193 protein-coding genes, 3 tRNA genes, 1 other RNA gene and 3 pseudogenes (2 of these 200 only partly in view) are annotated in these 230,686 nt (G+C 42.5%); 99 read left to right on the top strand and 101 right to left on the bottom strand.

Going from position 1 to position 230,686, the window contains the following annotated elements; all coding sequences use genetic code 11:
* Both FQ083_RS08795 and FQ083_RS08790 read left to right on the top strand, forming a co-directional pair.
* A protein-coding gene (locus FQ083_RS08795; RefSeq protein WP_011513995.1) for a metallophosphoesterase crosses the window boundary here: on the top strand, nt 1–57 show its end. Its footprint begins 741 nt before the window's first position; 57 of the gene's 798 nt are visible here — the last part of the coding sequence; its start codon lies beyond the left edge, outside the window; the stop codon is at nt 55–57.
* Between the two features lie 165 nt (nt 58–222).
* Entirely contained in the window at nt 223–1,059 is an 837-nt protein-coding gene (locus FQ083_RS08790) for a histidine phosphatase family protein (protein WP_011513994.1), read from the top strand.
* 129 nt (nt 1,060–1,188) lie between these two features.
* Here FQ083_RS08790 and rpsT read toward each other — a convergent pair whose 3' ends face one another.
* Nucleotides 1,189–1,455, bottom strand: a complete 267-nt coding sequence (gene rpsT / locus FQ083_RS08785) for a 30S ribosomal protein S20 (protein WP_011513993.1) — start codon at nt 1,453–1,455, stop codon at nt 1,189–1,191.
* A gap of 528 nt (nt 1,456–1,983) precedes the next feature.
* On the opposite strand from rpsT, the gene FQ083_RS08780 reads away from it, so the two are divergent.
* The 5 genes from FQ083_RS08780 to FQ083_RS08760 all read left to right on the top strand — a co-directional run bounded on the left by FQ083_RS08780 (nt 1,984) and on the right by FQ083_RS08760 (nt 9,708).
* Nucleotides 1,984–2,685, top strand: a complete 702-nt coding sequence (locus tag FQ083_RS08780; protein ID WP_149409581.1) for an NAD-dependent epimerase/dehydratase family protein — start codon at nt 1,984–1,986, stop codon at nt 2,683–2,685.
* Nucleotides 2,686–2,814: 129 nt separating this feature from the next.
* Nucleotides 2,815–3,330, top strand: a complete 516-nt coding sequence (gene rraA / locus FQ083_RS08775; RefSeq protein WP_188004100.1) for a ribonuclease E activity regulator RraA — start codon at nt 2,815–2,817, stop codon at nt 3,328–3,330.
* A gap of 229 nt (nt 3,331–3,559) precedes the next feature.
* Entirely contained in the window at nt 3,560–7,291 is a 3,732-nt protein-coding gene (gene mfd / locus FQ083_RS08770; RefSeq protein ID WP_149409579.1) for a transcription-repair coupling factor, read from the top strand.
* 234 nt (nt 7,292–7,525) lie between these two features.
* A complete protein-coding gene (locus FQ083_RS08765; protein WP_011513989.1) occupies nt 7,526–7,957 on the top strand; it encodes an HIT domain-containing protein in 432 nt (143 codons plus the stop codon).
* Between the two features lie 332 nt (nt 7,958–8,289).
* Nucleotides 8,290–9,708 carry an adenylate/guanylate cyclase domain-containing protein gene (locus FQ083_RS08760; protein WP_149409578.1) on the top strand — a complete coding sequence of 473 codons (1,419 nt, stop codon included), beginning with the start codon at nt 8,290–8,292 and terminating at the stop codon, nt 9,706–9,708.
* Between the two features lie 143 nt (nt 9,709–9,851).
* Here FQ083_RS08760 and fdx read toward each other — a convergent pair whose 3' ends face one another.
* The 8 genes from fdx to FQ083_RS08720 all read right to left on the bottom strand — a co-directional run bounded on the left by fdx (nt 9,852) and on the right by FQ083_RS08720 (nt 16,958).
* Nucleotides 9,852–10,190 (bottom strand): ISC system 2Fe-2S type ferredoxin, encoded by a 339-nt coding sequence (gene fdx, locus FQ083_RS08755; protein ID WP_149409577.1) that lies wholly within the window; start codon nt 10,188–10,190, stop codon nt 9,852–9,854.
* A gap of 97 nt (nt 10,191–10,287) precedes the next feature.
* A complete protein-coding gene (hscA, locus tag FQ083_RS08750; RefSeq protein WP_149409576.1) occupies nt 10,288–12,165 on the bottom strand; it encodes a Fe-S protein assembly chaperone HscA in 1,878 nt (625 codons plus the stop codon).
* A gap of 252 nt (nt 12,166–12,417) precedes the next feature.
* Nucleotides 12,418–12,999, bottom strand: coding sequence for a Fe-S protein assembly co-chaperone HscB (gene hscB / locus FQ083_RS08745; protein ID WP_149409575.1), 582 nt, complete (start codon nt 12,997–12,999; stop codon nt 12,418–12,420).
* Between the two features lie 60 nt (nt 13,000–13,059).
* On the bottom strand, nt 13,060–13,380 hold the full coding sequence (iscA, locus tag FQ083_RS08740; RefSeq protein WP_011280745.1) for an iron-sulfur cluster assembly protein IscA: 321 nt from the start codon (nt 13,378–13,380) through the stop codon (nt 13,060–13,062).
* A gap of 218 nt (nt 13,381–13,598) precedes the next feature.
* Nucleotides 13,599–13,985 carry a Fe-S cluster assembly scaffold IscU gene (iscU, locus tag FQ083_RS08735; protein ID WP_011513983.1) on the bottom strand — a complete coding sequence of 129 codons (387 nt, stop codon included), beginning with the start codon at nt 13,983–13,985 and terminating at the stop codon, nt 13,599–13,601.
* Between the two features lie 207 nt (nt 13,986–14,192).
* A complete protein-coding gene (locus FQ083_RS08730) occupies nt 14,193–15,419 on the bottom strand; it encodes an IscS subfamily cysteine desulfurase (RefSeq protein ID WP_149409574.1) in 1,227 nt (408 codons plus the stop codon).
* Complete coding sequence (locus FQ083_RS08725; RefSeq protein ID WP_011513981.1) at nt 15,416–15,928, bottom strand: Rrf2 family transcriptional regulator; 513 nt, start codon at nt 15,926–15,928, stop codon at nt 15,416–15,418. The genes FQ083_RS08730 and FQ083_RS08725 overlap by 4 nt, the downstream gene beginning before the upstream one ends.
* A gap of 382 nt (nt 15,929–16,310) precedes the next feature.
* On the bottom strand, nt 16,311–16,958 hold the full coding sequence (locus FQ083_RS08720; RefSeq protein WP_149409573.1) for a hypothetical protein: 648 nt from the start codon (nt 16,956–16,958) through the stop codon (nt 16,311–16,313).
* 490 nt (nt 16,959–17,448) lie between these two features.
* On the opposite strand from FQ083_RS08720, the gene FQ083_RS08715 reads away from it, so the two are divergent.
* Together FQ083_RS08715 and FQ083_RS08710 are read left to right on the top strand one after the other, a co-directional pair.
* Nucleotides 17,449–17,721 carry an HU family DNA-binding protein gene (locus FQ083_RS08715; RefSeq protein ID WP_011513979.1) on the top strand — a complete coding sequence of 91 codons (273 nt, stop codon included), beginning with the start codon at nt 17,449–17,451 and terminating at the stop codon, nt 17,719–17,721.
* Between the two features lie 394 nt (nt 17,722–18,115).
* Entirely contained in the window at nt 18,116–19,990 is a 1,875-nt protein-coding gene (locus tag FQ083_RS08710) for a SurA N-terminal domain-containing protein (protein ID WP_149409572.1), read from the top strand.
* Between the two features lie 126 nt (nt 19,991–20,116).
* Here FQ083_RS08710 and purH read toward each other — a convergent pair whose 3' ends face one another.
* From purH to mrcB, 6 genes are all read right to left on the bottom strand, one after another.
* Nucleotides 20,117–21,697, bottom strand: a complete 1,581-nt coding sequence (purH, locus tag FQ083_RS08705) for a bifunctional phosphoribosylaminoimidazolecarboxamide formyltransferase/IMP cyclohydrolase (RefSeq protein ID WP_149409571.1) — start codon at nt 21,695–21,697, stop codon at nt 20,117–20,119.
* A gap of 201 nt (nt 21,698–21,898) precedes the next feature.
* A complete protein-coding gene (gene fis / locus FQ083_RS08700) occupies nt 21,899–22,159 on the bottom strand; it encodes a DNA-binding transcriptional regulator Fis (protein WP_088591987.1) in 261 nt (86 codons plus the stop codon).
* Between the two features lie 216 nt (nt 22,160–22,375).
* Complete coding sequence (locus FQ083_RS08695) at nt 22,376–23,632, bottom strand: DUF3426 domain-containing protein (protein WP_149409570.1); 1,257 nt, start codon at nt 23,630–23,632, stop codon at nt 22,376–22,378.
* 179 nt (nt 23,633–23,811) lie between these two features.
* Nucleotides 23,812–24,738 (bottom strand): 50S ribosomal protein L11 methyltransferase, encoded by a 927-nt coding sequence (gene prmA, locus FQ083_RS08690; RefSeq protein ID WP_149409569.1) that lies wholly within the window; start codon nt 24,736–24,738, stop codon nt 23,812–23,814.
* 116 nt (nt 24,739–24,854) lie between these two features.
* On the bottom strand, nt 24,855–25,727 hold the full coding sequence (locus tag FQ083_RS08685) for a tetratricopeptide repeat protein (RefSeq protein WP_149409568.1): 873 nt from the start codon (nt 25,725–25,727) through the stop codon (nt 24,855–24,857).
* Nucleotides 25,728–25,827: 100 nt separating this feature from the next.
* Nucleotides 25,828–28,311 carry a penicillin-binding protein 1B gene (mrcB, locus tag FQ083_RS08680; RefSeq protein WP_149409567.1) on the bottom strand — a complete coding sequence of 828 codons (2,484 nt, stop codon included), beginning with the start codon at nt 28,309–28,311 and terminating at the stop codon, nt 25,828–25,830.
* 416 nt (nt 28,312–28,727) lie between these two features.
* Here mrcB and FQ083_RS08675 point away from each other — a divergent pair, with 416 nt between their 5' ends.
* On the top strand, nt 28,728–31,592 hold the full coding sequence (locus FQ083_RS08675; RefSeq protein WP_149409566.1) for a heavy metal translocating P-type ATPase: 2,865 nt from the start codon (nt 28,728–28,730) through the stop codon (nt 31,590–31,592).
* 95 nt (nt 31,593–31,687) lie between these two features.
* On the opposite strand, the gene FQ083_RS08670 is transcribed toward FQ083_RS08675, so the two are convergent.
* The gene (locus FQ083_RS08670; protein WP_011513970.1) at nt 31,688–32,410 is read right to left on the bottom strand and encodes a Bax inhibitor-1/YccA family protein; all 723 of its coding nucleotides are present in this window, start codon (nt 32,408–32,410) and stop codon (nt 31,688–31,690) included.
* Between the two features lie 298 nt (nt 32,411–32,708).
* Between FQ083_RS08670 and FQ083_RS08665 the strand changes: the two genes are divergently transcribed.
* Both FQ083_RS08665 and FQ083_RS08660 read left to right on the top strand, forming a co-directional pair.
* On the top strand, nt 32,709–33,713 hold the full coding sequence (locus FQ083_RS08665) for an NAD(+) kinase (protein WP_020443747.1): 1,005 nt from the start codon (nt 32,709–32,711) through the stop codon (nt 33,711–33,713).
* A 55-nt stretch (nt 33,714–33,768) separates the two neighbouring features.
* Nucleotides 33,769–34,080 carry a YeaC family protein gene (locus FQ083_RS08660; protein ID WP_149409565.1) on the top strand — a complete coding sequence of 104 codons (312 nt, stop codon included), beginning with the start codon at nt 33,769–33,771 and terminating at the stop codon, nt 34,078–34,080.
* A 95-nt stretch (nt 34,081–34,175) separates the two neighbouring features.
* On the opposite strand, the gene FQ083_RS08655 is transcribed toward FQ083_RS08660, so the two are convergent.
* The 4 genes and pseudogenes from FQ083_RS08655 to alaS all read right to left on the bottom strand — a co-directional run bounded on the left by FQ083_RS08655 (nt 34,176) and on the right by alaS (nt 39,591).
* Entirely contained in the window at nt 34,176–34,550 is a 375-nt protein-coding gene (locus tag FQ083_RS08655; RefSeq protein ID WP_011513967.1) for a HopJ type III effector protein, read from the bottom strand.
* A gap of 170 nt (nt 34,551–34,720) precedes the next feature.
* A pseudogene (gene csrA, locus FQ083_RS08650) lies at nt 34,721–34,888 on the bottom strand (carbon storage regulator CsrA); the annotation flags it as partial.
* A gap of 411 nt (nt 34,889–35,299) precedes the next feature.
* Nucleotides 35,300–36,586 carry an aspartate kinase gene (locus tag FQ083_RS08645; RefSeq protein WP_011513965.1) on the bottom strand — a complete coding sequence of 429 codons (1,287 nt, stop codon included), beginning with the start codon at nt 36,584–36,586 and terminating at the stop codon, nt 35,300–35,302.
* 332 nt (nt 36,587–36,918) lie between these two features.
* Complete coding sequence (alaS, locus tag FQ083_RS08640) at nt 36,919–39,591, bottom strand: alanine--tRNA ligase (protein WP_149409564.1); 2,673 nt, start codon at nt 39,589–39,591, stop codon at nt 36,919–36,921.
* A gap of 429 nt (nt 39,592–40,020) precedes the next feature.
* Between alaS and FQ083_RS08635 the strand changes: the two genes are divergently transcribed.
* Complete coding sequence (locus FQ083_RS08635; RefSeq protein WP_133104485.1) at nt 40,021–40,233, top strand: hypothetical protein; 213 nt, start codon at nt 40,021–40,023, stop codon at nt 40,231–40,233.
* Between the two features lie 164 nt (nt 40,234–40,397).
* Here FQ083_RS08635 and FQ083_RS08630 read toward each other — a convergent pair whose 3' ends face one another.
* Nucleotides 40,398–41,822 (bottom strand): L,D-transpeptidase family protein, encoded by a 1,425-nt coding sequence (locus FQ083_RS08630; protein WP_149409563.1) that lies wholly within the window; start codon nt 41,820–41,822, stop codon nt 40,398–40,400.
* Between the two features lie 377 nt (nt 41,823–42,199).
* On the opposite strand from FQ083_RS08630, the gene prmB reads away from it, so the two are divergent.
* A complete protein-coding gene (gene prmB, locus FQ083_RS08625; RefSeq protein WP_149409562.1) occupies nt 42,200–43,375 on the top strand; it encodes a 50S ribosomal protein L3 N(5)-glutamine methyltransferase in 1,176 nt (391 codons plus the stop codon).
* Between the two features lie 61 nt (nt 43,376–43,436).
* On the top strand, nt 43,437–44,540 hold the full coding sequence (aroC, locus tag FQ083_RS08620) for a chorismate synthase (RefSeq protein ID WP_149409561.1): 1,104 nt from the start codon (nt 43,437–43,439) through the stop codon (nt 44,538–44,540).
* A 43-nt stretch (nt 44,541–44,583) separates the two neighbouring features.
* On the opposite strand, the gene FQ083_RS08615 is transcribed toward aroC, so the two are convergent.
* Entirely contained in the window at nt 44,584–45,948 is a 1,365-nt protein-coding gene (locus FQ083_RS08615) for a glycerophosphodiester phosphodiesterase family protein (protein WP_149409560.1), read from the bottom strand.
* A gap of 160 nt (nt 45,949–46,108) precedes the next feature.
* Between FQ083_RS08615 and FQ083_RS08610 the strand changes: the two genes are divergently transcribed.
* On the top strand, nt 46,109–46,780 hold the full coding sequence (locus FQ083_RS08610; RefSeq protein ID WP_149409559.1) for an alpha/beta hydrolase: 672 nt from the start codon (nt 46,109–46,111) through the stop codon (nt 46,778–46,780).
* 85 nt (nt 46,781–46,865) lie between these two features.
* Nucleotides 46,866–47,244, top strand: a transfer-messenger RNA (tmRNA) gene (gene ssrA, locus FQ083_RS08605).
* A 155-nt stretch (nt 47,245–47,399) separates the two neighbouring features.
* On the opposite strand, the gene FQ083_RS08600 is transcribed toward ssrA, so the two are convergent.
* The 11 genes from FQ083_RS08600 to FQ083_RS08555 form a co-directional block, all read right to left on the bottom strand.
* Nucleotides 47,400–47,909 carry a BLUF domain-containing protein gene (locus FQ083_RS08600; protein WP_149409558.1) on the bottom strand — a complete coding sequence of 170 codons (510 nt, stop codon included), beginning with the start codon at nt 47,907–47,909 and terminating at the stop codon, nt 47,400–47,402.
* Nucleotides 47,910–48,298: 389 nt separating this feature from the next.
* A tRNA-Leu gene (locus FQ083_RS08595) sits at nt 48,299–48,385 on the bottom strand.
* Nucleotides 48,386–48,510: 125 nt separating this feature from the next.
* Nucleotides 48,511–48,584: transfer RNA gene (locus FQ083_RS08590), tRNA-Cys, on the bottom strand.
* A 128-nt stretch (nt 48,585–48,712) separates the two neighbouring features.
* Nucleotides 48,713–48,847, bottom strand: coding sequence for a putative transporter small subunit (locus FQ083_RS12730; RefSeq protein ID WP_223145227.1), 135 nt, complete (start codon nt 48,845–48,847; stop codon nt 48,713–48,715).
* A gap of 88 nt (nt 48,848–48,935) precedes the next feature.
* Nucleotides 48,936–50,591, bottom strand: coding sequence for a sodium:solute symporter family protein (locus FQ083_RS08585; RefSeq protein ID WP_223145234.1), 1,656 nt, complete (start codon nt 50,589–50,591; stop codon nt 48,936–48,938).
* 749 nt (nt 50,592–51,340) lie between these two features.
* Nucleotides 51,341–52,354 (bottom strand): formate dehydrogenase accessory sulfurtransferase FdhD, encoded by a 1,014-nt coding sequence (locus FQ083_RS08580; protein ID WP_133104491.1) that lies wholly within the window; start codon nt 52,352–52,354, stop codon nt 51,341–51,343.
* Between the two features lie 60 nt (nt 52,355–52,414).
* On the bottom strand, nt 52,415–54,757 hold the full coding sequence (locus tag FQ083_RS08575; protein WP_149409556.1) for an FdhF/YdeP family oxidoreductase: 2,343 nt from the start codon (nt 54,755–54,757) through the stop codon (nt 52,415–52,417).
* A 455-nt stretch (nt 54,758–55,212) separates the two neighbouring features.
* Nucleotides 55,213–56,007 (bottom strand): ABC transporter ATP-binding protein, encoded by a 795-nt coding sequence (locus tag FQ083_RS08570; RefSeq protein ID WP_011513927.1) that lies wholly within the window; start codon nt 56,005–56,007, stop codon nt 55,213–55,215.
* A 31-nt stretch (nt 56,008–56,038) separates the two neighbouring features.
* Nucleotides 56,039–56,938: an ABC transporter permease gene (locus FQ083_RS08565; RefSeq protein WP_133104493.1), complete on the bottom strand. Its 900-nt coding sequence runs from the start codon at nt 56,936–56,938 to the stop codon at nt 56,039–56,041.
* A 335-nt stretch (nt 56,939–57,273) separates the two neighbouring features.
* Nucleotides 57,274–58,299 (bottom strand): ABC transporter substrate-binding protein, encoded by a 1,026-nt coding sequence (locus FQ083_RS08560; protein WP_149409555.1) that lies wholly within the window; start codon nt 58,297–58,299, stop codon nt 57,274–57,276.
* 139 nt (nt 58,300–58,438) lie between these two features.
* The gene (locus tag FQ083_RS08555) at nt 58,439–59,488 is read right to left on the bottom strand and encodes an ABC transporter substrate-binding protein (RefSeq protein WP_149409554.1); all 1,050 of its coding nucleotides are present in this window, start codon (nt 59,486–59,488) and stop codon (nt 58,439–58,441) included.
* Nucleotides 59,489–59,910: 422 nt separating this feature from the next.
* On the opposite strand from FQ083_RS08555, the gene FQ083_RS08550 reads away from it, so the two are divergent.
* Entirely contained in the window at nt 59,911–60,348 is a 438-nt protein-coding gene (locus FQ083_RS08550) for a hypothetical protein (protein WP_011513923.1), read from the top strand.
* Nucleotides 60,349–60,447: 99 nt separating this feature from the next.
* On the opposite strand, the gene metG is transcribed toward FQ083_RS08550, so the two are convergent.
* Together metG and FQ083_RS08540 are read right to left on the bottom strand one after the other, a co-directional pair.
* The gene (gene metG / locus FQ083_RS08545; RefSeq protein WP_149409674.1) at nt 60,448–62,550 is read right to left on the bottom strand and encodes a methionine--tRNA ligase; all 2,103 of its coding nucleotides are present in this window, start codon (nt 62,548–62,550) and stop codon (nt 60,448–60,450) included.
* A 399-nt stretch (nt 62,551–62,949) separates the two neighbouring features.
* Nucleotides 62,950–64,365 (bottom strand): GntP family permease, encoded by a 1,416-nt coding sequence (locus FQ083_RS08540; RefSeq protein ID WP_149409553.1) that lies wholly within the window; start codon nt 64,363–64,365, stop codon nt 62,950–62,952.
* Nucleotides 64,366–64,723: 358 nt separating this feature from the next.
* On the opposite strand from FQ083_RS08540, the gene FQ083_RS08535 reads away from it, so the two are divergent.
* The 6 genes from FQ083_RS08535 to dcd all read left to right on the top strand — a co-directional run bounded on the left by FQ083_RS08535 (nt 64,724) and on the right by dcd (nt 71,037).
* A complete protein-coding gene (locus FQ083_RS08535; protein WP_133104498.1) occupies nt 64,724–65,437 on the top strand; it encodes a CoA transferase subunit A in 714 nt (237 codons plus the stop codon).
* A gap of 76 nt (nt 65,438–65,513) precedes the next feature.
* Nucleotides 65,514–66,143, top strand: coding sequence for a CoA transferase subunit B (locus FQ083_RS08530; RefSeq protein WP_011513919.1), 630 nt, complete (start codon nt 65,514–65,516; stop codon nt 66,141–66,143).
* 136 nt (nt 66,144–66,279) lie between these two features.
* Complete coding sequence (locus FQ083_RS08525; RefSeq protein WP_149409552.1) at nt 66,280–67,080, top strand: 3-hydroxybutyrate dehydrogenase; 801 nt, start codon at nt 66,280–66,282, stop codon at nt 67,078–67,080.
* Nucleotides 67,081–67,814: 734 nt separating this feature from the next.
* Nucleotides 67,815–69,041, top strand: a complete 1,227-nt coding sequence (gene apbC / locus FQ083_RS08520) for an iron-sulfur cluster carrier protein ApbC (RefSeq protein ID WP_149409551.1) — start codon at nt 67,815–67,817, stop codon at nt 69,039–69,041.
* A 144-nt stretch (nt 69,042–69,185) separates the two neighbouring features.
* Nucleotides 69,186–70,325 (top strand): DUF2804 domain-containing protein, encoded by a 1,140-nt coding sequence (locus FQ083_RS08515; RefSeq protein ID WP_149409550.1) that lies wholly within the window; start codon nt 69,186–69,188, stop codon nt 70,323–70,325.
* Between the two features lie 136 nt (nt 70,326–70,461).
* On the top strand, nt 70,462–71,037 hold the full coding sequence (gene dcd / locus FQ083_RS08510; protein ID WP_149409549.1) for a dCTP deaminase: 576 nt from the start codon (nt 70,462–70,464) through the stop codon (nt 71,035–71,037).
* Nucleotides 71,038–71,125: 88 nt separating this feature from the next.
* Here dcd and FQ083_RS08505 read toward each other — a convergent pair whose 3' ends face one another.
* The 6 genes from FQ083_RS08505 to FQ083_RS08480 all read right to left on the bottom strand — a co-directional run bounded on the left by FQ083_RS08505 (nt 71,126) and on the right by FQ083_RS08480 (nt 77,416).
* Nucleotides 71,126–71,569 carry a ClpXP protease specificity-enhancing factor gene (locus tag FQ083_RS08505; RefSeq protein ID WP_149409548.1) on the bottom strand — a complete coding sequence of 148 codons (444 nt, stop codon included), beginning with the start codon at nt 71,567–71,569 and terminating at the stop codon, nt 71,126–71,128.
* Between the two features lie 126 nt (nt 71,570–71,695).
* The gene (locus tag FQ083_RS08500) at nt 71,696–72,310 is read right to left on the bottom strand and encodes a glutathione S-transferase N-terminal domain-containing protein (RefSeq protein ID WP_020443723.1); all 615 of its coding nucleotides are present in this window, start codon (nt 72,308–72,310) and stop codon (nt 71,696–71,698) included.
* A gap of 202 nt (nt 72,311–72,512) precedes the next feature.
* Nucleotides 72,513–73,226 carry a cytochrome c1 gene (locus FQ083_RS08495; RefSeq protein ID WP_011513911.1) on the bottom strand — a complete coding sequence of 238 codons (714 nt, stop codon included), beginning with the start codon at nt 73,224–73,226 and terminating at the stop codon, nt 72,513–72,515.
* Nucleotides 73,226–74,446 (bottom strand): cytochrome bc complex cytochrome b subunit, encoded by a 1,221-nt coding sequence (locus FQ083_RS08490; RefSeq protein WP_406626821.1) that lies wholly within the window; start codon nt 74,444–74,446, stop codon nt 73,226–73,228. Before FQ083_RS08490 ends, FQ083_RS08495 begins: the two co-directional genes overlap by 1 nt.
* 7 nt (nt 74,447–74,453) lie before the next feature.
* Nucleotides 74,454–75,038 (bottom strand): ubiquinol-cytochrome c reductase iron-sulfur subunit, encoded by a 585-nt coding sequence (gene petA / locus FQ083_RS08485; RefSeq protein ID WP_011513909.1) that lies wholly within the window; start codon nt 75,036–75,038, stop codon nt 74,454–74,456.
* Nucleotides 75,039–75,469: 431 nt separating this feature from the next.
* The gene (locus tag FQ083_RS08480) at nt 75,470–77,416 is read right to left on the bottom strand and encodes an ATP-binding cassette domain-containing protein (RefSeq protein ID WP_149409547.1); all 1,947 of its coding nucleotides are present in this window, start codon (nt 77,414–77,416) and stop codon (nt 75,470–75,472) included.
* Between the two features lie 199 nt (nt 77,417–77,615).
* Between FQ083_RS08480 and FQ083_RS08475 the strand changes: the two genes are divergently transcribed.
* From FQ083_RS08475 to FQ083_RS08465, 3 genes are all read left to right on the top strand, one after another.
* On the top strand, nt 77,616–77,897 hold the full coding sequence (locus FQ083_RS08475; RefSeq protein ID WP_020443720.1) for a SlyX family protein: 282 nt from the start codon (nt 77,616–77,618) through the stop codon (nt 77,895–77,897).
* Between the two features lie 219 nt (nt 77,898–78,116).
* Entirely contained in the window at nt 78,117–79,340 is a 1,224-nt protein-coding gene (locus FQ083_RS08470) for an OmpP1/FadL family transporter (protein WP_011513906.1), read from the top strand.
* A gap of 367 nt (nt 79,341–79,707) precedes the next feature.
* A complete protein-coding gene (locus FQ083_RS08465; RefSeq protein WP_149409546.1) occupies nt 79,708–81,090 on the top strand; it encodes an outer membrane protein transport protein in 1,383 nt (460 codons plus the stop codon).
* 413 nt (nt 81,091–81,503) lie between these two features.
* Here the strand turns inward: FQ083_RS08465 and putP are convergent, their stop codons facing one another.
* Together putP and FQ083_RS08455 are read right to left on the bottom strand one after the other, a co-directional pair.
* On the bottom strand, nt 81,504–83,003 hold the full coding sequence (gene putP / locus FQ083_RS08460) for a sodium/proline symporter PutP (RefSeq protein ID WP_149409545.1): 1,500 nt from the start codon (nt 83,001–83,003) through the stop codon (nt 81,504–81,506).
* Between the two features lie 535 nt (nt 83,004–83,538).
* Nucleotides 83,539–84,411, bottom strand: a complete 873-nt coding sequence (locus tag FQ083_RS08455; RefSeq protein WP_149409544.1) for a LysR family transcriptional regulator — start codon at nt 84,409–84,411, stop codon at nt 83,539–83,541.
* A 321-nt stretch (nt 84,412–84,732) separates the two neighbouring features.
* On the opposite strand from FQ083_RS08455, the gene leuC reads away from it, so the two are divergent.
* The 5 genes from leuC to FQ083_RS08430 all read left to right on the top strand — a co-directional run bounded on the left by leuC (nt 84,733) and on the right by FQ083_RS08430 (nt 90,586).
* Nucleotides 84,733–86,151 carry a 3-isopropylmalate dehydratase large subunit gene (gene leuC / locus FQ083_RS08450; RefSeq protein ID WP_020443717.1) on the top strand — a complete coding sequence of 473 codons (1,419 nt, stop codon included), beginning with the start codon at nt 84,733–84,735 and terminating at the stop codon, nt 86,149–86,151.
* A gap of 47 nt (nt 86,152–86,198) precedes the next feature.
* Complete coding sequence (gene leuD, locus FQ083_RS08445) at nt 86,199–86,849, top strand: 3-isopropylmalate dehydratase small subunit (RefSeq protein ID WP_149409543.1); 651 nt, start codon at nt 86,199–86,201, stop codon at nt 86,847–86,849.
* Between the two features lie 174 nt (nt 86,850–87,023).
* Nucleotides 87,024–87,770: a hypothetical protein gene (locus FQ083_RS08440; RefSeq protein ID WP_149409542.1), complete on the top strand. Its 747-nt coding sequence runs from the start codon at nt 87,024–87,026 to the stop codon at nt 87,768–87,770.
* A 90-nt stretch (nt 87,771–87,860) separates the two neighbouring features.
* On the top strand, nt 87,861–88,964 hold the full coding sequence (gene leuB, locus FQ083_RS08435; RefSeq protein ID WP_149409541.1) for a 3-isopropylmalate dehydrogenase: 1,104 nt from the start codon (nt 87,861–87,863) through the stop codon (nt 88,962–88,964).
* A gap of 446 nt (nt 88,965–89,410) precedes the next feature.
* Nucleotides 89,411–90,586 carry a L,D-transpeptidase family protein gene (locus tag FQ083_RS08430; protein WP_149409540.1) on the top strand — a complete coding sequence of 392 codons (1,176 nt, stop codon included), beginning with the start codon at nt 89,411–89,413 and terminating at the stop codon, nt 90,584–90,586.
* A 183-nt stretch (nt 90,587–90,769) separates the two neighbouring features.
* On the opposite strand, the gene infA is transcribed toward FQ083_RS08430, so the two are convergent.
* From infA to dinB, 7 genes are all read right to left on the bottom strand, one after another.
* Entirely contained in the window at nt 90,770–90,991 is a 222-nt protein-coding gene (gene infA, locus FQ083_RS08425; RefSeq protein WP_010199824.1) for a translation initiation factor IF-1, read from the bottom strand.
* A gap of 124 nt (nt 90,992–91,115) precedes the next feature.
* On the bottom strand, nt 91,116–91,946 hold the full coding sequence (gene truA / locus FQ083_RS08420) for a tRNA pseudouridine(38-40) synthase TruA (protein ID WP_149409539.1): 831 nt from the start codon (nt 91,944–91,946) through the stop codon (nt 91,116–91,118).
* Between the two features lie 45 nt (nt 91,947–91,991).
* A complete protein-coding gene (locus FQ083_RS08415) occupies nt 91,992–93,077 on the bottom strand; it encodes an asparaginase (protein WP_149409538.1) in 1,086 nt (361 codons plus the stop codon).
* A gap of 156 nt (nt 93,078–93,233) precedes the next feature.
* On the bottom strand, nt 93,234–94,853 hold the full coding sequence (locus FQ083_RS08410) for a FimV/HubP family polar landmark protein (protein WP_149409537.1): 1,620 nt from the start codon (nt 94,851–94,853) through the stop codon (nt 93,234–93,236).
* A gap of 51 nt (nt 94,854–94,904) precedes the next feature.
* On the bottom strand, nt 94,905–96,710 hold the full coding sequence (locus FQ083_RS08405; protein ID WP_149409536.1) for a FimV/HubP family polar landmark protein: 1,806 nt from the start codon (nt 96,708–96,710) through the stop codon (nt 94,905–94,907).
* A gap of 120 nt (nt 96,711–96,830) precedes the next feature.
* Entirely contained in the window at nt 96,831–98,048 is a 1,218-nt protein-coding gene (queA, locus tag FQ083_RS08400) for a tRNA preQ1(34) S-adenosylmethionine ribosyltransferase-isomerase QueA (protein ID WP_149409535.1), read from the bottom strand.
* A gap of 125 nt (nt 98,049–98,173) precedes the next feature.
* Nucleotides 98,174–99,289 (bottom strand): DNA polymerase IV, encoded by a 1,116-nt coding sequence (gene dinB / locus FQ083_RS08395; RefSeq protein WP_149409534.1) that lies wholly within the window; start codon nt 99,287–99,289, stop codon nt 98,174–98,176.
* Nucleotides 99,290–99,851: 562 nt separating this feature from the next.
* Between dinB and FQ083_RS08390 the strand changes: the two genes are divergently transcribed.
* Nucleotides 99,852–100,097: a hypothetical protein gene (locus tag FQ083_RS08390; protein WP_020443706.1), complete on the top strand. Its 246-nt coding sequence runs from the start codon at nt 99,852–99,854 to the stop codon at nt 100,095–100,097.
* Nucleotides 100,098–100,201: 104 nt separating this feature from the next.
* Here the strand turns inward: FQ083_RS08390 and maiA are convergent, their stop codons facing one another.
* On the bottom strand, nt 100,202–100,846 hold the full coding sequence (gene maiA, locus FQ083_RS08385; RefSeq protein ID WP_198010350.1) for a maleylacetoacetate isomerase: 645 nt from the start codon (nt 100,844–100,846) through the stop codon (nt 100,202–100,204).
* Nucleotides 100,847–101,018: 172 nt separating this feature from the next.
* Here maiA and FQ083_RS08380 point away from each other — a divergent pair, with 172 nt between their 5' ends.
* Nucleotides 101,019–101,879 carry an IclR family transcriptional regulator gene (locus FQ083_RS08380; RefSeq protein ID WP_149409533.1) on the top strand — a complete coding sequence of 287 codons (861 nt, stop codon included), beginning with the start codon at nt 101,019–101,021 and terminating at the stop codon, nt 101,877–101,879.
* A 64-nt stretch (nt 101,880–101,943) separates the two neighbouring features.
* Here FQ083_RS08380 and FQ083_RS08375 read toward each other — a convergent pair whose 3' ends face one another.
* The 4 genes from FQ083_RS08375 to FQ083_RS08360 form a co-directional block, all read right to left on the bottom strand.
* Nucleotides 101,944–102,519, bottom strand: a complete 576-nt coding sequence (locus FQ083_RS08375) for a VOC family protein (protein WP_149409532.1) — start codon at nt 102,517–102,519, stop codon at nt 101,944–101,946.
* A 116-nt stretch (nt 102,520–102,635) separates the two neighbouring features.
* Nucleotides 102,636–103,925, bottom strand: a complete 1,290-nt coding sequence (gene fahA / locus FQ083_RS08370) for a fumarylacetoacetase (RefSeq protein ID WP_149409531.1) — start codon at nt 103,923–103,925, stop codon at nt 102,636–102,638.
* A 255-nt stretch (nt 103,926–104,180) separates the two neighbouring features.
* The gene (locus FQ083_RS08365) at nt 104,181–105,377 is read right to left on the bottom strand and encodes an aromatic amino acid transaminase (protein ID WP_011513886.1); all 1,197 of its coding nucleotides are present in this window, start codon (nt 105,375–105,377) and stop codon (nt 104,181–104,183) included.
* Between the two features lie 188 nt (nt 105,378–105,565).
* Nucleotides 105,566–106,495 (bottom strand): LysR family transcriptional regulator, encoded by a 930-nt coding sequence (locus FQ083_RS08360; protein WP_011513885.1) that lies wholly within the window; start codon nt 106,493–106,495, stop codon nt 105,566–105,568.
* Nucleotides 106,496–106,649: 154 nt separating this feature from the next.
* Here FQ083_RS08360 and hppD point away from each other — a divergent pair, with 154 nt between their 5' ends.
* The 4 genes from hppD to nhaC all read left to right on the top strand — a co-directional run bounded on the left by hppD (nt 106,650) and on the right by nhaC (nt 110,790).
* On the top strand, nt 106,650–107,756 hold the full coding sequence (gene hppD / locus FQ083_RS08355) for a 4-hydroxyphenylpyruvate dioxygenase (RefSeq protein WP_011513884.1): 1,107 nt from the start codon (nt 106,650–106,652) through the stop codon (nt 107,754–107,756).
* 204 nt (nt 107,757–107,960) lie between these two features.
* On the top strand, nt 107,961–108,836 hold the full coding sequence (gene phhA, locus FQ083_RS08350; RefSeq protein WP_011513883.1) for a phenylalanine 4-monooxygenase: 876 nt from the start codon (nt 107,961–107,963) through the stop codon (nt 108,834–108,836).
* A 95-nt stretch (nt 108,837–108,931) separates the two neighbouring features.
* Entirely contained in the window at nt 108,932–109,273 is a 342-nt protein-coding gene (locus FQ083_RS08345) for a 4a-hydroxytetrahydrobiopterin dehydratase (protein WP_149409530.1), read from the top strand.
* Nucleotides 109,274–109,365: 92 nt separating this feature from the next.
* Nucleotides 109,366–110,790 carry a Na+/H+ antiporter NhaC gene (nhaC, locus tag FQ083_RS08340; protein ID WP_149409529.1) on the top strand — a complete coding sequence of 475 codons (1,425 nt, stop codon included), beginning with the start codon at nt 109,366–109,368 and terminating at the stop codon, nt 110,788–110,790.
* Between the two features lie 32 nt (nt 110,791–110,822).
* Here the strand turns inward: nhaC and FQ083_RS08335 are convergent, their stop codons facing one another.
* Nucleotides 110,823–111,743 (bottom strand): LysR family transcriptional regulator, encoded by a 921-nt coding sequence (locus FQ083_RS08335; RefSeq protein ID WP_149409528.1) that lies wholly within the window; start codon nt 111,741–111,743, stop codon nt 110,823–110,825.
* Nucleotides 111,744–111,971: 228 nt separating this feature from the next.
* On the opposite strand from FQ083_RS08335, the gene speB reads away from it, so the two are divergent.
* The 5 genes from speB (at nt 111,972) to FQ083_RS08310 (ending at nt 116,827) form a co-directional block, all read left to right on the top strand.
* Nucleotides 111,972–112,940 (top strand): agmatinase, encoded by a 969-nt coding sequence (gene speB, locus FQ083_RS08330; RefSeq protein WP_011513879.1) that lies wholly within the window; start codon nt 111,972–111,974, stop codon nt 112,938–112,940.
* A gap of 119 nt (nt 112,941–113,059) precedes the next feature.
* The gene (locus tag FQ083_RS08325) at nt 113,060–114,802 is read left to right on the top strand and encodes a 5-guanidino-2-oxopentanoate decarboxylase (protein ID WP_149409527.1); all 1,743 of its coding nucleotides are present in this window, start codon (nt 113,060–113,062) and stop codon (nt 114,800–114,802) included.
* Between the two features lie 136 nt (nt 114,803–114,938).
* On the top strand, nt 114,939–116,345 hold the full coding sequence (locus FQ083_RS08320; protein WP_149409526.1) for a YjiH family protein: 1,407 nt from the start codon (nt 114,939–114,941) through the stop codon (nt 116,343–116,345).
* Between the two features lie 236 nt (nt 116,346–116,581).
* Nucleotides 116,582–116,695, top strand: coding sequence for an aldehyde dehydrogenase family protein (locus FQ083_RS12940; RefSeq protein ID WP_410477361.1), 114 nt, complete (start codon nt 116,582–116,584; stop codon nt 116,693–116,695).
* A complete protein-coding gene (locus FQ083_RS08310) occupies nt 116,696–116,827 on the top strand; it encodes an aldehyde dehydrogenase family protein (RefSeq protein ID WP_149409525.1) in 132 nt (43 codons plus the stop codon).
* A gap of 209 nt (nt 116,828–117,036) precedes the next feature.
* Here the strand turns inward: FQ083_RS08310 and FQ083_RS08305 are convergent, their stop codons facing one another.
* The 4 genes from FQ083_RS08305 to FQ083_RS08290 form a co-directional block, all read right to left on the bottom strand.
* The gene (locus FQ083_RS08305; RefSeq protein ID WP_149409524.1) at nt 117,037–117,645 is read right to left on the bottom strand and encodes a nitroreductase family protein; all 609 of its coding nucleotides are present in this window, start codon (nt 117,643–117,645) and stop codon (nt 117,037–117,039) included.
* Nucleotides 117,646–117,780: 135 nt separating this feature from the next.
* Complete coding sequence (locus FQ083_RS08300; RefSeq protein WP_149409523.1) at nt 117,781–118,491, bottom strand: pirin family protein; 711 nt, start codon at nt 118,489–118,491, stop codon at nt 117,781–117,783.
* A gap of 292 nt (nt 118,492–118,783) precedes the next feature.
* The gene (locus FQ083_RS08295; protein ID WP_149409522.1) at nt 118,784–119,506 is read right to left on the bottom strand and encodes a YoaK family protein; all 723 of its coding nucleotides are present in this window, start codon (nt 119,504–119,506) and stop codon (nt 118,784–118,786) included.
* Nucleotides 119,507–119,583: 77 nt separating this feature from the next.
* Complete coding sequence (locus FQ083_RS08290; RefSeq protein WP_011513873.1) at nt 119,584–119,973, bottom strand: DoxX family protein; 390 nt, start codon at nt 119,971–119,973, stop codon at nt 119,584–119,586.
* 150 nt (nt 119,974–120,123) lie between these two features.
* Between FQ083_RS08290 and FQ083_RS08285 the strand changes: the two genes are divergently transcribed.
* Nucleotides 120,124–121,029: a LysR family transcriptional regulator gene (locus tag FQ083_RS08285; RefSeq protein ID WP_149409521.1), complete on the top strand. Its 906-nt coding sequence runs from the start codon at nt 120,124–120,126 to the stop codon at nt 121,027–121,029.
* Between the two features lie 468 nt (nt 121,030–121,497).
* On the opposite strand, the gene FQ083_RS08280 is transcribed toward FQ083_RS08285, so the two are convergent.
* The 4 genes from FQ083_RS08280 to FQ083_RS08265 all read right to left on the bottom strand — a co-directional run bounded on the left by FQ083_RS08280 (nt 121,498) and on the right by FQ083_RS08265 (nt 127,273).
* Nucleotides 121,498–122,556 carry a CaiB/BaiF CoA transferase family protein gene (locus FQ083_RS08280; RefSeq protein WP_149409520.1) on the bottom strand — a complete coding sequence of 353 codons (1,059 nt, stop codon included), beginning with the start codon at nt 122,554–122,556 and terminating at the stop codon, nt 121,498–121,500.
* A complete protein-coding gene (locus tag FQ083_RS08275) occupies nt 122,549–124,732 on the bottom strand; it encodes a 3-hydroxyacyl-CoA dehydrogenase NAD-binding domain-containing protein (RefSeq protein WP_149409519.1) in 2,184 nt (727 codons plus the stop codon). The genes FQ083_RS08280 and FQ083_RS08275 overlap by 8 nt, the downstream gene beginning before the upstream one ends.
* Nucleotides 124,733–124,788: 56 nt before the next feature.
* Nucleotides 124,789–125,994 carry an acetyl-CoA C-acetyltransferase gene (locus tag FQ083_RS08270; protein ID WP_223145233.1) on the bottom strand — a complete coding sequence of 402 codons (1,206 nt, stop codon included), beginning with the start codon at nt 125,992–125,994 and terminating at the stop codon, nt 124,789–124,791.
* A 127-nt stretch (nt 125,995–126,121) separates the two neighbouring features.
* A complete protein-coding gene (locus FQ083_RS08265) occupies nt 126,122–127,273 on the bottom strand; it encodes an acyl-CoA dehydrogenase family protein (protein WP_149409517.1) in 1,152 nt (383 codons plus the stop codon).
* A 238-nt stretch (nt 127,274–127,511) separates the two neighbouring features.
* Between FQ083_RS08265 and FQ083_RS08260 the strand changes: the two genes are divergently transcribed.
* Entirely contained in the window at nt 127,512–128,165 is a 654-nt protein-coding gene (locus FQ083_RS08260; RefSeq protein WP_149409516.1) for a TetR/AcrR family transcriptional regulator, read from the top strand.
* A gap of 287 nt (nt 128,166–128,452) precedes the next feature.
* On the opposite strand, the gene FQ083_RS08255 is transcribed toward FQ083_RS08260, so the two are convergent.
* Nucleotides 128,453–128,539 (bottom strand) — tRNA-Leu (locus FQ083_RS08255).
* 139 nt (nt 128,540–128,678) lie between these two features.
* Nucleotides 128,679–129,452, bottom strand: a complete 774-nt coding sequence (locus FQ083_RS08250) for a ferredoxin--NADP reductase (protein WP_011513866.1) — start codon at nt 129,450–129,452, stop codon at nt 128,679–128,681.
* 398 nt (nt 129,453–129,850) lie between these two features.
* Here FQ083_RS08250 and tsaA point away from each other — a divergent pair, with 398 nt between their 5' ends.
* The 8 genes from tsaA to gspK all read left to right on the top strand — a co-directional run bounded on the left by tsaA (nt 129,851) and on the right by gspK (nt 137,698).
* Nucleotides 129,851–130,693, top strand: coding sequence for a tRNA (N6-threonylcarbamoyladenosine(37)-N6)-methyltransferase TrmO (gene tsaA, locus FQ083_RS08245; RefSeq protein ID WP_133104542.1), 843 nt, complete (start codon nt 129,851–129,853; stop codon nt 130,691–130,693).
* Between the two features lie 63 nt (nt 130,694–130,756).
* The gene (locus FQ083_RS08240) at nt 130,757–132,544 is read left to right on the top strand and encodes a GspE/PulE family protein (protein WP_149409515.1); all 1,788 of its coding nucleotides are present in this window, start codon (nt 130,757–130,759) and stop codon (nt 132,542–132,544) included.
* A 150-nt stretch (nt 132,545–132,694) separates the two neighbouring features.
* Nucleotides 132,695–133,483, top strand: a complete 789-nt coding sequence (locus FQ083_RS08235) for a TatD family hydrolase (RefSeq protein WP_020443678.1) — start codon at nt 132,695–132,697, stop codon at nt 133,481–133,483.
* A gap of 233 nt (nt 133,484–133,716) precedes the next feature.
* Complete coding sequence (locus FQ083_RS08230; protein WP_011513862.1) at nt 133,717–134,400, top strand: TetR/AcrR family transcriptional regulator; 684 nt, start codon at nt 133,717–133,719, stop codon at nt 134,398–134,400.
* A gap of 176 nt (nt 134,401–134,576) precedes the next feature.
* Nucleotides 134,577–135,260, top strand: a complete 684-nt coding sequence (locus tag FQ083_RS08225; RefSeq protein ID WP_011513861.1) for a prepilin-type N-terminal cleavage/methylation domain-containing protein — start codon at nt 134,577–134,579, stop codon at nt 135,258–135,260.
* Nucleotides 135,261–135,263: 3 nt separating this feature from the next.
* Nucleotides 135,264–135,761: a type II secretion system minor pseudopilin GspI gene (gene gspI, locus FQ083_RS08220; protein ID WP_149409514.1), complete on the top strand. Its 498-nt coding sequence runs from the start codon at nt 135,264–135,266 to the stop codon at nt 135,759–135,761.
* Nucleotides 135,758–136,606 carry a type II secretion system minor pseudopilin GspJ gene (gene gspJ / locus FQ083_RS08215; protein ID WP_149409513.1) on the top strand — a complete coding sequence of 283 codons (849 nt, stop codon included), beginning with the start codon at nt 135,758–135,760 and terminating at the stop codon, nt 136,604–136,606. The genes gspI and gspJ overlap by 4 nt, the downstream gene beginning before the upstream one ends.
* Nucleotides 136,607–136,609: 3 nt before the next feature.
* Entirely contained in the window at nt 136,610–137,698 is a 1,089-nt protein-coding gene (gene gspK / locus FQ083_RS08210) for a type II secretion system minor pseudopilin GspK (RefSeq protein ID WP_149409512.1), read from the top strand.
* Nucleotides 137,699–137,747: 49 nt separating this feature from the next.
* Here gspK and FQ083_RS08205 read toward each other — a convergent pair whose 3' ends face one another.
* The 3 genes from FQ083_RS08205 to ychF form a co-directional block, all read right to left on the bottom strand.
* Nucleotides 137,748–138,428, bottom strand: a complete 681-nt coding sequence (locus FQ083_RS08205; RefSeq protein ID WP_011513857.1) for a TetR family transcriptional regulator — start codon at nt 138,426–138,428, stop codon at nt 137,748–137,750.
* Between the two features lie 82 nt (nt 138,429–138,510).
* Nucleotides 138,511–139,944 (bottom strand): deoxyguanosinetriphosphate triphosphohydrolase, encoded by a 1,434-nt coding sequence (locus FQ083_RS08200; protein ID WP_149409511.1) that lies wholly within the window; start codon nt 139,942–139,944, stop codon nt 138,511–138,513.
* 136 nt (nt 139,945–140,080) lie between these two features.
* The gene (gene ychF / locus FQ083_RS08195) at nt 140,081–141,172 is read right to left on the bottom strand and encodes a redox-regulated ATPase YchF (protein WP_011513855.1); all 1,092 of its coding nucleotides are present in this window, start codon (nt 141,170–141,172) and stop codon (nt 140,081–140,083) included.
* 489 nt (nt 141,173–141,661) lie between these two features.
* Here ychF and FQ083_RS08190 point away from each other — a divergent pair, with 489 nt between their 5' ends.
* Nucleotides 141,662–142,210: an Rrf2 family transcriptional regulator gene (locus FQ083_RS08190; protein WP_149409510.1), complete on the top strand. Its 549-nt coding sequence runs from the start codon at nt 141,662–141,664 to the stop codon at nt 142,208–142,210.
* Between the two features lie 170 nt (nt 142,211–142,380).
* Nucleotides 142,381–142,530 carry a hypothetical protein gene (locus FQ083_RS12680; protein WP_188004095.1) on the top strand — a complete coding sequence of 50 codons (150 nt, stop codon included), beginning with the start codon at nt 142,381–142,383 and terminating at the stop codon, nt 142,528–142,530.
* 28 nt (nt 142,531–142,558) lie between these two features.
* Here the strand turns inward: FQ083_RS12680 and FQ083_RS08185 are convergent, their stop codons facing one another.
* The gene (locus FQ083_RS08185; RefSeq protein ID WP_149409509.1) at nt 142,559–143,305 is read right to left on the bottom strand and encodes a hypothetical protein; all 747 of its coding nucleotides are present in this window, start codon (nt 143,303–143,305) and stop codon (nt 142,559–142,561) included.
* Nucleotides 143,306–143,498: 193 nt separating this feature from the next.
* Nucleotides 143,499–143,921: a tetratricopeptide repeat protein gene (locus FQ083_RS08180; RefSeq protein ID WP_149409508.1), complete on the bottom strand. Its 423-nt coding sequence runs from the start codon at nt 143,919–143,921 to the stop codon at nt 143,499–143,501.
* A gap of 527 nt (nt 143,922–144,448) precedes the next feature.
* On the opposite strand from FQ083_RS08180, the gene FQ083_RS08175 reads away from it, so the two are divergent.
* From FQ083_RS08175 to mmsB, 8 genes are all read left to right on the top strand, one after another.
* Entirely contained in the window at nt 144,449–145,687 is a 1,239-nt protein-coding gene (locus tag FQ083_RS08175; RefSeq protein ID WP_262881057.1) for an MFS transporter, read from the top strand.
* Nucleotides 145,688–145,939: 252 nt separating this feature from the next.
* A complete protein-coding gene (locus FQ083_RS08170; protein WP_011513850.1) occupies nt 145,940–147,610 on the top strand; it encodes a fatty acid--CoA ligase in 1,671 nt (556 codons plus the stop codon).
* Between the two features lie 221 nt (nt 147,611–147,831).
* A complete protein-coding gene (locus FQ083_RS08165; RefSeq protein WP_149409507.1) occupies nt 147,832–149,877 on the top strand; it encodes a propionate--CoA ligase in 2,046 nt (681 codons plus the stop codon).
* A 336-nt stretch (nt 149,878–150,213) separates the two neighbouring features.
* Complete coding sequence (locus FQ083_RS08160; protein WP_149409506.1) at nt 150,214–151,698, top strand: CoA-acylating methylmalonate-semialdehyde dehydrogenase; 1,485 nt, start codon at nt 150,214–150,216, stop codon at nt 151,696–151,698.
* Nucleotides 151,699–151,761: 63 nt separating this feature from the next.
* Nucleotides 151,762–152,922, top strand: a complete 1,161-nt coding sequence (locus tag FQ083_RS08155; protein WP_149409505.1) for an acyl-CoA dehydrogenase family protein — start codon at nt 151,762–151,764, stop codon at nt 152,920–152,922.
* A gap of 45 nt (nt 152,923–152,967) precedes the next feature.
* Nucleotides 152,968–153,750, top strand: a complete 783-nt coding sequence (locus FQ083_RS08150) for an enoyl-CoA hydratase (RefSeq protein WP_149409504.1) — start codon at nt 152,968–152,970, stop codon at nt 153,748–153,750.
* A gap of 81 nt (nt 153,751–153,831) precedes the next feature.
* Nucleotides 153,832–155,076: an enoyl-CoA hydratase/isomerase family protein gene (locus FQ083_RS08145; RefSeq protein WP_149409503.1), complete on the top strand. Its 1,245-nt coding sequence runs from the start codon at nt 153,832–153,834 to the stop codon at nt 155,074–155,076.
* Between the two features lie 111 nt (nt 155,077–155,187).
* Nucleotides 155,188–156,153 (top strand): 3-hydroxyisobutyrate dehydrogenase, encoded by a 966-nt coding sequence (gene mmsB / locus FQ083_RS08140; RefSeq protein ID WP_149409502.1) that lies wholly within the window; start codon nt 155,188–155,190, stop codon nt 156,151–156,153.
* An 84-nt stretch (nt 156,154–156,237) separates the two neighbouring features.
* Here the strand turns inward: mmsB and FQ083_RS08135 are convergent, their stop codons facing one another.
* A complete protein-coding gene (locus FQ083_RS08135) occupies nt 156,238–156,996 on the bottom strand; it encodes an IclR family transcriptional regulator (RefSeq protein ID WP_149409501.1) in 759 nt (252 codons plus the stop codon).
* A 643-nt stretch (nt 156,997–157,639) separates the two neighbouring features.
* Between FQ083_RS08135 and FQ083_RS08130 the strand changes: the two genes are divergently transcribed.
* Nucleotides 157,640–158,509 (top strand): hypothetical protein, encoded by an 870-nt coding sequence (locus FQ083_RS08130; RefSeq protein WP_149409500.1) that lies wholly within the window; start codon nt 157,640–157,642, stop codon nt 158,507–158,509.
* A 128-nt stretch (nt 158,510–158,637) separates the two neighbouring features.
* Here FQ083_RS08130 and FQ083_RS08125 read toward each other — a convergent pair whose 3' ends face one another.
* Nucleotides 158,638–159,345, bottom strand: a complete 708-nt coding sequence (locus tag FQ083_RS08125) for a 4'-phosphopantetheinyl transferase superfamily protein (protein WP_149409499.1) — start codon at nt 159,343–159,345, stop codon at nt 158,638–158,640.
* Between the two features lie 115 nt (nt 159,346–159,460).
* Nucleotides 159,461–159,979 (bottom strand): peptidoglycan-associated lipoprotein Pal, encoded by a 519-nt coding sequence (gene pal, locus FQ083_RS08120; protein ID WP_149409498.1) that lies wholly within the window; start codon nt 159,977–159,979, stop codon nt 159,461–159,463.
* A 426-nt stretch (nt 159,980–160,405) separates the two neighbouring features.
* Between pal and pepN the strand changes: the two genes are divergently transcribed.
* Nucleotides 160,406–163,006: an aminopeptidase N gene (gene pepN, locus FQ083_RS08115; protein ID WP_223145232.1), complete on the top strand. Its 2,601-nt coding sequence runs from the start codon at nt 160,406–160,408 to the stop codon at nt 163,004–163,006.
* Between the two features lie 92 nt (nt 163,007–163,098).
* On the opposite strand, the gene FQ083_RS08110 is transcribed toward pepN, so the two are convergent.
* Nucleotides 163,099–164,181 carry a 3-deoxy-7-phosphoheptulonate synthase gene (locus FQ083_RS08110; protein ID WP_149409496.1) on the bottom strand — a complete coding sequence of 361 codons (1,083 nt, stop codon included), beginning with the start codon at nt 164,179–164,181 and terminating at the stop codon, nt 163,099–163,101.
* Nucleotides 164,182–164,602: 421 nt separating this feature from the next.
* On the opposite strand from FQ083_RS08110, the gene lpxB reads away from it, so the two are divergent.
* The 3 genes from lpxB (at nt 164,603) to FQ083_RS08095 (ending at nt 168,161) form a co-directional block, all read left to right on the top strand.
* On the top strand, nt 164,603–165,850 hold the full coding sequence (gene lpxB, locus FQ083_RS08105; protein ID WP_410477364.1) for a lipid-A-disaccharide synthase: 1,248 nt from the start codon (nt 164,603–164,605) through the stop codon (nt 165,848–165,850).
* Nucleotides 165,851–165,918: 68 nt separating this feature from the next.
* Nucleotides 165,919–166,773, top strand: coding sequence for a ribonuclease HII (locus tag FQ083_RS08100; protein WP_262881049.1), 855 nt, complete (start codon nt 165,919–165,921; stop codon nt 166,771–166,773).
* A gap of 209 nt (nt 166,774–166,982) precedes the next feature.
* Entirely contained in the window at nt 166,983–168,161 is a 1,179-nt protein-coding gene (locus FQ083_RS08095) for a CAP domain-containing protein (protein ID WP_149409493.1), read from the top strand.
* A gap of 246 nt (nt 168,162–168,407) precedes the next feature.
* Here FQ083_RS08095 and FQ083_RS08090 read toward each other — a convergent pair whose 3' ends face one another.
* A complete protein-coding gene (locus FQ083_RS08090) occupies nt 168,408–169,073 on the bottom strand; it encodes a DUF924 family protein (protein WP_149409492.1) in 666 nt (221 codons plus the stop codon).
* Between the two features lie 89 nt (nt 169,074–169,162).
* Between FQ083_RS08090 and FQ083_RS08085 the strand changes: the two genes are divergently transcribed.
* The 5 genes from FQ083_RS08085 to FQ083_RS08065 all read left to right on the top strand — a co-directional run bounded on the left by FQ083_RS08085 (nt 169,163) and on the right by FQ083_RS08065 (nt 174,153).
* Nucleotides 169,163–170,407 carry a carboxynorspermidine decarboxylase gene (locus tag FQ083_RS08085; RefSeq protein ID WP_149409491.1) on the top strand — a complete coding sequence of 415 codons (1,245 nt, stop codon included), beginning with the start codon at nt 169,163–169,165 and terminating at the stop codon, nt 170,405–170,407.
* 277 nt (nt 170,408–170,684) lie between these two features.
* On the top strand, nt 170,685–171,959 hold the full coding sequence (locus tag FQ083_RS08080; RefSeq protein WP_149409490.1) for a saccharopine dehydrogenase family protein: 1,275 nt from the start codon (nt 170,685–170,687) through the stop codon (nt 171,957–171,959).
* Between the two features lie 145 nt (nt 171,960–172,104).
* Nucleotides 172,105–172,728, top strand: a complete 624-nt coding sequence (locus tag FQ083_RS08075) for a hypothetical protein (RefSeq protein WP_149409489.1) — start codon at nt 172,105–172,107, stop codon at nt 172,726–172,728.
* 276 nt (nt 172,729–173,004) lie between these two features.
* Nucleotides 173,005–173,817, top strand: coding sequence for a PhzF family phenazine biosynthesis protein (locus FQ083_RS08070; protein ID WP_149409488.1), 813 nt, complete (start codon nt 173,005–173,007; stop codon nt 173,815–173,817).
* Between the two features lie 3 nt (nt 173,818–173,820).
* Nucleotides 173,821–174,153 (top strand): YnfA family protein, encoded by a 333-nt coding sequence (locus FQ083_RS08065; RefSeq protein ID WP_149409487.1) that lies wholly within the window; start codon nt 173,821–173,823, stop codon nt 174,151–174,153.
* Nucleotides 174,154–174,410: 257 nt separating this feature from the next.
* On the opposite strand, the gene FQ083_RS12850 is transcribed toward FQ083_RS08065, so the two are convergent.
* Nucleotides 174,411–174,533, bottom strand: a complete 123-nt coding sequence (locus FQ083_RS12850; RefSeq protein ID WP_020443648.1) for a hypothetical protein — start codon at nt 174,531–174,533, stop codon at nt 174,411–174,413.
* A gap of 224 nt (nt 174,534–174,757) precedes the next feature.
* Here FQ083_RS12850 and FQ083_RS08060 point away from each other — a divergent pair, with 224 nt between their 5' ends.
* From FQ083_RS08060 to radA, 11 genes are all read left to right on the top strand, one after another.
* Complete coding sequence (locus FQ083_RS08060; protein ID WP_149409486.1) at nt 174,758–175,357, top strand: 6-pyruvoyl trahydropterin synthase family protein; 600 nt, start codon at nt 174,758–174,760, stop codon at nt 175,355–175,357.
* A gap of 5 nt (nt 175,358–175,362) precedes the next feature.
* Nucleotides 175,363–175,902: a tRNA (adenosine(37)-N6)-threonylcarbamoyltransferase complex ATPase subunit type 1 TsaE gene (gene tsaE, locus FQ083_RS08055; protein ID WP_149409485.1), complete on the top strand. Its 540-nt coding sequence runs from the start codon at nt 175,363–175,365 to the stop codon at nt 175,900–175,902.
* Between the two features lie 71 nt (nt 175,903–175,973).
* Complete coding sequence (gene mutL, locus FQ083_RS08050; RefSeq protein ID WP_149409484.1) at nt 175,974–177,716, top strand: DNA mismatch repair endonuclease MutL; 1,743 nt, start codon at nt 175,974–175,976, stop codon at nt 177,714–177,716.
* Between the two features lie 103 nt (nt 177,717–177,819).
* Nucleotides 177,820–179,043, top strand: coding sequence for a tRNA (adenosine(37)-N6)-dimethylallyltransferase MiaA (miaA, locus tag FQ083_RS08045; protein WP_262881046.1), 1,224 nt, complete (start codon nt 177,820–177,822; stop codon nt 179,041–179,043).
* A gap of 455 nt (nt 179,044–179,498) precedes the next feature.
* Nucleotides 179,499–180,050: an RNA chaperone Hfq gene (gene hfq / locus FQ083_RS08040; protein WP_133104577.1), complete on the top strand. Its 552-nt coding sequence runs from the start codon at nt 179,499–179,501 to the stop codon at nt 180,048–180,050.
* 274 nt (nt 180,051–180,324) lie between these two features.
* Nucleotides 180,325–181,317 (top strand): SIS domain-containing protein, encoded by a 993-nt coding sequence (locus tag FQ083_RS08035; RefSeq protein WP_133104578.1) that lies wholly within the window; start codon nt 180,325–180,327, stop codon nt 181,315–181,317.
* A 39-nt stretch (nt 181,318–181,356) separates the two neighbouring features.
* On the top strand, nt 181,357–181,923 hold the full coding sequence (locus tag FQ083_RS08030) for a KdsC family phosphatase (protein WP_149409482.1): 567 nt from the start codon (nt 181,357–181,359) through the stop codon (nt 181,921–181,923).
* Entirely contained in the window at nt 181,920–182,504 is a 585-nt protein-coding gene (gene lptC / locus FQ083_RS08025; RefSeq protein WP_133104580.1) for an LPS export ABC transporter periplasmic protein LptC, read from the top strand. The genes FQ083_RS08030 and lptC overlap by 4 nt, the downstream gene beginning before the upstream one ends.
* A 75-nt stretch (nt 182,505–182,579) precedes the next feature.
* The gene (lptA, locus tag FQ083_RS08020; protein ID WP_011513820.1) at nt 182,580–183,149 is read left to right on the top strand and encodes a lipopolysaccharide transport periplasmic protein LptA; all 570 of its coding nucleotides are present in this window, start codon (nt 182,580–182,582) and stop codon (nt 183,147–183,149) included.
* A 105-nt stretch (nt 183,150–183,254) separates the two neighbouring features.
* Nucleotides 183,255–184,052, top strand: coding sequence for an LPS export ABC transporter ATP-binding protein (gene lptB / locus FQ083_RS08015; protein WP_149409481.1), 798 nt, complete (start codon nt 183,255–183,257; stop codon nt 184,050–184,052).
* Between the two features lie 243 nt (nt 184,053–184,295).
* Complete coding sequence (radA, locus tag FQ083_RS08010; RefSeq protein ID WP_133104583.1) at nt 184,296–185,741, top strand: DNA repair protein RadA; 1,446 nt, start codon at nt 184,296–184,298, stop codon at nt 185,739–185,741.
* A 156-nt stretch (nt 185,742–185,897) separates the two neighbouring features.
* Here the strand turns inward: radA and FQ083_RS12935 are convergent.
* Both FQ083_RS12935 and rodA read right to left on the bottom strand, forming a co-directional pair.
* Nucleotides 185,898–186,245: pseudogene (locus FQ083_RS12935) on the bottom strand (septal ring lytic transglycosylase RlpA family protein); the annotation flags it as partial.
* Nucleotides 186,246–187,536: 1,291 nt separating this feature from the next.
* The gene (rodA, locus tag FQ083_RS08000) at nt 187,537–188,679 is read right to left on the bottom strand and encodes a rod shape-determining protein RodA (RefSeq protein ID WP_011513816.1); all 1,143 of its coding nucleotides are present in this window, start codon (nt 188,677–188,679) and stop codon (nt 187,537–187,539) included.
* Between the two features lie 333 nt (nt 188,680–189,012).
* On the opposite strand from rodA, the gene FQ083_RS07995 reads away from it, so the two are divergent.
* Nucleotides 189,013–189,879 (top strand): D-Ala-D-Ala carboxypeptidase family metallohydrolase, encoded by an 867-nt coding sequence (locus FQ083_RS07995; RefSeq protein ID WP_410477359.1) that lies wholly within the window; start codon nt 189,013–189,015, stop codon nt 189,877–189,879.
* Nucleotides 189,880–189,963: 84 nt separating this feature from the next.
* Here the strand turns inward: FQ083_RS07995 and FQ083_RS07990 are convergent, their stop codons facing one another.
* From FQ083_RS07990 to FQ083_RS12675, 3 genes are all read right to left on the bottom strand, one after another.
* Entirely contained in the window at nt 189,964–191,511 is a 1,548-nt protein-coding gene (locus tag FQ083_RS07990; RefSeq protein ID WP_149409479.1) for a M16 family metallopeptidase, read from the bottom strand.
* A gap of 83 nt (nt 191,512–191,594) precedes the next feature.
* Nucleotides 191,595–193,076 carry a M16 family metallopeptidase gene (locus tag FQ083_RS07985; RefSeq protein ID WP_133104587.1) on the bottom strand — a complete coding sequence of 494 codons (1,482 nt, stop codon included), beginning with the start codon at nt 193,074–193,076 and terminating at the stop codon, nt 191,595–191,597.
* Nucleotides 193,077–193,321: 245 nt separating this feature from the next.
* On the bottom strand, nt 193,322–193,474 hold the full coding sequence (locus FQ083_RS12675; RefSeq protein WP_188004094.1) for a hypothetical protein: 153 nt from the start codon (nt 193,472–193,474) through the stop codon (nt 193,322–193,324).
* Between the two features lie 720 nt (nt 193,475–194,194).
* Between FQ083_RS12675 and ftsY the strand changes: the two genes are divergently transcribed.
* Both ftsY and FQ083_RS07975 read left to right on the top strand, forming a co-directional pair.
* Nucleotides 194,195–195,289 (top strand): signal recognition particle-docking protein FtsY, encoded by a 1,095-nt coding sequence (gene ftsY, locus FQ083_RS12900; protein WP_188004097.1) that lies wholly within the window; start codon nt 194,195–194,197, stop codon nt 195,287–195,289.
* A 66-nt stretch (nt 195,290–195,355) separates the two neighbouring features.
* A complete protein-coding gene (locus tag FQ083_RS07975; RefSeq protein WP_149409477.1) occupies nt 195,356–195,928 on the top strand; it encodes a methylated-DNA--[protein]-cysteine S-methyltransferase in 573 nt (190 codons plus the stop codon).
* A 92-nt stretch (nt 195,929–196,020) separates the two neighbouring features.
* Here the strand turns inward: FQ083_RS07975 and FQ083_RS07970 are convergent, their stop codons facing one another.
* Nucleotides 196,021–196,770, bottom strand: coding sequence for a YebC/PmpR family DNA-binding transcriptional regulator (locus tag FQ083_RS07970; protein ID WP_011513810.1), 750 nt, complete (start codon nt 196,768–196,770; stop codon nt 196,021–196,023).
* A 353-nt stretch (nt 196,771–197,123) separates the two neighbouring features.
* Between FQ083_RS07970 and FQ083_RS07965 the strand changes: the two genes are divergently transcribed.
* Nucleotides 197,124–197,954: an ion transporter gene (locus FQ083_RS07965; RefSeq protein WP_011513809.1), complete on the top strand. Its 831-nt coding sequence runs from the start codon at nt 197,124–197,126 to the stop codon at nt 197,952–197,954.
* Between the two features lie 44 nt (nt 197,955–197,998).
* Here the strand turns inward: FQ083_RS07965 and FQ083_RS07960 are convergent, their stop codons facing one another.
* Both FQ083_RS07960 and aroQ read right to left on the bottom strand, forming a co-directional pair.
* On the bottom strand, nt 197,999–199,300 hold the full coding sequence (locus FQ083_RS07960) for an ABC1 kinase family protein (protein ID WP_149409476.1): 1,302 nt from the start codon (nt 199,298–199,300) through the stop codon (nt 197,999–198,001).
* A gap of 189 nt (nt 199,301–199,489) precedes the next feature.
* Nucleotides 199,490–200,026, bottom strand: coding sequence for a type II 3-dehydroquinate dehydratase (gene aroQ / locus FQ083_RS07955; RefSeq protein ID WP_011513807.1), 537 nt, complete (start codon nt 200,024–200,026; stop codon nt 199,490–199,492).
* 480 nt (nt 200,027–200,506) lie between these two features.
* Between aroQ and FQ083_RS07950 the strand changes: the two genes are divergently transcribed.
* Nucleotides 200,507–200,722 carry a cold-shock protein gene (locus FQ083_RS07950; RefSeq protein ID WP_011513806.1) on the top strand — a complete coding sequence of 72 codons (216 nt, stop codon included), beginning with the start codon at nt 200,507–200,509 and terminating at the stop codon, nt 200,720–200,722.
* A 257-nt stretch (nt 200,723–200,979) separates the two neighbouring features.
* Complete coding sequence (locus tag FQ083_RS07945) at nt 200,980–202,134, top strand: DEAD/DEAH box helicase (RefSeq protein WP_011513805.1); 1,155 nt, start codon at nt 200,980–200,982, stop codon at nt 202,132–202,134.
* A gap of 152 nt (nt 202,135–202,286) precedes the next feature.
* On the opposite strand, the gene FQ083_RS07940 is transcribed toward FQ083_RS07945, so the two are convergent.
* From FQ083_RS07940 to ilvA, 8 genes and pseudogenes are all read right to left on the bottom strand, one after another.
* A complete protein-coding gene (locus FQ083_RS07940) occupies nt 202,287–203,099 on the bottom strand; it encodes a sulfite exporter TauE/SafE family protein (protein WP_149409475.1) in 813 nt (270 codons plus the stop codon).
* Nucleotides 203,100–203,196: 97 nt separating this feature from the next.
* Nucleotides 203,197–203,499 (bottom strand): cbb3-type cytochrome oxidase assembly protein CcoS, encoded by a 303-nt coding sequence (ccoS, locus tag FQ083_RS07935; RefSeq protein WP_149409474.1) that lies wholly within the window; start codon nt 203,497–203,499, stop codon nt 203,197–203,199.
* A 130-nt stretch (nt 203,500–203,629) separates the two neighbouring features.
* The gene (locus tag FQ083_RS07930) at nt 203,630–204,409 is read right to left on the bottom strand and encodes a YdcF family protein (RefSeq protein WP_259275410.1); all 780 of its coding nucleotides are present in this window, start codon (nt 204,407–204,409) and stop codon (nt 203,630–203,632) included.
* Entirely contained in the window at nt 204,393–205,514 is a 1,122-nt protein-coding gene (murB, locus tag FQ083_RS07925; RefSeq protein WP_149409473.1) for a UDP-N-acetylmuramate dehydrogenase, read from the bottom strand. The genes FQ083_RS07930 and murB overlap by 17 nt, the downstream gene beginning before the upstream one ends.
* Nucleotides 205,515–205,611: 97 nt before the next feature.
* Nucleotides 205,612–206,106 (bottom strand): low molecular weight protein-tyrosine-phosphatase, encoded by a 495-nt coding sequence (locus tag FQ083_RS07920; protein ID WP_149409472.1) that lies wholly within the window; start codon nt 206,104–206,106, stop codon nt 205,612–205,614.
* Between the two features lie 225 nt (nt 206,107–206,331).
* On the bottom strand, nt 206,332–206,772 hold the full coding sequence (locus tag FQ083_RS07915; RefSeq protein ID WP_149409471.1) for an RNA-binding S4 domain-containing protein: 441 nt from the start codon (nt 206,770–206,772) through the stop codon (nt 206,332–206,334).
* A gap of 97 nt (nt 206,773–206,869) precedes the next feature.
* Nucleotides 206,870–206,929: pseudogene (locus FQ083_RS12845) on the bottom strand (excalibur calcium-binding domain-containing protein); the annotation flags it as partial.
* Nucleotides 206,930–207,024: 95 nt separating this feature from the next.
* Nucleotides 207,025–208,578, bottom strand: coding sequence for a threonine ammonia-lyase, biosynthetic (ilvA, locus tag FQ083_RS07905; protein WP_149409470.1), 1,554 nt, complete (start codon nt 208,576–208,578; stop codon nt 207,025–207,027).
* 298 nt (nt 208,579–208,876) lie between these two features.
* Here ilvA and FQ083_RS07900 point away from each other — a divergent pair, with 298 nt between their 5' ends.
* The 5 genes from FQ083_RS07900 (at nt 208,877) to rpiA (ending at nt 212,704) form a co-directional block, all read left to right on the top strand.
* Nucleotides 208,877–209,200: an ArsR/SmtB family transcription factor gene (locus FQ083_RS07900; RefSeq protein ID WP_262881032.1), complete on the top strand. Its 324-nt coding sequence runs from the start codon at nt 208,877–208,879 to the stop codon at nt 209,198–209,200.
* A gap of 114 nt (nt 209,201–209,314) precedes the next feature.
* The gene (gene arsC, locus FQ083_RS07895; RefSeq protein ID WP_149409468.1) at nt 209,315–209,719 is read left to right on the top strand and encodes an arsenate reductase (glutaredoxin); all 405 of its coding nucleotides are present in this window, start codon (nt 209,315–209,317) and stop codon (nt 209,717–209,719) included.
* Nucleotides 209,709–210,455 (top strand): arsenical resistance protein ArsH, encoded by a 747-nt coding sequence (arsH, locus tag FQ083_RS07890; protein ID WP_149409467.1) that lies wholly within the window; start codon nt 209,709–209,711, stop codon nt 210,453–210,455. Before arsC ends, arsH begins: the two co-directional genes overlap by 11 nt.
* Before the next feature lie 137 nt (nt 210,456–210,592).
* Nucleotides 210,593–211,897, top strand: coding sequence for an arsenic transporter (locus tag FQ083_RS07885; RefSeq protein WP_149409466.1), 1,305 nt, complete (start codon nt 210,593–210,595; stop codon nt 211,895–211,897).
* A 147-nt stretch (nt 211,898–212,044) separates the two neighbouring features.
* Nucleotides 212,045–212,704, top strand: coding sequence for a ribose-5-phosphate isomerase RpiA (gene rpiA / locus FQ083_RS07880; protein ID WP_149409465.1), 660 nt, complete (start codon nt 212,045–212,047; stop codon nt 212,702–212,704).
* Between the two features lie 123 nt (nt 212,705–212,827).
* On the opposite strand, the gene argF is transcribed toward rpiA, so the two are convergent.
* The 3 genes from argF to dnaB all read right to left on the bottom strand — a co-directional run bounded on the left by argF (nt 212,828) and on the right by dnaB (nt 216,577).
* Nucleotides 212,828–213,745, bottom strand: a complete 918-nt coding sequence (argF, locus tag FQ083_RS07875) for an ornithine carbamoyltransferase (protein WP_011513792.1) — start codon at nt 213,743–213,745, stop codon at nt 212,828–212,830.
* Between the two features lie 194 nt (nt 213,746–213,939).
* Nucleotides 213,940–215,046 carry an alanine racemase gene (gene alr, locus FQ083_RS07870; RefSeq protein WP_149409464.1) on the bottom strand — a complete coding sequence of 369 codons (1,107 nt, stop codon included), beginning with the start codon at nt 215,044–215,046 and terminating at the stop codon, nt 213,940–213,942.
* A 127-nt stretch (nt 215,047–215,173) separates the two neighbouring features.
* A complete protein-coding gene (gene dnaB / locus FQ083_RS07865) occupies nt 215,174–216,577 on the bottom strand; it encodes a replicative DNA helicase (RefSeq protein WP_011513790.1) in 1,404 nt (467 codons plus the stop codon).
* Nucleotides 216,578–216,900: 323 nt separating this feature from the next.
* On the opposite strand from dnaB, the gene pdxA reads away from it, so the two are divergent.
* The 4 genes from pdxA (at nt 216,901) to FQ083_RS07845 (ending at nt 221,256) form a co-directional block, all read left to right on the top strand.
* Nucleotides 216,901–218,010: a 4-hydroxythreonine-4-phosphate dehydrogenase PdxA gene (gene pdxA, locus FQ083_RS07860; RefSeq protein ID WP_149409463.1), complete on the top strand. Its 1,110-nt coding sequence runs from the start codon at nt 216,901–216,903 to the stop codon at nt 218,008–218,010.
* Between the two features lie 165 nt (nt 218,011–218,175).
* Nucleotides 218,176–218,985 carry a hypothetical protein gene (locus FQ083_RS07855; RefSeq protein WP_149409462.1) on the top strand — a complete coding sequence of 270 codons (810 nt, stop codon included), beginning with the start codon at nt 218,176–218,178 and terminating at the stop codon, nt 218,983–218,985.
* Between the two features lie 484 nt (nt 218,986–219,469).
* Nucleotides 219,470–220,333, top strand: coding sequence for a 16S rRNA (adenine(1518)-N(6)/adenine(1519)-N(6))-dimethyltransferase RsmA (gene rsmA, locus FQ083_RS07850; protein ID WP_011513787.1), 864 nt, complete (start codon nt 219,470–219,472; stop codon nt 220,331–220,333).
* An 80-nt stretch (nt 220,334–220,413) separates the two neighbouring features.
* A complete protein-coding gene (locus FQ083_RS07845; RefSeq protein WP_149409461.1) occupies nt 220,414–221,256 on the top strand; it encodes a symmetrical bis(5'-nucleosyl)-tetraphosphatase in 843 nt (280 codons plus the stop codon).
* A 45-nt stretch (nt 221,257–221,301) separates the two neighbouring features.
* On the opposite strand, the gene FQ083_RS07840 is transcribed toward FQ083_RS07845, so the two are convergent.
* The 5 genes from FQ083_RS07840 to FQ083_RS07820 form a co-directional block, all read right to left on the bottom strand.
* Nucleotides 221,302–223,782: a site-specific recombinase gene (locus FQ083_RS07840; protein WP_149409460.1), complete on the bottom strand. Its 2,481-nt coding sequence runs from the start codon at nt 223,780–223,782 to the stop codon at nt 221,302–221,304.
* Nucleotides 223,783–224,149: 367 nt separating this feature from the next.
* The gene (locus tag FQ083_RS07835) at nt 224,150–225,934 is read right to left on the bottom strand and encodes an acyl-CoA dehydrogenase C-terminal domain-containing protein (protein ID WP_149409459.1); all 1,785 of its coding nucleotides are present in this window, start codon (nt 225,932–225,934) and stop codon (nt 224,150–224,152) included.
* A gap of 290 nt (nt 225,935–226,224) precedes the next feature.
* Nucleotides 226,225–228,018: an acyl-CoA dehydrogenase C-terminal domain-containing protein gene (locus FQ083_RS07830; protein ID WP_149409458.1), complete on the bottom strand. Its 1,794-nt coding sequence runs from the start codon at nt 228,016–228,018 to the stop codon at nt 226,225–226,227.
* Nucleotides 228,019–228,345: 327 nt separating this feature from the next.
* Nucleotides 228,346–230,070: a putative bifunctional diguanylate cyclase/phosphodiesterase gene (locus tag FQ083_RS07825; RefSeq protein WP_262881025.1), complete on the bottom strand. Its 1,725-nt coding sequence runs from the start codon at nt 230,068–230,070 to the stop codon at nt 228,346–228,348.
* Nucleotides 230,071–230,303: 233 nt separating this feature from the next.
* Nucleotides 230,304–230,686, bottom strand: partial view of a 16S rRNA (uracil(1498)-N(3))-methyltransferase gene (locus FQ083_RS07820; protein WP_149409456.1) — the final stretch only. The gene runs 517 nt beyond the window's last position; only the last 383 of its 900 coding nucleotides appear in the window; its start codon lies beyond the right edge, outside the window; its stop codon occupies nt 230,304–230,306.

Below are 230,686 nucleotides of genomic sequence, written 5' to 3'. Positions count from 1 at the left end.
GAGGTTAGTAGTACGGCATTATCGTTTACATGGGATAGAGTGATTGATATCGGTTAGTCAAACGTAATAAATATAAGTCTTTCTTTTTTGATTTCACCGTGTCATAGCGTTTCAGTTCTCATAAAATTAACGGGTCTGCTCTCAATATATTTGCTTTAGATTATATTGCAATTGGACTTATATTTGGTTCATTCCTGTCGAAAAATCTGATAGGCTTGTGTGATGAGTAAACTTCCTAATAACACCACATCGAGCCTATCCGCTGAGAAGCTTGCGAGTCATACTCCAAGTGCACCAGCGCCCTCACATCTTCCTGATAGTATGATGTCGTCGGTCAGGTTGTTGCCTGAAGATAAGCGCCTGATTTTATTTACCAGACATTCTCTGCGTGAGCGCTCTGATGGTAATGGCTTTGCCAGTTATCAGCTGCCATTGACACCCAAAGGTCGTGTATTGGCAAAATCTTGGGGTCGTTGGTTGGCAGGACATCTGCCGTATTCGCTCGATGTTGATAGCATCTCAAGCCCGATTGGTCGCTGTCTTGATACGGCGCAGCTAATGCAAGAAGGGGCAGGACTACGGCGTGATATCGCTCACCAGTCATTGTTGGTTGAGCCTGGTAGCTTAGTGACCGAACCTGATATTGCAAACCCCATCTTTAAAGAGATTGGTGTTCTCAATTTTATCAATCGATTCTTGCAAGGCAATCTTGAAGGCACTAAAAACGCTTATCAGGGCGGTCTCGATATTCTGTCGCTTTTTTATCAAAATCAGCCGCAACACGGGCATCTAATGCTCGCTGTCAGCCATGACACTTTATTATCTGCATTCTTAGCAGTGATGTTTGATGTTGTTGAGATTGATTGGAACGATTGGCCAAAAATGATGGAAGGGGTATTTTTGTGGTTTGATGACAAGCCATTCGAGCAGGCAAGTGCGTATTTTGTCTGGCGCGGTGAAGTTTATGTACGTCCAATACACACTTTGCTTGAAGCCTACCGTACTGCTGGCTTTCATCCAAATAAACTATTATTGCCACCAGAAGTAAAATGGACATAAGCGTTATTTACGAAATTATTAATTACTTTCTGAGCAGGCATAAAAAAACCTTGCCCCAGTATTAGAACCAGTGACAAGGTTTTAGTTATGATGTTATCGAAGCATCATACGGTCTAAAGGCAACCAATCTTAAGCTAGTAAGCCTTTGATGGTTTTGTTTAGGCGGCTCTTACGACGAGCAGCTTTATTCTTATGAAGAATACCTTTGTCAGCCATACGATCAAGAACCGGTACCGCTTTTTTGTAAGCTTCGGTAGCCGCGTCATAATCTTTAGCAGCGATAGCCGCGTCAACACGTTTCAAATAAGTACGAACCATAGAGCGTTGTGACGCAGAGTTCTGACGACGTTTGGTGTTTTGACGGGCGCGTTTACGAGCTTGTGCAGTATTAGCCACGCGAATCTCCTTGATAAAGACAGATAAAATTATGAATGTGGATTGCAATAAAGGGTTTAACCATCATCGATAACGAGCAGCCGTCTCGCCGAACATGATGTCGATGCCTACTATTAAAGTATCTGATAGTAATAAATCATCGCAAGCGCCAAAACTGTTTGGAATAATTAAACAGTGTTGACGTGTAAAGCCGGTTATCTTAGCAAATTATCGCCCTTAGGACAATAAGTTTGATGATTAATGCTTAAAGAAGTTACGGCATTACGTGGATGAGCGGGATTTTATGCCTTTAATAGGTATTTATAAAGGTATTTATCATAATATTGAGTAAGTATTTGAGTCCAAACGAGCGTATGAGCTGAGTAAAACTGTTTGCTGATAAAATCTCTTACAATAAATCATGCATAATAGCCTCGATGATTGATTAATTTAGGTATGATACTACAGTGGTCAGCGTCACCGACGGGCTTTAAAAAGTCACATTTTTGACGATCATAAGTATTCCAACACTCTATAAATGGATAGGATATGCAGCGAAAAGCAATGGTAATAGGTGCAACGGGATTGGTCGGGCAACATCTTGTAAAGCAGCTGAGTGAGATTTATGACACATTGATTGTGATTGCACGGCGTCCGCCTCGTTACATCAATGCGAGCATGCGTTTTTATCAGGTAAATGATTTTGACAACTTAGCCGAAATCTTTGCAAGCATTGGCGCTGATCGAAAAACGGATGCTTTTAGTTGCTTGGGCACCACCAAAAAACAAGCGGGTAGTGATGAAGTTTTTCGCAAGATTGACCATGATTATAATGTTGGTTTCGCCAAACTTTGCCAAGAGAAAGGCGTTGAAAACTTCTTTTTATTGTCCTCGATGAATGCTGACATCAACAGTCGCTTTTTATATAATCGAGTAAAGGCTGAAACGGAAGAGTCCATAATGGCATTAGGGTTTGCCCAATTGGTTATTTTCCGTCCATCATTACTACTTGGTAAACATAAGGGTCGCCCGCTTGAAAGTCTGGGACAAAAAGCCTTTCAGCTTATCTCGCCATTGGTGTCCGAGTCATTATCCTTACATCCTATTTCAGCTAAGCGTGTCGCTAGTGCCATGGCGATGAGCGCCCATGATATCTATCATCGCAGTAAATACCGCAGCGAACCCGTGATTAAAACCACTGATATTATCGAAAATAAACAGATGCTTGCGATGACCCGCGTAAAACATTAAGCTATTAATCAGATAAATTTTACATTTATTACTACTATAATAAATAGCCTAAGTAATGTTTAAGTTCAATAAATCAAAACAATTTAACCATAACAGACAAGGAGTCTCACCATGCCAGAATCAGCAACAATGACCAAAGAAAACTTTGTAACTTGTGATTTATTAGATGCCAATCCTGAATCACAGGTATGCCTGCCTAATATCGAAGGTAAATCGTTTTATAGTTTTGGCGGTAAAGATAAATTCTGCGGTGAGATTGTGACCGTCAAATGTTTTGAAGATAATAGTCGCGTCAAATCGTTGCTTAGCAGTGATGGTAAAGACAAAGACGGTAATGGCAAGGTGTTGATCGTTGACGGCGGTGGTTCGATGCGTTGTGCGCTGTTAGGCGACATGATTGCACAGTCGGCTATTGATAATGGCTGGGCAGGGGTCATTGTATATGGCTGTGTTCGTGATGTTGATGATATGGCAGCAATGGATATCGGGGTCATGGCGCTTGGTTGTATCCCGCGTAAATCAAATCGCCGCGATGAAGGTCAAACCGATCTTGAAATCAGCTTTGGTGATTTAACGCTAAATTCTGGTATGTTTGTCTACGCAGACAATAACGGCATTATCGCTAGTGACAAGCCATTAATTTAGAGGCAAAGTCTGTTTTTGAAGAATTCCCTATAAAGACCTTGGCTCGCAAGCTAAGGTCTTTCCGTTTATCAGCCCTATTCTTAGCCATAAATCTTTATTTTATAAAGTGTTTGGCTCTTGGTGTTTTCTATAATAATGCTATGTGACAAACCGTTACGGCATAAATTTTGGTAATTGCGCAAATATTCGTATAATAGCTTTCTGACTCTTAACATTGATCTTACCCTTTATGCCTATCACTGCTTTGACTGACGCCTTTGCCCCGATTAACCAGCAATTATTCCCTATCCAAAATGCCCAGCGTCGCTGGCTTGCACCTGTGCACGGTGCAGTCAGCAGCTTATGGCTGGCAAGTTTAGTACAAGCACCTATATGGAATGTTGCCGAGCGTCTAAAAGTCGTAGTGACGCGTGACCAAAATCAGCTGAATCAAATAGAGACAGAATTGGCGTTTTGCGGCGTGGATGCTCATGTATTTCCTGATTGGGAGACGCTGACCTATGATGAGTTGTCACCGCATCAAGATATTGTCAGCGAGCGTATCAATTTATTAACTGATATGCCAACGTCAGGCGTGCTATTGATATCTGTGCAAGCATTAATGCACCGCGTCGCACCGCCAAGCTGGTTAATTGGACAGCATTTTGATTTAAGTGTTGGCGATCAATTTGATATCAATACCCAACGTACCTTATTAGCAAAAGCAGGTTATCGAACGGTAGACAACGTTTTTGAGCCGGGGGAATTTGCGGTACGTGGTAGTATCATTGATATCTTTGCCATGGGTCAGCCATTCCCGCTACGTCTGGACTTATTCGATGATGAAATCGAAACGATTCGCTTCTTTAATCCGCAGACCCAACGGACATTAACTGTCGATGACCTAAAAGTCATGATGAGTGGCAACGATAGTAGTATGGGCAAAGAGTCATTGTCGCTACTGCATAAACTGCCAGATATCTCAAAGCCTATTAAACAGTTTCAGATCCTACCCGCAAAAGAGTTTCCACTTGATGAAGGGCGTGAAACCTTTCGCACCAATTTTGCTGCCATGTTCCCCAATAGCAATAGCCGTAAGTTCGAATTACATAAAGATGTGATGGCAGGCATTGCGAGTAGCGGACTGGAATATTATCAGCCACTCTTTTTTGATTTAAAAGATTGGACGGTAGAGAGTAGTTTATTTGCTTATCTGCCAAGCGATACGCTATTCATCACTGATGAGCTAATTAACGAGAAACAGGCGGATTATTGGTCCCAAATCCAGCGCCGCTATGAAGAGCGCCGTCATGATATTGATAAGCCTATTGTCGCCCCTGAGTTGCTGTATTTATTGTCAAATACTCTTAACGAGCATCTCAATCATTATCCACGGGTGATACTCAGTGCACTTAATGAACTGTCGACAATGAATGATGCATCTGCGATTGACGAGACAGTATTGGAGAGTCCATTACAGTTATCTGAGCAACCACAGTTAGATTTTGTTCAGAATAAGCAACAAGGCTTGGTGACCTTAAGTGCGCAAGAGCCACCGCAGTTGGCCGTCAATCATCAAAAAGCAGAGCCACTTACTGAGCTGCTAGCGTTTTTAGAGCTACAAGCGCAAACAGCAACACCAGTATTGATAGTATCTGAGACAGCAGGTCGTCGTGAGATTCTTATTGAGCTGTTTAAGGGTAAGATTGAGATCAAGGCTTATGACAGCTTTGAGGCATTTTTAGCTGCCGATAAAACTACTGGTCTTAATGCTAAAAAGCTGCCACAGGTTGGGCTAACGGTTGCGCCTATTGAACGTGGCGTCTATGTGCCAGAGCGTTTGGTATTAATTAGTGAAACGCAATTATTTGGTCGGCAAGTGCTGCAAACGCGCCGCCGTCGCCAAAGCGGTGTATCAGAAGAGTTCTTGGTTAAAAGCGTGACTGAAATAACTGATGGTAGTCCAGTCGTTCATATTGAGCATGGCATTGGACGTTATAATGGTTTAATAACCTTAGATGTCGGAGATGGTGAGCAAGAATTTATTCACCTAAAATACGCTGATGATGCCAGTATTTACGTGCCGGTTGCCAATCTGCAAATAATTAATCGCTATAGCGGCGGCGACCCAGCGCTTGCGCCATTGCACAAGATTGGTAGTGGAAAATGGGACAAAGCTAAACAGAAAGCGCTTGAGCAAATCCATGATGTCGCAGCTGAGTTGCTTAATATACAAGCACGGCGTGAGGCAAAGGTCGGTATTCATTTTAAAATAGATATCTCGCAATACGAGCTGTTTGCTAGTCAGTTTGCCTTTGAAGAAACACCGGATCAAGCCAGCGCTATTCATGCAGTCATGGAAGATATGAAGCAGAATCAGCCCATGGATCGTCTCATCTGTGGTGATGTAGGTTTTGGTAAAACGGAAGTAGCCATGCGCGCGGCATTCATTGCGGTCAGTGCTGGTTATCAAGTAGCGGTGCTGGTGCCGACTACCTTGCTAGCCGGTCAGCATGAAGACAATTTCCGCAATCGTTTTGCTGATTGGCCAGTACGTATTGAAACGCTTTCGCGCTTTGGCGGTAAAAAACATCAAGACACTGTGCTAACAGACCTTGAGGCAGGCAAGGTTGATATCGTCATTGGTACGCATAAGTTATTACAGCCCGATGTAAAGTTCTCTAATCTAGGTCTAATGATTGTTGACGAAGAACATCGCTTTGGGGTGCGCCATAAAGAGCGTATTAAGGCGATTCAGACTGATGTTGATAGTATGTCGATGACAGCGACGCCCATCCCGAGAACGCTCAATATGGCGCTCTCGGGTATGCGTGATATGTCGATTATTGCCACGCCACCAGCCCGTCGTCTTGCGATTAAGACCTTTGTCATGCAGAAGACCGACGCTTTGATGAAAGAGGCTATCTTGCGTGAGCTGTTGCGTGGTGGTCAAGTTTATCTATTGCATAACGATGTGGCCAGTATTGAGCGTATGGCAGAGACCATACGTGAACTAGTGCCTGAAGCGCGAGTAGGGGTCGCTCATGGGCAAATGCAAGAACGTCAACTAGAACAAGTCATGCAGCAGTATTATCATAAAAAATTCAATGTGCTAATTTGTTCGACCATTATCGAAACCGGTATTGATGTACCGAATGCTAATACCATTATTATAGAGCGCGCGGATAAGTTTGGTTTGGCTCAATTACATCAGCTGCGTGGTCGCGTGGGTCGAAGTCATCATCAAGCTTATTGCTATCTACTTGTACCGTCTATTAAGGGGCTTAAAGGAAATGCCAAGCGCCGATTGCATGCTATTGAGCGCGCTAACACATTAGGTGCAGGTTTTATGCTGGCAAGTGAAGATTTGGAGATTCGCGGTGCTGGGGAAATACTTGGTAAGCAGCAAAGTGGTAATATGCAGGCAATTGGTTTCAGTCTATATATGGATATGCTGGAGCGAGCAACGAAGGCGATTAAAGCCGGTAAAGAGCCTGATTTAAGTACACCATTATCACTAACCAGTGAAATTAATCTGCATAGCTCGGCACTGATACCAGAAGAGTATCTGCATGATGTGCATCAGCGTTTGTTATTTTATAAACGTATTGGCAATGCCGATGATAAAGAGGCACTGACTGATATTCGAACTGAAATGATTGATCGTTTTGGTGTTTTGCCAGACCAGACCAAGCAGTTATTTGCGGTTCATGGTCTACGCATACAAGCCGAGCCTTTGAAAATTAATAAAATTGATGCTAATAGCAGCAGCATGACCTTAGAGTTTGCGCCTGATACACCCGTTGATGCGTTAGCGATTATTAAATTGATTCAAAGCAACGGGCAGCGCTATCGTATGAATGGTGCTTCTGGCATTCGCTATCAGGATGCTGATAAATTGGCCACACCGCAGCAGCGTGTCACGGTGATTCAAGAGTTATTAAGCTATTTTAGCAAGCATATGGTGGTAGAGCAGGTTTAGGATATTCAATCATCACTATATACCATGGAAAATAGCTGTTTAACCTTTACCTTATAGACTAAGAGATTTAAAAAGCAGGACATTTAGACAATAAATCATGACGCTATTTTATCGATTGGATAACTGATAAAATAGCGTCACTGTATTTTTACCTTAAATATCTGTTTTAAATTTTAAGCCTAATCTTTCTTTCTTATTCTTTTACTTGAGTTTCATAACAAGAGAACCGCCATTATGTTCCAACTTCATCATAAACTTGCTGCCGATAGTTTTTTAGTGGGTGATTTTCCACTATCAACCTGTCGCTTAATCAATGATTGCCAGTTTCCATGGTTGATATTGGTGCCACGAGTATCAGGCATCAAAGAATTGTATGAATTGTCTGAGGCAGACCAAACGCAGTTTTTGCGTGAATCGAGCTGGTTATCAAGTCAGCTCGCTAAAACTTTTCAGGCAGATAAAATGAATGTGGCAGCACTCGGTAATCAAGTACCACAGCTTCATTTTCATCATATTGTCCGCTATCAAAACGATATGCAGTGGCCAAATCCGGTATGGGGCGTTCCTGCAGTGCCTTATAGCAAAGAAGTATTGGCGCAAATGCAACAGACTTTGATGATGGCACTGCGCGGTCATCATCAAATGCCGTTTGATTGGCAGATGTAATTAACTACTTATTGATATTTAACATTGCTTGGTACATGTCAGTTAAAAAGAGTCAGATGTCTTATCTGGCTTTTTTGCCATTAGCTCGAACTTGATAATTATGTTCAGTACAAAGGTTTTGAGATGATGATTTCATTGACTTTGGTAACAAAATAAATGACAAACGGTATACTTTGAGGACTCAATGACATAGCTGTTAATAAAATTAGAACGTATAATGTACAAGTCAGCTATTTACTTTTTCTTATATTATTTATAAAGATAATGTACACGACCTATACTATCTTTATAAGCACCTTCAATGACCTCTCTGTTCTAAGCGAATTGCTATCATGTCCTTTTTAGACACCTTTAGCCCAAAAAAATCTATACAGGGTAATGATGTCTGTCGATTTGATTATCCTGAAGTCTTTGTCCTTATACTCAGCGTAATACTGCTCGCTATCCACTTTGACTTCAGTCCAACTTCGATGGCGCTTCTAGTCGTCGTCTGCTTACCTAGCCTCATGATTTTAATTTACAACTTTCGTCGTCAAAAAAGCTTTTGGACGTCTAATATAGTTATTATTTTATTGTCTACGGTTATAGGTTCTATTCAGCTTTGTCCTATTATCTCATTAAGTTTAGCGTCGTTGATCGGATTGCGTATTATTATTAGCAGCCCTGAGAATCATCTAAAGCTGGTTTCTGTATCCATCGTTACCATCATTATTTTTTACTACGTTAGTGTCATTTTGAGTAGTGCCGAGATAGATTGTCACACCACTTGGATAACGCCTATCATCTTGCTAGCAACGATGATCGTAATGCTTTGTCACTTTCGTCATATATATTATGAGTATATCCATTATGAGGCACGGGCTGAGCAAGTCGTTGGGCGCTTAAGTACGATGGTGTCGGTAATCAATAAGTTGACACGTTTCGTACCACCGCAAGTATGGGAGCCTATTGTCAAAGCGGACGGTCCGGTTACTGTCGCTAATAAACGCGCTAAGCTGACGATTATGTTTTCAGATATCGTTGGTTTCACTGAGCTGTCTGATAGCTTAAGTGCGGATAACTTGGCTGATATTTTAAACACGTATATGCACTGTATGACTTTGATCGCCAATAAACATGGGGCAGTATTAGATAAGTTTATTGGTGATGGCATGGTATGTTTTTTTGGAGAGCCTAATAGCCGTGGTCCGCGTCAAGATGCCCTAGATTGTGTAGCTATGGCAATAGATATGCGCCGTGAAATGCGCACATTGAGGCAAAAATGGCGATTGATGGGCTTTGAGGGATTATATATACGCGTAGGCATTAGCACAGGCTACTGTCATGTTGGTAACTTTGGTAGTAATAATCGTCTGAGCTATACGCTGATTGGCAAAGAGGCCAATCTGGCTTCAAGGCTTGAAGCTGTCGCTGGTAAGGGCGAAATATACATTAGCGAGAGCACTCACGACTATATCGCTCATGATTTTGACTGCGAATACGCAGGTGCTTTCCCGCTAAAAGGTTTTGATGATAAAGTAAGTGCTTGGAAAGTATTAGATCCAGATGAAAATAAAGGCAAGTTATCGAAATGGGTAGACCACACGCTTCCAGGTTTTAATCTGCATTTGAACTTTAGAGACATGCAAGATAACGATTATCAAGATATTAGAAGTCGTCTTAATCTTGCACTTGCACGTATTGAGCAAGAAGAACAATCTGCCGCTATTAAAATTGATGCAGCCAGCAAAAAAGAAGGGAAGCATAAATAATTTATAGCAATACTATAATGATAGTAAATAATTTTCTTTGCTCATGAATAGATTGTGATTACTTAAAGTATCAGATATTGGAATAGGAAAAAGCCAGCTATAAGACATAGTTGGCTTTTTTATGAGTATAAAGTCATCAATAATTAGTGATTTTCTTTGGCATGGTTCAAAGTGTACTTAGGAATTTCGATGGTTAAATCGTCATCCTCGAGCATCACCTGACAAGACAAGCGTGAATCAGGTTCCAGCCCCCAAGCACGGTCGAGTAAGTCAGCTTCGATATCATCCATCTCATCTAAGCTATTAAAACCTTTACGTACGACGACATGGCAAGTTGTACAAGCTTTTGACATCTCGCAAGCATGTTCAATCTTGATGCCTTTTTCTAATAAGGCTTTACATAAGTTTTCGCCTGCTGCTAATTCAACTTCGATGCCTTCAGGGCAAATTTCATGATGGGGTAGTACAGTGATTTTTGGCATAAGGTAGTCTATCCGGTGCTAATCCATTTAAAATAACATCTAAAAGTATAAAAATATGCTTAATTTGACACGTCAGTAATATGGTAAAGCATTTCTTTTACCAGTCTTTGGCGCTGGTACCTGCCATACTGGTCTTGACGCTTTGATTCATGATAAGAGCAGCAAAAGCGTCGCTATGCGGTTTAAGCGCCAGCTTTTTTGCATCAATAAGGGTTAAGTCATTGGTATCAAGCGCAACTTGCAAGTCTTGCATAGTGTGTGCCAAAGACTGCTTAGCATCTTCTGAAAGTAAAGCGTCAAAATCTTTCAATGCCGATTGCAGTGCCAGTATCTCACGTTCTGATTCAACCTTGGTTTCAATCAATGAGCGCGCGTTTTTGTCTTCTTCAGCGTATTTAAATCCTGCAATGAGTAACTGTTCTTTTTGTTCATCAGACAAGCCATAAGAGGGCACAATCTCAATTTTACTTTCGGTCTTGGTAGTGGTTTCTTGTGCACTCACTGTCAGTTGCCCATTAGCATCAATGCTAAAAGTCACTTCGATTCGCGCAAATCCCGCTTTCATAGGCGGAATACCGTATAGCTCAAAGCGTCCCAGTGAGCGGCAGTTATCGACAGTCTCGCGCTCACCTTGTACCACATGAATCACCATGCCAGTCTGGCCATCTTGATAAGTGGTAAATATTTGGCGTTTCTTAACTGGAATAGGGGTATTACGCGGGATAAGCACTTCAACCAAACCGCCCATGGTTTCAAGACCAAGCGATAGCGGAGTGATATCTAACAACAATAAATTATTATCACTATCACCGTTGACCAATTGATGTGCAGTTTGTGCCGCACCTAAAGCAACGACTTCATCTGGATTTAATCGACAAAGTGGCTGCTTTGCAAAAAAATCAGTAACCACTTGTTTAACAGCAGGCATGCGGGTCGAGCCGCCAACTAAAATAACTTCATCTAAGTCAGATGTTGAAATTTTGGCATCACGTAATACTTGTTCGCAAACGCTCAAGGTGCGGCGACTCACTGGGTCTACAATGACTAATAAATCTTCACGGCGCAATATGCCCTTAAAAGATTGCTCATTCACGACGATATCAATATCGACTTGCTCAGTATCCGTCAGTGCTTGTTTATAAGCTTTGGCTTGTTGGGCGAGTATCGACTTGTCATGCAGGCTGACGTCTTTAGGATCAATATTTAACTGCTTGATCAGCCAATTGGTCAATAAGCGATCGATATCATCACCACCAAGTGCACTATTACCACCTGTCGCTAGCACCTCAAAAACGCCATCGTTTAGTTTCAAAATCGACACATCAAACGTACCGCCGCCCAAATCATAGATAAGGTAATGTTTCTCGATACCTGCATCAGTTGCTTGGTCGAGTCCATAAGCAACCGCAGCTGCAGTAGGTTCGTTCAACAGACGCAGTACCTTGATGCCAGCTGCTTGAGCGGCGTCTTTAGTAGCTTGACGCTGTGCTTCATCAAAATAGGCAGGCACGGTAATGACCGCACCTTGAATGCTATCCTCAGGCAATGCGTGAGCAGCACGCTGTTCTAGCGCTGCTAAGATACGCGCTGACACTTCAACAGGAGATACGGCTCCTTGCGCAGTGACAAAAGCTGGCATTTCATCTTTGCCACCGCTTAGCTCATAAGGATGAGAGAATTTGATATCAGCTTGGCTACGACCCATAAAGCGCTTGGCTGAAATAATGGTATTTTTTGGATCATCTACTACGTGGGCGAGGGCGTCCGAACCAACCAATGGGCTACCTTCACTTGGATAATACACCACAGAAGGCAACAAGGTATCTGTCGCTGTGCTTGCTTGCAAAACTTGAGCTTTGCCTGAGCGTACCACGGCGACCAATGATCGCGTGGTACCAAGGTCAATGCCTAGGCCAAAACGATGCTCGTGAGGTCGGGTGCTTTGATTGGGTTCAGCAATTTGCATTAAGGACATAAGATAACTCAAAGATAAAATGAATAAGTGAAATGATACAAAGACGATAAATAGACTATGGTTAGTACAACATAAAATAGTTTTGCTATAAATGTTTGAATATAGAAACTAGCCATTAAAGGCTTTTAGAGTCAAGATTATACGAGATAATTGGTCTTACTTTAATCGTCGCTTTTTAAAACTTCTGAAACGTATTATAAATTGAGCCGTTATTATTATATTCAATAATAACGCTACTAATAAGCGCGTTAATTACACATATAAATCATCATCATCTAAATGTGTAGCTGCCGAAATTCCATCAATGGCTGTCACGACGTCAGCATTTAACTTCACCAGAAATTTCAGCTTTTGGGTAGAATCAATAGCGGTTTGCCAGTCTTGAGACTCATAAGCGTTTTTAAAGCTTGCTGACTGCTTTGCTAGACGTTCTATAATCTGTGGATGTAACTGCTTTAGCGTTGCTATGTCTTGAGCACCAATAGCGTCATCCAAATCCATACGCATTTCCATAGCGTCTTCTAAGAAGTCCAGATCTGCGATGGAATGCTCTAGACTTTGCGCTTGACCTGCCATATCTAACAAGTAGCTGGCTCGACTATCAGGCGAACTCAGAGTTTGATACCCTTGATTAATAAGCGCTGATGCTTGCTCAGATTGCTGCTGTACTTTTGCAATATTGGCTATATTTTTTGCTACATTGTCAGGATGATAGCGTTTTTGCAAAAAACGTAAACGCTGATCCAAATTGTCTTGTACAACCTCAAACTGTACGGGCTGCTCAAATAAGGCAAAAAAATTATCAAACTGTGGTTCTAATACGTTGTCTGTCATATCGTCTGCCTTTATTTTATTTATTATTTTAAGGGCTTCTATTTTATATAATAAAAACGGTTAAACCGTAAAAGACTCACCGCAGCCACATTCGCCTTTCTGATTAGGATTACTGAATTTAAAGCCTTCATTGAGACCTTCTTTTTCATAATCCATTAATAGACCATCGAGATATACCAAGCTTTTAGGGTCAATAAAAATACTAACACCAAGGCTCTCATAACGGGTGTCGTTTTCATCAGGGATATCGACGAACTCTAAAACATAAGCCAAGCCTGAACATCCTGCCGTACGAATACCCACTCGTATGCCTTCGCCTTTACCGCGATTGTCCAAAAACTCACGCACATGTTGAGCGGCGCGTTCTGTCATTTCAATCATGCCAACTCCCATTGACTATCAATAATAGGGATAAAAATTCAAAATAAATAACGAAATAAATAAAAGGTGACAATTACATAACCGTCATTGTCACCTCCTTGGCGTTAGCCGCTTTTTGGCAGCTTGCGCTTTCATACAGAGAACAAGTTGCTAAACAATATATATTAAACAGCTTATACACTACTTAATATAGCTGGTCATTTTAACGACGACTGGGCTCAAGCAGGAACATGCTTGCCTTTATAATCACTAATAGCAGCTTTAATCGCATCTTCTGCTAGTACAGAACAATGTACTTTTACTGGTGGCAATGCCAATTCTTCAGCAATGTGACTGTTTTTAATTTCACCAGCTTGATCCAAGCTTTTGCCTTTTAGCCACTCAGTAACGAGCGAGCTTGACGCAATGGCTGAACCACAACCGTAAGTTTTGAAGCGTGCATCTTCGATAATACCGTTATCATCGACTTGGATTTGTAAACGCATGACATCACCACAGGCTGGTGCGCCGACCATACCAGTGCCGACGTTTTTGGCATTTTTATCAAGATTGCCAACGTTGCGTGGATTTTCGTAATGATCAATAACTTGGTCACTATAGGCCATGGGGTTTTCTCCTGGTTAGATGATGAGCTGTCATTTAATGACTGTCTTCGTTAATGGGTTACTGGCTCATCGATAATTGGGGTCAAACACTTAATGTATAATTGTCTGATTCATTAGCTATGGCGATATTTTTATGTTTAATAGAAAAAGTAAATAAAAATATCGCTGTTGCCATTATTTTTAAAATTATAAAGCTTAAATGTAGTATCAGTGCTCAGACCATTCTACTGAATCTAAATCAACGCCTTCTTGATACATATCCCAAAGTGGCGATAGCGCACGTAATTTATCAACAGCTTGATGCATCTGGGTGATAACCGTATCAATGTCTTCTTCAGTAGTATAACGACCAAAGCTAAATCTGATTGAGCTATGTGCCAACTCATCTGGGCGACCAATAGCGCGCAAGACATAAGATGGCTCAAGAGTCGCTGACGTACAAGCTGAACCTGATGAGACAGCTAAGTCTTTTAGCGACATCATCAGTGATTCGCCTTCAACAAAGTTAAAGCTGATATTTACAATATTAGGTACGCTGTTTTCTAAATCACCGTTTAGATAAATCTCTTCAATATCTTGTAGACCATCCCACAGTTTTTGGCGTAATTTTGCCGCATGTGCATTGTCTTCTTGATAGCGCTGATTAGCTAACTCAAATGCTGCGCCAAGACCTACGATTTGGTGAGTCGGCAACGTACCTGAACGCATACCGCGCTCATGACCACCGCCATGCTGCTCGGCTTTTAGGCGAATACGCGGCTTGCGACTAACGAATAGGGCACCAATACCTTTAGGACCATAAGCTTTATGACCTGAGAAACTCATTAAGTCAATTTTCATCTCTGCAAGGTTGATAAGTACTTTACCAACAGACTGTGCGCCATCAACGTGAAAAACAACACCCGCTTCGCGCGTGATTTCACCAATCGCTGCAACATCAGTCACCGTACCAAGCTCATTATTCACCATCATGAGAGACACTAAGATAGTATCTTCACGCAGAGCTTCTTTTACTTGCTCTGGTAAAATCATGCCAGTGCTTGGCTGCGGCTCAAGATACGTAATCTCAAAACCTTCTTGCTCAAGCTCACGGCAGGTATCTAATACCGCTTTATGCTCAATTTTACTGGTAATAATATGCTTACCACGAGACTGATAAAAATGAGCAGCACCTTTGATGGCTAAGTTATCAGATTCTGTCGCACCAGAGGTAAAGACGATTTCGCGAGGATCAGCATTGATAACCTCAGCAACTTGCTGACGAGCCGTTTCTACCGCTTCTTCTGCTTGCCAGCCGTAGCCATGCGAGCGTGATGCTGGGTTACCAAAGATGCCATCTACCGTCAGATATTCGCTCATCTTGGCAGCGACTGACTTAGCAACTGGCGTCGTGGCGGCATAATCTAAATATATAAGGGTGTTATGTTGGCTCATGCTGGGTTTGCCTCGCTGGTCGATAAAGTAATAGTGTTAATGTCTTTTATAGAAATATCTTTTAGAGCATCGCTGTGCTGCCGGTCTGATACAGACTGCACGTGCTCCATGTTTAATAATTGCGCTAATGTTATATTTTTCAAGTACTGCTCTACATGATTTGATAATGCACACCACAAATCATGGGTCAGACACATTGTACCACCTTGGCAGTCGCCGCGTCCTTCACACTGCATGGCATTGACCGATTCATCGACAGCAGAGATGATACTCATGACATCAATCTGATCAAGTGGCTTTGCTAAATAATAGCCACCTGCTGCGCCGCGAATACTAGTGACCAAACCACGCTTACGAAGTTTTGAGAATAACTGCTCAAGGTAGGATATAGAAATGGACTGTCGCTTGGCAATGTCGGATAAAGACACCGCGCTTTCTTGTTGGCTGGTTTGTAATGCCAAATCTAGCAAAGCGGTCACGGCATATCTGCCTCGAGTAGTTAAACGCATGTGTTATCTCCAAACTTTTTAAGGATAATTTTATTTAACAACGATCTTAGTATCGGTCAGATGGTTAAGAGATAGCCAGTCACATATAAATAGCTATGCTGCTAATAAGAAAAATCATCTGTCGACTAAGTGTGTCTTATCGTTATTAAACAACAGATGGTTTACCCGATGTGTGCAACGATAAGGTAATTATACTCAATCCCGAGTAATTTAGTCAAGATTAAAGTGTGGTTGAATGGTTAGTGATATTAATGACGATGATTGATAAAAACAATGATTGAAGATAAAACGAAAAAAGCGCTTGATAGACGATCTGTCATATCAAACGCTCTTAAGAGATATTTTTAAAAAATCATCTATACATCAGGTTGTTTTTTGAACATTAATTCATCACAAACAGTGCAATGATGGCAGCAAGAGCAATGATAGAAGCAATTACTGTCGTGATGATAAAAGTCTTTTGTTTGCTTTGTAACTCTTTGACAGCGATTTCGAGCTCACGATTTTTGATGGTCAAAGTAGTAATTTCGATCTGCTGTTCTTTAATACGTAGCTTGTAGCTTTCTTTTTTATCTGCCATTTCCGCTTCGGTCGGCTTGGGCTTGCTTTTACCGCCCTTAATCTTTTTGATTAAGCCTTGAATTAAGCTACCTAGACCAAGCTGCATAATAAATTGCTTAACCAGCTGAACCTGTACCGTTTCACCACGCATTTGCAGCTTTTCAGTGGTTTCACTATCATGCGTGGTAATGGCATTAATCACTTGCAGGCTATAAGCATTGATCACGACATCAGGCTCACTGCGACCAATAGGTAGCCTGTCATCTAATAACACGCCTTTGGTACTAAAAGTAGCGAACACCTCTACGTGTGGTAGATATAATCTAAGCGCAACGACAGTTTCTTGCTTAGCAAGTGGATAAGCGGCTTTACGGAGTTCTGGATCTAAACGTAACAATAGGGTCAGCGTCGATTCGATAAACACCAAGATGACATTAAGAAAAGAGTGAGACAACGTAGAACGCTTCATGTAAATAATCCGTTTTTATTGTTCAAATAAAACATAATAAGATAAGTAAGGGTTAAAACCGACCCAAAGTATGCAATGACATTGCGCTTATAGTAACGCCTTTATGATAAAAAGTAACGCGGGTTTCTGTCAGTTGCAAAATTATTACCTGACAATAATTCTTTTATTTCATGCGTTAACTATCATAGTTTATAGTTGGCGTTGATAAACATCAGCGTCTAGATAAGGGCTCAGCAAACAAAAGCTAAAATAGCGTTTTTGTCATCATATTGCAGCAGGTTTAGGTAACATTGGGTGTCAAATACGTTGTAGAGTGCACAAAAATATGTAAAATTGCTTGCGCTCCTTATGTTGCCTTGCTATAAAGGCGATAACAAAGCAAAACCTGTTTATGCATAAGCCAAGTGGTTTTTATTGCTTAAGTGCTCTGAGGGCGATACAATGCTTGGCGTGAGCGTTTTTTTACCCCCTAAAACTTGAAGGAAATTTTATGAATAAGTCAGAATTAATTGATAGCATTGCTGAGAAAAGTGGTCTAAATAAAACTCAAGCTGGCGATGCATTGAACGCAGTTATGGAAAGCGTTGGCGAAGCTCTAGAAGCTGGCGATAGCATTTCACTAGTTGGTTTTGGTACTTTTAGCGTAAAAGACCGTAAAGCACGTACTGGCCGTAACCCTAAGACTGGTGAAGAGCTAAGTATCCCAGCTAGCAAAGTACCAAGCTTTAAAGCTGGTAAAAACCTAAAAGAACGCTTGAACTAAGCCGTATCTATTTAAAGACAGTCGCAGCTTATGGCGTGATACACGAATAAGAACGGCGTCTGTTGACGGTAAAGTGATAAAAAGTGATGGCTCATAACAGCTATGAGCGACTCATCAAAAAAGCACCTAGATAATAGGTGCTTTTTTTAGTGCTGTGGTTTGTATTATATCGCCCGAATATTTTGAGTCTGCATCAAAAATCACGTATCATAGGGCGCGCGACAGAGATGTTGTTCGAACAAAGACGGTGTTATCCGCCTTGAGCAACCATAATAAAATGTACCCCTTCTTAGTTTTACCATTTTCTTACCATTGCCAGCTTGTAGAGCGTTGATATTATTAATAGTATTACAATGGTTTTTCATCAATATAGGTTAATAAAGCAGAGATAACTATGGATAAATTGCGCGATTTCTTAAAAAGCTGGCCGGGTCGCATTTTATTGATTTTATGCCTATCGCCGCTCGCTCTATTGGGCGTCGAAAGCTACTTTGGGGGTAATGTCGATCCCAATCAGATCGCTCAGGTAGGGGAAGCGAGTATCGGCCTATCAGAGTATCAAACGGCAGTAAACAATCGCCGTACTGAGCTTTTAGACCAAGTTGATGATGCCAGTTTATTAAATGAAGATGTGCTACATGAGCAAGTGTTAAAAGGTCTGATTGACCGCACCTTGCTAGAGCAGCAGGCTGGCAAGCTTGGTATGACCGTCTCTGATGACACCATCAATCGTCTGTTGCGTCAAGAAGAGATCTTTAAAGGTGCAGATGGCGAGTTTTCAAATGATCAGTTTGCAAGCTTTTTACGTCAACGCAATATGACAAAAAATCAGCTGTTTGATGAGTTCCGCAATCAGTTGAGCTTAGATCAGCTGAATGCCAGTATCGTTGGTACTGCTGCCTATCCGATGAAAGCAGTCAGTCAACTGATTGATTTACAGCTAGAGGCACGCAATATTTGGCTACATCGTTTTAATTGGCAAGATTATGTGTCAAAAGTTAAATTGAGTAAAAATGACATTCAAGCGTATTATGATGCCGATAAAGACACGCTAAAGAGCGCTGCTATGGTCGATTTGGCTTACTTGCAGCTTAGTCCTCAGACCATCCAAGTAAACGAGGTCACTAAAGAGGACTTACAGCAGCAGTACGAAGCCTATAAGCAAAGCCTTGCCGTCGTCGATGAGCGTAAGATTAGCCAAATCTTATTAACTGGTAGCGATGCCAAAGCACGTGCTGATAAAATTAAAGCGCGTCTTGCCAAAGGTGAAGCCTTTGCGAAGGTTGCTAAAGCTGAGTCAGATGATCCATCAGGCGAAACAGGCGGCGATATCGGACGCTTTAATCCTTCAGTATTTGGCAATGACGCTGCAGCAGTAGAAACAGCGTTAGAAGGTTTGATTGTAGGCGATATCAGCGTACCGGTAAAGACCAGCTTTGGCTATCAGATATTTACCGTGACTGAAGATAATGGTAACAAGATACCAAGCCTTGAGAGTATGCGTGATGAGTTAATTGCCAAAGCAAAAGAATACAAGCGTCAAGAAATCTACGCTGACAAAGTAACGGCGATTAACGATTTAGCCGCAGATGGGTTTAGTATTGAAGATATTGCTCAGCAAGAAAACGTGTCATTAAAACGTCTTAAAGATTACCGTAAAGAGAATAATAAATCTGTCCTTGCTCAGCCAGCGGTGATTAAACAAGCGTTTGATGAGTTTACCATTCAAGACCAAGCGGTCACCGCTGGTATTGAAGTTGGTAATGGCACAGTATGGGTACAGCCAAGTAACTATCGTCCGACCAAAACATTGTCTTTAACTGCTGCGACGCCTAGAATCACGCAGTTATTACGTCAGCAAAAGGCTAGTGAATTGGCATTAAATGATGCGAAAAAACTTGCGGCTGGTATTAAGACTACCGTTGATATCAATAAGCAAGGGGTAACATTCCAAGCGCTTGGTGAGATCAATCGTCAGACTACGCAGCTGACGGAAAAAGAGCGCGGCTTAGCGTTTAGTAAGCAAGCACCTGAGAACGGTGTGGTTGCCGTAGCAAGTAAAACAGAAATGGGCGCAACGGTATTGGTTGGTGACCGTATCAAAACAGAGCAGCAATCACCATTATCTGCCGCCCAAAGAGCGCAAACGGCAGCGATTATCCGTGATAATTTAGGCCAAGATCAGTTGCAAGATTACTTAGACTATTTGCGTTTGGTGTATAAGGTTGAGATTAATAAAGCCAATATGGAAAATGCTCAAGGGCGATAAGTACTTTGTGCTCTATCCATTCTAAATAAAGCTATTTTTAACCATAAAAAAAGCCACTGTAATCATACAGTGGCTTTTTTTATTCAAGGGTAAGCATTTTTAATACTGATAATAATTGATAATGAATTAATGACGGAAATGACGCATACCCGTGAATACCATGGCGATACCGTGCTCATTTGCCGCAGCAATGGTTTCATCATCACGCATAGAGCCACCTGGTTGGATGATCGCTGCGATACCTACTTCGGCAGCATTATCGATACCATCACGGAATGGGAAGAAAGCATCAGATGCCATAACCGCGCCTTCGGTTGCAAGTCCAGCGTGCTCCGCTTTAATAGCAGCGATACGGGCTGAGTTAACACGGCTCATCTGACCTGCGCCGACACCAATGGTACGCTGACCTTTAGCATAAACGATGGCGTTAGATTTGACGTATTTTGCAACGTTCCAGCTAAACAGTAAGTCAGCAATTTGTGCTTCGGTTGGTTGCACGTCTGTGACGATTTTTAAATCATTGGCAGTAATTAATCCTAAATCTTGCTCTTGCACCAGTAAGCCACCATTGACGCGCTTGTAATCAAGCTGGCGGTCACGTAACTCAGGTGCTGGCAAGTCGCCGCAGACCAAAACGCGCACGTTTTTCTTGCTAGCTGTCGTTTCAAGGACACCGTCTTCAATGCTTGGGGCAATAATGACTTCAACAAACTGATTGTCGATAATAGCTTTAGCAGCGGCAAGTGTTAACGGGCGGTTAAAAGCGATAATGCCGCCAAAAGAAGATTCAGGATCGGTGCTGAAGGCAGTGCGATATGCTGCTACTTGATCAGTGTCGACAGCAACGCCGCAAGGGTTGGCATGTTTGACAATCACACAGGCAGGCGTACTAAAAGCTTTCACACATTCAAGCGCGGCATCAGTATCGGCGATATTGTTATAAGACAATGCTTTGCCTTGCAATTGCTTAGCAGTAGCAATAGATGCTTGCTTGCTTTTTAAAGCATTGTTTTCAACATAGAACGCTGCTTTTTGATGCGGGTTTTCACCATAGCGCAGGTCTTGCACTTTTTCTAGCTGAACGTTAAAGGTACGTGAAAAATCTTCCGGCTCTTGATTCTCATTAATACGGCTGCCTAAGAAGTTGGCAATCATCCCGTCGTATTGTGCCGTATGCTCAAACGCTTTAACCGCTAAATCGTAGCGTAAGGCATGGGTTAATGTCGTCCCATCTCCTAATGCTTCAAGTACACGCGTATAATCAGCTGGATCAGTCACAATACCAACGTGTGCATGATTCTTTGCCGCTGAACGTACCATAGTAGGTCCGCCAATATCGATATTTTCGATGGCATCATTCATGGTAACGTCACTACGGGCAATCGTTTCTGCAAATGGATAAAGGTTTACGACTACCAAATCAATACGCTCAATCGCGTGCTCACTCATCACTGCATCATCTGTGCCGCGGCGTCCCAAAATGCCACCGTGAATCTTGGGATGAAGCGTTTTAACCCTACCATCCATCATCTCAGGGAAACCCGTATAGTCTGATACTTCAGTGACAGCGACATTATGCTCTGTGAGTAAACGGAAAGTACCGCCAGTCGATAACAGACCAAAACCTGCTTTAATCAGACCTTGAGCGAACTCAACGATATTGGATTTATTGGAGACCGACAGTAGTGCTAGTGGGGCTTTACTCATAAAAAAATTTCCATAAAAAAAGCCTGACGTAAACGTCTGGCAAGGTAACAATGACAATCAGTATAGAGCATATCGTGAGTGATAAGATCATAAACTACAAACTGCCATACATAATATCAGTTAGGGTAGGTAAGCGTTTCATAAATAGGATTGATGGTACTTATTAATAAGTCAGATTTATCAAAAATATTATTTATAGTATTACATTAAACCATATATTTTGAGCTTTTTGCGTAGTGTACCGCGATTTAGACCTAAAATCTGTGCACACTTGGTTTGATTACCACGGCTTTTTTCTAGTACCACAGACAGCAAAGGTTGCTCTATCTCTTTTAAAATAAGCTCATATAAGTCAGTTGGTATCTCATCACCTAACATTGCAAAATATTGACGCACCACGCGTTCAACATGTATCCGTAATGGCTCATGCGCATGACCTGTGTCATCTAAAGCAGATTCCACATTACGGATTGAGCGATGGTAGTCCTCTTCATAATAATCAAGATTACCAGCGCTTTTGTTAACATGACTGGCATTATACTGTGCCTGTGGTGTCATAAGATAATGTCCTTGGGGTTAAAGAGTAAAACCATGAGGCTCTCGTTGGCTATTATATCAAAATCAGCAGCGATCATCTTAAGAAGATGAGGTTAATGAGCGAATATCAGTCAGCGAACATCAGTAAATGGGATTAATAGCAATTTTACTAATTTGAGCATTGGCAATAGGTACCGTAAAGAGTAACTGCTTACGACCATTAGAAGCTAATTGACTTTGTTTGCCAACCAAGTACTTATCTGGTGGAGCGATAAACTCACCAATCAGCGCATGGGCACCATATACACTGACTTTTATATGAGGATATAGCTGTGCTTGTGAGCTTTGATTATTTAGAGTAGCGCTTATATCACTAGAATCAGCTGCACTGTTTATTTGACCGGCTCGGTATCCGATATCACTCATAGTTAATGCAGTCAAGTCAGCACTGGGCAGGCTACAAGCTGCAATCGTACATATCGTCTGTAAGCGCTGAGCATGTGCAGGATTTTTAACTAAGTTATTTAAGTTAAACATAATGTACTGAGCAAAAAGTAGTAGTACTAGCACCAAACAGCCTAATGTCCATAGTAATGAAGCTACTGAACGATGGGATGGTGTTGGTGAGAATGTGGCTTGCGCTTGTAATCTTTTGGCATGTGCCGCTTTATTACGGTCTTCTTCTTTAAAGTCGACGCCCATACTAATGAGTAATTGCGATAAATCAGTATCATTGGTTGGCGTATCTTCGGGTGGGTGCTGTTCTTTCAGCAGTTTTTCGAGCCACGAGTCATCAGCATCATTATCAATATTGGCATGAATACTGTTAGCCGCCGTTGAGCTTAAAGCCACTTCTGCGGATGAAGGAGAGCGGTTTGAAGGCTTAGTAGAGGTAGAAGTTTCTTCAAATAAATCAATAGATTTATCTGAATGTTTATCTAATTTTTTCGCAGTACTTCTTTCTGATATAGCACTTTGGGTAGCGTTATTGTTATCAGTGGCTTGTGTAAGCCAAGCATCCATACTATCTAGTGAGTCGTATTTTAGACTCTTGTCAGCAGATGCCCCAATATCGATATCGTCATGAATCATGTCATCATGTATCATATCGTCATGAATTAAGATATCTGTATCATTTAAGTTTGCAGCAGCTAAAATAGAATGTTTCTTATGAGAGGTTATGTCATTAATTTTCTTATCACGCTCGCTAGAAACTTCTGTACTTGTCAGCTTACGATTGCTGTCTATACCAGCAGTGACGATAAGATTGTTATTCACCAAAAACATTTGCTGGCAATGTTCACAACAGACTGTCGCGGTTTTTTGATTTAACTGGGTATTTTTTATATTAAAAATGGTATGACAATGAGGACACTGGGTTTTAATGGGTGTGGTCATAGAGTTGAATCCAAAAAGGTATCAGTAGGAATACCGTATAGCCACTCACCAACCGCTGCCAATTACTTCAATGTCATTGTTGAAGTATTATTAATTATAAACTACAGGCAACTCTAGAGTAGCGCCAAATACACAACATTTAACTACTACTCTATCGTAACAGATGTAATTTAATGTTGCTAGCCTGTAAATGTACCAGACAATCTCTGCCAATGTTGATCTTCTTGTGCAGTAAAAGCATGCTTAGGATCAAGCGCAAAATAAGGCTGATACGCTTCGGTCACTTGCTCAGTTTGTGATTCAATCAAACCGGCAAGGACGATGCGACTTTTTGGTGCCATCAAGGTGACAAAATAAGGCGCTAGACCTATCAGTGGCTTGGCTAAAATATTGGCAACCATTACTTCTACAGGCGCTATATTTTGCTGTTGCCAAAAGGCAGTGAAGTCCTCTGGTAAAAACGCTTGCAAACGATTGTCGACCGAATTGCGTGCTGCATTTTGATTGGTTGCCAGTACCGCTTGCGGGTCAATGTCCACCGCATAAACATGGCGCGCGCCTAATAATAAGGCAGCGATACCCAAGATACCTGAGCCGCAACCATAATCAATCACTACTTTATCTGTAAGGTCCTGCTCAGTTAGCCAATCAAGACATAGGCGAGTGGTCGCATGGTAGCCAGTACCAAATGCCAAGCCTGGATCCATTATGATGTTTGTCGCTTCAGGATTGGGCGGAGTCAGCCAATTAGGTACAATCCACAAGTCATTGGCACACTCAATGGGTTTGTAATTGGACATCCATTCACGCTCCCAATCTTTGTCATCGACAGCACTTACCCAACTACGGCTCGCCTGCACTTGGGCTGCAATCTCATGACTGAGTTGCTCGATAACATCACGAGTTCCAGTCTCTATCGTAGCATCGAAGAGCCCTGTTAAAATTACCTCGTCCCATAGTGGTGATTCACCAGGAAGTGGCTCAAATAAAGGTTGGTCGCCTGCATCATCAAGTGCAATAGATAGCGCGCCTGCTTCTAATAATAGCGCTTCAGCAAGATCTACGTTGTCTTTTTCACACTGTAAGTGAAGTTGTTGCCATGCCATAAAAGTAACCTTGTTTCAAAATAAAAAATAGATAATAAAAATTAACGACCGACTATAAAAGCCTATTTTAGCGCTTATATAGTCAGTCGTCATGGTTAATCAAAAAGATAATACTATTAGCGTAATGCTTGTTTGGCTTCTTTTATCACCCGTGCATTACCTTGTGCTTGTCCAGACTGTAGAATAATTTGCCATAGCGCACGGCGGCGACTGCTGTCTTGAGAGACACTAAGCCCACGCCGTCCCATTGCTTCAGCCTTACGCGGCTGATTTTTTTTGAGTGCCACTTGCGCAAGATAAAAATATACCGCTGATGATTTGGGTGCTAGGCGCTGAGCTCGGGTGAAGCTGCTCTCAGCGCTATTGAGATTACCTGCCTTTAATTGCTCAGTGCCCACTTGCATCAGGTTACGAAAGGCGGGCAAGTTGCTATTATTGTTGGTGGTTTTCTGACTGCGCTGCGAGTTCTGCCGCGCACGCTCTAGTAGCTCATTATGCGACGGGATAGATGGCACATATATCACTTCATCTTCACGAGCAGGCGTGAGGATCACGGTATCAGGCTGAGTTACGATCGGAGTTTGACTCGTGCTTTGATTAGACCCCAAGATTACAGGTGGCTTTTCTGTTACCGATTCCGTTGGCGACTCTATTGATACAGGTGGATGATAAGGCTCGATAGGATAATTATCGTCAGTCTTATCAGCTTCAGTACTCTCAACACTTTCATAACTACTATGATCAGTGCTAGAGGTTTGCGTCACTATTGTGGATTGTTCAGGTTGCGTCGTTTTTTGACTACTGGTTGATGGGAAGGTTTGAGCAGAAGGCGCTTTTATTGAAGTTGGTGCAGTCTGACAAGCACTCAAACTTAGCATGCCAAAACAAGCGCTAATTAAAAGAGCTGTATGCAAATGCTTTGGCTGTTTTTTGGACTGAGCTTCAATCGTCTGCTGAGTCAACAACGCTTGCAATATAGATAACGCCATATTAAAACCCTTTCTAAGTTTTAAAAATCTTAAAATCGTTCAGCTACTAACCTTTTAAAGTCAAATTTTCAGCTATCACGACTGAAATAGAAGCAGTTCACTAAAACCATTCAACAGCACGATCATACCAAGTATCTACACGATTGGGTATATCACCGTCTTGCTCGGCATCATTGCTGTCATTATCAATGGCTTCACCATTTGGTATGTCCAATCCTTCACGGCGACGTTGCTTATTGATATCGCCTTGCTGATTTTGCCACTGCATTTGCTCGCGCGCACGATCCTGTTGGTATAAGCCAATCGCACAGCTGCTGGCTTCTTGGGGCAAATATGCTGACATAACAGGCAAGTAGCGTGCGCTGGCACAGCGCTCATTAGACAGCTTGCCTGAGTTGTTCTCTAACCAGAGCCATTCGATGCCTTCTGGCTCTGGTAGCGCAACAGGTGTCAGTTTTAGACGATTCATATAATCAACCCAAACTGGCAAAGCACCGCTACCGCCACTAAGCCCAATCGGTTTATTATCATCACGTCCAACCCAAACCACGCTGACATAGTTGCCACTATAACCGGCAAACCACGCATCGCGGTAATCATTGGTAGTACCTGTTTTGCCCGCAAGGTTTAGATTGCTACCAAGCGATTGCACGCGTCTAGCTGTACCGTTCTTGACCACATCTTGCAACGCATGATTAATCAAAAAGTTGGTCTCAGGCGGAATGCTGCGCTGAGTATTTAAGCCTGTGCGCTGCAAAATACTACCGCGATCATCAATCACACTACGGATACTATGAATAGGCGTACGGAAACCACCCGTTGCAAAGACTTGATAGACCCCAAGCATGTCCATCGGGCTTAGATTGACTGAGCCCAATAATGCCGCAGGATAAGGGGGTATTTTCTCTTTAACGCCCATACGTTTTAATTGCTTGGCAAAGGTGTCGACTCCAAACTCCATCCCTAAGCGTACGGCACTATGGTTATACGATTGCGATAGCGCTGTGGTAAACGGTATGTAGCCATGATCACGATTGTCATAGTTTTTGGGATTCCATTCGGTACCGTCGCTTAGACTGACCGTAATAGGGGAGTCATCAACCGAACTTGCCAAATTATAGCGACCACTTTCGAGAGCGGTCATATAAATAATCGGCTTTAATAATGAGCCTACTTGGCGTTTGGCATCGACCGCACGGTTAAAACCAGTAAATTCGCTGCCGCTACCGACAACAGAAACCAGCTCACCCGTCTCAGGGTTGGCACTGACCAGCGCCCCTTGTAAATCTTTGGTTTTGCTACCACTACGGCGTAGCTCGCCAAGCTTTCTCTCAACCGCTTTGTCCGCTGCCAACTGGGCAATAGGGTCCATCGTACTGATGATAATCAGACCTTCGTTTTTGAGATCATCGGAATAATAGACTTTATTTAGTTCACGCTTGACGATATCTAAAAAGTCAGGGAATTGGCTTTTACCTTCAACAGGCTTATCAACTACCCCAAGTGAGTTTTTTAATGCTTTATCGTAGTCTTCTTGACTGAGCGATCCGACGGCCAACATATTGCTAAGCACAACATCGCGACGCGCCTTTGAATCGTTTGGATGGCGGCGCGGATTATAAACGCTCGGTCCTTTTGCCATACCGACAAGCAGTGCTTGCTGATCTAGGCGCAGCTCATTGAGCGGCTTATCAAAATAAAATTGTGATGCCAACCCAAAACCATTAATAGAGCGTTTGCCATTTTGACCAAGATAAATCTCATTGAGATATGCTTGCAAAATCTCATCTTTACTATAATGCAGCTCAAGTAGCACAGCCATCAAGGCTTCATTGGCTTTACGCTTCATTGTGCGGTCTGAATTGAGATAAAAGTTTTTGATCAGCTGCTGGGTGATGGTCGAGCCACCTTGACGTGATCCACCAGAGAAGTTGTTGATGACTGCACGAGCGATACCACGTATCGATACCCCTTTGTGTTCATAAAAACCACGATCTTCTGTCGCTATCAGCGCATCAATAAGCGGCTGCGGTACTTGATCTAAGGAGACAACCATACGGTCTTCGTTACTATCTGGGTAAATACCACCGATATTCACCGGTTCAAGACGGATAATGCCGGTTTTCGCCGCCACAGTACTTTGTACTGACTCAATCTTATCACCAGCAATAGTCATTTTGATGACTTGCTCTTGGTCTATATCATTAGCGCTATAAGTAAATCCACGTGTATGAATAAAATAGGTATTACCTGATTTATGATAAGTACCCGTGCGATCATAGGCTTTATTACTTTGATAGTTAAGTAGCTCAAGCCATTTCTTCATCGTGTCTTTATCGACGTTGGCGCCTTGATACAATTCAAGCGGCTGCGAATATACTTTGGCAGGAATATCCCAGCGTTTACCCTCAAACTTGTGAGTAATGGTGCGATCAAGTTTGACCAAGTATAGTGCTAATAGCACCATGCCAACGATGACAACAATTAATAAAATACTACTAAACACCACACCGCGCTGCTGGGAAGGTAGCGTATTGATAGCAGGCTTAGAGGACTGTGGTTGCTTAGAATTAGATTTTTGCACTGATGACACACCATTTTGGGATGAAAAACTGCCTCATAATGACGCAAATTGACAAATTTTTCAATCTATCATCATCAACGCAGGCATTCATTTGCTCTCAGCGCTCAGGAGTTATACTGCTGAGAGCCTGTGCTTATAGTATAATCTTTATAAAAGCAATGATGGTTATTTGAAAGTATCCGCCACCTCTTGTTGTCGTAACACTGTCTCAATTTTGAATAAGAGTAATGGTTTGCATTAACACGCACTATTTTAAAGAAGCATAACCATCAATGTCGCGTAGCCCCAAATATAGTAGCCAGTTAACCAATATACATCAAATATAATGGTTTTCTCGATATCGAGTAGATCAGATGATAGAGCCTTGATTTAAAGCTATTTACTCAATGTTTTGTCTAAAGGAAATAAGTGCGATTATGTCCAGTATTCCATCTCCTATGCCGCCAACATCACCGACATTACCAAGGTCATCAAAAACCAATACTCATTACCAAGACAATTCTATTATTGACGGTCTGGTATTGCCGCTGGCGGGTCATTGTTTTCATTGCGGTGATCCCGTGCCGCAGCCGCCGTTTCATACCGATATATTAGGTAAATCGCGTGAGATGTGTTGTATGGGCTGCCAGTTAGCTTCACAAAGTATCGTGGAAGCGGGGCTTGAGCAATATTATCTTGATCGCTCGGAGATTAACCGTACGGCAAGCTTGCCCGTTCAGATGACCCGCCTTGAAGCTTATGATCATGATGAAATAAAATCACAGTTTGTCTACGCCCAAGACGGTATGTCAGTAGCAGAGTTGTCTGTCAATAATCTGCGCTGCGCTGCTTGTACGTGGTTGATTGAATCGCGGCTTGATGAGTTAGATGGCATCAGTAAATGTCAGGTTAATTTGACCAATCAACGCATGCGGGTGATTTGGGATGAGACCAAGCTACCGATTAGCCGGATTCTTGCGGTTATCAATGAAATTGGCTATGAAGCCAAGCCTTATCGGCAAGATACCCACGAAGCCATGCTAGCACGTCATAACAACCAAATGCTAATAAGGCTTGGCATCGCGGCACTCGGCTCAATGCAAGCGATGATGTATGCCGTGGCAATTTATTTCGGTGAATATAGCGATATGCTGATATTTCAGCGCGATTTTTTGCGTTGGGTGTCTTTATTCGTCAGTACGCCAGTATTCTTTTATGCCGGTGTACCATTTTTTACGTCAGCATGGTCAGCGATTCGTGCTCGCCAAGTCAATATGGACGTGCCCGTTAGTATTGCCTTGATTGTCACATTTTTCGCCAGTCTATTTGCCACCATTACTGGACAAGGGGAGACTTATTACGACTCAGTCAGTATGTTTATTTTCTTCTTACTGGCAGGTCGTTATATTGAGCACAATGCGCGCCTAAAAGCGGCAACTATGGCAAACGATTTGGTGATAGTTGAGCCAGTATTGGTACAGAAAATTGCTGAAGACAAAGACTCTGCTGCAAGTGTTTTGCAGCTATTAGAACAAAATAGCGTTCAGAAAAATGCGCTTAAACAAGAAAGCGAAGAGTCTGTTAATAAGGTTGATGATGGAGCTGTTAATGGGGCTGTTACCGTAGTTGGTAATGAGGTAAATAGTCAAAACACAGTGAGTGCTACGCCTAATTTTACGCAAAGTATGGATGCTAATGTCTATCAGTTAACATCACGTATTGCTCAAGAATGGCAGCAGACTCGTCAGCAACGATTAACTGTCTCAAATACAAACGATGAGGCAAAAGAAAAGCAGATGGTGACCGCTCATAGCTTGCAAGTGGGCGACATCATCATGGTTGAGGCAGGTTCTGAGATTATCAGTGATGGTATCTTGCTCAGCTCAACCGCCACAGTTTCTCAAAGCCTACTGACAGGTGAAGGTGATTTAATCACTAAGACCCAAGGCGATTATATCGTTGGCGGTGCACAAAACGACAGCCAACCATTTGAGATGTTAGTCACAGCGTTACCAGAAGACAGCCAAATCGGTTTGATTGACAGGCTAATGAATCGGGCAATGAGTGAAAAGCCAAAACTTGCACAGCAAGCAGATAAGCTAGCACGTTGGTTTGTGGCGCGTATTTTAGTATTGTCTGTCTTGGTATTTATTGGCTGGTATATCGTGGACCCAAGCCAAGCGATTTGGGCAACGGTGGCGGTATTGGTCGCGACATGTCCTTGTGCGCTGTCTTTAGCGACACCAATTGCGCTTACCGTATCGACCAATAGATTGGCCAGCTATGGCTTTTTGACGACGCGCGGGCATACCCTACAAACGCTTGCTGAAATTACCCATGTGGCATTTGATAAAACGGGAACCTTGACCTATGGTAAACCCAATTTATTAAACATTAAGCTACTTACTGATACAAGTGTCATCACAAAGGCAGATGAGCAAAGAGACAATGTATTGGCCATTGCGGCAGCGTTAGAGGTGGGCAGTCGTCATCCTATTGCTCATGCGCTACTGACCGCCGCATATCAACTGCATCTGCCAGCGACACAAGCTTTACAGCATTATCCAGCAGGTGGCGTTGAAGCAATGATGGATGATGTGCTATATCGTATTGGTCATGTAGATTTTTCTTTAGACAAAATGAATAATGTTGCCAATGCAGATAAAGACTTAATGATTGATCTAGTTGCCGAGCGCGCCAGCTCAGCGGTAGTCTTATCTTGTCAAAAGGCTGAATCAGCAAGCTGGCAAGCACTGGCATGTTTTTATTTTAATGATAAGGTACGTGATAGCGCTCAATCTATGCTCGATAGCCTGAAAGCACTAGGTATCGAGCCTGTCATGCTCACAGGTGACCCAAGTCCGCAAGCCTTGGTAATGGCTGAAAATTTGGGTATGCAGTCTGCGTATAACGGTCTGTCGCCAATGGACAAGGTCAAACATATTCAACAGCTACAAGCTCAAGGTGCAGTGATATTGATGGTTGGTGATGGTATTAATGATGCGCCAGTATTGGCAGCGGCAGACGTTTCAACCTCGATTGCCGGTGCAGCAGATTTGGCGCAAGTATCTAGTGACAGTATTATCCTAAACGGACAAATCGAAGCTATTATTGCGGCGAAACGTATCGCTGATAAAACCAAACGTATTATCAAACAAAACTTGCGCTGGGCACTTATTTATAATGGTAGTGTATTGATACCAGCAGCTTTGGGTTATGTGCCACCTTGGCTTGCTGCTATTGGCATGTCACTAAGCTCGTTATTTGTCGTATTAAACGCGCTGCGTTTAAAACGTTCTTAATAGGATTTTCAATAAACTCTTAATTTCATCCATAAAAAAACCGTCTTTATAAAAGACGGTTTTTTTATTTCAATGACTATCGAACAGCTATTTGACTAATCTTGTAGATAGCTTAATAGACGCATAAATTCGATATACATCCACACTAGCGTTGCAAGAAGACCAATACTGAATAACCATTCGTAGTCTTCTGACACACCCATTGCCACACCACGCTCAATATTATCAAAATCTAATAACAGCGTAAAAGAGGCGATAACAATCACAAATAAGCTAAAGCCAATAGCGATAGCGCCGCCTTCAAACAAGAAAGGCAGGCTTGAACCAAATGCTAAAGAAAGTACCCACTGCGCCACATAAACTAGCATGATAGCGATCAAGGCTGAGGTGACGATTGAGCGGAACTTTTCAGTCACTTTAACCAAGCCTGAGCGATATAGCCCTAGCATAACCGCCGCTGTTACAAACGTTGCACACATTGCAGTGACTGGTACACTTGGGTACATTCTCATGAAAAACAGGGAAATACCACCTAAGAATATACCTTCCAAAAGCGCATATGGGACGGCAAGCGTCTTAGCTTTTTGCGGTTTAAAAGTGATAAAGATAGCAAGACCAAAGGCAGCAAACATACTACCAAAAGCCGCCATCGTGATAAAACCTTGTGATAAACCTGCCATCAACGCATAAAAGAAAAATCCAATACCAGTAATCGCCGATAAGCCAAGCAATAAACTGGTTTTTTGAATCACGCCCTTCACTGTCATCGGCGCACCGCCGACGGCAAGCTCTGCGCGACTGACAATAGGATTGGCCATAAAGTTGTCCTCAATAAAATATAAATAATAGTTATGTCAGCTACTTTAGCAAAATCGCCATTATTGTCAACGGTGTTTACGTGACAGCGTATAAGGCTTTGCGCAACTATTGAGTCGATTATTGCTCCTATACACAGCGATATCAAATAGCTAAATACATATGCCCAAAACAGCGCATGTTGGCTTTTATATGGGGTGAATTACGACTGTTAACAACGATAATTGATAAACAGGCTAGTCTAATTGCCTATTTCTCGTTATCATTGCTCTGTAATTTACCATCATGCCGAGTCGTTTTATGGAAACCTCAGCGCAGTCCGCAAGATTGCCGCACCTACATGAATCAGAGCTGTTCCACGCTATCAAAAATCCAGCCTTTCGCCGTATCGGCTTGATGGGTCGTGCCGGAAAGCGCAGTGTAACCCAAAGTCTTGGGCAGATTGCCCAGATAATTAACGACATGAATCTTACGTTGATTATGGATGTGCAAACCGCAAACTTGCCAACTCTGAATCTCACTGATATTGAGAGAGTTAAAATTGTTAAGCGTAGCCTTATCGGCGAGATTTGTGATTTGGTCATCGTGGTTGGCGGTGATGGTTCTATACTCCATGCTGCCGAAGCACTAGCGCGCTATCGTGTACCTGTCTTGGGGGTTAACCGTGGTCGCCTTGGTTTTTTAGCCGATGTCAAACCTGATGAAGCGGCGTTTAAATTGCGCCAAGTACTGATGGGCGATTATCAGTTAGACCATAGATTTTTACTGACGATGGAGATTCGTGAAGGTCGTAAGATTATTCATGAAGACATGGCACTCAATGATATCGTGTTGCACGCTGGCAAGTCTGTCCATATGATTGATTTTCAGATGAAAATCGATGGGCATGATGTCTATCGGCAGCATAGTGATGGTCTTATCGTAGCGACACCGACGGGCTCGACAGCTTATGCGCTCTCTGGTGGTGGTCCTATTATCCATCCAAGCATGGATGCCATATGTTTGGTGCCTATGCATCCGCATACGCTGTCAAGTCGCCCTATTGTGGTCAGTGGCACCAGCGAGATTTGTATTCGTATTCACGAGGACAACCGCACCCAGCCGATGGTCAGTGCTGACGGTAAACCAAGCACGCCGCTTGAACAAGAGCAGCGTCTATATATTCGTAAGCATCCGGACAAATTAACCTTGCTACATCCGCCAGGGTTTGACTTTTATGAAGCGTGCCGGACGAAGTTACACTGGAATGTGCATGCTGAGGAATTCAGTCTCGACGCTGATGATGATATCATGGACGATGAATAAGCGTCTTTATTAGACAAAAATGTGATATAAAAAATAGTAGTGGAGAGTAGGCACGATGGACAAACAAACGATATTAGCAAGCCTAACACCTGAAGTGATCGATAAATTTCGTATGGCAATTGAGCTTGGCAAATGGCAAGACGGTCGTAAGCTGACTGCTGAGCAGCGCGAGACCTGTATGCAAGCCGTGATGGTATGGGAGCATGAACATCTGGCGCCTGCTGAGCGAACTGGCTATATTCATAAGCCGGTCAGAGAAGATGGTTCGGTCGTTGGCGCTGAATGTGATGTTGAACATGAACATCATTATCCCAATATGCCAAATCCGAAAGGTGCGGTACAGCCCGTGAAGTTTCGCGATAAATAGACTTACTATGTAAATGCACTGATAAAAAAAGAAGCATAAAAAAAGCCACGCTATCATCATAGTGTGGCTTTTTTATAATCATCAATCATAAACCATTAAAGCGTGCTGGTATCTACGCTAGGGCGCAGTGTTAATGGATTCTTCTCCATTAAAAAACCTTGCCAGCCCCAATGTAAAAAATTGCGAATATTGGGATGATCAACTCCTTTAGGCGTCGCTTGAACTGTTTGGTAATGCTCGCCAAACAACTTTAGCGTATCTAATTGATTTAAGCCGTGATGTTTTGCAAAACCAAAAATCTTGGCGCTGCCTTCGTTTTCACCAGCAGCATTATGTGCCATACCATTAACAAAAGGCGCTGGCGCATAACGATAAAAATCATCAATAAAACTGATGACATCATTGAATCCAATGGCTTTTTTATTTAAACCATTAAGTAGAGCCGATACATCTGATTGGCGGATACTCATAAATAAATGACCTCAAAGCTGTTAAAAAGCCAAAACTAGCATGCTTAATACAAGCTTAATGATTATTGATAGTTGGATATGAAGCTAACAGGTTAGCGATTAAAATAGTCTTCATCATCAAATGAAGGCGCAAAGCTGCCTTGCTCAAGATGCTGCATTTGCGACTGTACCGTGCGCTCATGTTGAATGCGCTGATAAATCTCTTCGCGGTGTACGGCAATATCTTTTGGCGCATCAACGCCGATACGTACTTGATTGCCTTTGACACCTAGGACAGTCACACTGACCTCGTCGCCAATCATTAGCGTTTCGCCCACGCGGCGTGTCAAAATTAACATGCGTCACACTCCTTATGTCGCATCAACAGATTATTACTCATCAGATTGCGTCTCAATTACAGGACATTATCGCTGCACAAAATAGGCAGCTGTTATAAAGTAAATGTCATAAACATTGTTTTATAAATTTTACCAAAAATAGGATGCTAATAGCGATAATGATAGATAAATTCATTTAGCCCAAATGAAACCCTCATTATAGGGGGCATAACAGATACTGTCACGGGTTTTCACAAAACTATTGGTTTTATAATAACCTCAGCAATAATAAAAAAAGAAAATAGGGTCTTAATAAGACCCTATTTAATTAAGTATTAAGCATTATTGAAAATAATAAATCGCAGTTTATTGAACAAATATTAAAGCCTATTATTTTTATACGGCTTTAGTAAAGTGTTTATACGCTCATTCTTATAAACCAGCGATTTTGCTTTCACCGTCTTCACGATCAAGACCAAAGGCCGTATGCAGTGATCTTACCGCTTTTTCCAGATACTGCTCTTGGATAAGAACAGATACCTTGATTTCACTGGTCGATATCATTTGAATATTGATGTTGTTTTCCGCAAGGGTTTGGAACATAAGACTAGCAACACCTGCGTGCGAGCGCATGCCGACGCCGACTAATGAGACTTTAACCACTTCATCATTTGCCAATATTTCTTTAGCACCGATTTCATCTTTGACTTCGCTTTCTAGTACTTTCATGGTTTTTTCCATGTCCGTACGATTAACGGTAAAAGTAAAATCAGTCATACCGTTGGTAGATAGGTTTTGCACGATCATATCAATTTCGATATTGGCGCGGCCAATAGGGCTGAGGATAGCAGAAGCAATGCCAGGGTGATCAGGGACACCGCGTACGACGATTTTTGCTTCGTCTCGATTAAAAGCGATACCTGAGATGATTGCCTGTTCCATATTGTCTCCTTCGTCTATCGTAATTAGGGTGCCGACATTGTCTTGAAATTCTTGGTCGAAGCTACCATCGTTGTTTTCATCAAAACTAGATAATACGCGCAGCGGTACGCCGTATTTGCCAGCAAATTCTACTGAGCGAATCTGTAAAATCTTAGAGCCAAGACTTGCCATCTCAAGCATTTCTTCAAAAGTAATCTTTTCAAGTTTTTTGGCTTTCGAGGTGACGCGCGGGTCAGTGGTATAGACGCCATCCACATCAGTATAGATTTGGCATTCATCAGCGCCTAAAGCCGCGGCAATCGCCACGCCTGTCGTATCAGAGCCGCCGCGCCCTAACGTCGTCGCATTGCCTTCTTCGTCGATACCTTGGAAGCCTGCGACAATAACGACGTTGCCAGCATCTAGCTGCTCACGAATGTTTTTATCATCGATACTTTCGATACGCGCTTTATTATGGGCATTATCGGTTTTAATAGCGACTTGACGACCGGTAAATGAACGTGCACCGATACCCAGCTCTTTAATCGCCATGGCAAGCAGTGAGATAGACACCTGCTCGCCGGTTGAGACCATTTGGTCATATTCGCGAGGATCGGGCTGGCTACTGATTTGGCGTGCTAAATCAATCAAACGGTTGGTTTCACCGCTCATGGCAGACACGACAACGACTACTTGATGACCATTGTCATGCCAGCGTTTGACTCGTTTGGCGACGTTTTTGATGCGGTCGATACTGCCCATCGAGGTGCCGCCATATTTTTGTACTATTAACGCCATAAAAATCTACCTATTATTCACCAATGGTTATCTGTTATTGAGAGACATCAATTCGTCATGGCACTGTCTAAATTAAGTGCTAGATTGATTTTAATAACGATAAAGCCAGATTATAAGAACTGCGCCCTTTGTTTTACTTTTTGATGGTTTACTGTCTTATTATGCCAATAGACTTCATACGCTGAAATAAGTCTAAGCGTTGACCTTTATATCATATTAGCGTCGTAAATTTAAGTATCAGTAGACATTAGATACATGGCGATTGGTTATAACCGTTATAACCAATCGCGTATCTTATCTCTGATTTAGTACAATATTGCTCAGCTTAATACTTAACCAAGCTGGTCCGCAATCCAAGCAGGTAGGGCATTGACAACCGCACTAGTATTGGCAGCTTTTGGCGCGCCGCCTTGGGCATAGTCAGGTTTACCACCACCTTTACCACCCAGCTCACCTGCCAAATGACGAATGATGTCACCGGCTTTTACTTTAGCAGTCACAGACTTTGCCACACTGGCGGCTAGTGCTAACTGCTGATCTTTATCACCAATCAATACAATCACACTATTTGGTAGTTTTGATTTGATATCGTCCATTAGCGTACGGATAGATTTACCATCGATACCGCTTAGTGTACTGATAAGTACTGGCGTACCAGCGATGGTTTGCACGTCATCAAGCAAGTTTGCGGCTTGGGCGCTGGCGATTTTTTGCTCTAAACGCTCTAGTTGTTTCTCAAGTTCGCGCTGCTTATCCGCCATGGTACGCACACGCTGTGCAACCTCTGGACGTTTAACTTTTAGCTGACTGGCAAGCTCGCTCAGTTGCTGCTCACTTTGCTGGATATTTTTAATCGCATTCATGCCAGTGACGGCTTCAATACGGCGGATGCCAGCAGCGATACCTGATTCGCTGGTAATTTTTAACACACCAATATCACCGGTACGTTTAACGTGCAAACCACCACAAAGCTCAATAGAGAAGGGCTTACGTTGACCATCGATGATACTGTCAGTACCCATGGTCAGTACACGAACGTCACTGCCATATTTTTCGCCAAACAATGCCATTGCACCTTGTTTCATTGCTTCGTCGATGGACATATTCTCGATGCGAGCAGGGGTGTTGGCTTGAATTTGCTCATTGACTAAGCGTTCGATACGCGTAATTTCAGCAGTGCTGACGGGCTTGTCATACGAGAAATCAAAACGTAAGACTTCGCTTGATACTAGCGAGCCTTTTTGCGTGACCGCGTCGCCCAATACTTCTCTTAATGCGGCATGCAATAGATGCGTGGCAGAGTGGTTTTTGGCACTGGCTGCGCGAATACTCGACAATACTTGCGCATCAGCGGTTTGCTTAGTACTAATGTCACCCATGGTCACGACACCATAATGGATGATGGCTTGACCAGATTTTTTGGTGTCTTGCACTTCAAAAACGCCAGTCGCGGTGCGGATTTCGCCAAGCTCACCAACCTGACCACCACCTTCCGCATAAAACGGTGTACGGTCAAGTACTACGACACCTTCCATACCTTCAGTTAGGCTATCGGCTGGATTGCCATCTTGATACAGCGCATCAATCGTTACATCTTCTTCTTCAAGCTGCTCATAACCGATAAAAGTGGTTGGGTTTTCTACTTGTATGACACTACTATAATCGACGTCGAATTTTCCTGCATCACGCGCGCGTTCACGCTGTGCTTGCATATGTTCATCAAACTCTGCTTCATCAATTACGATACCACGCTCACGGGTGATATCAGCAGTCAAATCAACAGGGAAGCCGTAAGTATCATAAAGCTTAAATGCTGCTTCGCCAGAAAGGGTATCACCATCTTTTAGACCTTCCAATTCGCTGGCAAGTAGACGTAAACCTTGTGCTAAGGTTTTGGCAAATTGGGTTTCTTCTTTTTGAATAGCGTTTTCAATGACGCTTTGTTTGTCTTTTAGCTCAGGATAGGCAGTGCCCATCTCAGCCACCAAGGGTGCGACCATTTTATAAAAGAAATCGCTATCGGCACCAAGCTTATTACCGTGACGTACGGCACGACGAATGATACGGCGCAGTACATAACCACGACCTTCATTACTTGGGGTGACGCCATCAGCAATCAAAAATGAAACAGCGCGAATATGGTCAGCAATGACTTTTAATGATGACTGTTGCTGATTCTCAATTTCTAAAATCTCAGCGGCAGCATCCATCAGATGAACAAATAAATCTATCTCATAGTTGCCATGAACGCCTTGCATGATGGCGCTGATACGCTCAAGTCCCATGCCAGTATCAACACTTGGGGCTGGTAGCGGTAGCATAGAGCCGTCTTTTTGACGATTAAACTGCATAAAGACGCAGTTCCAAATCTCAATATAACGGTCGCCGTCTTCTTCTGGCGTACCCGGTAGACCACCTTCGATATCGGCACCATGGTCATAAAAGACTTCGGTACAAGGACCGCAAGGACCGGTATCGCCCATCGTCCAAAAGTTATCAGAGGCGTAAGGTGCGCCTTTATTATCACCAATACGGATAATGCGCTCGCTTGGGATACCGATGTCTTTATGCCAAATATCAAAGGCTTCGTCATCAGTCTCATAAATGGTCACATACAAGCGATTTTTATCAATCGCAAGCCATTCGTCCGAGGTCAAAAATTCCCAAATATAACCAATACCGGCTTGCTTAAAGTAATCGCCAAAAGAGAAATTACCAAGCATTTCAAAAAACGTATGATGGCGCGCCGTATAGCCGACGTTATCCAAATCATTATGCTTGCCACCAGCACGTACGCACTTTTGCGAGGTTACCGCACGCGTATAATCACGCGGCTCCATACCCAAAAAGGTCTCTTTAAACTGATTCATACCAGCATTGGTAAATAGCAATGTCGGGTCATTGTGTGGAATCAAACTCGATGAGGCGACGGGGGTATGCTGCTTGCTTATGAAAAAATCGATAAAAGCTTGACGAATATCGGCTGAGCGAAATGGCTGGCTCACAGCGGCTCCTTACTGACGAATGTATTTAGTAGAATAAGTAAAATAATTTTGCAAGCGATTTTAGCACAAACGTGCCAAGGGTGTTGAAGATTCCTAAGTAAATACATGGTAAACCCTACTCATTTTTTGCTATAAACCAGACAATTTTATTTAGATTGTCAGTCGAATATTTCAATAGTAAGGATAAACAAGCACGTAGTCATAGGTCTTCCTGAATAAAATTAGACCAGTACAAAGGGCGGAAAACTTTTAAATAAAAGGCGGTTTGGGGTTAGTAAAAACACTTATTATAAATCAATACTTATAATAAGGTTATCAATAGTAATTACTTACTATGATTGGGCTAAGCATAAATAATAAAAGACTTACTATTAGTGTGGATATAGTGTATAAAGTAGTTATACCCATAATAAAAGTAAGGAATAAGTTATGAACTGGCCACTTTTTTCTGTTGTCTATTCAATGGCAGCAACTGTCATCATCGGTCTCTTTATGATCGGCGCTTTGGTCATGGGTTTTAACCAGATTCCGCATATTCAAATAGCAGTCGCTATCGGTTTCTTAGTTTCTATTCCCACAGCATTATTTTTCACCAAAAAAATTGGCAGCATTACAGGTAATGAAGAGGGTTACAAAGCATAGATTGCGGTAAAAAAGATCGTAGTATCATTTAATCGAGCATTTTATATATGCTATTCATTTTATTTATTACATCTAAAATTTTGGTACTGAATCTTTTGGAATATAATAAAAAAAGACCTTGATACGATGATCAAGGTCTTTTTTATTGCGTACTATCTATTGAACTATTTTAGCTCAACGGTTGCGCCATTTTCGATATTGGCATAAACCTCTAAAACGTCCCAGTTAGTCAAACGCACACAGCCTGCTGATGCTTGGCGACTGATACCTTCTGGCTTAGGTGAGCCATGTAAACCGTAAGAAGGTTTAGATAAGCCCATCCATACCACACCTACGGGACTGTTCGGTCCTGGTGGTAACATATGTACTTTTTTATCTGCGCCTTCGCCAACAGTTGCTTTATACCACGGCATTTTTACTTTATTAACGATTTTAAAGGTGCCCTGTGGTGATGGCGTGCTGTCACTACCGACGGTTGTAGGATAGGTTGCAACCAGCTTGTCATCATTATAAGCATAAAGGGTTTTATCGGCTTTATTGGCGACGACACGATTGATACGCTGCTTAAGCGGAGCACGCGTATTTAACACAGTAATGGTTTCACCCACTTTATATTGTTTGTTTTTATTTAACTTGTCTAAATAACGCACATCCATATGAAAGCGCTCACCAAACATCTCTTTGATATCTTGATAATACAAGCCTTTCATTTTTGACTTGGCTTCTGAGTCTGCAGGCATAGTAGCAAAATTGGTATTCACATCATCTTCAGTGATGGTATACGTCACTAAAACTGGCTTGTTAGCTGGAATATTTTTATTTAAAGCATCCCATGTTTTTTGATCCATCTTACCGTTTGCTGGCAAGCCTTGCATGGTTTGAAAGTTGATCAGTGCTTTTTTACTGTTCATGCCCCAGCCGCCATCAATAGCACCCGGAGACGCATGATTCCAATCGAGCAGCGCCTGCATTTTGATAGTCATAGCTGAGTTAACTTTCATACTCGGTGTCCATGTGGCACCGTTTACTTGTTTGGCATAATTAGACAAATTCAGCGTGGTATGTTTTTTACCATCAACATCGGCGATACTTTTGATAGAAGTATCCGTTGCACTATCAGCCATGGCAGAGCTAGGTGCTGATACCGCTTGACCTTCGCTAATATCGTCACTGTCTGATTGCTCATCCTTACGAGTCAATTCCTCTACGGTCATATTGTCAGCGGTAACGGCGACCGATGCTTTCACTTCAGCGTCCTGCTTGGCATCAATCAGCTGGGTCATACGGTCCGCTGATTTGGCTTTATTCGTATCTAGCTTTACGGTCGTACTAGAGTCGACGACTGAGCTACTACGGCTTTCTTGCACATTCAAACTGACTTTTTTCGCAATACTAGGAAGCGAGTCAGCTGTGCGTACAGGTAAAGTGCGTGTACCATCAGCAGGTGCGGCAATAGCACTCATACTAACAACAGCGATAGATATAGCGGTGATAAGAGGTTTTATTTTCATCATATTTACATACTTGTGGTGGCTGCTAATGAGGCTATTATGCGCATAATTTGGATGCTTCGCAAACTTTTGACACATATTTTTTCGTTTAAGACTTGCTAAACGTCAACAGTTGACGTATTCACTACAATTAAGCAAGAGTTGAGTCAGGCTAGGGCTGCCTTTTCCACTCAATTAACAGTTACCACAATACGTTATGAGCTTTAAGATAATGATGTATGGCTATGCTAAATCACCCTTTTTAACCCTTCTGTTAAAGCCATGCGCTACTTAATTGTAAAAACTGCTGGAGATTTTGTTGAAGTAAAAAACACAGTCATTGGCGCATCATCTTGTTTCCGTCTATAATGTGGAACGAGATTTTTATTTAATAAATTGGCTGTTCAGTGAAATCATTGAAAGCGATTTAACCCATCCGCATGTAGTCAGTGAGCATGTAATCAGCAAGGTGCGATATGTCAGAAGACCAAGTAATGAGCGCAGAAGAATTTCAAAATCAATACTTTAATGATGATGAGTCACAAGGTATCAATGATGATATGGAATACGATTTAGAGACAGGGCTGGTCGGTGAGCACGATGAATTTGCGACTTTGCGTGCGGAGCTTGAAGAGGCGCGTGAGCAACTGGTCACTATTCGTGACTTTATTCGTTTTTCAGTGACGCAATTACGTAACTATGATGTGGTTGTCGCCCAAGGCACCACCGATGAGTTTGCCGAAGCATCTGCGATTGTATTGCATTCTTTATCTTTGGATTGGTCTGCCAATGATCAGATTCTGGACTGTCGTTTGACCACCTCAGAGAAGCAATTGGTTCTAAGCTTGTTAGAAGAGCGTATCGCTGAGCGTAAGCCATTAAGCTATTTGATTAATCTGTCTTATTTCTGTGATTTGCCGTTCTATGTCGATGAGCGCGTATTGATTCCTCGCTCACCTATTGCTGAATTGATTCGTCAGCAGTTCCACCCATATTTTGAAGTGAGCGAGCTGGCAAAACCAATAGGCGTAAGTGTCAATAATCAAGCGCCGGCTTTTTATGATCATGGCTTAGAAATTAAACAGCTATCACAGCCCGAGCGTATTTTAGATTTATGTACCGGTTCTGGCTGTATTGCTATCGCACTGGCGACCCGTTTTGTCGATGCACTGGTTGATGCTGTAGATATTGATAAAGGCGCGCTAGAAGTCGCGATGGTCAACGTCGATCATCATGATCTTGGTCATCAAGTCAATGTAATTGAGTCTGACTTATTTGCCAAAATCCCTGCCGAAAATCAATATGAACTGATTGTAACCAATCCTCCTTATGTTGATGCCGCTATCATGGCAGATTTGCCACCAGAGTTTTTATATGAGCCTGAGCATGCACTAGCTGCTGGTCAAGATGGTTTGGACTTGGTACATCGTATCTTGTTTGAAGCGCCAGATTATCTTAGCCCAGAAGGTTTGCTAGTCTGTGAAGTGGGCGATAGCGAGTGGGCGTTAAAACAAGCTTATCCTGAGATTCAGTTTGATTGGCTAAGGTTTGCTCATGGCGGTCATGGCATCTTTGCGATTACCTATGATGAGCTCATGAGCTATCGCTCATTATTCGCCAATTATGTACAGTTACTAGATAACAATCAATAAATCACGATTGATACTATAATTAAAACAGTCAAAAATCGACTTCATTTGTTTAAGGATAAATATGGCAGGCAACAGTATTGGGCAGGTCTTTACCGTCACCACCTGCGGTGAGTCGCATGGTGCAGGTTTGTTGGCAATCGTCGATGGCGTGCCACCAGGTTTAGCCTTATCCGAAGCCGACTTGCAAATAGATTTGGATCGCCGTAAACCGGGTACTTCTAAGTACTCGACCCAGCGCCGTGAATCTGATGAAGTCGAGATTATCTCTGGCGTTTTTGAAGGTAAAACGACAGGTACTTCTATCGGTCTACTGATTCGTAATACCAATCAAAAATCTAAAGACTATGGTGAAATTAAAGATACCTTTCGCCCCGGTCATGCCGATTATACTTATAGTATGAAGTATGGCTTTCGTGACTATCGTGGCGGTGGTCGATCATCGGCGCGTGAGACTGCCATGCGTGTAGCGGCAGGTGCTATCGCCAAGAAATACTTGCTAGAGCGCTTAGGTGTGCAAATCCGTGGTCATGTGACCCAAATTGGTCATGAGTACAGTAATGTCCTAAACTCAAGCACAATCGATTGGGATTTTGTGAATAGTAATCCGTTTTTCTGTGCGGATGCCGATGCTGTCAGTCGCTTTGAGACCTTGATAGATAGTTTACGCCGTGAAGGTACGAGCTGTGGTGCCCGTCTTGAGATTATTGCAAGCGGCGTACCAGTTGGACTTGGTGAGCCGGTATTTGACCGTTTAGATGCCGATATTGCCCATGCCCTGATGAGTATCAATGCCGTTAAAGGTGTTGAGATTGGTGATGGCATGGCAGTGGCAGAACAATTTGGGCATAGCTCTCGTGATGAAATGACACCCGATGGTTTTACCGCCAATCATGCAGGCGGCATCTTGGGTGGTATCTCATCAGGACAAGATATCCGTGTCAGTATTGCACTGAAGCCAACCTCTAGTATTACTACGGCTGGCAAGAGTATCAATACAGAGGGGGAGGCGATTGAGATGCTGACCAAAGGTCGTCATGATCCTTGCGTTGGTGTACGTGCAACACCTATCGCCGAAGCTATGTTAGCAATTGTGTTACTGGATCATTATCTGCGTCATCGTGGTCAAAATGCAGATATTAAGCAACCAGTCCAATCGATTACTTAATGTCTTTATGTCTTTATAATATGAGTAGGGTTGACCCTTTATATTACTTCAAACCTTTACAGTTGGCATAGTAACTGACCGTTGCTGGCCAATCTGAGAAGATGCCTTTCACTCCAACTTCTTGCGCCAGCACATCAATGACATTCATGATGTCGCCATCATTATTAATAGCGTCGCTAAGCCCACTATAATACCAGCCACCACCATTTTTTAATGGCCCTGACCGTTCAAGCGACCACGTGAGAATGTCGAGGCCATTGGCTTTGGCTTGCAAGGCATATGCCGACGGTAGCAGCTTGCCATTACCATCGCTGGTGACCAATAGCCAAGTTGCGGGGGCAATGATATTAACGCCGCGCGCTTTCAGCTCAGCCAATGAATGCTTCCACGTCGTTGGGTCGTTTTTATCAAATATTTTACCCGCCGTGCTCTCGTTGCTATCATCGATGAGGTAGACGGCATTGGTGGCATAGTTCGGTTCGTTATTAATCCAATAGTCAATATCTGCAAGATTGAACGACTGCGGATATACATCACTGGCGGGCACGCCTGCAACTTTATAAGTGTCAATTAGCTGTTGACGATAAGTATCTAAACTATATCCATTGAATGGCATAGTAACCACGGGTTCTTTGAGCTCAGGTGTATGCTTCATACCCAAGCTACTGGCAAGTGCTATATGCTCTTTTAATGTCAATACCTCACCATTTTGTGAATACAAATCGGTGCGCCATGGGGCAGTCGCATTCATGTAGGCACTAATACTGGTGGCTTTTGGATTAGCGGCGTCCATTTTTCCCGTTAAGCTTTTAAAATCCCTGACGCTAATATCTGAAGTGCGACATTCAATATCGGCGGCGTTGGTGAGAGTTCCATTAGCATCTATTATAGGTGGGACACTACATTGATTCGCTAATGGTGTGGCGACAATATTGGTCGTGGTATGCAGATCGTTTTGGGCATGGCGACATACCAGCTCACCATCATTAGTAAAAGCCACATCACACTCTAAAATGCCTGCACCCATTTGTGCTGACGCTACATAACCGTCATAAGTATGCTCAGGAAATTGTAGAGGCGCGCCGCGATGGGCGAGAGAGAAATCTGTCTTGCTAGGTGTTTGACCCTTACATGCCATTAACTCATCTTTTAGCGGGCTGTCATCCATATCGTTGACCAGATAAAATGGTCGAACGCCATAGGTATAAGCTAGCGTCTGTATAGGTTCAATCGTTGGCGGTAGAGTAGGTGGTACGATCGCTGATGAACCGTCATCTTCATTACAGCCTATTAATAAAAAAGTGCTGATAATGGCTAAAGGTAAAGTAAAACCTTGGCGTCTGAATCTATTCAGCACTGCGTTATGCAGCTGCGCCCGCTCATTCGCTGAATTTTTTGAAATTGTCATGTAAACTACCCTCATAAATGTGCATAAATTATCATTACTAATTTTATGGTTACTGACTTAGCTCCTAAAATATAGGGTTATGTTTAAGGAATGATGACAACCAAAGTAATTTTGTATTATTAATTTTGTTTAAATTTTTGACTCTCATTAAGGATAATTAATGAATAAGTATTTAGATGCCGTTATTGTCGAGCACAATCCTGCAAACAAAGCGATTAATCGATCCGTGATTTGGCTGCATGGTTTGGGTGCTAGCGGTCATGACTTTGAGCCAGTAGTGCCGCAGCTCGGCTTAGCGGATAGAATGGCAGTGCGGTTTATCTTTCCGCATGCACCCAACCGCCCAGTGACGGTAAATGGCGGTATGGTGATGCCTGCATGGTATGACATCTTGGAGATGAGCCTTGAGCGCAAAGTTGATATTGCGCAGATTGAAGAGTCCGCACAACAAATCCATGACTTGATTGCTCGTGAAATCGAGCGCGGTGTGAAACCTGAACATATTGTGATTGCAGGATTTTCGCAGGGCGGGGCAGTGGCGTATCATGTGGCACTCGGTTACCCACAGCGCTTGGCTGGCTTGATGGCGCTTTCTACCTACTTTGCAACCAATGACAGCGTTCGCTATAGCGCTGTCAACACAGATATGCCAATTTTGATCGAGCATGGTACGCATGATCCAGTTGTTCCCGTTATATTAGGCGAACAAGCAAAGCAGTTATTATCAGAGAAAGGATATAATGTTGCTTATCATACCTATCCTATGGCCCATCAGGTATGTATGCCGCAGATTCAAAATATCGGTAAATGGTTAAATACCATACTGGCTTAGATAGTTGAGCTGTAACGTAATGTAATACAGAGCTCTAATAGGTTGCAAGCAGCCGTATATATGCTATATAATCATCGACCTTATTGGGGATGTTCTGGCTTCGACGCTGGTGATGAAACTCAATGATGCATGTCGAGAGTATATGTCCTCTCGTTAATCAAACATATATTGTTATAGTCGCAAACGACGAAAATTACGCTCTAGCAGCTTAAACCCTGTTTACTTGGTTTAAACCCTGCTTACTTAGTTGCTGATCACCTACAGTTGGTCAACTAAGTTGAAGCGTCCGCATGTAGGCTCGCCACAAGGGATTGTCTCAATCGCTTGGGTTCAAAAGTAGAGAATCGGCTAATCCATCCTGACTGTCGGATCGGTGCAGACTAAAATCAAAGACAGAAACTAAACATGTAGATTCATGAGCGTAATGCTGGCGGACGCGGGTTCAACTCCCGCCATCTCCACCAAATAACGATAAAGGGCTGACCGTCATAGACTGTCAGCCCTTTATTTTGGGCGTTTTTTGGGTATTGTATAGCGTCTTATATAGTAGGCTATACAACAGACGATTAAGTTGTTCTTACCCTATAAAATATACTCATTCTAATCGTCTGGTCAAAAACTAAGATTTTTTCATCTTAGACTCGCGTTTTTCTTGTCGCTCTTGAAGTTTTGATAACTCGTCTATAAACATTGTAATTTGAGAAGTATTCATTAGGTAAGGATTAAATTCATTGCTGGCTGAGTATTTCAGAACATACTCTTTATTCTGATCATTAGCCGTTAAATATTTCATTGACCATTTATTCCAATGCCGTTCCTCAATTTCACGGCACTCAATAATTTGTAAAGAAAAATGTCGCTTATCCTCAATCAATTTTTTTAACAAATTGTTAATAACTGGTCTTGCGCCCTCAATAACTTGGAGAAAATAGTTTTCATTAATTACTAATGCACCAGTAATACCATTGCGCTCATTATTACGCTGCGCCTGCTCAAGAATACGGGCTACTTCGATATTTGAATTTTCGGTGTTATAGCGGCTAACATAAGTTAGACGCAGGATAATATGCTCGCCATGATGACTATTTAAATTGTTTTTATCGGAAAGCTCATTCAGCTTTAGCTCCATAATGTACTCCAGCTTATGAAAGATTGTTTTTATTTGACGGTTCATCGTCATTATTTAATATAAGAATTTTAACTGTAGCTAAAAAAATTGTATGAAACAAGCAGGTTGAATAAGGACTTGTGTTATCTAACGACTATCATTAGCTAGTGCTTTCTAAATAAATAAAGTGATGCTATTTCAATCGATTAATAATTTAGAGGATATAATCTATGTCTATTCATGGAACACGTAACGACAAAGAATACGATAGTATTAAAGCGCTTGGTGGCTTTTATGCCTGAATTTCTCATTAGAATTACAGCATCATCTACTGATAGTAGAGGTAAGAGAAAGTTAATGATGTAGAATAAGAAAAAGGCTTCCAATTGCTTGGAAGCCTTTCAATATAATGGTACCCGGAGCCGGACTTGAACCGGCACGCTATTACTAGCGAGGGATTTTAAATCCCTTGTGTCTACCAATTTCACCACCCGGGCAAAACTTGTATTATCTAATAAGTAAGCTTTCTACTTGTTAGATAGTGGTCGCTATTATAAGCATTTACATTAATAAAGCAAGCTAAAATTAATATAAATCCTAATAAATTTTTAACCTAAATAATTGGAGGCTGAGGTCGGAATCGAACCGGCGTTAACGGAGTTGCAGTCCGCTGCATGACCACTCTGCCACCCAGCCAATCAAGGACGCCTATATTAGCAAATATAATTTAAATTACAAGCCCTTTTTGATATAAAGACCAACTATTTATCAGGTTAGGCGTATTTAGCGTCATATCACGATAGATACTATGCCAGATTAAGTTGCTAAACGATACTTTTATTGTTATCTACAGCCTTTTTTACATCTCTATAAGTTGCAGTACAAATAAGTATCAGTACACCCAGCGTGATTGCTGGCCAGATTAAGATATATAGCCCATAAAAAAACGTGGTTTCCATATTAACTCCTTTATTTTAGGTATTAAAAATGAATGATGAGTACATCAAGCCATTAAAAAATTCATCAAAACGTCGATAAGATATAAATCTAGTTTTGAACGTTGGTTGTCGGCGGTATGTTGGGTTTATTGTCATAGTCGCCAACGCGCTGTTTAATAAGGTCAAAGTCAAAATGCTCGTTGCTCATGAGGCTGATAATGACGCAGACGATTGTACTGGCACCATAAGCGGTCAGTGATGCAAGCAGCACCATATATTGACGTAAGAAACCAGTGGCAAATATTAGCATCAGTATCAGTGTGAGGGCGGCAGCTGCTACAGCCATTTTTCGACCTAAAAAGCCAAATACCATGAGTCCAATCACCACAGCAGCACCAACGCTTGCCAATACTTCAAAAAACAGCGCCGTAACGCCAATGATAGGGATGAGCTCAAAGCGAGCGATACAGAATAATAATAATCCGACGATGACAGCTGAGGTAAAGGCAGTGTTTGTCACGCGATTCCAGAACACACTGGCAATCACTGGGAATACAATCGCACCCCATAACGCACCGACGAAAACCAGCATCACGAGAATATCAAGCTTAAAGCTAGCAAAAATCAATCCGGCAGCCGTAGCGACAATCATGGTTCCGCGACCGACAAGCATCATGGTTTTTGGGTTTACGCCGCTTTTTTTGGCAATATTCTTGCCATAAATGTCAGCCATCATAATGGTAGATAGTGCTGATAAATCTGAATCAGCCGTTGAGGACAGGGCACCAATAACCAAGATAAAGAATAAGGCAATGAATACTGGATGTAGATAAGTGCTGACCATTTGCGGAATCAAATTATTCATATTGCCATTAAGCGGCTCAATACCTATGGTTAATGCCATAAGTCCAATCATGCCGAGACCAATTACAATACCGGCATAGCCGACAGTAGCAGTAATAAAGGTTGCTTTAATTTTGCTTTTATCAATGGCAAATAAACGTTGGGTAATGGTTTGATTGCCAATAGCGTAGGCCAATACTGCGACGAAATAGGGCGCACCTTGCTGAAAAAAGGCTTCAGATGAAAAGAAGTCTTGTTGCTGCAAGGTTAGATTTGAAAGCCCACTTACCATGGCGGAAGGACCACCCATGGAAAACAGTACCACTGGGATAATGATGACACCAATCGCCATTAACGCGACCAATTGGGCAAAATCGGTGAACACTGAAGCACGAAATCCAGAAGTTAAGGTATAGCTTAGCACTCCGACGCCAGCGATAATTACCCCTGTTTGGAATGACAAAGGTGATAATACTGATACCAATGCGCCAGCAGCGGTAAAATTGACCATCAAGCTAATTAAGCTGCCCATAAGGTTAGATATGGCTAAAATTAATTGGCTTGATGAGCCATGGCGGGCGTGAATAAGTTCACCCAAGGTATGTCCATTTGGGGCAAGTTCACGAAATCGCATCCCAAAAGGGTAGATGAATAAAATCATCAAGGCACCCCAAAAACCATAATGTAATGGTCCTGAGACGCCATATTTATAGCCGGACGTGGCAGCTGCATAAAATGACGCTGCCCAGATCCAAGTAGCGGTCATACTGGCAGCGCCCATACCAAAACCGACGTTGTGACCGGCGACCATAAAACCTGAGGTCGTCTCCTTATCTTTTTTTATTAATAAAGACAGTAAATACGTGCCACCATAAAATGCCAGTAATAGCAAAATGATGGTTAATGCTGAAAATTGGAACAATGACTCAGTTTTCAAATTCCTACCTCGCAATTGTTATAAGTAAAATATAGATTAAAACGTATTCTCCCAGACTATGAGGTATGCAAAAACGACCTATTCAGCCTATAGGTCAATTATAGGTAGCACGCAACGAGATGAACCGTCACAAAAAAATTTGAAAGCGGATGGCTTTTGCCTCTGCATGACTTCATCATAAATTATGAAGGATATGTCAAAAATCATAGGGGCAACGCTCGATATGCGTCTGTAAATGGCTGAACCATTACGCTACGAATGATGCATACGTGATATAGCTGGCTGCTGATAAATGCTTGTACAAGCATCTATAGCAATAATACGGATGAGCGGTAAGTCGCAACTGCTTGACTTATGCTAGGTTTAGATAGCGTGTATCAGATATATATAACCATGGATCGAGTATTGTTTTACTTATCTATGGTCTAATAAACATAATCCGTAATCGTGATGGCAAGCGATAAATGTCTAAGCATTTAACCTGACATACGTAGCATTGACAATTAAAACTACAGCAATGTTAAATATTAGTAACATATTTGTGCTTTAAGACTAACCTATTCTGCTATCAATCACAAATTTTATGGTTAATTATTATAAATAATGATATATAAATCTGACCATTGAAAAGTCTGTTAAACAGATGGGGAAGATATTAAAAAACAAGGGTTGATGGAAGTGGTTAGACAAAGAATGTGTTCGAACATTAGAGTAGAAGAGGATCTATATATTTTTTAGGAGTCGGAATAACCTGCGTAGTAAGTCACGCGGTTATCACGTAAAAATCCTGCCAAACCCAAGCCATAACGCTCGGCAACACGTACCGCGGTACTGGTCGGTGCAGACATACCAATCAGCCAAGGTATACGACTACGAATGGATTTTTGTACCAGCTCAATCGATAAACGCGAAGTCATTAGCACATAGTCAACCTCTACCTTATGATGCAGCTGCCATCCTATGAGCTTATCGAGAGCGTTATGGCGCCCCACGTCCTCAAATAGGTACAGCTGCTGCTCATATAGGGTTGCAGCAGCATGGACAGCGCCTGTGAGCTGATGGGTGTGCTGGGCTACATTGATTTGTGCCTGCATACTCAGTAAATCGTCAAGACTAGGCATCGCTCTACTAAGCAATAGCTTGTTTATCTGGTATTTACTTAGATCGGGTAGTGCCTGCGTTAAACCTGTTATGCCGCACATACCGCATCCTGTGCGTCCTGCTAGTTGGCGTTTTTGCGCTTGAATACGTTGATGACAGCGCTGGTTTAAGACTAGCTCGACCACGTATATATCATAGTCTTGCAGCTGCTCTGAGAGCTGTTCCAAGCTTATAAGCTCATCAGTCACATTAGAATTAAGAGAGTCTTTATTAGAAGAATTTTGAATGAAAGAATCAGGCGTAAAATTTGGATAACTTTCATCGTCTGTTAATTGAGTAATATCCCAATCTAGTAATTCATGACTATGCTGAATCAATCCTTCACTATATAAAAAGCCGATGGCAAGGTATTCGAGCTGATAAGGACTTGCCATCAAGACAGCGTAATGAATGCCATTAATTACAATGGCTACAGCTGCCTCAACAGCCAACATTCCTGACTTGGTATCAATATCCAGCGGCGCCTTCTTAGCAGCATCTAAAAATGTATCTGATGCATAGCTGTGTTTATATGCCACATGTAGCCGTGATAATGGCGCATCTTTCTTAAAGCTATCTTCTGCCGCCAAGTGAGGTTTGTTTGCCATTGTGAGTGCTTATTAGCCTATGTTATTAATAAAATAAAAGTCCTGGTGCCGAGACACCCATCATACGGCAGTTGCCATACTGCTTTGTTCAAGACACTTCAATACCACGGTAACAGACTTATAAGCAGGTGTTCTGGATTCCGGCGCATGACTGTCCAAATCAAGGAGGTCATTACATTCAGGATAATAGGTTGCCACTGCATTCGCTGCAATATCCATCTCTGTCAGTATTAAAGGTCCTAACGTGCGCTCAGCATTTTGACTGTCTTGGCGCGATACCATGATTTGATCGCCTTTTTGCCAGCCTAAGCGACTGATTTCATCTGGATGCATAAAGAGCACGTCACGACGATCAGTCTGTCGGTAGCGATCTTGGAAGCCAAATATCATGGTATTAAATTGATCATGACTACGGACACTTGTTAGTTGCCAGACATTTTGCTCAGCGGACTGGTTCATATCAAAGGTTTGATTGTTTACTGAATTATTTTGATAATCGGATGTCGTTTGTGCCATTTGCGCGGCAACGTAGGTAATCGGGTATTGCGGTACTTCAAATTGTGCTTTGCCACTCTCGGTATTCCATACCCGATGGCGCGCCGAATGATACAGATGAAAACCACGCTCAGCAGCACGAATACGCTGATTGAAATCCTCAAATCCTTCAATCGCTTGCGCAATATAGTCACGAACCACATCAAAGTCAGCGCTCATTGCTTGCCAAGGGATTGAGGACTCAGTTCCAAGTACATGAGTTGCCATATCTGCAATGATTTGCGCTTCGGATTTTAGCGCGTCGCTGATAGGGTTTATGCGTCCTCTGGTCGCCACAACTTGACACATTGAGTCTTCAATAGTGGCAAACTGCTCACCTTTATCAGTGATGAGGCGCTCGGTACGACCGATGCAAGGCAGGATAAGGTTGTTTTTACCAGGATATAGCATGGTTTCGTTAAGCTTGGTTGCGACAAAGACATTTAACTGAGTAGTAGTCAGAGCCGCTTGAATCGCACTTTTATCTGGCGCGGCAACTGCATAGTTGCCACCCATACTAACAAAGGCTTTGATGTCGCCTTTTATTAGTGCCTTTGCACCGGCGATGACATCAAGCCCATCTTCTTGTGGCATCGGCTGCTTAAAAACGCGCTCAAGACTATCAAGCAAGCTCTGCTTAGGGCGTTCATGAATACCCATGGTACGATCACCCTGCACGTTTGAGTGTCCACGTACAGGCGATGCGCCTGCACCATCGATACCAATCATACCCATCAACAATAGCAAGTTAGTAATCATGGCAACATTATCCTCGCCTTGTACATGCTGAGTGATGCCCATGCCCCATGTACAAATCGTTGCTGGACTCTCAGCAACTAACTTTGCAAGCGTAATAATCTCTGCTTTACTAATGCCACAGCCAAGCTCTACATCCGTCCAAGATTGCTGACGTAACCAAGCATCCAGAGCGTCATAGCCTGAGGTATGCTGCTCAATAAAACCACTGTTTATTTTACCGTTTTTGGTGAGCCATTTAGCCATGCCAGTTAATAAAGCCGCATCGCCACCGATTTGTATTTGGATAACCTCATCGACCATCTCATCACTTTGACCTGCTGCCATATGGGAGGGTTTTTGTGGGTTTCTAAACTTACTTAGACCTTGTTCGCGCATGGGGTTGATAGAGACAATGCGGCAGCCTTGCTTATGGGCATGGGCGAGCATTTCAAGCATACGCGGATGATTGGTCGCCGGATTTTGCCCAAACAATAAAATCAGCTTAGCCTGCTCAAAATCTTCCAATATTACGGTTGCTTTACCGATGCCTAACTGCTTACCAAGCATCACTGACGTTGGCTCATGACACATGTTTGAGCAATCAGGCAAGTTATTAGTGCCAAAACAGCGCACGAATAGTTGAAACATAAAAGCAGGTTCGTTGGTCACCCGTCCTGAGGTATAAAACAGTGCCTCATCTGGCGAATCAAGCTGTTTTAATTGGTCAGCGATAATCTCATAAGCCGCTTGCCAAGAAATCGGCAGATAGCGGTCTTGAGCAGCATCATAATAGAGTGGTTCTGATAAGCGTCCACTGTGTTCAAGCTCATAGCCTGACCAGCCTTGTAACGCTGTGACTGTATTATTAGCAAAAAAAGTTGCGTCTGCTCGTCTGTTCATCGTTTCACTGGCGATGACTTTGATACCGTTTTCACAGACATCTATGGCCTTATTTGACTTGTGATCCGGCCATGCGCAGCCCGGACAATCAAAGCCGTCCTTTGGCTGATTGCTATGTAAGACGCTGATACTGCCGCGCAAAAAAGCCTTGTAATCCATCAAGGTACGCGTAGAGGCAATCAGAGCAGGCCAACCCGCTGCAGGGTGGATATAAACAGGAATTTTGCGCATGATAAACCTTATAGGCGAGTGCTGATAGATAACGGTCATTTTACTAAGAGCAGATGTATAAACGCTTACTATATAATGGCTAGTGGCAAAGTGGTGCTATCATTACTTATCAATAACAAAAACCTCAAAGCAAATCAGGCGTGGCTGATGAGTAGAGGGCTTTGGTATATAAAAAGCGAGCTGATTCAAAAGATATAGTCAATGAAAAGTAATATCGACACATTATGTACTGCTGGTATCAATTTTTCTTGCTTGCTGTGCCTACGCAGACAGAGACTGCAAAAAAAATGTACTCGCAGTACCGTAGCGTTTTTAGGGTATTTTAACTATAGTGACGTTAGATTCTCAATTGGGAATAACGATCAGCTATTATTTTTATAGTAAACCAAAAGCAAAAAACGCCTACGATTAAGTAGGCGTTTTTTATTTATACTCGAAGAAATACGTGTTATCGGTTAGCTTAATATTAAGCTGTCATCATCAACTTTCTCGCCGCGCGTTTGCTCAAACATATCGAGTAGATCATGCACAGTCATGCCTTGACGTTTATCACCAGCCACATCCAATACCACTTGACCTTGATGTAGCATCACGGTACGCGTGCCATGAGCGAGCGCTTGCTGCATCGAGTGCGTGACCATCATGGTGGTAAGCTGATTATCAGTGACAATTTTATCGGTTAGCTCTAACACAAAAGCGGCAGTTTTAGGATCAAGCGCCGCCGTATGCTCATCAAGTAATAGAATCTTAGACGGCTGCAATGATGCCATCAATAGGCTAACCGCTTGGCGCTGACCACCGGATAACAGACCCATGCGGTCAGTCAAACGATTTTCTAAGCCAAGTTTTAAGACCGACAATTTTTCGCGAAATAAGTCACGGTTATTTTGGTTTAGAGCAAAGTTTAAACCACGTTTGCCACCGCGTTTATAAGCAAGCGCCATGTTTTCTTCAATCGTTAACGCTTCACAAGTTCCCGCCATTGGGTCTTGAAATACACGAGCCACCCAATGAGCACGCTGGTGCGCGGTCTTTTTGGTGACATCAATGCCATTTAGTAAAATTGAGCCACTATCGACGCGAGTGGTACCACTGACCGCGTTTAAAAAGGTCGATTTGCCCGCGCCATTGGTACCGATGACAGTGACAAATTCACCATCAGCGATATTTAAATCGATACCACGTAGGGCAGGGTTTTCAATGGGCGTTCCAGGATTAAAGGTCAACCGCAAATCTGTAGCTTGCATCATAATTATTATTCCTTATGGGTGCACATTGACATTAAGCCCGAACTTTACGACTTAAGAATTTATTTTTAGCTTTTGGCAATACCAATGCCAATACCACGAGTAGGGCAGTAATCAAGTTCAAATCTTGCGGACCAAAGCCGATACTACGTAGCGTATCGCTCGATAGTGCCACTTGAATAAACAGCTTGTATAATACCGCACCGACGACCACCGCAAAAGTAATCAGCCAAATGCGTTTAGCTGGAATAATCGTCTCACCGATGATGACCGCTGCCAAACCAATAACGATAGTACCGATACCAATTGAGATATCTGCGCCACCTTGGGTCTGGACAAAAAGCGCGCCAGCTAATGCAATCAAACCGTTAGAGATTGCCATACCGATGATGGTCATCCATGAGGTATTGATGCCTTGCGCTTGTGCCATGCGTAGGTTAGAGCCTGTTGCCCGCATAGATAAACCGGTTTCAGTACTATAAAACCAATTTAAAAATAACATAGCCAGTAGCACGACAATACCAATAATCAGACAGCGCATCCAATAGCCATTGCCATCATGGACCAAGGTACTAAAGACAGTCGTTTCACCCAACAGCGGCAAGTTTGGCGCACCCATAATACGTAGGTTGATAGAATAGAGCGCAACCATCACCAAGATACTGGCAAGGAGCTGTAATATGCCAAGCTTAACGTGCAACCAAGCAGTAACGATACCGGCAATTGAGCCGGCTAGCATACCAAAGGCGCAAGCAAGCCACGGGTTGACACCGGCGATGATAGAGATACCAGCGACCGCACCACCTAATGGAAAACTACCGTCAGCGGTCAAGTCAGGGAAATCGAGGGTACGAAATGAAATAAGGACGCCAAGCGCCACTAGGCCATAAATCAGACCACTTTCAAGTGCACCAAAAAAAGCAATTAAAGACATAAGAGATCAGTAAGTCATAACCAAGTGTTTAGAGAACCATGAGGTTGAGACGATTGGCATATATCAGCATCATCTACAAGCCAAACACTTAGGCGGTGAATTTAACAGATTGTATAATCTGCAGCTAGGGTAAAGCGCAACCGATCACTGTCATAAATGATCATAATCTTTGCTTATTGAAAGCCTTTAAACAACAAGCCCAGCCTACTGAAACATAGCTGGGTTTTGTTTGTACCAATAAATAGCAAGGTAAAGCTAATGTAGACGATAATGACGGCTTGCGCAATCAACATTATTGTCTACCGTTTATTTTATACTGATTATGTAGAAGACAGTTATTCTACCACTTCTTTTGCTTTATCAATAACGGCTTGCGGTAAGGTGATGCCTTGCTCTTTAGCATGTTTTGGGCTGACATATAAGTCAAGAACTTTTGGCGTATATACGGGAATTGTGCCTGCTTTTTCACCATTTAAAATGCGTACGACGATTTTGCCAGTTTCACGACCAAGATCATAGTAGTTGACGCCCAATGCTGCGATAGCACCGCGCTCAACTGAGCTGGTATCCGAAGCAATTAACGGAATCTTACTTTCTTTAGCGGCTTGATATAGTGACTCATAAGCTGAAACCACGTTATTATCCGTTGAGGTATAGATCATATCGACTTTACCTTCTAGGCTACGTGCTGCCATCGCAATATCAGTACTACGCTGGGCAGGGGCTTCATGTACTTTGATGCCAAGTGGCGTCAGTTTTTCTTTTAGATTTTTTAGGATAATCGTTGAGTTAACTTCACCTGGGCTATAAACGTAGCCGACGTTTTTGAGACTAGGAATAATTTGGCGCATCAAGTCGATTTGTGGCTCATAAGGAAGCGCATCAGAACCACCAGTGACGTTGGTGCCAGAACCATCAAGTTTTGAGACCAGTTTGGCTTCAACCGGATCAGTAACTGCTGAAAACACTAACGGGATACTGCTGGTTGCAGCAGCAACTGACTGAGCCGATGGCGTACCAATAGCAATGATAACGTCTGAATTGTCGGCGACGAATTGCTTGGCAATCTGACCAGCAGTAGCAGTATTACCTTGAGCACTTTGGAAGTTAACTTTCAGGTTTTCACCATCTTTGAAGCCGGCATCGTTTAGCTCATCGATTACGCCTTTACGTACGGCATCAAGTGCTGGATGCTCAACGATAGCGGTAATAGCCACCGTTTTCATTTCTGTTGTGGTATCGGTGCCCGCAGTACCATCAGTCGCGGTACCTTCTTTAGCTGGCTGATTACAACCAGTCAAAATAGCGGTACATATACCGCCCCATAAAAGAGCTTTGGCAAAACGATTTTGATACAACATGGGTCTTACTCCTGAAAATAATAATGTGTCCGTACATTATATAAAAGATAGATAGAAGGTCTTACATACTGCGGTTATAAACAGTGTTTGTTATAAATTATAAGCTATTTACTGCGTATTCACTCTTATCTACCAGCAATTATTTGCTGGCAGTTTTTGCTTTCTCATCAACATTAATAGCATTTTTCAACAGCTCATCTGACAATGTAACACCTTGCGTTTTAGCATGTTTAGGGCTGACGTAGAGTGTCAATTCGTTCATGACTTCAGGCTTAACGGTACTGACCACCTCGCCATTTAAAATGCGATAAACCATCTTACCTGTCGTACGACCAAAGTCATAATCATTGACACCAAGTGCTGCTGTGGCGCCGCGTTGGACACTGAATTCATCAGAGGCAACAATAGGAAGTTTTAGCTCATTGGCAGCTTGTGCCATGGCTTCAAATGCTGAGGCAACATTATTGTCAAACGAGGTATAAATAATATCCGCGCGACCCTGTAAGCTACGTGTCGCCATACCGATATCGGTTGGACGGTTGGCTGGAATATCTAGTAATGATAAGCCACGTGCTGGCAGTGCTTTTTTAAGCGCATCACGTAGTGATACCGAGTTGGCTTCACCAGGACTGTATACATAGCCAATGGTTTTGAGGTCAGGCTTGATTTTTTGTAGCAAATCTAGCTGCGGCTCTAATGGCAATTGGCTTGATAATCCGGTCAAATTGCTTTGAAAGGGTTTACCATCTGCAGTGACCAATTTGGCACCCAGTGGGTCTGAGACGGCGGTATATATAATTGGTATGGTCGTGGTTGCAGACACGATAGATTGTGCCGATGGGGTTGAGATAGCAACGATGGCATCAGGATTATCGCCGACGAACTGCTTGGCAATTTGTCCTGCGGTTGCGGTATTGCCTTGCGCACTTTGAAAGTTAACCTTTAGGTTTTGACCTTCGACATAACCGTTATCCGCCAACTCATCAATAATGCCGCGACGCATATCATCCAATGAGGGATGCTCAACGATTTGAGTGATTGCCAATGTTTTGGCAGGTTTTTGAGCAGTAGTGGTACTGTCATCGGTGGTCGTTGTAGTATCTGCAGGTTTAGAGCAGGCTGATAATCCAAGCGCGGCGCTCATCGCAGCACCAAGTAGGCTAAAGCGTAAAGTAGTAGCAAAAATCATTTTATAGTGGCTCGTAGGTTAGAAAGTGCAGGTTACCCGAGTCAATGTTATGTGAATGCTGAGATAACGGGCTAACATCAAAGTAATCAATCCATTGATCATTATGTTCATATTATGACAGTAATGTAACTTATCGCAATAAAAAATTAAAGCGTATTCGTCACCAGTGTTATTAAAGCAAGTATTGACTGTTTTATTTGGCAAAATCATCTTTATTCAGCAAAACGCTGCTTAAAAAACGCACAAACCAGCAATTCAGCGATTACAAACGCACTTTATAATGAACGCAAGCTAATTTCTATACGAAAGTTACAGTGAGTCTGAAATCCATATCATTATTAATCATGCTGACATTAGTGAATGTTCAACAGACTCTACCATCTACTTAATCTTTTTCAAATGAATATTTTAAGGATGACATTATGAACACTACTAATCTTAAGTTATTAACCATCGCTGGCATTACAGCGATCTCATTGATTTCCTTACCTGCTATGGCAAAAGAGGGTCACGGTAATAATCATGGCAAGGGCAAATCTGCGTATGTCGGTAAAGATAAGCATGAACAAGTACAGCTTAAGCAGCATCAGTTAGAAAAATATAAATTTAAAAATGGTTATAGCAGCAATGCCCAGCCTAACATTAATGCTTATCATCATGCTAACTCTAACGCCTCATTCAAGCGTGATCTCGATCAATACGGTTACAGAGTAGTCGGCAACATTGATAGAGATATTTATGATCGTTCGGTAATTTTAGACCGTTATGATGACCGCTATGTTCGTATTCGCACGCCAGAAAATAAAATTGTGACGGTCGTTAATGATACGTTGCAGATCATTGATATTTTGACCAGATAAACAGCAAGCTTACTTTCTATTCTTTTTAACATAAAAAACGGTCTATTTAGACCGTTTTTTGTTTTGTTCTTTTATTATTACTTGATTAATTTAACGTTTTTAAGCCAGTGAATCACCGATAACGGCTTCATCAGGTAAGGTAATTACCACCAGACCTGTTTTCGGGTCGCCTGACGACAATACCATGCCTTCTGATATGCCAAATTTCATCTTACGCGGTGCCAAATTGGTCACGCAAATAACCTTTTTACCTTGTAATTGCTCAGGCTCATAGAATTTGCGAATACCACTAAAGACGTTGCGAGGTTGTGCTTCACCAACATCTAGTGTGAACTGAAGCAGTTTGTCCGCGCCTTCGACATGGTTGCAAGCGATAACATGAGCGACTTTCATCTCGACTTTGGCAAAGTCCTCGATACCGATATAGTCTGCTTGTTCGGTACTGCTTGGCATTGCTGCAGGCGAGGTATTTTTTGCTGCTGCTTTGTCGTCTTGGCTAGCGGTAGGCGCACCTGCTTGTGTCAATGACGCTTTAGAATCTTCAACCATCGCTGCAATATCTTTTTCTTCAATACGCTGCATCAGTGGCTTAAACTTATTAATTTGATGACCAAGCAACCACTCATTACGGCTGGCAAAACTTAAATCATCAATGTTCAAGAATTCTTTAGCATTGGCAGTCAGCTCAGGTAATACAGGCGCTAGATACACCATCAATTGACGGAAGATATTGATTGCCACGGAGCAGACGTCTTGAACTTCTTGCTCTGCGCCTTCAACCTTGGCAAGTGCCCACGGTTTTTTGTCATCGATGTATTCATTGGCTTTATCAGCACACTGCATAATCAGGCGCATGGCACGAGAAAATTCACGGTTTTCATAAGCCGCAGCAATCTCATCGCCCGTCTTGGTGATGTCTTCTAATAGGCTTGGCTCAGCACAGACGTTGGTCAGCATACCATCGTATTTTTTGACCAAAAACCCAGCGCTGCGACTGGCGATATTGACTACTTTACCAACGAGATCAGAGTTGACCTTTTGCATAAAGTCTTCTAAATCAAGGTTAATGTCTTCGACTTTGTCAGATAACTTACTCGCAAAGTAATAACGCAAGTACTCAGGATGCAAATGCTCAGCATAAGTGTCGGCTTTAATAAAGGTGCCACGCGACTTACTCATTTTTTCGCCATTGACCATCAAGAAGCCATGAGCAAAGACGCCGGTTGGTGTACGGAGTTCACTACCAGCAAGCATGGCAGGCCAAAATAGCGCATGGAAGTAAACAATATCTTTACCGATGAAGTGATACACTTCGGTTTTATGCTCGTTTTCTTGCGCCCAATAATGGTCAAAGTCTAGAGCCTCTTCTGTACCTGCACGTTTATCACACAAGTTCTGAAAGCTTGCCATATAGCCAACAGGCGCATCTAGCCATACATAGAAGTATTTATCTGGCTCATCGCTTGGCGTGTCTGGAATTTGAAAGCCAAAGTAAGGCGCATCACGCGAGATATCCCAACTGGTCAAGCCGGCATCGAACCACTCTTGTAGCTTATTGGCAACTGAGGTTTGCAAGCGATTATCACTGCGCGTCCAATCCTTTAAAAATTGCTCAAACTCTGGTAAATCAAAGAAATAATGCTTTGAAGTCTTTAGAATAGGCGTCGCATTTGATAACGTAGAGTACGGATTTTTAAGTTCTGTCGCATCATAAGTCGTACCACAAACTTCACAATTATCACCATATTGGTCGGTAGCGGCGCACTCAGGGCAGGTACCTTTAACAAAACGATCGGCTAAAAACAGCTGTTTTTCAGGGTCAAATAGCTGCTCCACATCACGAGTAGAGATATGACCTGCATCTCTAAGGCGGCGATAAATCAGCTCAGAAAATTCTCGATTTTCTTCTGAATGTGTTGAATGATAGTTGTCAAAATTAATCAAGAATTTAGCAAAATCGGCTTCATGAGCAGCTTGCACATTGGCAATTTGCTGTTCTGGTGTTACGCCATTGTCTTCGGCTTTGAGCATGATAGCAGTACCATGAGCATCATCCGCACAGACATAAGTCACCTTATGGCCTTGCGCCTTCATCGATCGTACCCAAATATCAGTTTGGATATACTCTACAAGATGCCCCAAGTGAATGTCTCCATTGGCGTAGGGCAGGGCACTGGTTACTAAAATCTCACGCACTTTCATCACCTATATTCTTATATAAACGGGTTGGTTATCAATAGAAATTGAAAAAGTGTGCCTATGATACCGTAATTCGGCTAAATTTGTGATATTGCTTACGAATTAATATGGTAATAAGCGCTATAGTTGATTCACTTTTAGAAGAGTGCAGCGCTACTGGTATTAATTATTCGTAGACTCTGTCTGCGTAGGCACAGCAAGCAAGAAAAGTTCATACCAGTAGTACGTTATAATAAGTGTAATGTATTTATTGATATTTATGATAAAAGTCCAACATAGTAAATCCTTATAAAGCGCTCATAAAAACCCCGCTAAGCAAAAGCTTAGCGGGGTTTTTGTAGTCAATTTAAAGCAGTAAAACTGCCCCTTTTTTAGATTGAGTTCATTACTGATTCAACCCAATTAAAATGAACCAAACATCGTGCCCAAGGTAATGACAACGACGACAGCAATCAGTGGAATAATCATGGTGACCATTGCTAAGTTTAAGTAGGACTGTTTATGTGTCAGACCACAAATGGCCAACAAGGTAATGACCGCACCACTGTGTGGTAAGGTATCCAAACCGCCTGCTGCCATTACCGCCACTCGGTGCATTAGCTCTGGATCAATACCGGCTGCGACTGCCATTCTTAGATAGTCTTCACCCAAGGTTGATAGTGCGATACTCAAACCACCAGATGATGAGCCAGTAATACCAGCCAGCGTGGTCATAGCGACTGCTTCTGAGATGAGTGGATTGTCTGGCGTTAGATTCAAGATACTATCACGAATGAGAAGAAAGCCTGCTAATGACGCGATAACGGCACCATAACCTACTTCCGACGCAGTGTTAAAGATCGGTAACATCGAGTCATAAGTACCGCGGTTGATGGTTTTTTGTAGGTTGGTCCAATGACCGAGACGCATGACGATTAGCACGATACAAGCTACAACCAATGAAAGGATGATCGACCATAGCCCAAGTGAACCTGCGATATTCAAATCTGGGAACTGAGTCTGTAGGCCACTAAAATCCATCGATGGGAAGATAAAGTAAGTTAGTAAAGCGTTCAAACTGATGACCAGTATCAGAGGAATCATCGCAACGGTGAATGAGGTATGATGGGTACTAAGCAAGTTGGTCTCTGCTGCGCCTCCACCAACACCGCCTACATCGCTCTCATCGTGCTGACCATACCCTTCACCAACGGCATTCGCTTTTCTGGCACGCGATTGCAACCACAACCAACCACAGACAAACATGATCGTACCGCCAATAAGACCTAAAATAGGTGCGGCAAATACGTTGGTATTATAGTAAGGAATCGGAATAGCATTCTGAATGGCAGGCGTGCCAGGTAATGCTGTCATAGTAAAGGTAAACGAACCTAGGGCAATCGCTGCTGGAATCAAGCGCTTAGGAATATCAGCAGCTTTAAACAAGTCTTTGGCGATTGGATAAATAGCAAATGCCACGACAAACAGTGACACACCGCCATAGGTCAAAATACCGCAAACTAAAATAACTGCCAAAATCGCTTTACTAGCACCAAGCTTTTCGACCACCGTTTTGGCAATCGCTGTTGCCGCTCCAGAATCTGCCATCAAACGCCCAAAGAGTGCGCCCAGTAAGAAGATAGGAAAGAATTTGAGTAGGAAGCCACTCAATGCGCCCATAAAGACATCAGTATAAGCAGGAATACTGCTTAAAAAATCACCTGAAAGTAGTACGGCTAAAGCAGCCATAATTGGCGCTAAAATCAGTACGGAATAACCGCGATAAGCAAAGAACATCAAAAGTAATAAAGTAATAATAATAGCAAGTGTGCTAAACATGATCGCCCTCCTTGGCTAAGTTAAGCCTGAGAGTATGCAGGGCATAGGGAAATAGGTCAATAAAATTAAACGTGACGGGCGATTTAACGTATTTTATCAAACATTATTTTAGACAATTAGGATGGTGACCTCACCTATATTGCTCAAGCTGCGCTGCCTTGTACGCGCTTTATATTATTGTCTAGTCGCTGCTAGAATAATATGTTAAGTTATTACAGCTGTACGCTATATTTTATAGTGATATAAATTGTATTGCTTTAAATATAAAACTGATTGGTAGTCTAGTGTTTGCTTGAATAAGCAAAACCTATAATGAATCAATGTAAATAATAAAAATGAGACGTGCAAGGAGATAAGCATGAGTCAATCAAAGGTGTATGACAGCGCAGAAGCGGCGTTGAGTGGTGTTGTGCGTGACGGACAAACGCTGGCGATCGGTGGTTTTGGTCTATGCGGTATTCCTGAAGCGTTAATCGAAGCATTGCGGGATAGTGGTGTTGAAGATTTGACGTGCATCAGTAACAATGCTGGTGTCGATGACTTTGGCTTGGGATTGTTATTACAGACGCGCCAAATTAAAAAAATGATCTCATCTTATGTGGGTGAAAATAAAGAGTTTGAGCGCCAGTACTTGGCAGGCGAGTTGGAAGTTGAGCTGACTCCGCAAGGTACATTGGCAGAAAAACTGCGTTCAGGTGGTGCAGGTATTCCGGCATTTTATACCGCAACCGGCGTTGGTACCTTAGTTGCTGAAGGTAAAGAAACCCGCGAATTTGACGGTCGTACTTATGTGCTTGAGCATTCATTACGCGCTGATGTGTCTCTAATCAAAGCGCAGAAAGCCGATAAAGCAGGCAACTTAATTTTTAATAAAACGGCGCGTAATTTTAATCCAGACTGTGCGATGGCGGGCAAGATTACCATTGTTGAAGTTGAAGAAATTGTAGAAACTGGTACCTTAAACCCTGATGAGATTCATCTGCCGGGTATTTTTGTGCAGCGTATCGTATTGAATAGCAGCCCTGAAAAGCGTATCGAAAAGACGACAACTAAAGTGGTCGAAGGCGCTTAGTCATTGCGATTACAGCATAATTAATAAATTATTAAATTTATAGTAATAGAATATCGTAAAAATTAAGGAAGCTATCATGGCATGGACAAGAGAGCAGATGGCACAGCGTGCCGCACAAGAGTTACAAGACGGTTATTATGTTAACTTAGGCATCGGTCTACCGACACTCGTTGCCAACTATATCCCTAAAGACGTCGATGTCTGGCTACAGTCAGAAAACGGCTTATTAGGTATTGGCGAGTTTCCTACTGCAGAAAACGTCGATGCAGATTTGATTAATGCAGGTAAACAAACGGTCACTGCCGAATCAGGTGCGAGTTATTTTAGTAGCTCGGAGTCGTTTGCGATGATTCGTGGCGGTCATGTCAACCTTGCAATATTGGGCGCGATGGAAGTCTCAGAGCAAGGCGATTTGGCAAACTGGATGATTCCCAAAAAAATGGTCAAAGGCATGGGCGGCGCGATGGATTTGGTCGCAGGCGTACAGCGTGTGATTGTGCTCATGGAGCAAGTTAATAAACACGGCGAGCCAAAAATCCTTGCCAATTGCGAGTTGCCACTGACAGGGAAAGGCGTTGTTGATCGTATTATCACAGAGCTTGCCGTACTTGATGTGACTGATAATGGCCTAAAATTGGTTGAGCTTGCAGATGGTGTTAGCTTCGATGAGCTACAAGAAAAAACACCAGTGAGCATTGCTCAATAGCTTTGATAAACCACTCAATAGTTCAAATACTGATTAGTAAATTGTTTAATAGCCACTATATTTTAGTGGCTTATTTATAGGCTTCATTCATTACTACTCATCACTACACACCATCACCTATTATTAAGGATAATATATGGCGACCCAATTACAACAAGATTTGACGGGCAAAGTAGCATTGGTCACAGGCGCTGCCAGCGGTATCGGACGTGATATCGCCGAAACTTATGCTAAGGCAGGCGCTGCGGTCGGTATTGCTGATATTAATATTGAAGCTGCTCAGCAAACCGTCGATGCTGTTGAAGCCGCAGGCGGGCGTGCCGTTGCAATTGCGATGGATGTAACGTCTGAAACTGCTGTTAATAACGGTGTTCAGAAACTGGTCGATACCTTTGGCGGTATTGATATTCTGGTATCTAACGCCGGTATCCAAATCATTGACCCTATCCATAAAATGGCGTTTGAGGATTGGAAAAAAATGCTTGCCATCCACTTAGATGGGGCATTTTTGACCACCAAAGCTGCCGTACAGCATATGTATAAAGACGATAAAGGTGGCACAGTGATTTATATGGGTTCTGTGCATTCACATGAAGCCTCATTATTTAAAGCGCCTTATGTCACAGCCAAACACGGTTTGCTAGGTCTATGTCGCGTATTGGCAAAAGAGGGCGCTGCCCATAATGTACGCTCGCATGTTATATGCCCAGGGTTTGTCAAAACGCCTTTAGTCGAAAAACAAATCCCTCAGCAAGCGGCTGAAAAAGGCATCAGCGAAGAGTCAGTAGTGAACGATATTATGCTCGTTAATACGGTTGATAAAGAATTTACTACGGTTGATGATATTGCTCAACTGGCTTTATTTTTGGCTGCATTTCCAAGCAATGTCTTTACCGGACAATCGATTGTCGCAAGCCACGGCTGGTTTATGAATTGAGAACTTGTTTAGTCAGTCAGCTTAATTGCTATGAGCTTGCTAAAAAAGACCAATCGACTAGGATTTAGCTTTATATTGACCAGAGCCAATGATGTTGGCTCTTTTTTATGAGCACTCGTTGGGCTATCTTGGGCGCAGGGATAAAATGATGAATAATAAGACATATCAGTAAAGTTAAGCGATACTATTGAAAGATAGGATTTTAAGCGCGCGATTAATGCGGTGTAGACGTTACGTCCTAGTGATATTGCCAATATCACAGCGCTGATTAAGCCCGAAATTGCTTGGTAATTATTACAGCAGTTGCCCAATCGCTCGACGATATTCGCGTATCTAGATACCGATATTCAGGGGGCGCTTGCTTCGGTATTCCTTTGTGCTGTGTTCGCGGTGATTCCATAGTGTCACTGGTACTGGTATTGGTAATGAGTATGATGTCTGTGGTGATGATAAGCTGCGAGCTTGCCTTTTGTATTAAACAAACTCATCCTTGTCTCGTGTCATAAAGTAATTCATCTATGTTATTTGATATCAATGATACCGTAGGCTCAAAGCTGTACGCAAAATGCTGTCTTACTGGCATCATGGTTTTTTTATGCTTGCAATTGAGCTACACTGACACGATAAAAGGTTTGGCTAAAAAGCTTATGGCTTCTATCGTTAATTATTCTCGTTATAGTATTAATAATACTTTTTAGCATACCAACCCACTTGTATAGGCAGTCACGGTCGCTATGTTTAATTTTATGAAGAAAAAACCCACCGCACAAAAGGAAACTCCAGAGCAGAAAGCTGCGCTTGATAGCGCTGTTGATAAAGTATTGCTGGGTTATCATGTTGGGGATAGCAGTATTGCTACGATGGTCACTGGGCTTGAGCGTAATGGTGGTGAGCTGACATTAGAGCTGCGTCTGCCACATGAAAGCGATCCTGAGGCCATTCAGCAAGCGCTTGGGCAGTTATTACAGCCGCATGGTATTCAAAGCATTCATATGAATGTTCGGATACCAGCGCCGATGAAAGGTGAAGGCTCAAGTTTGCCAAAAGCAATGCCAAAAACCACCAATGCGATGGATAGTCATAGTAAACCTGTTGCCAAGAGCGATGATAGTACGGTAAATGCTGAACCACCTATCACTAAGCAAGCTCCTACCCAAGCGTCGTTGTCCGCTCATCCGCGTATTCGTCATATCATTGTCGTTGCCTCTGGTAAGGGCGGCGTGGGAAAATCAACCACTACTGTCAATATCGCTTTGGCATTACAAAAGCTCGGCAACCGCGTTGGTGTATTAGATGCTGATATTTATGGACCCAGTATGCCAGCGATGCTAGGTGTGAATAGTATCAGACCTGAGCTTGAAAATGAGCAGTTTGTGCCAATCAATGCGCATGGACTAGCGATGTTATCGATTGGCAGCTTGCTTGATGGTGATAATACGCCTATCGCATGGCGCGGTCCAAAAGCGACCGGCGCGTTGATGCAGCTATATAATCAAACCAATTGGCCACAGTTAGATTACTTAGTCATTGATATGCCACCAGGCACCGGTGATATTCAGCTCACCCTTGCTCAGCGTATTCCGGTGACGGGCGCTGTCATTGTGACGACGCCGCAGCATATTGCGTTACTTGATGCGCAAAAAGGCATTGAGATGTTTAATAAAACCAATATTCCTGTGCTTGGCGTGGTTGAAAATATGGCGCTGCACACTTGTAGTAACTGCAATCATACTGAAGCTATCTTTGGTACAGGCGGCGGCGAAAAGATCGCTGAGCAATATCAAGTGCCGCTATTAGGACAGCTTCCACTGGCAAGCGCTATCCGTGCACAGGTAGATAAAGGTGAGCCAAGCGTATTAGTCGATGATGAGTTTGCGTCTTACTATCTGAGTATTGCCAAAAATATTGAAACCAATATTAATAAGTTTGCCAAACCGGTTAATGATAAGCGTATTTTTTAATGGTTATAGTTTCCTACTAGGAATCACAGCGTTTTATTTTTAATGGGCTATTGTTTGCTATTATAGTGAAGTATTAGTTAGCAATAGCCATTACATAACAAACTGCTTAACTCTTGGTATAAATTTGGCTAGGATGCCGCCATTATGATTCAAAACAATCATCAACCTTTTTCTGATATCGCTAATGAATTGAAACCAGCGGTGCTCGACCAACTAATCCAAAAAGGTCAGCCTCATTCTGGTATTTTTGCCCAAATCAAAGACATCAACTATTTAGATTATCACAGCCACCTTATCTCACAGAAACCTCTGCCCAATTGGCGTAAAGATTTAAAAGCCAACCAATTCTGCTTTATTCAAATCATTCAACCACCTTATCGAGTCTGCTTGGCACTGGCGACTATTAAGCTTGCGACCAGTGCTTTTGTTTATCTTTATAATGATGAAACAAACGAGATAGAGGTGTGTGAAGCCTTGCAGCCTTTGACGCTTGATACGCGTTTAAAGGGTAGTTGCTATCAAGGGCAGATGGCATTTAGACATAAAAAGCTGACATTGACGTTAGATTTTACCCCGTCACAGGTCAACGTTGTGTTAGACAGTCAGTATTTGGCGATTGAAGCAACGTTACAGCGGCAGTCGCAGGCATTGGCGGTCTGCACACCGACTGGCAGGCGTGGCTGGACTTTTACGCAAAAAGAGCCGCTTACCAAAATCGTAGGTCACTTAGCTATTAAGTCCAATTCAACGTTTAATAATGGACAACAAGCTCAGCAAATATCATTCAATGATGACACTATTGCCAATTTAGATTGGACACTTGGATATATGCGTCATGAGACCAATTGGTTTTGGACTTGTATCAATAGCTATTTGCCAGATGGTCGTCATTTCACATTGAACTTATCGATGGGTGTTAATGAAACGGGCGCTAGTGAAAATGCGTGCTGGGTAGATGGGCAGATATGTTATTTACCGCCTGTTATGTTTCTTCGTGATGCTCTAAATTTGCCACCCAATCAGCAAGACACTGTTACTAATAGGTTAGATGACACACCGCAGCCTTGGCACATCTATCATCAAAACCTTGGCTGGAGCAATGTTGATATTGATTTAACCTTTACCCCTATGACGGTTTATAAGAAGACCGATAACTTTGGTATCGTTGCCAGTATTTTTGAGCAATGGCTTGGTTTTTATAATGGTGAGATTCGAATCAAACAAGAGGTGATTAAGCTTGATAATGTGATGGGACTGGCAGAAGATCATTATGCAAAATGGTAGACGATTATCATTTTGACTAGAGATTTATTTTAAACGTAGCCAAGCCTATAAATTGAGCGCTCAATTCCGTATAATCGTCGCTATCAAAATACCATTCATATTATAAGTTTTATTTTATATCTGCTAAGGAATAACAATGTCTATCAAGTCTGACCGCTGGATTCGTAAAATGGCTCAAGAACATGGCATGATTGAGCCGTTTGAAGCCGGTCAAGTACGTTTTAATAATGCTGGTGAGCGTTTGGTCAGTTATGGTACCTCAAGCTATGGTTATGATGTACGCTGCGCGCCTGAATTTAAGGTTTTCACCAACGTACATTCAGTAATTGTAGACCCTAAAAACTTTGACGAAAAAAGCTTTATTGATGTCATTGGTGACGAGTGTATTATTCCGCCTAATTCTTTTGCATTGGCTCGTACGATGGAATATTTCCGTATTCCACGCGATGTATTGACTATTTGCCTTGGTAAATCAACCTATGCCCGCTGCGGTATCATTGTCAATGTCACACCACTTGAGCCTGAGTGGGAAGGGCATGTGACTTTAGAGTTTAGTAATACCACCAATCTTCCTGCGCGTATCTATGCTGGCGAAGGCGTTGCGCAAATGCTATTTTTCCAAAGTGATGCTGATGATGTCTGTGAGACGAGTTATAAAGATCGTGGTGGTAAATACCAAGGACAGCGCGGTGTTACCTTACCAAGAACCTAATCGTTTAAGGTCATCATCACTTTTGGGCTGACAATAAAAAAAGCTGAACATATTTAATATGCTCAGCTTTTTTATGCGATATATTTTGTTATTTTAATACTTTTAAGCCGGCTTTATTATCACGTTTGGGCTTAGGAGCTGCTACATTTGTTTTAGAGCTGCTACTCGCAACGGCATCGTCTTCAGGCACATAATTGTCATATTCATTGGGATCGAAAAACATCCCTTGAGAGTTCTCTTTTGCATAAATACCTAGCACTGCTGTGAGCGGTACCCAGATCTCTTGTGATACACCGCCAAATCGCGCACTAAAATGAATATAGTCATTCTCCATACTCATATTACCAGTGGCACGGCTAGCAATATTGAGCACGATACGACCATCTTGCACATGCTCTTTTGGAATTTGAACATTATTGGCGGTTGCATCGACCATCAGATACGGCGTAAGCGCATTGTCTTCTATCCATTGGTACAAGGCACGTATCATATAAGGACGTGTTGGAGTAATAGATGTGGTTTCTTCGCTCATCTTTGGCTTCCTATATTGACGGTATTAAGTAAGGGTTAAAAGGTATCAGCGGCAAAAGATTATTTACAGAAATTCATTTGCGCTTCATTATTTGTTATTTTAAGGCAGCATTTGACTGTTGTCTAATTAACGCACGCTTTTTTGAAAGCTATCTCGCTCAAAGACCCGTTTTTGATAGTCAAACAGAGGGCGACTGATAGCGCGTGGTAGCTCAATGTCCATCTCTTCCAATCGCCATAATAAAGGTGCTAGCAGCACATCACACCAGCCAAACTCATCTGCCATAAAGTAAGACTTGTGCGCAAATAATGGTGATATAGTGATGAGCGAATCACTCAGCTGTTTTCTAGCCATAACCGCTTGAGCTTTATTAAAGCTGTCTGGATGCATAAGCAATCGCTTACCGAGTGAGAGCCAATCGCGCTGAATACGCCATGCTAACTGGCGAAATTGTGCCCGCTCTTGTGGCGTCTCAGGCAAGAGCTTATTGGCATGATAACGCTCTTCAAGGTACTCAAAGATGACGTTTATCTCATAAAGCGCAATCTCACGCTGCTGTAGGACAGGTAAAGTATGATAAGGGTTCAGCTCGGTTAAATCCTCAGGACGCTCAGAATGCAAACGTGATAAATAATAAGCGAGCTTCTTTTCTTCAAGCAATAGGCGCACCACATGACTGTCGTAGCCGTCATCAGCGTATAAAATTAGCTGACTACTTGGAATGTCATTCGCATCAATCATGAAAGCCTAATGTTAATAGTAAAGCCTGCCATCGTAAACAATGTTGCTGTGTTTATCAAGGTAGCGTACGTAAACACTGTCGCTTAAAAATTTGGCGCTTAGCTTGCTTTTGCGGCTGATTTATAAATGTTTAAAGCATAAAAAAGCACTACCGAAGTAGTGCTTTTTTTATACCAATATCTTGCTCGATTATCAATATCGCTTATTTGATATCTTTCCAGAATTCTTTATTGAGCAAGTAAACTGGAATCAGTAAGACAAGTAAGAATAAAATCACAAAGAAACCAATCACTTTACGGTCGTGACGAACAGGTTCTGCCATCCATGCCATAAAGTTAACCAAGTCACCTACTTCAGATTCGAACTCTTCCTGACTCAGCTCTTCTTGCATGTTATGCAAAACGTGAGGCATTGCCGCATTTGCGAGGACTAAGTTATTAGCACCCCAAGGACGGCTTGGATCTTCGTAAAAAGACAATAGGTAAGTGTAAACCCAATCATCGCCGCGCAGTCTTGTTTCAAGTGACAAATCTGGAGGAGCCGCGCCAAACCATGAGGCTTGTACTTCAGGGTCAATCTCAGCATCGATATGATCACCGATCTGATCGGTCGTCACCATCAAATACTTTTCGACCAACTCAGGTGGTATCTCTAAGTCTTTAGCGATGCGTGAGTGACGAACGTACTTGGCTGAGTGACACCCAGCACAGTAGTTCATAAACGTCTTAGCACCGTTTTGTAGTGAGCCCTTATTGGTAAAATCAATAGGCGCTGTACTACAAGCCAAATGCTCTACAATGCCCTCAGCATTGGTAAACGTACCGCAGCCACTACCTGCTGCTAGAGCGCTACCAGCAGTCAAAGTTAATGCCGCGCCTAAGCCCAAACCTGCTAGGGATTTAATTAGCGTGCTCATTAGTGACCTCCGGTAACGCGTTCTGGTGGCTGTTTACACTTCTCAATGGCAGTGTAAAACGGCATCAATAAGAAGAACAAGAAATACAATATGGTAAAGATACGAGCCATTATAGTTGCTGTTGGGGTGGTAGGTGTCGCACCTAAATAACCCAATACTAAGAAACTAATAGCAAACACGGTTAAAGCGATTTTAGATAAAATGCCTTTATAACGTATCGAGCGTACTGGCGATCTATCAAGCCAAGGTATTAAGAACAATACGGCAATAGCAGCACCCATCGCAATCACACCACCAAGCTTATCAGGAACGGCACGTAAGATGGCATAGAAAGGCGTGTAGTACCATACCGGTGCAATATGCGCTGGTGTTTTTAGTGAGTTTGCAGTTTCAAAGTTTGGTGGCTCAAGGAAGAAGCCGCCGCCTTCTGGGAAGAAGAATACCACAGCAAAGAATAAGATAAAGAAGACAACAATACCAACCATATCGTGTACGGTGTAGTACGGATGGAATTCGATACCATCTAATGGCACACCGTTTTTGTCTTTTAGCTTCTTAATGTCAATACCATCAGGGTTATTAGAACCCACATGATGCAGAGCCACTAAATGCATAAAGACTAAGCCGACAAGTACAAGCGGAATCGCCACAACGTGTAGAGCAAAGAAGCGGTTTAGCGTGATACCTGAAATAATGTAATCGCCACGAACCCATTCAGCAAGACCATCGCCAATGACTGGTAGAGCCGCAGGTAGGTTTAGAATAACCTGAGCACCCCAGAACGACATGTTGCCCCAAGGAAGTAGGTAACCGAAGAAACCTTCTGCCATCAATGCTAAGTAAATACCCATACCGATAAGCCAAATAAGCTCACGCGGTTTTTGGTATGAACCATATAGCAAGGCTCTGAACATATGCAAGTAAACAACTACGAAGAACGCAGATGCGCCAGTCGAGTGCATATAACGGATGAGCCAGCCACCCTTAACATCACGCATGATATATTCAACAGACGCAAATGCCCCTTCGGCACTTGGGTTATACATCATCGTCAGCCAAATACCAGTTACTAACTGATTGACCAGCACGACCATTGATAGCACGCCAAAGAAGTACCAAAAGTTAAAGTTCTTTGGTGCATAGTACTTTGACATATGATATTCGTAGGTTTCAGTCGCAGGAAAGCGCGCGTCCACCCAATGCATTAACTTTTTACCCATGCTCATATTAAGCCTCCCCAATCGTCAAGATGGTACCATCCATGTTGTACTCTGGGATAGGTAAGTTAAGCGGTGCAGGTACGCCACTATAAACGCGACCCGCTAAATCGTATTTAGAGCCATGACAGGGGCAGAAAAATCCACCATACCAGTCATTACCACCTAAATCGGCTGCGCCAACATCAGGACGGTAGTTTGGTGCACAGCCTAAATGTGTACAGACGCCTTCTACCACCAATACTTCTGGTGAGATAGAGCGTTCAGGATTTTTACAGTACTCAGGTTGCAAAGAGGCACTAGAATCAGGGTCAGACAATAATGGCTTTACTGACTCAAGCAACGTCAGCATCTCTTCAGTACGCTTAACCACAAAGATGGGTTTGCCACGATATTTGACGACAATCATTTGTCCTGCTTCGATAGAACCAATATCTTGGGTCACTGCTGCACCAGCAGCTTCAGCTTTAGCACTTGGGGTCCAAGAGCGAACAAAAGGTGTTGCCACAGCAGCTACCCCAGCTGCACCAATTACGGCAGTCGAGGCAATCAGAACTCTACGGCGTTGTACGTTAACGCCTTCGGCATGGCTCATTAATACTTCCTCCAGGTGAATGAAATGGGATTATCCCACACTGGGTTTGTGACTTAGAATAGAAACAATTATCAAGCCACGTTAGCTGTGCCTAATTTTGCTAATTGTTGCTATTCTAAGCTATTTTGGTCATAAAATAAATTATTGTGTTAAAAATAAAGCAACCTCGATAGGGCACGCTAAAACGTTAAACAAGATAATCAAGACATAACATCTTGATTATCATTGTTTAACACCGGCTTTATCTCAACAAAAACGTTATGGATAATGACCTTATAAATGATAAGGGTATTCGGCAATAGCGAATGATACTTGAAATTACGACAATGTTCACTAACTTTCAGCACATCACTACTTTGTAAGTCGCTGTGACGCTATTATCACCACTTTATATTATAAAGTGATGATAGTTACATGCACAAAGACTTAGATTAGCTCTCAAGCGTATTCCAGCGTTCAAGTTTAATCATCATCTCATCTTCAATAGCAAGCAGTCGCTCACTAGCAGCTGTTGCCGCATCAAAATCTTGATTAAACCAAGTACCGTCGGCTAGCTTTTCTTCTAGTTGCATTTGTTCCGCTTCTAAAGCAGCGATCTCTTTTGGTAACGCATCAAGCTCACGCTGGTCATTAAAGTTAAGCTTTTTAGCAGCAGTATTAGGTTTCGCTACTGCTGCTGATTTATTAACAGATTTGCTGTTGGCAGTAGTATTACTATTAGAAGATTTAGCTGCTTTAGAAGCTTCTTCGCGATTCTTTTGTACCAAATACTCTTGATAGCCGCCGACATACTCGCTGACCGTCCCTTTGCCATCTTCATCAGTATCAAATACCCAAGTGGAAGTGACGACATTGTCCATAAATGAGCGATCATGGCTAATGAGCAAAATCGTACCACCAAAGCTGGCGACTGATTCTTCTAGTAGCTCAAGTGTCGCCATATCCAAGTCGTTGGTTGGCTCATCGAGTACGAGGATATTTGCAGGTTTTAATAATTGCTTAGCAAGTAGCACGCGGTTACGCTCACCACCTGATAATGCTTTAACGGGCGTACGGGCACGCTCTGGCGCAAATAAGAAATCTTGTAGATAGCTCATAATGTGCGTCTTACGACCGCCGACTTCGACGAAGTCAGAACCTTCTGAGACGTTTTGCGCCACACTGGCTTCCAAATCTAACTGATCACGCAGCTGGTCAAAGAAAGCAATTTTTAAGTTAGTACCTAATTCAACGCTGCCTGTTTTGATCACATCATCGTCTGACATATCGAGTAGGGCTTTAATAAGCGTGGTTTTACCTGCGCCATTCGGACCGACGATACCGATTTTGTCACCGCGCATGATGGTAGTGCTAAAGTTATCGACCAATACATGGTCATCATATTGTAGGTGTAGATTTTTGACTTTGCAGACCAGCTTGCCGCTTTTCTCGCCTTGACCCATGGTAATATTGACATTACCGACTTGCTCACGGCGGTCGCTACGCTCTTCGCGCAACGCTTTTAGCTCACGCACACGACCTTCGTTACGGGTACGGCGTGCTTTGATACCTTGGCGAATCCAAACTTCTTCTTGTGCCAATTTTTTATCAAAATTGGCATTGTTCTTCTCTTCAGCTAGTAACTGTAGCTCTTTTAGCTCTTGGTAGCGTGCATAGCCACCTTCACCTTGAGTGACGTCATAGCTGGTCAATTGACCACGGTCAAGCTCAATGATACGAGTCGATAATTTATTTACGAACGCTCTATCATGGGTAACGAACAATAATGTCAGACCTTGCCAATCTAATAAAAAGCGCTCAAGCCACTCAATGCTATCAACGTCCAAATGGTTAGTCGGTTCATCGAGAAGCAGTACATCAGGTTTAGTTACTAACGAGCGTGCTAATAAAACACGGCGCTTACGACCACCAGATAGTGATGATAAGTCATCGTCTGGATCGAGACCCATTGTCGTGATAAGACGTGTTGCTTCGCGCTCTAAATCCCAACCATGTACCGCATCGATATCATGCTGCAAGTCTGCCATACGCTCGCAGGCATCCATGTCACCATTGGCACATAAATCAGTTTGCACATTATAATTAATCAGCAGCTCGGCAGTGCGTTTGCTGCCACCCATAACGATATCTAAAATTCTACCGCTGGTTTCAGGTACATCCTGCTCGAGCATAGCGACGCGTACACTATTGTTAATAATAACTTCGCCGCTATCAGGCAACAATGTGCCATTAATCAGTTTAAATAAGGTGGATTTGCCTTCGCCATTGCGACCAATTAAACACACGCGCTCGCCTGAATCGATAGCAAAGTCAATACCATCAAGGACAGGAGCGACGCCAAAGGCTAAGTGAATATCTTTTAAATGTATCAGTGCCATAGAGTATCTTAAGCTTATATAATAGTGAGGTAGGGGTTGTTGCAAAATTTGTAGCAGTATAACATGCTGCCACGTAACTGTAGCGTGCGTAAATAGATTTATCAGCACGATTTTATGACGATTAATTTATTAAGCAATGTAGAACATCTTATCAAGGCTTTAGCCATCGTTAGCCATAGCATCTAGTATTGAGAAAAATATGAATGAAGCAAATCCAAAAAATAACAGTGTATCCAAGCCGCAAATCGACAGCTTAGCCACACAAGCTGATTTACAATTGCAGTTAGTCGAACTGCAGATGAATATGTCTCATCTTGAGTTGACCGTAGAACGCCTTGACGACGTCATTACTCGTCAAGACAAACATATCCAAACGCTACAACGACAATTACAATTTATTTATAAACAAGTTGAAAGCCAAGATGAAGAAGGAGGCGTGGCACCTTTTGACGTTATGGCAGACAGACCACCCCATTATTAACCATAATATGCCATACATAAACAGCGACTAACTGAATTATTTTGAATGAATTTATATATGTATTTTCGGATAAATATACTGTGTAGTGACTATCCAGTCATATTAGAGAAATAATGTTGTTTTAGTGTACTAAAAACATTAGTATCCTTCACCTTAAGTACCGTCTACCTAACAAAGTTCGGGATAGCGGTAAACAACGTGGATGTTTGGAGATACACAATGGGCGCAAATTTTAATCTTAAAACCCTCACGGTAGCTATTGCTACTCTTTCTATTGCTAGTGTTGCGAGTGCGGCAGGTCTTGATCGTTCAGGTCAAGATATCACAGCGTTTTTACAAAATGGTGTATATGCTGAAGCGGTTTATACCTATATTGATGGCGATGTCACTGGCAAAGATTCGTCAGGTAAAGAGATTGATGATATTGCTGAGTCTTATGACTTTTTTCGTTATGGTGTAAAAGCGGATATCAACGACACTTTTAGTGTTGGTGTTTTATATGACGAGCCTTTTGGTGCAGCAGCTGACTATAGTGGTAAGAATGACTTTGTAGATCAAAATCCTCTTTCACCTAGAAATGGTGAAGGTACCAATGTTGAAGTTCGTACTGAAAGCATCACTGGCATTGTTGGCGCAAAACTTGGCGAAAATAAGAACTTCCAGGTATATGGTGGTCCAGTAGCTCAACGTGTGAAAGCCAATGTGAAATTGCGTGGAACTGCTTATAGTATCGCTAATGGTTATAGCACCAATATCAGTGCTGATCAGGACTATGGCTGGTTAGCTGGTGTCGCTTACAGTAAGCCTGAAATTGCCTTACAAGCTGCTCTAACGTATCGTTCAGAAATTGAGCATAATACACAGGCTGCAGAAATCTATCCTTTCGCTCAGAGAGTTGGTCTTTCGCCAAATAGAATCGATAATATTGAGATCACTACCCCTGAATCAGTGAATTTTGATTTCCAAACGGGTATTAATCCTACGATGCTAGCTACAGCAAAAGTACGCTGGGTACCATGGAGTGATTTTGCGATTACACCATCATTATACAATGAGACTAGCCAAAAATTAGCAGGTCAGCCTGGTATTCCTCCTGAAGGTTTAGATTTGGTTAGCTATGATAAAGACCAGTGGCAGGTTGAATTAGGTCTTGCTAAACGTCTAACGCCAGTATTAGCAGTGACCGGTACGGTTGGCTGGGACAGTGGTGCTGGCAATCCAGTTACGTCATTAGGTCCTATTGAAGGTTACTATAGCGCTGGTCTTGGTGCAAAGTATAATTTGACCGACAACTGGGCTATTTCTGCTGGTGGTAAATACCTGTGGTTTGGTGATGCCCAAGGTCAGATACCTAGTAAAACTGTTGTCAGTAACTTTGAAGATAATGATGGCTTTGCTCTTGGTGTAAAATTATCTTATCAAGCCAAGCAAAACTTTAACTAAGCGCTTATGCCTTTACTTTAAATAATACTGTTTTAACAATTTTAAAAGCGATCCTTAAGGGGTCGTTTTTTTATGTATTAAATTAAAAATCTAGAATTACTAACTATTAGATTTAAGTTTGCTAAAATTACAATTTATGAGTTACTTTATGAATATTTGTTTTGTATTTTTGTTCGTTTGCTTTAGGTCTAGATAAATGTACTGAACAGTCATTATTAAGAAATAAAGTGTTTTAAGTGTTGTTTTAGTGTCAAAAAGTGATTACTATTCATTCAGGACGTCGTTTACATAAGTTTATATTTTAAGCAACAATGCCGAATATGAGTTATGAAGATGATTTAACAACTAGGATGTTTGGAGATACCCAATGCGCGCTACTTTTCATTTAAAAACTCTTGCTGTAGCGATAGCTACTCTTTCTATAGCCAGTATGTCTAACGCTGCAGGTCTTGATCGTTCAGGTCAAGATATTACAGCGTTCCTACAAGATGGCACCTATGCTGAGGCCGTCTATACCTACATCGACGCAGACGTTAGTGGCTTTGATAGTGCTAACAATGTCCCTACAAGCAATACCTATGTTAAAGGTAATGCCACTGGTGATATTGCTGAGTCTTATGACTTCTTTCGTTATGGCGTAAAGGCAGACATTAATGATACTTTTAGTGTCGGTATCTTATATGACGAGCCATTTGGTGCTGCTGCCAAATATGAAGGTGATAATAACTTTGTATCAAAAGGTGGCAATGGAGATGAGTCTGCTCGAGAAGTAACTGGTAATCCGTTAGTTAATCAAGCAGCTCTTAACGCAGCTGCTAGAGCTGCAGCAATTAACGCAGCAGCTAACCCGAATGATCCTAATGCTCAAGCTCAAGCTCAAACTCTTGGCGGCGCGGCGCGTATTGTAGCACAACAAGATGCAGATGCAGGTGAAGGCACAGACGTTGAAGTTCGTAGTGAGAATATTACTGCCATTCTTGGAATGAAGTTGGGTGCCACTAAAAGCTTTCAAGTGTATGGTGGTCCAGTAGCACAGCGTGTACGAGCTGATATTAAGTTGCGAGGCCTTGCCTATGGTCCTGCTACTGGTTACAACGCTCATGTAAATCCTGATCAAGATTATGGTTACCTTGCTGGCGTTGCCTTTAGCAAACCTGAGATAGCGTTAAAGGCGGCATTGACTTATCGTTCTGAGATTAAGCATAACACGCAGATTTCAGAGGATTATCCAGTGGTAGGGATAAATGGAGCAGTCAATGATATGGAGATAACAACACCTAAGTCAGTAAACTTTGATTTCCAAACGGGTATTAATCCTACTACGTTAGCGACAGCAAAAGTACGCTGGGTACCATGGAGCAATTTTGCCATTACTCCTCCAGTATACAATCAAGTCAGTAAACAACGTTTCCCTGAGGGTTTGAATCTGGTTGAGTATGATGACGATCAATGGCAGGTAGAGCTTGGTCTTGCTAAACGCATTGCCCCAGCTTTAGCCATTAGTGGTACAGTTGGTTGGGATAGTGGCGCTGGTGATCCAACGACTTCATTAGGTCCAATTGATGGTTATTACAGTGTTGGTCTAGGTGCTAAGTATAACCTTACAGAGAACTGGGCAGTATCAGCAGGTGGTAAATACTTATGGTTTGGTGATGCTCAAGGTCAACTACCTACAGATAAGATCGTTGGTGACTTCCAAGACAACGATGGTTATGTGGCTGGTGTAAAAATATCTTATCAAGCTAAATAAAACACTATTATAGACAAATAGGTTAGACATGAGAAAGCGATCCATTAAGGGTCGCTTTCTTATATATATGAATCGAGGAAAAACCTAATAGCTATAGAAATAGATAGAAACGGTACGTTAATATTGAGATTTGAATGCTATTTATATAAAGATTTACTACTTGCTATTATTAGGTAGTATAGAGATTTGCAAGAAGTAGCCTAGTGATACTGCATCTATTTAAAAATAAATAGGTAGTAACTTTCAGAGTAATAGACGTAGAGGGTTACTAACTACCTTTTTATCACGCAAATTGATGATATAGAGGCAGTTAGCATTGAAATAACCCAGTGATATTTAATCAAACAATAAAAAACCTCGTTACTATAACAGTAGCGAGGTTTTCTAATTTAACAGCAGTAATTAAAAAATGCTTATTGATCTAAGTTCATTTCCATTTCTTTAAACTTCGCTGAGACTGAGGCTTTTGGACCACCTGTCATAATACTTACAGCAAAGATGGCAATAGTACTTAAGATAAAGCCTGGAACGATAGCGTATAACCAGCTATTTAGTGCCATACCATTCATCTGGAAAGGACCATAGATCCATAAGATGACAGTTAATGCACCAACGACCATACCAGCAACCGCACCGTTTCGGTTCATACCGCGCCAGATAAGACTGAAAATAACCAACGGTCCAAATGCCGCACCAAATCCTGCCCAAGCGTTAGAGACCAAACTTAATACAGAGCTTTCAGGATTAGAAGCCAGCAAAATAGCAACGACGGCGACCACGATAACTGAAAGACGACCGACCATTACTTGGCGGGCTTCTGGTGCATCTCTATCAAAAAACAGCTTATACACATCTTTGGTTAGTGAGCTTGATACGACCAATAGCTGTGATGAGATTGTACTCATGATCGCGGCTAAAATAGCGGCTAACAAGAAGCCTGAAACTAATGGCGTGAATAAGAACTGGGTGAATACTAAGAAGATAGTTTCAGGATCATCTAAAGTCATTGCTGTTTTTTGTACATAGGCACGACCTGCAAAACCAGTCATCAATGCACCAATTAGACTTACAATCATCCAGCTCATACCAATGTTACGTGCCGTTGGTATATCTTTGACTGAGCGAATAGCCATAAAGCGTACAATAATATGCGGCTGCCCAAAGTACCCCAAACCCCAAGCCATTAACGAAACAATACCAAAGATCGTCATACCGCTGGTGACATTAAGTAAGCTTGGATCAATGTTCCTGACCGCCTCAGTTGTGGCTGAAATTCCGCCAAGATCAGTAAAGGCTACAACAGGTACGATAACCATCGCAAATAGCATGATAATGCCCTGTACAAAGTCAGTCATTGACACTGCTAAAAAGCCGCCGAATAGAGTATAGGCGACAACCACACCAGCAGTCACCCACAAACCTGTGGTATAAGATAAGTTGAGTGAGCTTTCAAACAGTTTACCACCACCAACTAAGCTAGCTGCTGTATAAACAGTAAAGAATAAAATAATTACAACTGCTGAGATAACACGCAGCATATGTGACTTATCTTCGAATCGATTTGCAAAGTAGTCAGGTAATGTGATGGCATTATCTGCAATCTCAGTGTAAACACGTAAGCGCGGTGCCACGATGATATAGTTTAAAAATGCACCCAATGTCAAACCGAGGGCAATCCAAATACTCACGACGCCATCGGCATACATATAACCCGGTAAACCAAGTAATAGCCAACCGGACATGTCTGATGCGCCAGCGGATAAAGCGGTTACCGCAGGACCGAGACTACGACCACCAAGCATATAGCCTTCGGTATCATTGGCTTGCTTAAAATAAGCATAAACCCCAATCCCGATCATCACTAAGAAATAGGCGCCAAGTGATATCAGCACGCCACTAGAAACTCCGTTCATATAAATAGTCCTTAACCAACGTTGTTGGCTGTCATTATTTTTAACGAGAAAAATTAAGTCTTGCAAGACGATGTTTAGAAACAATATCTAAAGACAAAAAAAGCCATTAAGTAGGACATAATGGCTTTTATTCAATATCTTCTGTTAGTTTTATATGATTGATGCTGTTTTAGGACAATACTTATCAAACAATGTGTATAGAAAAGGGCAAATATACTTATGTGTTGCTATGTTAAATGCCATCATCTCTTTACTACTTGCCAAATATTAATCGCTTATATAACCAATCATTTAAAACCATTAAACCTACTGTTTACTATCATATATTACTAGAGATGTTCAATATATGATTATCAGTGCCAGTTGGGTAAAATTATGTTATAAAAAACGTCAGAGGCATTATAACGTATGAGCGTCATAAATGCTAACTCAGTATCTTTCAGCAAGTAATATTTTAGAAAGTTATTTTATCTTAGCTATCCAACCACACTAGACTAGGAGTTTTTATTGAATGACCTGTTATTTAATAGCACCATTATTCAATGGGTGCTAGCAAATCTAATAGTGCCGTTACACTGTTTGATTGAGTCAGTTTTGGGTTGATTACCACGCCTAAATGACGCTGTAATTCGATATTATTTGCCATATCAATACGCTCTAAGTCTTGGCTAATCATCGTTTGCGGCAATACTGACCAACCAAGTCCTACAGACACTAGCATCCGAATAGATTCAAGTGGGTTGGTGCTCATGGTGGCATAAGGCTTTAGATTATGTTTGGCAAATTCAGCCAAGGTAATTTGACTGGTAAAGGTATTGGCAGATGGCAAGATAGCAGGGTAACGTGCCAATTGCTCTAGTGTCACATTAGACTTACTGGCCAAAGGTGATAAGGTACCAGTCATAAAGTAAAGTGGATCTGACCATAAGGTATGATAGGTTAAACGCTTGTCATAGACGGGTGGCAGGGTCAAAAAGGCTAGAGATAAGTCACCATCAAGTACCGCTTTATGTGCGGTTTCTGAATCGACGAAATGTACCTCTAGCTGTACGGCAGGATAGGCTTGGATAAAATGCTTAAGAACAGGGGCGAGATGGTGTAAGCCTATATGGTGGCTAGTACCAATGACAAGTTTGCCGGATACAATATGCTTAGAGTGCTGCAGATTGATTTTAAAGTTTTCGTAGTCTTCAAGCCATCGTTTGGCATGAGGTAACATCTCACTGGCGGCTTGAGTTGGAACAATACCACGACCCACCGTATCAAATAACGTGATATTAAACTCATCTTCTAAGTTTTTGATGCGTTTACTGACCGCAGGCTGAGTAATAAAAAGCTTTTCTGCTGCACCCGAAATACTACCTGTATTCATCACAGTCACGAATGTCGTCAAATTTGTGGTATTCACACCGATGTCCTTAGCTACATAACGAGCTATAAATAAAAGTTGGCTGACCCAATCATAATGTATTAGAAATAAAAGTTTGCAACTATGAAAGAATCATCAATTATTATTATAGGATTAGCCTGCTATAATCACAAGACATCGAAACGTATTTTAGACATATTTATTGTATTTACTTGATAATCTGCGCCATAAATCTTATTTTAGGCATCTATTATCGCAACCATTAGTAATTAACAGATAAAACCATAGCAAACTATGGTCCTAGTACTAGGGTTTTAGTAAATGAGAATAAAGTCATTAGCCACTAAAAAGGATAGCAATATGGCCGGTCAAACGTTATATGACAAACTTTGGAATGCTCACGAAGTCACCAAGCGTGATGATGGTTCGAGCCTGATTTATATCGACCGCCATTTGCTACATGAAGTAACAAGTCCGCAAGCATTTGAGGGTTTGGAATTGGCTAATAGAGCACCGTGGCGTCTGTCGGCTAATATTGCAAGCCCTGACCATAATGTACCGACAGTCACTAAAGAGCGCTCAGAAGGTGTAGCAGGTATCAAGGATAAGGTCTCGCGCTTACAAGTACTGACCTTAGATGAAAACTGCAGCAAATTTGATATCGCTGAGTTTACGATTAATGATGCTCGTCAAGGGATCTTGCATGTCGTCGGTCCTGAGCAAGGCTTGGTATTGCCTGGTATGACAGTTGTTTGCGGCGACTCGCATACTGCCACGCACGGAGCACTTGGCTGCTTAGCACATGGTATCGGTACCTCTGAGGTTGAGCACGTATTGGCAACCCAGTGTTTGATTCAAAAGAAATCAAAGAATATGCAAATCCGCGTCACGGGTGAGCTTGGCGCTGGCGTAACCTCAAAAGATGTGGTGCTTGCTATCATTGCAAAAATCGGTACTGCTGGCGGAACAGGGCATGCGATTGAATTTGCTGGTCAAGTATTTGAAGACATGAGCATGGAAGGTCGTATGACCGTCTGTAATATGGCGATTGAAGCGGGCGCACGCGTGGGTATGGTTGCAGTCGATGATACGACGATTGACTATGTTAAAGGTCGTCCATATGCGCCGAACGAGTCACAATGGCAGCAAGCAGAAGCTTACTGGCGTACTTTTTACTCAGATGATGACGCTGTGTTTGATAGCGTGATTGAGATTGATGGTAGCCAAATTGCACCGCAAGTGTCATGGGGAACCTCGCCTGAAATGGTGGTCGATATTACCCAGTCAGTGCCAACGCCTGATCAAGCTATTGATGAAGCGCAAGAAGAAGGTTGGTTGCGTGCTTATACCTACATGGGTTTGGAGGCCGGTCAAAAAATTACCGACATTCAGCTGGACCGTATCTTTATTGGCTCTTGTACCAACTCGCGTATTGAAGATTTGCGTGATGCTGCCGCCGTGATCAAAGGTCGTAAAGTGGCTGATACTATTAAAGAAGCCATCGTCGTTGCGGGCTCTGGTCAAGTGAAGTTGCAAGCAGAAGCAGAAGGCCTAGATGCTTTGTTTACGGATGCAGGCTTTGAATGGCGTGAGCCTGGCTGCTCGATGTGCCTTGCGATGAATGCTGATAAGCTTGAACCACAAGAGCATTGCGCCTCGACATCCAATCGCAACTTTGAAGGTCGACAAGGCAATGGTGGTCGTACTCATCTGGTCAGTCCAGCAATGGCAGCGGCAGCAGCATTGGCAGGTCACTTTGTGGATGTGCGAACTTTTTAGTTATTACGCGTCATTTAATAATAAGCACAATATTGATAGGAAATACTATGCAAGCTTATAACACTCAAACCGGTATCGTTTGTCCGCTCGATCGCGCAAACGTTGATACCGACCAGATTATCGCCAAACAGTTTTTAAAGTCTATTAAGCGTACCGGTTTCGGCGTCAATTTATTTGATGACTGGCGTTATCTAGATGAAGGGTATCCGGGACAAGACAATAGCACACGTGTTATCAATCCTGACTTTATTTTAAATAAACCACGCTATCAAGGTGCTACTATTTTGCTAGCCCGCCGAAACTTTGGCTGCGGATCAAGCCGTGAACATGCTCCTTGGGCGCTTTCAGAGTATGGCTTTCGTACAGTCATCGCCCCAAGCTTTGCCGATATTTTTTATAACAACTGTTTTAAAAATGGCATGCTACCGATTGTATTGGATGAAGAAATCGTTGATACCTTAATGAAAGCCACGTTTGCCAACGAAGGCTATGAGCTGACTGCAGATCTTGAGCGTCAGGTGGTCATCACCCCAACTGGCGAAGAGTATGCGTTTGAAGTCGATGACTTCCGTAAGCATTGCCTATTAAATGGTCTTGATGATATCGGACTGACTTTGCAGCAAAGCGATGCTATTAAAGAATACGAGCAAAAAATGATGCAAAAAACGCCTTGGATATTTAATGAAGTCAGAGCCTAGTGTTTAATCATGAAATAAAACCGCTAATGGCAAACGATTAATAATGGATATGAATCGCCATAAAAACGAGCTTAGCGCTAATACAGCGTTGAGTTATGGCGACTAAGTGGCTAAAATGAACGGTAATCTATTCTTATATTATATATTTCCATCTGATAAATAGTAGCCACCATTATGAATAAAATACGTTTTGCGGTATGGACAAGTACGGCTATTGCCATAACCTTATTATCTGGTTGTCAGGCGTTGACAGGCTATCAACAGATAGATAAAGCAGAAAGCGCAAAGGTATGGACGGGTACTATTAAGCCCATCGCTGGCGAGGTAAATATTGCCTGTGTCGGCACCTACCACTGTGAGATTGTAAAGATAGATCGCACGATGGTGATATCGCCTGAAAATCATAAACCTGTGAATGCCACCATGGTGGTTGCGATGAATGCTGCGAGCCAAAACAATAAAACTCGTACAGGAAGTAAGCATTCTCAAGCTGCTATGACGATGGATATGACGCCGCTTATTCATAATAATGCCATTAAGATTGTGCCATTATCAGCGTCTGCTATGCCAAATCTTATTAACTATTATGCTCGGGTCAAACCCGCTAAACGTGAAGTGCACGTTAATTTTTATCCAGAAAATAATCTAGGCTATGTCGAGCGTTTTGCTATGATTCATGACTTTGCTGGCCCAGGCACTTATCAGCTGCGTGCTTATCAAAAAAAGTCTGGCCAGAGCTCCGGTAGCTTGTTAGATACAGCATCGCCAGAGCCTTTATGTGTTGAGCTTTATCAAGGCAATACCGTGCAGCGCCGCTTCTGCAAGCAGATTGGCACTGAGCATCAAGGAGAGTTTGTAGAAGCCAGTATCGTTAAGGCGGCATCAGTGCCATCAAAAGTAAAGGTAAAAGCCAAAGTATAATTATTAAAAGCCTGTCGTTATTAGCTACAAACAAAAGCAAGTATAAAATAAGTCATAGAAATATAAATTTACTCAACCTCAAGGACCAGTATGGCAACGATTTTAACATTAGCGGGCGATGGTATTGGCCCTGAAATCATGACTCAGGCCATTGATGTGCTGAACGCTGTCAATGATAAGTTTGCGTTAGGTTTGACCCTTGAGTCTGGATTGATCGGCGGTGTGGCAGTTGATGCAACAGGTGAACCTTTGCCAGAAGAGACGCTACAACGTGCACGCGCAGCAGATGCAGTGTTATTAGGTGCAGTTGGTGGTCCTAAGTGGGATGGTATCGAACGTAGCAAACGTCCTGAGCGCGGTTTGCTAAAAATCCGTAGTGAGCTTGGTTTGTTTGCCAATCTGCGTGTAGCCAAACTTTATCCGCAGCTTGTGAATGCTTCAAGCATTAAACCTGAGATTATCTCAGGTCTAGACTTGCTGATCGTGCGTGAACTGACTGGTGGTATTTATTTTGGTGAGCCGCGCGGTATTCGTACACTAGAAAATGGTGAGCAGCAAGGCTATAACACCATGGTGTATAGCACCAGCGAAATCAATCGTATCGGCAAAGTTGCTTTTGAATTGGCGCAAACACGCGCGCAAGCAGCAGGAACCGCTGCCAAAGTCTGCTCTATTGATAAAGCCAATGTATTGGAAGTTACTGAGCTTTGGAAACAGACCATGATCGAACTACAGCAGTCAGAGTATAGCGATGTAGCGTTATCTCATATGTATGCTGACAATGCTTGTATGCAGCTGATTAAAGACCCTAAACAGTTCGATGTTATGGTCACTGGCAATCTGTTTGGTGATATCTTATCTGATGAAGCAGCGATGCTGACGGGTTCTATTGGCATGCTGCCATCAGCCAGCCTTGATGAAGCGGGCAAAGGCATGTATGAGCCTTGTCATGGTTCAGCGCCTGATATCGCAGGACAAGATATAGCCAATCCACTAGCGACCATTTTATCGGTCGCTATGATGTTACGTTATACTTTTAAACAAGAAGCAGCAGCACAAGCGATTGAACAAGCGGTCAGTGATGTGCTTGATGATGGCTTACGTACGGTCGATATCTTGGATCATAATGAAGCTGGACTTATACAAGTCGGTTGTCAGCAAATGGGGCAAGCCGTATTGGCAAAATTGATTTAATAGAGATTACTTTATCCTAGCCTGAAATTTCGAAAATTTATAATGAAAACCCACAATTTGCTAAGCAAGCTGTGGGTTTTTTACTGTTCGCTTTTAGAGAAGATAAGCATTCGCTAATGTTAACGTCTTTAAACAGAAAGCTGCATAAAGGCGTTTGTTTTAACACAGATACTGCAGTCTAATGCGCTTATTAACACAATGCTGTTATATGCTCACATGGGAACATGTCACCATAGCCTATCTATAACTGGTTTAGATAAATCAATAACTACTGGCTCAATCCACATTGTAAAATCAGTCCTATACTAGTCACAGGATTTTTGACATGGACATATGGTATGTTGAACTAATTATATAATTCTAATTAGGCATTAATGGTAATAATTTTATAATTACTTATAAGTTGTTTGTAATAAAAAATATAACTTAACAAATCGGAGTAATACATGTATCAATTGACCAAAATCAGCACGGCAATCGCAGCGCTTGGTCTATCGACCATTTTATTTATGGGGCAAAGTATTGCAGTAACGAGCGATGTCAAAAATGACACGGTCGAAGGAGGTGCAAAAGGTACTGCCACTAACAGCACAGAGTCTAATAATACAAATCAAGTAACTAGTAATAACAACGATGTCAGCCCAGTAACCAATGGCGTAAGTCAAAAAGTTGCTGGTAAAAGTAAGACAGCAGTATCGTTGAATAAGTATTTACCGACCATAAAATATACCACTGAAAATCTACCAATGGAGGCGCAAAAGGTAAATAGTGCTACTTGGAAACAAGGTATGAAGAGAAACCGTGATACTACCACTAAGCTGCAAGCTCTATTAAACTGGCATCAAAACGGCGTTGGTGCAGTTGATGGCTATTGGGGAAAGAACTCTCGTAAGGCGATGCAGGCTTTTCAGATGGCAAATGGGTTAGCAGTGACCGATACATTAAATATTGAGACGTGGCAGGCATTGACCAAGAATGATAAGCTTATGGCACAACCGGTATTGGTCAACTATCAGCTCACTGATGCAGATATCAATATAAAAACCACGGTTATTCCAGCAGGGGCAGAAGCCAAAGCTAAGCTTGAAGGGATGTACTATGAAACTGTCATTGAAGGTTTGGCGGAAAAGTTTCATATTAGTGAAAGTTATCTTAAGGCGCTCAATCCTAATGCTAAATTTGCAGTAGGCGAAACCATTACTGTCTACAATCCAGGCAATCCTAATATCAAACCTGTTAGTCGAGTGGTTGCTGATAAGACTACCGAAACATTGTATGCATATGATGATAAAGGCATCTTGGTTGCTAGCTATCCAACCACAGTAGGAAGTACAGCGACGCCATCACCAACAGGTACGCATACAGTTGCAGTTAAGGTACACGAGCCTAATTATACTTATACAGCAGAGAACGGTAGCAAGTCTATTTTGCCACCCGGTCCTAACAACCCTGTAGGTTCGGTATGGATTGGACTTAGTAAGCCGTCTTATGGGATTCATGGTTCGCCCGATCCTGCTCGTATCAGTCGTCAGGCATCAGCAGGGTGTATACGTCTAACCAATTGGGATGCGCTTGCATTACTTGGCGTGATACAAAGTGGTGCAACCGTTGAATTCAAATAACGACTAAATTCTAGACAAAAAAATACCGCTGATATCTAGCGGTATTTTTTATGGTAAAAACCATATTAACTTACTAAAATATGATAGGCAATAATGAGTAGGTTAGCAGTATCATTATTATTATCAGTTAAACCACTCAAGCATTATACATATGCTCTTATAACTATCTTAGTAGATAAGAATTTAGTTTTTACCACGATAAGTAATACGACCTTTAGACAAATCATAAGGTGTCATCTCAACCTTAACTTTATCACCAGTCAAAATTCGGATGTAATGCTTACGCATCTTACCTGAGATGTGCGCAATAATTTCGTGTCCGTTTTCTAAACGAACTTTAAACAAAGTATTTGGAAGGGTGTCAATGACTTCGCCTTCAAATTCAATAATCTCGTCTTTTGCCATAATTTGTATCATCAATCAATTTAAAATAAGCCCATATTATACGTAAGTTAGCAGATTAAAGCAATACGGAACCTGATTTTTACTTGACAGCCTGTAAGTGATATGTATGCCAGATTATATGGATTTAATCGGGAAGGTTGAGCCAAATAGGTGTGAGCGGCGCATCAGGCAGTAAGGTTTGAAAATGCTCAGGATAATAGGCATTAATGAAATACAAGCCATCACCTGAAGCAGTTGGTGGTGCTATTGTCCGATCTTTTTTCGCCAAAATATTTAAGAAGTCAGCCGGTTCTAACTCGTGTCTGCCGATCGCATATAACGTGCCCATCAGGTTTCGCACCATATGGTGCAAAAATCCATCAGCTTGAATATCGAAGACGATAAACTGACCATGAGTAAAAAGATTGGCATGGCTAATATGGCGAACGGGCTGATTAGATTGACAAGCGGCAGCACGGTAGCTACTAAAATCATGTGTACCAACGATATCAGATGCTGCAAGCTGCATGGCTTTTAGGTCAAGCGGCTCGTGAATATGTGTCACTTGATGGTTGAGGATGGCAGGACGCTGAGTTTGATTGAGAGTAATGTAACGATAACGACGAGCAATTGCGGCAAAACGTGCATGAAAGTCAGCAGGCATCGGCTGAACCCAGCGTAAAGCGATATCATCAGGCAAAAGACTATTTACACCACGCAGCCAATTGTGCGTTGGTCGATAAGCATGAGCAACAAAATGGGCAATCATATTACCAGCATGAACACTTGAGTCTGTGCGCCCTGCAGCAATCACTTCTACTGGTTCATTGGCAACAGTACTAATGGCGGTCTCTAACGCTTCTTGCACGCCAAGTACCTCTCTTTGGCGTTGCCAACCATGATAGTGAGTGCCCAAAAATTCAATAGCAATGGCTAAGGTATACGTTGGGCGCTTTGCTTTGTTGTTTTCAGTCATGGATATGGTCATTTTGGAACTTATACAGAGTTTGTGAGTGATAGTTTAACGTTTTTTGATACTGGTGCCCGTTTGCTGGACGTTATTTAACCAGCGTTGTCGACGTCGTGCTGGGCTGTCGTGGCGCAGTAACAACCACAGCAAGCGTGCATAAATGGCCGGAATGGTTAAACGACCGCCTGCAACCACTTGATAATCGTATTGCCAACTGCCCGCAGCATAAGTGTCGCTCACACCACCAAATGGCGATTGGCTAGCGCATACGACCATATGACCTTTTTCATAAGCCAGTTGCAAGGCTTCTGCCAACTCTACTGAGTAAGGGACGTTGCCAGCGCCATAGCCTAATAAAATAATGCCACAAGGCGGCTGTGATAATAAGGCGCGCAGCTGTTGGTTTAATGCGTCGGTTGCATTGGGCAAGCAGTACAACGCATGAACGTAAGCGTGCTCGGCACGAACTGCAATATCAGCACTAATATCTTGTTGGTCATCAAGCCAGTGCTGCCGACGAGTATCTGGCAAGCTTTTGACATAACTATTGGCAGGATAAGCCGCTCTAGAGTGACCAGTAAATGCCATAAAGTCATGGCTATGTATTTTTTGCACCGTTTGCGCTGGCCATGATTCGCCGCCGAAGGCAATCTTCACCCCCGATTCACCTGCACTTGCTAGCTTTAACGAGTCAGTAAGGTTGTTCCAAGCATCACTCTGTGCATCTACTTTATAAGAGTGCAGTTCCTCACTATCTAGCAGCGGACGCATACTACCGGTAACGACAATACAAATATCACTACCTGCAAAGGCTTCTGCTAAAAACGCTCCCAAATAACTGAGTGTATCTGTGCCCGTAATTAACACAAAACGTCTACTGCCTTGTTGATATGCCGACAGTAAAAGCTGATAAAAATGCACAAAATCACTGGGTGTAAACTGACTGCTGTCTTTAATCAGAGTATTGTGAAGCCAAGTAATGGGCGATAGATTAAGCGCATTATCCGATTCTGCCAGTAGTTGCTGCAAAGTTGGCAAAAAAACCTCTGCTGATAGTGGTGCTAATGGACGACCATAACTCCCAAAAGTGCCGCCAGCATAAATAAGTTGGATAGGTGCAGGAATTGTATTTGTCATAGATGGGTGCACTGTATTGGTTTTAAATTGAATAGACGATAGAGCAGAATTATTGAAAGAGAAATCATTGCTAGAGAAGAGATAGAAAAAACATCATTATTATACATTCAGCGAGTATTCTAAGTGGCTAGAATACTCGCTATCACACCAGTCATTTTAAGCAGTGCGATCAAGCAATCGTTGTGCTTGTTGCTGCTGTTCACTATTGCCTTTAGCAATGACTTCATTGAGTAGGCGTTTGGCACTATCGTATTCGCCAAATTGCACGTATTGACCTGCTAAATCTAGTGTGACTTGATTGCTGTCTAACGATTTAACAAAATCAAAATCTGCTGCGAACCGTGACGAAAAATCTTCAGTACTGCTAGTGTCAGCTGCAGGAGCTATATCAATAGCATTGTCGAGATGAGTATTGGCATATTCGCTATCAACTTCAACTGGCGTGCTTGCTGTTGTAGACTCTGATAAAGATAAAGAATCAAAGTCAAAATCATCGTCTATGACCGTATCATCACCGAATCTCAACGTAGTAGGGGCAGTACTAGAAGCGTCGGACTCATTTTTTATGATATCTATTTCTTCAGCGCTTATATCTTCAATATTTGCATCTTCAATACTGATATCTTCGAAACTAAAATCTTCAAAATTATCTTCGACAATAGAATGCTGAATTTCTATTTGCTCTGGCGTCTCATTCGACACATCATCACTGTGTAAAGATAAGGTCAGATGGTCATCATCTAAATAAGTTGTCTCTGTTGTAGCAGGTGCATTATTGATAACGTTATTGGTATCGTCATCACTGTTTAAATCTAAGAAAAAGTCATCTTCTAATGATAGCTCATTTAAGCTGCTGTTAAAACTATCGTCGGTAGCGTCATCGGTGGGAGCCTCTGTAGATGCAAGACTGTGCTCAGATAATTCAAAATCAAAATCGCTGTCAGTACTAGGACTATTATCAGTGTCGCTGTCAGTGTCTATAACCACAGTTGCAGGCGCAAAAATATCTTCATCTACTACATCAAGCGTGGTGACAGGTGCCGGGTTATTACTAGTATGGACAGGTTTATTAGTGCCATCTTCTAAATCACTCAGACTAAGATCAAACGCTTGCTCAATATGATCGAAATTATTATCATCAAAAGCATTCGAAGCCGTTAAGGTTTCACTCGTTGCTTCTGACAAGTCGTTTTTGTATTCAACATTTTGAACCGTATTAGTATCAAGGATTGGACTGTTGCTGCTGGCTTTATTGGTCGGTAGATCAAAATCTAAACTTTCAAATTCAGCGCTTTGACTATTATCTGCTGGCAATGCTCGCTTATCGACTTGGTTTTGTTCTTCAGTTAGCAAAGCTTTTAACTCATCAGCTTGTGCGATACTTTTGTCATCATTATTTGCTTTGATAGCATCATAGACTTTATTGAAATTCTCAGACTCATCTATCGTGGCATATACCGCAAGGAGCTTGAGAGATAATTGGCTATCATTTGGCTTTTCGCTTAAGCCGCGATTGAGCGTTTCAATCGCTTTATCATAGCGCTGTTGGTCCATAAAACGTTGAGCAATCTCAATATGATCAAACTTTTTCTCATGATTGATAGCTGTTTGAGTAGGCGTACTTCTAGAAGCAGCATGCTTCGATAAGGGCTCAATTTTGCCAGTATTTGTACTCAAATGCTCTGATGGCTTTTGCGCTTTGTTTTTGCGCATGACCAAGACCGCAACAAGTAAAATAACCACCAATCCGGCGATGATATATAGCATATTGTCCATAGTTACTCCCACGCCTACGATCAGAGCTGCTTGCATTGATCTGTTAGGCAGTTATTGATTGCGTAATTTTTTGAGACGAGCTTGCAGCTCAGCCAGTTTTTGATTTTGTAATTGTAATTTGCGAGTATAGCTCTCAAGCGTACCACTAGTTTTTGATAACTGCTGCGCTTGTGAAGCGGTACTTTGTCTTGATGATTTAAGCAGGTCTAACACCTCAGTGCTAAGTCCATTGCCCGTTGCCATGCCTGCTTTGGTTTTAGTGCCATCTGCGCTGCCTTCATGACCGGGAGCAAGGACAGAAAACTGCGCCTTTGGTAAAATTTGAGTCTTAGTGGTCGCCGGCTTTTCAGTATGTTTTGTTGCTTGCGTATTGTCACCTTTGGACACAGGATTTGATGCAGTTGGTTTTTTTGCGACAGGTGTATTGGCGCCTCTATATTGCCTTTGAGCACTGATAGCAGCTTCAAGTTTTTGCTGTGAAGGTAGCGCATCATAATTAGGTAAACTCAACTGTGCATCTGCTTTTAATTGATTGGCGTTTCTATTGATAAAAGCGTCAGGATTTTGCGTCTGAATTTCTTTCATGACGGTTTGAACGTCGATATTGTTCTTCTCTGCGATTTGCTGTGCAATCACCCACAAGTTGTCGTTACGCTGCACGGTATAATTGATCTCGCTACTAGCTGACTTATCTGATACTTGGCTTGAAGTGTTTTTTGCTGCGACCGACGTTTTAGGCGTCACTGCTTTCTGCCAGGTATTCGAGTTAGGGGGAATATTATTGAGAGGGGCTGTAGCGACCATATTATTACTATCATTTGGGATAATAGCTTTATTTTTATTGGTGAAAGCTGCTTCATTCGGAATCAGGGTTTTAGGCGCCATAGGACTAGCAACCATCATATCTGTATTGCTTTGACTCTTCGGCTGTATCTGACGAGTAATTTGTATGTTTAAAATATCGAGCTGTTTATCAATCTCTCTAGCAGCAGAAGGCGTACTATCTGAGGAGACGGTTAAAGCTGTATTATTGTCATTATTTGCGACCGCCATGACACTATTTTTTGTCACATCAATAGGATTATTTAATCGACCGTTTTCTAAACGGCTAGGCGCATAGGTTGTGACATTGCTTTGTGTCGTTGTTGCAACTGCTGTTGGTAAGCCAGAGGGTATAGTCGTTGCCTGAACGCTTGGTATTTGTGAGCTTGACGCTTGGATACTTGGCGTTTGAATAACAGGTACTTGTATATTAGGCGATTGAACATTGCGCTCGGGTAATGTTGCAGCCTTTAGTGTAGGTTTCGATGAACCAGATGACAATAAAGGTGGCGGTGCACCATTTCTAACCGTCAATGGCTGCGCGTTAGTTGTAGAAACCACGGGTAAATTAGGCTTTTTTGCGCCTGTTACGATATTTTTAGAAGTCGCAATCGGTAAGCTATCATTAAGCGGCATCAGTAATGTTTTTGGAATAACATTACGCTGATCGCCATCATTAATTGCTAGAATCACATCGGCAAAGGGTTTGGACATAGGCTTGGTGGTGGTAATAAAAACTTGACCACTTGTAGCTGAAGTCGGATGAAAGCGTACGATCATGGAATCAGTTGGGGTTAGACCCATTTGCTGATAAATGGCAGAATTTGCCAAACTGGCTGAAAAATCAGCGTTTTCAATATCAGTGACCATAATACTGGCAACTAAAGGTTCGTGCTGAGCTGAAATAACAACTGTTTTGCCGATAGTCGCTGCTTGGGCGCTAGATACTAAGGCTGCATAACTTATTGAATAAAACAATGCCATCGATACTGCGCGATGTATGCTAGTCAAGCGATAAGATAAATGACAAGACATATGCAGCCCTTTGGAGTAAAAGTTGTCTGTGTTGTTATAACAAAATACTGTTTAGTTTACCAGTTTATTCCACTGCTGTTGTGACCAATAGTTCAATTGCATGCTTAATATTTACACACATCAGTCAACTTTTTTATCAAGCAGCATGGCATCACCATAACTAAAAAACCGATACTCGGATTCGATAGCATGTTGATAAGCTTCTTCGATAGATTTTTTTGTCGCAAATGCGGATACTAGCATCAGCAATGTAGACTTTGGCAAGTGAAAATTGGTCAGTAGCTTATCTACGACGCCAAACTCAAAACCGGGATATATAAAAATCTCTGTATCACCTGCCCAGCCAGAAAGTGGCTGTCCATCGAATGCGGTTTGTTGGTAAGCCGTTTCAAGGACACGTGTGACAGTAGTCCCGATAGCAATGACTTGCTTGCCATTGGCATGGGTCTGATTGATAAGGTCGGCAGTGGCTTGAGGCAGGTGTGCATATTCGCTATGCATCGTATGATTCAGCAGGTTCTCTGTTTTTACCGGAGCAAAAGTACCTGCGCCGACATGCAGTGTAACAAAAGCGGTTTGAATACCTTTTGCCGCCAGCTTTTCTAATACAATATCGTCAAAATGTAAGCTTGCTGTCGGGGCAGCGACGCTGGCAAGCTTAGCAGGGTCATGAAAAACAGTCTGATAGCGAGTATTGTCGGTCGCATCGGCATGGCGTTCGAAATAGGGTGGAATAGGCAGCTCACCATATAGCTCTAAATCAGGCAGAATGGGCGTATCAAAAGCCCCAATAAATAAGTTATCTTGGCGTCCAATCATGACACCAGTCATATGACCATCAGCAAGTACAAGACCTTGTCCAAGCTTCAACGCTTTACTGGCTTTAACATGACAAAGAGCGATATGCTTTTTTGCAATAACCTTCATGTCTATGATGTCAGAGTTTGACGTTATTGTGTCTAGATCCGCGCTATTTAAGTCGGATAGAGCGACCAAACGCTCTATTAATACTTCAATCTTTCCACCGGTATCTTTTTGACCAAATAAGCGCGCTTTCATCACCTTGGTATCGTTAAAAACAATCAAGTCGCCTGCATTAAGTAATTCTGGCAACTCAGAAAACAGCTTATCTTCAACTCCAACCTGACGATTAGCATTGTTAGCAGGCAAATAAAGTAGCTTTGACGCGGAGCGCTGTGCCAATGGATAACGGGCAATCAGCTGGTCTGGCAGTTCATAATCATAATCATCAACACTTAGATACTCTAAAATATCGTCATTATGACTGGCAGTAATTTCAGAGTTATTATTTAAGGTTTGAGGTTCAGAATCAGTCATAAGAAAGTCTTTCGATAGGTGGGAATTTTGAGAGCAATTGTAGCAGAAATGAGGATATGAAAGAATGTTTTACTAAGCAGGACTTTTTTATTTAGGAAAGCTCTCTAAAGAATTCAGGCGAAAAATCATTCAAATAAATTTAATTGTGGCGTGACTTGCATGGCAGATGTGAGCGAAGAAAATGTCACACCAACCAATCGAATAGGAAGGGCACGCGGAATGTCCAAAAAGAGTTTATCTAACCAAAAGTGAGCGGATTCTGCGCTATCAAATGCCGTCGATAAGGTATGCGAGCGCGTGACTTGAGTAAAATCTGAGTATTTGACCTTTAGAGTAATAGTATAGGCAATAAGCTGTTTTTTGTGCAGCTGACTAAAGGCATCAGCATTTTGTTCATAGATTTGTATTTTTAGTTCATTATTATCCGTTAAATTATCTCTAAACGTAGTCTCAGAGCCCACCGATTTGTGTGTACGCTCAGACTTGACCGCACGCTCATCACGTCCATGAGCGATATCATGATAAAACTGTCCACGCTTACCGAACTCATTGACTAGTATGGCAGCTGGCGTACGCCGAAGGTCAGCGCCGTTACTAACACCCATTGCATGCAGGCGTTTGGCCGTTGCCTTACCAATACCGTGGAAGCGTTCAATAGGCAAAGTGCTGATAAAGGCATCAGCATCCGCTGGCGTGATGACCGCTGTGCCATTAGGTTTATTAATATCAGAGGCAATTTTCGCCAGCATTTTATTAAATGAGACACCGGCAGAGGCGTTTAGACCCGTTTGTTCTAAAATCTGCGCTCGTAACCAATTTGCCATTAATGTGGCTGAGCCTTGATGAACAGACAATCCAGTAACATCCAAATAGGCTTCATCTAATGATAACGGCTCAACATGTGGGGTCAGACTGTGCATGATACGACGTATCTCAACACTAACAGCACGGTAAACATCAAAGCGCGGCGGTACAAATATCACGTCAGGACAGCGCTTTCTGGCTTCATAGCATGACATGGCGGAGCGTACGCCAAACTTACGAGCTTCATAGCTTGCTGCCGCAACCACGCCCCGACCATTGGGATCGCCGCCAACCACCAATGGCTTGCCACGTAGCTCAGGGAAATCGCGCTGTTCTACACTGGCATAAAAAGCATCCATATCAATATGAATGATTTTGCGAAGGTTAGATTGGCTAACGTCAGGTTTAGTGTTTGTTGTTGGAACATGTATAGTCATAAAACTATTTTACCTGATTTTTCGCACCGATTTTGGTCTCTAATACTCAATCAAAAAGTGAGAAGTGTTACATAGATTGATAAAAAACAAGATTTTCATTAGAGTTTTTAACTACTGAAAACTGTTCTAAAAATTTAATATCGATAGTGCATCATCGTTCATTTAATCGATAATACTCAAAGAACTATTAGATTATAAGGTGCCAAATCTGATAAATATGCATGACACTTAGTAGTGTTTTTAATTGTACTGACCGTTCATATTCATATCTTGACCATTCATCGGAAATACTATATCTGGTTGTTACACTTTTGCTTGCATAGCGTTACAATAAGACAGCTAGGATACAAAGCGTTTATAGATAGAGCAAGAAAGGTAAATCATCGTTAAATATAGGCATAATGTTTGATGAGTACAGATGAGTAGCAAATGGATTTGCATCGCTTATATCAAGCTCATCGCTTTAGCAACGATAAAGATCATTAATAAATATCAGTATAGAAAACCCTATATTTCATGACGAATAGCTCAAACTATGGTGAGAGAAGTTAAGGAGCTGGGTATGAATAATGAGTTGAGAGGAAGTGATTTAACACGCGCATTGCTTGCACGAGGCGACAAACAAATATGGTGCGCAGTCGATGATGACAGTGATGAACAAGCGATGATGGATCATTGTGGTAACGATTTTACCGCTTATATTGTCGAATTTAAAGATGGCTGTTTTTACTGTAATTGTGGTACGGCTTGGCTGTTCGCAGTACCCATAAAAACAGTGGCTGCAACACAATCTGATATGAATATTTGAATAGCCTATTTTTCATACTTTAAGTTAAATAGTATAAATGGCAATAGCACCACTATATTTCCAGAAAAAAGCCTCCTAAATCGGAGGCTTTTTTGCAGCTTATATCAAGCATTTGGTGCATCAGGCTGCACCATAGGGTCAGCGTCGGCAAAAGCCTTTAATGTTCGACAGTGGGCGTCGATCGCAACGATATTTGGATAAGCACTGAGATCTACCTTGAAGCGTTCGGCAGAAGAGACCTGCGGAATCAGATAGCAATCTGCAAAAGTAGGGCTGTCGCCATAGCAGAATTTACCGCGTGTTTTGTCTTGTGCCAAGCGTTTTTCGAGAGCGTCAAAACCTTCACTCATCCAGCGATGGCACCAAGCCATGACTTGATCCTCATCTACTGACAGCTCATTACGCAGATACTGCAAAATACGTCGGTTATTTAGCGGATGGATATCACAGCCAATCATAGCGCTCAAAGCCCGTACTTGCATGCGACCTGCTGCGTCTTTGGGCAACAGAGGATGCTCAGGATAGACCTCTTCTAACCACTCCAAAATAGCAGGACTTTGATACAACCATAAATCATTTATTTGTACGACGGGTACCAAGCCTTGAGGATTAATAGATTGAAAGACGGCTTCTAATTGTTCATCTTTTGCTAAATTAACCGCAATGTAATCGTAATCTAACTGCTTTAAATTCATTGCGATACGTGTACGGTAAGAGGTACTACTGCGAAAGTAGCCATAAAGTGTCATCATAGTGCATTCCTTTTATTATGCTGTGTTGTGAGTAAGATAAAGGGTTATAATTACTGAGCTTATTAATGTCTTAAAGAGTAAAAGATACCTATTATGACATTAAGTCTTTATTTCAATTTTCTAATATTGTATTGATAACGCATTCAGTTAATCATTCACAGAGTAAACCATGCCAGCAGCTGAAAACCTGATAGAAAATATTCCTACGATGAATAAAAACCAAGGCGGCGTACAATCGCTTGAGATTGGGCTGTCGATATTAGACGTGCTCATCGATTGTAACGAGCCAATGATGCTAAAAGATATTGCACAAGCCATGCAAATGCATCCAGCAAAGTGCCACCGTTATTTGGTCAGTCTTATTCGTAAACACTATGCTCGCCAGCTCAGTGATGGACGTTATGGACTTGGTGATAGAGTTCATGCAATGGGTGCGCTAGGAGCAGTAGGTCATAATGGGTTTAATCAAAATAATATATTGGATCGTCTGACGTATATTGCTAATGAGATTAAAGACACGCTGAATTGCGGTGTACAAATCGCTAAATGGTTTAGCGAAGGTCCTATTATCATTCAATCTGTTGAACCAGATAGCGCTATTAGTATTATTACTCGTATCGGATCGCGTATGCCCTTGACCACGTCGGCGACAGGTCATTTGTTCGCAAGCTATCAGCCAGATACCATTATCAAACCCTTGGTCATCGCAGAATGGCAGGCGAAGCAAGAGCAAGCAATAACAGAGAAATGGCAGCACTTTAACCAGTTGCGAGCGAAAGTTCGAACCCAAGGCTATGCGACTGTTACTGGTGATATGTTAATGGGGATTAATGCGATTACTATTCCCGTTATCATACCGCAGCTATCAACCACTGCGAATCTATATGACAAAGACAAACTATCTGTTGAAAGTTTGTCTTTGGAGTATGCCATTACTATCATTGGTACCACAGAGCAGTTGCCCATGAGTGAGCAGCATAATGTGGTCGAGCAAATATTAGCAATTGCACAGCGTTATCAAATAGTGTAGCTCGTAAAATAGCTAAAAATTATCTTAGCCATTTTATAAAGAATAATCTAAACGCTAAAAAATATTACTCACCAGCAGGCGCGACTTCTCGTGCTTCAGCCAGCTCCTCTGCATGTAGAAACTGGGTATGAGCGGGTGCGCGTTTGGTACGTGACCATTCGTCCAGCATCTCATACTTCATCTCTTCAGTAATCATTGAAACTTTTTCTTCTGAGGTAATATCATCGTAAGTAAGCTCCATACGATGTCCATTTGGATCAAAGAAATAGATAGAATGGAAGATACCATGATTCGTCACACCAACCACGTCGATGCCGTTTTCTTCCAAATGCTTTTTAGCTGCCATTAAGGCATCACGGTTTTTTACCTTCATCGCTAGATGTTGTACCCAGCTTGGCGTATTAGGGTCAAAGCCCATTTCAGGCTGATTAGGCACTTCAAAAAATGCCAATACATTGCCATTGCCCGCATCTAAAAACACATGCATATAAGGGTCAAAGGCTTTGGTCGAAGGTACATGATCCTCAGCGAATGCTAGGATGAAATCCATATTCAGATATTTTTTATACCATTCCACGGTTTCTTTAGCGTCTTTGCAGCGATAGGCCACATGATGGATTTTTTCAATTTTAAAACTCATATCAAACTCCTTTTGATAGGGCGTACGATTCAACACACTGTCAGAGCATCATTAATAGATAATAACTATTTGACAGTGTGAGCCGTTTATTTATACAGCTGGTTTATGTCCGACTGTTATTTGTCAAAATCGAAGGTAAGGGCAGGCAATACTTTGCCGCGTACTTCACCAAAGCCAACACGAATACCGTCTTTTTCGCTATAGCCTTTCATGATGACCGTGTCACCATCTTCGATGAAGCTGCGTGTCTCGCCGCCTTTTAGGGTCACTGGTTTGGTCGCATTCCACGCAATCTCTAACATCGAGCCATAAGAATCAGGCGTCGGTCCTGAAATAGTCCCTGAACCCATCATATCGCCAACTTCTACTTTACAGCCAGTAATAGTATGGTGAGTCAACTGCTGCGCCATTGACCAGTACATATATTTAAAATTGGTTTCGCAAACCACCGTAGCTTCTTCAGCATTTTCAGGCAATAGTTCTACTGATAAATGAATGTCATAGCTATTATTGCTGTCTTTTTCGTTCAGATAAGCAAGCGGCTTTGGTTCTTGCGTTGGGCATGGCATCTTGAACGGTGCTAAGGCTTCCATCGTCACAATCCAAGGAGACACTTCAGAGGCAAAGGTTTTGGCGTTAAATGGACCTAACGGCACGTATTCCCATTTTTGAATGTCACGAGCTGACCAATCGTTTAGCAAAACCATACCAAAAATATGATCAATAGCATTATCTACGGCAATTGGTTGACCAATATTATTACCTTTGCCAACGACAAATGCCGTTTCAAGCTCAAAGTCCAGACGCTTACAAGGTGAGAAAATAGGGCGGTCATCGGCATTGGGTTTTAGCTGACCCGATGGACGTATCACATCTGTACCACTGACGATGACGGTGCTGGCGCGTCCGTTATAACCTACTGGCATCTCAGTCCAGTTAGGCAGTAAGGCGTTACTTGGGTCACGGAACATAGTACCGACGTTGGTTGCGTGTTCTTTAGACGAATAGAAATCGGTAAAGCCAGGTACTTGAACCGGCAGATGCATAATGACGTCTGATTGTTGAAATAGGGCTTTTTGCTGCAAATCTGTGTTGTCACGTAAAGTATCGCAATCACTAGAGAGTAGCGTTTGAATCGTTTTACGCGCTTTGCTCCAATTGTCTCGACCAGAATCAATAAAGGCATTTAACGTGTTTTGATCAAAATATGAACCACCGTCTAAACTCAATAGCCCTTCAGCTTCAAGTACTGATAAGTCTAATACTTGCTCGCCAATAGCGATACCAGCGCGACGTTTGCCGTCGATGCTGTCACTAAAAATGCCATAAGGCAGATTATGAATAGAGAAGTCAGAATCGGTTGCGATATCGAGGAAAGATGAGAGGTTTTTGTCAATCGTTGACATGATCGGCTCCTTGCTAAAGCGAATATTAAATTACGTTATAATTAACTACTTACGTATAATGTAATTTATAGCGTAATCGATTGCAAGTTTTTTTATGTGCTCGTTCTATAAATTGATTGAGTTTTGACTGAGACTAAAAGTTATTTGGTTATTGTTTTTGCTAAAAATATCACCATTACGAAATCCAACGCATGAAAAAAGGCTAAGTAACGATACTTAGCCTTTGTTTATATGTTAATAAAAGCGATGAGGGAATTAATCTTTTAAAACGTCAACCATTGCATTGGCAACATAGTCGATATTGGTACTGTTTAAGCCAGCAACACACATACGTGAGTTCGATACCATATAGATACCATACTTGCTTTGTAGTTGTGCAACTTGTTCAGGCGTTAGACCTGTAAAGCTAAACATACCGTTCTGGGCGGTCAAGTAATCAAAGCTACGACCTGGGATCTTTTCTTCTAATACTGATTTGAGTTTGGTACGCATAGATTTGATACGGTCACGCATCGCATATACTTCGCCAACCCATTGCTCATGCAAGGCTTCGTCGTTCATAACGATATCAACCACGCGACCACCATGTGATGGCGGGCTTGAATAGATACGACGTACCGTAGAGTTCAGCTGACCAAAGACGCGATCAGTTTCATCTACTGTTGGGCACACGACTGATAGACCACCGACACGCTCGCCATATAGCGATAAGTTTTTAGAGAATGAGTTGCTGACAAACAATGGCAGACCCATATCGACGGCTTTACGAATCGCGTAAGCATCGCTGTCCATATCTTCACCAAAGCCTTGATAAGCGATGTCCATAAACGGAATCAGCTCGCGTGCTTGAATGACGTTTAGGACTTGATCCCATTGCTCGCGAGTCAAATCAACGCCCGTTGGGTTATGACAACAAGGATGAAGCAGCAGAACATCATCTTTATTCAATGTCTCAAAAAACGCGATCATCTCATCAAATTTGATGCCACCAGTAGCAGTATCGTAGTACGGGTATTTACCGACTTCGACGTCAGACCCTTCAAAAATAGCAATGTGATTGCCCCATGTAGGGTCGCTCACGTAACACTTAGACTGCGGGAACCATTCGTGGATGAATTCTGCGCCGACTTTTAGTGCACCAGAGCCACCGATGGTCGCGATAGTAGCCACTAAGCCATCTTGTAAAATCTGAGCGTCTTTACCAAACAGCAATTCTTGACAGCCTTTGCGATGTCCTGGTAAACCTGCCATTGGTAAGTACGGACGCGGCGAGATAGGGTCAGCAATACGTTGTTCAGCGGTTTTTACACACTCAAGTACTGGCATTTTGCCATCTTCGTCATAATAGACACCGACACCCAAATTGACTTTATCTGGGTTGTTATCGGCTGCAAATTTGTCCATCAATCCTAAGATTGGGTCGCCGGCATAGTAATCGATACGTTCAAACATGTGTTTTCCTTACAAGGGATATAAGTACAAAGGTATAAGTTGAGGCGCTAAAAAGCATAAACCAGTTTGGGCATTAACTCAATGTTAGATTCCATTATCCCCACCAATTCATGCATTTTTTTGCCTAGTGATGCCATTTTCTTGAATCATCGTCTGACTTGTTTTGATAAAGGGTAGAAAGCTGGCTGTTAAATATTTTGCAAATCATCAAAATGGGTCGCAAAGTAGCCCTGCAAAAAATGCTTAAAAGCGATACTCGCCGGCGATAAAGCTCGCGATGAACGTTGGTAAATAAAGAATCGGCGCATTTTGACAGGTTGCGTCAAAGGTCGCATCTGCAAACCATTAGCGCTGACCCAGTCTATCACCTCAGGCATATAAGGCAGACACAAGGTAATACCAAAGCCTTGACGGGTCATCTCGAGCGCCGTCGACATAAAATTTACTTTATAGCGTGCTTGTTGTATGTGGTTTGCGATGCGCTCATCAAGCTCTGCGGTCACTTGCTCAATAAATGGACCTTGCAGGGTAATAAGCGGCGTATCAATCAAATCTTGCCAAACAATCTCAGATTTACGTGCCAGCGCATGACTATCAGGCATGACCACACAGAATGGCAGCTGATATAACAAGTCGGCACTGATGTCATCTTCAGCGTCCATAAACTCAAGCTCAGTGCCCACGCCCAAATCCACCTCAATGTTTTGAATGTGTTCTAAGACATTTTCTGCTGAGCAATCAAGCAAAGACACGCTAATCTCAGGATATTCTTTGGCAAACTGAGCGATAACCGCTGGCATAGAGGAGGCCGCAAACTGTGATACGGCGAGCCTGACTTGACCTTGCGCTAAGCTCGTTAAGCTACTGGCTTCATTCTCAAACAGCTGCATCTCATTTAAGATGCGCCGAGCTTGCGGCAATAGATGCCGTCCAACTGCCGACAACGACAGCTGGCGTGTAGTGCGATCAAACAACACAATGCCAAGGCTAGATTCAAGCTCTTTTATCAATCCACTGACCGCAGATTGGGTCAAATGCATCTGGTCGCTGGCACGAGTAAAGCTGCCGTTGTCAGCGACTTTGATAAAAGCGGTAAGTTGGCGAATGCTGATATTCATAAGTAAACCTGATAAATAAATCAAAAAATACGATTAGTCTTATAAATCAAGCTAATCTAATATAAATGAATCGTCAATAGGAATGATTGATGAAACTTATTTTTTGCTAATTTTTAGCGCTTTATACCACCAATTGCAATTAAGGATGATGACAATGGCAGATTTATTTGACAACCCTATGGGTCTACAAGGCTTCGATTTTGTTGAGTTCGTCTCACAAGAGCCTGAGCTTGTCGAAGAGCTGTTTCGCAACCTTGGCTTTACCCATGTCGCCAATCACCGCTCAAAAGATGTTTCCTTGTTTCGCCAAGGAGACATCAATCTCATATTAAACCGTGAGCCAAAAAGCCATGGCAGCTACTTTTTAGGTGAGCATGGTGCCGGCGCCTGTAGCATGGGTTTCCGTGTAAAAAATGCCCAGAAAGCTTATGATTTAGCGATCGAAAACGGTGCTGAACCAGTCGATGTGAAAACAGGGGTGATGGAGTTACGTCTGCCAGCGATCAAAGGTATCGGCGGCTCGCTCATTTATCTTATCGACCGCTTTACCGCTGGTAACTCTATTTATGACATCGACTTTGAATATCTGCCTGATGTTGATAAGCATCCAAAAGGCTTTGGCTTCAAAGTCATCGACCATCTAACGCATAACGTCTACCGTGGTCGCATGGCTTACTGGGCTGACTTCTACGAGCGTATCTTTAACTTCCGCGAAATCCGTTATTTCGATATCAAAGGTGAATACACTGGCTTGACCAGTAAAGCGATGACTGCACCTGATGGCAAAATTCGTATCCCATTGAACGAAGAGTCAAAGCAGGGCGGCGGTCAAATCGAAGAGTACTTGATGCAATTTAATGGCGAAGGTATCCAGCATATCGCGCTATTGAGTGATGATTTATTGTCTAGCATCGACAAATTGCGAGAGATGGGTATTCCACTCATGACGGCACCAAATGATACTTATTATAAGATGCTTGATGAGCGTCTACCAGGTCATGGCGAGAATATCTCTGAGCTGCAGATGCGCGGTATCTTGTTAGATGGCACGACGGAGGGCGATGTTCCGCGTCTGCTACTACAGATTTTCTCTGAAACCATCTTAGGCAGCCCAGTATTCTTTGAGTTTATCCAGCGCAAAGGTGATTACGAAGAAGGCTTCGGCGAAGGTAACTTTAAAGCATTGTTTGAATCAATCGAGCGCGATCAAGTACGCCGCGGCATGGTTGGTCAGACAGAGATAGAGACAGAAGCGCCATAATTTTCAGAGATTTCTTAAGAGTGCCTTTAAAAAAGCACTTTTAAACAAGTATCAAAAGGGCAAGATGAAAGGGGTTTATCTTGTCCTTATTACCTTTGTTACTCGGCTATTAATAATAAACGTTAAAAGCGAGGCAGACAAAGTGAATAAAGCAAATGACTGATACCAAGGTATTGGACTCATTGCAATATAAGGAAACTAGGCATGGAAAGCCGTCACCAGACAACTGCGTACATAAAGCCTCTCAGTAGCAATTCGTTAAGCACTGAAGCTTCTACTCATCATTTAACTCAGAAGAAGCAACCTTACGTATCGCGCCAGCCAGATAATCATGGTCATATTCATTATAGTGACGATGAAAACGCGATGTGGCAAGCACTGCTTGAACGTCAAGCCAAGCAAATACCCAATCGTGCCAGTTCAGCCTATCTTGAGGGTTTAGAGAAACTCAAGTTACCAGCAACGCATATTCCACAACTACAAGATATTGATGAAGTATTGCAAGCCAGTACTGGTTGGCAAACCGCTGCTGTACCGGCGTTAATCAGCTTCGGTAAATTCTTCAAACTCTTAGCTGATAAACGCTTTCCGGTTGCGACCTTTATCCGCCGCTTTGATGATATGGACTATATCGAAGAGCCAGATATTTTTCATGAAATCGTCGGGCATTGTCCGCTGCTGACCCATCCTGCTTTTGCAACTTTTAATGAGACTTATGGCAAGCTTGGTCTCAATGCGACTAAGCAAGAACGTCTTTATTTAGCACGCCTGTATTGGTTCACCATCGAATTTGGTCTAATGGGCGCGACCAAAGAAACCCGCAAGATTTATGGTGGCGGCATTTTAAGCTCACCGTCTGAAACCATCTATGCCCTAAGCGATGATCCGGACTGTCGTGCGTTTGATTTGATTGACGTATTGCGCACGCCTTACCGTATTGATCAAATTCAGCCTATCTATTATGCAATTGACGATTTGGATACGTTATTTGATATCGTGAATAGCGACATTATGGGCGCTGTAAAAAAGGCGATGAGCTTAGGATTGTTTGAGCCAACATATGCTATTAAGACGGCTTAATAGATAGTGCATTTTTTATAAGTAGTAAAAGAACCAACGTCAACACGGACGTACATTCATTAAAAAACTAATAGTTAATATAAAAGGATATTATCATGACGACATTATCACAAGCCAGCTGTGAAGCCTGCCGTATTGGCGCACCGACAGTCAGCGACAGCGAAGCAACAGAGTTATTACAACAAATTCCAGAGTGGACGTTGATTGAAATCGATGGCATCAAGCAATTACAGCGCCGATATAAATTTAAGAACTTTGTCTTAGCAATGGCATTTGCCAATGAGCTTGCTGAGATTTCTGAGGCAGAAGGGCATCATCCGGGCATATTGGTAGAGTGGGGCAAGGCGACAGTCACTTGGTGGTCGCACAGTATTAAAGGTTTGCATCGCAATGATTTTGTCATGGCAGCCAAGACCGACAGCTTACTCACCAAATAATCAGAGTATCAATACTGCTAGCAACTGATTAAACTTGTCACCCTAAAATCAAACCCTGTTGCCAGACTCTACTGGCACTCTAAGGATGTGTGATGCCTCCAAAAATTTTAACCCAAATCTCACCGCAACTGGCATTTATGATTTCAGCCATTGTCATTGCTATCATGGGCGTTACCATGATTGGCTTTGGCTGGGTACCGCATTTATCATTAATCCTCACTATCTGTGTCCTGCTAGGCATTGGTATATTTAAAGGATTAAGTTTTGATGACATGCAAGCGCAAATGGCATCCGGCGTTATGCGCGGTATTGGTGCGATCTATTTATTCTTCTTTATCGGCTTGATGGTCGCCGCTTTGATGATGTCTGGTGCCATTCCAACACTAATGTATTTTGGTTTTGAGCTGATATCTCCGCAGTATTATTATATCTCCGCCTTTGTGTTGACCTCTATTATCGGTATTGCTCTGGGCAGTAGTTTGACGACTGCTGCGACGCTTGGCGTGGCTTTCATTGGTATGAGTGATGCCTTTGATGCTAACGTTGCGATAGCGGCAGGCGCTGTGGTATCAGGGGCATTTTTTGGTGATAAAATGTCGCCATTATCGGATACTTGTACCATTGCTTCAGCAGTTGTAGGCATCGATTTGTTCGAGCATATACGCAATATGATGTATACCACAGTGCCGGCATGGATATTGACGGTTATATTATTTTGGTTTTTCTCAGGACAGACGGCTGGCTCAGATTTAAGTCAAGTAACGGTGCTAAAAGGACAATTGATTGACAGTGGTTTGGTACATGGTTATGCGGTATTGCCATTTGTGGTCTTGATTGCGCTAGCTCTATTTCGAGTTAATGCCATTTACACCATTATTTGTACCATTGCTGTGGCAATTATCATTACTTATATGCATAGCACGCCAAACGTTGGGCAGTTGGGTGGTTATTTCTTTGCAGGTTATACACCCGCAGAGTCATTGGAGCTTGGTGAAGTGGGTGGTATGCTGTCGCGTGGCGGTGTGCAAAGTATGTTCTTTACTCAAGCCATCGTGATATTGGCGCTGAGTTTAGGCGGATTGTTGACGGCATTGGGTATCTTGCCAGCACTGTTATCTGGTATCAAAGACAATTTAACGACAGCAGGACGCGCCATTTTTGCCGCTGCCATGTCAGCACTCAGTATCAATGTCCTCATCGGTGAGCAGTATTTGAGTATTCTTTTATCGGGTACGGCATTTCGTCCGACGTTTGAGCGCTTGAACTTGCATCCAAAAAACCTATCGCGCACCATTGAAGATGCCGGTACAGTGATCAATCCACTTGTACCATGGAGTGTGTGCGGTGTGTTTATCAGCCAAGCGTTAGGTGTGCCAGTGCTTGATTATCTACCTTATGCATTCTTCTGTTATTTATCACTGCTACTGACGATATTGTTTGGCTTTACAGGGATAACGATTACGCGCAAAGATGGGTCTAGCGTCCGTAAGCATCAAAAAGCACAAGCAGTTAATTAAACAACAGCTACATAAACCCCTTTAAAGAATATTCATTCTTTAAAGGGGTTTTTTCGTAATAGGCTAATCATCTGCTCTAAAAAATCAGCGACATGCTTATGTAAGTTTTCTCGATAGGCCCAATGATGCTTGACCTCGTAACTTGCCTCATTGGGCAGTAGTATTTTCATCATCCCCATCTCTTCATAACGCTTTGCCAAATCATTGGGCAAGTAGCCGACATGATGACCCGCTAAAATTAATTGCGCGGTCGCCTCCATATGGTAAGTGGTGGCGCTTAACGTTTTTGGGCGGACATGATTGATACTCAAATCAGTAATATAGCCTCGTTTTATCCATGGATAGTTTTGTTCCAAACCCTCAAAGGTTAAACCTTCCGCCTCATAAAATAGCTGATGCTCACGTCCACAGCAAACCACTTGCTTTTCGATAAATGCTGGCTGGAAAGTTAATAGGGGTGGGAAGCTACCAAAATATCCCACGCCAATATCACTTTCATTACTTAAAAGCTTATCAAGCATACTCTCAGGGCTTTGCACATCGATAGAAAAATGTATCAATGGATTATTACGATAGCTTGCTGCTAAGCACTGACGTAACGCATCATAAAAAACCGTTGGCATCTGATCGATCAAACATAATCGAATATGACCGCCACGCACCGAATCTAATTGGCGAATATAATGCAGTTGATGCTGAAAGCTTGCCACCGCTTCGGTAAAACTTAAGCAAGCCTCGTAAACCGCGGCACCGTCTTCGGTGAGCTTAAAACCCGCGCGTCCACGATGACAGAGCGTCATACCCAAGCGGTCTTCTAAATGGGTCAAATGACCGCTGATGACAGAGGGTGTAACATTTAAGCGTGACTGCGCGGCGGTCACGCCTTGGCACTCTACGATGGCCATAAAGCTCCGCAGGGTTTTGATGTCAATTTTTATCAATTCATCTAGCATCGAAAGTCATGTCCCTGTATTCATTGTCTTAACCGATTTTTTTATAAAACTTCTATAAATAACGAATAAATCAAAGTTACTACGAAAAATTAGAAGTTTACTTCTAAATTTTACCATGGTCTCGCCTCTGATATTTAGGTATTGTCAGAGCCATAGAAAAAGTGACATAGACAAAAAGTAATATAGACAAATTGTCTGTTTTGACGAATCAATACAAGGATGTGAGTGATGAAATTCAATCAACCATTAAGTGGCAACGACATGCCAAGATTTGGCGGCTTTGCGTCTATGATGCGCCTGCCAACTCAGGCGGATGCTGAAGGACTGGATGTGGCATTCGTTGGGGTGCCTTTAGATATTGGCGCATCAAACCGTAGCGGTGCAAGATTGGGACCACGCCAGATTCGCGATGAGTCACGCATGATTCGCCCTTATAACGTCGCCACTCGCGCGGCTCCCTTTGAGTCTTTGCAGGTCGCTGACATTGGCGACGTGCCTATCAATACCTTTAACCTACTAAAAAGCGTCGATATTATTGAGAAATTCTATACTGATAAAATCGTCAGTCATGGCGCTATTCCACTAACGTTGGGCGGCGATCATACGATTGCACTGCCTATTTTGCGTGCGCTCGCCAAAAAACATGGCCCTGTTGGTATGGTGCATATCGATGCGCATGCTGATATCAATGATGAGATGTTTGGTGAAAAAATTGCCCATGGTACGCCATTCCGCCGTGCTGTCGAAGAAAACTTAATCGATGGTAATCGTGTGGTACAAATTGGCTTACGTGGTACGGGTTATAGTGCTGAAGAGTTTGATTGGTCAACCGAGCAAGGTTTTCGCGTAGTACCTGCTGAAGAATGTTGGTATAAATCACTGACACCATTAATGGCAGAAGTGCGCGAAAAATTAGGCGCTGGCCCTGTCTATTTAAGTTTCGATATCGATGGGATTGATCCTGCGTTTGCACCGGGTACGGGAACCGCTGAAATCGGTGGCTTGACGTCAACGCAAGGTATCGAAATCATTCGCGGTATGCGTGGCCTTGATGTAGTTGGTGGCGATTTAGTAGAAGTGTCACCGCCGTATGACCCGTTTGGTAACACCTCGGTACTAGCCGCGAACCTGCTATTTGAGATGCTATGTATCCTACCGGGCGTGCGCTATGACGATAAGGTTAAAGCCATTTATTGAAAATAATTTATAAACCCAAACTGCTCTTTACAAGGAATTAAAGGTCAGTTTGGGTTTAGCTTGGATTTGATACTGAACGACTTATTTAATTGCTATTGAATTTTTAGGATGATTAACTCATGACGCATTCTCTGCAAACGCCTTCTTCATTGCCAAATTCCGCGCCCGTTACCTCATCTCTAACCTGTGGTGAGCTACTCGTACAGTGGCTAGAGCATTACGGGGTGGAGACGGTATTTGGTATTCCGGGCGTACATACGGTCGAGCTATATCGTGGCCTGCCCAATACCGATATTCGCCACGTGACACCGCGTCACGAGCAAGGCGCAGGCTTTATGGCTGACGGCTATTACCGCGCTTCGGGCAAGATTGGCGTTTGCTTTATCATTACCGGTCCGGGCATGACCAATATTATGACTGCCATGGCGCAAGCATTGGCGGATTCTATACCGATGCTGGTGATCTCTAGTGTCAATAAAGTGGCAGATACGGGCAGCGGTGAGGGTCACTTGCATGAGCTGCATGATCAGCAAGGTATGGTCAGTAAGGTTACGCTTACGAGCAAAACCATCTGGAAGCCTGAGTCGTTACCCAAAGTCATCGCAGAAGCTTTTGCCTTATTCAATGGTGCACGTCCGGGGCCAGTGCATATCCAGCTGCCTATTGATGTGATTATCGCCGATGCCAGTCATGTCGCCAAGCCGCCTAAGCTAAATAAGCTAAATGCTTCTCTAAACAGCCAATCTGCTAATAATATTTTGGCGCAACTACAAGCAAACAAACCGCTACCTCATCCTGCGCAATTGGATTTGATTATTGAGCAGCTTAAAAGCGCAAAAAATCCAGTATTGCTCTATGGCGGTGGCTGCGTTGATGTTAATCATGACGCGCAAAAACTGGCAGAACTTATCGATGCGCCCACCTTTTTGACCATCAATGCCAAAGGTTTACTGCCACCTGCTCATCCGTTGAGTTTGGGTAGCAATCAGTCATTAGACGCCGGTCGCGCCGTCATTAGCGAGGCCGACTTAGTATTGGCGATCGGTACTGAGCTTGGCGAGACTGATTATGACGTTTTCTTTAATGGTGGGTTCCAAATCAATGGTACGCTGATTCGTATCGACTGCGATGCTCAGCAATTACAGCGTCCGTTTAGAGCAGATATTGCGCTATTGTCTGATGCGCAAATGGCCATTAGTGGTCTATGTACGCGCTTAGAAAATCAACCGCTGAATCATCAAGCCCTCGTGAGAGTAGCAAAAGTAAAGCAAGCGTTGATAGAAAAAATGACGCCAAATTTTGCTGGTCAAAACGCACTGCTACAGCTGATTCGAGATGAAGTAAAAGACGTCATTTTCGTTGGCGATTCAACCCAGCCTGTTTATAGTGGCAACCTTGGTTTTGAGGCTTTAGCCACGCGTCGATGGTTTAACTCATCGACTGGCTTTGGCACCTTGGGTTATGGTTTGCCTGCCGCGATTGGTGCCATGATTGGCTCAAAAGCGCCGGTTGTGAGTCTGATTGGCGATGGTGGCATTCAGTTTACCATCGCAGAATTAATCTGCGCCGCCGAGCTTGAGCTACCATTGATTGTCCTCCTTTGGAACAACCAAGGTTATGGTGAGATTCGCCGTTATATGGAGGAGGGCGGCTTGCCACTGATTGGGGTCAATATTAAAACCCCGAACTTTGAGCCATTAGCAGCAGGATTTGGCGCAGGTTATCGCAGAATTACAGCCAAACAGCAACTGCTCGACGCATTAAAAGAAGACATCAAAGGCACACAACCGATGATTTATGAAGTTGATGAAGCTGATGAATTTTTGACTGAAATGGGTAAGACGTTTATCTGCTTTAGCTAATGTACTAAAGCGTCATTTACACGAAAAATAACTAACAAAACGGCATTCAACTATTTGCTCAATTCGCTCAATCTATGGATAGATTGGATAGCGAAAGAAAGAAATTTGGCGATCGTCGCCTATCAAGGAGGATTAAATGACGAATTATATCGATAAGTCGCAGCAGCCCATATTAGGCAATCATGTTAGTGTGTCAGAGACCCCGCAAGGCGCACAGTGGCGCGCCGCAATGTGGAAGTTCTTGCTGTTTTCAGCATTGGGTATTGCGTTATTTATCATCCCGTTTCAATGGGACGGCAAGGTAACTATTTTATTGGGCGTACTGACCGATACCTTGCAAGCATTGATCGGAGGTTATGTTGTTTATGCTGCATTAGCGATTGTTACAGTCTCCTTTTTAGGGGCATTAGCGGTCAAAGTTTTGAAGCCTAATATGCCAGCAGATTCTATGCGCGCAAAGTTGTTTGATGTTGATTTGTTTTGGCTAGCCGCGTGGTTTTTAGGGGCGCTGTTTGTTTGGATGATTTACCTACAAATCGGACCTGAGTTTATTATCAACCGCAATACTGGCGGCGTGATTTTTGAAGACCTGATTCCGATTTTGATTCCTTTGTTCTTCTTTGCCATTTTATCATTGCCGTTTTTGACCGATTTTGGTTTGATGGAATTTTTGGGTACCTTGTCGAGTAAGGTGTTTGTCAAACTGTTCCGGTTGCCGGGTCGCTCAGCTGTCGATGCTATGTCTTCTTGGTTTGGCGCCGCATCTATCGGTTTGCTTGTCACCATGCAAGAGTACGATAAAAGCTACTACAGTCAGCGCGAAGCAGCCATTATCGCAACGACTTTTTCGGTCACCTCCATCGCTTTTACCTATGTGGTAGCCAAAACCATCGGCGTTGACAATAACTTTGTATATTTTTATCTGACCATTGCCTTAACGGGCTTTATTGCTGCCATTATCATGCCGCGCCTACCACCACTGTCGCTAAAGCCTGATACTTATCACTCTGGCAAAAGCATGCTTGATGAGGAGATTCCGGCTCAGTACACCACCTATCAATGGGCGCTCAACCGTGCAATTACGCGCGCGCACTCTATGCCAAGCTTGGGTAAAGTTTTTAAACACAGCTTAAAGAACTTGTTTGATATCTATTTTGGCTTAATTCCGGTGGTTTTTGCTATCGGTACCATCGGTCTTGGCTTAGCCGAGTACACGCCGGTATTTAATTGGTTGTCGTCACCGCTCGTACCAGTGCTTGAATTGCTGCAAATTCCAGAGGCTACTGAAGCGGCTCCAGCGATGATTATGGGCTTTGCCGATATGTATCTGCCTGCTTTGGTCGGTAAAAGTATCGAGAGTGAAATGACGCGCTTTATCGTTGGCGCAGCTTCTATTACCCAGATTATCTATATGTCTGAAGTCGGTGCGCTGATTTTAAAATCAAACATCAAGCTTAACGTGTTAGAGCTATTTATGATTTTTATTCTGCGCACGCTGATCAGTTTAGTGGTTATTACTACCGTGGCGCATCTGTTGTATTAAAAAATGTGCTTGTGCGTAATGCTATGCCAGCAGTCGGTTGTGCCTGATTAAAGGTAGCTATTGAAGCGGTAGACCGAGATGATGAGAAAGATACTTATGCATTATATGACCCAAATTTAGGAGAGGTGATTACTAAGACCAGACTGAGCACAAAAGCCCACGTAGATATGGCAGTGGATGTCGCTACTCAAGCCTATCAGTCTTACACCCGTTGATATCTATGCGCTTATTGTCCCGTGGAATTTTGCAATGGTAACCACTCTTGGAAATTAGCCCCTGCATTGGCTGCAGGCTGTACCATACTGTTAAAACCTTCTGAGGTGACATTAATCCAAGCAGGTCGTATTTAGATAAATGAGCAAGGCTTAGTATTGGCAGAAGCAGGCTGGGGCGGGTTTAAGCAAAGTGGTATTGGTCGAGAGTTGGGCGCAGGTGGTCTATCGGCTTATCAACAGAGCAAGCATGTCTTGTTACTGCAATAATGCTCAAAATCTGTACACAGAAAAGTCTCCAATAAGGAGGCTTTTTTAAGCCAATACAAAATCATGACAAGCAAGTGGGTTGCTGTGATAAATGCATTGTAAGCACAATTAAATCAAAAGAATGTCAAAACAATAAAACCGCTAAGATATTTCGATAGCGGTTTTATTGTCTATATTGTGAGCAGCTTAGTATTGAAAACTATGCGATATTAACCAAATACTTTCATGCGCTCTTCAACAGGCTTAAACGTTTTGTCGCCTGCAGGCTGTTCGATAGCACCAAATACCATTTGAGCGTTTAGCGTCCAGTCTTTGTCAATATTCCATGCTTCAGCAACTTTGTCATCGATAATAGGATTATAGTGTTGCAGATTTGCGCCAACGTCAATACTGGCCAAAGCCGTCCAAATAACATACTGATGCATCGCGTTGGTTTGATGTGCCCAAATGGGGAACTTATCCGCATATAACGGCGCGTTTTCTTGCATGCTTTTCACGACACTTTGATCTTCAAAGAACATGATTGTACCTGCACCCGCCTTAAAGCCCGCGATTTTGTCTTTTGTTGACTTAAACTTCTCTTCATCGCCAACGATTGCATGTAGCGTTTCTTCAGTGATATTCCACAGTTTCTGATGCTCTTCACCAAACAATACGACAACACGCGTCGATTGTGAGTTAAACGACGACGGCGTATGCAAGATTGCATGCTCAACCAACTTAACGACTTCGTCATTCGATACGGGCAATTGATTGCTCAACGCATAGATAGAACGGCGTTTTTCGGCAAGTTGTTGTAAGGTATTTAGGTCTGACATAGTATTTCTCCACAGGGTTAATATAAATTGATTCGAACTAATAAATGATCGGTACTATTAGTGGTTATATTCAGTATCTGCACTTCCAATAATTATCTTTTAGTATAGATAAATTAAAATGCGTTGAAGCGTCCATTAGCTCATTGGTACTTCCATTAGCAATACTTTAGCATCATCGATGACGTCCATCGTAAAGTTCTTAGTATCCCAAATACCAAGGCCATCGCGGGTATCCAAAGTGTTACCGTTTACCACGGCTTTACCGCTAATAACAAAGACATAAACACCATTGTTAGGATCTTTTAGCTCATAAGTTTGGGTGATACCTTTATCAAAATCGCCCATGCTAAACCAAGCATCTTGATGAATCCATACCCCTGCGTCGTCCGCATTGGGTGACAATACTTGATTGAACTCGTTTGGCTTTAGGATATCGTCCATACGAACTTGCTGATAACGAGGCTCAACGTTCATTTTATTTGGGATGACCCAAATCTGTAAGAACTTCACCTCTTCTTTGTCATCGCCATTCATTTCACTGTGCGTGATACCAGTACCCGCTGACATGACTTGGATTTCACCGGTTTCGATAATGCCATTATTACCGATGTTATCGCCGTGACCGAGCTTACCTGATAAAGGAATACTGATAATTTCCATATCGCGGTGTGAGTGCTTACCAAAGCCTTGACCACCAATGACGAAGTCATCATTGATGACGCGTAGCGCACCAAAACCCATACGTTCTGGATTATGATAGTTAGCAAAGCTAAAAGTGTGCTTGCTTTTTAGCCAGCCATGATTGGCATTGCCACGAGAGTCTGCTGCATGATAGATCGTTTTCATAATTTATCCTTAGATATTAATAGGTTAAATGTCTATAAATTTATTATTAATTAACTTATTTAAACAATGGGTCTATTATAATTGTTGTCCTCTAATAGATAAACAACGTTAACTGCAATTAAATATTCTTTTTTTTAGAACAATTGGATGGCAGAGATAGCGCCACATATTCATAGTGGAACCATGGACTCTATAACAGGGTCAGTTGCATAAACGGTTGCTATAAGCCCAAAAAGCCCAGACTATTAAGTTAATAACGACTAAGACGATTGTTATTAAGCCCAAAAATCCATTACGCAATATGTTGTAAAAAGTCTCTATCACGCGCCCTAACTGATAGATACAGCACGGGCAAAACAAATAAGCCTACTGCCCAAAAACTTAGCTGCATATATAACAACGCACCCACTAATGCACCTACTAAAAAGCTAGATACCAATACTGAGCTGTGTGCCAGTTTTTTGCGATTGTCGGCTGTGCGATTGACCAAGTAATCGGTCAGATTGATACCCAGTTGCGTAGTATTACCCGTCATCAATACTGTCGGACTCATATGCTTAATCACCGTTTTACTAGCGGTATTACGAATCGCCAGCGCAATTAAGCCTAATCCACCCGTTATCGCCACGGTTATATCACCAGCATCGACAAAAGGCTGATAGTACAAACCGGCGATCATAAAAGCGGTCAGAAAAAATGCTTCCGCTAAGAATAAATGGCTCAGCGTTAGCTGTTTATTTTTACTATGGTCAATAAATATCTTGGTCACCATGACCGTCAAAATAAATAACGGTAAAGCGGCAAGTTTAATCCATAGACCGGCTTCACCTTTCACCAAGCCACTGCCCGCCATCACTAAGTTACCCGTGACATGTGCGGTGAAGAAACCAAACAAGGTGATAAAACCAATGGTATCAATGGCACCGCCAACCACTGTCAATAACACAGGCGTTTGATGACGCTGCCAAAAATTTGGTAAGTTATCATTAGGTGGGGTGTGAGCGTTAGTTGTCATGATAAGGAGCTGTCATAAGTATAAGTGAGTATAAATACACGTTTAACCATCGTTTTCTTACTTTTAGTTATAGGCAATTATCTACGCGTGTTGCTGTGATCAATCGAATAAGCGCCTGCACCATGAGCAAAAATCATCAAGAAACCACCTGCTATCGCGATGTTTTTCATAAAAGGGTTCATTTGTGATTCATCAATCCAGAACTGATGGAAAAGCAGTGCTGATATGATGTTAAAACCCACGAACAATAACGCAATCAGGCGTGCTTTAAAACCAAGCAAAATAGCAATGCCACCAAATAACTCAAGGGCAATCACCAACGGTAATAGCATACCAGGTACGCCCATCGACTCCATATAACCTTGAGTAGCAGCGTAGCCTGTGATTTTGGTAAAGCCTGAAAAGATAAAAATCATTGATAAAAATAGCCGACCAATTGGGGCGCTAAGCTCTTGTAATTTATCCACAGTAATTCTCCAAAAATGTCACAATGTGGATCTAAATCGTTTATATGTCGCTAAGTAATGATTATATTTTAATTGTTGACCACGTATAGATAAACCGTGATAATCGCAAATAACAGTTCTTATTTAGAGAACAGTCAAGGAGCATCTTATATGGGACAATTAGAAGACATGGCAATGTTTGTACGCATTGTTGAAGCCGGTAGCATCACAAAAGCCGCTGAGCAATTAAATATTGCCAAATCAGCCGTTAGCCGTCGTCTCAAGGATTTAGAGACGCGCTTGGGTAGTCAACTTATTAGCCGAACCACGCGCCAATCCAACTTAACTCAAGCCGGTGAGCAGTATTACCAAAAGGTGAACAATATACTGAGCGAAGTTGACGCCCTAAACGAAGAAACCAGTGGTGCGCCCACGCGTATCGAGGGCACCTTAAAAGTAACCGCGCCATTGTCATTTGGCTTGATGCATCTAAATGATGTCATTGATGAATATGCCAATCAGCATCCCAATTTGAACTTTGAGCTCGATTTCTCTGATCGGCATACAGATTTGGTTGAAGAAGGGTTTGAGTTGGGGATTCGTATTAGAGAACTGCAGGATTCGAGCTATCAAGCCAAACGTCTGGCGCTGATTCGCTATACCTTATGTGCCAGCCCTGAATATTTGAGTAAAATGGGCACACCAACCACCCTAGAAGATTTTGCCAAGCATGAGTTTTTACAATACGGTTTAAACAAATCCAGCACGATAGAGCTCATAAATGAGCAAGGTAAAAAGCACCAAGTCGCTATCAACTCAAAGATAAAGGTCAATAATGGCGACTTTTTACGAGAAATGGCGGTAAAAGGTCATGGAATCGCTTTTTTGCCCAATTTTATTACTTACAAAACCTTAGCCAGTGGTGCACTTGTGCCCATCATGCAGCAGTATCAATTGCCGACTTTAAATGCTTATGCTGTTTATCCCAAAAACCGTTTCTTATCGCAGCGCTGCCGTTATCTAATCGATTTTATCGCTGAGCGTTTTGGCGATGATCCTTATTGGGATCGTTTTTAACTTTGTTTATGCGTTGGTGTTTGTTTTGGCTAAGTTTGTAATGCCTGTGTAGATTCGCTTAGAGCAACTTAATAGGTGTTAAATACTTGCCAATGGCACTGACAACGACTGCTCTTAACTAAAAGAGTAATTATTAGTGGTTATTTTGATGCCTCAAAATGCCTGAATAAAGATAATTAAAAATAACAATGCAAATAATGTTTTAGGTTCATATGCGGTGTCTTATTGCTATCACCGCGATAACTATTACATCCCGTCAAACCTTCTTTGCAAAATTGCAAGACTTCCTCTTTAGTCAAACTTAGATCCGCTTTAACGACAAAGATTTTTTATAGCCTTTTGTGTGCATGGTGTCGATACCGCTGCTGCTGATATTTTTAATGTTGGTATCATGAACGATTTTTTCCAGCATAAACCTTCTTTGGTTTTTGACGACTAACTTTAACATAGCGTCGTGACTATGTCATTTTACTGCCAGCCTAATGTTACACCATGCTCATCTTGGTGCGCAAATAAAGGGTGCGCGCGCGCTTCCTCTAGTGTAAGAACTGGTGTAACGCACACATCTGCCGATTCAAAAACTTGCTGCCAGTGAGCAAGACCATAGCTGGCAAAGGTATCAGCGACCAATTGCGCCGCTTCTTGGCTGTCTCTGGTATTGGGCATGACACCCATTTGCCAATGCTTAGTTTTGAGCTCAGGTAATTCTAATACGTCACATAAACCTTGCCAAAACTTTAGCTCTAAAGAGCCGACTGCCATATGACGATCATCTGCTGTTTTGTACAAACGATAGCAGGGTAGTAGACCACCTAAAAAATCATGCTCCGGCTTTGGGTTTTTACCAGAGAAGCTTGCAACCAACTTACCAGTTGCTTTTGGCATGACCAGATGCTGATACAAGCTATGGGTCATACTGACCGCAACGTGACGACCTTTACCCGTGCGCTGTGCTGAAAACACAGCGGCCAAAAGGGTAATGACTGCCGTATCACTGCCGCCTGCCAAATCTGCAAACTGGATATTAGGCATTGCTTGATCACCATCTGCGGTTTTGAGCTGATTAAGCACGCCGCTCATCGCCATAAAGTTGATGTCATGACCAGCTTTATTAGCCCAATCATGGGTAATGCTCTCGCCATCAACAACGCCATAACCCGTAATCGATACCATGACCAGCTTTGGATTAATAGCATGCAGGGTCTTAGCGTCCAGCCCCATACCTTCAAGCACTTCTGGGCGAAAACTATCAAGCATCACATCGGCATCTTTAAGATGCGTTTTGATTGTTTCAATACCTGCTGGATCACGAAAATTAACTTTTTGAACTTCTTTACCGTGGTTTAAGGAAGTAAACAGCTCGCCAAAGGCGCGGGCTGGATCGCCATTAAGCGGTTCAATCTTAATAACATCCGCGCCCAAGTCAGCAAGCAGTCGCGTGGCAAATGGTCCTGGGAGGTTGCGCGTCAAATCAACAACGCGCAACCCCGCTAGGCAGTTTTTCATAGTATCAGCTTGATTAGCCATCAACAAACTCCTCACCACTTGAAGCCATATCCATTAATATTTGAGCCGGTTCAAACCGCTTGCCATATTTGCTAGCAAGCTCGCGGCTACGTTCAACAAATTTATCAACGCCTACTGAGTTGACGAACTGTAATGTACCACCTTGGTTTGGTGCAAAGCCCCAACCGAAGATTGAACCTACGTTTGCATCAGCCACAGTACGTACAACATTTTCCTCGAAACACTTCGCGGTCTCATTAGCTTGCACGTAAAGTAAGCGGTCTACCAAGTCTTGCTGAGACGGCTGCTCATCTGTCGTTGGGTACAGTTCAGTTAGCTCAGGCCATAGATGCTTCTCGCTATTTTGCGGATAGTCATAGAAGCCTTTAGCAACCTTTTTACCTTCACGGCCAAGTTCTTTGACCATTTTTTCTACCACTGGCATGGCTGGATGCGGTGTAAAGGTTTTGCCTTGCGCTTCTAAGGCACGCTTGGTTTGCTGCATGACATGTAATGATAGGCTTAGTGACACCTCATCTTGCAGTGCGAGTGGCGGCATCGGCATACCAGATTTCATACCAGCCACTTCAATACTACGAGGATGAATACCTTCACTTAACATGGCAATACCTTCTGAGACATAAGTACCAAAGACGCGAGAAGTGTAGAAGCCTCGGCTGTCATTGACAACGATAGGTGTCTTACCGATTTGACCGACATAATCAAAACCTTTAGCCAAAGTGGCATCATCGGTTTCTTCGCCCACGATAATCTCAACCAATGGCATTTTATCTACTGGCGAGAAGAAATGTAGACCGATGAACTGGTTTGGACGCTTGCTGGCTTTGGCAAGTTCAGTGATAGGCAAGGTTGACGTGTTTGACGCATAAACGGCATCTTCTGGAATTACTGCTTCAGCATTACGCGTGCATTCAGCTTTGATGTCTACATCTTCGAATACCGCTTCGATAATTAAATCACAGCCTTCTAAATCGTCGTAAGACGTTGTGGTTTTAATAAGGTCTAACAGTGCTTGTTTTTTCTCTTCCGTTGAACGACCACGGCTGATAGCCTTGTCGAGCAACTTAGCAGAATAGTTTTTGCCTTTTTCAGCGCCTTCGATAGCCGTATCTAACAGCACCACTTCCATACCCGCTTTAGCTGAGACGTAAGCGATACCCGCACCCATCATGCCAGCACCAAGTATGCCGACTTTGCTTACTTTAGAACGCTCAAACCCTTCTGGGCGTGACTGACCTTTTTTAATACTATTTAACTGTGTCCAAAGCGTATTTATCATATTTTTGGACGCGTCTGATAATACACAAGCGACAAAAAAGCGTGATTCGATTTTAAGACCGTTATCGATATCGGTTAGGCAGCCTTCAAAGACACTAGATAAGATATGGGTGATTGCCGGATAATTGCCGTGCGACTTTTGATTTGCCATCGCAGGCGCAACCGAAAATACTTGTACTACTTTAGGATGTTTGCTGTCGCCACCCGGGATTTTAAAGCCTTTTTTGTCCCAAGGTTGCTGAGCTTTTGGATTGTCATTAATCCACGCTTTAGCCTTACTGATAAGCTCATCATTGTCATGAGCCACGTCATCGATAAGACCAATGTCAATCGCTTGCTGTGCGCTAAGCGCTTTGCCTTGCGTCATCAGCTCAAGTGCTTTTTGAATACCAATCAAACGTGGCAGACGCTGAGTACCGCCACCACCAGGTAATAGACCAAGCTTGACTTCAGGTAAACCCAGCTTGGTTTTAGACGAGGTCTTTGAAGAATCAATAGCGATACGATAATGACAGGCTAAAGCAAGCTCTAAACCGCCACCTAGTGCCGTACCAGTAATGGCAGCAATCACTGGCTTACCTGAATTTTCAAGTTTACGCAGGCTAGTTTTTAAGTCCTCAACCAAGTCAAACGCTTGCTCAGCAGTTTCAATAGTGGCCAGTTGGTTAATATCTGCGCCAACTACAAAGGTTGATTTACCAGACGTTAAAATCAAACCTTTTGCTTCTTGGTCGTTGACAAAAGCATCAGTCAATGTGGCAAAGGCGTCATTAAAGCCATCACCGATGACATTCATTTTACGATCTACTTGATCGATAGTAACCGTAATAATACCGTTGTCTGATTCTGCTGAAAAACTGTTTAATTCATTAATGGCATTTACGCTGTTTGTGTTCATTCGATATCCTTATTTTCTATGCGTAGGTTTGTCCATATATAGGTAATATTTGAGGCTTAAACACGCTCAATGATGGTAGCAATACCCATACCACCGCCGACACAAAGGGTAATCATTGCTGTTTTTAGATCGCGGCGCTCAAGCTCATCAAGCACCGTGGTCAGCAGCATTGCGCCTGTCGCACCCAGTGGGTGACCCATAGCGATAGCGCCACCATTGACATTGACGATATCAAGCGAGAGACCAAAGTCATCAGCGGTATTAAGCGGCACAGCAGCAAATGCTTCGTTGATTTCCCAAAGGTCGATATCAGCAGCAGTCATACCGGCTTTAGCCAGTGCTTTTTTACAAGCAGGGGTAGGGCCAGTCAACATGATGGTTGGCTCTGAGCCAATCACAGACGCCATGGTGATTTTAGCGCGTGGCTTAAGACCTGCTTTTTCGCCAGCAGCTTTACTACCCACAAGACACAATGCTGAACCATCAACGATACCCGATGAGTTACCAGCGTGGTGCACATGGTTAACGTTTTCAATAGTGGTGTATTTATCAAGAATAACGCCATCGAAGCCCATTTTGCCTGGCATTATAAATGATGGGTTTAGGCCTGCTAACGTTTCCACTGAAGTGTTTGGACGAATGGTTTCGTCTTTGTCTAATAGTAATAAACCGTTTAAATCTTTTACAGGAACCACTGATTTATCGTAGTAGCCTTTTTCCCATGCAGCCGCTGCTCTTCTGTGTGACTCTGAGGCAAACTCGTCAACGTCTTTACGACTAAAACCTTTTAAGGTAGCAATAGTATCAGCGCCAACCCCTTGAGGTACGAACTGAACGGCATCGTTTACTCGTGGATCCATATACCAAGCGCCGCCATCCATACCCATTGGTACACGGCTCATTGACTCAACACCACCGGCAACGACTAAGTCCTCCATGCCAGACATGACTTTGGTTGCCGCAAGGTTAATGGATTCTAAACCAGACGCACAAAAGCGTGACAGCGTTAACCCTGCCACGCTCTCATGCCAATCAGCGTCGATAACGGCGATACGTGCGATATCAGAACCCTGCTCACCGACTGGTGTCACACAGCCTAAAATGACGTCATCTACCAAACTGGTATCTAAATTATGGCGTTGTTGCATCTCTTTTAGTAGCGTGCGTACAAGCCAGATAGGTGACGCCTGATGGAGGGAGCCATCTTTTTTACCTTTGCCGCGTGGGGTGCGGATAGCATCATAAATATAAGCGATCTCAATCATAATAAATCCCTTTAATATTTCATTATTTAAGAACATTTGGCTTAATAATATTCGTATATTGGCTGGCATGTATTTATTTGCATGTAGCGGTTTTCATAAAGCGGCTTGGTTTCACCCAACGCTATTACATAAAGCGTGAGGCCAACTCCTTCATAATCTCATTAGTGCCGCCGTATATTTTTTGTACGCGAGCATCAGCATACATACGAGCGATTGGGTACTCTGTCATATAGCCGTAACCACCAAATAACTGTAAGCATTCATCCATGACATTGCACTGTTTTTCGGTCACCCAATACTTGATTAATGACGCTTGCGGTGCGGTTAAGGTGCCATTAATCATCGCTTCAACAGCAGAGTCACACAAAGCTTTTACGGCTAGGTAATCGGCCTGAACTTCAGCCAGCTTAAAGCGCGTGTTTTGGAACTTCCAAATTGACTTTCCAAAAGCTTCACGCTCTTTTACGTACTCAAGCGTCAACTCTAAAGCCAGCTTGATAGCACCGCAACCACTTAGCGCAATAATCAGGCGCTCTTGCGGCAACTCTTGCATCATTTGGATAAAGCCAAGACCTTCAACACCGCCTAATACATTTTTCTGTGGGACACGGACGTTACTAAAGAATAGCTCTGAGGTATCTTGAGAAGATAGACCGGTCTTTTTGAGGTTGCGACCACGTGAGAAACCTTCTAGAGCGTCAGTTTCGACCACAATCAGGGAAACACCCTGAGCGCCCTGATCGCGATCCGTTTTGCAAGCTAAAACGATAAGGTTGGTATGCTGACCGTTAGTAATAAACGTTTTTGAACCATTGATAATGTAGTCGTCGCCATCTTTCACCGCGTAGGTTTTTATTGCCTGTAAGTCAGAGCCTGTCGTTGGTTCTGTCATCGCGATAGCGCCAACAGATTCGCCAGTAGCCAGTTTAGGTAGCCATGCTTTTTTCTGCTCTTCAGTACCGTGCTTTAAAATATAGGGCGCTACAATACCTGAGTGAACCATACCACCAAAACCAGCTTGGTTAGCCTGTGCCTGAGCTAACAAAATAGCGGCTTCGTGACCAAAATCACCACCGCCACCGCCATATTCTTCAGGCATTGACGCACATAAAAAGCCCATATCGCCAGCCTCGTGCCAAGCTTCACGGTCGATCATGCCGTTTTCACGCCACTGCTCGTCTTTATCTTCCCAGCTTTTAAACATCTTCAAAGCACTGTCATATACCATGCTGTGTTCTTCGGTCATCCAGTTTGAGGCAAAAGCTTCAATACTCATGTTGTCCATCCTTGACATTGATTATATAGAAATTGAATAAAGGGTAATTTATATTACCCTTTATTTCGATATTAAAAATTCTTTAAAATAAAAACTTATAGAAGATATACTAGATGACGAAAATGCTTTATTCAACACGTTTAAAATAAATGGTAATACATCTTACCTTATATAAAATTGGCTTATTGAGTAAAGTGATTGACTCTAGTCTAAGTAGATTATAAGGGAGTAAATAGTAATGACAATGAAGGCGGTCAAGCAAAAGGATGGTATTGAGACCTCTCAACATTTAGCGCCCTTATCAGATATGCGACCTGCCACCTTGGATAAGATTGAACAAGCGGTTCGTAAAGTGTTTGCAGGCTTCGACCCTAGTGAAGTAACGATGGCGCAAATCGCTAAGTCTGCCAACGTTTCATTGCAAACGCTTTATAAATATTTTGGGGACAAGCAAACTTTGTTTAACACCATTATGGATATCGTACTTGGTAGGTTGGCGACGCGGATCATGGACCATTTACAAGGGATTGATAGCGTGAAAGATCGATTGCGCAAGACACTCTGGGTATGTTTTGATTTTGTCGACAGCCATCCAGATGCAGTGATGGTGCTGTCCTCGATATCGGTATCCCGCATTCGCAGTATTGCTATTTATGAGAATAAAGAGCTGATTGGTGCATTTTTGGATGTATTAGAAGATGGTCAAAAACGGGGTGTATTGAATGACAGTGTGCCGCTATATATTCTGTTTGATGTTTTTATGGGTTTTATCAGTCGTTTAGGCTTTATGCATATTATGCGGCAGAGCAATACGCCGATAAACGCAGAGTTTGACGCGCTATTTGTGATTTTATGGCGAGCTATCTCTAAGCCTGAGACAGAAAAAGTGTAATGGTTTATCGCCTAGACCATAATAGAACCTGACTTTCTAACAGCGTCTCCAATCTTAACTTTGATCGTTAGACAGTAATTCCATTTTGATTAAACAGTAAAAGGTGTAATTACTATCTAGTTTACTGTTATTAATCTCAGTTTGCTATAGACCTGCTCGGACTACTACAGACACAAAAAAGCCCTTATGCTATAGACCTGCTCGGACTACTACAGACACAAAAAAGCCCTTATGCTATTGAACATAAGGGCTAATCAGTCATTCTCGGACTTGCTTGTACTACTAATTGGTACCGGTGGTCGGACTCGAACCGACACGCTTTTAAAGGCAACGGATTTTGAATCCGTCATGTCTACCAATTCCATCACACCGGCGTGTTAGGTGATAAAGTTTATATACTGCAAACATTATCGAATTGGGCTACAGGGTTATCTCTGTATAGGCTGCGTATTATAGCAGCCTATTTTTGAGCGTCAAGAATTATTTATTGTATTTTGAATAAAAGTTTAGATTTTAACCAACGAAGGCGCGTTCAACCGCATAATCTGCCTGAACACCCATACGCGGTGATACTGTTAGACCAAAATCATTCAAAATAGCTGAGACTTCAGCATTAAATGGCATACTACCGCAAATTAGGACGCGATCATCTTCCTTGTTCATCGGAGGCAGTCCGATATCTTCAAAAAATTTGCCAGATTTCATTAAGTCGGTAATACGACCAGTGTTTCTAAATTCTTCGCGAGTGACCGTTGGGTAGTAGATGAATTTCTTACGGAAATCTTCACCAAAAATTTCATCATTCGGCAGCTCGTTTTCGAACATGTCACGATAAGCCAAGTCACTAATACCGCGCACACCATGCACTAATATGACCTTTTCGAAACGCTCGTAGACTTCAGGGTCACGTGCCAATGCTAAAAATGGGGCAACACCTGTACCGGTTGAGAGCATATAAAGGTTTTTACCCGGTAATAGATCATCTAATACCAAAGTGCCCGTTGGTTTTTTACTGACCAATAGCTCATCACCAACTTTGATATGTTGCAGACGCGACGTTAAAGGACCGTCTTGCACTTTAATGGAGAAAAACTCCAAATGTTCTTCATAGTTAGGACTGGCAATCGAGTAAGCGCGCAGCAACGGCTTGCCATCAACGACCAAACCAATCATCGCAAACTCGCCATTGCGAAAGCGCAAGCCGTCGTCGCGTGTGGTTTTGATGCTAAATAGTGCATCATTCCAATGATGAACCTCTGTAACCGTTTCGGTGCGAAGTTTTGACATAAATCCCTCGTTAGTAAGTGGTAATCTGTATCAATCTAAATAAATGCTGAATACCCATTTTTCATGATAAAGTCAAAATGGTGCAAAATTTTAATAGAAGATGAATGCTATCAATGCTAATGAAGCCATCACTCTGTTATTTTAACATTATTATTCGGCGTTATAAGGTGATGCGGCGCGCATGACCGCGATTTTTAAGCCATTAATGATGAATGCAAGCCATTCTCAATAAATTTCTCGCTCATCATAACAAACTTTAAAATAAAAATCCGTCAAGCGGCTTTGGTATAGCATGATAAAATGGAATATCGTTAGTGAGTTATTATCTATAATGAGTCACAGATGGCTTGTATAGCGCTTATGTGGAACTATAAAACCCTGTTTTTTGGATTAGATTTATGTCGTGTCAGACTGCTTCTTCATTGAGTAATCATATAGCACCGATTATCGGCTACCATCGTGCGCCGCTTTCACAGAAGTTTGGCGCGCCAAGACAGCCAAATCTGGTTGCATTGACCAGCGTGATTGAGATGATTGCGCCTTATGATACGCCAGCTGCGTTTGTTGGTTTGGAAGATTTTAGCCATATCTGGGTCAGCTGGCAGTTTCATCACAACTATTTGTATAAAGATAAACAGGCTAATAAAGCGGATAGCAGCTTTCGTGCGCAAGTGCGACCGCCGCGTTTGGGCGGCAATCAAAAGATAGGCGTGTTTGCCAGTCGCAGTATGTATCGACCCTCAGCGCTTGGATTGTCTGTGGTTAAGCTTGAAGCTATTGAGATTGTAGAAGGACGGGTGCTACTTATCATTAGCGGTGCTGATATGATAGATGGTACGCCAATTATCGATATCAAGCCTTATGTGGCTTATAGTGATGCGTTACCTGAGGCACAAAGCGGTTTTGCGCCCTCTGCGCCGCATTTGTTGGAGGTGACTGTCACTAAAGTTGCCTATGAGCAGTTTGTGCAAATTATAGACAATCAACATATTCACAATGAAGCAGAAAAAATAGCTCACAATGAAAAAGCAACGGTAAAATCGGTCATTCATAAAATGCAAAAACAATTGCTTATGCCTGATCTTGATAATATTAAAGCGTTGATAGCACAAGACCCACGCCCTGCTTATCGCCAGAAAGAGGTTAATACTTCATTTATCATGCGCTATAAATCTATTGATGTGAGTTTTCAATTGATAGGTTCAGGTGAATTACAGATAACGGATATCGACACAATATAGTCTAATAGGTAAGATGAATATCGACATTGCGCAAATGCTTTAAACCATAAAAGAAGAAAAAATATGCCTGCTCAACAGTATTCGATAGTAATTGATTTGCGTTGGTGCCTTGATGAGTTGCTGGCAGATCGAGTGATAGACCAACGGGGTTATAATCTCGTCATTACCAGCCGCCGCAGTAAGGGTCAGCATCCGCTATTGACTATAAGTGAGTTTGGTCTGCCTAATAGTCATGCACTTGATAATAATACTGAAAATAAATTAACTTTGGCATGGCTCAATCAATGGTTGGCTGCCAAAGCAGATATGTCGCTGGTCCGTATTGACCCGTTAAAAGTCGATGTACCAGCAGTGACGCAGCTCATGTCGTTTGAGTATGCACGCTCGCAGCATATTTTGCCGATTGAAGCAACGCTTGATGAGGTGGTTATCGGTACCGATCAGCCATTTTATACCGATTGGCATGGCAATATTGAAAAGCTCATTAAGTCAAAAAGCTATCGTACAGTCTTTATTAATCCTGAACAAATCAATCGCTATCGGCAAGAATTTTACCAAGTCACGCAAGCGATTGCAGGGGCGAACTCACTACATAAACGTGCCGCATCTGATATCACTAATGTTGAAGCACTATTACAGCTAGGGGACAATACCAACCCCGATGCCAATGACCAACATATTGTCAAAGTCGTCGATTGGTTGTTGCAATATGCCTTTGAGCAGCGCGCCAGTGATATCCATTTAGAGCCACGTCGTGAGACGGGCAAGGTGCGTTTTCGCATTGATGGGGTGCTGCATAGTGTTTATGAGATGCCACTCGCTATTATAGTGGCGGTAACGGCACGTATTAAAATCTTGGGACGGCTCAATGTTGCAGAAAAACGCAAACCACAAGACGGGCGACTAAAAACACGTACACCAAAAGGCTTAGAGACGGAGCTGCGTTTATCCACGATGCCGACTGCCTTTGGTGAAAAGCTCGTCATGCGGGTATTTGACCCTGAGGTACTAGTACGCTCCTTTGCTCAGCTTGGTTTGTCAGGTAAGCAGCTGGAGACTTGGCACGAGCTGACAGCGCATCCAAATGGCATTATATTGGTTACCGGTCCGACGGGTTCGGGTAAAACGACCACTTTATATAGTACGCTCAAGCAGCTCGCCACTGAGCAAGTCAATGTCTGTACTATTGAAGATCCGATTGAAATGATTGAACCTGCCTTTAATCAAATGCAGGTTAATCCAGGAGTTGATTTACATTTTACTGATGGTATTCGCTCTTTGATGCGCCAAGACCCTGATATTATTATGGTTGGTGAGATTCGTGATGCTGAAACGGCCAATATGGCAGTACAAGCGTCTTTGACGGGACATTTGGTGCTCTCAACCTTGCATACCAATGATGCGCCAAGTTCAATTACTCGACTGCATGATTTGGGTATTCAGCCTTTTTTGACGTCAGCGACTATCTTGGGCATTATGGCACAGCGTCTATTACGGACATTATGTCCACATTGTAAGCAAGCCGTGGATGTTACGGCAGATAGCGAGATTGCCATTCAATGGCAAGAATTAGTACAGCCGTGGCGCGCGTCCGTGCCAGCGCAGATTTATAAGGCACAGGGTTGCGAGCATTGCCGCCATACTGGTTATCAAGGTCGTATTGGTCTTTATGAGATTATGCCATTATCAAATGAGTTGAAAAAACTGGTCGCTGCTGATGCCAATCTGGATGTATTAAAGCAGCAAGCATACCGTGAAGGCGTACAGCCATTACGCCTATCGGGTGCGAAGCGTATTAGTGAAGGGGTAACGACCATGGAAGAGGTGATGCGCGTGGTACCTTTGCATTAGTAGAGAGCCGCTATATTAAAAGATGCCATTGCATTAAAAGTAAGTTTGTTAAGCAGTGCTTGAAAAGTGCCCGCTTCAAAACAATAAATACCATACAAATTGAAATTTTTATCCCAATAATTTTTAAAAATGACTATAACGAGATTGTTTATGTTTACCGATAGCCACTGCCATCTTAACCGTTTAGATTTGACCAAATACGATGGTCAATTGTCTGGCGCAATTGCCGCGATGAAAGAAGCCAATGTCACTCGCGCGATGGCAATTATGTGTGATTTTGCTGAATATGATGAGATTGCCAATATCGTCAAGATTTATGGCGATGAAACGCTCAATCTTGGCATGAGCGTTGGTATACATCCTTGTGAAGATATCAGCGTTTTACAATCTGCAACCGTTGAACGTTTGATAGAAACGGCTAGCGCTGACCATGTGTGGGCAATAGGGGAGACGGGACTTGATTATTACTGGTCGACAGAAAATAAAAAAGCGCAACAAGCCAGCCTTGCCCGTCATATTCATGCTAGCCAAAGCCTAAAAAAACCGCTTGTCATCCATATGCGTGATGCTAAAGAAGATACGATTGATATTCTAAAAGCAGAAGGTGCTGAGCATGGCATTATTCATTGTTTCACCGAAGATTGGGAAACCGCAAAACGTGCCTTAGACTTAGGGTTTTATATCTCATTTTCAGGCATTGTCAGCTTTAAAAGCGCGCAAAATATCAAAGATGCGGCAAAAAATATGCCAAGAGACAGGATATTGATCGAAACAGATAGCCCTTATCTAGCGCCTGTCCCCAAACGTGGTCGCCCGAATGAACCAGCTTACGTGCCTTATGTCGCCAGTTGTATTGCAGAGATGTATGGCTGCAGTAGCGAAGAGGTCGGTACACTGACTGCAAAAAACTTTGAGAATTTACTAGCACAGTATCATTAAAATGGTTATGCTATGACCACTCAGTCATTTCTTGCAAGTGGCAGCTGTTTTATGCATGCCGTCTTGCAACGTTAAATATAAGCACATGATTATAAATGATTATTTAGCAAACATACGCATATTTCTTTATTGTGTTCGTCACGCATTCTTTGGAGTATTTGATACTCCGAATGCCGATATGCCAATACGAACTGTGGTCATATGCATGATATTGTCAAGTTTTAGGAGAGGTTATGAGTCGTCAGCATCAATTCAAGGTACGAGAAGAGAATATCTTAGCAATGGCAGAGCAATTGCTACTTGAGTCAGGCGATGGCGACATCACTTTAGACAGCTTGGCAGACCAGCTTGATTTGGCTAAAGGCACATTGTATAAGCATTTCTCTAGTAAAGATGAGCTCTATCTGCGTATTATCATTCGTTATGAAGAGCAGCTGTTTGAGATTAATCGTATTGACGATTGCCCATCAGCAGGCGTCGCTCGTATGATTTTCCAGCAATTATTTAATCCACAAAAAGCCATGCTACTCAATCAAATCGAAGAGCGTTTGGCGGCATCAGTGACAGGTCTTAACCGCTTATTTGGTGAGCTGTATGATATTCGCCGTCAGCGCATGAAGCGCTTGATTGATATCATCAGTGCTTATCTAAAGGATGAGCACAGTAGCTTAAGCACGCGTGATTATCTATCGTCTATCTGGGCAATGGGTCAGGGCGGTGCAGGGCTGTTGAACTCAAGTTTTTATCAGCGTTATTTGGGACGCCGCGACACCTTGCGCTATGCCTTTGTCCAACAAATGCTAGAGCTGCCAAGCCATTACCCGGCGGCTGAGGATGAAGTGATGGATGAGGATATGCAGGAATTGGTCGAACAGATTGATACTGAGTCAGAAGAGCATCGCAATACCAACTATTAAGTTTTTACTGTAACGTGAAAACCATGAGTCGTTATTTTATAAAAATCTGTGTTGTTATATGCTATATAGCAGCACATTAACCTTTACTTGATACGATCAATCCTATCTCCCGTTTTATATCTCACCCAATATAACGTCATTTTTAAAAGAATGACGCCATCCTAGATGACCTCTGTATGTCAAAACTCTCATCATCAATGACACATCATCACACCCAAGCTGGCTTTACACTGGTTGAAATTGTTGTCGTCGTCGTTATTTTGTCTATATTCGCTGGCATGATGAGCTTATCAGTAGGTAGTAGTGAATCGCGTAAAAATCGTGCTTTTTATGAGCATCTGACGGATTCATTGAGTTATGTTAGGCTGTTATCGGCTGAACGTATGCAGCCGATGGGTTTGAGTCTGCAAGCCAATAAGCAAGGTCAAATTACCCCTGTGATTGTCACTCTATCTAATCCTTATGTGGCTTATCAAACTGATACCTCGGCGTCTTCTAGTGGAGACAGTACGCCTAAGAATTCAATGGAGCTATCTGCTGATTTATCCAATATGTCTAGTGGGATTAAAGACAAGCTACCAACACCAAGCTGGGGGCTTGAGTCCGAAGTCACTTTACCTGAGCTGCCTGCTGGGGTGAGCTTAGCCATACAAAGCCTAGATGCTGGTAATATGTCAAATAGAGGACAAATCCAAGCACTGCAACCTTGGTTTACAGATCAGACAGTGCCGCAAGTATTATGGTTTGGTACAGGGCAAGCAGCACCGGTGACTATTGAAGTGCGCCATAATTCGCGTCTGGTAGGTGAGGTCATTACGATTATGCCCGATGGCAGTGTGTCGATAGGTCAAGGGCAATAACCGATGATAAATAATGACAGAGCCAAACCTAATGACAGAGCCAAACCTAACGACATAAACCGAAAGCCAATCCTATCAAAGCTTGAGAGCGGATTTACCTTGATTGAGGTGATGGTTGCTCTAGCGATTTTAGCGGTTGTGGCAGTGGCTGCGAGCCGTGCCAGTAGTGCTTATTTAAGCTCGGTCGATGTATTACGGACACGTACGCTTGCACATTTTGTTGCCCAAAATGCTGCTGCTGACTTACGTATTCAAGACACCTGGCTAACTGCTAATAGTGCCCAGACAATCAATGCCCAAGGTCGCGACTGGCAAATTACGATGACTGTGAGTGAGGGTATAACGCCGGCATTAAAAGAGGTGAATATCGCCGTTGCACCTATCATAGATGGTCAGACGCGTACCGCAGTCAATGATATCAATGTGATACTGAGCAACTCAAAGCAAGATATAGGTAGTTTGGACTTGACTGGCTCAAACCCAAATGGAGGTAGTCTGTGAAATCGCAGCATGGATTTACCTTACTTGAGCTGATGGTCGCCATGGCAATATTTGCGATGCTAGCAGTGGCAGGCTGGCAGGTGTTTGATAGCGTCAACCGTGCTCGAGAACGTGCCCAGTTCCATGCAGATAATTTAGCCGTTTTGCAATATGCTTATCTGCAGCTACAGCAAGATATGGGGCAAATCGTTCCTTATCAAGCAGTAAATACTCAAAGTGCCAGTGCTTCAAATGTTGATAATGCAAATAATAGCAATCAAGAAAATGTACTACAGCCGATGCCTGAACCTTTTATGAGTTTGGATAGTGCGCGTATCAGCTTTGTCCGTTTTGCTGATCCTGATCCTCGATATCAAAGCAGTCCTAGTATGCAGCATGTCGAATATATTTTTGCTGACGAGCGTTTGATTCGCCGTCAATATGCCAGTATAGGCGGAGGTAGTGATAGCATCAGCTTGGACAGTGTCTTGCTTGAAGGGGTGACAGCAGGGCAATGGCAAGCGTATCTGCCAGAAATGAGTACAAAGTTTCCCAATGAAGACAGTAATAGTAACAATGCCAGCTTGAATAGCCAATTTGGACAAGGGGCGGCGTCAACCACTGCTCAGCCTGAGAGTGTGCTGCTACCGAAAGGAGTTGCTATCACTTTCACTTATCAAGATATGTCGATTACCTGGCAGTGGGCGCTTGCTCCGCAGCCAATACCAAATAATAGTGCCAATAAAAATAATACTCCTGATAATTCTAACGGCAACGGCAACGGCAACGGCAACGGCAACGGCAATAGTAACAATGATGCAGCCAATGGCAATGTAGATAATAATAATTCAGGGAATGGAATTTAATATATGCCAAGCATGCCAGTTATGCCCATGAAAACCGACTCTCAGCGTGGTGTCGCGCTACTTACCATTTTATTACTAGTGGTTAGTATTACGGTGGTCGCAGGGGCGATGCTTGCCAGCCAAAAAATTGCGATTAGACGCAGCGGTTTGTTGTTTGATCAAAACCAGCTCTTACAAGATATCGATGCCGGTCAGCAACTAGCGGTTACGATGATTCGTGCCGATGCTAATCTAAATGACACTGATAGTACGCAAGATATCTGGGCAAAGCCTGTACCCCCTTATACCTTGGGCACACATAGTATTGGCATTGAGATGCGTGATGAAGCCAGTCGCTTTAATATCAATAATTTATATCAAAATGGCGCAGTCGATAGTAATGCTTTGGCAGTATTGCAACGGCTATTAACCCAATTGAATTTGGCACCAGATATTGCTATTGCTGTTCTTGATTATCAAGATACAGACAGTGAGATTTATCAAGATGGCGGCGATGAAAGTACGGTTTATAACCAGCAGTCTAATAGCTCAGCGGATAGCGATTTACCCAATCAACGATTGGTCAATATCGATCAGCTGCAAAATGTGAAAGGCATCAATGCGGAAGTATTGGCAGTGCTACGACCTTATATCATAGTGGTGCCACATTATTTACCTATTAATATGAATACAGCCAGTCCGGTGATACTTGCTGCTCTGATCGACGGCGCGACTAGCCAGCAAATGCAAACCATCGTTGATCTACGGGAAAAGCAAGTATTCGAATCTATTGATGAGATATGGCAGCTGCCAATATTAGGTAGTTTAAATGAGAAGCAACGAAAAGCACTAGCGCCACTCCTGGCGGTTGATAGCCAAGCTTTTACGGCACTTATCACTGCTACGGATAATGCAACCTTTGGTCAGGCAAGACAACGCTATGCAACCATCATGATTAGCAAGACTGCTACTGATGATAGGGGAAATAGCAGTAGCAATACTAACGATAATGCCAATAATACCAATATCAATAATAAAAACTCTGATAACAAAAAGCCCAAAGAGGTTCGCGTGGTGACGCAACGAATTTGGGCATTTCGACCGAATTTTTAATTATTATCATTAAACGATAATCATCAAAAACAATCAAGTATATGTCTTATTAATCACTTAAATGAGTTTCTTCAGTAGATTTCCAATTATAAGCGCCATAAAACAACATCTGTGCTTGGCGCGTACAGTTATGTAGCATCAGTTGCTTTCGCTGTTCAATTTCAGCCAAGTCGACTTCATCATCATGATCTTCAGTATAAGTCAGCTCTAGCCAATCAATAATCCAAGAAAAAAACATATTGACCCCAGCCTCAGCCAGCAGTCTACGATCATAAGTATTAATGTGTGTAAAAGCAGGTTGTAACGCCAAATCGTCTGCTAAGCTTCCCCCATGCTGTTTGATAAGCTCATTGATGGCTTTACGGACGGCGTCCGAGCCACCATAGCGCTCACTTACCAAAAACTGCCAATAGTAGGGTTGCTCACTGACCATATGCAAGAATAGCTGAATACTTTTGGCGATTTGACGCTCAAAGCTGCGTTTACGTCCAATATGCAAACTCTCACTCAAAGTGGCTAATGTACCACCTAACTCTTCAATCACCAAAGCGCGACCGAGCGATTCCATATCATCAAAATGGCGATAAAATGCGGTCGGCACGACACCAACCTCGCGCGTGACTTGTCTGAGGCTAATAGAGCTAAAAGATTGTCCTGTCATACATAAATCGAGCACTGCATTAAAAAAGGCGTGCCGAGTTTGAAGTTTTTTTTGTTCGCGACTGCTCATAATATTTCAAAATTAACTGATAGAAGTCTATCATACTCATTTCATTGCAAAAATACGAATGAAATACGCTTAAATGTCGCTTTTAAACAACAGTTCCCCAATGTCCTTGTAGCTCTTGGGCCAATCGATAAGCTTCATGGTCGTTCATACCGGTTATAAAGTCTAAGACATTGAGCGTATTTTGATAAATATTATCTGTTAAAACACGGTGATGCTCATCAAGATGGGGCTTTAACAACATGAGCAAACGCTGTTGTTCAAAGGACATCGGTGTGCTTGTCTCATTTGTCCAAGCTAACGGCATAAAAGCATCCAACAGGCGATGCAGACATTGATTGGCCATTAGCTCCATGCGTACTTTACTTGGGTGGTTGAAGATTTTTTCACGTGCTAACTCTTTGGCTTGGGTAATACCATGCTGAACGGTCGCATCACAATGGGTAAATAGACTGCCTTGCAGTGTACCCGCTAGCATCGCATCACTATTATCAACAAACGCATCGGTGACGGTGTTGACCAATCGCATCATTGCTCGTGCACGTAGTGATGCCAGATGCTGCCTGACGGACATATGTGTAGGCAGGCTGATAGTGCTAGGACGCTCGCCAATCAGCTCATAGAAAATAGCAGCCACTTCATTGTAGGTAAGCATATTTAGATTGATACCATCTTCTAAGTCTATCAGCGCATAACAAATATCGTCAGCAGCTTCCAACAAATAGGCGAGGGGATGGCGAGCATAACCGTCATGCTGCTCTGAGCGAGGTAGACTCAAGCAGGCTGCTAACTCTTCTAACTGTGCGGCTTCACTATAAAAGCAGCCAAATTTCTGTGCCTTAGCTGATATCCTGCTGTGCAGAGTACTTTGATGACTGCTTTGAGTGTCATTATTACTATGTGTCGCAAGCCAAGGGTATTTCATAAACGCGCCTAGCGTGGCACAAGTCAAGCGCATACCACCTGCATCAGGGTGATGCTCATTACGGATGAGTATACGAAATCCTTGCGCATTACCCTCATAAGCCAACAAGTCTAATTGCTCATTGCTGCTCATATTTTGCAGAATGGTTTGACGTTCAGAATGCATAAACCAGTCACGAATAGCGTACTCTCCTGCATGCCCAAAGGGTGGATTGCCGATATCATGGGCGAGGCAGGCTGCTTGTACAATCACACCCACATCAGCGGGCGTGACACCATCAGGTAAACCACCTTCTAGTTTGTCATGTAGCTTCTCAGCTGCCATGATCCCTAAAGAGCGCCCAATGCAAGAAACCTCTAGTGAATGTGTAAGTCGAGTATGAATGCCCAATTGATTGGTCAATGGATGGACTTGGGTCTTTTGATTGAGTTGACGAAAGGAATGCGAAAACACCAATCGGTCATAGTCTTTATGAAAAGAAGAGCGCGCAGTATCTTGAGCAGGGGCTTTTTTATGACTGCCTAAACGCTGGGCACTAAATAGTTTTGCCCAATGGCTACGGCTATTAAGTGGTTTGTTGATAGGAGCGATCATAGTGCATAATCCTTTATTCTTATTATTTAACGGCTGTCGCTCCCAGTATAATAAAAAAAGCCAGCATCAAGGCTGGCTTTTGGTTGTTCTATGCTAAGACTGTGTAAACATGCTGTCTAGTATTAAAGATTAAGCATTAAACATTAAAACGGAAATGCATCACATCGCCATCTTGTACGATATAAGTCTTGCCTTCTAAGCGTGATTTACCGGCAGCAGCAGCACCTTTTTCACCGTTGTGTTCGATAAAGTCGTCATAAGCAATCACTTCAGCACGAATAAAGCCACGCTCAAAATCCGTATGAATCACGCCAGCTGCTTGAGGAGCGGTTGCACCAACAGCGACTGTCCATGCACGCACTTCTTTTACACCCGCGGTAAAGTAAGTCTGCATATCAAGCAAATCATAACCACCGCGAATCACTTGGTCAAGACCGGCCTCGAGCATGTCCATCTCAGCCAAGAAGTCTTTTTTATCATCTTCATCAAGCTGGGCAATTTCAGATTCGATTTGGTTACACAATGCGATAACGATAGAATCTTCGCCAGTGGCATAGTTGCGTACGGCATCAAGATATGGATTATTCTCAAAGCCATCTTCGCTCACGTTAGCGATATACATGGTAGGCTTCAGAGTAATTAAACCATAACTTCTGATTAATTTTTTCTCATCAGCATCAAGATTGGCGGCGCGTGCGGCTTGACCTTCTGCTAATAACGGTTCAATTTTTTTGAAGATATCAAGCATAGCGCCAGCGTCTTTATCACCGCCTTTGGCTTTTTTGGTCAAGTTAAAGATCGCGCGCTCAACCGCTTCTAAATCGGCTAATGCCAATTCAGTATTGATGGTCTCGATGTCGTCGATAGGGCTAACGCGACCATCAACGTGTACGACGTTGTCATCATCAAAACAGCGTACCACGTGAGCAATCGCATCGGTCTCACGGATATTGGCTAAGAATTGGTTGCCCATGCCTTCGCCTTTTGACGCACCAGCGACCAAACCTGCGATATCAACAAATTCCATCGTCGTTGGTAGTACGCGCTCAGGGTTAACGATATCAGCCAGTTTCTTTAGACGTGGGTCAGGCACTGGAACGATACCCGTATTGGGATCTTTGGTACAAAATGGAAAGTTTTCAGCGGCGATACCCGCTTTGGTCAAGGCGTTAAACAGGGTGGATTTACCCACGTTTGGTAGACCGACGATGCCGCAATTAAAACCCATAACATGCTCTCAATATATTGATAAAATCAGTTGATATAAGACTTAGTAAAATAGTAAATCAAAATTGGGCGTATTGTAGCAAATTTAACCGAATATGGGTGAGGTTGTTATACTGGTTAATTGGAATTTCATCGAGCAGTATTAGCTGCCTTTTTGGTTCTCATTATTATGCTAAGCTACTGTAGTTGAAGCACTTCAAAATAGACAACGATAGGGTGCTTTTGTTGCCAGAATAGCATTCATTAACTTCTATTTCTCTCTTTAGACATTTAGACTCCTGATGGTTTTTATACGTGAATAGTCTAAGTCGCTGAAAGCAATAGATTTCTACTGTTTTTGTGAGAGCGGATAATAACTGATTCGATAAGCTTGGGGCGTTATTCCACATTCAATCCATTTCTTTTTATAAAGCGGTTTTAAATCACTTTACTTATCTAGCCCAGCCCTTAGAATAAATGGATGACCCATTAAAAATAGGAGCACTTTAAGGTGCGATTGACCAATTACAGTGATTATGCACTGCGCTCATTAATATATTTGGCGACTAAGCCCGAGCCGACGCTATTGGCAAATATCAGTGATATTGCCAATAGCTATCATATATCTAAAAGTCATTTGACCAAGATTATCCAGCAGCTCGGACAGCTTGGTTATATCGATAGTGTGCGCGGTAAGAATGGCGGTATCCGCTTAGCACACGCGCCAAAAGACATTAATTTGGGTGAATTGATTAAACAAATAGAGCCGGATTTTGCTTTGGTTGAGTGCTTTTCTACAAACTCATTGGACAGCTCGATCGCTGATATTAATAGTGCTGTAATAAATGATGAAGACAAGAACGCTAGCGCCAACGATATGTCATTAAAACTGATTGATGAAACTGTAAGTCACATAGCTTCAGGCTGTATTATCAGTCCGGTCTGTCAGCTAAAACAGGTGCTTTCTGAAGCGTTGACAGCATTTATTGCCGTGCTTGAACGCTATACATTGGCAGACATTATCGAGAATAAGGATGAGCTTGCAGCGTTATTATCATAATTTTCATAACATATTTTCTCTATTTTGAAAGGCAATTTAAATAAGACAGGATGTTGTGATCTACTTAGCATCATTGTTAATTTATGATTAATATTATGCTGTTCTAGTGAAAATTATTTAAATTAACTTCAAGATTATTAAAGAGTCATATTATAAAATGCGTTTGCAAAATGAGCGCATCAGCTGTTATGGCAGTTATGTTATTAACAGGTTGCTCAAGTTTAGATATGGTTAGCAACGCCACTCAAGACAGTATCATACAAGTTACCCCGACGTTGCAAACAGGGTTTCGCGATAAAAAAGGCTACCTATTTTGGTAGCCTTTTTTATCGTTTATCCAATCAACCATTACGCGTTTTCAAGCTTAGGTCGTGCTTTTGCAATCGCTTTTAATAATGCTTTCTCAAACTCACCGTCTTTAAACTTTACTAAATATGAATGCGCCGCGCAAAAGTTGCGTACATCGCGCCAGTCATCTGCCAAGTTGCTCGCCCAATCACAATACTCTTTGCCAGCATTTGACTCATTTTTTAGTGCTTTTTTGGTAGTAGGATGTAGCAATAATTCAGGTAACACTGTTTCTAATAGCTTTGTAGGCGGACTCATAAAAGTATCATCGACGTGTAAGCTTTTGCTAGCAGGATGGAATGCCAGCAGCGAACCTGCATGAATCATCTCATTAGGTGCGATATAGTGAACCCCTTGTGACAATGAGAACTTAAGCTCAGGATAACGCTCAGCGACCGCATCACTTTCGACCAAATCGTCTGCCCACTGTACTTCAGGTACTTTTTTCTGATGCCGACTACTGCCATAAAAAGTCGCTTGCGGAAAGTCTTTTGCCATTTGCGCGCAATGGACAGTATGAAAGGGGTGCAAATTAAGTACCGCTTCGACATCTTGTCCATTATTAGTCAGTGCCATCACTTGCGCTCGCACGTCATCAGTCAAGGTATAGCTGTCTAAAAAAACAAATCGTCCAGAGGCAAGCTTAACCAATGAGCATTGTGTACCGATATTCAGCACACCGCCTAAACGAAACGTACCACGAATGTTCCAAAATCCTGCACCCAAATCTATGATTTTATCGCTCATTAATACTCGTCCTTATGGTTTATTTTTTTAACTATTTTAGTGGTTATACGGCTGCTGATATATAAACGCTTATGCCTATGTATAGGTATACAAAGTTTGCCATAAAAAAGATAGCAGGATGTGTATCAATATACGAATGTAGAAATGTATTGATTTGATGTTGTGTTGGCACCGGATCGAAAGTTTGAGTTGTTTATTCTGCTAACAATTTGGTAAGTAATTCATCTATTTCCGCTTTAAACTCTTTATCTTCGATTTTATTGGCGGTAATTTTTGCGTTCTGCAGGCTGGTAATTGCAGCTTCTTTTTGCCCCAATTCAACTTGGATAACTGCCATAGAAAACGCAATGGATGACAGATGGTCTTTTGAGTTGATGGCTTTGGCTTTTTCAAGTGCCTTATCATAAATGACCAACGCTTCATCTAACTCTGCAGTGAAGTCGGCTAGCGTTTCCCATTGCTCTGGATGGTCTTTATCGGTATTTTCATTATCGATACAAATCGCTTTTAACTCGCTATATAGCCAATTAAAGGCTTCTTGATGACCTTTTCTATCGGCTTCTAGTAGCTTTTCAGCCAAGGTATAAACGGACTTGTATATTTTGGTGTTAATCATGACTTACATCCTTTTTAAAATTAAGCATAGCGTTTTAGGCAACATATGGCTGAAATTACGGGCAATACTGTAGGTAAAATACGGAAAAATCGTTATTTTAACATCATTTGTGTTACTGCTGAACGCCATACATTGGAAGGGACTGTAAAATAGCACCCTACCTGCGCTGACTCAAGAGACGATTGAGTTTATCCACGGTTTATTATTGAGCGCTTTATAAGCCGTTTTTATAGTTATAGGCTTATATTTGCAGGCTACTGCCATCATGGTGTTGAATGCTGTTTTGTAACATAGCGCAACCTGTGTTTGTTATATGCTGTGATAAAATGCAACTTAACTTTTTGAGAGTTATTGGCTTTTAAATCCAGCTGCTTTAATGAATAAGACTTTAATAGACAATACTGTGATTAAAGTCTTATTCATTAAATTTTTTTGATGTTAAGTCATGATTTTTACAGTTATTAGATTAGATATTTTGTGTACTATTGCCGTATTTCTATCACCCACGCCCAATTAGCCTAAGCTAAATGAGCCTTTTTATAGTCAGTACTCTTTTGAATAATCATATAAATAACAACACTACAAATATTCCCTTTGATTCGCCTTCATGGGTGCTGAAGTTAACTATTGGTCTGATTGGGATGTTCGCCTTTTTGCAGGTGTATTCTATTCAAGCAGTATTGCCAGTATTGATGGTAGATTTTTCAGCCACTGAAGTGCAGGCAGGGATGGTTGTTGGCGCAACAGTGATGGCGATTGCCATTATGTCACCGTTTTTAGGGATGCTATCTGATGCGGTCGGGCGCAAATCTTTTATCGTTGGGGCCTTGTTGTTTTTAGCGATACCTACTGCTTTAATCGCCCAAAGTCCTAGTATTGGCTGGCTCGGTATGTGGCGCTTTATGCAAGGATTGTCTGTTCCAGGCATTACGGTTGTGACCATTGCCTATATCGGTGAAGAGTTCGAGGGGCGAGCTGTCACAGAGCTGATGTCATTCTATGTCTCAGGCTCGGTACTTGGCGGCTTTATGGGGCGGTTCTTACTGGGGCATTTGCATGAATATATTGGCTGGCGTGCAGGCTATTATGTGATGGCAGCGATGACGCTTATCGGTGCACTATGGGTTGGCAAGATGTTGCCATCGTCGCGGCATTTTGTAGCCAATCCAAATTTTCGCTCAGCGATGCAAACGCTTGGTGAGCATTTGACCAATCGTTATGTGGTAACCGCATGTTTGCTCGGTGCTTGTGTGCTTTTTTCGCTCGTTGGTTGCTTTACCTTTATCAATCTACATCTTGCTGGCACGCCTTATGAGCTCAGCACTGGCGCGCTTGCCAATATTTTTGCGGTGTATTTAATCGGAGTGATTATCACGCCATTGTCGACGACATTGTTACGTCGATTTGGGGCAGCACGCACCGTTCGAGTGGCAGTGATTTTTTCGATGCTTGGTGCGTTATTAACGCTGGTCACGCCATTATGGGGCATTATTATTGGGCTTGCCATTATGTCGTCAGGCGTTTTTGTTACCCAAGCAGCAACCATTAGCTATATCGCCGTCAATGTCAAAAACGGACGTTCATTAGCCTCAGGTTTATATTACATGGCTTATTATGCGGGCGGCACGATGGGCGCATGGCTGTGCGGTATCGTTTATGCACGTGGACAATGGTCATTAACCGTTTGGCTATTATTATTTGTACAAGTATTGGCACTTTTGGTCGCAAGTTTTGGCATGATAAAAACAAAACCGCGTCCTGCTTAATGCCAGACAAAATAACACCAGACAAACCAACATAAGAGATAAAATAAGCTATCACAAGCTAAGCAATTGAGAAACGATTATTTTCGAACAGTGAGTATTGTGCCACTTACGTGTCATGCCTTTACATGAGGCTGGTTTTTTCTTACTATCAAGAGGTTATTGATAAAAACATCACTATGTAATCACGAATGATATCCAATCAATTGGTTTTTATCTGCACTCAAAAATACTATAAACAAGGACGTTAAACTTATGTCAAATATCTATCACAGTGCGCCATCCGCCTATGATTTTCCGCTATTGGTTAAGCAGTTATTAAACCGAGCCAAAACCGTATCACAAGATCAAGAAATCGTTTATGCAGATAAAAAACGTTTTACTTATAAAGACTTATTTAACCGTATTAATCGTTTGGCGAATGTTTTAGACGGCTTAAACCTTGATGCTGGTGATGTGGTCGCTGTGATGGATTGGGACAGTCATCGCTATCTTGAATCTTACTTTGCGGTGCCGATGTCAGAGTATATTTTGCAAACGGTCAATATTCGTCTATCACCTGACAAAATCCTTTACACCATTAATCATGCGAAACCAAAAGTCCTGCTACTTAACTCTGAATTTGCGCCCTTGGTCAAAGATTATCAGTTTGAAAACTCCAGCATTGAGCATATTATTTGGCTGGATGATAATGGCGTGACCTCTGAAGGTGTATTCGGGGGTAACCAGAACCGTGTCAAAGGTGAATATGAGGCGCTACTTGATGCTGCTGATGACCATTTTGACTTTCCAGATTTTGATGAAAACACCATTGCTACAACTTTTTATACCTCAGGTACGACAGGTGATCCGAAAGGCGTGTTCTTTAGCCATCGTCAGTTAGTACTGCATACTCTGACAGAAGCAGCTTCGATTGGTATGTTGCCAAATAAACAAGGCGTCAGCTATGGTGATGTCTATATGCCAATGACCCCGATGTTCCATGTCCATGCGTGGGGCTTTCCTTTTACAGCTACTATGACAGGTCTAAAGCAAGTATATCCTGGTCGTTATGCACCCGATTTGTTGATGGATTTGATTATCAATGAAAAGGTCAGCATCACCCACTGTGTACCGACGATTTTGCAAATGGTACTCAAAGAAGCGCAAGACCGCGGTGCCAGCTTTAATGGTCTAAAAATGATTATTGGTGGTTCACGATTGACAGAAGGCTTGGCAAAAGCGGCGATGGATCAGGGTATTGAAGTTTATACCGGTTATGGCATGTCTGAGACCGCACCTCTAATCAGTCTGACTGACTTTAGCCTCAATGAGCCGCAGCTGAGTGAAGAAGAGGATATTGCTCGCCGCTGTATGACGGGTAAGCCTGTACTTATGGTTGATGCTCAAGTATGGGGAGAGAACAATCAGCCAGTTGGTACAGGTCAGGACAATACTGGCGAGCTGGTATTACGCGCACCGTGGTTGACCCAAAGCTATTTAAAAAATGATGACGCTGGCAAAGAGCTATGGGAAAACGGCTACATGCATACCCAAGACATCGCCTACATACGCCCTGATGGCTATATCAAAATCACCGATCGCTTAAAAGATGTGATTAAGTCAGGTGGCGAGTGGATATCTTCACTAGAGATTGAGACGATTCTATCGCTACATCCTTCGGTGGCGGATGTGTCTGTGATTGGGGTACGTGATAAGCAATGGGGCGAACGTCCATTAGCATTAGTAGTACTCAAACCAAATTGCCAAGATACCAAAGTCGATGACATCAAAGCGCTGGCAGAGCAGGCAGTAGCCCGTGGTATCATTCCAAAATACGGTATACCTAGTCAGTTTAAGTTTGTCGATGAACTACCAAAGACCTCTGTTGGCAAACATGACAAAAAAGTGATGCGTGAGATGTATGCCAATCAGAGCGAGGTATAGTTTTTTTGAACTAACTCAACTATTAAGCAGATAACAGGCTTAATAGTTGACCTTTATGATTAGCTCTGCTACATTTTAAACCGATACACACTAAATCGATACGTAGTGTATCGGTTTTTTGATTTAGTAAGGATAGCTGGCCGGGATAGCCAGTCTTATATTATGATATTATCGGACAAATCACATCGTATTACCCATCATTTATGCTAAGGACAGCTATTATGAGCGCGCAAACCGCCACTGCAATGATCGATCAAGCGTCAACCCCAACATTTCAGACACTAACTACCACTCAAAATTTTGCTGATATCTATCGCTCATCTATTGAAAATAAAGAAGAGTTTTGGGCAGAGCAAGCTAAGCGTATTTATTGGCATAAAGAGCCTGAGCAGATTCTCGATGACAGTAATTTGCCATTTGCGCAGTGGTTTGTCGGCGGTGAAACCAATCTTTGTTATAACTGTGTCGATCGTCACCTTGAAGAACGCGCAGAGCAAGATGCCTTTATTTGGCTGTCATCTGAGATTAATCAAGAACTTGTAGAAACCTATCCTGCTGTGGTCGATGCTTTTAAAGACTTGGGTAATAATGTTGAGTTCTATACCGACTATACTAAGCGCCGCCTGACGTACAATGACTTATATAAAGAAGTGAATTATTTTGCCGATGTATTAAAGCGTCACGGTATTGAGAAGGGCGATCGTGTCATCATTTATATGCCAATGATTTTAGAGGCCGCTTATGCAATGCTCGCGTGTGCGCGTATCGGTGCAGTGCATTCGGTGGTATTTGGTGGCTTTGCTGCCCATAATTTAGCCATTCGTATGGATGATGCTGAAGCAAAAATGGTCATCACAGTGGATGCAGGTTTGCGTGGTGGTAAAGTCGTCAACTATAAAAACCTTGTCAATCAAGGTATCGAGCAGGCAACCACCAAGCCTGATCATGTAGTAGTGGTCAATCGTGGTATTCTGCCGTTTGACGTAAAAGAGCTAGATGTGGATTATGCCACTGAACGCCGTATCAGCTGTGAAGCCAATGCTATCGTCGAGCCTGTATGGCTTGAGTCTAATACGCCATCGTATTTGCTTTATACCTCTGGTACGACGGGCACACCAAAAGGCGTGCAACGTGATACCGGTGGTCATGCAGTAGCACTGACCACATCGATGGACTATATCTACGACGGTAAGGCAGGCGAGACGTTTTGGGCGATATCTGATATCGGTTGGGCCGTTGGGCATTCTTATACCATCTATGCGCCATTGCTCGCTGGCATGACCAGTGTTATGTATGAAGGCTTACCGCATCTGCCAAACCCTGGTATCTGGTGGCGAATTGTGGAAGCCAACAAGGTCAATATTTTGTTTACCGCACCAACTGGTGTACGTATGCTGAAAAAGCAAGATGAGACATGGATGACGCGCTATGATGTCTCAAGCGTCAAATCCTTCTTTTTGGCAGGTGAGCCACTAGATGAGTCTACTGCCAGCTGGCTGACCAAGCATTTAGGTGTGCCGATTTTAGACCATTATTGGCAGACAGAATCGGGTTGGCCTATTCTGAGTAATACTCCTAGGTTCGCTGATAAACCGCACAAGCAAGGCTCACCTGGCTATCCTATGTATGGCTACGATGCGCAGGTCATCAATGAAGAAACTGGCGAGCCGTGTAAAGCAGGCGAAAAAGGTTTACTGGCGATTCGTGCGCCCTTACCACCGGGTTGTTTGACCACGGTTTGGGGTAATGATAAGCGCTTTATTGACAGCTACTTTAGCTTAGCGGATAGCAATCAATATTCGACATCGGACTATGCAGTCGTTGACGAAGACGGCTATTTTCATATTCTCGGTCGTACCGATGATGTCATTAACGTCGCCGGTCATAGACTGGGCACCCAAGAGATTGAAGAGGCGATTAGTATGCATGCAGAGGTCGCAGAGTGTGCGGTCGTGGGTATTCAAGATGAACTAAAAGGCGAGCTGCCGATTGCTTTTTGTGTGTTAAAAGATCATGAATTGGTGGCAACGACTGAAAATCGCTTCCGCCTTGAGCAGCAAGTGATCGGTGCGGTGGTGAAATCCTTGGGTGGTATCGCACGACCTGCTGCGATTTATTTCCCGCAAGCATTACCAAAGACGCGCTCTGGTAAGATATTGCGCCGTGCTATTCGGGCGTTAGCAGAGGATAAACCCACTGGTGATATGTCTACCCTTGATAATCCAACGGCTATTGATGCGGTCAAGCAATCTATGAAAGATTACTAGGTGCATTTTTAGGTATATTTTAAGCAACAGTTTAAAATTGCCTTTATCTAAAAAGCTCATGAATGCTCATGGGCTTTTTTTATTGTCGCTAAAGACCTGCGGATAGTAGTAGATAAATCGGACAGTAACATTAACTTTGCTAAAAGAATCATAAAGAGCTTGACCCTAAAATTGTTTTATTGTTATAGTCAATAACGATACGAAATAAATCATTTTAAAATTATATGACAGAATGATAAATTCTAAGTTTTTAAATTTAAAGCTTTAAAACTCAAAGCCTTCAAAATTCTAAGACGTCACCTAATGGCGGTCTTACAAACAAGATAAGGATATCTTATGCACCACGTCAAGCAGCTCATCAATGGTCAATTTGTTGATTCTAATACTAGCGAATGGATTGATATTACCGATCCTGCCACTCAAGAAGTCATTGCCAAGGTACCGCAAACGACAGACGATGAAATCAATCAAGCAGTCGCTGCCGCTCAAACGGCTTTTCAAACGTGGCGCAAAACACCAATTACCACTCGTGCCCGTATCTTTTTAAAGTATCAAGCACTGATTCGCGACCATATGGATGAATTAGCAGAGATCTTGACTGCAGAGCAGGGCAAGACCATTGCTGATGCGCGTGGTGATGTGTTCCGTGGTTTAGAAGTGGTTGAGCATGCAGCAGGCATTGCAAACCTGCAGATTGGTGACTTTGTTGAAAACGTTGCATCAGGTGTTGATACCTATAGCATTTGGCAGCCGCTTGGCGTTTGTGCTGGCATCACACCATTTAACTTCCCAGCGATGATTCCACTGTGGATGTTTCCAATGGCGATTGCCACGGGTAATACTTTTATCTTAAAACCTTCTGAACAAGATCCGATGGTGACCATGCGTTTGGTTGAGCTTGCTATTGAAGCGGGCGTACCTGAAGGCGTGCTAAACGTCGTACATGGCGGCAAAGCCACTGTCGATGCCATTTGCGATCATCCTGATATCAAAGCAGTTTCTTTTGTCGGTTCGACCAACGTTGGTAAACATGTCTATGAGCGTGCCAGTCAATCAGGCAAACGCGCACAGTGTATGATGGGCGCAAAAAACCATGGCGTTATCCTGCCAGATGCTAATAAAGAGCAAACCCTTAATCAGCTAGCAGGTGCTGCATTTGGTGCTGCCGGTCAACGTTGTATGGCGCTGTCTGTCGTTGTCCTTGTCGGTGCCGCTGGTGAGTGGATTGATGATATCAAGGCCAAAGCAGAGGGTTTGATTGTCTCAGCCGGTAAACATGATAAAGATTTGGGTCCATTGATTTCTCCTGCGGCAAAAGCGCGTGTTGAGCATTTGATTGGCACAGGGGTAGAAGAAGGGGCGAGCTTGATACTTGATGGTCGTGGTATTACAGTTGAAGGTTATGAAAAGGGCAACTTCGTTGGTCCAACTATCTTTGATAATGTCACAAGCGATATGCAAATCTATAAAGAAGAAATTTTTGGACCTGTCCTGTGTATCATGCGTGCCAATAGCTTAGATGAAGCGATAGAGATGCTGAATGCCAATCCGCATGGTAATGGTACTGCTATCTTCACTCAGTCAGGAGCTGCAGCGCATAAGTTCCAGCAAGATATCCAAGTCGGTCAAATCGGTATTAACCTGCCGATTCCTGTGCCACTACCAATGTTCTCGTTTTCAGGTTCACGTGCTAGTAAGCTTGGTGATTTAGGTCCTTATGGTAAGCAAGCAGTGCAATTTTATACCCAAACCAAGACCGTTACAGCGCGCTGGTTTGATGATGAAGCAAGTCGCGGTGTTAATACGACTATTTCAATTTAACGCTGAATCACCTATATTTGCATTGACGCTTTAGTATACTCTATTCAGCACAAGGATGACCCCATGGATTTTTCATTGACCGATGACCAAATTGCCTTTCGACAAACTGCTAGACAGTTTGCACAAAAAGAGCTAAAGCCCAATGCTGCTGAATGGGATCGCACTTCGCATTTCCCAATTGATGTCATCAAAAAATCAGGCGAGCTTGGCTTTTTAGGGTTATATACCAACCCTGAGTATGATGGCTTGGGCTTGCCGCGTTTAGATTCTGCCATGGTTTTTGAAGAGCTAGCATGGGGTGATACTGCAGTAGCTGCTTATATGAGTATTCATAATATGGCAGGCTGGATGATTGGTGAGTTTGGCAGTGATACATTGTGCAAAAAATATTTGCCAAATATGGTCAGCGGTGAATGGCTAGGCAGTTACTGTTTGACGGAGCCTAATGCCGGTTCTGATGCCGCATCACTGCGTACCAAAGCGGAGAAGCAAGGCGAGTATTATGTGCTGAACGGTGAAAAAACCTTTATTTCAGGGGCAGGCTCAACCGATGTGTTGGTCGTTATGGCTCGTACGGGCGCTGCAGGACCAAAGGGGATTTCAGCATTCGTAGTTGATGCCGATAGTGCTGGTATTGAATACGGCAAAAACGAGCATAAAATGGGCTGGAAAGCACAGCCAACACGGACGATTAGCTTTAAAGATGTCAAAGTGCCAGTAGAGAACCTCATCGGCGAAGAAGGTCAAGGCTTTCGTATCGCTATGAAGGGGCTTGATGGTGGCAGGATTAATATTGGTATCTGTGCGGTAGGTACGGCGCAAGCGGCGCTTGAAACAGCGACCAATTACGTGCAAGAGCGCAGTCAGTTTGGCAGCCCGATTGCCAGCTTGCAGTCGGTACAGTTTAAGCTTGCTGATATGTTGACTCAAACCATCACGGCACGGCAAATGCTCTATTTAGCGGCCAGTAAAGTCGATAATAAGGATGCGCAAGCCTCTACTTATTGTGCGATGGCAAAGCGTTTATCGACTGATCTTTGTTTTGATGTCGCTAACGAAGCTCTGCAACTACACGGTGGTTATGGCTATCTCAATGAGTATCCACTTGAGCGTCATGTGCGAGATTTGCGTGTGCATCAGATTTTGGAAGGTACCAATGAAATTATGCGCGTGATTGTCTCGCGTCAGCTATTACAAGATGATGCATTGAGCCAACTGCGTTAATCTATTTATATGAATAAAATGATTTTATGATAAGGATGTTTGATCATGACGGATTATACCAACTTAAAACTATCGATTGATGGTCATACTGCAACGCTAACACTGAATAACCCACCTGCTCATACATGGACGATGGACAGTCTCAAGGCGCTGAAGCAGCTGGTCACTGATCTTAATGCTAATGATGAGGTATATGCGTTAATCGTTCATGGTGATGGTGAGAAATTCTTTTCAGCAGGTGCCGATTTAAATAATTTTGCAGATGGCGATAAAGGTCGCGCAATCAGTATGGCGATAGCCTTTGGTGAAGCGTTCGAAGCACTGTCAGCCTATCGCGGCGTTAGCATTGCAGTGATCAATGGCTATGCGATGGGCGGTGGTCTTGAGTGCGCACTCGCTTGTGATATCCGTATTGCAGAAGACCATGCTCAAATGGCATTACCTGAGACAGGCGTTGGCTTGTTGCCGTGTGCTGGTGGTACCCAAAATCTAACGGCTTTGGTAGGCGAAGGCTGGGCAAAGCGCATGATATTGTGCGGCGAGCGCGTCGATGCCGAGACTGCACTACGCATTGGCTTAGTCGAAGAAGTTGCTGCGAAAGGTGAAGGATTACAAACAGCTCAAGCACTGGCGCAAAAAGTTGCTAAACAATCACCCGTTGCAGTCAGTTATTCCAAAAAACTTATTCAAGCAGCAAGACACACACCACCTGCGCAAAACCTTATCCATGAACGTGAAGCCTTTGTTAAATTGTTTGATACTGAAGATCAGCGCGAAGGTGTGCAAGCATTTTTAGAGAAGCGTAAGCCTGTTTGGCAAAATAAATAAACGATACCTTAATTACTTTAACCAAAAGTTAGTTTAATCAAAATAATATTTTCTCACTTTTTCATTTTGTAGGTCACATTTATGACAGCAGCTATAGAAGGCATATCAGACGCGCCGGTATTATTCAGCACCGAGCCGACAGATTGTGGTCACCTTATTGGGATAATGACGTTAAATATGCCCAAATCTCTTAATGCCTTGAGCGTTGAGATGTGTCAATTGTTATCGCAACAACTAGAGCAGTGGCAAGGTGATGAGCAAGTAGTGGCATTGCTATTAAAAGGCGCGGGCGATAAGGCGTTTTGTGCTGGCGGTGATATTCGTAGGTTATATGACAGTATGTCAGCAACAGCGCCTATGCCAAATCCTTATGCGACAGATTTTTTCGGTCATGAATATAGTCTTTATCGCCAAATGCATTTTTACCCTAAGCCATTAATTTTGTGGGGCGATGGCATCATTATGGGCGGCGGTATGGGGTTGATGGTAGGCTGTAGCCATCGCTTGGTCACTGAGCGTACCCGTTTTGCTATGCCTGAAATTACCATTGGTCTATTCCCTGATGCTTCCGGCAGTTGGTTCTTACAGCGTATGCCGGCTAAAACTGGTTTATTCTTAGGGCTGACAGGTGCAATGTGTAATGGTAGCGATGCATTATTGACCAACTTAGCAGAATATGGGGTTGGAAGTCAGGATTATGATGCCATCATGCAGCGCTTAACACAGAGCGACTGGCAAACGGCAGCTGATAATAATAAAGAGAATAAGCACAGTAAAGAAAACAACAACAGTGCCCATAGTATCGTGAGTCGGGCATTGGGGGCGCAGCCTGTTGCTGAATTGCCTGCTAGTAAGCTTGCGCAGCATTGGTGTGCTATTCAGCAGCTAATGAACAGGGGCGGTTTGGGTGATATCGATGCGCTATTACAAAGTGATGAGGCGCTCACAGAGCTTGATGCAGATTTTGCTGCCGACAGTTGGACACAGCGAGCCATTGCAACCTATCGACATGGCTGTCCAGTGACTGCGGCATTGACCTATGCGCTATATCATAAGGTGACGGATTTATCGCTAGAGCAAGTTTTGTACCTAGAGACCAATGTCGCTGTACATTGTGCGGCTAACCCTGATTTTAAGGAAGGCGTGCGGGCGTTATTGATTGATAAAGATCGGACGCCAAACTGGTCTCGTACGTTAGCTGAGTGTTTGAGCGCAGAGGGACAAGATTATATCCAGCAGCATTTTACCAACCCATATGCTAAAGGCGAGCATCCTTTAGACGATTGGCTTAGCGCTGCTGCATTGGGTAATGAGGCTGTTCGCTAACCAGATATTTAGCATCTGATTTAAGCCAACTTAACTGGATTAAGTGACTAGATTAAGTGAAATTTGAAAAATTAAAACTAATTGCATAATCAATCATCAAGGAGCGATGAGATGGCTACAAAGGATACAGGTTCAAGTAGTACAACTACGACTGATAATGATGGTAATACGGCAAAGCCAAATATTGCCTTTATTGGACTAGGTCACATGGGCGGTCCAATGGCAGAAAACTTGTTAAAGGCAGGTTATACGCTTTCGGTTTATGATTTATCTGTAGAGGCGACCGCGCGCTTGCAACAAGCGGGTGCCCATGTAGCAGAGAGTCCGAGAGATGCTGCTCAAAATGCCCAAGTGATTATCAGTATGTTACCTGCTGGCAAGCACGTGCATTCTGTCTATCTAGGAGAAGGTAGCTCTGACGGTCTACTTGTAGACTTACCAAAAGGTACTTTGGTTATCGATAGCAGTACCATAGCAGCAGCTGATGCTAGGAATGTAGCAGAAGTTGCAAGTAAACTTGGTATTGATTTTTTAGATGCGCCAGTCTCTGGCGGTACAGGTGGCGCTATCGCTGGCACATTGACCTTTATCGTTGGTGGAGACAATGCAGCCTTTGCCAAAGCTGAACCGATACTGGCTGTAATGGGAAAAAATATCTTCCACGCAGGCGAGCATGGTGCAGGACAAGTAGCTAAAATCTGTAATAACATGCTGCTTGGAATTCTGATGGCAGGAACGGCAGAGGCGATTAATCTAGGCGTCAAAAATGGTCTCGATCCAAAGGTACTATCGGATATCATGCTACAAAGCTCCGGTCGTAACTGGACGCTAGAAGTCTACAACCCGTACCCGCAAGTGATGGAAAATGTCCCATCGAGCAATGGCTATCAAGGCGGCTTTATGAGTAAGCTGATGCAAAAGGATCTTAACCTTGCCATGCAAACCGCTCAAGATACGCATGTAGAGACACCAATGGGCGCTAAAGCAACTGAGCTTTATGCCGCGCATACGATCGAGAATGGCGATAGAGATTTTTCTAGCATTATGGCGCGTCACGACAGCTCTGTATTGTCTTAAATTATCAAGAATACCAAAAAAAGATCTGCATTATGGTAATAGTGCAGACCTTTTTTGACTTATTTCTAGTTTATATCAAGGCATTTAACTTGGCAGCTCATAGACCAGAGACTGAATATCTTGCGCCGCTTTTTGCAGTCGTGGCACATAGGTTAAGAGGTCATCTAAAGACACCCGTATGGTCGGTGCATGCAGATATAGCGAAGCAAGGTAGCGTGATTTCCTATCCCTTATAGGTACGGCGATTGCCACCATCTCAGAGATAAACTCTTCGTTATCGATACCTATGCCTGTTTCAGCGATACGATCAAGCTCAGCGTTTAATTTGTCGATATCAGTGATGGTGTTTTTGGTGAACTTATCTAGTGATAAATTTTGTAGTATTTTTTCGCGGCTTGCACTCGGCAACTGACTTAAATACAGCTTCCCAGTCGCTGTACACCACATTGGCGACTTTGCGCCCACTGGTAAATAAATCTGTATCGGCAAGGTCGTTTGTGCGCGGTTGGTATAGATCATATTCATGTGATAAGGAACACCGATACCGCAGGTTTCTTTTAGCTCATCGACCAGTTTTTGCAAAATCATTTGACGTTCATTAAAGAACAGTCGCTGCTGCCAAAGCTCAACGCCCAAATTGCGTACACGTTTACCCGGTATAATACCGCCGCCAATATCAATTGTCACAAACCCTTCATCAACCAGATTTTGAATCAATCGATGAATGGTTGGCTTCGGAATATCAAGCTCCTGCGATAGCTCTAGTGGCGAAATCGGTTTTGAGGCATAAGATACCGCCTCAATAATCTCTAGCACACGGGTAATCGACGATACTTTAGGCATATAAATGACTCAGTAATAATAAAAAAACAAAGCAAGTAGCTATATCATAACGGATATAATCGCCTCTAAAAATAGAGTAGAACAGTCAAGGCGATAAGGCTAAAAATGGATAAGTATAAAAGCATACAGTAATTGGCTTACTGACTCTAATTTAGCACAATATAACCCTTAGACAAGCCTGCCTCTCATTATATAGTAACGTATTTACATTGCGTGAATTTATAACAAAATTATCTAAGAATTTTTCGGTTTTCGTAGCAATACTAGATACGTTCAGTCACAAAGTACAACAATCTGTAGTAATTAACTCCATAACTGTTATTGCGTTATTTCGCAAGATGCTTCATCATGCAGACATATTTTGTAATACCTTTACATGAGCGTTAAGCATTCCAATAATCATGTGTAGGCTGCGCGGTGGCTTTAATAGCATTGTGTAACAAAAGGGCGAAATATTGCGGGCTGGTGTAGTAATTATTACAATATCTATGCAATCTTTACATAATGGCAAATAAAAAGTGCATCTTTAGGGGTGACTTTTTGAGCCAAAATTGTTTTAATCCTCGCATCAAAATGATTGTTTAAAAAAGTTAGATTTTCATTTTTTTATGGGCGTGTTATTTCATACTTTAGGAGAGTAATTATGAAACTTATTCAATTAACAGCAATCACTGCTGCCGTTTTAGCCTCAACTGCTGCTCTTGCAGCTGATCCAGTTATTGTTATTGATGGCAATGATGCTGTTGTATACGAAGCTGAGCCAGTAGCAGTTGCTTATCAAGCAGACGCTGGTTATGCCTATAATGCAGATGCTGGTGTGTTACGTAACACCACTGGTGCAGTTGTTGGCGGTACTAAGACTTTCTTCCAAACCGTTACTCATCCAGCAGCGATCAGTGCTGAAGTTGGTACTTTAGGTTATGGTGCTAACATCGCTTGGGGCTTAAACGACAAAACTGAAATTCAAGCTGGTTGGGCAGGCGGCGATGCTGCTGATTTATTCGGCGGCGACTTTGATGCTAACGACGTAAACTACGATGTAGATACTGATTTTAGCAACCCGTACCTAGGCGTACAAGTACGTCCTATGGCAAACTGGTTCACTATGGGTGCTGGTATCATCGTTCCTGATAACGAAATCAACGTAACTTCTAATCCTAATGGTGGCGTTTATAAAGTTAACGGCAAGCAATATAATGCAGACGATGTAGGTACTTTAAAAGGTAGCCTTGAGCACCGTAACACGCTAGCTCCTTATGCTACTATTGGCTTCCGTCCTAACATTACCAATAACTTTGGTCTGTTTGGCGAGCTAGGCGCTGCATATATGGGTAAAACTGATGCTGATGTTACTTCAGTTGGCGGCGCAAACGGCTTTATTAGAGATGAAAATGGCGTTATCACAGGCGAAACTTCAGCTAGCGTTGCTGATAAAGCTGAAAGAGAACTAGAAGATAAAAACTGGTTAGAGTGGATGCCAATTGTTAAAGTTGGTGCAACTTATCGCTTCTAATTTAACAACCGTTTAAATACTGTTGTTAACAGAAGAATAAGTATAAAAAAACGATCCTTTTGAGGGTCGTTTTTTTATGTCTAAAATAAAGTAATAAATATCACTTATTATCAGGTATTTGAGATTTATCAATAAACAATAACAGTTTGCTGTGAGGAAATAACAGAAATTCGATAGTTAGTCTTATCGTCAGTCAGAGTAAGCAAAGGTAGGATTTCTATAGGCTGATTGAGTACATCAATAATGATGGCGGAATAATCCATGCCTAAACCTTGGGCAAGCGTATATTGATCTATCTTGATAAAGCTTTCTTTTATTTGCCAAAGACATTTTATGGCAGAGTTACGCTGTATCATTGGCAATGCTTGCAAGATAGCCAGCTCTTTTGGATGATAGAATCGCTTTGCTACCTGCCATTTCACGGCATTGACTTCGATATCAATACCCGAGGCACGATGGCGACTGATAACGACAGCGACCTTGACGTATGGTATGTCTGATTTTTCTATATCATTTTGTATTCGAGTAGTATTTTTATTATTGCCATTGGTATGGCTAAAACACACATAATATTGGCTATGAGTGAGTCGATAAGGAAAATTTGATTCATCTAAACGATCGACGATATCCAGTCTTTTGAGCAATGCCTGCAATAATAACCTTACGCCTGCACGTTGCTGCTGGCGTTGGTTATAAGCAATTTGAGGGGCAGCTAAGCAAGTAGTGGTTTTTTTAATATCACAATGTGAAGCACGCACTTTAGCAGTCGCACACCACGTCATTGTCATGGGGTCGAGCTGAGTATAGAGAATATCGTGTAGCATTAAGTTTTGCATAGTCTGTATTTTGTAGAAACTTATGGTTTATATCGCGATTTATCTTAGCCTAACAAAAAGCCCAACAATAGGCTTGTTGGGCTTTTGAATGCTTATAATGTCTTATGCTATATACTTAGTAAGACAGTTCAGCACGGCGGTTTTGGGCATAGGCATCTTCGTTCGTACCGGCAGCAGCAGGACGCTCTTCGCCATAGCTGATGACACGGATATTATTTGCTGCAACGCCTTGAGCGGCAAGATAATCACGTGCTGCTTGGGCACGGCGCTCACCCAATGCGATGTTATATTCACGGCTACCGCGCTCATCGGTGTGACCCGCGATAACTACGCCTGCATTTGGGTTAGATTTTAACAGACCCGCGTGTTGGTTTAAGACACCTGCAGATTGTGAAGTGATCGCACTGCTGTCAAAGGCAAAATATACAACGGCTTGGATGTTCTCAGCACCGGTGATAATTGCGTTTGAGTTGTCTACGATAACAGCACCATTGTAGCCAACTTGACCACCTGGGATACCTAGAGGGGCAACGACGACTTCAGAAGTGGCGCGCTTGGTGGCACAACCTGATGCTAGAACAACAGCGCTTGATAATACAGCGAAGGCAGCGATTTTTGAAAAACTGGTTGACATAATAAGCTCCAAAAATTTTAATGAATTAGATTTGTTGTTGTAAACTGCTTACGATAAAACTTAGGCAATTGCTATCTATAATATACTAAATGTTACTTTATGTAAGTACTATTACTGTAAATAATGCTAGAGTTTACAAATAGATATAATGCGCATTACGCCAAGATTTACGCCATTATATAGGGATTCTTATCATCGTTACCTTTCTTATTTTAATTTAACAGTAACCTTGAAATTTGGCGCTTTAAGTCAATGTACTTAGGTATCTTACATAGGTATTGCGACAGTATCGAAGTGTCGCTTAAGTGTCGCTTAAGTGTCGCTTAAGTCTTGCTATAAAGGCTGTTATAAATATAATCATCATAAAAACTAATAGGAATCTATATGTCTACCGCTGAAAACGATGCGCAAATCATCAATGCTGAAATGCCTGATGTGCCTCTCCATGCGCCCAGTAAAATCAATTTAAAAGACTATCAAAAGCCAAGCTTCGATGTTGAAACTGTCAGCTTAGATATCAAGTTATTTGAAGACCATGCACAGGTAGACAGTACTCTAAAGATGGTACGTCAAAGCGCAGGCGATATCGTTTTATTTGGTGAAGATTTAGAGCTGTTGGCTCTTATGATGAATGGTGAGGCATTGAGTGCTGAACGCTATGAGCTGTCAGCAGGTAAGCTTACGATTAGTGATGCTCCTGATGAGTTGACATTGGCGCTACAAGTGCGTATCTGTCCACAGACCAATACTGCCCTTGAGGGGTTTTATATGGCGGGCAGTGGTGATGAGACGATGTTTGTCACCCAGTGCGAGCCGGAAGGTTTCCGTAAAATTACCTTTTATCCAGACCGCCCTGACGTACTCGCGATATTTACCACTCGCCTTGAAGCAGACAAGCGCTATCCAACACTACTAGCCAATGGTAATTTGGTTGAAGCGGGGGAGATGATCGATGCGCCAAACCGCCATTATGCGATTTGGCATGATCCGACCAATAAGCCAAGCTATCTATTTGCTTGTGTGGTCGCTGACTTGGATGTATTAGCGGATAGTTATACGACCAGTGAAGGTCGAGAAGTCTTGCTTGAAGTGTATGCAAAGTCAGCTGATATCGATAAGTGTGATGTTGGTATGCAAGCACTCAAAGATTCGATGCAATGGGATGAAGTCAATTACGGTCGTGCTTATGACTTAGACCGTTATATGATCGTTGCGGTCAGTCAATTTAATATGGGTGCGATGGAAAATAAAGGGCTAAATATCTTTAATACTGCCTGTGTATTATCGAGCCCCGAAACCACTACTGATACCCGTAGCTTTAGCGTAAAAGCTATTATCGCCCATGAGTATTTCCATAATTGGACAGGCAATCGGATTACTTGTCGTGACTGGTTTCAGTTATGTTTAAAAGAAGGCTTTACCGTCTACCGCGATCAATCGTTTTCAGCGGATCAGCAATCAAGCGCGGTGCAACGTATCGATGATGTCGCGACTTTGCGTGCCCATCAGTTTGCAGAGGATGCAGGACCACTTGCCCATCCTGTACGTCCTGAGAGTTTTGTTGAGATTAATAATTTTTATACCACCACCGTCTATGAAAAAGGCGCTGAAATTGTACGTATGATAGCCAATACCTTGGGCGCTGATGATTTCCGAAAAGGGACGGACGAGTATTTCCGTCGTTATGATGGTCAAGCGGTCACGGTTGAAGACTTTTTATCTGCGCTTAGTATTACTAACGGTAAAGTAGAAGAATTTATCGATTGGTATCGCCAGCCGGGTACGCCAGTAGTGTCTGGTCATCAAGACTATGATAGCGCCACGCAAACATTAATCATTACGTTGAGTCAGCAAACCCGCCATGTCAGCGGCTTTGATACGCCAAAACCCTTGCCAATTCCAGTTGCAACGGCATTATTTGATAAAGAAAGCGGCAAAATTATTGCTGAGCGTATGTTGCTGTTGGATGAAGCGGAGCAAACCTTTACTTTTGAAGGCGTAAGTGCTGAGCCTGTGGTGTCTTTGCTACGTGATTTTAGTGCGCCTGTACAGCTGAATTATGATTATCAAGATGAAGATTTGGCATTTTTACTTAAACATGAAACCAATGGCTTCAATCGTTGGCAAGTGACGCAGATGCTGGTCAACCGTATTTTGTTGCCCACCCAAGGCACAAAGAGCAATCCTGATGTTTATCTAGCTGCATTGGCGCAGACATTGCCAGTGCTCGCAGGTGAAGATGCAATGCTAGCAGCGCGTTTACTTGATATTCCATCAGCTCAAGAGTTGGCGGCTGCTATTCCTGAAGATTATGATCCAGAAGTGGTCAAAGCGCAGCGTGAAAGTTTGTATCAGCAGCTAGCAGAGGCGTTAAAAGATCAATGGGAAATGCTTTACAAGCAACTGCCATTGCACTCCTATGAAGACAGTGCAGAAGCTCGTGGTGAACGGGCACTACGTAATGTGGTGCTAGATATGGCATTGACGGCAAACGTTGAAGGCGCTGTAGAGTGGGCACAGCAGCAGTATGATAATGCCAGCTGTATGACGGAACGTTTTGGGGCACTAAAGGCCATGGTCAATCATCAAGTGGCAAATGCTGATGCGTACTTGGCAGATTTTTATCAGCGTTTTCAAGCCGATGATTTGGTGATTGATTTATGGTTTAGTGTCCAAGCATCTGCTGACAACATCAATGCTGATGTTATTAAATCACTATTAGCACATGAAGATTTCGATTGGAATACGCCCAATCGCGTACGTTCAGTCATCAGCGCTTTTACCTCGCAGCCAACTGCATTATGGACGCAAGAAGGTTTGGATATCTATACAGACGTGATTAAGAAGCTAGATGATTCTAACCCGATGATAGCCTCGCGCCTACTACAAGTATTAGCACGTTGGAATACGTTAGCTGAGCCACGCCGTCAAATGGCTCATTCGCAGCTGCTTGATGTGCAGCAGCAAGTATCCTCTAAGCATGTGCATGAGAGTCTAAGCAGTGTACTGGGTACAGCGACTGCATAGAGCTGTCTTAGAAAACTAAAGTCATAATCTTAAACATGAAAAAAGCCCGTCTGACAATTTAGTTTCAAACGGGCTTTTTTGATAAGTAACTATTAACGGTTAGGTAGGATGTCTTTGACCATATCACGTAAGTTACGTAGTGCTGTGACCGTGCTGTCCCAATCTAGGCAACCATCTGTAATTGACATGCCGTATTCGAGCGCATCCAAATCAGCAGTCAGCTCTTGGCGACCGCCTTTTAAGTGACTCTCAATCATCATACCAATGATTGACTTGTTGCCGTTTCTGATTTGCTCCGCGACGTTTTGGATCACCATCGGTTGCAAATAAGGGTCTTTACCTGAGTTGGCATGACTTGAGTCAATCATAATCTTGCTACTGGTTTTACCTTTGGTAAGCGCGTCTTCTACTTGAGCGACTGCTGTTTCATCGTAGTTAGGCTTACCATTGCCACCGCGTAATACCACGTGAGCATAAGGATTGCCTTTAGATTTGATGATAGACACTTTACCATCTGAAGAAAGACCTAAAAAGCTATGACCCGCTTTTACCGCTTGCATGGCGTTGACCGCAACAGTCATGCCACCATCAGTACCATTCTTAAAGCCGACTGGGCATGATAAGCCTGAGCTCATCTCACGGTGCGTTTGGCTCTCGGTTGTACGTGCGCCAATCGCTGACCAGCTGATCAAGTCCTGCATGTACTGCGGTGTATTCGGGTCAAGCGCTTCAGTAGCACAAGGTAGTCCTTTTTCATTGAGATCAAGCAGTAGCTTACGGGCTGTACGCAAACCTTTTTCGATATCAAAGCTGTCATTCATATCGGGGTCATTAATCATGCCTTTCCAGCCAACGGTCGTGCGCGGCTTCTCAAAATAGACACGCATCACAACGAATACGCTGTCTTCAATCTCTTTCGCCAATATGGCTAAGCGATCAGCATATTCATGAGCGGCTTTGATGTCATGAATAGAGCATGGACCAATAACCACAAACAAACGCTTGTCTTTGCCATCCAAGATGTTTTGGATAGTGTGACGACCATTTAAAACGGTTTTATAGGCTTCGTTTGATAAAGGAAGTTCGGTTTTTAGCTCATTGGGTGTGATTAATGGAATAAATTTTTCAATATTCACGTCGTCAATTTCTGCATTATGGGTAGCGGTTGTTATCATGATTATATATCGTCTAGCTGATTTATAGGGACTTTCATTATGCGGACAAAAGTACCGGTTGACAAGGGGAGTCGAGCAGTTAATTGACTGATAACTGGAATGCTGATGCGAAAACTTGGTTATACTTGATGATTATAGGTAAGATAAAGAGACGTTTATGCCACTGGATTTCTTCGGGCAGCTTCGCTATTTTTATCATCGTCACGTATGATGGCAGTATAAATAGCTCAATTTGAGCACCAAAAACGCCGCTGATTATGATGGTGCGTATCCTATAATAGATACCCCATGTTATATTTTATAATATCCATGTTTTCTCCCTTGTACGACTTTCACTGTAACACTTTATTATTAAGAGCTTTTCATGACCGATAACCATACGCTTCAGACTGATTTAACTGTGCCATTTGATACTTACGAGATGGCTAATGTAGCGCGTGAGCCGCTCGTTATTGGTATCGTTGCTGGTGAAGTATCAGGAGACAGTCTGGGTGCAGATTTTATGCAGCAGATGAACAATCTACGTGATGACATCGTTTGGGTTGGAGTGGGCGGTATCAAAATGCAGGCACAAGGGCTTAATAGCATTTTTCCACTATCTCGTTTGGCAGTGATGGGTTTGGTAGAAGTCATGGGGCAATTGCCTGATTTGCTTAAGGCGCGTCGTGAGTTGCTGGCTGCCTTTAAAACGGCGAATATTGATTGGTTTATTGGCATAGATGCGCCTGATTTTAATCTACGAGTGTCTAAAAAATTAAAGCCTAAAGGCGTGTTTTGCGTGCAATATGTTAGTCCTTCTATCTGGGCTTGGCGCGAGTCACGTATTCATAATATTAAAGCGGCAACCCACTTGGTATTGTGCCTGTTTCCGTTTGAGCTGCCTGTTTACGAGCGTTATAAGCATCCGGCGATATGCGTTGGGCATCCACTGATGCATACCATTGACCAGTCACTACTCGACATACCGATCAATCAGCGCCGTAGTGAGCTGGTCTGGCACAACGATGGCTTACAGCAGTTTTTTATCGAACGCTTTGATGAGGTCAGTCAGCTTATTTGTGTGATGCCGGGCTCACGCCGCGGTGAAATAACGGCTATTTTACCCTTGATGCTAGACGGTATCCAAAAGCTGCTTTTATTGGACCCAAAGCTTTGCTTTATCATTCCAACCGTCGATCAAAATCATCAATATATCGTTCAAGACGTCATTGATCAGCGCTCAGAACAACTGCGCGCTGCTATCGTTGTAGTCTATGATGATAGTCAACCAACCTTTAGTCAGCAGGCGATGGCAGCATCAGATATTGTGATGTTAGCTTCAGGCACAGCAACGCTTGAGGCGATGCTACTCGAGCGCCCTATGGTGGTGGTTTACCAGCTTAATCAATTAACTTATCAGATTGCCAAACGTCTGGTCAAAGTGCCCTATGTGGGCTTGCCAAATATTTTGGCAGCTACCGCGATCGTACCGGAGCTTATTCAAGAGCAGGCCAGTGGCGATAATATCTGCCGTACCGTCATGCGCCTTTTGCAGCCACGTGCTTATGCGGAGCAATTGAATGCGCTGATTCAGACCAAACATCTCTTACAGCAGCAAAGCAATCATCAACCTGCCAATAGTGTGATTGAACAATGGTATCTGCAAAATTACCCGTCAAAAACGCTGTAGATCTGGTAAGCGAATTCACCTTATATCTCATCATATTATAAAATAAGATCGTAAAATCAATGAATAGCATGCCATATATAGAGAGCAATATTTTACAGATTGAACGTAGTATCGAGCAAATTGATATTAAGGGACAATATATCAATCTGGCAACACCCATTCATGTATCTGGTCAACTTGATATCACTGAACTACTCGCTCAATATTCGAACGATACTGCACAGGGTGATACTGTTTCTGCGCTCCAAATAGGTGTCGATGAAGCAGGGCGAGGACCATTATTAGGCAGTGTAAATGTCGCTGCAGCAATATTGCCACGTGCTTGGTCAGGGTTGATTGAGGAGCAGCCACTCAAAGATACTCCTTTATCAATACTGACTGATTCCAAGCAGTTAAGCGAAAAAAAGCGCGATATGCTGTATCCATTGGTTCAGCAACATGCCATTGGTTATGTCATTGCTGAAATACCAGCGGCAGTGATTGACCAAGTGAATATCTTACAAGCTACCATGCTTGGGATGCGTTTATGTACTGAGATAATGTTAGAGGTCATTGCTTATCATTTGAATGACATGGCACAAGACGTACACCAGCTGCATGCTGAAGTTTTATTCGATGGGAATCGCTGTCCAGATTTAGATTATGCAAGGCTCGTAGAACTTGGTGCCGGAGAAGAAGTAGTTGACTGTCAAGCATGGGTCAAGGGTGATGCGCGTCATACCAGTATTGCTGCTGCCAGTATTTTGGCAAAAGTCAGCCGTGACAAAACCATGTACGCGCTTGACGCTGAGCATCCTGAATATGGCATTGCCAAGCATAAAGGCTATCCAACACGCGCACATATGGAGGCAATCGAAACTTATGGCGTATTAGCCGCGCACAGACGCAGCTTTGCACCAGTGAGAAAGGCGTTAGAGAGTTAAGAGTGGATAGAGAGTGGCTGATTTATCTAAATAAATAGCCTAAGTAAAAACATCTATTAATTTTATAATAAACGTACTTTGGTCAAATATAGTAATTTCCTAAAGCTTTATACTTTTTATTAAATGATATCCCAATAAGTATTCGATAATATCCGTTATACCCAAAGTATTGTTCATAATAACCACGCCACTATCTTACAGGATAAGAGATGACCCTTAAATTGCCAGAAAAAAACCCCGCTGCAATCATATTATTAACGGCTTTTTTAACGGCCTGTGGCGGTGGTGGAGACTCAGGTAATAGCGCTAATGACGTTACGCCAAAGCCAATAGCACCTGCTGATACCTCGACTGATAAGCCTGATGACCAAACTGATAATGTGGCAAGCAACAATGAGACACAAGCAGCATTAATCGCAAGTAATACGTTTAGTTTAGCGCGTACCAGCTGTGCTCTTGGTGGCTTGTCCGCTGACAGCGCACTGGATAATATTGCGATTCAACATGCCAAATACATCAAGCACGTATTTGCTAACAGCACACCGACTACTTTTAGTCCGCATTATGAAAATAAGATTGCGGATATCCCAAACGTCACAGGTGATAATAACCCGTTCTTTAAGGGCGTTAGCTTCACAGACCGGTTATTACAGGCAAAATATGGCAACGCCCGATATGGGGTGACTGAGAATATTGCCCAATCGGTTTACTATAGCTCGGCAGGCAATATTATAGGCTCTGATACAGTGGCAGGCTCAATGGCTAAGTCGTTATTGGCAGCGCCTTATCATCTGCGCTCTTTGATGCTACCAGGTTCAAGTTTGACAGGGACAGGCATGGTCACTTATAAGCCTTTTGGTAAGGATACGGCTAATAATCAAGGTTATGTATTAGTCAACCATGCCTCAGCGACGCAGGCAACCAAAGATAATACGGTGGCAGGAATATTCACTTATCCATGCCAAGGGGTCAGCGGTACCATCACTGCGTTGTATAACGAAACGCCAAGTCCGGTCAAAGGAACGGGTCGTGACTTACAAACTGATCCTATTGGACAGCCTATTTATGTCAGTATGCCGTCTGCTCAAACGATTGACATCAGCAATGTTAAATTCCATGATATACAGCGTAATATGGATGTGCCCATTGAGCTATTAGATTATCGCCAAGATCCCCATAAAAATACTATATATGAGCTACCAGCGAACGAAGCGTTCATCTTGCCCATTACGGACAATTTGAAAAGCTGTACAAGCATCAGTAAAAAAGACGCAAATTGTGGTTTACATGGCAATAGTGATTACCGTGTCAGCTTTGATATCTTAGTCGATAGCAAAGCCATAGAGCGTGAGAGCTTCACCTTTAAAACTGGTGCTGTGAACAATTAATTGCGTGAACTAGAAGACTTATCATATAGTTGATCCACTTTTAAAAGAGTACAGAAATACTGGGGTTAATTATTTGCAGCCTCTGTCTGCGTAGGCACAGCAAGCAAGAAAAATTAACCCCAGTAGTGATTGATAATATTTGTATTTCTTTTATTTAGGACTGACTATAAAACAAGGGCTGAACCAGTTATCTGATTCAGCCCTTGTTTTATATAATGGTCAATCCACTATGAAAGCGTTATCACGTCAAAACGACGAGTTCCACTGCTGTAAAAAGGCTTCTTCTTCATCCGTTGACTCGCGATCTAACGTGTTATTGCGATGTGGGTAACGCCCAAACTGCTCGATAATCTCTTTGTGCTGCTGCTCAAAATCTAAAGTAATGGCATCATCGAGCTGCTCAAATAATGGCAGATAGCGACTATGAATCCTTAAAGATTCTGAATGCATAAATGGCATAATGGCAAATTTGCGCCATGTCATTGGTAAGGTAGAAAAATGTGGCTGCAATATGACTTCTTGAGCCAACACCAGCGCCATACCGTCTTGCGCAAAGGCTTCCGCTTGATTGCGGCATAAATTGCGTGAAAACTGATCTAAAACGATGATCTCTGCCAGGCGCCCAGCCAAAGCGGTAATGGAGCTATTGCAGTCGGTTGCTGCTTCTGAAATGCGCCAAGTGACGCATTCCCCTTGCTTTGCTGCTTGCCAGATTTTACCAAACCGCTCTTTTATTTGCTGATCAAATTCATGGCTTTGCTCGAACCAATACTGTTCATTGTCCTTATCAAACCAAAAATGCAATACGGCACGCGCCTCTGAATCAAGATACTCTAAACTTATGTTTTTTGGATCAAGTGACGATAAATTGGCATGGCTTTTTGAGGTGGAATAATCGGTTGAGAGAGACATAAGCTATTCTAATTATGATAGATTTAGTCTACTATAGCGCAAATATTTATGTCTGTCATGATACGAGCAGCAGCTATTAGGTAACCCTTATGAATACAAAAAATTCGCTACAAAACACTCAGTCATCATTACCACCAACGCCATATTACTTGCTTGATGAAGCCGCAATCGTCGCCAATATGCAGATTATCGCTCGCTTATGCGAGTTGTCGGGAGCAAAAGCACTGCTTGCGCTCAAATGTTTTGCGACTTGGGGCGTTTTTGATATCATGCAGCCTTATCTGCATGGTACGACGTCATCTTCGCTAAATGAAGTCAGATTGGGTTATGAGACTTTTGGTAATAATAGCGATGCTAGTAGCAAAGATAAAAAAGAAACTCACGCCTATAGCGTTGCTTACAGCGCAGATGAGATGCCTGAAGTACTCAGCTACGCCGACAAGATTATCTTTAACTCAATCTCACAATTGAATGCGTTTAAGGACCAAGCAGCAGCGCAAAACATACCGGTTGGGCTGCGTTTAAACCCGAAAACCAGCAATTCGTCATTTATTATTGCCGATCCTGCTCGTCCCTTTAGCCGTTTAGGTGAGCATGATAAAGATAAGATTGCAGCAGTACTTGATGATATCACTGGGGTCATGATTCATAATAACTGTGAAAATGACAGCTTTGAGGCGTTTAGCGCAAGCTTGGCAGATATAGAAGCCAGATTCGGTGATATCTTGGCACAGCTTGAATGGGTCAGTTTGGGCGGCGGCATTCATTTTATTGCCCCTGATTATCCGTTAGAAAAACTGGCAGACAGATTAAAAACATTCAGCGAAAAATATGGCGTACAAGTTTATCTAGAGCCAGGTGAGGCGAGTATTCACGGTGCTGGATCACTGGTAACGACAGTATTAGACACCATGCATAATGAAAAAAATCTCGCTGTAGTAGATTCATCCATTGAAGCACATATGCTTGATTTGCTGATTTACCGTGAGTCAGCGCCGATAACGGCTGTTAATAGTGATTTAATTAATATCGCCTCTCTTGATATCGACCCTACCAACATTGCACCCATAAGCGAGAACGCTAAATCAGCTGATAATACGATTATCTATGGCCGTTCTTGTTTGGCAGGCGATATCTTTGGTGAATATGCCTTGCCAAACAAGCTAAAAGTAGGTGACACCGTTACTTTTGGCAACGCAGCAGGCTATACCATGGTGAAGAAAAACTGGTTTAATGGCGTGAATATGCCAGCGATTGTCATTCGCCGCTTAGATGGCAGTATCGATATCCAACGCGAGTTTGATTATCAAGATTATAAGGCGAGCTTGTCATAACGCTATTAGATGCATATTTGGCATGACCAAATGGTAATGCCAAACAACTATCTATAAATATTTATTCGCTTTGACGTTTTTAAGTTATGTTGTAATTTTTGCCGAAAAGTCAGTAAAAATTGTTATAATTGCTACTGGCAAACACAGTAGGATTTGTCTAACGGGTGCGTGGGTTTTCCTCGGTCTTCCTTTTTAATTCACGCATATCATTCACTCGTTTCTGTTTTGCATAGCCAATATCAATGGTATCGACAGGGACACAAAGGAGGATTGTTCTTTGAACACAAACCAACAAGTTAAGCCTAGTAAAAAAGATGTACTTATTATCGGTGCTGGCGGCGTCGCTCAAGTAGTCGCGCACAAATGTGCGATGCATAATGACGTACTTGGCGAGATTCATATCGCTTCACGTACCCAAGATAAATGCGATGCCATCGCTCAGAGCGTTATAGAAAAGAACAGCTTTAAGCAACCAGCGGTATTGCATACGCATGAAGTCGATGCCATGGATACCCAAGCGCTGATACAGCTGATTGAAGATACGGGTATTCAAATCCTTATCAATGTCGGTTCGGCATTTGTGAATATGACGGTATTGGAAGCTTGTATTGAGACTGGCGTAGCATATATTGATACCGCTATTCATGAAGATCCTCGTAAGATTTGCGAGACGCCGCCATGGTATGACAACTATGAATGGAAGCGCAAACAGCGTTGTGCCGATAATAATGTCACTGCGATCTTAGGTGCAGGTTTTGATCCTGGTATGGTCAATGCCTATGCGCGTCTTGGTTATGACATGATGGATGCAGGTTCAGTGACTGATATTGATATTATTGATATTAATGCTGGTAGTCATGGTAAATACTTCGCCACCAACTTTGATCCTGAGATTAACTTCCGTGAATTTACTGGTACGGTTTATTCTTGGCAGGACAGTAAGTGGCAGTCTAACAAGATGTTTGAAGTGAAGCGTACAGATGACTTGCCTGTTGTTGGTGTGCAAAACAGTTACTTAAGTGGTCATGACGAAGTGCATTCTTTATCAGCCAACTTAGACGTGCCAAATATTCGCTTTTGGATGGGCTTTGGTGAGCACTATATCAATGTCTTTACCGTTCTACAAAACTTGGGCTTATTGTCTGAGCAGCCAGTGATGACTGCTGAAGGACAAGAAGTTATCCCATTAAAAGTAGTGAAAGCGGTCCTACCAGATCCAAGTTCACTTGCGCCAAATTACACTGGTAAAACCTGTATCGGTGACAAGGTCAAAGGCAAGATTAATGGCGTTGATAGTGAGATATTTATCTATAATATCGCAGACCATAAAGATGCCTATAATGAAGTTGGTAGTCAAGGTATCTCTTATACCGCAGGCGTGCCACCAGTCGCCGCAGCGATGCTAGTTGCTACAGGCGAGTGGGATGCAGGAAAAATGGTCAACGTTGAAGAGCTTGATGCCAAGCCATTTATCAATCTATTGAATAAAATTGGTCTGCCTACGCGCATCAAAGATAGCGAGGGCGATAGAGCGCTTGAGTTTGATATCTAAATTCTCGTGTTAGCTTTTATTGTTCGTTAAATAAAAAGCACCCTATTGAGGCAGACTCGATAGGGTGCTTTTTTACGTATCTGCTTCTATAATAAAAACGAGTAGCATAAAACTGATAGTTATAGATGGCATAAGGAGAATTGCTATGTCTTTAGAAAAATATAAAGTCTTCAACTTGATTGAGGATGTGACAAAGTTAAAAGTGTTATTTATTCTAGAATCTTCCTATATCAATGAATATCTCCATCAACATCCAGCGGCAGGCGAGTCGGCACTTGAGCTCACTCAATTTTTGATGGCTCAAGGATATTTAAAGAATTTTGATGCCCAACTACCATTAGGCTGTAATATCAAGCTATTAAATTATCAGTCACTGGGTATTTTGAACTGCTCGACATTGCCACTAAATAAAGCGTTTTACCCTTGCGCTTTAAATAGTGAAGACTTAGCAAAAGTAAATGAATTGGCAGCTATCAAACAAAATTTAAATCAAAGTAATCCGAATAAAGTACCTGTGGATTTGAAGAAAAACAGTGTTTTTAAAGACTTTGTTAGCCGATTAACTGAAGTGCTTGAGCAAGCGCCAGCTGATATTATTATCGTACCTTGCGGCGATACTGCAATTGGGTTTATGGATGCTTTTAAAACAATTTATCAGAAGCCTTTGACGGTTTTAAAGGGTTTTCCGCATCCAACTGAGCCAAATTGGGCTGATAAGATAGCCACCATTAATTTGAAAGATTATATCGCGCCTCAGATATTGCCTTAGTTATGATTGCACTTTGTCTATAATCGCCAAATAGTAAATGCAAATCTTTCAAAGATGTATACTGATGTGCAAAAGATAAGCTCGAGAGTCTGTAGGAAAATACAGAGGATGATAAATACAGAGTTATTGTCTACAAATAAGCTATTCAAACTGATGCGACAATCCTTTAGATAGAGCCTGATAAAGGCTGCAAAATTTTGACCTATTTTTTATCAGCAACAGGGTATTTTTTACCGTAAATCAGCGATATCCCTATCATAAAAATAAGAGCGTAATATGCAATTAGAAATCAATGTTATCGATGCCTTTACTGATACTGTGTTTAAAGGCAATTCAGCGGCAGTGATCATTACAGAAAGCTGGTTGTCTGAGAAACTCATGCAATCTATTGCTTTTGAAAACAACTTATCAGAGACAGCTTTTATAGTCTTGGATAATAAAGGCACTTATCATATTCGATGGTTTTCACCGCTTACGGAGATTGATTTTTGTGGTCATGCGACCTTGGCTTCTGCCTTTGTACTGTTTAAGAAAAACCCTACTTTGACGTCTATTAAGTTTTCAGCCAAAGCAGTTGGGGTTTTAACAGTTAAGCAAACCGCTCATGATAAAATACAGATGGATTTTCCCAATACTAAGCCTGAGAAAGTCAGTGAAATCCCTGATAGTTTGCTGGCAGGATTGTCTATTGCCCCTATTGAAGTCTATAAAAACTCACAGGCATATTTTGTGATTTATGACTCGGAATCTGACGTGTTAAATGTAGAGCGTGATAATGACGCGCTAAAACAACTTGCGCCTCTCGATGTGGTTGTCACTTGTCAGGCTAAATCTGCCCACTACAAAGACTACGATTTTATTTCACGTTATTTCTGGCCTGCCAATGGTGGTGATGAAGACCCAGTTACGGGTTCGGCTCATACTGGATTAGCACCATTATGGGCACAGCGACTGGGTAAAAATACATTGGTTGCTTATCAAGCGTCAAAACGTGGCGGGGTACTAGACTGTGTGGTTGCAGGAGATAGAGTACTTATCTCCGGTCATGCTGTGCATTATTTGACGGGATTTATCACGGTCGAGGAGTAAGTTTTGTCTGAATTAAAAACAGTGGGGCTTTTTGCTCTTACTGCATTGGCTGAAATCGCAGGCTGTTATCTGCCTTATCTGTGGCTGCGAGAAGGTAAGTCAGTTTGGTTACTCATACCAGGTGCCCTGAGTTTGATAGCTTTTGTATGGCTGCTGTCATTACATCCCACTGCTGCCGGTAGGGTCTATGCCGCTTATGGCGGTGTTTATATTTCGATGGCGATTTTATGGTTGTGGACGGTGAACGGGATACGCCCAACGACTTGGGATATAGTGGGTTCTGCTATCGCTTTATTGGGCATGGCGATTATTATGTTTGCGCCGCGCAGTACTTAGATTATGAGTCAAAGTGCGCAAATTAAAGCTTATTAATTCAAGATTTAGTAAATTCAATATATAGTCAAAGTACCCTAAAAACGCTACAGTACTGCTGGTATGATTTTTTTGCAGTCTTTGTCTGCGTAGGCACAGCAAGCAAGAAAAATTCATACCAGCAGTACAATAAGGTATCGATATTGCTTTTCACTGATCATATAAATAAAAAAATGCCAATCAAACCATTAAGCTTGATTGGCATGTTAAGGCATTTACTATTAATGCTTTCCTAAGATGCTACCATTATCATCTTTCTTTGATTGTTTAGCCGCTTTTTTCTCTTTTGCCGTTAACAGCGGCTTCTTTTTGACATTCTTCTTACTATCTTGACCTTTACTCATGATGTTGTCCTTTTATGTGACCGTTTAATACTTATTAAAATCAGTATAGCCCTAAGAGTGATTAATAGCTAGCTTCAAGCAAATGGACGCTGGCGTTAATAAGTGCTTACTTACGAATACATCACGATTTGCTATAATGAGCAGCAAGCCGATAAATCGCGGCAAACCTTTATCCTATTATTATTTAGCACAATGATGCTTACTGTTTTGGTTGATTAATTATTATGCGTATCCGTAAACTGTTTAAATTTGAAAACGCCCATATTGTGCGTAACTGTAGCTCTGAGCGCTGCAAACACTCGATTCATGGTCATAGCTATCAGATTGAGCTGATACTTGAGGCCAAGCGTTTAGATCATGGGCAGATGGTCTATGATTTTGGCTTATTAAAATCTTCTATTAAAGACATTATCGACAGCTTTGATCATGCGATTTGTTTTTGGAGTAAAGACGATCCTGAGTACATCGCTGCCTGTAAGAAATTCAGTGCACGCTGGATCAGCTTGCCGGTATCGCCATCAGCAGAGCAGTTCTCGCGGGTGATATTCTTTTGGGCGCAAGAGATTCTACAACAGACGCAAATGCAAAATGGCGAAGCGGATGTCAGCGTGTATTCGGTGATTGCCCATGAAACTGCGACTGGTTACGCGCAGTGTTTTGCTGATGATGTGGCTAATGAGCAAATGGGCAAGCTAACACTAGAAGAATTTGAGTTTAGCGACCAAGTTAGTGCTGAGTGGAGTGATCCTGAACTATATGCCAAATTGATACGCGGCGATAGTTTCGTTAATCCAGCAGTCACAATGCAAGTACAGGTAGATTGAGTTTAATGAATAATAATCAAACGATTGAAGACGCAGCTATAAGTGGTAAGAACTTGCAGACTTTGACGCTGCATTCGGAAAAAGATACCCAGCGTTTGGCTGAGCAATTAGCAGCTTTGCCGCTGACAGGTAGTGTGTGGCTGGCAGGAGATTTGGGTGTAGGTAAAACCACATTAACTCGCTATTGGTTGCAAGCGCTAGGGCATAAAGGAGCGGTGAAAAGTCCGACTTATACCTTGGTTGAGCCTTATGGTATTACTCAAAATGACGGCTCAATTAAACCTGTTTATCATGCTGACTTATATCGTTTGCAAGACCCAGAAGAGCTGTCTTTTATTGGCTTTGATGAGTATTTGGATGAGCCAAATGCGTTGGTTATCATTGAATGGGCGAGCCGTGCGGACAGCTATTTGCCGCTGCCTACTATGTTTATTGATATGACTCAAAGTAATGGTAATGATGATAAAGAATCTCGCCAAGTTGCAATACGATTGTCAAAGGCAGGACAAGCACAAGGTTTTGACTTATCCAGTCTAAATCTTTAGTCCAAATCGTGCTACAGATGTTTAAAGGCTTAAAATCCGCCTCTATTATTTTCAATATATGATACCCAGCAATGCTACATAGCCACACCAATACACGCATTAAAAAACTATCACCGCTGCTTATTAATCAATTAGCAGCGGGTGAAGTCGTGACGCGTCCAGCAGCAGTGGTTAAAGAGCTCATCGAGAATGCAATTGATGCTCATGCCACGGATATCGAGGTCCGCATTACCCAAGGTGGCATGGGTATGATTGAGGTGATTGATAATGGCGTTGGGATTCATCCTGATGATATGGTCATGGCAGTCACGCGTCATGCCACTAGCAAAGTCGCTGATGTGGCACACTTGCACGGAATTACAACGCTGGGTTTTCGCGGGGAAGCACTGGCAGCGACGGCTGCTGTTTCCCGTTTGACCTTAACCAGTAGCCATGATAGCAGCGGTATTGGTCGTCAGTTGCAAGTTGCTGGTATATTGGGCGATACGCCAAAATTAATACCCGTTGTGCATCATCGCGGTACTACTATTACAGTCAAAGATTTATATTTCAACGTACCAGCACGCCGCGGTAATTTGAAATCTATCGCGACTGAGTTCAGTCATATCGAAACGATTGTCCGTGAAGTGGCTTTAGCACGCGCTGATGTGGCGCTGACACTTTTTCATGATAATAAAAAACGGCTATCACTGTCGGTAAATACTATAAATAAAGATACTGAAAATTATCTGCCGCTATCACGTTTGGAACAAGCGACTGGATTGGCACTTACAGAGCAGGCAATTGAAGTCGCGGTTGATTTATCTAGCCTAACGCAGCAATTTGGAAGTTCTTCTGCTACTCATGTTGATGGTAGATATGCTGATAATGTACGCACTATGCAACTGGCGAGTATTGGCGGTTGGTTGTGGGCAAGTTATGATGCCAACCATAGTTTGCCCAAGCTTATTTATGTAAATGGCAGATTGGTAAAAGAGGCATTAATTAGCAATCAGCTTCGTCAAATGGTTCAAAGTGTACAGCTAGCAGGTATGGGTTATGCACTTTATTTTGAATTACCAACTCAGTGGCTCAATGTTAATGTTCATCCTTCCAAGCAGCGTATCAAGATTAGCCCGCTGAACAATATCATGGCGCATTTAAGTCATGCGGTTCGTGCGAAGCTAAGAGGGCTTAATACCGCGAAAATTGTTCGCTCTAAAGAGCGAGCACCAAATGATAATATCTCCACAAAACAGTCGTTTAATGCGTTAGACGCAATAACATCATCTACCAACAATGCAACGGCAAGTCAGCAAGTTCAAGCTCCTAAGCAACCATATCAGCTGTCAGAAAATGAGTCGTTATCCGAAAGTATTAAAGACTTACATATTGATGAGCCTGTAGAAGACAGTCGTCATGCTGTTAACAGTTACCCTGTAAACACACCACCTTTACCAGTTTGCTTACAAGTTATAGATAGTATTACTGGTCTGGTAGCTTCTTCAGTTATATATAGCAATGACGATAAAGCGCTGCCTTGGCTACTATTTTATTATCAAGGACAGTGTGCGCTAATTAGCGCTGAGAGATGGCAGTCAAGATTAAAAGTATTGTTTGAGTCAACTATCTTTAGCAGCACTATGTATGACAAAGCCAAAGTATTAAATAGCACTACTATTAATCAGCAATTGGCGAAGATAATTAAGCAGATGTCATCACAAGATGCACAAGCTTTTGTAGCAGATATGGAAGCTATACTGAGCAAATATGCTATCCACTCTATAGATAGTCATCAATTAGTCACATTGATGTTATCATCTGCGCTTAAATAGCGCTATTGGGAAAATAGCGTATTTTCTATAGTTAAGACATATCGCTGAGTTATCAATAATTTACCTTATTGTTCTTAAAACCATGACCATCAAAGGCAAGTATATGCGACTTTCGTCTGATAGCCTATCTTCTTACTTAAGTCCCAATTTGGCGGACAATAGCGTGGTGTGCTTGATGGCACCAACCGCGAGTGGTAAGACCGCTTTGGCTTACGAGCTTTATGATAGCGGTCGTTATGAGCTGATTTCGGTAGATTCAGCATTGGTGTATCGTGACATGACGGTCGGTACTGCAAAGCCAAATGCTACTGAGCTGGCACGATACCCCCATCATCTGGTCGATATCATTGATCCTATGCAAAGCTATAGTGTCGCTGAGTTTGTCAACGATGTGGCAAGATTGATTGATAGCTGTCATCAGAATGGCAAAATACCCTTGTTGGTCGGCGGTACGATGATGTATTACATGGCATTACTCGACGGACTCTCACCAGTGCCTGATAGTGATGACAGTGTTCGCGCGCGCGTTGAGCAGTGGCGCCAAGATGAGGGTATCAGTGCGCTATATGATTATCTTGGTAAAGTTGATGCTATCAGCCATGAGCGTCTTAATGCAACTGATACCCAGCGTATTACCCGTGCTGTTGAAGTATATTTGCAAACTGATATTCCTATTAGTGACTGGCAGCGTCAGCCCAAGCAAGCATTGGCTCATAATCCCAATCAGCAGTGGCATGCTTTGGCGGTTATGCCAGATCGTCTATGGTTGCATACGCGTATTGAGCAGCGATTAGATATCATGTGGCGTGAAGGGTTAGTAGCAGAGGTTATCAGTTTGCTTGAGCATTATCCTCTGACCCCAAGCTTACCTTCGATGCGCTGTGTTGGTTATCGACAAGTGTTAGAGTATCTGGTACAGACTAATCACCCTGTATTTGAACAGCCCCATTTGGATAAAGCGCAGTTTTATGATGCTTTTGCTCAATCGGAACCATCAAGTAACGAAAGTAAAGAGCAAGATACTACGATTCAAAATAGCATAACTCAGACGCATCTACCAATGGCAAATGACCAAACCGAAGCGCTTGCTTGTCAGCAAATGCAAAATAAGGCATTATATGCTACAAGGCAGTTAGCAAAGCGCCAATACACGTGGCTGCGAAAAGTGATGCAACTGTCTAATACGGCAGCAGTGCCTACAACAGAATCAATAACAGCGTCGTCGACATCCACTGTTGGCTTTGATGATGTGACAGATTTTCAAAAAAATAAGTTAATATTGCACTCATTTAGCACTATGGAGCAGGCGAGAGCGTATTTGGTTTAATGAATGATATCAGTCGTTTGCCTATATCTAGATTTGTCAGACCATTAGTGTTCTGTAATATTAATGGTCGAGCTGTAGTAATAAAAACACAGCATGACCGTATAACATCATACAAAGATACGAAAGTAATGACAATTAGTTTCAAAGTATAATGTATATAACTGTTATAATTTGATTATATGAAAGTGTTAACTGTTGCAAGCGTTGATTGCTTTTTAGTGTTTATTCATCAACATTTGGTGATAGAGGTGACCTATGCAACACTTGGTTACTTAATTTATGAAAATAACGACATATTCACGATAAAGTAGAATGACTTAACAAGCTTTAGCACTTATTTAGATACGTTTTATAAATAAAACTTATTATTGTATCTACCCTTAGCCATTATAATTGCAGTGACCCTTAAAATAATTGGCGCTAACAATAATTATATAATATTTAGGAGAGATTTCATGTCAAAAGGACAAACTTTACAAGATCCGTTCTTGAACTCACTACGCAAAGATCGCATTCCTGTTTCCATTTTTTTAGTGAACGGTATTAAGCTGCAAGGTCAAATAGAATCATTCGATCAGTATGTGGTTTTGCTGAAAAATACCGTCAGTCAGATGGTATATAAGCATGCTATCTCAACAGTCGTCCCAGCACGTAATCCTCGTAGCAGCACAACGCCAAGCGCGACTACTCAAAGCCAAGGTGCAGCATCAATGGGCTATCCGAGTCAAAGTGGTGGCGTGAGTAGTGGTTTTGAGCGCGGCAGTAGCGCAAATCCAGCTACTGGCGGCGGCTTTGAAGAACGTGGTTTTGCCAATCGTAGTGGCTTTAATCGTGGTGGCTTTAGTCAAGGCCAAGAGCGCGGCTTTGAGCGCGGTAGCTTTGGTCAAGGTCAAGATCGCGGTTTTGAGCGTGGTGGTTTTGGTCAAGATCGTGGTTTTGAAGCGCCGTCAGAGAATGTGGGTTATGACAACAAACCTAATGACGAGTCTGATGATAGCAACTCTTAGACCCTCCTACTAAGACATGAGATATCATATTGAGACCTACTATTATAGTGGGTTTTTTTGTATTGATACTCTTATAAGTAATAACATTTTAATGCACCCACGATAGTCTTATGGCTGTATTCCTACAGCATCATATTAATATTGACCATAATTATTAATATGGTTCATAGTATTATAAAATGTATAGTAAAATGATTCATCAAATTATAAAAATATACAGCCAAAAATATAGAGTCATTGAAAACAAAAAATTAATAAAATATAGAGCCACTGTATGAATAGTCCTGAACGCAATCTAACCCATGAGCAATTTATTAGTACCGCTATTGATGCCATCAATACTGAAAAGGCGGCACTAGCATTACTGACCGAGCAAATAGATGATAGATTCGCTCAGGCTTGTGACATCATTTTGGCATGTCAAGGTCGTGTGGTTGTGACAGGGATGGGTAAGTCGGGATTGATTGGTCGTAAGATAGCGGCGACATTTGCGTCCACTGGTACGCCATCGTTCTTTATGCATCCTGGTGAAGCAGGGCATGGTGACCTCGGAATGTTGGTCAAAGGGGATGTGTTGCTTGCCATCTCTAACTCTGGCGAGTCAGATGAGATAAAAATGCTCTTGCCTGTGGTCAAGCACTTAGATATTCCGCTGATTAGTATCAGTCGAGATAAACGAGGTATGCTGCCACATGCTGCGGATATTATCTTGACTCTTGGTAAGTCGCAAGAAGCTTGCCCGCTCAATCTGGCTCCTACCTCAAGTACCACAGCAACTCTAGCACTCGGTGACGCATTGGCAGTTGCCTTAGTGCATGCCCGCAATTTTACCTCAGAAGATTTTGCGTTATCACATCCTGCAGGTGCATTGGGTCGTCAATTACTAACCCGCGTAGAAGATTTGATGCATACTAAGACAGAGGAATTGCCACTCATTAATCAGCAGGCACCGTTACAAGAAGCACTATTTATCATGTCAGCTGGGCGATTGGGCATGACGGTGGTCACAGATGCTGAGAAAAAAGTAGTGGGTATATTTACCGATGGTGATTTAAGGCGAGGATTGGAAAAAGGCATTGATTTGCAGACCCCGATGCGTGAGCTGATGGTGAGTAGCCCTCGTCGTATCAGTAAATCCATGCGAGCATCAGATGCGCTTAGCGTGATGAATGAGAATGCTATCAGTCAATTGCTTATTATCGATGATGACCAGCGCCTAGAAGCAATTATTACGGTACATGATTTACTACAAGCTGGTGTAAAATAAACGTTATATTAGAATATCTATTAATAAAAGAGATGACTGATGCAAGACTTAATCAAGAAAGCCGGACAAGTGAAGTTATTGGTCATGGACGTTGATGGTATTTTATCAAATGGTCAAATTATCTATGATGCCAATGGTGTTGAGACCAAAGCGTTTTCTGTCTATGATGGTGTAGGCATCAAGTCATTAGCCCGTTATGGTATTTTGACTGCGATTATTACCGGTCGTAGCAGTTCTATGGTCGATAAACGCGCCACTGAAATTGGTGTAGATTATATTGTCCAAGGACGTGATGATAAGTTAGTAGCATTAAACGAGCTGCTTGCAAGCCTTGATCCGGCACTTAATATCACGGCTGCTGATTGCGCTTATATGGGTGATGATTTGCCAGATATCAAAGCCATGCAAACAGTAGGATTTGCTGCTACTGTGCCAAATGCCCAAGCAGAGGTTATCAATCGCAGTGATATGGTAACCACGCGAGCCGGCGGTACAGGCGCCGTACGTGAAGTATGTGATCTCATTTTAAAGGGTCATGGACATTACCAAGACTTTATCGCGCACTATACGCTTGATGAAGTAAAAAATCAGGATGACTTATCGTGAATACTCGTGTTTTAATAGTCATTACCTTGATCATCGCTGGTCTTGCTGGTTGGTTTTTTAAGCAGCAAGGGGAAATCACGCCGGCAGTCAATATTGAAACCTCTGATGTCGATTATGAAGCAACAGATATTAAAGCGGTACAAACCAATGAGCAAGGCGAGACCGAATATGAGCTGAGCGCTGAGTCATTGACGCACAATCCGGTGACCAATAAAGATGAGATGAAAGGCATTACCATGAACTGGGAACCGTCAGATGAGCAGCGTTATCGTATTGAAGCGGGTACAGCGGCTATCAGTCAGCAGACGGGCGAGCTGAGCTTATCGGGCGGTTTCTCTTTAATCAGTGAAGGTAAAACAGCTAAGCCTGAAGTTGAACCTATTAAGGTCACTGGTGCCACATTGAAAGGCAATACCAAGTCAGGTCAAGTGTATAGTAATGAGCCAGTTAAGGTTGAACAAGGTATGAACCGTTTTGAGGCATCGAGTATGAAAGCCAATCTTGAAACGGGCGACTATGAATTTGGTCAAGTGGCTGTCTCTTTTACGCCCGCTGATCGTCAAGACAAAGCCCTGTTTTAATTAGCATATTATTCAGTGAAGCATCTAGCAGGAAGTTTGCAAACTCTACTACCCATTATAAAACGAGTAATTTTCATGAAATCTAATTCTTTGCCTACTTTACGCTTGCTATCGACACGCTCTATTCAAGTGTCGCATAGATTGCGTGCACTGCCAGTGGTTATGCTGTTGGCGCTGCCACTATACAGCCATGCTTTGCCATCAGATGCCAATCAGCCTATTAAATTATTGGCAGACAAAGCCACTTATAGTGAGCGTAGCGGTATTACAAGTTATTCTGGTACAGTAGTTATTACTCAAGGTACGTTTAAGATGACCGCTGATAATATCACTGTCAATTTATCACAAGGTCGAAGTATCAATTCTGCAGTAGCAACAGGGCGTCCAGCGACGATGCAGCAAGTTGTGACGCAAGAAAAAGGTCTGGCAAAAGGTCAGGCAAATAAGATTGACTATAATGCTGTGACGGGTATCGTGACGCTAACGGGCAATGCGAAATTGGTACAAAATGGTGCAAGCTTCGCAGGTAATGTCATTCGTTATAGCCTAAAAGCTGGTGATGTGGAAGCGACTGCTGGCGGCAATCAGCGCGTCGAATTGGTATTCCCGCCTAACAATAGTACCAGCCAGAGTGGTATACGTTAGGCTATATGACGACTTAAGTCATAACACCTGCGATAAATATAAACAAAAGACTAAACATTTCAGTGGTTGCTATCCATTTAAATGCGACCACCTTATGAGTAAGTTATGAATGATAATAAAAATAATGCCATTTTAGTAGAAAACCAAACCATAACAGCGAATGATGCTGTTGAGCCGGTCGCTCGTTTGTCGATGCAAAACTTGGGTAAGCGCTATGGTAAGCGCTGGGTCGTCAAAGATGTCTCATTCTCTGTTGAGCAAGGGCAAGTCGTTGGATTGCTAGGTCCAAATGGAGCCGGTAAAACGACCAGTTTTTATATGGTAGTCGGTCTGGTCAATATGGATAAAGGCCGTGTCACCTTGGGAAATATGGACTTATCTAAATATGCTATGCATGAGCGTGCGCGTGCCGGTATTGGTTATTTACCGCAAGAAGCCTCTATTTTTCGTAAGCTATCCATTGAAGACAATATTTTGGCGATTCTACAAACTCGTAAAGATTTGAATGGTAACCAGCAGCGTCAAGAGCTTGAAAAGCTTATTAGTGATTTTCACTTAGAACATGTACGAAAATCTCTAGGTATGAGCGTATCAGGCGGTGAGCGTCGTCGTTGTGAGATTGCTCGCGCTCTAGCAGCTGACCCCAAGTTTATCTTACTAGATGAGCCTTTTGCCGGTGTAGATCCTATCTCTGTCGGTGATATCAAAGATGTCATTTTAGCGCTCAAACGACGTGGTATCGGTGTGTTAATCACTGATCACAATGTTCGTGAGACTTTAGCGATTTGTGAAAAAGCCTATATCGTCTCAGAAGGCGCTATCATTGCTGAGGGTACCTCAGAAGAAGTTCTGGAAAATGAGCTGGTGAAATCTGTGTATCTTGGTAAAGACTTTCAGGTATAGACTAATTGATTGATTACTGAATTATGCTGACATAAGATTTGTTACTTTGCATTCTTAGTCAGCAATCTCTATATTGTGCCATTCGCAAAAATCCTTCTATAAAACATTGCTTCTTACAGCAACTGCTTGTTTATCTTAATATTTATACTTTAGTTCTTATCTTCAAAAATACGCTTATAAGCGTCATTCCCTTTCATATACTCTCTATTTTAAACTTGAACACCTGCATAAGGCTTCTATATTATGGCAAAAAATAAAACCAGTTATGTCTGTCAAGCTTGCGGTGCTCATTTTGGCAAGTGGGCAGGGCAATGCAGTGATTGCGGCGAATGGAATACTTTGACTGAAGCGCCTAACGTCAGTATGCCACATCATAATAAAAACGTAGCAAAGCCCAATGCTGGTCGCGCCATACCTCGTAATGCAAGTGGTGCTGGTACACCGGCGGGCAATTATGCAGGAACGCATAGTGCTGTGATGCCGCTCAATGCGGTGAGCGTAGGTTTAGATACTAGGTTGCCGACGGGTATTAGTGAATTTGATCGTGTGTTGGGCGGTGGATTGGTTGCAGGTTCTGTGGTACTGATTGGCGGAGACCCCGGTATCGGAAAATCGACCATTCTATTGCAAACTGCGACCAATATGGCAAAAGCGGATTCACTGGCAGGTAGCGCTCTGTATGTGACTGGTGAGGAATCATTGGCACAGGTTGCTATGCGGGCAAAGCGCTTGGATTTGCCTGCGGACAGACTTCGTGTGCTTGCTGAAACCAATGTCGAGACTATTTGTGCCGCCTTGACTCAAGAGCAGCCAGCGATTGCTATTATTGATTCCATTCAGACTATTTATACTGATGCGATTAACTCTGCACCAGGCGGGGTCAGTCAAATTCGAGAGTCAGCGGCGATTTTGACGCGTTATGCTAAGCAAACGGGTACGGCGCTGTTTCTAGTAGGACATGTTACCAAAGAAGGAACACTTGCTGGTCCACGCGTTCTTGAGCATATGGTCGATACGGTATTGTACTTTGAGGGTCAGTCTGATTCGCGTTTTCGTATGATTCGTGCCGTTAAAAACCGTTTTGGCGCGGTCAATGAGCTAGGTATTTTTGGCATGACGGATATGGGACTAAAAGAGGTTGCCAATCCATCAGCGATATTTTTGAGTCGCTATGACAAGCCCGTGGCGGGTTCTGTGGTTATGGTTAGCCGAGAAGGCACAAGACCGCTATTGGTAGAGGTACAAGCCTTGGTTGATGACTCTCAAGGCTCACCAAGACGTATGGCATTAGGATTAGACTTTCAGCGCTTGTCTATGCTGTTAGCAGTGATGCATCGCCATGGCGGTATCCATACCAGCGGGCAAGATGTCTATGTCAATGTCGTTGGCGGTGTCAAAGTCATAGAAACAGGGTCAGACTTGGCAGTATTATTAGCCTGTGCATCCAGCATTAGAGAAAAAGCATTGCCATCGTCATTGGCGGTCTTTGGTGAAGTGGGGCTATCAGGAGAAATTCGTCCTGTACCCAATGGACAAGAGCGTTTAAAAGAAGCGATGAAGCATGGTTTTAAGCATGCTATTATTCCTAAAGCCAATGCACCTGCCAAAGATGCGCCCCAGTTTAAAGGCATTAATGTCATTGCAGTCGAACGTCTTGATGATGCGATTGCGAGTGCATTCGAGTTATAGTTTGTTGATCTAACATTTATAACTATAAACCTTGTAAATTTAAGACACGAAAAAGCGTCTAACTATCAATTAGTTAGGCGCTTTTATTTAAATCTAAAAATATTTGTACAAAACCGTTAAAGGCTTAAACCGCGAATGGTCTAAAACGTTAATGGTTTAAGAAGAAGGTCCTGAAACACGCTCAATCGCGACGTTACCGACACCTTTAGCAGTAATACCAAGTTTTTTGGCAGCACCATAAGATAAATCCATCACACGATTACCATGGAACGGACCACGATCATTTACTTTAACGATGACGCTTTTACCATTGGTTTTGTTGGTCACTCTAACATAACAGTTTAATGGCAATGAGCGATGTGCCGCCGTTAAACCATTCATATCAAAAGTTTCGCCACTGGCGGTTTTGCGACCATGAAACTGGCGACCATACCAAGAAGCTAAACCGGTTTGCTTGAATTTGCTGACCGAGTTAGAGGCAACGGCTGTTAAGCGCTCTAACACATCTTCATCATTACTGACTTGGGCGGTATCACTGGCTAACAGTGAGCTGCTAAGCGCTAATGAGGCAGGTTGGCGTGCAGACTTGACTAAGCTTGATGCGCCGTCATGTTGACGACTAAGTTCACCAAGTACACGGTCGATATGGGAGGCGTTATCTTGCGAGATCATAGCAAGGGAGGTTCTTGATTCTACAGCATTTGCATTAGAAGCGATTGCAGAGCCAGCAAATAGTACCGCTGACATTGTAAGTAAACCAGATAAACGCTTATTCATAAATACCTCTATGACTTATACCTTAGAACCTAACTCTAAAAACATCTTAGATTGAGCGAGATAGTGTTAGACCAATCTAACAATACCGCAAACTCCAAAACCGATATCAATCTATCTTCTTTATAATGACTGATTTTATCATTCGGCTTTTATAAGTTCTAACGTATGGTAATTTTTAATTCATGATCATAACTGGATTGATGATTGTAAATAATCCACTTATGACACGCTCAAATGATAGTTAACAATCTTAATTAAAATATTCATCAACAACTAAAATCAGATACTAATATTCGATAAACAGCCTTTTTAACATTGCTAAGTTAATAAAGGGTTTCGAGAGTTTTACGTATGAGTTTGTTATTAAACCGTTAATTAAGTAGTGACTTTGAAAGTCTAAAATCTACAAGTTGCTAACTATACGGATGAGCTACAACGACAATATAATTAAATGCTAACTTTCTTAGTAGGTCTGTACGGGTTATGTATAAATGACACTAAGACGAGATTAACGCAAATAATTGTAAAAGACAAGGAATAAAACAGACTGGTATTCAATCCTAAATACTGAATATTAGGTATAATTTGCAAGGATGGTATTTGAAAATATTATTAATTAAATCATAAACTTATATATTTATAGGGAGTAATAAAATTATAGTTTTTATCACAGTTCATGCATAATTGATTACAAATAAGATGGGCAAAAATGAACTTATTTACTAAGATTTTTGCACATTCTATCTTTACGTATAGTTACTTAGTAATTAGATTTTAAGTCAAATTTGTACGGTTATTTGTTAATCGATTCAATTTTGAAACATGCTATGTTATGTTTTCTTTATGTATTCAGTCATCTATGTATCATCGCCATTTTTACTATTTTAGATACTGACATAAGCTATTGAATACTTAATTTCTGAAAAATCCATTGCACCTTGATATAGCTTATAGGGGGTATAAAAAAAGAGACCGTATTATTAAAATATTGTCTCTTTAGATATAAAAACAGAGATACTTAGTCTGACTTGTGCGTATGAATGGACATCAGTAAACCAAAACCTGCCATTAAAGTAACAATGGCAGTACCACCATAACTGATAAAAGGCAGAGGTACGCCAACGACAGGTAAAATACCGCCGACCATACCAACATTGACAAAGACATACACAAAAAATGACATCGCAATCGCGCCTGCTAATAGTCGGCTATAAGTATCAGGATGAGAAAAGGCGATATATAAGGCGCGGGTCAATAAGCATGCATAAATAAACATCAATAGTATGACGCCAAGCAAGCCAAACTCTTCAGAGAAAGCCGCGATAATAAAGTCGGTATGACCTTCTGGTAAGAAATGCAAATGCGACTGCGTACCCTCTAAATAGCCTTTACCCGTTAGACCGCCGGAGCCGATAGCAGTTTTGGACTGAATGATATTCCAGCCAGCACCTTGCACATCTGCCTCAGGATTGAATAGTGTGAGTACACGGGTACGCTGATAGTCGTGTAACAAAAAATTCCAAGCAAAGGCAACAAGCGGGATCGACAAAGCAACCGCACCAGCTATCAGTTGCCACGATAGCCCTGCCAAAAACAGCACAAAGATACCGCTAGCAGCGACTAATAATGAAGTGCCAAGATCTGGCTCTTTAGCGATTAATAAGACTGGCACCACAATTAACGCCAAGGTAATGCCGATACTGGGTAGTGAAGGGGGCAGATCACGCTTAGACAAAAACCACGCACACATCATAGGCATGCCAAGCTTCATAAACTCTGAGGGCTGCACACTACCAAATCCTGGTAGATTAATCCAGCGCTGCGCCCCCATACGTACTTCACCGATAATATCAACCAACACCAATAGTATCAGACCTAATACATAAAAGATGGGCGTAAAAGTACGATAAAGGCTCGGTGGTATCTGCGCCATGATAAACATAACAGTAAAAGCGACACCATAGCTGACCATTTGTCGTAGCACCATACTCGTATCTTGAGCGGCTGCACTATATAAAATCGTTAGCCCAATACAACAAACGGTCAATAATAAAAGGGTCAACCAAGGGTCAATATGACTACGTTGCCAAAAGGTCGGTGTCTGACCTTGACCGAAATGGTGGCTCTGTCGGGAAAAACGATATTGCGGGTTAGAAGACATAGGCAAAGTGTGACTGGCAGTTGGCGTGGAAGAAGGGCTATATTTAGCAGAAGACTTAAGAAAATCGATAATTATAGGGCATTTAACCGATTAGATGATAAAAAAAGTAACTTGTCGGTAATAAAGTAACGTCAATATAAAAATAATGAGGATAAGTGTTAATAACGAATAAGTCGCTGCCAATTGGTGACGATAGTTTAGCTTGCTTGCTTAAAATTTGATAGTATCGATAAAACGTTTTTAGCGGTGTTTGTTGCAATGATCGAAATAACAAAACAAGTTTACAGGCAAATCCATAGGCCTATTATTGCACTCTGTATTTGTGCCAGCACTATGAGTGCCCATGCCGCTATTATTAGTGATAATAGTGAGCGCCGTATCCAAGTGCGTCAGGGTAGCAGTGTGAACAACAGCAATGCCAATACCTATATCACACCATCTGCACAAAGAGCGCCTTATAATGCAGGGGTGACTATTTTAAGCGGATCAAGTGGCGATAGTATGCAAGGACTTATTCAGCAAAAGCAGCGTGAGTTTGAATTTGATGCCAGCTTATCAATAGAAGAGAACAAACGTGTCATTACCAATAGAAGTACGCCGCGTTATAACACCACCTATAGCACGGGTAATAACAATTACAATGATTTTATCAGCATGGATTTTAATACTTGGCTCAACAGTAATAGCTATCGCGCAAGCCAAGTAGCAAACTATCAGCGCTATTTAAGCGCGCGTGTCGGCGCTCGAAACGTACCGCCTTTGTCACAGCTACTGACCACCGCTCGCAGTTGGGACAAATGTGGCTATGAGCCGTATCAGCTGCCTCCTCAAGAGCTGTGGTCAAACATTGTACCGACATTGCAGCTATACAGTCAGCTGAAAAGCCAAGGGATTCTGCCAGCAAACAGTGAGATACGCTCGGTATATCGTAGTCCCGGATTAAATGACTGCGCGGGCGGCGCGAGTAGTAGTAAGCATATGACAGCTGGCGCGATTGATATTTGGGTGCCAGATTATGAAAGTAATCCATGGCAGCTGAGCCGAATGCAAGACAGCTTATGTGAGTTTTGGCAATATCAGGGTCAGTCGCACAATTTTGGTCTAGGGTTGTATTCTACGGGTGCTATACATTTAGATACCGATGGTTATCGTAAATGGGGCTTTAATCATGCCAGTAGCAGCTCTGCCTGCCGCTACTGACGATAATTCTAAGATAGAAAAAAGCTCAGCCCGTATATATATAATGGGCTGAGCTTTTTTATAGCACTATGAAAGATAAATTAACTATTTAGCCGCCTTCTTATCCCAAGGATTGACCTCACCAACGGTCACAATTAAGAAGTCATTAGGCTTTAAGGTATCACGCAGGGTCTGATTCACCTCTGCTAATTTGACTTGTTCGATACGATTGACATAGTTGCTAAGATAGCTTGTTGGTAGCTGATAAAAATTCATCATACCAAGCAAACCATTAATACCAGCGTTACTGGCAAAACCCATTGGGAAGCTGTTTTTTAAATTATCCGTGGTCAGCTTCATCTCAGTACTAGTAATACCATTTTTTAACGTGTCATTAATAACGTCTAAGCTAGCATCAATCGCAGCACGAGCCTTGTCATTGCGCGTCGAAAAACCTATCTGATATGGTCCGCGTGTCAGCATCGGACTCATCGAGCCTGAAATACCATAAGTATAGCCAAGGTTTTGTCTGATTTCCGTCATCAGTCGTGCATTAAAATCGCCCCCTGCGAGCACCTCGTTGCCAACGGCAAAACTGGTTTGCTTTTGCTGCGCTTGCGGATCCGTTGCACGCTTATCACCAAGTTGCCCCATCAGTACTGTCGTTTGAGTGCTAGGAAAGGGAATATGAATATGCTGAGACTTCGTCAATGGTTTTGGTTCAGGCAGAATAGGCGCTGCTTGACCAGTAGGTAAACCCGCCGTGATGTTTTCTGCCAGTTTTTTGGCTTGCGTTAAAGTGAGATTACCTGTCATAGAAAGGCTAGCGTTGGCGGCAACCAGATAGCGATTTTTAAAGTCTATCAGCTGTTGTCTTGTGATATTAGGTACTGTTTCAAGGGTGCCAACAGAAGGATGAGCATAAGGATGGCCGCCATAGAGTGCTTTATCAAAAGCAAGGCTGGCAAGGCTGTTTGGGTCTTGTTTTTGCTGCTGCAAGCCGACCAATAAACGGGCTTTATTACGAGCTAGAATTTGCTCATTAAAACTTGGTTCGGTGAGCATTTGGGTCATCAAATCGATGGCAGGTAATAGATGTTTATCGTCAGATAAACTGCGTAATGAGACCGTAAACATATCTTTATAGGCACTGCTGCCTAGATTGATACCTAAGGTTTCAACCGCGCGAGTAAATTCATTTTCATCTAAACGTTTGGAGCCTTGTTCGAGCATAGTCGCTGTCATATTGGCGATACCAAAACCTGTGCTACTGATACTGCCATCGCGCGCGCTACCAGCATTAAAACGTAAATCGATGTCGATAATGGGTAATGCCGTCGTCGGTACAAAAAGTACTGGCACACCCGCTTTGGTCTTAAACTGTTGAATCTTTGGAACGGTAACTTTTAAAGGCTTAGCATTATCGAGGCTAGTCAGCTTAGACAACGCAGCAATAGGTGCATTAATATCGACTGCAGATGCCTGAGTACGATAATCCTCACCAGTAATGCCATCAGCCTGCGCGGTCATGGTCAAAGTAGTCAGCCCCAAAAATAACCCCATGCTCAAATAGGGTAGTCGCTTAAATGTTGGCTTTATTGATGACACCAGAACAGTATTCTTTTTAGCATGGAGAGTAGGATTTTGAGTCATATCTTTCTTCTTATTAATAGTGTTTTAGTCATTGGTATTTTGAGTCATGATATTTGATAACATTATCCAATATTACAGTACCCTTATTTTTTCTTAACGACCTTTTTGACTGGCTCTTTAGGTGGGATAATATGCATGACCGTCAAATTGTCTTTGACCAAATACTTTTTACTAGCTGCTTGTATGTCTGCAACCGTTACGGTATCCATTTTGGTGGGTAGCTGAGCAAGTAACCTATCATCGAGACCGATAGATTGTAGTGAGCCAATTATACGCGCTTGACCTTCCATGCTGTCTTGCGCGTATACCAGACCAGTGACCGTATTGGTTTTGGCGCGCTCAATTTCATCGGTGGCAATTGGATCGGTTTTAAGCTTTTCTATTTCAGAGAGGATAGATTGCTGCGCTTGCGCTAAGCTGACGCCTTCACGCGGAGTCGCTTGTATCAAAAATAGCCCGTCGCCTCGATCTAATAGATCATAAGACGTACCCACTGTGGTCAGGAGCCCTTGCTCGCGTACCAATCGACTCTCAAGGCGCGCTGACAAACCGCCATCCAATACGTCTTGCGCAAGCGATAGTGCATAGGCTTGTTTTTCATTGCTTGCATCTGTTGTCACAAGACTTGGCACGTTATAACCCATAAGCAATACAGGCACTTGTACTGCTTGCTCGGATTCTACTTGCTGATAACCACGAAAACCTTTTTGATTAACGGCAGAACGTTTTGGCAGCTTACTCGGTTTTAGCTCACCAAAGTAGCGCTTTACTTGGGTTAAGACTTCAGTGGGCTCAACGTCGCCAACAATAACCAAGGTGGCATTATTTGGTGCATACCATGTTTTATACCAGTCTTTTAAGTCTGAGAGCGTAATCGATTCAAGCTCATTCATAGGTCCGATGACTGACTCGCCTTTGGGGCTATTTGGCAAGGCCAGCAAACGAAATGACTCATAAGCCTTGGCAAGTGGATTATCATCAGTACGCTGACGACGCTCCTCCATGACAACTTGATGCTCTTTAGCAAACTCTTTTTCATTAAATACTAAGTTTTTCATCCGATCTGCTTCAAGCTCAAGTGCTAAAGGAAAACGGTTGGCAGGGAATAGCTCGTAATAACCCGTATAATCATAGCTAGTAAAGGCATTATTGACGCCGCCAAACTTAGCAATTAAGCGTTCATAATCAGCGCTTGAAACGTTACTAGTGCCTTTAAACATCATATGCTCAAGCACATGCGAGATACCACCTTTATTGACCGGCTCATCAGCTGAGCCAACCCGATACCAAATCTGAGTCATCACCACAGGCGCACGATGATCTTCTTTGACGATTATTTTTAGACCGTTTTCCAGCTGATATTCATGGCGACCAGAGATATCCATAGTCAGCGCTGATGATGGCTGAGCGTCCTTGGTAACTATATTTTCAGGCACTGGATGCTTGACCGCAGTCATAGGATTGGCGTTAATGGTACTGGTTTGACAAGCGGCAAGTGTGGTCGCCATGGCTAAGGCAGATGCAAGACGTAAAGAGAGTGTGGTTCGAGATAAAGGGACAGACATGGTATGTTCTACTTATATAAAAGGAAGACTTTTAAACGGGCAGCTTATAAATGGATGAGAGCGTATAGTGAGTTCAATATAAAAGAGTTACGTTCAGAATAGCATTATGCTGGGATAAATTTCTCTCGCTTGCTGTGCGCTTCGCACTCCAGAGGCTTCGTAAAATTTATCCCAGCAGTACTGTGTTCTTTTTAAATTGAATTGACTATATATCTATTTTCATCATGGTACTGATACTTATACCATCATAAAGATTTGTGCGCACCAACCATGACACTGGCAGTCGGCTTGAATTCTTGAGTCGTGTTACAACCTGTCGCTGATATTGCCATCGTCGCCAGTAATAAAGCAGCAGTGATATGGGTAATGTTTTTATAATGATTGGATAAAGACAACATAAGACATTCCTAATATAAGTAAGAAGCATGGAGATAAAGGGTATAAACAGGTATTTAATTAGCTTTGCTAAGAGTAGGCGAAGTTTGCCATCGCAAAGGTCAGATTTATGTGTCCAAACCTTAAGCGAAACTTGCTCAATGAGCGATCTTATTTATCATCTTTTTCACGCTAAAGGTTTAATAGTGCTTTTGTATCACTTGATGATTTTTGCCATTTACAAGCAATCTAGGATGCGAAAGGCTGAGCTCAACTTGAATTATGCTAAACTAGACTAAAAATAATCTCTGCATTGAATCATAGAAAACGGACAATACAACGATATACAGATCCGGTTTTACCATAAACATATTACTGATACTGATGAACTTTAGGGCAAAATTATGAATAACCCCAATAATAGCAATCGTGTGGTCATTAATCTTGACAGCGGACTTGATGAATTAGATGACGATGATATTACCTTACCCAGTCTGCCAGTGCAATCTGTCCCTATTATCGATGCGTCTGAAAGAAACGAGGTAAGTAATAGCGATGAGCCAGTAACGCCTACAGTCAATAAGCAAGTATCAAGCACCGATGCAGCTGAGAGCATTGCCCTAGGCGCGCCTATCCTCATGACGCAAAAGCAGAGTCATACAGACAATACCTCAGAGAGCTTTGCAAATACCAATGAAACAGAGAAGACAACACCAGCTGTCTCTGGATCAAAAATCCCTACTATGCCCTTACAAGCACAATTAGGGGATCTGCCAAGCGTTACGCCTAGCAGTGCAAGTAGCATTAATAGTAGTAGTAATCAAGCGTCTTCTGAGCCACAGCAAACGATTCCAGTAGAGTCGCAAGCAAATAAAGCGTTGCAAGAGGAACAAGAAAGCAGCAAAAAAGGCAGCTGGTTTAACCGGATGAAAACCGGTTTAAGTAAGTCGCGTAAGAACTTAGCCGAAGGGATGGTCAGTATCCTTATTGGAGGCAAAGAGATTGATGATGAGCTATTAGAAGAGGTTGAAGACCAACTGTTGGTGGCTGATATCGGTGTCAATGCAACCAATCGTATTATCAAAAGCCTTACTGAGCAGACAGATCGCGGTGATTTAATCTACGCGCATTCACTATACAAGGCATTGCAGACTGAATTGGTCGATATCTTAACGCCGAAAGTTGCGCCGCTTATTATTGATAGCAGTAAAAAACCATTTGTTATCTTGGTCGTAGGCGTGAATGGCGTAGGTAAAACGACGACTATCGGTAAACTTGCCAAACGTTTGCAAGGCGAGGGTAAGTCTGTAATTTTAGCAGCAGGGGACACTTTCCGCGCAGCAGCTACTGAACAGCTGCAAATCTGGGGTGAGCGTAATCATATTCCAGTTGTGGCGCAAGGTCATGGCTCTGATAGTGCATCAGTTATCTTTGATGCCATGCAATCTGCTAAAGCAAAAAATATCGATGTGTTAATTGCCGATACTGCTGGACGTTTACAGAATAAAACCCATCTAATGGCAGAGCTCGAAAAAGTCGTACGTGTGATGCGCAAAGCTGATCCAAGCGCGCCACATGAAGGCATGATTGTGCTTGATGCTGGCACGGGTCAAAATGCCATTAATCAAGTGGAATTATTTAATAAAGTGGTACCATTAACCGGAATCACGATTACTAAACTAGACGGGACTGCCAAAGGCGGTGTGGTCTTTAATATTGCCGAAACGACAGATGTGCCTATTCGTTATATTGGCGTAGGTGAGTCGATTGATGATCTGCGTGCCTTTAGTCCAAAACAATTTGTCGCCGCGCTGTTTGAAACTGATGACAAAGAATAGCGCTCAACCGTTTATTTTAGTCAATACTCAAGTCTTGAAAATATAACGATTTGAAAAGGAGTAGTCATGATAGTCACCACAGCCGCTTTTGGATCTAATCAGTTAACATTAATTGCGAGTGCCAATGAGCATAGCAGTCCTAAGCTGGTTGAAGTCAATTGGCTGCTGGCAGGTGATTCTTGGCACAGTTCGAAATCTATTCCCAAGCTTAAAAAGCATTATGGTATTGACGATCAGAGTTTTACATTCATAGATAAAGATAGCCTAAGCAAAAATGAACCTACTCAAGCATTATTAATAGAGGCTATAGCACAATTAAAGGAGTATTTTAACGGTGAGCGTCAAGCATTCGATTTGTCACTAGATATGAGCCTAGGAACTAAATTTCAGCAGCGAGTTTGGCAAGCACTACAAGATATTGGTTATGGCAAGACGATTAGCTATGCAACGCTGGCACAAAATGTCGATAGTCCCAAAGGCTTTCGTGCGGTTGCGAATGCCAATAGTAAAAACCCTTTTAGTATTGTCGTTCCGTGTCATCGTGTTATTGCAAGCGACGGCAAACTTGGTGGTTATACAGGCGGCTTAGATAAGAAAACGCATTTGTTAGCGCTTGAAGGCGTCACGTGCAAAGCTTAGTTTGAAGTAATTGCTCGTCACATGTCACATATTGTTGAACAAAAAAGCCAAACGCTAAAAACGTTTGGCTTTTTTAATACAAAATACAAAAATTACTGCTCAAGCTGTGCCATGACTTCGTCTGAAAAATTGACGTTGCTATAAACTTCTTGCACATCATCGATATCTTCTAACATATCAATCATCTTCATGACTTTTTCGGCATCTGCAACGTTGTCTATTTCAGCACTGGTTGATGGCGACATGGTTACTTCAGCATTGTCAGAGACTAAACCAGCAGCATTAAGCGCGTCTTTAACATGACCGAAATTTTCCCACTCAGTGATGACAAGCAAGCTTTCGCCATCATTTTCGATATCAAGCGCGCCTGCATCTAATGCCACTAGCATAACTTCATCTTCTAAACTTGTGTCATTAAAGCTTATTTCACCGCGTTTATTGAATAGGTAAGCCACAGAGCCAGTAGTACCCAGATTGCCATCATTTTTGGTAAAAGCATGGCGTACTTCACTGACTGTCCGATTGAGATTGTCAGTCATGGTTTCGACTAATACTGCGACGCCGCCGATGCCATAACCTTCATAGCTGACTTCGTCCATATTGTCATTGTCATCGCCGCCTGTACCACGAGCTACCGCACGATTGATGGTGTCTCTTGTCATATTGACGGACAGGGCTTTTTCAATGACCGCACGTAGGCGCGGATTCTTATCAGGGTCAGGATCACCTTGCTTGGCAGCAGAAACAATTTCACGAATAATTTTGGTAAATACTTTACCTTTTACCGCATCCTGACGGGCTTTACGGTGTTTGATATTTGCCCATTTTGAATGGCCTGCCATATGACGTCCTTAAGTATTACGAGTGATGTATTGTACAGCTAAAACATTTATTGGTAAAAATTTTTTATAGCTACAGCAGTTTTATTACCTGATTGCGCTGTTAAGCTCAGGTAAGTGATCTGTCGCTAAGTTAACGATTTGTATGTTGTTAATAGCGCTTTTTTGCTACACTGCTATGTTCTGGCTTTTGACTCGTCATCGATTATTCTCGTAGTGACGGATAGCAGCCAATAACCACATTACTTTCAATATTATAAACCACTTTCACGTATTTTGACCAATCTTAGCTTACGCATATACGCCTAAGTTGTCCGGTTTTAGATATCCATTGATCCTATGATTTGATTGACTTTATGAAGCAGCCGAATACCGAAGCCGTTACTCATTTGCGTAACCGCATTCATATTATTATTGAAGGTACAGATACTCGTTTGGGTAAGCTGTTTGATATTGTATTGTTGATCGCGATTTTGGCCAGTGTGGCGGTCGTGATGCTCGATAGTGTGCTCTATATGCGCTTGCAGTATGGCACGCTGTTTCTATATGCAGAATGGTTTTTTACTATTTTGTTTACGATTGAGTATATGCTCAGGTTGTTCTCAGCACCCAATCGTTTTCGTTACGTGTTTAGTTTTTTTGGGATAGTGGATTTATTGTCCGTACTACCGAGCTACTTAAGCTTAATGTTTGTGGGCGTACAATACTTGCTTGTCATTCGTATCTTACGTATTTTGCGTATCTTTCGGGTACTTAAGCTTGAAGCCTATATGCAACAAGCAGGGTTTTTGGCGTCTGCGCTTAGAACCAGTCAGCAAAAAATCACGGTATTTTTCTTGTCATTGGTGTTACTGGTCACCATTTTTGGCTCGATTATCTATGTCGTAGAAGGACCAGAAAACGGCTTTACCAGTATTCCGCTATCTATCTACTGGGCAGTTGTTACCATGACGACGGTTGGTTACGGAGACATGTCACCAAAAACACCCTTAGGGCAAGCCATTGCAACCATGGTCATGATTACAGGTTACTCAATCATTGCTGTACCAACAGGGATTTTCACCTCAGAGCTTGCACGTAATATGCGCCCGCAGCTCAATCCTGTCACGTGTCCGAACTGTGGTAAATTTGGTCACGCCGTAGGTGCGGATTTTTGTGACCGCTGTGGACATGCCTTGCATGTATAACCAATACTAAAACTTGTCCTATATATTTATAGCCATTTAACGCTCTAAAAACCTATATATTCATGTACCAGTGGCGACAAATCTATCGTCACTCCTAGATTGACTAGGTTCCAGTATTGTCCTGATATAGTACGATCGAGCATCATCGTAGAGGCTGATGGTTGAAACTGTCCAAAGTATTTCAAAGAAGTGCGCATTTGGGCGATGGCTTCATGATGGGTTTGACTGCTTGCAAAATCAAAATTACCGTCTTGATAGGGTTTGATAGATAAGGGTTTCAGCCCAATCTCTAACCATTTTCCATAAAACTCACCCGGTACGATTTTATCGTCTTCACGGCGTATATCCAGAGCAACCAAATCTTGCTCAAGGGCAGTGACATCACCTTTTAAGGCATGCTTGGCAAATCGGCGAAATAATTGAACTTCGCTGTCGCTATAGCTACGAATCCCGCCAAAATCATAGGCAACTACACTGCCATCAGCACGGAACGCAAAGTTGCCCGGATGAGGGTCGCAGTGCATTCGATATAACCCAAACAGCTGCCCTGCGGTAAAATGAAACAAGCGCACTGCGATTTTCTGCTTAATATCATTATCCCACGTTGCTGCCACTGTTAAGGTTTCGCCGCTCTCTTCTGTCAAGGTCAAGATTCTTTTAGAAGAGTGACTGCTAATCACTTTTGGGATAATGAGACCCGTATCTTCGGCATGAAAAGCGCCAAATACCCGCAGATTATGCGCCTCTTTAATATAATCAAGCTCATCATGTAAGCTTTGGCGAATTTCGTGAAATAACTGCTCTTGCAATTGCTTACTCATATTGAGCACGCCAGCGATTTTTAGTGCCATACGGACTTGTTTTAGGTCGCTATCACAATTTTTATCGACATCAGGGTATTGCACCTTAACCACAACCCTTTGTCCAGATGGCAAAATTGCGCGATGTACCTGTCCGATGGAAGCTGCAGCAAATGGCATTTCTTCGAATTCAGTAAACAATTCATGAATAGGCGCTTTGAGCTCACGTTCAACTTGTACGCGTATCTGCGCATAGGGCATCGCCGGTGCATCTTTTTGCAGTTTCTCTAATGCGGTTGCAACTTCAGGTGGAAACACATCTTTATACTGAGAGGCAATTTGACCTACCTTCATGACCGCACCTTTCATCTCACCTAAAGTTTCAGCGATTTGAATACCGACATCTTGCATCAATTCTGAGCGCGCTTGTAGGCGTTTTTCTTCGTCACTTGAGAGATGCTTTAAGGAGTTTTTAGCTGCTTTTCCAGCAATACTTGCTGTCATACCAGCAAGTTTCATAAAGCGCGTTCCGGACGATTTTGCCATGCCTATCACCATATAGTGGGGTATTTAGTGGGTTATTATTTAACCCCTAATATTATTATTTTAATCGAATGAATGCTGTTTAACTACTGTGCTAAAGTATCGCAATAACGGTTTGTGTAGTACTTGTCGCAGTAATTTTTGTCATGTGTTCGGCAGTATTATTTAGATAAAAACCTTAACGCCATTAAACTACTTATTCAGTGTTATTGCATAAGTATGGGTCAGCCAATAATCCAATGCCATATCATAGCCCAAATGCCCCAAGCCACAAATCACGCCAACTGCTACATCACATAAATAAGAATGCTCGCGAAACGATTCACGTGCGTGGACGTTCGATAGATGCACTTCTATAAATGGCTTTTGGGTAGCAAGTAGCGCATCGCGTATCGCAACAGACGTATGAGTAAAAGCAGCAGGATTGATGATTATGGCATCGATCTGTGCGCTTGGCTCTGCCAATAGACCGTAATACTGAATATCATCGACCAGTTTGCCTTCGTGATTCGACTGACTACAAATTAGCTCAATACCATGTGCCGCGGCGCGCTTGATTAAAGCACTCTCAATATCAGCAAGCGTCATATGACCATAAATATCAGGCTCACGTTTGCCGAGTAGATTTAGATTGACACCATTAATCAATAATAGCTTATGAGTAAGGGTTTTATTGGCTTTTTTATGGGAAGCAGTGCTGGTCGTTGCTGATTGAGATGAGGCGGTCATAATGGTCTCTATGAGTAGCAATGAATATGTCTAGATAAATTATTGGTGAGTATAAGCGTACTACAATAACAGGTGTTAGGAAACATAGCGCTCTCTATCCTTTTATATTAACAGCTTGCAAGATAACTTATAAAAAAATAATTCCAAAAAATAGATCGAGGTATAAAAATCATCTTAAAAGCCTTTGTGTTGCTAAAAACCCGTGTTATGATATTTTTTACACAATAAACATTACATGTTTGTTGCTAACTCTAGTTTGGTAGATAATTAACACTTTTTTGATAAAGTAGTTTTAGTTTCTATCAAAGACTAGAGGCATTAAAATGACTAAATACTAAAAGTAAGTATAAGGCTTTCATATTTCGCTAATACTGTATTAGATAGTCACTTTTAAGTTTTGATTTCATCATCTTGGTACCCGTTTATATGCAATGATGCAAAGGAATTTGGGACTAAGTAAACTTTTTAGGAAGTAATATTATGTCAGCTCGCGAGCAAGGTATCGTTAAGTGGTTTAATGACTCAAAAGGCTTTGGTTTCATTCAACGTGATAGCGGAGAAGATATTTTTGTGCATTTCCGCGCGATCCAAGGTGATGGTTATCGCTCTCTAAAAGACGGCGAAAAAGTTGAGTTCAGTGTAGTAGAAGGTGATAAAGGCCTACAAGCTGAAGAAGTCAGAAAAGTAGAAGAGTAATCGTAACAGTCATTCGTGCAGTTTAGCTATAATGTCTGTACAAACTACTGATATACTACTGAGTCAAGCTCGTCCTGTCTTACTTATGTTGATTTTAACGCAGCATACTTGGTAAGCATCGACATGGGGCTTGGCTTTTTTATGCTTATCAGTTTTATAGGGCTTGCCTGCTGACTAATCGTTGCTATAAACCGTTAAGCCTTATAGCCTCTCATTTATTTATGATACACAAGCGATTTATATAAAAGGATATTTTTTTGAGTAACTTTACGACGTTTACGGATTTGCCACTTTCAGCAGCGACCTTGCGTGCAGTAAGTGACTTAGGTTTTACTGAATTGACGCCGATTCAAGCAAAAATACTGCCGCATACGCTGGCAAACCAAGATGCGATCGGACAGGCGCAAACGGGTACGGGCAAGACGGCTACATTTTTATTGACGATTATGGAGGCGTTACTTAAGCGTCCGTTTGCCGCTGATGAAGAACGTCATTTAGGTGAGCCACGTGCCGTCGTTATGGCACCCACCCGTGAGCTTGCTCAGCAAATATTCGATGATTGTATCGCTTTGACCAAATATACTTCTTTGCATAGCGTTTGTATTATGGGTGGTACCAATTATGAAACCCAGCAGCATGAGCTTGAGCGTCAATACGTCGATATCTTGATTGCCACACCTGGTCGTTTGATTGATTTGATGCACAAAGGTATGGTCTATTTAGACCGCGTAGAGGTGCTAGTATTAGATGAAGCAGACCGCATGCTCGATATGGGGTTTATACCCGATATCAAACGCTTAGTCGGTCGCATGCCGCCCAATACCGACCGTCAAAGTTTATTGTTTTCTGCTACCTTTAACCAAGATGTGATGGGTTTGGCTTATCGCTGGTTACATGAGCCAGAGTTTGTTGAGATTGAGCCTGAGCATAAAACCAGTGAGCTGGTAGACCAACATTTTTATCTCTTAACCGAAGATCAGAAGCTAGAAGCGGTTGAGCGTATTATCACGGATAGTACGGTAGAAAAGGTCATTATTTTTGCCAATCGTAAAGACCAAGTAAAGCGCCTATATCATAAGCTGCGTCAGGGACATAAAATTGTCATGTTATCAGGTGATGTGATTCAACAAAAACGCGAAAAATATTTACAGCGCTTTAAAGACGGGCATGCCTCTGTTTTGGTCGCGACGGATGTAGCAGGGCGCGGTATTCATGTAGATGATGTCAGCCATGTGATTAACTATACCTTACCAGATCAGCCAGATGACTATGTACATCGTATTGGTCGTACTGGGCGCGCCGGGCAAACCGGTATTAGTATTAGCTTTGTCAGCGAAGATGATGCCTTTAATATACCGGCATTAGAGAAGCATTTGGATACGAAGTTTAAGCTTGAACAGTGGCAGCCTTAAGTACTTAATATTTAGAACTCAGCCAATACATTATTCATCAAACTATTTAAAATTGTTGACTGATAAAAAAAGCCCTTGATAAATCATTAAGGGCTTTTTTTATGCATGTAATATTGGTTATAACATTAAGCAATTATCATTGATTAGTAATGCTATTCCATCGTCTCCGAGTCATTGTGCATACTGTGATCCATTTGGCTCATATCGTGGTGAGTCGTATTATCCGTATCAGTCATCATCATAGTATCACCATGCGCCATGCCCATGCTATGACCGCCGCCATGATTACCATGCATACTGGACATGGCGATAGGAACGAAGACCACAGCCAAACCTGATAATACCATCACAGCACCATTAAGCTGTCTTAAGCGAAAACGTCCAATCTTATCCCGTAACCAACCAACGGTCTCATGAGTAGCAACTAACATCGGTACGGTTCCTAAGCCAAAGACGAACATCAAGGCAGCACCGCTGAGAGGATTGTGCGCGACCACAGCGATAAGTAGGGCGCCATAGACTAAGCCACAAGGTAAGAATCCCCATAGAAGACCGGCAGACAATGCTCGCGGGAAAGTATTGAGTGGAAATACTTTTTGACGAATAGGGCTTAGGTATTGCCAAAATCGCATACCAAAACGCTCAAGTCTCTTTAAAAATGGTGCACCAAGCATGGTCATGCCGACGAACACCAATACCAAACCAAGCAAAATACGTGGTGCACTATTGCCTTGCATCAGTGGTTGTAATACGGCAGTACCTAACAGTCCTGCGATCAAACCCAAAAATGCGTAGCTGGTTAAGCGACCGAAATGATAGGTCGCCACCAATGCACGGCGCTTGGCGGGGCTGACATCTTTCATCGACAGACCAAAGGCAGTTACTAAGCCGCCACACATACCTAAGCAATGCGGCGAACCAAAAAAACCCATTAATAATGCCGCAACGAGTAAAGCTGTGGTCATGGGAAGGTACTCCTAAAAATGGTAAAAAGCGTACCGACTTACCACTGTCTTATGCAGATAGAATAAGTGGGTAACGCATTAGTAAAATAGCCCAAGGCTATGTTTTTGAGTTCTTGTCTGTATCAGAGAGAGGAGGGGCGACAATATGCGCATTATTTAGCTTATTAGATTCTTTTTCAATCGAAGTAGTATCGCTCACTTCTTTTACTTCTTGAATAGGTGTTACATTTTCTTGAGCTTGTATGACTTGTCGACGTTCTTGACGATCATCTAAAATAATGCGCTGGGAGGCGTTATCCAAATCCTCAAATTGATTGGATTTGACCGCATAACGTACTGCCCAAATCGCGACCACAAACAGCATGAGACTTAATGGAATTAGTAAAAATATACTGAGCATGGCACATCTCTTTAATCGCAGTTTCTTTTACTATTATACACCTGTTGCCAGTGAGATGGTTGACCTGTAAGGACAAAGGGAAAAAGGTAGATAGTTATGAGGGTATGTTTCTAAAATTGAGATACAGACTCTAGTCGTCAGCAGTTTTGGCAACTTTACCTCTTGGAGTCAACAGCTGCTGCGACGTCACTTCTTTAGCTTGGCGACAATTTGCTTGAGGTCGTATCACATCGCGTAGATAGGCGGCAACTTCATAAACCGCCCGCCTAGAATGGCTTAAGTTTTGTGCTGGCTCCATCCAGTCACGTATAACGGGTAAGGGGGCATTAATCGCTGTGCTATTGATGCCGTTTAAGGCAAATTGTCTGCGAGCACGTGCCATATGGTAGCTGTCGGTGATGAGATAGACATGATGCAGAGGGATACGTTTTGCCGTAAATCGCGCATTCTCGCAAGTATTCATACTGGCATTTTCGCTGATTAACCCATCAATACCATGCTCAATCAGCCATTGACCAAGCCAAGGCGCTTCAGCACCACTGAGTACAATGGGCAGAGGAAGGTCGTGATAGGCTGTAGCGGCAGCACGGGCACGATTAAGGCTATAGCGATTGAGGATAATTTGGTTGTTATTATCATTGGTCAGACCGCCACCCAATACCACATAAGCGGTAGGCGGCGAGCTCATAGCAGCAGATGGCATTTTTGGTAATGGCAGATGAGCCAATATATAGACTACTGCTTGAGAAAATAGCGGCGTGAATAAACTGATGAGGACTAAAATAACTGTCGTTGCACCCAGCAAAAACGTGGCATTGATAATACGAAACAGCTTGATCATACGCTCAGCTGAACGTAAATAATGTCGCCATAGGCGATTAGACCATGACTGCTTAGACCACATGCTCATCGTATCCAATGGAGCCATCGGCATTTACCCATACTGGCTCACGCGACAGTTGAATCGCAAATTTCTTATAGACAGTATCTATAATATATTTTTGAGCAGCGGCGACATCTTGTTTGGTAGCAATATACGGCGCGTGATTGGTCAATACTAGCGCTTGCTGCTGATGGGTAAAAATAGGCTCTATACCGCCGCCTTTTAGACCCGCTTGTTCGATAAGCCAGCCGGCTGCCACTTTAGTCATTGCGTCAGGCATTGGGTAGCCAACGATAGCCGGATAAGATGATTGCAGCGTAGCAAATTGATCTTGAGGGACAATAGGATTTTGAAAAAAGCTGCCGCAATTTGGTAATTGCTTCGGGTCAGGCAGCTTTTGCTGACGAATCTCAATGATGGCATGCATTACGTCAGCGGGCGTCGGTTTGGTGCGACCTTGCTGTATCGCATAGTTCTGTGCGACGGTCTGTACATCACCATAGCTTGCCAATATTTTTGTCGCATCAGTATGCAATCTAAAACCCACACGGCTGATTAGCCACGTATTCGGCTGACGTTTAAACATACTGTCACGATAGCCGAAATCGCAGTCGACTGTGGTCAAATCATGCCACGTTTGACTTGGCAGATGGTAAGCACGTACAGACTGTAAACAGTCCTCTAGCTGAACACCATAAGCGCCAATATTTTGTATGGGAGCAGCGCCAGTCAGACCAGGTATGAGGGCAAGGTTTTCGAGTCCATACCAGCCTTGAGCGACTGTATGTACCACCAAGTCGTGCCAGTTTTCACCTGCCATTACCTCGATATCGACATGAGAGTCTGTTTGCGCTGTCACCTTTATACCACGCATTTGTGGTCGTAAGACAATCGCATTGAGCTTTGCTGGTAGTAGCACATTGCTACCACCGGACAAGACAAATAATGGCTTTCTATGCTGAGTATCTTGCTCATAATACGCCATAAACTCATCAAGTTGCACCTCATCCGTTAAGGTAACTACAGAGTCAGCCATACATGCCAAAGCCATGGTATTGCTATGAGACAAATCAGCTACGTCATCAGATAGAGTATGTGGTGCACTGGGTTTAGAGCATAAAGCTGAAGTCATAACATAGCCTATGGGGCAAGTAAACAAAAAGTCATATGGTATTTATTATAAAGGATGCTAGGTATAAAGGTAGCAAAAATATAGCGCCTTATGATTACTATATCTTCCAGCTTTCAATCCAAGCTTGTGCACTTGATTCGATACGCTCGATTACCTCTTCAAAAGCATCGCCATCACCGGTGTATGGGTCTGGCACATCATCACCGCCGTAAGTGGGATCTTCCTCACTAAATAAAGCCAATTTTGCTAATTTTGTATCGGTATTTGTTATACCGTTTTTAATACTCTGCAAGTCTGCTAAATTTTGTGCATCCATCGCCAAGATTAAATCAAAATCGCGAAAGTCATCAGCACTGACTTGGCGCGCGACCAATTTATTGATTTTATAACCGTGGGCTTTGGCATGACGCTGTGCGCGCTCATCAGGTGCATGCCCAATATGCCAATCTCCAGTTCCCGCTGAATCCACCTTCATCGACAGCCCTGCGATCGCTGCTTGCTGACGAAAAATCTCTTCGGCAGTCGGTGACCGGCAGATATTCCCCAAACAGACCAATAATACAGATGACGGAGTAGATGCTTTGATGGGCATATGATGACCTTTTGTCGCAATAAAAAAACATGCTATCAAAATCAACACTAAAAATGTGATTTATAAGCATGCTATAGAGTGTAAGTTAATGAGTGATAGCGTAACGGTTAATACCTTGAATGGCAAGGGCAGAGAGTAAACAATAGGGTCAGCGGTTCATGCATACCCGCTAGCCGTATTATTATTTAAGATGAGGCGATATTATTAATGATCTTACCAACAGAGCTAATCTTGATTGCTCTTAAAACGATGTAAATCACGGCGCTCTTTTTTATTGGGTTTGTTGTCTGGACGGGCAAGGTTGGCAAGTTTACGCTGCTCGGCATAATAGTCACGGCGAGCGATGCTTTCTTCGGTTTCTGAATACAATACTTCAGCTGCTGTTGCGTTACCGCGTTGCGCCGTTAGTGCTTCAACAACGACTGTCTTTTCAGTCATGGCAGTGGCTGATCCTTGACGAATCTGCAATTCATCGCCAACAGTAATCTCTTTACTGGTCTTTGCGCGGCTACCTGCGTAATGTACGCGCCCGCTTTCGATGGCTTCTTTGGCAAGAGTGCGAGTGCGGTAAAAGCGTGCAACCCATAACCATTTATCAAGACGCATACGAATAGCATCAGGATTGCTATGACTGGGCTGATTGTGGTTTTTATTATGCTTACTCATCAAAACCTCATAGATATCAATAACGTAAGATTATAATGGTGGTATTTTTAATAATTAAAAGAGCACTAAGCGATTAACATCGTTTTTGTCATTGAAGTTATTGACAACACTGCTGTTCACAGGGGATGCCGTCATGGTTATTATCCATTTTTGTATTAGGACAGTGCTATAAAATTTAAGTGGCTTCTGTGCATTATGTCATTTGAGAGCAATGCTTTCGGCCACTGATGAATTGATAGTCTACGTTTAGTTTTATTTTAAAAATAACTGATAACCAACATTATCATTAAGCATGGTGCAGTCGTAACCGATATCGAGCAGCGCATCTTGTAGTTGGCGAGAGTTACCCTCAGAGGCTTGTAAACCGACCAATACTCGACCTTCAGCAGCGCCATGATTGCGATAATGAAACAAGGTAATATTAAAATCGTCACCCAATTTTTCTAAAAAGGTCAATAAAGCACCTGGACGTTCTGGGAAAGTGACTTGTAATAACTGCTCATTTTCAACATGAGCATGGCCACCAATCAGATGACGGATATGGGATTTGGCAACATCGTCATCGGTCAAGTCGTGTGCTGTATAGCCATCAGCTACCAATTGCGTACGGATGGTTTGACGCTCTTTGTCACCTTCTTTTAATGCAATCCCGACGAATATCGCCGCAGGTTCCATAGAATCAGGTGATTTCTTGCTATCAGCACGGTAATTAAACTCAGTAATATTACGACCGTGCAGACTACGGCAGAAGTTTAAGAAAGCGCCAGTCTGCTCAGGGATCGTTACGCCAAAGATGGCTTCTTTTTTCTCACCAATCTCAGTACGCTCAGCGATGTAGCGCAAGCGATCAAAATTCATATTAGCACCGCAGATGATGGCGACGCAGTTTTTGCCTTGTAGATTATGAGCCTCGATGTATTTTTTCATGCCAGCAACTGGCAGTGCGCCAGCAGGCTCAACGATACTACGGTTCTCTTCAAAGATATCTTTGACAGCAGCGCAAACTTCATCATTGGTACAAGTGACGACTTCAGGATCGACGACAGGACCGGACTTATCGCTCTTCTGCATACGAACAATATCAAACGGTAATTCTCCGATTTGGGCAACTGCCACACCATCGACGAACAGTCCCACTTGTTCAAGTTTGACTCGCTCATTAGCTTCAAGCGCCGCTTTTAGTGAAGCTGATTGGTCGGCTTCTACAGCAATGACTTTGACATGCGGGGCAACTTCGCCCAAAAACGCAGCGACGCCAGAAATCAGACCACCACCACCAACTGCTACAAAAACGTAATCCATATTGCGCCATTGCTGGGTGAGCTCAAGCCCGATAGTGCCTTGTCCAGCAATCACCAGCTCATCATCATATGGTGGGATAAAAGTCAGACCTTCACGCTCAGCGCGATCAATGGCATAGCGATTGGCTTCATCAAAGCTATCACCGTACAAGTCGACATTACCGCCAAGTGCTCTGACGGCATCTACTTTGATATCAGGAGTAGTGGTTGGCATAACGATAATGTTATTAAGAGCAAGTTTACGAGCAGAATAGGCAACCCCTTGGGCATGGTTGCCCGCCGATGCGCAAATCACGCCACGTGCTTTTTGCTCATCATTTAATTGGCTAATGCGATTATAAGCGCCGCGCAGTTTAAAGGATTTTACCGGTTGCAGGTCTTCACGTTTAAAACGAATGTCATTAGCAAAACGTTGGGTCAGCTTGGGTGCCGCTTCAAGTGGTGTTTGAATAGCAACGTCATAGACGGTGGCTTGCAAGATGGCTCGTACCCAATGTGACAGCATAATGATTCCTAAACTTGTGAATGTATGAATGAAAAAGTGCGATTAATTATAATTAAATAAGCAAGTCGCCAGCAGCGACAAAAAACGCAGAGAATGATAAAAATCAAATGGATTAGCCTATGCTGATTTTAAACATGTTGCAAGACACAATTACAGTTTTTGCGGTGGTTTGGTAGTCGATACTCATCAAATAAAGATAAATTATAACGAGTACGGCTTTTTTTGCTTATTTAGCCAAAAAAAACTTGAGTCATTTCCATATGTCTGTATTATTGGACATATGGAAATGATTGATGCTATGACAAGTTTTGCCGCCCTCTCACAAGAAACCCGCTTAAAGGCATTTCGACTGCTGGTCAGTCACGAGCCTACAGGATTACCTGCGGGTGAAATTGCGCGCCAATTGTCTGTGCCGCACAATACAATGTCAACGCACTTAGCTGTGCTGGCACGAGCAGGATGGGTGATATCAGAGCGTCAGAGCCGGCAGATTATCTATCGTGCTTCTTTATCACATATGCAGACCGTCATTGAGTTTTTATTACAAGATTGCTGCGCTGGACATCCAGAGCTGTGTGCGGCTCTTGTTAATAACTTAAATGGCTGTTCAACCGATAGATAGTCGCGGTGCAATTAATACGTTAGATGATAGTGTTAATAAACAGCGCAAGTGTTAAGTCACTACAAATCAAAACCCGCCCCCATTATACATTCATAAAAAATAGGTGAGATTACGATGACATCTTTGATTTTTCACAACCCAAAATGCGGTACTTCTCGTAATACCTTAGCCATTATGCAAGCGTCAGGGGATAATCCAGAAGTGATTGAATACCTTAAAACACCGCTGAGTCGCGAGTATTTGGTTGAGCTGTTGGCAAAAATGGCTCTCTCTCCACGGGAGCTGTTACGCAGTAAAGAGTCCATTAATGATGAGCTGGGTTTAGATAACCCTGCGGTATCTGATGATGAGATTATCGATGCCATGATTGCCCATCCTATCTTAATCAATCGTCCTATTGTAGTCACAGATAAGGGCGCGGCGTTGTGCCGACCATCGGAGCGAGTGTTTGAGTTACTAGAGAACCCCGTGAGTAGCTTCACTAAGGAAGATGGGGAAGTGATTTATCATGGCAAATAATACAGCAGATTTGAATGTGGTCGATTTGTATAATTTGCCTAATATTGATTCAAGTCTTATTCATCCTATCGATATTGAGTCTTTAATAGGCGCAAATGACCCACGTCATGCGCCAAAAATATTGGTGTTATACGGCTCATTGCGCACGCGTTCCTTTTCAAAGCTAGCAGCCGAGGAGGCAAGTCGTCTATTGCGCTGGTATGGTTGTGAGGTGAAGATGTTTGATCCATCTGGCTTGCCATTACCGGATGCTGTTGATGCAGACCATCCTAAAGTGCAAGAGCTGCGTGAGCTTGCGCAGTGGTCAGAGGGTATGCTGTGGGTCAGTCCCGAACGTCACGGAAGTATGACCAGTATCATGAAAGCGCAAATTGATTGGATCCCGCTGTCATTGGGCGGCGTCCGACCAACCCAAGGCAAGACTTTAGCGATAATGCAAGTCAGCGGAGGTAGTCAAAGCTTTAATACGGTCAATCAGCTGCGTATTCTTGGGCGCTGGATGCGCATGATTACTATCCCAAATCAGTCGTCTATTCCAAAAGCCTTTTTGGAATTTAACGATGATAATCGCATGGATAAATCGCCTCTGTATCTGCGCCTTGTTGATGTTTGTGAGGAGCTGGTAAAGTTTACCTGGCTTACTCGTGGACGCTCAGCCTATCTGACTGATCGCTATTCTGAACGGGTTGAAAGTGCTGAGGAAGTATCAAAGCGTGTCAATCAAAAATCGATTTAATTTTTAATTCTAAATTGACCTAATATCGATTGGATACTTATTCAATAAAATAGGCTAAATCAAGTAGGCTTCATGAAGCCTACTTGAATAAATGTCACTAAGTTTTCTTAAGTAAGTCTGCTTAAGTAAGGTAGTTCATGCTCGCATTGATTATTTTTATCGTTACTTTAGGGCTAGTAATATGGCAACCTAAAGGTTTGGGCATTGGTTGGAGTGCGATGGGCGGGGCGTTGGTCGCCCTAGCTTTTGGTGTGGTGCAATTATCTGATGTCGGTGTCGTGTGGGACATCGTTTGGGATGCTACCTTTACCTTTGTCGCCCTGATTATCATCTCTCTTATCTTAGATAAGGCTGGGTTTTTTGCTTGGGCAGCACTGCATGTAGCGAGATTGGGTAATGGACAAGGGCATCTATTGTTCCCTATGATTGTGATATTAGGCGCTTTTATTTCTGCGTTTTTTGCCAATGATGGGGCGGCATTATTACTGACCCCGATTGTGATTGCGATTTTATTACGGTTAAATTTTTCGCCGCCATCTGCATTGGCATTTATCATAGCGACTGGTTTTATTGCTGATACTGCAAGTTTGCCCTTGGTCACATCTAACCTCGTTAATATCGTTAGTGCTAACTACTTTGATATTGGTTTTGGACGTTATGCTGCGGTTATGGTACCGGTCAATATTGTCTCTGTACTAGCGACGCTAGTGGTGCTATGGATATTTTATGCACGCCACATTCCAACACACTACTCGATGGCGGACCTTAGTGCACCTGAGTCAGCGATCGAAGACACCTTGGTTTTTAAAGCTGCCTTTCCGCTACTGGCTTTGTTGCTTGTCGCTTATTTTGCGACAGAGTCGCTTGGTATTCCTATCTCGCTCGTTACTGGCGCAGCTGCATTACTGCTCATGGCGATTGCAGGGCGATTTTGGCAAGGCGGTCGTGGGGCGGTGATGTCCGTGCCTGAAATTGTCCGTAAAGCACCTTGGCAGATTGTTTTATTTTCTATTGGTATGTACTTGGTTGTTTACGGTTTGGGCAATGCCGGATTAACTGCCTACGGCGCTCAGATCTTGAATTGGTTAGGGCAACAAGGTAATCTAATAGCAACCTTGGGCACAGGATTCCTCTCTGCTATCGTGGCATCTATTATGAATAACATGCCCTCTACCTTGATAGGCGCACTAGCGATTGATAGCGCCCAAGTTCCGACCGCCACTCGTGAGCTTATGATTTATGCCAACGTTATTGGCAATGATTTAGGACCCAAATTTACGCCTATGGGCAGTCTTGCGACTTTACTATGGCTGCATGTATTGGCAGAAAAAGATTATAAAATTAGCTGGAGGCAGTATATGAAGATTGGTTTGATTATTACGCCGCCAGTATTATTAGTCACCTTGTTAGCTTTAGTATTTTGGTTGCCATATCTGTCTTAGTTTTAAAATTTAACGTCATATCTTATTATTAGAGGTGCTATTACGCTGACATCACTCAAAGTCATCGGTTATAATAGCGGCGCATTTTACCTCTTTTACCCTTTACTTTTTTTTAAAGCGATACGTTTATTTTGCCAAGGACTTATGATGAGTGATCAGCAAGCACAAAAGCAAGCCGCCGCCCGCGCCGCCCTACGCTATATCGAAGATGATATGATACTTGGCGTAGGGACAGGAAGTACAGTGAACTGTCTGATTGAGTTATTACCAACAGTAAAGCTGGCTGGCGCAGTTGCAAGCTCGCAGGTGACAGAAGATAGATTGCGCGCACTTGGTATCGAGATTATTGACTTAAATTTTGCCGGTCAGCTTGATGTATATATTGATGGTGCTGATGAAGTAAACGCGCATTTGCAACTGATTAAAGGTGGCGGCGGTGCGCTCACGCGTGAAAAAATCGTTGCTGCTGCATCGAACAAATTTGTTTGTATGGTTGACGCCAGTAAAAGTGTCGAGATACTAGGGCGCGAATTCCCAGTGCCGATAGAGGTGTTGCCACAAGCCCGCTCATATGTGGCGCGCGAGTTGGCCAAAATGGGCGGTGAGCCTGTTTATCGTGAAGACTTTGTCACCGATTATGGCAATGTGATTTTGGATACTTATGATTTAGATGTCAGTAATCCAATAGCACTTGAACAGCAGCTTAATAATATCGTCGGTGTGGTCTGTAATGGTATCTTTGCTGCTAATCAAGCCGATGTGTTGTTAAAAGCCAGCAGTAATGGGGTTGAAGTACTGACTCAATAATCAATAAGCGCTTGTTTATTAGACACTAACTTGGTTATCACATATTAAAAAGGCAGAGCACATAATTTGTGCTCTGCCTTTTTAATATCTATGATTGTATAAATAGCTTTTGAAAAATAGTATCTATATTTTGATTTTGTCTTTTAGCAAAAACTCCATCAAGGCTTTTTGCGCATGTAAGCGGTTTTCAGCTTCATCCCATACCACTGAGCGTGGGTCATCTAACATATCATGAGAGATCTCCTCACCACGATGCGCTGGCAAACAGTGCATAAAGACTACTTCAGAATCGGCTTTATCTAGCAGTGATGGTGTCACTTGATAAGAGGAAAAACGACGCGCACGCGTGTTTTGTTCAGACTCTTGACCCATGCTTGCCCATACATCAGTGACAATTAAGTGAGAGTCTTTTGCCGCTTCTTGTACGTTTTCAACGATACTCACGCAATGTGAGAAGCGTTTCATCAGCTCAGGGTCAGGCTCAAAGCCATAAGGCGCGGCTACTCGTAGCTCAAAGCCAAACTGATTGGCAGCTTGCATGTAGGATGCACACATATTGTTGCCATCACCGACCCAAGTGACAATTTTATTTTCGATACTACCGCGATGCTCGTAGTAAGTTTGCATATCAGCCAACAACTGGCAGGGATGAAATTCATCCGTTAAGGCATTAATGATTGGTACGCTTGAGTATTTTGCAAAGGTTTCGACTTTTTCGTGACCAAAGGTGCGAATCATAATGATATCGACCATGCTAGAGATAACGCGCGCGGAATCCTCAATTGGCTCACCGCGTCCAAGTTGGGTATCATTTGGCGATAAGAAGATAGCGCTACCACCAAACTGTCCCATGCCGGTTTCAAACGAGATGCGTGTACGGGTGGATGACTTCTCAAATATCATACCGAGCGTACGACCAACAAAGGGCTGGTATATCTCGCCTGCATGTTGCATATGACGCAATTCACTGGCGCGTTTGATGAGATTTTCTAGTTCTTGTTTGGTTAAATCAGATAAGGTCAAAAAATGGCGCAAACTCATAGCAATCCTAGCAGTCGAACAAAGTCAATGGAAATGATACGTTATCAGCCGGCAATGATATCGCGTCAATGCGTATACTGGAGTGACAACAAACTTTTAGTATAGCGCAATTACTCTCAATGTAAATGTCCAATTTGCCATGATTTATCAGTCATGCAAAGCTGCATTCGATGAGACATTATCTGACATGGCGATTACATCTGTATACGATTTGGGCGTACGCTTAGACGACATAGTAGCTCATAGCCAATCGTATCAGCATGGGTGGCAACTTCATCAACATGCGGCGCATCACCCCATAGTATGACCTTGCTATTTAAAGCGCTACTCTCTGGTACAGCGCTCACATCGATGACAATCATATCCATTGCGACGCGCCCAATCACTGCACATGAGTAGCGTTGCTGATTTAAGGCGTCAATGACTGAAACATAAGCATCTTCATTGACAACGCGGGGATATCCATCACCATAACCAATACTAACGAGAGCCGTTTTAACATCTTGCTGAGCTATCCAGCGGCTGCCATAACCGATGGCGTCGCCAGCTTGTACGGTCTGCAAGGCAATAATTTGTGCGCTAAATTCCATGGCTGGCTGCAAATTTAGCGTATACGCGCTTTGGTCGATAACAGGCGCACTGCCATATAACATAATGCCTGGACGTACCCAATCATGATGATGCTCTGGGAAATTAACGATACCAGCAGAGTTGCACAACGATCCTTTAATATTGGTACTGACTGTTTGTCGTAAAGTATTTAGCATGTCATTAAAACGCTGAATTTGTATGGCATTTAATGGGTGATCTTGATTGTCGGCATTGGCAAAATGGGTGGTCAAAATCAGCTGATAGCCAGCATCATGCAGAGATTTTGCGGCTGAAATAAGCGTTTGGTTATTAAAACCTAAACGATTCATACCCGTGTTGTACTTTATCCAAACCACTCTAGTGGCACTATCAACAGGTGGTATTTGCTCTAATGCCCAGTCCAATTGCGGCGCATGATGAATCACGCAACTGATATCGTGTTCAATTGCTTGTCGCCATTCATCAACAGTAAAGGCCCCTTCAATAAGACCAATGGTTTTTTCCCAGCCCAATTGCCGTGCTTCTAACGCTTCTCTTAAAGTAGCGACACCGATACCATCTGCTTGCTGTAACGCTGGTAGGACGGCGGCGACGCCATGTCCATAGGCATTGGCTTTTACCATCGCAAGAACCTTAGATTTTGGTGCTAACGCTTTTACTTGACTAAGATTATGAGTAATGGCGGCAGGCTTGATAGTGATTGTGCGCATAATCGTCTTCTTTTTTAGCAAAGTTATGAAGGAATAAATTTATAAAGCCAGTAATTCATCAATTGAGTTGATGAGTCACTGGCCATTTTTACGAGCAATTTTGATGAGTAATTATCTGTCAGTTTTATTATTCGTCGTTCTCAAAACTGACATTTTGATAGTATTCTGGCGTCAAATTGATAAAGCGGGTAAATTGTCCTTCAAAACCCAAACGTATGGTGCCGATAGGGCCGTTACGCTGCTTACCAATAATGATTTCAGCCACACCTTTGTGGTCTGAGTTTTCATTATAAACCTCATCACGATAGATAAACATAATCAAATCGGCATCCTGCTCAATCGCACCAGATTCACGCAGATCCGACATAATAGGACGTTTGTTAGGACGATTTTCTAGACTACGGTTAAGCTGCGACAAGGCGATAACTGGACATTCAAGCTCACGTGCTAGTGCTTTTAAACTTCGAGAAATCTCAGAGATTTCCCCAACACGGTTGCCATCTAGGCCGGGTACTTTCATTAATTGTAGATAATCGACAATGATAGCGCCAAGCTTGCCATCATGATTTTTGGCAATACGGCGGCAGCGTGAACGCAGCTCAGAGGGTGGCAAGGCAGTACTGTCGTCAATATATAGATGCTTTGACTGCAAATGCTGAATGGCGTTCATCATTTTTGCCCATTCATCTTCATTCATTTGCCCTGACCGCAGATGTGTCTGGTTGATTGCGCCCCAAGATGATAGCAAACGCATCACGATAGATTCTGCGGGCATCTCCATCGAAAATACCACTACAGGCAAATCTTCATTAAATAAAATCCCTTCTGCTAAGTTCATCGCAAAGGTGGTTTTACCCATTGATGGACGCGCAGCCACAATGACTAAATCGCCTGCTTGTAAGCCTTGGGTTTTATTATTGAGCTCAACAAATGGGGTTTGTAGTCCAATCATGCCATCTGGATTTGATTTGAGCTCTTGGATTTTATCAATGACATTGGTCAATACGGCAGTAATACCGACAGGTCCACGCTGCTCTGCACGTTTATTATGCTGCTCATTGATGCTAAATATTTTTGCTTCTACGTTATCTAAAATATCGCTGACGGTTTGGTCTTTGGGATTATAGGCTAGGGTCAACATATCATTGCCGGTAGTAATCAGCTGACGTAGTGTCGATAGCTCGCGTACACGCTGGGCGTAAGCCGTCAGGTTAAACAAAGTTGCTGGACTTTGGCTCAAGATATCCGCCAAATAACTGTCACCGCCTGCACTTTTTAGCAGCTTTTGTGCCTCTAACCAATCATGTACCATAACCGTGTCATAAGGCTCATTGACTGCAGCTAAATGCGCAATAGCATCAAAAATATACTGATGTCGCCCAGCATAAAAATCGTCTTTGGTGACGATATCTGCAATCTTATCGTATGCCTCTTCGATACTCATCAAAGACGCCAGCAGCGCCTTTTCAATATCGATATTGTGCGGCGGTGTTTGATTGAGTAAGTCGTCGGTTTTTTCAGTATCTGCCATGAGTGCCTAATATTTCAAAAGTCGGTATAGATGGGTATTGTTGTCAGTATTTATTTTAGTCATGATACAGCAAAGCAAGCGCAATGCACCTCGATGAGAGAAGTACCAAAACGTCATCTCACGCGTGCCAGTAAATGCTACAATCAAAAGCGAAAGTTTAACACATTATGTGATTTTTTCAGCTCAGATAAGTAATTATCTATAAAAATGCCTGCTTCTATGAAATGAAGTTCATGGCATATAACACAGCTTAAAATACGTTCATTTATCATAAAAAATACAATAGAATCAGCTTCTTAATATAATAATAGGATGTTAGTGCTATGCAAGAAAAATTGCCATTATTAATCACGACTGGTGAACCTGCGGGTATTGGTATGGATATCGTACTGCTGCTAGCGGCTGAGGGTAAGTTACAGGATTTTGATCGTCCAGTTTGGGTCACGGCAGATAGCAAGGCAATGCAAAAACGTGCCGATGAGCTCATTGCTGCGGGCATATTAAAAAGCTGCCCACCTTGGAAAACGATCAATGCAAATGAGGCAATTATAGAAGACGATGATTTTTTAAATCAAATGTCCCAGCAGAGTATTAACAGTGGCGCTATTAATAATGATAATGCTTTTATCTTATTAAATATTCCCTGTGCTTCGCCCGTCGCTTGTGGGAAGATTGATATCAATAACTCCGCAATGGTGGTTACGCAGTTGGAAATAGCGCATAAACTGGCAGCCAACAAAACAGTCGCCGCTATCGTCACCGGACCACTACAAAAATCTGCATTGATAGAGGCTGGTATTAAACTGTTAGATGGCACGATGTTTAGTGGGCATACGGAATTTTTTATGCAGCAAAGTGGCTGTGATAAAGTCGTCATGATGCTTGCTAATGAAGCCATGAAAGTGGCACTTGTTACCACGCACTTGGCATTAAAAGATATCCCTGCAGCCATCACTGCCGATAATGTACGCCAAACAGTGCAAATTGTTATCGATGATATGTGTGAGAAATTTGGCTTGAGGCAGTCGCGTATCTTAGTTTGCGGTCTAAATCCGCATGCGGGCGAGGGCGGGCATTTGGGCATTGAGGAGATTGAGATTATCAATCCAGTGCTACAAGAATTTATCAATATTGGGATAGATATATCAGAGGCGATGCCAGCGGATACTTTATTCACGCCGAGACATTTAGCCAACTGCGATGCAGTGATTGCCATGTATCACGACCAAGGGTTGCCTGTACTCAAGTCACATGGCTTTGGTGATACAGTCAATTTGACTTTGGGACTGCCTTATATTCGTACTTCTGTCGATCACGGTACTGCGCTTGATTTAGCGGGACGCGGCGGTGCCAGTGCCACAAGTCTATATCAGGCACTCCTCATGGCAAATGAGATGGCGGATAAATCGCTCATAAATAGACCTCTTGCATAAGCTGGCACCTTAGCGACATTTGTCACGCAGTATTGGGTAATTTTAGTTTGAGCAATACCTATTTATAAATTGCCAAATAGGCTCTACTTAATGTTAGCTAACTAATACTCACTACTTATTGTGCAGTTATATCTTATTGATAATTTATATTGACTAAGGAGAGGTATGAGAAATCTGGGATTAGAAGAATGGAAAAATATTTTTAATATTGGCTTCTTTTTAGTTGTAAGTACAATTGGGATATTGTCTTATCTACAAGCTCGTAAAACACTATTCTCCCCAATAAAAACTGAGATATTCAAGTTGCAGATAGAGGAATTTAAGAAAATCCTAGAGGCATTTAATTATAAGAATCAAAAACAATTTGATGAAGAAACAGGTATTCAAGAAGTATTCAATATAAACGCTTGTAAAATGCACTTGAATTACATCGACTGCTTTTTTAAAGATCAAGTTCAACTATCAGAGGAGTTTAGTCAGAAACTAGAATCTGCTGCTTATGGAACAATTATGAGTAAAGAGAACTTTTTAAAAAATTTCAGGCATATATCTGTTGGTGAGGACGTGGAGGAAGTACCTCGCATAAGTGATCGCAATCCAGTAGAGCCTGCCTTGAAATTAGCAAAATGGCATGAATATGAGCAAGTGGAGATAAATTATACTAAAAAGTATAACGATGCCACAGAAGAGCTTTCTAATCTAGCTTCGTCTCCTTTACTTCCAAAGGAGTTAGTAGAGAAAATCCATAAAATAATAGAGATAAACAGAAGTAATTTAACTCTTATAGGTGACGTTCTTACTGAAGCTGCGAAAAAAATGCCCACTCAATATACAACAATTGATCAGACTGTTAAATTTGATCCAACTTGGATTTGGAACGAATATAATTCTTCTCGTGAAAGTTTAGACCAAAGTGTTAGTGATGTTCTGAGCTACATCAATAAACACCTAAAAATAAACGAAATAATGAAGTAGTCATATAATAAGAGTAGAGGACTTTATCAATGGTTAAGTAATTGTTGAAGCTTAATTACCATCAACTAAATACGCCATAAATAAATTTTCATAATGAGGGTTTATCGGGCAATTGTTTTACCCAAAAGTCAGCTTACTATGAGCTGGCTTCTTTGTTTTTTGCTACCACTTTCGTAGCAAGCACATCATGAAGTACACTCCGAATATTTCAAGTAATCAAACCGCTGATATCATCAGCTTACAGCCGGAGGTTCAAGTCCTCACTAGGGAACCATGCTTATTCCCATAATAGTCGTTATAATAAACGATTTCAGAACAAAATAAGGCACTGTGTCGATTGCGCTAAGGTATGAGTGGTTTATCGATAAAATATCTCAAAAAGACAGTGCATTTATGAGCTGTGTTATAATTCATTGATATATAATCAGCACATTGCTGCCATAGCGCTATAGCCCATTTATCTTTTACCCATTAAGAATTTTTTATGTCAAAAACTACATTTGATGCTCAATCTATTACCAACAGCCTACGTGCTGCCAAACACCAACCGCGTAAACGCTTTGGTCAAAACTTCTTACATGACCGTAGTGTTATCCGTGAGATTGTTGAGAGCATTCGCTTAGAGCGTGATGACAATTTGATTGAGATTGGGCCAGGGATGGGCGCATTAACTGAACCGTTATTAGCTGAAGTAGATGCGATGACCGTGGTCGAGCTAGATCGTGATTTGGCAGATAGCTTGCGTATCCGTATTGGGGCTAATAGTCATCCAAATTTTGAGATTATTAAAAACAATGCCATGCATGTGGATTATCGGGAGCTTTATAGCGATGAGCGCGGCAAATTACGCGTGGTGGGTAATCTACCGTATAACATCTCAACGCCCATACTCTTTCACTTACTCAGCTATGCCGATGTGATTGAAGATATGCACTTTATGCTGCAAAAAGAAGTGGTTGAACGTATCACCGCTGATGTCGGTAGCAAAACCTATGGTCGCCTATCGGTCATTATGCAGTATCACTGCCATACGGATTATTTGCTCACCGTACCACGTGGTGCTTTTAATCCGCCGCCAAAAGTGACCAGTGCCGTATTTCGTCTGACGCCGCACATTATTAAGCCAGTCGTGGCAGAAGATGAAGAATATTTTGCATTGGTAGTGCGCGAAACCTTTAATCATCGCCGTAAAACGTTGCGCGCTATATTCAAAAAATCAACGTTATTGCCGACGTTGAGCGAAGACGATTTTGCAGCTTGCGCCATTGATCCACAAGCCCGTCCTGAAACCTTAAGCGTGAAAGATTTTGTCAATTTGAGCAATCAAGCGCGTAAAGTAGAAGGCTGATTTATCAGTGCTATTCATACCGCAGATATAATTGATTGCTAAGTAGTATCTACAATATCCACAAGAAAGATTGAGAGCTTATGAGTTATCGTCATCAGTATGTCATCGGTGATTTGCAAGGCTGCTATGCTGCGTATCTTCAGTTACTTGAAACATTGGATTTTGATCCAGAACAAGATAAATTATGGTTTGCAGGCGACTTAGTGGCACGTGGCGAGGACTCTTTAAATACCTTGCGTCATGTCAAAGATTTGTGTGAGCAAGGGGCAGCCGCGACCGTACTTGGCAATCATGATATCAATTTGCTAGCCGTATGGCGTGGGGCGACGAAAATTAAGAAAAAAGACAAAACGGCACCGATTTTTGCAGCCGATGATTGTGATGAGTTGCTAGAGTGGCTACGTCATCAGCCATTATTGGTTTATCCTGATAAGCATACGGTGCTGGTGCATGCCGGTATTCCGCCGCATTGGAGTATTGAAGACGCCGAAAAATATGCACATCAGTTAGAGTCGCAGTTGCGCAGTCATTTGAAACAGCTTGATAGATTGTTGCCAAATCTCTATAGCAAGACGGCAGATAATTGGCATGCAGACATTCATGGATTTACGAAAATGCGAGCGATTGCCAATTATTTTACTCGCATGCGCTTATGTCAGCAGGATGGGCTGCTTGAATTTAGCTTTACCTCAGGGCTAGATGAGCGCATGCCAGAGGATTTTTTGCCTTGGTTTGAATGGCAAGTGCCGCGCACGCGTAAGGTATTATTTGGGCATTGGGCCGCACTCAAAGGTGAGATTGATCTGCCTTATGCTCGTGCACTAGATGGTGGCTGTGTTTGGGGCAATCATTTGCTAGCTTATCGCTTAAGTGATGGCAAGACCATCACGTCAAGTGCGCAGTGCTTGCCTATATCTTCTTAATTTTTTAGTGATTCCAAAAACCAATCAAGCCATCAAATTAACCCATTAACTGGGTAGATTTGGTGGCTTTTTTGGTTTAGGTAGTGGCGTTTTGGCGTCGCCTGCAACTTTGTTATCAGCAGTGCTGTCTTGACTAATCGCATCAGATACCGTCTGATTATTCTCATCAAACGCAGCATGCGTTTTACCATATTGAATATCCTGACTATAAGGGACGCTGCTAAGTGCTTCCTCTGTCAGACCATCATCAAGCTCAATGGTTTTATTCATGGCTGGTTTATTGACGGTAATATGAGCTTCGCGGTTGTTTAGTTCAGGACTCAGCTGATGCTCTGCTGATGGATTAGTATAATGTATATCAGTGACCGCCTGCTGTCCTTCTATTTTCTTCTGCAAGGCTTTTGGGAGCACTTTGACATCAGATAAGCGCCTTACCACATAGTTTTTAGGAAGTGGCTGATTGCTATTTTGTGATGCGGTATCATCGAAAATCATCTGACCTTGGCTATCAATACGTGCATACTTCATCGGTTTGTCGCGTGGCCAGAAAAAGTCAGAAGGATGCGTCATTAAGTGGCTGAAGAGTTGCTTAGTTAAGCGACTCCAATCAACGAATTTCACCTCTTTTGAGCGTAAAGCGACAAGAAGTGCCAGTGAGAAACTGACGATCAAGTTGACCATACCGATAAGTAAGACGCCAAAGACAGAAAGCAGCACCACTTGCCACTCTAGCTGATTGGACGACATATTAAATAAGCCATGAGCCAAGTTCGCTGAAGCAAAGGCAATATGGCGAATATCAATTGGTAAGCCAAATAAGAAACCAATCGTTGCAGTACTTCCTAGGAAAACCCCAAAGATAAAGTTGCCCATGATGGCACCAAGATTGGCTTCTATAAAGCCGCCTAAACGTTGTAGCCATGCTTTGGGTAATAAATACTGTAATAGCTTATGACGCTGAATACGGGCGCCTATCTGGTTGTAGACCGCCAAATTATCATAATAGCCAGCAATCAGACCCGATAAGAATAAATACACCCCAGCAATAGCAGCATGTGGCAAAGCTAGTGAGCGAAAAGGGTCGAGATCATGAAGTAGGTGAGCCGCCTTATCGGTATCAATCATCGGCGCGCCAGTATATTGCAACCAAGCAAAAGAGATGATCAAGGCGACTGGTATAGCCATCATAATATTACCCATGATGGCAATGAACTGGGTGCGTAAAATATCGACCACCAATTCAGACAGCTTATTTAACTGATGGGACTTTTTACCCGAGCTGTCTGATATGGTTGAGGCGATAGCTGCCGCTGTCATGGCAGGCTGTTTGGTAGCGACTGTACCATGGACAATATGGATGAAAACAAAGCCCAAACCATAAATCATACTATTGACAAAGGCGCGACCCATTGGTGCGAGAGCCAAGTGGTATGCCAATATCTTAGTCGTCGCCATAAAAGCAATGATAAAGCCACCGATAGAGGCTTTTTTAAACATCTTCTGATAACCGGATTTATCAGTACTAATATAGTGTTCGCCAACGCGGCTGGCGTTTTCAGTGACTTTTCGCGATAGCAGCTTAGTATTATTGTCAATCAAATAGCCAATACTATAACGATGACTGGCAGTCGTAATCAGCGCTTGAATCAACTCAATTATTGCCCGATCGCGCTTATCGTAGTTGTTTGCTACCAGCTCAGTCAATATGCGCATGCGCTGTAAGCTTTGATCTAATCGTAGCATCATGTTGGTTAGGCGAATAGAGATACCGGTTTTGTAAATGCGCTTGCGTATGGTGGCAACGATGTCTTCGCATTGCTCAATCATGACCAATAGAGGCGCTGGATCCACGGCTTTTTCAGGAATAATGTCGGTTAAGGTGTCGAGCTCATGTGCTTCTCGGTACTGATTGACGTACAAGACTGCTTCTTGATTTTGTGCCACAAACGACGCTGAATAATTCAGCATTTGCGGGTAAGATTCCATCAAATCTGGATGCAAGCCAATACCGCTGATACGATACGATAAAATGATAATCGCGTTTAAAATACTGTTTTTTGCCGTCGCGACTAAGTTTAGATGCTGCTCATGGACTTTGAGTAGCCCGACCAGCTCATCCCATTTTTCTTTTTCGATATGGGCAAGCCAGCGCTCATCAGAGCGTTTATCAAATAAATAACCGACCAATTCTACGACAGAATCTTCTTGTGGCAGTAGTGGCAAAAAACGATGACCAATCAAACGGCGCAAACTGTAAAAGAAACCCTGATCTGACATAATGCCAGTGTCGGTATAAAGAGCGATCTGGCGGTATTCGATAATAAGTTTTAAGACAAAACTCGACAGCCCATCGCCATATTCTGGATGCTGACGTAAAACTTCAATAAGATTTTGAATATTCTGATTGGCTAAAGTAGGCTCTTTATCACTTACTCGTAGCTCATCGATTAAGCGCTTAAGTACCGCGGGATCTGGTACATCACTTAAGGCAGTAATCTGTTGTAAAATGTGTTTTATCTCTGACACATCGTATCCCTTATGGTAGTTATTTCAATCATCGTTATTATGTAGTATGTGAAATAAGACATCTTCTTCTTTTAGTGACTGGCTGTAATTATCACTGTTGCGATACATATCTTTATTAATTTACCGCTTGTTAATTTACTACGCCCTCATTTATAAGTTTTAGTATATTTCTATTAAGTTTAAGGCATTTGGTTTTGCGTTATTTTAATCGTAACGGCTCATCAATAGTCAACTATTTTGTTAGCAGGTATTTTGATGATTATTGTGTCAATTTTATGAAGATATTTTTGGCAAAAAAAGGGACAGTAGCGTGACTGTCCCCTTAATCATAGTGCGGCAGGGCTTACTTTATTATAAAAGTAACCAATTAGCTAGCAGGTACGTCAAAGTAATTCAGGTCAAAGTTCATCATCGGATCACTACCAGCTTCAACCATCTGAGCATGGGCATCGATACGTGGCAAGATACGACCAACGAAATAATCAGCAAGCTTGGCTTTATTGGTGTAAAAATCACCTTCTTTGCCATTGGCCGCCTCAACCATCAACGCAAACATATACGAGTAGGCTAGGTAACCAAAGGCATGCATATAATCAACCGCACAACCGTTAATTTCATTCTTACGCTCACCAATATTATTGAGCACCGTTGTGGTTAGTGCTTCAATTGTATCAGCAGCATCTAGCGTCGCTTGCTTGATACCGTGCTCTGCTTGCATATTATTGACGAAATCACGAATTTCACCTAAGAAATGGGTAACGTATTTGCCGTTATTTTTCGCCACTTTACGACCTAGTAAATCAAGTGCTTGAATACCATTGGTACCTTCATAAATCTGGGCGATACGCGTATCACGAACGATTTGCTCCATACCCCATTCGCGTATATAGCCATGACCGCCAAATACTTGCTGACAATCAATGGTGGCTTCTAGTGCTTTGTCGGTCAAGAATGCTTTAGCCACGGGCGTCAATAGTGCAACACGTGCGGCAGCAGCTTGAGCGGCCTGTGGATCAGTACTAAACTTCTCTTCATCAAGGTTTTTGGCAACGTACATCGCAAAGCAACGTGACGCTTCAGTGTTGGCTTTGGCATTTAATAGCATACGGCGTACATCGGCATGATGAATGATGGCATCCGCTGGTTTTTCTGGGCTTTGCAGTTGGGTATCGCTACGACCTTGACCACGGTCATTGGCATATAACGCCGCATTTTGATAAGCAAGCTCAGAACCGCCAAGCCCTTGTAGACCCATGGTGACACGCTCATAGTTCATCATAATGAACATTGATGACAGACCAGTATTTTCTGCACCAACCATCCAGCCTTTGGCGCTATCAAAGTTCATCACACAAGTGGCAGAGGCTTTGATACCCATTTTATGCTCGATAGAGCCGACTGCTAGGGTATTGCGCTCGCCTAAGCTGCCATCTTCATTGACCAAGAATTTCGGTACGACAAATAGTGAGATACCTTTTGAGCCTTCTGGTGCATTCGGTGTTTTTGCCAGTACCAGATGAATGATATTGTCAGTTAGGTCATGCTCACCGCCAGTGATAAAGATTTTGGTACCAGAGATATCATAGCTGCCATCATCATTAGGGATAGCTTTGGTTTTGATGATACCCAAGTCAGTACCAGCATGTGGCTCTGTCAAGCACATGGTGCCAGCCCATTCGCCGTTGTACATTTTCTCTAAGTAAGTTTGCTTTTGCTCTTCAGAGGCAGCCGCGTTTAGGCACAGTGTCGCGCCAACAGTTAGGTTTGGATAAAGGGCAAATGACTGGTTGGCCGTGAAGACCATCTCTTCAGTCAGCATGGTGACCATTTTTGGAAAACCTTGACCACCGTATTCAGAGTTACCGCTTAAGCCAACCCAACCTGATTCTGCATACTGCTTATAAGCCTCTTTAAAACCAGTCGGGGTGGTCACAACGCCATTACCTTCAAAGGTTGCGCCTTCTTCATCACCGCTACGGTTGATAGGCAATAACACGTTTTTTGACAGTTTTGCCATTTCTTCCAAAATCATATCGACGGTTTCCATGTCAACATGAGCAAGGTTTTCGTTATTTTGCCAAAATTCATGGGCTTTAAAAACGTCAGTTAAAATAAAGCGCATGTCGTTAAGAGGGGCATTATAAACAGCCATAAACATTCCTTTGGTTCAAATAAATAAAAGTGAGTTGAACAAATTTATAAGAGATCTTTTGAGTTGGGCTTAATATTCATTATTAAAGTTTAGCAAATTAGCTTGCGCACGGGTGTATTTGTTCGTGAATTATGCGTACACCAAAAGTATGGATTATTTTACTTAAAAAATGACTATGACAGATTTTAAGTGGTAGTAAATAAAATCGGCAACACACCTTGGTATGTTGCCGATAGAAAATACATTATTTAGCGCTACAAAAATGATCGATCAATATTTTTTGGCGTTAATTAAAACGCAAATTGATCAACATCCATGCTCATATACGGCTCAACACCAGTGCTGATACGCTGTACGTGAGTGGTGGTACGTGGCAACAGTTTGGCAAAGTAGAACTGCGCAGTTTTGACTTTCGCATTGTAGAATGCTTGTTCGCTACTACCGTTAGCAAGTTCAGTTTGTGCCACTAATGCCATGCGTGCCCATAAGTAGGCTAGCGTCACATAGCCGCTAAAATACATATAATCGACCGCAGCGCCGCCAACTGCATCTGGGTTTTCAGTGGCTTGCATACCGATGCGTGCAGTCAAATCACCCCATTCTTTTAGATGTTTGGCAAGTGGGCGAATAAACTGACCCATCTCATCGTTTTCTTTGTTTTCTTCACAGAATGTCTGGATGATTTTGACGAAGTTTGCAAGCAGTTTGCCTTGTGAACCCAATACTTTACGACCTAGTAGATCGAGTGCTTGGATTTCAGTGGTACCTTCGTATAAGCAAGCAATGCGCGTATCACGCACGTTTTGCTCCATGCCCCATTCGCTGATAAAGCCATGACCACCATAAACCTGTACGCCATGGTTGGCTGCTTCTAGACCAGTTTCTGTCAAAAATGCTTTAGCAATAGGCGTCAATAATGACAACATTTGGTCAGCAAATTTGAGCGCATCGCCTTCGCCTTTTGCGACAGTATCAGCAAAATGTGAGAGGTAATAGACTAAAGCACGGCCACCTTCAGCAAAGGCTTTTTCAGTCAACAGCATGTTACGAACCGCTGGATGTACAATGATAGGGTCAGCTACTTTTTCAGGGGCTTTAACACCAGATAATGAACGCATCGATAGACGATCTTTGGCATAAGTTAATGAGCCTTGGAACGCATATTCTGCTGCTGTCAAACCTTGAACTGCGGTACCAATACGCGCCACGTTCATAAAGGTAAACATGCACTGTAGACCACGGTTTTCTGGGCCAATTAGATAACCTGTTGCGCCATCAAAATTCATCACGCAAGTGGCTGAAGCTTTGATACCCATTTTGTGTTCGATAGAGCCACAAACGACGTTATTGTTTTCACCTAGGCTGCCATCTTCGTTGACCGTTACCTTAGGAACGATAAACAGTGAGATGCCTTTTGTACCAGCAGGCGCGCCTGGTAGACGAGCCAATACAATGTGAATGATATTATCCGTTAAGTCATGCTCACCAGCTGAAATAAAGATTTTTTGACCAGTGATGCTATAGCTGCCATCTTCTTTAGGCTCGGCTTTGGTACGGATAATACCTAAATCAGAACCTGCATGTGCTTCAGTCAAGCACATGGTGCCTGACCATTCGCCGCTGACCATTTTTTCTAGGTAGGTTTGTTTTTGCTCGTCTGTACCGTGATGCTCGATGGTTTGAATGGCACCATGAGATAAACCAGGGTACATAGAGAATGACCAGTTAGCCGTACCAACCATTTCATTAATGACTGTCGATAATGAAAACGGCATGTTTTGACCGCCGAAGTCTTCTTCAGCAGATAAGGCTGGGAAGCCAAGCTCACAATACGCTTTGTATGCTTCTTTAAAACCCTTTGGCGTGGTGACTTGACCATTGTCAAACTGGCAGCCTTCCGCATCACCACTTTGATTCAATGGTGATAGCTCATTTTCAGCAAAGCTTGCGGCCATCTCAAACAGACTGTCCATTAGCTCACGATCTGCTTCTTGGAACGCTGGTAAGGTTTTATAATGGCTTTCGCTGTCAAGTAACTCATGCATCACGAATTGGATATCACGTAAGGGTGCTTTGTATTGCATAACTTCCTGTCCTTTTTTGGTGTATGACCGACAGCGATGGGATGACTGTTGTAAGTCTGAGTTGCTAGTATCTTGCTGGCATGGAGTGTGTCTGCATTATTAACAAACAACGATACCGATCATATGAAATAACATTGAGAAAAGAATTAAGACCGTATCTGTAAATTCTTGGTAAAAGATAGGCGTTCACTGGAAAATATACAAGTTTGGAGACAATACTGATAAGTCATCAACCTATCTTGCATCCTATGTACAATATAGCCTACACGCTAAGCACGTTTATCGATATGGTAGAGGAACGATATGAGGATGTTTTATACTCGCTCTCTAGTCATTGTTATTTTTGGACAAATGTTGTTGCATTAACATGTTGGTTGTAACTTCAGCAGACATAGGTTTGCCAAACCAATAGCCTTGACCATACTGGCAACCCATCGCTAAGAGCAAATCGCGCTGTTGCTCATTTTCGATACCTTCTGCGATGACCTGCATATCCAGTGCTTCTGCTAATGCCAAAATAGCGTTAACAATGGCACGTTGAGTTTTGTCTGCGGTAATCTTAGAGATGAAACTTTTATCGATTTTAATGAAGTCAAAGGGATATTCTTGCAGATAACTCAAAGAAGCATAGCCGGTACCAAAGTCATCTAAAGCCAAGCAAACCCCTAGCGCTTTTAACGAATTTAGCTGTTCTTTAACATTAGAGTGGCGCTTCATCAAAGAAGATTCTGTCACCTCAATATGTAACTGGTGCGCTGCAATTTGATGCTGTGCCAGTAAATTACTGACCACATCAAAAAATTCTGGATTGCTGAATTCAGCGGCATCGGCATTGATACAGATATGTTGGTCAAAGCCCAAACTTTGCCAAATTTTTAGCTGCTCAGCGATTTGGGTTGCCACTTGAGAGAACAACTCAAGCGATAACTTGTGAGAGATAATAGCATCAATAAAATCAATAGGTTGCAGCAATCCGCGAATAGGATGCTGCCAGCGTACCAAAGCTTCAAAGCCTGAAATATCGCCTGTATCTAGGGCGAATTTGGGTTGATAATAGGCGACAAACTGACCTTCGTTAGTGGCTCTTTTAAGCTCATATTCTAATTGCAAATGATCAGCATTGAGCTCAATAAGGGATTTGTTATACCAACAGACATCGTCGCCACCTTGCTGCTTGACATAATTTAATGCTCTTTCAGCTTTGGTTAATAAGCCAATAAACTCATTATCATTTTCAGGATAGTAACTGACCCCGACAGAGACATGACAATACACCTTGGTATTTGTGGCTCCATTATCACTAATAAAGAAAGGACGCTCACACATTTGCATTAAAATATCTAGTTGATGGCGCACCATATTGGCATCACTACACTCAAACAGTAAAGCAAAATCATCACCGCCAAAATGAGAGAAACAGCGCAAACAACCAAGTTTCAGGTCTTTGATGCGTGTCACAAATTTTTTTATTAAGCTATTGATACCATCGGGACCTAGTAAGCTTGCAAGGCTGCGATAGCGATCAATATTTAAACGTACAATGATAACTTCTTGATAGCTATCCAGTAACAAATCGCTAGTTTGGCTCAAAAATACTTTGCGGTTAGGCAGTTCAGTTAATTGGTCGTAGTTTAACAAGTGTGCGACTTGTTTTTTATTTTTTACCACGGCAGACATATCTCTAACCATACCAACGTAATAAGTAGTATGACCTATTTTTATTTTTCGATAGGTCATATAACAATCTAGAAGCTCTCCGTAGCGATTTGGCATTGAAAAGTCGTTTTCATAAAAACCTTGACTGTCTAAGTGTTCAGCAATATCTACTAGAATAGATCTTTCTTCTTCTGATAAAAATTCAGCCGCGTATATACCAAGTGGACGCCCAAGTAAAAAATCTTCCGTATAACCGATCATGCGCTCATAAGTTGCATTGACCGATAAATAATACAAATTTGCATCCAATATAAAGATAGCATCTTCATATTGTTCACAAAGTTTGACCAATAATTGCTGTTTATCCGCCAGTGGCATTGGTGTAAAAGCAGTCATAAATGAACTCATAAAATAGAGGTAAATCGATAAAGAGAGCTTTTCGTATTGGCAATTAGCGCTGTTTTAATGTAATTAGTGCAGTTTAAAAAGATACAGTGCTACTAGGATAAATTTTTGAAGACTGTGGTGCTCATACGCATAGTACACAGCAAGCGAAATTTGTCTCAGTAAAACGCTATTTCATTTGTATTTCTTATTGTGAACTGACTATATGACGCTTTGTACTGCTACTAAGGATTGACACGTGGCAACAGCGCTTGCAAGGTTGCCAAGGCGACTACTGGGGCAGTTTCTGTTCGTAACACCCTTGTGCCAATTTGCCAAGGCTCAAAACCAACGTCTGCTGCTTGAGCGCATTCGTCAGTACTTAGGCCACCTTCAGGACCAATCAACAATTCAATATAAGGCACTGGTTGCTGTAATACAGTCAGTAGCGAATCAGGCATAGCAGGTTGTCCTGCCGCTGGTACACTAAGCTGTAGACGCAAATCAGCGGGTTGTTGTAATACTTGATAATAAGCATCCTGACTAAGGGTGGTAACCATAGAGCTGATAGTCGCTTCTATCTTCACAGGCGTGGTCGTTGTGATAGGCTTAAGCCAATCGTTAATGG

The organism is Psychrobacter sp. ANT_H59, from assembly GCF_008369225.1.
In the GTDB taxonomy this organism is placed as follows: Bacteria; Pseudomonadota; Gammaproteobacteria; order Pseudomonadales; family Moraxellaceae; genus Psychrobacter; species Psychrobacter cryohalolentis.
This window is presented reverse-complemented; position numbering and strand designations above follow the sequence as displayed.

Excerpts from the sequence above, each read along its gene's own strand:
- FQ083_RS08790 (WP_011513994.1), top strand. The coding sequence starts at position 223 with ATGAGTAAACTTCCTAATAACACCACATCGAGCCTATCCGCTGAGAAG.
- FQ083_RS08780 (WP_149409581.1), top strand. The coding sequence starts at position 1,984 with ATGCAGCGAAAAGCAATGGTAATAGGTGCAACGGGATTGGTCGGGCAA.
- rraA (WP_188004100.1), top strand. The coding sequence starts at position 2,815 with ATGACCAAAGAAAACTTTGTAACTTGTGATTTATTAGATGCCAATCCT.
- mfd (WP_149409579.1), top strand. The coding sequence starts at position 3,560 with ATGCCTATCACTGCTTTGACTGACGCCTTTGCCCCGATTAACCAGCAA.
- FQ083_RS08765 (WP_011513989.1), top strand. The coding sequence starts at position 7,526 with ATGTTCCAACTTCATCATAAACTTGCTGCCGATAGTTTTTTAGTGGGT.
- FQ083_RS08760 (WP_149409578.1), top strand. The coding sequence starts at position 8,290 with ATGTCCTTTTTAGACACCTTTAGCCCAAAAAAATCTATACAGGGTAAT.
- fdx (WP_149409577.1), bottom strand. The coding sequence starts at position 10,190 with ATGCCAAAAATCACTGTACTACCCCATCATGAAATTTGCCCTGAAGGC.
- hscA (WP_149409576.1), bottom strand. The coding sequence starts at position 12,165 with ATGTCCTTAATGCAAATTGCTGAACCCAATCAAAGCACCCGACCTCAC.
- hscB (WP_149409575.1), bottom strand. The coding sequence starts at position 12,999 with ATGACAGACAACGTATTAGAACCACAGTTTGATAATTTTTTTGCCTTA.
- iscA (WP_011280745.1), bottom strand. The coding sequence starts at position 13,380 with ATGATTGAAATGACAGAACGCGCCGCTCAACATGTGCGTGAGTTTTTG.
- iscU (WP_011513983.1), bottom strand. The coding sequence starts at position 13,985 with ATGGCCTATAGTGACCAAGTTATTGATCATTACGAAAATCCACGCAAC.
- FQ083_RS08730 (WP_149409574.1), bottom strand. The coding sequence starts at position 15,419 with ATGAGCCAACATAACACCCTTATATATTTAGATTATGCCGCCACGACG.
- FQ083_RS08725 (WP_011513981.1), bottom strand. The coding sequence starts at position 15,928 with ATGCGTTTAACTACTCGAGGCAGATATGCCGTGACCGCTTTGCTAGAT.
- FQ083_RS08720 (WP_149409573.1), bottom strand. The coding sequence starts at position 16,958 with ATGAAGCGTTCTACGTTGTCTCACTCTTTTCTTAATGTCATCTTGGTG.
- FQ083_RS08715 (WP_011513979.1), top strand. The coding sequence starts at position 17,449 with ATGAATAAGTCAGAATTAATTGATAGCATTGCTGAGAAAAGTGGTCTA.
- FQ083_RS08710 (WP_149409572.1), top strand. The coding sequence starts at position 18,116 with ATGGATAAATTGCGCGATTTCTTAAAAAGCTGGCCGGGTCGCATTTTA.
- purH (WP_149409571.1), bottom strand. The coding sequence starts at position 21,697 with ATGAGTAAAGCCCCACTAGCACTACTGTCGGTCTCCAATAAATCCAAT.
- FQ083_RS08695 (WP_149409570.1), bottom strand. The coding sequence starts at position 23,632 with ATGACCACACCCATTAAAACCCAGTGTCCTCATTGTCATACCATTTTT.
- prmA (WP_149409569.1), bottom strand. The coding sequence starts at position 24,738 with ATGGCATGGCAACAACTTCACTTACAGTGTGAAAAAGACAACGTAGAT.
- FQ083_RS08685 (WP_149409568.1), bottom strand. The coding sequence starts at position 25,727 with ATGGCGTTATCTATATTGCAAGCGTTGTTGACTCAGCAGACGATTGAA.
- FQ083_RS08675 (WP_149409566.1), top strand. The coding sequence starts at position 28,728 with ATGTCCAGTATTCCATCTCCTATGCCGCCAACATCACCGACATTACCA.
- FQ083_RS08670 (WP_011513970.1), bottom strand. The coding sequence starts at position 32,410 with ATGGCCAATCCTATTGTCAGTCGCGCAGAGCTTGCCGTCGGCGGTGCG.
- FQ083_RS08665 (WP_020443747.1), top strand. The coding sequence starts at position 32,709 with ATGGAAACCTCAGCGCAGTCCGCAAGATTGCCGCACCTACATGAATCA.
- FQ083_RS08660 (WP_149409565.1), top strand. The coding sequence starts at position 33,769 with ATGGACAAACAAACGATATTAGCAAGCCTAACACCTGAAGTGATCGAT.
- FQ083_RS08655 (WP_011513967.1), bottom strand. The coding sequence starts at position 34,550 with ATGAGTATCCGCCAATCAGATGTATCGGCTCTACTTAATGGTTTAAAT.
- FQ083_RS08645 (WP_011513965.1), bottom strand. The coding sequence starts at position 36,586 with ATGGCGTTAATAGTACAAAAATATGGCGGCACCTCGATGGGCAGTATC.
- FQ083_RS08635 (WP_133104485.1), top strand. The coding sequence starts at position 40,021 with ATGAACTGGCCACTTTTTTCTGTTGTCTATTCAATGGCAGCAACTGTC.
- FQ083_RS08630 (WP_149409563.1), bottom strand. The coding sequence starts at position 41,822 with ATGTGTCAAAAGTTTGCGAAGCATCCAAATTATGCGCATAATAGCCTC.
- prmB (WP_149409562.1), top strand. The coding sequence starts at position 42,200 with ATGTCAGAAGACCAAGTAATGAGCGCAGAAGAATTTCAAAATCAATAC.
- aroC (WP_149409561.1), top strand. The coding sequence starts at position 43,437 with ATGGCAGGCAACAGTATTGGGCAGGTCTTTACCGTCACCACCTGCGGT.
- FQ083_RS08615 (WP_149409560.1), bottom strand. The coding sequence starts at position 45,948 with ATGACAATTTCAAAAAATTCAGCGAATGAGCGGGCGCAGCTGCATAAC.
- FQ083_RS08610 (WP_149409559.1), top strand. The coding sequence starts at position 46,109 with ATGAATAAGTATTTAGATGCCGTTATTGTCGAGCACAATCCTGCAAAC.
- FQ083_RS08600 (WP_149409558.1), bottom strand. The coding sequence starts at position 47,909 with ATGGAGCTAAAGCTGAATGAGCTTTCCGATAAAAACAATTTAAATAGT.
- FQ083_RS12730 (WP_223145227.1), bottom strand. The coding sequence starts at position 48,847 with ATGGAAACCACGTTTTTTTATGGGCTATATATCTTAATCTGGCCAGCA.
- FQ083_RS08580 (WP_133104491.1), bottom strand. The coding sequence starts at position 52,354 with ATGGCAAACAAACCTCACTTGGCGGCAGAAGATAGCTTTAAGAAAGAT.
- FQ083_RS08575 (WP_149409556.1), bottom strand. The coding sequence starts at position 54,757 with ATGCGCAAAATTCCTGTTTATATCCACCCTGCAGCGGGTTGGCCTGCT.
- FQ083_RS08570 (WP_011513927.1), bottom strand. The coding sequence starts at position 56,007 with ATGATGCAAGCTACAGATTTGCGGTTGACCTTTAATCCTGGAACGCCC.
- FQ083_RS08565 (WP_133104493.1), bottom strand. The coding sequence starts at position 56,938 with ATGTCTTTAATTGCTTTTTTTGGTGCACTTGAAAGTGGTCTGATTTAT.
- FQ083_RS08560 (WP_149409555.1), bottom strand. The coding sequence starts at position 58,299 with ATGTTGTATCAAAATCGTTTTGCCAAAGCTCTTTTATGGGGCGGTATA.
- FQ083_RS08555 (WP_149409554.1), bottom strand. The coding sequence starts at position 59,488 with ATGATTTTTGCTACTACTTTACGCTTTAGCCTACTTGGTGCTGCGATG.
- FQ083_RS08550 (WP_011513923.1), top strand. The coding sequence starts at position 59,911 with ATGAACACTACTAATCTTAAGTTATTAACCATCGCTGGCATTACAGCG.
- metG (WP_149409674.1), bottom strand. The coding sequence starts at position 62,550 with ATGAAAGTGCGTGAGATTTTAGTAACCAGTGCCCTGCCCTACGCCAAT.
- FQ083_RS08540 (WP_149409553.1), bottom strand. The coding sequence starts at position 64,365 with ATGTTTAGCACACTTGCTATTATTATTACTTTATTACTTTTGATGTTC.
- FQ083_RS08535 (WP_133104498.1), top strand. The coding sequence starts at position 64,724 with ATGAGTCAATCAAAGGTGTATGACAGCGCAGAAGCGGCGTTGAGTGGT.
- FQ083_RS08530 (WP_011513919.1), top strand. The coding sequence starts at position 65,514 with ATGGCATGGACAAGAGAGCAGATGGCACAGCGTGCCGCACAAGAGTTA.
- FQ083_RS08525 (WP_149409552.1), top strand. The coding sequence starts at position 66,280 with ATGGCGACCCAATTACAACAAGATTTGACGGGCAAAGTAGCATTGGTC.
- apbC (WP_149409551.1), top strand. The coding sequence starts at position 67,815 with ATGTTTAATTTTATGAAGAAAAAACCCACCGCACAAAAGGAAACTCCA.
- FQ083_RS08515 (WP_149409550.1), top strand. The coding sequence starts at position 69,186 with ATGATTCAAAACAATCATCAACCTTTTTCTGATATCGCTAATGAATTG.
- dcd (WP_149409549.1), top strand. The coding sequence starts at position 70,462 with ATGTCTATCAAGTCTGACCGCTGGATTCGTAAAATGGCTCAAGAACAT.
- FQ083_RS08505 (WP_149409548.1), bottom strand. The coding sequence starts at position 71,569 with ATGAGCGAAGAAACCACATCTATTACTCCAACACGTCCTTATATGATA.
- FQ083_RS08500 (WP_020443723.1), bottom strand. The coding sequence starts at position 72,310 with ATGATTGATGCGAATGACATTCCAAGTAGTCAGCTAATTTTATACGCT.
- FQ083_RS08495 (WP_011513911.1), bottom strand. The coding sequence starts at position 73,226 with ATGAGCACGCTAATTAAATCCCTAGCAGGTTTGGGCTTAGGCGCGGCA.
- FQ083_RS08490 (WP_406626821.1), bottom strand. The coding sequence starts at position 74,446 with ATGGGTAAAAAGTTAATGCATTGGGTGGACGCGCGCTTTCCTGCGACT.
- petA (WP_011513909.1), bottom strand. The coding sequence starts at position 75,038 with ATGAGCCATGCCGAAGGCGTTAACGTACAACGCCGTAGAGTTCTGATT.
- FQ083_RS08480 (WP_149409547.1), bottom strand. The coding sequence starts at position 77,416 with ATGGCACTGATACATTTAAAAGATATTCACTTAGCCTTTGGCGTCGCT.
- FQ083_RS08475 (WP_020443720.1), top strand. The coding sequence starts at position 77,616 with ATGAATGAAGCAAATCCAAAAAATAACAGTGTATCCAAGCCGCAAATC.
- FQ083_RS08470 (WP_011513906.1), top strand. The coding sequence starts at position 78,117 with ATGGGCGCAAATTTTAATCTTAAAACCCTCACGGTAGCTATTGCTACT.
- FQ083_RS08465 (WP_149409546.1), top strand. The coding sequence starts at position 79,708 with ATGCGCGCTACTTTTCATTTAAAAACTCTTGCTGTAGCGATAGCTACT.
- putP (WP_149409545.1), bottom strand. The coding sequence starts at position 83,003 with ATGAACGGAGTTTCTAGTGGCGTGCTGATATCACTTGGCGCCTATTTC.
- leuC (WP_020443717.1), top strand. The coding sequence starts at position 84,733 with ATGGCCGGTCAAACGTTATATGACAAACTTTGGAATGCTCACGAAGTC.
- leuD (WP_149409543.1), top strand. The coding sequence starts at position 86,199 with ATGCAAGCTTATAACACTCAAACCGGTATCGTTTGTCCGCTCGATCGC.
- FQ083_RS08440 (WP_149409542.1), top strand. The coding sequence starts at position 87,024 with ATGAATAAAATACGTTTTGCGGTATGGACAAGTACGGCTATTGCCATA.
- leuB (WP_149409541.1), top strand. The coding sequence starts at position 87,861 with ATGGCAACGATTTTAACATTAGCGGGCGATGGTATTGGCCCTGAAATC.
- FQ083_RS08430 (WP_149409540.1), top strand. The coding sequence starts at position 89,411 with ATGTATCAATTGACCAAAATCAGCACGGCAATCGCAGCGCTTGGTCTA.
- infA (WP_010199824.1), bottom strand. The coding sequence starts at position 90,991 with ATGGCAAAAGACGAGATTATTGAATTTGAAGGCGAAGTCATTGACACC.
- truA (WP_149409539.1), bottom strand. The coding sequence starts at position 91,946 with ATGACTGAAAACAACAAAGCAAAGCGCCCAACGTATACCTTAGCCATT.
- FQ083_RS08415 (WP_149409538.1), bottom strand. The coding sequence starts at position 93,077 with ATGACAAATACAATTCCTGCACCTATCCAACTTATTTATGCTGGCGGC.
- FQ083_RS08410 (WP_149409537.1), bottom strand. The coding sequence starts at position 94,853 with ATGGACAATATGCTATATATCATCGCCGGATTGGTGGTTATTTTACTT.
- FQ083_RS08405 (WP_149409536.1), bottom strand. The coding sequence starts at position 96,710 with ATGTCTTGTCATTTATCTTATCGCTTGACTAGCATACATCGCGCAGTA.
- queA (WP_149409535.1), bottom strand. The coding sequence starts at position 98,048 with ATGACTGATTCTGAACCTCAAACCTTAAATAATAACTCTGAAATTACT.
- dinB (WP_149409534.1), bottom strand. The coding sequence starts at position 99,289 with ATGACTATACATGTTCCAACAACAAACACTAAACCTGACGTTAGCCAA.
- FQ083_RS08390 (WP_020443706.1), top strand. The coding sequence starts at position 99,852 with ATGAATAATGAGTTGAGAGGAAGTGATTTAACACGCGCATTGCTTGCA.
- maiA (WP_198010350.1), bottom strand. The coding sequence starts at position 100,846 with ATGACACTTTATGGCTACTTTCGCAGTAGTACCTCTTACCGTACACGT.
- FQ083_RS08380 (WP_149409533.1), top strand. The coding sequence starts at position 101,019 with ATGCCAGCAGCTGAAAACCTGATAGAAAATATTCCTACGATGAATAAA.
- FQ083_RS08375 (WP_149409532.1), bottom strand. The coding sequence starts at position 102,519 with ATGAGTTTTAAAATTGAAAAAATCCATCATGTGGCCTATCGCTGCAAA.
- fahA (WP_149409531.1), bottom strand. The coding sequence starts at position 103,925 with ATGTCAACGATTGACAAAAACCTCTCATCTTTCCTCGATATCGCAACC.
- FQ083_RS08365 (WP_011513886.1), bottom strand. The coding sequence starts at position 105,377 with ATGTTTGAACGTATCGATTACTATGCCGGCGACCCAATCTTAGGATTG.
- FQ083_RS08360 (WP_011513885.1), bottom strand. The coding sequence starts at position 106,495 with ATGAATATCAGCATTCGCCAACTTACCGCTTTTATCAAAGTCGCTGAC.
- hppD (WP_011513884.1), top strand. The coding sequence starts at position 106,650 with ATGGCAGATTTATTTGACAACCCTATGGGTCTACAAGGCTTCGATTTT.
- phhA (WP_011513883.1), top strand. The coding sequence starts at position 107,961 with ATGGAAAGCCGTCACCAGACAACTGCGTACATAAAGCCTCTCAGTAGC.
- FQ083_RS08345 (WP_149409530.1), top strand. The coding sequence starts at position 108,932 with ATGACGACATTATCACAAGCCAGCTGTGAAGCCTGCCGTATTGGCGCA.
- nhaC (WP_149409529.1), top strand. The coding sequence starts at position 109,366 with ATGCCTCCAAAAATTTTAACCCAAATCTCACCGCAACTGGCATTTATG.
- FQ083_RS08335 (WP_149409528.1), bottom strand. The coding sequence starts at position 111,743 with ATGCTAGATGAATTGATAAAAATTGACATCAAAACCCTGCGGAGCTTT.
- speB (WP_011513879.1), top strand. The coding sequence starts at position 111,972 with ATGAAATTCAATCAACCATTAAGTGGCAACGACATGCCAAGATTTGGC.
- FQ083_RS08325 (WP_149409527.1), top strand. The coding sequence starts at position 113,060 with ATGACGCATTCTCTGCAAACGCCTTCTTCATTGCCAAATTCCGCGCCC.
- FQ083_RS08320 (WP_149409526.1), top strand. The coding sequence starts at position 114,939 with ATGACGAATTATATCGATAAGTCGCAGCAGCCCATATTAGGCAATCAT.
- FQ083_RS08305 (WP_149409524.1), bottom strand. The coding sequence starts at position 117,645 with ATGTCAGACCTAAATACCTTACAACAACTTGCCGAAAAACGCCGTTCT.
- FQ083_RS08300 (WP_149409523.1), bottom strand. The coding sequence starts at position 118,491 with ATGAAAACGATCTATCATGCAGCAGACTCTCGTGGCAATGCCAATCAT.
- FQ083_RS08295 (WP_149409522.1), bottom strand. The coding sequence starts at position 119,506 with ATGACAACTAACGCTCACACCCCACCTAATGATAACTTACCAAATTTT.
- FQ083_RS08285 (WP_149409521.1), top strand. The coding sequence starts at position 120,124 with ATGGGACAATTAGAAGACATGGCAATGTTTGTACGCATTGTTGAAGCC.
- FQ083_RS08280 (WP_149409520.1), bottom strand. The coding sequence starts at position 122,556 with ATGGCTAATCAAGCTGATACTATGAAAAACTGCCTAGCGGGGTTGCGC.
- FQ083_RS08275 (WP_149409519.1), bottom strand. The coding sequence starts at position 124,732 with ATGAACACAAACAGCGTAAATGCCATTAATGAATTAAACAGTTTTTCA.
- FQ083_RS08265 (WP_149409517.1), bottom strand. The coding sequence starts at position 127,273 with ATGAGTATTGAAGCTTTTGCCTCAAACTGGATGACCGAAGAACACAGC.
- FQ083_RS08260 (WP_149409516.1), top strand. The coding sequence starts at position 127,512 with ATGACAATGAAGGCGGTCAAGCAAAAGGATGGTATTGAGACCTCTCAA.
- FQ083_RS08250 (WP_011513866.1), bottom strand. The coding sequence starts at position 129,452 with ATGTCAAAACTTCGCACCGAAACGGTTACAGAGGTTCATCATTGGAAT.
- tsaA (WP_133104542.1), top strand. The coding sequence starts at position 129,851 with ATGTCGTGTCAGACTGCTTCTTCATTGAGTAATCATATAGCACCGATT.
- FQ083_RS08240 (WP_149409515.1), top strand. The coding sequence starts at position 130,757 with ATGCCTGCTCAACAGTATTCGATAGTAATTGATTTGCGTTGGTGCCTT.
- FQ083_RS08235 (WP_020443678.1), top strand. The coding sequence starts at position 132,695 with ATGTTTACCGATAGCCACTGCCATCTTAACCGTTTAGATTTGACCAAA.
- FQ083_RS08230 (WP_011513862.1), top strand. The coding sequence starts at position 133,717 with ATGAGTCGTCAGCATCAATTCAAGGTACGAGAAGAGAATATCTTAGCA.
- FQ083_RS08225 (WP_011513861.1), top strand. The coding sequence starts at position 134,577 with ATGTCAAAACTCTCATCATCAATGACACATCATCACACCCAAGCTGGC.
- gspI (WP_149409514.1), top strand. The coding sequence starts at position 135,264 with ATGATAAATAATGACAGAGCCAAACCTAATGACAGAGCCAAACCTAAC.
- gspK (WP_149409512.1), top strand. The coding sequence starts at position 136,610 with ATGCCAAGCATGCCAGTTATGCCCATGAAAACCGACTCTCAGCGTGGT.
- FQ083_RS08205 (WP_011513857.1), bottom strand. The coding sequence starts at position 138,428 with ATGAGCAGTCGCGAACAAAAAAAACTTCAAACTCGGCACGCCTTTTTT.
- FQ083_RS08200 (WP_149409511.1), bottom strand. The coding sequence starts at position 139,944 with ATGATCGCTCCTATCAACAAACCACTTAATAGCCGTAGCCATTGGGCA.
- ychF (WP_011513855.1), bottom strand. The coding sequence starts at position 141,172 with ATGGGTTTTAATTGCGGCATCGTCGGTCTACCAAACGTGGGTAAATCC.
- FQ083_RS12680 (WP_188004095.1), top strand. The coding sequence starts at position 142,381 with ATGAGCGCATCAGCTGTTATGGCAGTTATGTTATTAACAGGTTGCTCA.
- FQ083_RS08185 (WP_149409509.1), bottom strand. The coding sequence starts at position 143,305 with ATGAGCGATAAAATCATAGATTTGGGTGCAGGATTTTGGAACATTCGT.
- FQ083_RS08180 (WP_149409508.1), bottom strand. The coding sequence starts at position 143,921 with ATGATTAACACCAAAATATACAAGTCCGTTTATACCTTGGCTGAAAAG.
- FQ083_RS08175 (WP_262881057.1), top strand. The coding sequence starts at position 144,449 with ATGAGCCTTTTTATAGTCAGTACTCTTTTGAATAATCATATAAATAAC.
- FQ083_RS08170 (WP_011513850.1), top strand. The coding sequence starts at position 145,940 with ATGTCAAATATCTATCACAGTGCGCCATCCGCCTATGATTTTCCGCTA.
- FQ083_RS08165 (WP_149409507.1), top strand. The coding sequence starts at position 147,832 with ATGAGCGCGCAAACCGCCACTGCAATGATCGATCAAGCGTCAACCCCA.
- FQ083_RS08160 (WP_149409506.1), top strand. The coding sequence starts at position 150,214 with ATGCACCACGTCAAGCAGCTCATCAATGGTCAATTTGTTGATTCTAAT.
- FQ083_RS08155 (WP_149409505.1), top strand. The coding sequence starts at position 151,762 with ATGGATTTTTCATTGACCGATGACCAAATTGCCTTTCGACAAACTGCT.
- FQ083_RS08150 (WP_149409504.1), top strand. The coding sequence starts at position 152,968 with ATGACGGATTATACCAACTTAAAACTATCGATTGATGGTCATACTGCA.
- FQ083_RS08145 (WP_149409503.1), top strand. The coding sequence starts at position 153,832 with ATGACAGCAGCTATAGAAGGCATATCAGACGCGCCGGTATTATTCAGC.
- mmsB (WP_149409502.1), top strand. The coding sequence starts at position 155,188 with ATGGCTACAAAGGATACAGGTTCAAGTAGTACAACTACGACTGATAAT.
- FQ083_RS08135 (WP_149409501.1), bottom strand. The coding sequence starts at position 156,996 with ATGCCTAAAGTATCGTCGATTACCCGTGTGCTAGAGATTATTGAGGCG.
- FQ083_RS08130 (WP_149409500.1), top strand. The coding sequence starts at position 157,640 with ATGAAACTTATTCAATTAACAGCAATCACTGCTGCCGTTTTAGCCTCA.
- FQ083_RS08125 (WP_149409499.1), bottom strand. The coding sequence starts at position 159,345 with ATGCAAAACTTAATGCTACACGATATTCTCTATACTCAGCTCGACCCC.
- pal (WP_149409498.1), bottom strand. The coding sequence starts at position 159,979 with ATGTCAACCAGTTTTTCAAAAATCGCTGCCTTCGCTGTATTATCAAGC.
- pepN (WP_223145232.1), top strand. The coding sequence starts at position 160,406 with ATGCCTGATGTGCCTCTCCATGCGCCCAGTAAAATCAATTTAAAAGAC.
- FQ083_RS08110 (WP_149409496.1), bottom strand. The coding sequence starts at position 164,181 with ATGATAACAACCGCTACCCATAATGCAGAAATTGACGACGTGAATATT.
- lpxB (WP_410477364.1), top strand. The coding sequence starts at position 164,603 with ATGGCTAATGTAGCGCGTGAGCCGCTCGTTATTGGTATCGTTGCTGGT.
- FQ083_RS08100 (WP_262881049.1), top strand. The coding sequence starts at position 165,919 with ATGCCATATATAGAGAGCAATATTTTACAGATTGAACGTAGTATCGAG.
- FQ083_RS08095 (WP_149409493.1), top strand. The coding sequence starts at position 166,983 with ATGACCCTTAAATTGCCAGAAAAAAACCCCGCTGCAATCATATTATTA.
- FQ083_RS08090 (WP_149409492.1), bottom strand. The coding sequence starts at position 169,073 with ATGTCTCTCTCAACCGATTATTCCACCTCAAAAAGCCATGCCAATTTA.
- FQ083_RS08085 (WP_149409491.1), top strand. The coding sequence starts at position 169,163 with ATGAATACAAAAAATTCGCTACAAAACACTCAGTCATCATTACCACCA.
- FQ083_RS08075 (WP_149409489.1), top strand. The coding sequence starts at position 172,105 with ATGTCTTTAGAAAAATATAAAGTCTTCAACTTGATTGAGGATGTGACA.
- FQ083_RS08070 (WP_149409488.1), top strand. The coding sequence starts at position 173,005 with ATGCAATTAGAAATCAATGTTATCGATGCCTTTACTGATACTGTGTTT.
- FQ083_RS12850 (WP_020443648.1), bottom strand. The coding sequence starts at position 174,533 with ATGAGTAAAGGTCAAGATAGTAAGAAGAATGTCAAAAAGAAGCCGCTG.
- FQ083_RS08060 (WP_149409486.1), top strand. The coding sequence starts at position 174,758 with ATGCGTATCCGTAAACTGTTTAAATTTGAAAACGCCCATATTGTGCGT.
- tsaE (WP_149409485.1), top strand. The coding sequence starts at position 175,363 with ATGAATAATAATCAAACGATTGAAGACGCAGCTATAAGTGGTAAGAAC.
- mutL (WP_149409484.1), top strand. The coding sequence starts at position 175,974 with ATGCTACATAGCCACACCAATACACGCATTAAAAAACTATCACCGCTG.
- miaA (WP_262881046.1), top strand. The coding sequence starts at position 177,820 with ATGCGACTTTCGTCTGATAGCCTATCTTCTTACTTAAGTCCCAATTTG.
- hfq (WP_133104577.1), top strand. The coding sequence starts at position 179,499 with ATGTCAAAAGGACAAACTTTACAAGATCCGTTCTTGAACTCACTACGC.
- FQ083_RS08035 (WP_133104578.1), top strand. The coding sequence starts at position 180,325 with ATGAATAGTCCTGAACGCAATCTAACCCATGAGCAATTTATTAGTACC.
- FQ083_RS08030 (WP_149409482.1), top strand. The coding sequence starts at position 181,357 with ATGCAAGACTTAATCAAGAAAGCCGGACAAGTGAAGTTATTGGTCATG.
- lptA (WP_011513820.1), top strand. The coding sequence starts at position 182,580 with ATGAAATCTAATTCTTTGCCTACTTTACGCTTGCTATCGACACGCTCT.
- lptB (WP_149409481.1), top strand. The coding sequence starts at position 183,255 with ATGAATGATAATAAAAATAATGCCATTTTAGTAGAAAACCAAACCATA.
- radA (WP_133104583.1), top strand. The coding sequence starts at position 184,296 with ATGGCAAAAAATAAAACCAGTTATGTCTGTCAAGCTTGCGGTGCTCAT.
- rodA (WP_011513816.1), bottom strand. The coding sequence starts at position 188,679 with ATGTCTTCTAACCCGCAATATCGTTTTTCCCGACAGAGCCACCATTTC.
- FQ083_RS07995 (WP_410477359.1), top strand. The coding sequence starts at position 189,013 with ATGAGTGCCCATGCCGCTATTATTAGTGATAATAGTGAGCGCCGTATC.
- FQ083_RS07990 (WP_149409479.1), bottom strand. The coding sequence starts at position 191,511 with ATGACTCAAAATCCTACTCTCCATGCTAAAAAGAATACTGTTCTGGTG.
- FQ083_RS07985 (WP_133104587.1), bottom strand. The coding sequence starts at position 193,076 with ATGTCTGTCCCTTTATCTCGAACCACACTCTCTTTACGTCTTGCATCT.
- FQ083_RS12675 (WP_188004094.1), bottom strand. The coding sequence starts at position 193,474 with ATGTTGTCTTTATCCAATCATTATAAAAACATTACCCATATCACTGCT.
- ftsY (WP_188004097.1), top strand. The coding sequence starts at position 194,195 with ATGCCCTTACAAGCACAATTAGGGGATCTGCCAAGCGTTACGCCTAGC.
- FQ083_RS07975 (WP_149409477.1), top strand. The coding sequence starts at position 195,356 with ATGATAGTCACCACAGCCGCTTTTGGATCTAATCAGTTAACATTAATT.
- FQ083_RS07970 (WP_011513810.1), bottom strand. The coding sequence starts at position 196,770 with ATGGCAGGCCATTCAAAATGGGCAAATATCAAACACCGTAAAGCCCGT.
- FQ083_RS07965 (WP_011513809.1), top strand. The coding sequence starts at position 197,124 with ATGAAGCAGCCGAATACCGAAGCCGTTACTCATTTGCGTAACCGCATT.
- FQ083_RS07960 (WP_149409476.1), bottom strand. The coding sequence starts at position 199,300 with ATGGCAAAATCGTCCGGAACGCGCTTTATGAAACTTGCTGGTATGACA.
- aroQ (WP_011513807.1), bottom strand. The coding sequence starts at position 200,026 with ATGACCGCCTCATCTCAATCAGCAACGACCAGCACTGCTTCCCATAAA.
- FQ083_RS07950 (WP_011513806.1), top strand. The coding sequence starts at position 200,507 with ATGTCAGCTCGCGAGCAAGGTATCGTTAAGTGGTTTAATGACTCAAAA.
- FQ083_RS07940 (WP_149409475.1), bottom strand. The coding sequence starts at position 203,099 with ATGACCACAGCTTTACTCGTTGCGGCATTATTAATGGGTTTTTTTGGT.
- ccoS (WP_149409474.1), bottom strand. The coding sequence starts at position 203,499 with ATGCTCAGTATATTTTTACTAATTCCATTAAGTCTCATGCTGTTTGTG.
- FQ083_RS07930 (WP_259275410.1), bottom strand. The coding sequence starts at position 204,409 with ATGAGCATGTGGTCTAAGCAGTCATGGTCTAATCGCCTATGGCGACAT.
- murB (WP_149409473.1), bottom strand. The coding sequence starts at position 205,514 with ATGACTTCAGCTTTATGCTCTAAACCCAGTGCACCACATACTCTATCT.
- FQ083_RS07920 (WP_149409472.1), bottom strand. The coding sequence starts at position 206,106 with ATGCCCATCAAAGCATCTACTCCGTCATCTGTATTATTGGTCTGTTTG.
- FQ083_RS07915 (WP_149409471.1), bottom strand. The coding sequence starts at position 206,772 with ATGAGTAAGCATAATAAAAACCACAATCAGCCCAGTCATAGCAATCCT.
- ilvA (WP_149409470.1), bottom strand. The coding sequence starts at position 208,578 with ATGCTGTCACATTGGGTACGAGCCATCTTGCAAGCCACCGTCTATGAC.
- FQ083_RS07900 (WP_262881032.1), top strand. The coding sequence starts at position 208,877 with ATGACAAGTTTTGCCGCCCTCTCACAAGAAACCCGCTTAAAGGCATTT.
- arsC (WP_149409468.1), top strand. The coding sequence starts at position 209,315 with ATGACATCTTTGATTTTTCACAACCCAAAATGCGGTACTTCTCGTAAT.
- arsH (WP_149409467.1), top strand. The coding sequence starts at position 209,709 with ATGGCAAATAATACAGCAGATTTGAATGTGGTCGATTTGTATAATTTG.
- FQ083_RS07885 (WP_149409466.1), top strand. The coding sequence starts at position 210,593 with ATGCTCGCATTGATTATTTTTATCGTTACTTTAGGGCTAGTAATATGG.
- rpiA (WP_149409465.1), top strand. The coding sequence starts at position 212,045 with ATGAGTGATCAGCAAGCACAAAAGCAAGCCGCCGCCCGCGCCGCCCTA.
- argF (WP_011513792.1), bottom strand. The coding sequence starts at position 213,745 with ATGAGTTTGCGCCATTTTTTGACCTTATCTGATTTAACCAAACAAGAA.
- alr (WP_149409464.1), bottom strand. The coding sequence starts at position 215,046 with ATGCGCACAATCACTATCAAGCCTGCCGCCATTACTCATAATCTTAGT.
- dnaB (WP_011513790.1), bottom strand. The coding sequence starts at position 216,577 with ATGGCAGATACTGAAAAAACCGACGACTTACTCAATCAAACACCGCCG.
- pdxA (WP_149409463.1), top strand. The coding sequence starts at position 216,901 with ATGCAAGAAAAATTGCCATTATTAATCACGACTGGTGAACCTGCGGGT.
- FQ083_RS07855 (WP_149409462.1), top strand. The coding sequence starts at position 218,176 with ATGAGAAATCTGGGATTAGAAGAATGGAAAAATATTTTTAATATTGGC.
- rsmA (WP_011513787.1), top strand. The coding sequence starts at position 219,470 with ATGTCAAAAACTACATTTGATGCTCAATCTATTACCAACAGCCTACGT.
- FQ083_RS07845 (WP_149409461.1), top strand. The coding sequence starts at position 220,414 with ATGAGTTATCGTCATCAGTATGTCATCGGTGATTTGCAAGGCTGCTAT.
- FQ083_RS07835 (WP_149409459.1), bottom strand. The coding sequence starts at position 225,934 with ATGGCTGTTTATAATGCCCCTCTTAACGACATGCGCTTTATTTTAACT.
- FQ083_RS07830 (WP_149409458.1), bottom strand. The coding sequence starts at position 228,018 with ATGCAATACAAAGCACCCTTACGTGATATCCAATTCGTGATGCATGAG.
- FQ083_RS07825 (WP_262881025.1), bottom strand. The coding sequence starts at position 230,070 with ATGACTGCTTTTACACCAATGCCACTGGCGGATAAACAGCAATTATTG.